The 227,274-nt window shown below is 67.8% G+C and carries 199 protein-coding genes and 3 tRNA genes (2 of these 202 cut by a window edge); 109 read left to right on the top strand and 93 right to left on the bottom strand.

Going from position 1 to position 227,274, the window contains the following annotated elements; translation table 11 throughout:
* Positions 1-1,767, top strand: the 3' portion of a protein-coding gene (locus tag Q9R17_RS07290) for a M3 family metallopeptidase (RefSeq protein WP_308157755.1). Its footprint begins 72 nt before the window's first position; the window shows 1,767 of its 1,839 coding nt (coding positions 73-1,839); its start codon lies beyond the left edge, outside the window; its stop codon occupies positions 1,765-1,767.
* A gap of 20 nt (positions 1,768-1,787) precedes the next feature.
* Here the strand turns inward: Q9R17_RS07290 and Q9R17_RS07285 are convergent, their stop codons facing one another.
* Genes Q9R17_RS07285 through Q9R17_RS07270 form a run of 4 tightly spaced genes read right to left on the bottom strand, consistent with a single transcriptional unit; the run spans position 1,788 to position 7,112 of the window.
* Entirely contained in the window at positions 1,788-2,639 is an 852-nt protein-coding gene (locus Q9R17_RS07285; protein WP_308157754.1) for a hypothetical protein, read from the bottom strand.
* The gene (locus Q9R17_RS07280) at positions 2,636-3,970 is read right to left on the bottom strand and encodes a hypothetical protein (protein ID WP_308157753.1); all 1,335 of its coding nucleotides are present in this window, start codon (positions 3,968-3,970) and stop codon (positions 2,636-2,638) included. The genes Q9R17_RS07285 and Q9R17_RS07280 overlap by 4 nt, the downstream gene beginning before the upstream one ends.
* 22 nt (positions 3,971-3,992) lie before the next feature.
* On the bottom strand, positions 3,993-4,352 hold the full coding sequence (locus tag Q9R17_RS07275; protein WP_308157752.1) for a hypothetical protein: 360 nt from the start codon (positions 4,350-4,352) through the stop codon (positions 3,993-3,995).
* A 39-nt stretch (positions 4,353-4,391) separates the two neighbouring features.
* Positions 4,392-7,112, bottom strand: a complete 2,721-nt coding sequence (locus Q9R17_RS07270; RefSeq protein ID WP_308158304.1) for a type VI secretion system Vgr family protein — start codon at positions 7,110-7,112, stop codon at positions 4,392-4,394.
* 284 nt (positions 7,113-7,396) lie between these two features.
* On the opposite strand from Q9R17_RS07270, the gene Q9R17_RS07265 reads away from it, so the two are divergent.
* The 3 genes from Q9R17_RS07265 to Q9R17_RS07255 are packed head-to-tail and all read left to right on the top strand — an operon-like array spanning position 7,397 to position 9,213.
* Entirely contained in the window at positions 7,397-8,092 is a 696-nt protein-coding gene (locus tag Q9R17_RS07265) for a ComF family protein (protein ID WP_308157751.1), read from the top strand.
* Between the two features lie 58 nt (positions 8,093-8,150).
* Positions 8,151-8,702 (top strand): DUF308 domain-containing protein, encoded by a 552-nt coding sequence (locus Q9R17_RS07260; RefSeq protein ID WP_308157750.1) that lies wholly within the window; start codon positions 8,151-8,153, stop codon positions 8,700-8,702.
* A gap of 31 nt (positions 8,703-8,733) precedes the next feature.
* Positions 8,734-9,213 (top strand): hypothetical protein, encoded by a 480-nt coding sequence (locus tag Q9R17_RS07255; RefSeq protein WP_308157749.1) that lies wholly within the window; start codon positions 8,734-8,736, stop codon positions 9,211-9,213.
* A gap of 37 nt (positions 9,214-9,250) precedes the next feature.
* On the opposite strand, the gene Q9R17_RS07250 is transcribed toward Q9R17_RS07255, so the two are convergent.
* The 6 genes from Q9R17_RS07250 to Q9R17_RS07225 all read right to left on the bottom strand — a co-directional run bounded on the left by Q9R17_RS07250 (position 9,251) and on the right by Q9R17_RS07225 (position 16,488).
* Complete coding sequence (locus tag Q9R17_RS07250; protein WP_308157748.1) at positions 9,251-11,059, bottom strand: MFS transporter; 1,809 nt, start codon at positions 11,057-11,059, stop codon at positions 9,251-9,253.
* Positions 11,060-11,146: 87 nt separating this feature from the next.
* Entirely contained in the window at positions 11,147-12,268 is a 1,122-nt protein-coding gene (gene nagA / locus Q9R17_RS07245) for an N-acetylglucosamine-6-phosphate deacetylase (protein WP_308157747.1), read from the bottom strand.
* Positions 12,265-13,044 (bottom strand): DeoR family transcriptional regulator, encoded by a 780-nt coding sequence (locus Q9R17_RS07240; RefSeq protein WP_308157746.1) that lies wholly within the window; start codon positions 13,042-13,044, stop codon positions 12,265-12,267. Before Q9R17_RS07240 ends, nagA begins: the two co-directional genes overlap by 4 nt.
* A gap of 33 nt (positions 13,045-13,077) precedes the next feature.
* Entirely contained in the window at positions 13,078-14,385 is a 1,308-nt protein-coding gene (locus Q9R17_RS07235; RefSeq protein WP_308157745.1) for a D-tagatose-bisphosphate aldolase, class II, non-catalytic subunit, read from the bottom strand.
* 5 nt (positions 14,386-14,390) lie between these two features.
* Positions 14,391-15,341 (bottom strand): ROK family protein, encoded by a 951-nt coding sequence (locus Q9R17_RS07230; RefSeq protein WP_308157744.1) that lies wholly within the window; start codon positions 15,339-15,341, stop codon positions 14,391-14,393.
* Positions 15,334-16,488 carry an SIS domain-containing protein gene (locus Q9R17_RS07225; protein ID WP_308157743.1) on the bottom strand — a complete coding sequence of 385 codons (1,155 nt, stop codon included), beginning with the start codon at positions 16,486-16,488 and terminating at the stop codon, positions 15,334-15,336. Before Q9R17_RS07225 ends, Q9R17_RS07230 begins: the two co-directional genes overlap by 8 nt.
* A gap of 384 nt (positions 16,489-16,872) precedes the next feature.
* On the opposite strand from Q9R17_RS07225, the gene Q9R17_RS07220 reads away from it, so the two are divergent.
* Positions 16,873-18,228, top strand: coding sequence for a Gfo/Idh/MocA family oxidoreductase (locus Q9R17_RS07220; protein WP_308157742.1), 1,356 nt, complete (start codon positions 16,873-16,875; stop codon positions 18,226-18,228).
* Positions 18,229-18,288: 60 nt separating this feature from the next.
* Here Q9R17_RS07220 and Q9R17_RS07215 read toward each other — a convergent pair whose 3' ends face one another.
* The 11 genes from Q9R17_RS07215 to Q9R17_RS07165 all read right to left on the bottom strand — a co-directional run bounded on the left by Q9R17_RS07215 (position 18,289) and on the right by Q9R17_RS07165 (position 30,472).
* A complete protein-coding gene (locus Q9R17_RS07215) occupies positions 18,289-19,311 on the bottom strand; it encodes an alpha/beta hydrolase (RefSeq protein ID WP_308157741.1) in 1,023 nt (340 codons plus the stop codon).
* A 100-nt stretch (positions 19,312-19,411) separates the two neighbouring features.
* Positions 19,412-21,325, bottom strand: coding sequence for an aspartyl protease family protein (locus Q9R17_RS07210; protein ID WP_308157740.1), 1,914 nt, complete (start codon positions 21,323-21,325; stop codon positions 19,412-19,414).
* A 79-nt stretch (positions 21,326-21,404) separates the two neighbouring features.
* On the bottom strand, positions 21,405-22,514 hold the full coding sequence (locus Q9R17_RS07205) for a helix-turn-helix transcriptional regulator (RefSeq protein ID WP_308157739.1): 1,110 nt from the start codon (positions 22,512-22,514) through the stop codon (positions 21,405-21,407).
* 87 nt (positions 22,515-22,601) lie between these two features.
* Positions 22,602-22,678: transfer RNA gene (locus Q9R17_RS07200), tRNA-Arg, on the bottom strand.
* Between the two features lie 58 nt (positions 22,679-22,736).
* Positions 22,737-23,834 (bottom strand): DUF1972 domain-containing protein, encoded by a 1,098-nt coding sequence (locus Q9R17_RS07195; RefSeq protein WP_308157738.1) that lies wholly within the window; start codon positions 23,832-23,834, stop codon positions 22,737-22,739.
* Positions 23,831-24,934: a glycosyltransferase family 4 protein gene (locus tag Q9R17_RS07190; protein ID WP_308157737.1), complete on the bottom strand. Its 1,104-nt coding sequence runs from the start codon at positions 24,932-24,934 to the stop codon at positions 23,831-23,833. The genes Q9R17_RS07195 and Q9R17_RS07190 overlap by 4 nt, the downstream gene beginning before the upstream one ends.
* Positions 24,882-25,958, bottom strand: a complete 1,077-nt coding sequence (locus Q9R17_RS07185) for an acyltransferase (protein ID WP_308157736.1) — start codon at positions 25,956-25,958, stop codon at positions 24,882-24,884. The genes Q9R17_RS07190 and Q9R17_RS07185 overlap by 53 nt, the downstream gene beginning before the upstream one ends.
* Complete coding sequence (locus Q9R17_RS07180; RefSeq protein WP_308157735.1) at positions 25,945-27,261, bottom strand: hypothetical protein; 1,317 nt, start codon at positions 27,259-27,261, stop codon at positions 25,945-25,947. The genes Q9R17_RS07185 and Q9R17_RS07180 overlap by 14 nt, the downstream gene beginning before the upstream one ends.
* Positions 27,262-27,270: 9 nt before the next feature.
* Positions 27,271-28,713: a hypothetical protein gene (locus tag Q9R17_RS07175; protein ID WP_308157734.1), complete on the bottom strand. Its 1,443-nt coding sequence runs from the start codon at positions 28,711-28,713 to the stop codon at positions 27,271-27,273.
* Entirely contained in the window at positions 28,710-29,243 is a 534-nt protein-coding gene (locus Q9R17_RS07170; protein WP_308157733.1) for a serine acetyltransferase, read from the bottom strand. Before Q9R17_RS07170 ends, Q9R17_RS07175 begins: the two co-directional genes overlap by 4 nt.
* A gap of 62 nt (positions 29,244-29,305) precedes the next feature.
* Complete coding sequence (locus tag Q9R17_RS07165) at positions 29,306-30,472, bottom strand: nucleotide sugar dehydrogenase (RefSeq protein ID WP_308157732.1); 1,167 nt, start codon at positions 30,470-30,472, stop codon at positions 29,306-29,308.
* A gap of 618 nt (positions 30,473-31,090) precedes the next feature.
* On the opposite strand from Q9R17_RS07165, the gene Q9R17_RS07160 reads away from it, so the two are divergent.
* The 5 genes from Q9R17_RS07160 to Q9R17_RS07140 all read left to right on the top strand — a co-directional run bounded on the left by Q9R17_RS07160 (position 31,091) and on the right by Q9R17_RS07140 (position 39,145).
* On the top strand, positions 31,091-33,316 hold the full coding sequence (locus Q9R17_RS07160; protein ID WP_308157731.1) for a polysaccharide biosynthesis tyrosine autokinase: 2,226 nt from the start codon (positions 31,091-31,093) through the stop codon (positions 33,314-33,316).
* A gap of 108 nt (positions 33,317-33,424) precedes the next feature.
* Complete coding sequence (ubiA, locus tag Q9R17_RS07155; protein ID WP_308157730.1) at positions 33,425-34,318, top strand: 4-hydroxybenzoate octaprenyltransferase; 894 nt, start codon at positions 33,425-33,427, stop codon at positions 34,316-34,318.
* Positions 34,319-34,453: 135 nt separating this feature from the next.
* Positions 34,454-35,878 carry a TIGR00366 family protein gene (locus Q9R17_RS07150; protein ID WP_308157729.1) on the top strand — a complete coding sequence of 475 codons (1,425 nt, stop codon included), beginning with the start codon at positions 34,454-34,456 and terminating at the stop codon, positions 35,876-35,878.
* 526 nt (positions 35,879-36,404) lie between these two features.
* Complete coding sequence (locus Q9R17_RS07145; protein ID WP_308157728.1) at positions 36,405-37,700, top strand: hypothetical protein; 1,296 nt, start codon at positions 36,405-36,407, stop codon at positions 37,698-37,700.
* 38 nt (positions 37,701-37,738) lie between these two features.
* Positions 37,739-39,145 (top strand): TPM domain-containing protein, encoded by a 1,407-nt coding sequence (locus Q9R17_RS07140; protein ID WP_308157727.1) that lies wholly within the window; start codon positions 37,739-37,741, stop codon positions 39,143-39,145.
* Between the two features lie 3 nt (positions 39,146-39,148).
* On the opposite strand, the gene Q9R17_RS07135 is transcribed toward Q9R17_RS07140, so the two are convergent.
* Complete coding sequence (locus Q9R17_RS07135) at positions 39,149-39,820, bottom strand: VOC family protein (protein ID WP_308157726.1); 672 nt, start codon at positions 39,818-39,820, stop codon at positions 39,149-39,151.
* A gap of 271 nt (positions 39,821-40,091) precedes the next feature.
* On the opposite strand from Q9R17_RS07135, the gene Q9R17_RS07130 reads away from it, so the two are divergent.
* Both Q9R17_RS07130 and Q9R17_RS07125 read left to right on the top strand, forming a co-directional pair.
* On the top strand, positions 40,092-42,494 hold the full coding sequence (locus Q9R17_RS07130) for a TonB-dependent receptor (protein WP_308157725.1): 2,403 nt from the start codon (positions 40,092-40,094) through the stop codon (positions 42,492-42,494).
* Positions 42,494-43,792 carry an aminotransferase class V-fold PLP-dependent enzyme gene (locus Q9R17_RS07125; protein ID WP_308157724.1) on the top strand — a complete coding sequence of 433 codons (1,299 nt, stop codon included), beginning with the start codon at positions 42,494-42,496 and terminating at the stop codon, positions 43,790-43,792. The genes Q9R17_RS07130 and Q9R17_RS07125 overlap by 1 nt, the downstream gene beginning before the upstream one ends.
* Before the next feature lie 482 nt (positions 43,793-44,274).
* Here the strand turns inward: Q9R17_RS07125 and Q9R17_RS07120 are convergent, their stop codons facing one another.
* The 4 genes from Q9R17_RS07120 to Q9R17_RS07105 form a co-directional block, all read right to left on the bottom strand.
* Complete coding sequence (locus Q9R17_RS07120; RefSeq protein ID WP_308157723.1) at positions 44,275-45,660, bottom strand: PLP-dependent aminotransferase family protein; 1,386 nt, start codon at positions 45,658-45,660, stop codon at positions 44,275-44,277.
* Positions 45,661-45,807: 147 nt separating this feature from the next.
* Positions 45,808-46,395, bottom strand: coding sequence for a DUF6436 domain-containing protein (locus tag Q9R17_RS07115; RefSeq protein WP_308157722.1), 588 nt, complete (start codon positions 46,393-46,395; stop codon positions 45,808-45,810).
* On the bottom strand, positions 46,392-46,670 hold the full coding sequence (locus Q9R17_RS07110; protein ID WP_308157721.1) for a hypothetical protein: 279 nt from the start codon (positions 46,668-46,670) through the stop codon (positions 46,392-46,394). The genes Q9R17_RS07115 and Q9R17_RS07110 overlap by 4 nt, the downstream gene beginning before the upstream one ends.
* Positions 46,671-46,737: 67 nt before the next feature.
* The gene (locus Q9R17_RS07105; protein ID WP_308158303.1) at positions 46,738-48,153 is read right to left on the bottom strand and encodes a PLP-dependent aminotransferase family protein; all 1,416 of its coding nucleotides are present in this window, start codon (positions 48,151-48,153) and stop codon (positions 46,738-46,740) included.
* 186 nt (positions 48,154-48,339) lie between these two features.
* On the opposite strand from Q9R17_RS07105, the gene cyoA reads away from it, so the two are divergent.
* The 10 genes from cyoA (at position 48,340) to Q9R17_RS07055 (ending at position 56,770) form a co-directional block, all read left to right on the top strand.
* Positions 48,340-49,239, top strand: a complete 900-nt coding sequence (cyoA, locus tag Q9R17_RS07100; protein WP_308157720.1) for a ubiquinol oxidase subunit II — start codon at positions 48,340-48,342, stop codon at positions 49,237-49,239.
* A gap of 5 nt (positions 49,240-49,244) precedes the next feature.
* Complete coding sequence (gene cyoB / locus Q9R17_RS07095; protein WP_308157719.1) at positions 49,245-51,221, top strand: cytochrome o ubiquinol oxidase subunit I; 1,977 nt, start codon at positions 49,245-49,247, stop codon at positions 51,219-51,221.
* A gap of 20 nt (positions 51,222-51,241) precedes the next feature.
* Positions 51,242-51,859 carry a cytochrome o ubiquinol oxidase subunit III gene (gene cyoC / locus Q9R17_RS07090; RefSeq protein WP_308158302.1) on the top strand — a complete coding sequence of 206 codons (618 nt, stop codon included), beginning with the start codon at positions 51,242-51,244 and terminating at the stop codon, positions 51,857-51,859.
* 1 nt (position 51,860) lies between these two features.
* Complete coding sequence (gene cyoD / locus Q9R17_RS07085) at positions 51,861-52,193, top strand: cytochrome o ubiquinol oxidase subunit IV (protein ID WP_308157718.1); 333 nt, start codon at positions 51,861-51,863, stop codon at positions 52,191-52,193.
* A 29-nt stretch (positions 52,194-52,222) separates the two neighbouring features.
* Positions 52,223-52,882 (top strand): SCO family protein, encoded by a 660-nt coding sequence (locus Q9R17_RS07080; protein ID WP_308157717.1) that lies wholly within the window; start codon positions 52,223-52,225, stop codon positions 52,880-52,882.
* A 134-nt stretch (positions 52,883-53,016) separates the two neighbouring features.
* Positions 53,017-53,781 (top strand): trans-aconitate 2-methyltransferase, encoded by a 765-nt coding sequence (gene tam / locus Q9R17_RS07075; RefSeq protein WP_308157716.1) that lies wholly within the window; start codon positions 53,017-53,019, stop codon positions 53,779-53,781.
* Between the two features lie 94 nt (positions 53,782-53,875).
* The gene (locus tag Q9R17_RS07070; RefSeq protein WP_308157715.1) at positions 53,876-54,436 is read left to right on the top strand and encodes an antitoxin Xre/MbcA/ParS toxin-binding domain-containing protein; all 561 of its coding nucleotides are present in this window, start codon (positions 53,876-53,878) and stop codon (positions 54,434-54,436) included.
* Positions 54,433-54,909 carry an RES family NAD+ phosphorylase gene (locus tag Q9R17_RS07065; RefSeq protein WP_308157714.1) on the top strand — a complete coding sequence of 159 codons (477 nt, stop codon included), beginning with the start codon at positions 54,433-54,435 and terminating at the stop codon, positions 54,907-54,909. The genes Q9R17_RS07070 and Q9R17_RS07065 overlap by 4 nt, the downstream gene beginning before the upstream one ends.
* A gap of 117 nt (positions 54,910-55,026) precedes the next feature.
* On the top strand, positions 55,027-55,467 hold the full coding sequence (locus Q9R17_RS07060; protein ID WP_308157713.1) for a DUF2231 domain-containing protein: 441 nt from the start codon (positions 55,027-55,029) through the stop codon (positions 55,465-55,467).
* The gene (locus Q9R17_RS07055; RefSeq protein WP_308157712.1) at positions 55,460-56,770 is read left to right on the top strand and encodes a sorbosone dehydrogenase family protein; all 1,311 of its coding nucleotides are present in this window, start codon (positions 55,460-55,462) and stop codon (positions 56,768-56,770) included. The genes Q9R17_RS07060 and Q9R17_RS07055 overlap by 8 nt, the downstream gene beginning before the upstream one ends.
* A gap of 13 nt (positions 56,771-56,783) precedes the next feature.
* Here the strand turns inward: Q9R17_RS07055 and Q9R17_RS07050 are convergent, their stop codons facing one another.
* Entirely contained in the window at positions 56,784-57,536 is a 753-nt protein-coding gene (locus Q9R17_RS07050) for an SDR family oxidoreductase (RefSeq protein ID WP_308157711.1), read from the bottom strand.
* A gap of 98 nt (positions 57,537-57,634) precedes the next feature.
* Here Q9R17_RS07050 and Q9R17_RS07045 point away from each other — a divergent pair, with 98 nt between their 5' ends.
* Both Q9R17_RS07045 and Q9R17_RS07040 read left to right on the top strand, forming a co-directional pair.
* Positions 57,635-58,528, top strand: coding sequence for an AraC family transcriptional regulator (locus Q9R17_RS07045; protein ID WP_308157710.1), 894 nt, complete (start codon positions 57,635-57,637; stop codon positions 58,526-58,528).
* Between the two features lie 56 nt (positions 58,529-58,584).
* Positions 58,585-60,144, top strand: a complete 1,560-nt coding sequence (locus tag Q9R17_RS07040; RefSeq protein ID WP_308157709.1) for an alkaline phosphatase — start codon at positions 58,585-58,587, stop codon at positions 60,142-60,144.
* 7 nt (positions 60,145-60,151) lie between these two features.
* On the opposite strand, the gene Q9R17_RS07035 is transcribed toward Q9R17_RS07040, so the two are convergent.
* Complete coding sequence (locus tag Q9R17_RS07035; protein WP_308157708.1) at positions 60,152-61,078, bottom strand: LysR family transcriptional regulator; 927 nt, start codon at positions 61,076-61,078, stop codon at positions 60,152-60,154.
* 128 nt (positions 61,079-61,206) lie between these two features.
* On the opposite strand from Q9R17_RS07035, the gene mgrA reads away from it, so the two are divergent.
* From mgrA to Q9R17_RS07015, 4 genes are all read left to right on the top strand, one after another.
* On the top strand, positions 61,207-62,247 hold the full coding sequence (gene mgrA / locus Q9R17_RS07030; protein ID WP_308157707.1) for an L-glyceraldehyde 3-phosphate reductase: 1,041 nt from the start codon (positions 61,207-61,209) through the stop codon (positions 62,245-62,247).
* Between the two features lie 61 nt (positions 62,248-62,308).
* Positions 62,309-63,199, top strand: a complete 891-nt coding sequence (locus Q9R17_RS07025; RefSeq protein WP_308157706.1) for an NAD(P)-dependent oxidoreductase — start codon at positions 62,309-62,311, stop codon at positions 63,197-63,199.
* 30 nt (positions 63,200-63,229) lie between these two features.
* The gene (locus Q9R17_RS07020; protein WP_308157705.1) at positions 63,230-63,898 is read left to right on the top strand and encodes a hypothetical protein; all 669 of its coding nucleotides are present in this window, start codon (positions 63,230-63,232) and stop codon (positions 63,896-63,898) included.
* Between the two features lie 20 nt (positions 63,899-63,918).
* Complete coding sequence (locus Q9R17_RS07015; RefSeq protein ID WP_308157704.1) at positions 63,919-64,896, top strand: aldo/keto reductase; 978 nt, start codon at positions 63,919-63,921, stop codon at positions 64,894-64,896.
* A gap of 3 nt (positions 64,897-64,899) precedes the next feature.
* Here Q9R17_RS07015 and Q9R17_RS07010 read toward each other — a convergent pair whose 3' ends face one another.
* Complete coding sequence (locus Q9R17_RS07010; RefSeq protein ID WP_308157703.1) at positions 64,900-65,826, bottom strand: LysR family transcriptional regulator; 927 nt, start codon at positions 65,824-65,826, stop codon at positions 64,900-64,902.
* A gap of 195 nt (positions 65,827-66,021) precedes the next feature.
* Between Q9R17_RS07010 and Q9R17_RS07005 the strand changes: the two genes are divergently transcribed.
* From Q9R17_RS07005 to yidA, 6 genes are all read left to right on the top strand, one after another.
* On the top strand, positions 66,022-67,215 hold the full coding sequence (locus Q9R17_RS07005) for an efflux RND transporter periplasmic adaptor subunit (protein ID WP_308157702.1): 1,194 nt from the start codon (positions 66,022-66,024) through the stop codon (positions 67,213-67,215).
* A gap of 10 nt (positions 67,216-67,225) precedes the next feature.
* Positions 67,226-70,411: a multidrug efflux RND transporter permease subunit gene (locus Q9R17_RS07000; protein ID WP_308157701.1), complete on the top strand. Its 3,186-nt coding sequence runs from the start codon at positions 67,226-67,228 to the stop codon at positions 70,409-70,411.
* A gap of 122 nt (positions 70,412-70,533) precedes the next feature.
* Positions 70,534-71,364 (top strand): oxidoreductase, encoded by an 831-nt coding sequence (locus Q9R17_RS06995; protein WP_308157700.1) that lies wholly within the window; start codon positions 70,534-70,536, stop codon positions 71,362-71,364.
* A gap of 10 nt (positions 71,365-71,374) precedes the next feature.
* Entirely contained in the window at positions 71,375-72,583 is a 1,209-nt protein-coding gene (locus tag Q9R17_RS06990) for an MFS transporter (protein ID WP_308157699.1), read from the top strand.
* A 55-nt stretch (positions 72,584-72,638) separates the two neighbouring features.
* Positions 72,639-73,484, top strand: coding sequence for an oxidoreductase (locus Q9R17_RS06985; protein ID WP_308157698.1), 846 nt, complete (start codon positions 72,639-72,641; stop codon positions 73,482-73,484).
* Between the two features lie 139 nt (positions 73,485-73,623).
* A complete protein-coding gene (gene yidA, locus Q9R17_RS06980) occupies positions 73,624-74,460 on the top strand; it encodes a sugar-phosphatase (protein ID WP_308157697.1) in 837 nt (278 codons plus the stop codon).
* 15 nt (positions 74,461-74,475) lie between these two features.
* Here the strand turns inward: yidA and Q9R17_RS06975 are convergent, their stop codons facing one another.
* Positions 74,476-74,874, bottom strand: a complete 399-nt coding sequence (locus Q9R17_RS06975) for a helix-turn-helix domain-containing protein (RefSeq protein ID WP_308157696.1) — start codon at positions 74,872-74,874, stop codon at positions 74,476-74,478.
* A 94-nt stretch (positions 74,875-74,968) separates the two neighbouring features.
* Here Q9R17_RS06975 and Q9R17_RS06970 point away from each other — a divergent pair, with 94 nt between their 5' ends.
* On the top strand, positions 74,969-75,577 hold the full coding sequence (locus tag Q9R17_RS06970) for an NAD(P)H-dependent oxidoreductase (protein WP_308157695.1): 609 nt from the start codon (positions 74,969-74,971) through the stop codon (positions 75,575-75,577).
* Between the two features lie 45 nt (positions 75,578-75,622).
* Here the strand turns inward: Q9R17_RS06970 and Q9R17_RS06965 are convergent, their stop codons facing one another.
* The 5 genes from Q9R17_RS06965 to agaR form a co-directional block, all read right to left on the bottom strand.
* Positions 75,623-76,579 carry a BadF/BadG/BcrA/BcrD ATPase family protein gene (locus Q9R17_RS06965; protein WP_308157694.1) on the bottom strand — a complete coding sequence of 319 codons (957 nt, stop codon included), beginning with the start codon at positions 76,577-76,579 and terminating at the stop codon, positions 75,623-75,625.
* Positions 76,576-77,751 (bottom strand): SIS domain-containing protein, encoded by a 1,176-nt coding sequence (locus tag Q9R17_RS06960; RefSeq protein WP_308157693.1) that lies wholly within the window; start codon positions 77,749-77,751, stop codon positions 76,576-76,578. The genes Q9R17_RS06965 and Q9R17_RS06960 overlap by 4 nt, the downstream gene beginning before the upstream one ends.
* Before the next feature lie 58 nt (positions 77,752-77,809).
* Complete coding sequence (locus Q9R17_RS06955) at positions 77,810-78,727, bottom strand: EamA family transporter (RefSeq protein ID WP_308157692.1); 918 nt, start codon at positions 78,725-78,727, stop codon at positions 77,810-77,812.
* Positions 78,724-80,820 (bottom strand): glycoside hydrolase family 36 protein, encoded by a 2,097-nt coding sequence (locus Q9R17_RS06950; RefSeq protein WP_308157691.1) that lies wholly within the window; start codon positions 80,818-80,820, stop codon positions 78,724-78,726. Before Q9R17_RS06950 ends, Q9R17_RS06955 begins: the two co-directional genes overlap by 4 nt.
* Positions 80,821-80,962: 142 nt before the next feature.
* A complete protein-coding gene (gene agaR, locus Q9R17_RS06945; protein WP_308157690.1) occupies positions 80,963-81,742 on the bottom strand; it encodes a transcriptional repressor AgaR in 780 nt (259 codons plus the stop codon).
* Between the two features lie 153 nt (positions 81,743-81,895).
* Here agaR and Q9R17_RS06940 point away from each other — a divergent pair, with 153 nt between their 5' ends.
* Entirely contained in the window at positions 81,896-84,718 is a 2,823-nt protein-coding gene (locus tag Q9R17_RS06940) for a TonB-dependent receptor (protein ID WP_308157689.1), read from the top strand.
* 136 nt (positions 84,719-84,854) lie between these two features.
* Complete coding sequence (locus tag Q9R17_RS06935) at positions 84,855-86,300, top strand: DUF4832 domain-containing protein (RefSeq protein WP_308157688.1); 1,446 nt, start codon at positions 84,855-84,857, stop codon at positions 86,298-86,300.
* Positions 86,301-86,358: 58 nt separating this feature from the next.
* Here the strand turns inward: Q9R17_RS06935 and Q9R17_RS06930 are convergent, their stop codons facing one another.
* Positions 86,359-87,867 carry a YifB family Mg chelatase-like AAA ATPase gene (locus Q9R17_RS06930; RefSeq protein WP_308157687.1) on the bottom strand — a complete coding sequence of 503 codons (1,509 nt, stop codon included), beginning with the start codon at positions 87,865-87,867 and terminating at the stop codon, positions 86,359-86,361.
* A 151-nt stretch (positions 87,868-88,018) separates the two neighbouring features.
* Positions 88,019-88,414, bottom strand: coding sequence for a glycine zipper 2TM domain-containing protein (locus tag Q9R17_RS06925; RefSeq protein ID WP_308157686.1), 396 nt, complete (start codon positions 88,412-88,414; stop codon positions 88,019-88,021).
* A gap of 648 nt (positions 88,415-89,062) precedes the next feature.
* On the opposite strand from Q9R17_RS06925, the gene Q9R17_RS06920 reads away from it, so the two are divergent.
* The gene (locus tag Q9R17_RS06920) at positions 89,063-91,342 is read left to right on the top strand and encodes a TonB-dependent receptor (protein WP_308158301.1); all 2,280 of its coding nucleotides are present in this window, start codon (positions 89,063-89,065) and stop codon (positions 91,340-91,342) included.
* Positions 91,343-91,568: 226 nt separating this feature from the next.
* Here Q9R17_RS06920 and Q9R17_RS06915 read toward each other — a convergent pair whose 3' ends face one another.
* Positions 91,569-91,925, bottom strand: a complete 357-nt coding sequence (locus tag Q9R17_RS06915; RefSeq protein WP_308157685.1) for a hypothetical protein — start codon at positions 91,923-91,925, stop codon at positions 91,569-91,571.
* A gap of 1,018 nt (positions 91,926-92,943) precedes the next feature.
* Between Q9R17_RS06915 and drt2 the strand changes: the two genes are divergently transcribed.
* Positions 92,944-94,209, top strand: coding sequence for an antiviral reverse transcriptase Drt2 (gene drt2, locus Q9R17_RS06910; protein WP_308157684.1), 1,266 nt, complete (start codon positions 92,944-92,946; stop codon positions 94,207-94,209).
* A gap of 1,101 nt (positions 94,210-95,310) precedes the next feature.
* Here drt2 and Q9R17_RS06905 read toward each other — a convergent pair.
* Together Q9R17_RS06905 and Q9R17_RS06900 are read right to left on the bottom strand one after the other, a co-directional pair.
* Positions 95,311-95,565 carry a hypothetical protein gene (locus Q9R17_RS06905; RefSeq protein WP_308157683.1) on the bottom strand — a complete coding sequence of 85 codons (255 nt, stop codon included), beginning with the start codon at positions 95,563-95,565 and terminating at the stop codon, positions 95,311-95,313.
* A gap of 2 nt (positions 95,566-95,567) precedes the next feature.
* On the bottom strand, positions 95,568-95,822 hold the full coding sequence (locus Q9R17_RS06900) for an accessory factor UbiK family protein (protein ID WP_308157682.1): 255 nt from the start codon (positions 95,820-95,822) through the stop codon (positions 95,568-95,570).
* 175 nt (positions 95,823-95,997) lie between these two features.
* On the opposite strand from Q9R17_RS06900, the gene Q9R17_RS06895 reads away from it, so the two are divergent.
* The gene (locus Q9R17_RS06895; protein ID WP_005411374.1) at positions 95,998-96,336 is read left to right on the top strand and encodes a P-II family nitrogen regulator; all 339 of its coding nucleotides are present in this window, start codon (positions 95,998-96,000) and stop codon (positions 96,334-96,336) included.
* A gap of 36 nt (positions 96,337-96,372) precedes the next feature.
* Here the strand turns inward: Q9R17_RS06895 and Q9R17_RS06890 are convergent, their stop codons facing one another.
* The gene (locus tag Q9R17_RS06890) at positions 96,373-97,032 is read right to left on the bottom strand and encodes an RIO1 family regulatory kinase/ATPase (protein WP_308157681.1); all 660 of its coding nucleotides are present in this window, start codon (positions 97,030-97,032) and stop codon (positions 96,373-96,375) included.
* Between the two features lie 187 nt (positions 97,033-97,219).
* Positions 97,220-98,182: an alpha/beta hydrolase gene (locus tag Q9R17_RS06885; RefSeq protein ID WP_308157680.1), complete on the bottom strand. Its 963-nt coding sequence runs from the start codon at positions 98,180-98,182 to the stop codon at positions 97,220-97,222.
* Between the two features lie 213 nt (positions 98,183-98,395).
* Between Q9R17_RS06885 and Q9R17_RS06880 the strand changes: the two genes are divergently transcribed.
* Complete coding sequence (locus Q9R17_RS06880; protein ID WP_308158300.1) at positions 98,396-99,301, top strand: aspartyl/asparaginyl beta-hydroxylase domain-containing protein; 906 nt, start codon at positions 98,396-98,398, stop codon at positions 99,299-99,301.
* A gap of 112 nt (positions 99,302-99,413) precedes the next feature.
* Here the strand turns inward: Q9R17_RS06880 and speE are convergent, their stop codons facing one another.
* The gene (speE, locus tag Q9R17_RS06875; RefSeq protein WP_308157679.1) at positions 99,414-100,268 is read right to left on the bottom strand and encodes a polyamine aminopropyltransferase; all 855 of its coding nucleotides are present in this window, start codon (positions 100,266-100,268) and stop codon (positions 99,414-99,416) included.
* Positions 100,269-100,466: 198 nt separating this feature from the next.
* Between speE and speA the strand changes: the two genes are divergently transcribed.
* Positions 100,467-102,356 (top strand): arginine decarboxylase, encoded by a 1,890-nt coding sequence (speA, locus tag Q9R17_RS06870; protein ID WP_308157678.1) that lies wholly within the window; start codon positions 100,467-100,469, stop codon positions 102,354-102,356.
* 43 nt (positions 102,357-102,399) lie between these two features.
* Positions 102,400-102,720, top strand: a complete 321-nt coding sequence (locus Q9R17_RS06865) for a DUF6122 family protein (RefSeq protein ID WP_308157677.1) — start codon at positions 102,400-102,402, stop codon at positions 102,718-102,720.
* 136 nt (positions 102,721-102,856) lie between these two features.
* Here the strand turns inward: Q9R17_RS06865 and Q9R17_RS06860 are convergent, their stop codons facing one another.
* The 3 genes from Q9R17_RS06860 to Q9R17_RS06850 are packed head-to-tail and all read right to left on the bottom strand — an operon-like array spanning position 102,857 to position 105,128.
* Positions 102,857-104,173, bottom strand: a complete 1,317-nt coding sequence (locus Q9R17_RS06860; RefSeq protein WP_308157676.1) for an ATP-binding protein — start codon at positions 104,171-104,173, stop codon at positions 102,857-102,859.
* Complete coding sequence (locus Q9R17_RS06855) at positions 104,170-104,829, bottom strand: response regulator transcription factor (RefSeq protein WP_308157675.1); 660 nt, start codon at positions 104,827-104,829, stop codon at positions 104,170-104,172. Before Q9R17_RS06855 ends, Q9R17_RS06860 begins: the two co-directional genes overlap by 4 nt.
* Positions 104,829-105,128, bottom strand: a complete 300-nt coding sequence (locus Q9R17_RS06850) for a PepSY domain-containing protein (RefSeq protein ID WP_308157674.1) — start codon at positions 105,126-105,128, stop codon at positions 104,829-104,831. The genes Q9R17_RS06855 and Q9R17_RS06850 overlap by 1 nt, the downstream gene beginning before the upstream one ends.
* Before the next feature lie 145 nt (positions 105,129-105,273).
* On the opposite strand from Q9R17_RS06850, the gene Q9R17_RS06845 reads away from it, so the two are divergent.
* Positions 105,274-105,708, top strand: a complete 435-nt coding sequence (locus Q9R17_RS06845; protein WP_308157673.1) for a PepSY domain-containing protein — start codon at positions 105,274-105,276, stop codon at positions 105,706-105,708.
* A 49-nt stretch (positions 105,709-105,757) separates the two neighbouring features.
* On the opposite strand, the gene Q9R17_RS06840 is transcribed toward Q9R17_RS06845, so the two are convergent.
* The 3 genes from Q9R17_RS06840 to Q9R17_RS06830 all read right to left on the bottom strand — a co-directional run bounded on the left by Q9R17_RS06840 (position 105,758) and on the right by Q9R17_RS06830 (position 108,095).
* Positions 105,758-106,255, bottom strand: coding sequence for a hypothetical protein (locus Q9R17_RS06840; protein ID WP_308157672.1), 498 nt, complete (start codon positions 106,253-106,255; stop codon positions 105,758-105,760).
* Between the two features lie 130 nt (positions 106,256-106,385).
* Positions 106,386-107,594: an FAD-dependent oxidoreductase gene (locus Q9R17_RS06835; protein ID WP_308157671.1), complete on the bottom strand. Its 1,209-nt coding sequence runs from the start codon at positions 107,592-107,594 to the stop codon at positions 106,386-106,388.
* Between the two features lie 6 nt (positions 107,595-107,600).
* Positions 107,601-108,095, bottom strand: coding sequence for a lipocalin family protein (locus tag Q9R17_RS06830; RefSeq protein ID WP_308157670.1), 495 nt, complete (start codon positions 108,093-108,095; stop codon positions 107,601-107,603).
* Between the two features lie 196 nt (positions 108,096-108,291).
* Here Q9R17_RS06830 and Q9R17_RS06825 point away from each other — a divergent pair, with 196 nt between their 5' ends.
* Together Q9R17_RS06825 and Q9R17_RS06820 are read left to right on the top strand one after the other, a co-directional pair.
* Positions 108,292-108,540, top strand: coding sequence for a hypothetical protein (locus Q9R17_RS06825; RefSeq protein WP_308158299.1), 249 nt, complete (start codon positions 108,292-108,294; stop codon positions 108,538-108,540).
* A gap of 131 nt (positions 108,541-108,671) precedes the next feature.
* The gene (locus Q9R17_RS06820) at positions 108,672-111,080 is read left to right on the top strand and encodes a DUF3772 domain-containing protein (RefSeq protein WP_308158298.1); all 2,409 of its coding nucleotides are present in this window, start codon (positions 108,672-108,674) and stop codon (positions 111,078-111,080) included.
* Positions 111,081-111,614: 534 nt separating this feature from the next.
* Here the strand turns inward: Q9R17_RS06820 and Q9R17_RS06815 are convergent.
* Complete coding sequence (locus tag Q9R17_RS06815) at positions 111,615-113,720, bottom strand: phosphoglycerol transferase I (protein ID WP_308157669.1); 2,106 nt, start codon at positions 113,718-113,720, stop codon at positions 111,615-111,617.
* 240 nt (positions 113,721-113,960) lie between these two features.
* A complete protein-coding gene (locus Q9R17_RS06810) occupies positions 113,961-115,604 on the bottom strand; it encodes an AarF/UbiB family protein (RefSeq protein ID WP_308158297.1) in 1,644 nt (547 codons plus the stop codon).
* Positions 115,605-115,827: 223 nt separating this feature from the next.
* Here Q9R17_RS06810 and Q9R17_RS06805 point away from each other — a divergent pair, with 223 nt between their 5' ends.
* Positions 115,828-116,754, top strand: coding sequence for a DUF808 domain-containing protein (locus Q9R17_RS06805; RefSeq protein WP_308157668.1), 927 nt, complete (start codon positions 115,828-115,830; stop codon positions 116,752-116,754).
* A 102-nt stretch (positions 116,755-116,856) separates the two neighbouring features.
* On the opposite strand, the gene Q9R17_RS06800 is transcribed toward Q9R17_RS06805, so the two are convergent.
* The gene (locus Q9R17_RS06800; protein WP_308157667.1) at positions 116,857-118,395 is read right to left on the bottom strand and encodes a GGDEF domain-containing protein; all 1,539 of its coding nucleotides are present in this window, start codon (positions 118,393-118,395) and stop codon (positions 116,857-116,859) included.
* Positions 118,396-118,511: 116 nt separating this feature from the next.
* Here Q9R17_RS06800 and Q9R17_RS06795 point away from each other — a divergent pair, with 116 nt between their 5' ends.
* From Q9R17_RS06795 to Q9R17_RS06785, 3 genes are all read left to right on the top strand, one after another.
* Positions 118,512-119,147, top strand: a complete 636-nt coding sequence (locus tag Q9R17_RS06795) for an NAD-dependent epimerase/dehydratase family protein (protein ID WP_308157666.1) — start codon at positions 118,512-118,514, stop codon at positions 119,145-119,147.
* Between the two features lie 4 nt (positions 119,148-119,151).
* Positions 119,152-119,856, top strand: coding sequence for a YafY family protein (locus Q9R17_RS06790; RefSeq protein ID WP_308157665.1), 705 nt, complete (start codon positions 119,152-119,154; stop codon positions 119,854-119,856).
* A 99-nt stretch (positions 119,857-119,955) separates the two neighbouring features.
* On the top strand, positions 119,956-120,330 hold the full coding sequence (locus tag Q9R17_RS06785; RefSeq protein WP_308157664.1) for a VOC family protein: 375 nt from the start codon (positions 119,956-119,958) through the stop codon (positions 120,328-120,330).
* A 71-nt stretch (positions 120,331-120,401) separates the two neighbouring features.
* Here Q9R17_RS06785 and Q9R17_RS06780 read toward each other — a convergent pair whose 3' ends face one another.
* From Q9R17_RS06780 to pdhA, 4 genes are read right to left on the bottom strand one after another with little or no spacing between them, the layout of a single operon-like run.
* Positions 120,402-121,784, bottom strand: coding sequence for a dihydrolipoamide acetyltransferase family protein (locus Q9R17_RS06780; RefSeq protein WP_308157663.1), 1,383 nt, complete (start codon positions 121,782-121,784; stop codon positions 120,402-120,404).
* A complete protein-coding gene (locus Q9R17_RS06775; RefSeq protein ID WP_308157662.1) occupies positions 121,781-122,134 on the bottom strand; it encodes an SH3 domain-containing protein in 354 nt (117 codons plus the stop codon). Before Q9R17_RS06775 ends, Q9R17_RS06780 begins: the two co-directional genes overlap by 4 nt.
* Before the next feature lies 1 nt (position 122,135).
* On the bottom strand, positions 122,136-123,203 hold the full coding sequence (locus Q9R17_RS06770; RefSeq protein WP_308157661.1) for an alpha-ketoacid dehydrogenase subunit beta: 1,068 nt from the start codon (positions 123,201-123,203) through the stop codon (positions 122,136-122,138).
* A complete protein-coding gene (gene pdhA / locus Q9R17_RS06765) occupies positions 123,196-124,278 on the bottom strand; it encodes a pyruvate dehydrogenase (acetyl-transferring) E1 component subunit alpha (protein WP_308157660.1) in 1,083 nt (360 codons plus the stop codon). Before pdhA ends, Q9R17_RS06770 begins: the two co-directional genes overlap by 8 nt.
* 335 nt (positions 124,279-124,613) lie before the next feature.
* On the opposite strand from pdhA, the gene Q9R17_RS06760 reads away from it, so the two are divergent.
* The 4 genes from Q9R17_RS06760 to Q9R17_RS06745 all read left to right on the top strand — a co-directional run bounded on the left by Q9R17_RS06760 (position 124,614) and on the right by Q9R17_RS06745 (position 129,110).
* Complete coding sequence (locus Q9R17_RS06760) at positions 124,614-125,492, top strand: tryptophan 2,3-dioxygenase family protein (RefSeq protein ID WP_308157659.1); 879 nt, start codon at positions 124,614-124,616, stop codon at positions 125,490-125,492.
* Positions 125,493-125,703: 211 nt separating this feature from the next.
* On the top strand, positions 125,704-127,203 hold the full coding sequence (locus Q9R17_RS06755) for an oligopeptide:H+ symporter (protein WP_308157658.1): 1,500 nt from the start codon (positions 125,704-125,706) through the stop codon (positions 127,201-127,203).
* Positions 127,204-127,219: 16 nt separating this feature from the next.
* Positions 127,220-127,819, top strand: coding sequence for a thioredoxin family protein (locus tag Q9R17_RS06750; protein ID WP_308157657.1), 600 nt, complete (start codon positions 127,220-127,222; stop codon positions 127,817-127,819).
* A gap of 148 nt (positions 127,820-127,967) precedes the next feature.
* Positions 127,968-129,110 carry a hypothetical protein gene (locus Q9R17_RS06745; protein ID WP_308157656.1) on the top strand — a complete coding sequence of 381 codons (1,143 nt, stop codon included), beginning with the start codon at positions 127,968-127,970 and terminating at the stop codon, positions 129,108-129,110.
* A 24-nt stretch (positions 129,111-129,134) separates the two neighbouring features.
* Here the strand turns inward: Q9R17_RS06745 and Q9R17_RS06740 are convergent, their stop codons facing one another.
* Entirely contained in the window at positions 129,135-129,629 is a 495-nt protein-coding gene (locus Q9R17_RS06740) for a MarR family winged helix-turn-helix transcriptional regulator (RefSeq protein WP_308157655.1), read from the bottom strand.
* A 131-nt stretch (positions 129,630-129,760) separates the two neighbouring features.
* On the opposite strand from Q9R17_RS06740, the gene hppD reads away from it, so the two are divergent.
* Entirely contained in the window at positions 129,761-130,873 is a 1,113-nt protein-coding gene (gene hppD / locus Q9R17_RS06735; protein ID WP_308157654.1) for a 4-hydroxyphenylpyruvate dioxygenase, read from the top strand.
* A gap of 117 nt (positions 130,874-130,990) precedes the next feature.
* On the top strand, positions 130,991-132,289 hold the full coding sequence (gene hmgA, locus Q9R17_RS06730) for a homogentisate 1,2-dioxygenase (protein WP_308157653.1): 1,299 nt from the start codon (positions 130,991-130,993) through the stop codon (positions 132,287-132,289).
* A 71-nt stretch (positions 132,290-132,360) separates the two neighbouring features.
* On the opposite strand, the gene Q9R17_RS06725 is transcribed toward hmgA, so the two are convergent.
* Entirely contained in the window at positions 132,361-132,894 is a 534-nt protein-coding gene (locus tag Q9R17_RS06725) for a hypothetical protein (protein WP_308157652.1), read from the bottom strand.
* 121 nt (positions 132,895-133,015) lie between these two features.
* Here Q9R17_RS06725 and Q9R17_RS06720 point away from each other — a divergent pair, with 121 nt between their 5' ends.
* Complete coding sequence (locus Q9R17_RS06720; protein ID WP_308157651.1) at positions 133,016-133,603, top strand: hypothetical protein; 588 nt, start codon at positions 133,016-133,018, stop codon at positions 133,601-133,603.
* Between the two features lie 43 nt (positions 133,604-133,646).
* On the top strand, positions 133,647-134,606 hold the full coding sequence (locus tag Q9R17_RS06715) for a sodium:calcium antiporter (protein ID WP_308157650.1): 960 nt from the start codon (positions 133,647-133,649) through the stop codon (positions 134,604-134,606).
* A gap of 137 nt (positions 134,607-134,743) precedes the next feature.
* Here Q9R17_RS06715 and Q9R17_RS06710 read toward each other — a convergent pair whose 3' ends face one another.
* The 8 genes from Q9R17_RS06710 to Q9R17_RS06675 form a co-directional block, all read right to left on the bottom strand.
* Entirely contained in the window at positions 134,744-135,130 is a 387-nt protein-coding gene (locus Q9R17_RS06710; RefSeq protein WP_308157649.1) for a Na+/H+ antiporter subunit G, read from the bottom strand.
* A complete protein-coding gene (locus Q9R17_RS06705) occupies positions 135,127-135,411 on the bottom strand; it encodes a K+/H+ antiporter subunit F (protein ID WP_005411334.1) in 285 nt (94 codons plus the stop codon). Before Q9R17_RS06705 ends, Q9R17_RS06710 begins: the two co-directional genes overlap by 4 nt.
* Entirely contained in the window at positions 135,408-135,911 is a 504-nt protein-coding gene (locus Q9R17_RS06700) for a Na+/H+ antiporter subunit E (protein WP_308157648.1), read from the bottom strand. The genes Q9R17_RS06705 and Q9R17_RS06700 overlap by 4 nt, the downstream gene beginning before the upstream one ends.
* Positions 135,908-137,443 (bottom strand): monovalent cation/H+ antiporter subunit D, encoded by a 1,536-nt coding sequence (locus tag Q9R17_RS06695; protein WP_308157647.1) that lies wholly within the window; start codon positions 137,441-137,443, stop codon positions 135,908-135,910. Before Q9R17_RS06695 ends, Q9R17_RS06700 begins: the two co-directional genes overlap by 4 nt.
* Positions 137,440-137,817, bottom strand: a complete 378-nt coding sequence (locus Q9R17_RS06690) for a Na+/H+ antiporter subunit C (RefSeq protein ID WP_308157646.1) — start codon at positions 137,815-137,817, stop codon at positions 137,440-137,442. Before Q9R17_RS06690 ends, Q9R17_RS06695 begins: the two co-directional genes overlap by 4 nt.
* Entirely contained in the window at positions 137,817-140,648 is a 2,832-nt protein-coding gene (locus Q9R17_RS06685) for a monovalent cation/H+ antiporter subunit A (protein ID WP_308157645.1), read from the bottom strand. The genes Q9R17_RS06690 and Q9R17_RS06685 overlap by 1 nt, the downstream gene beginning before the upstream one ends.
* A gap of 342 nt (positions 140,649-140,990) precedes the next feature.
* Positions 140,991-141,476 carry an Mpo1-like protein gene (locus Q9R17_RS06680; RefSeq protein WP_308157644.1) on the bottom strand — a complete coding sequence of 162 codons (486 nt, stop codon included), beginning with the start codon at positions 141,474-141,476 and terminating at the stop codon, positions 140,991-140,993.
* 100 nt (positions 141,477-141,576) lie between these two features.
* Positions 141,577-142,503, bottom strand: coding sequence for a phosphoribosylaminoimidazolesuccinocarboxamide synthase (locus Q9R17_RS06675; RefSeq protein WP_308157643.1), 927 nt, complete (start codon positions 142,501-142,503; stop codon positions 141,577-141,579).
* Between the two features lie 144 nt (positions 142,504-142,647).
* Between Q9R17_RS06675 and Q9R17_RS06670 the strand changes: the two genes are divergently transcribed.
* The 10 genes from Q9R17_RS06670 (at position 142,648) to Q9R17_RS06625 (ending at position 151,550) form a co-directional block, all read left to right on the top strand.
* On the top strand, positions 142,648-142,977 hold the full coding sequence (locus Q9R17_RS06670; RefSeq protein ID WP_308157642.1) for a DnaJ domain-containing protein: 330 nt from the start codon (positions 142,648-142,650) through the stop codon (positions 142,975-142,977).
* A gap of 34 nt (positions 142,978-143,011) precedes the next feature.
* On the top strand, positions 143,012-143,689 hold the full coding sequence (gene rpe / locus Q9R17_RS06665; RefSeq protein WP_308157641.1) for a ribulose-phosphate 3-epimerase: 678 nt from the start codon (positions 143,012-143,014) through the stop codon (positions 143,687-143,689).
* A 12-nt stretch (positions 143,690-143,701) separates the two neighbouring features.
* The gene (locus Q9R17_RS06660) at positions 143,702-144,184 is read left to right on the top strand and encodes a GNAT family N-acetyltransferase (RefSeq protein ID WP_308158296.1); all 483 of its coding nucleotides are present in this window, start codon (positions 143,702-143,704) and stop codon (positions 144,182-144,184) included.
* Positions 144,185-144,774: 590 nt separating this feature from the next.
* The gene (yegS, locus tag Q9R17_RS06655; RefSeq protein WP_308157640.1) at positions 144,775-145,719 is read left to right on the top strand and encodes a lipid kinase YegS; all 945 of its coding nucleotides are present in this window, start codon (positions 144,775-144,777) and stop codon (positions 145,717-145,719) included.
* 291 nt (positions 145,720-146,010) lie between these two features.
* Positions 146,011-147,486, top strand: coding sequence for an anthranilate synthase component I (gene trpE, locus Q9R17_RS06650; protein ID WP_308157639.1), 1,476 nt, complete (start codon positions 146,011-146,013; stop codon positions 147,484-147,486).
* 67 nt (positions 147,487-147,553) lie between these two features.
* Entirely contained in the window at positions 147,554-148,330 is a 777-nt protein-coding gene (locus Q9R17_RS06645; protein ID WP_308157638.1) for an SIMPL domain-containing protein, read from the top strand.
* A gap of 2 nt (positions 148,331-148,332) precedes the next feature.
* Positions 148,333-148,920, top strand: a complete 588-nt coding sequence (locus Q9R17_RS06640; RefSeq protein ID WP_046983686.1) for an aminodeoxychorismate/anthranilate synthase component II — start codon at positions 148,333-148,335, stop codon at positions 148,918-148,920.
* Positions 148,921-148,936: 16 nt separating this feature from the next.
* On the top strand, positions 148,937-149,968 hold the full coding sequence (gene trpD / locus Q9R17_RS06635) for an anthranilate phosphoribosyltransferase (RefSeq protein WP_308157637.1): 1,032 nt from the start codon (positions 148,937-148,939) through the stop codon (positions 149,966-149,968).
* 74 nt (positions 149,969-150,042) lie between these two features.
* Positions 150,043-150,837, top strand: coding sequence for an indole-3-glycerol phosphate synthase TrpC (gene trpC / locus Q9R17_RS06630; protein WP_308157636.1), 795 nt, complete (start codon positions 150,043-150,045; stop codon positions 150,835-150,837).
* Positions 150,834-151,550 (top strand): haloacid dehalogenase-like hydrolase, encoded by a 717-nt coding sequence (locus Q9R17_RS06625; protein ID WP_308157635.1) that lies wholly within the window; start codon positions 150,834-150,836, stop codon positions 151,548-151,550. Before trpC ends, Q9R17_RS06625 begins: the two co-directional genes overlap by 4 nt.
* 97 nt (positions 151,551-151,647) lie before the next feature.
* Here the strand turns inward: Q9R17_RS06625 and Q9R17_RS06620 are convergent, their stop codons facing one another.
* On the bottom strand, positions 151,648-152,409 hold the full coding sequence (locus Q9R17_RS06620; RefSeq protein ID WP_308157634.1) for a sulfite exporter TauE/SafE family protein: 762 nt from the start codon (positions 152,407-152,409) through the stop codon (positions 151,648-151,650).
* Between the two features lie 94 nt (positions 152,410-152,503).
* Positions 152,504-153,193 carry a cAMP-activated global transcriptional regulator CRP gene (gene crp / locus Q9R17_RS06615; RefSeq protein ID WP_010482649.1) on the bottom strand — a complete coding sequence of 230 codons (690 nt, stop codon included), beginning with the start codon at positions 153,191-153,193 and terminating at the stop codon, positions 152,504-152,506.
* A gap of 149 nt (positions 153,194-153,342) precedes the next feature.
* Between crp and speD the strand changes: the two genes are divergently transcribed.
* Both speD and sugE read left to right on the top strand, forming a co-directional pair.
* Positions 153,343-154,137 carry an adenosylmethionine decarboxylase gene (gene speD, locus Q9R17_RS06610; RefSeq protein ID WP_005411315.1) on the top strand — a complete coding sequence of 265 codons (795 nt, stop codon included), beginning with the start codon at positions 153,343-153,345 and terminating at the stop codon, positions 154,135-154,137.
* 164 nt (positions 154,138-154,301) lie between these two features.
* Positions 154,302-154,622 carry a quaternary ammonium compound efflux SMR transporter SugE gene (sugE, locus tag Q9R17_RS06605; protein WP_308157633.1) on the top strand — a complete coding sequence of 107 codons (321 nt, stop codon included), beginning with the start codon at positions 154,302-154,304 and terminating at the stop codon, positions 154,620-154,622.
* Positions 154,623-154,683: 61 nt separating this feature from the next.
* On the opposite strand, the gene coq7 is transcribed toward sugE, so the two are convergent.
* On the bottom strand, positions 154,684-155,328 hold the full coding sequence (coq7, locus tag Q9R17_RS06600; RefSeq protein WP_308157632.1) for a 2-polyprenyl-3-methyl-6-methoxy-1,4-benzoquinone monooxygenase: 645 nt from the start codon (positions 155,326-155,328) through the stop codon (positions 154,684-154,686).
* A gap of 195 nt (positions 155,329-155,523) precedes the next feature.
* Between coq7 and rplM the strand changes: the two genes are divergently transcribed.
* Both rplM and rpsI read left to right on the top strand, forming a co-directional pair.
* On the top strand, positions 155,524-155,952 hold the full coding sequence (rplM, locus tag Q9R17_RS06595; protein ID WP_308157631.1) for a 50S ribosomal protein L13: 429 nt from the start codon (positions 155,524-155,526) through the stop codon (positions 155,950-155,952).
* Positions 155,953-155,954: 2 nt separating this feature from the next.
* Positions 155,955-156,347, top strand: coding sequence for a 30S ribosomal protein S9 (rpsI, locus tag Q9R17_RS06590; protein ID WP_308157630.1), 393 nt, complete (start codon positions 155,955-155,957; stop codon positions 156,345-156,347).
* Between the two features lie 257 nt (positions 156,348-156,604).
* Here the strand turns inward: rpsI and Q9R17_RS06585 are convergent.
* Positions 156,605-156,679, bottom strand: a tRNA-Gln gene (locus tag Q9R17_RS06585).
* Positions 156,680-156,732: 53 nt separating this feature from the next.
* Positions 156,733-156,809, bottom strand: a tRNA-Met gene (locus tag Q9R17_RS06580).
* A 121-nt stretch (positions 156,810-156,930) separates the two neighbouring features.
* On the opposite strand from Q9R17_RS06580, the gene Q9R17_RS06575 reads away from it, so the two are divergent.
* The 3 genes from Q9R17_RS06575 (at position 156,931) to bfr (ending at position 158,452) form a co-directional block, all read left to right on the top strand.
* Positions 156,931-157,551, top strand: a complete 621-nt coding sequence (locus Q9R17_RS06575; protein WP_308157629.1) for an RNA pyrophosphohydrolase — start codon at positions 156,931-156,933, stop codon at positions 157,549-157,551.
* A 108-nt stretch (positions 157,552-157,659) separates the two neighbouring features.
* Positions 157,660-157,866, top strand: coding sequence for a bacterioferritin-associated ferredoxin (locus Q9R17_RS06570; RefSeq protein WP_308157628.1), 207 nt, complete (start codon positions 157,660-157,662; stop codon positions 157,864-157,866).
* Between the two features lie 115 nt (positions 157,867-157,981).
* On the top strand, positions 157,982-158,452 hold the full coding sequence (gene bfr / locus Q9R17_RS06565; protein WP_308157627.1) for a bacterioferritin: 471 nt from the start codon (positions 157,982-157,984) through the stop codon (positions 158,450-158,452).
* A gap of 1 nt (position 158,453) precedes the next feature.
* Here bfr and Q9R17_RS06560 read toward each other — a convergent pair whose 3' ends face one another.
* Genes Q9R17_RS06560 through Q9R17_RS06550 form a run of 3 tightly spaced genes read right to left on the bottom strand, consistent with a single transcriptional unit; the run spans position 158,454 to position 163,188 of the window.
* Positions 158,454-160,643: an ATP-binding protein gene (locus Q9R17_RS06560; protein WP_308157626.1), complete on the bottom strand. Its 2,190-nt coding sequence runs from the start codon at positions 160,641-160,643 to the stop codon at positions 158,454-158,456.
* Positions 160,644-162,527 (bottom strand): EAL domain-containing protein, encoded by a 1,884-nt coding sequence (locus tag Q9R17_RS06555; protein ID WP_308157625.1) that lies wholly within the window; start codon positions 162,525-162,527, stop codon positions 160,644-160,646.
* Between the two features lie 43 nt (positions 162,528-162,570).
* Positions 162,571-163,188, bottom strand: coding sequence for a DUF4126 domain-containing protein (locus Q9R17_RS06550; protein WP_308157624.1), 618 nt, complete (start codon positions 163,186-163,188; stop codon positions 162,571-162,573).
* Positions 163,189-163,369: 181 nt separating this feature from the next.
* Here Q9R17_RS06550 and Q9R17_RS06545 point away from each other — a divergent pair, with 181 nt between their 5' ends.
* The 5 genes from Q9R17_RS06545 to ampE all read left to right on the top strand — a co-directional run bounded on the left by Q9R17_RS06545 (position 163,370) and on the right by ampE (position 167,025).
* On the top strand, positions 163,370-164,113 hold the full coding sequence (locus tag Q9R17_RS06545; RefSeq protein ID WP_308157623.1) for a DUF6776 family protein: 744 nt from the start codon (positions 163,370-163,372) through the stop codon (positions 164,111-164,113).
* A 4-nt stretch (positions 164,114-164,117) separates the two neighbouring features.
* Positions 164,118-164,582, top strand: coding sequence for a polymer-forming cytoskeletal protein (locus Q9R17_RS06540; RefSeq protein ID WP_308157622.1), 465 nt, complete (start codon positions 164,118-164,120; stop codon positions 164,580-164,582).
* Positions 164,583-164,614: 32 nt separating this feature from the next.
* The gene (gene erpA / locus Q9R17_RS06535; protein WP_308157621.1) at positions 164,615-165,004 is read left to right on the top strand and encodes an iron-sulfur cluster insertion protein ErpA; all 390 of its coding nucleotides are present in this window, start codon (positions 164,615-164,617) and stop codon (positions 165,002-165,004) included.
* Positions 165,005-165,107: 103 nt separating this feature from the next.
* Positions 165,108-166,013: an NAD(+) diphosphatase gene (gene nudC, locus Q9R17_RS06530; RefSeq protein WP_308157620.1), complete on the top strand. Its 906-nt coding sequence runs from the start codon at positions 165,108-165,110 to the stop codon at positions 166,011-166,013.
* A gap of 124 nt (positions 166,014-166,137) precedes the next feature.
* Positions 166,138-167,025 (top strand): regulatory signaling modulator protein AmpE, encoded by an 888-nt coding sequence (ampE, locus tag Q9R17_RS06525; protein WP_308157619.1) that lies wholly within the window; start codon positions 166,138-166,140, stop codon positions 167,023-167,025.
* A 47-nt stretch (positions 167,026-167,072) separates the two neighbouring features.
* On the opposite strand, the gene Q9R17_RS06520 is transcribed toward ampE, so the two are convergent.
* The 8 genes from Q9R17_RS06520 to Q9R17_RS06485 form a co-directional block, all read right to left on the bottom strand.
* Positions 167,073-167,498 (bottom strand): DUF2752 domain-containing protein, encoded by a 426-nt coding sequence (locus Q9R17_RS06520; protein WP_308157618.1) that lies wholly within the window; start codon positions 167,496-167,498, stop codon positions 167,073-167,075.
* Positions 167,499-167,541: 43 nt separating this feature from the next.
* Positions 167,542-167,817 carry a CD225/dispanin family protein gene (locus Q9R17_RS06515; protein ID WP_308157617.1) on the bottom strand — a complete coding sequence of 92 codons (276 nt, stop codon included), beginning with the start codon at positions 167,815-167,817 and terminating at the stop codon, positions 167,542-167,544.
* 34 nt (positions 167,818-167,851) lie between these two features.
* Complete coding sequence (locus Q9R17_RS06510) at positions 167,852-168,142, bottom strand: CD225/dispanin family protein (protein WP_308157616.1); 291 nt, start codon at positions 168,140-168,142, stop codon at positions 167,852-167,854.
* 172 nt (positions 168,143-168,314) lie between these two features.
* Positions 168,315-170,204 (bottom strand): MFS transporter, encoded by a 1,890-nt coding sequence (locus Q9R17_RS06505; RefSeq protein ID WP_308157615.1) that lies wholly within the window; start codon positions 170,202-170,204, stop codon positions 168,315-168,317.
* Positions 170,205-170,282: 78 nt separating this feature from the next.
* Entirely contained in the window at positions 170,283-172,460 is a 2,178-nt protein-coding gene (yccS, locus tag Q9R17_RS06500) for a YccS family putative transporter (RefSeq protein ID WP_308157614.1), read from the bottom strand.
* Positions 172,461-172,579: 119 nt separating this feature from the next.
* Positions 172,580-175,702 carry an efflux RND transporter permease subunit gene (locus tag Q9R17_RS06495; RefSeq protein WP_308157613.1) on the bottom strand — a complete coding sequence of 1,041 codons (3,123 nt, stop codon included), beginning with the start codon at positions 175,700-175,702 and terminating at the stop codon, positions 172,580-172,582.
* 31 nt (positions 175,703-175,733) lie between these two features.
* Complete coding sequence (locus Q9R17_RS06490) at positions 175,734-178,967, bottom strand: efflux RND transporter permease subunit (protein ID WP_308157612.1); 3,234 nt, start codon at positions 178,965-178,967, stop codon at positions 175,734-175,736.
* A gap of 74 nt (positions 178,968-179,041) precedes the next feature.
* Complete coding sequence (locus Q9R17_RS06485; protein WP_308157611.1) at positions 179,042-180,280, bottom strand: efflux RND transporter periplasmic adaptor subunit; 1,239 nt, start codon at positions 180,278-180,280, stop codon at positions 179,042-179,044.
* Between the two features lie 186 nt (positions 180,281-180,466).
* On the opposite strand from Q9R17_RS06485, the gene Q9R17_RS06480 reads away from it, so the two are divergent.
* The 14 genes from Q9R17_RS06480 to Q9R17_RS06415 all read left to right on the top strand — a co-directional run bounded on the left by Q9R17_RS06480 (position 180,467) and on the right by Q9R17_RS06415 (position 194,169).
* Complete coding sequence (locus Q9R17_RS06480) at positions 180,467-181,792, top strand: M20 family metallopeptidase (protein ID WP_308157610.1); 1,326 nt, start codon at positions 180,467-180,469, stop codon at positions 181,790-181,792.
* A gap of 531 nt (positions 181,793-182,323) precedes the next feature.
* Positions 182,324-183,142, top strand: a complete 819-nt coding sequence (queF, locus tag Q9R17_RS06475; protein ID WP_308157609.1) for an NADPH-dependent 7-cyano-7-deazaguanine reductase QueF — start codon at positions 182,324-182,326, stop codon at positions 183,140-183,142.
* 158 nt (positions 183,143-183,300) lie between these two features.
* A complete protein-coding gene (locus Q9R17_RS06470; RefSeq protein ID WP_308157608.1) occupies positions 183,301-183,591 on the top strand; it encodes a LysM peptidoglycan-binding domain-containing protein in 291 nt (96 codons plus the stop codon).
* A 45-nt stretch (positions 183,592-183,636) separates the two neighbouring features.
* Positions 183,637-184,149, top strand: a complete 513-nt coding sequence (locus Q9R17_RS06465) for a hypothetical protein (protein WP_308157607.1) — start codon at positions 183,637-183,639, stop codon at positions 184,147-184,149.
* A 126-nt stretch (positions 184,150-184,275) separates the two neighbouring features.
* The gene (locus tag Q9R17_RS06460) at positions 184,276-184,722 is read left to right on the top strand and encodes a MarR family winged helix-turn-helix transcriptional regulator (protein WP_308157606.1); all 447 of its coding nucleotides are present in this window, start codon (positions 184,276-184,278) and stop codon (positions 184,720-184,722) included.
* 152 nt (positions 184,723-184,874) lie between these two features.
* Positions 184,875-185,582, top strand: a complete 708-nt coding sequence (locus Q9R17_RS06455; protein ID WP_308157605.1) for an SDR family oxidoreductase — start codon at positions 184,875-184,877, stop codon at positions 185,580-185,582.
* Positions 185,583-185,860: 278 nt separating this feature from the next.
* Positions 185,861-188,092, top strand: a complete 2,232-nt coding sequence (locus Q9R17_RS06450) for an NADP-dependent isocitrate dehydrogenase (protein ID WP_308157604.1) — start codon at positions 185,861-185,863, stop codon at positions 188,090-188,092.
* A gap of 435 nt (positions 188,093-188,527) precedes the next feature.
* On the top strand, positions 188,528-188,854 hold the full coding sequence (locus Q9R17_RS06445) for a hypothetical protein (RefSeq protein WP_308158295.1): 327 nt from the start codon (positions 188,528-188,530) through the stop codon (positions 188,852-188,854).
* A 221-nt stretch (positions 188,855-189,075) separates the two neighbouring features.
* The gene (locus Q9R17_RS06440) at positions 189,076-190,023 is read left to right on the top strand and encodes a hypothetical protein (protein WP_308157603.1); all 948 of its coding nucleotides are present in this window, start codon (positions 189,076-189,078) and stop codon (positions 190,021-190,023) included.
* A complete protein-coding gene (locus Q9R17_RS06435) occupies positions 190,016-190,567 on the top strand; it encodes an ATP/GTP-binding protein (protein WP_308157602.1) in 552 nt (183 codons plus the stop codon). The genes Q9R17_RS06440 and Q9R17_RS06435 overlap by 8 nt, the downstream gene beginning before the upstream one ends.
* Positions 190,560-190,976, top strand: coding sequence for a roadblock/LC7 domain-containing protein (locus tag Q9R17_RS06430; protein ID WP_308157601.1), 417 nt, complete (start codon positions 190,560-190,562; stop codon positions 190,974-190,976). The genes Q9R17_RS06435 and Q9R17_RS06430 overlap by 8 nt, the downstream gene beginning before the upstream one ends.
* 49 nt (positions 190,977-191,025) lie before the next feature.
* On the top strand, positions 191,026-191,385 hold the full coding sequence (locus Q9R17_RS06425) for a hypothetical protein (protein WP_308157600.1): 360 nt from the start codon (positions 191,026-191,028) through the stop codon (positions 191,383-191,385).
* Positions 191,386-191,492: 107 nt separating this feature from the next.
* Positions 191,493-193,220, top strand: coding sequence for a bifunctional isocitrate dehydrogenase kinase/phosphatase (gene aceK / locus Q9R17_RS06420; protein ID WP_308157599.1), 1,728 nt, complete (start codon positions 191,493-191,495; stop codon positions 193,218-193,220).
* Between the two features lie 73 nt (positions 193,221-193,293).
* Complete coding sequence (locus tag Q9R17_RS06415) at positions 193,294-194,169, top strand: energy transducer TonB (RefSeq protein WP_308157598.1); 876 nt, start codon at positions 193,294-193,296, stop codon at positions 194,167-194,169.
* Positions 194,170-194,201: 32 nt separating this feature from the next.
* Here Q9R17_RS06415 and Q9R17_RS06410 read toward each other — a convergent pair whose 3' ends face one another.
* The 3 genes from Q9R17_RS06410 to Q9R17_RS06400 all read right to left on the bottom strand — a co-directional run bounded on the left by Q9R17_RS06410 (position 194,202) and on the right by Q9R17_RS06400 (position 200,018).
* Positions 194,202-195,779 (bottom strand): diguanylate cyclase, encoded by a 1,578-nt coding sequence (locus tag Q9R17_RS06410; protein ID WP_308157597.1) that lies wholly within the window; start codon positions 195,777-195,779, stop codon positions 194,202-194,204.
* 120 nt (positions 195,780-195,899) lie between these two features.
* Entirely contained in the window at positions 195,900-196,916 is a 1,017-nt protein-coding gene (locus tag Q9R17_RS06405; protein ID WP_308157596.1) for a cupin-like domain-containing protein, read from the bottom strand.
* A gap of 108 nt (positions 196,917-197,024) precedes the next feature.
* On the bottom strand, positions 197,025-200,018 hold the full coding sequence (locus Q9R17_RS06400) for a TonB-dependent receptor (RefSeq protein ID WP_308157595.1): 2,994 nt from the start codon (positions 200,016-200,018) through the stop codon (positions 197,025-197,027).
* A gap of 412 nt (positions 200,019-200,430) precedes the next feature.
* Here Q9R17_RS06400 and Q9R17_RS06395 point away from each other — a divergent pair, with 412 nt between their 5' ends.
* Positions 200,431-201,705 (top strand): sugar MFS transporter, encoded by a 1,275-nt coding sequence (locus Q9R17_RS06395; RefSeq protein WP_308157594.1) that lies wholly within the window; start codon positions 200,431-200,433, stop codon positions 201,703-201,705.
* A gap of 7 nt (positions 201,706-201,712) precedes the next feature.
* On the opposite strand, the gene Q9R17_RS06390 is transcribed toward Q9R17_RS06395, so the two are convergent.
* A complete protein-coding gene (locus tag Q9R17_RS06390) occupies positions 201,713-202,720 on the bottom strand; it encodes a LacI family DNA-binding transcriptional regulator (RefSeq protein WP_308157593.1) in 1,008 nt (335 codons plus the stop codon).
* Between the two features lie 382 nt (positions 202,721-203,102).
* On the opposite strand from Q9R17_RS06390, the gene Q9R17_RS06385 reads away from it, so the two are divergent.
* The gene (locus Q9R17_RS06385; RefSeq protein ID WP_308157592.1) at positions 203,103-205,634 is read left to right on the top strand and encodes a glycoside hydrolase family 3 protein; all 2,532 of its coding nucleotides are present in this window, start codon (positions 203,103-203,105) and stop codon (positions 205,632-205,634) included.
* 187 nt (positions 205,635-205,821) lie between these two features.
* Here the strand turns inward: Q9R17_RS06385 and rho are convergent, their stop codons facing one another.
* Positions 205,822-207,567 carry a transcription termination factor Rho gene (rho, locus tag Q9R17_RS06380; protein ID WP_308157591.1) on the bottom strand — a complete coding sequence of 582 codons (1,746 nt, stop codon included), beginning with the start codon at positions 207,565-207,567 and terminating at the stop codon, positions 205,822-205,824.
* Between the two features lie 246 nt (positions 207,568-207,813).
* The gene (trxA, locus tag Q9R17_RS06375; RefSeq protein WP_308157590.1) at positions 207,814-208,143 is read right to left on the bottom strand and encodes a thioredoxin; all 330 of its coding nucleotides are present in this window, start codon (positions 208,141-208,143) and stop codon (positions 207,814-207,816) included.
* A 533-nt stretch (positions 208,144-208,676) separates the two neighbouring features.
* Here trxA and rhlB point away from each other — a divergent pair.
* The 6 genes from rhlB (at position 208,677) to rpoH (ending at position 214,958) form a co-directional block, all read left to right on the top strand.
* Positions 208,677-210,398, top strand: a complete 1,722-nt coding sequence (gene rhlB, locus Q9R17_RS06370) for an ATP-dependent RNA helicase RhlB (RefSeq protein WP_308157589.1) — start codon at positions 208,677-208,679, stop codon at positions 210,396-210,398.
* Positions 210,399-210,608: 210 nt separating this feature from the next.
* Complete coding sequence (gene ftsE / locus Q9R17_RS06365) at positions 210,609-211,295, top strand: cell division ATP-binding protein FtsE (protein WP_308157588.1); 687 nt, start codon at positions 210,609-210,611, stop codon at positions 211,293-211,295.
* Between the two features lie 3 nt (positions 211,296-211,298).
* Complete coding sequence (gene ftsX, locus Q9R17_RS06360) at positions 211,299-212,246, top strand: permease-like cell division protein FtsX (protein ID WP_308157587.1); 948 nt, start codon at positions 211,299-211,301, stop codon at positions 212,244-212,246.
* A gap of 7 nt (positions 212,247-212,253) precedes the next feature.
* Positions 212,254-213,096, top strand: a complete 843-nt coding sequence (locus Q9R17_RS06355) for a response regulator (protein WP_308157586.1) — start codon at positions 212,254-212,256, stop codon at positions 213,094-213,096.
* Positions 213,093-213,830: a uracil-DNA glycosylase gene (gene ung / locus Q9R17_RS06350; protein ID WP_308157585.1), complete on the top strand. Its 738-nt coding sequence runs from the start codon at positions 213,093-213,095 to the stop codon at positions 213,828-213,830. The genes Q9R17_RS06355 and ung overlap by 4 nt, the downstream gene beginning before the upstream one ends.
* 252 nt (positions 213,831-214,082) lie before the next feature.
* The gene (gene rpoH / locus Q9R17_RS06345) at positions 214,083-214,958 is read left to right on the top strand and encodes an RNA polymerase sigma factor RpoH (RefSeq protein ID WP_308157584.1); all 876 of its coding nucleotides are present in this window, start codon (positions 214,083-214,085) and stop codon (positions 214,956-214,958) included.
* Between the two features lie 182 nt (positions 214,959-215,140).
* On the opposite strand, the gene purD is transcribed toward rpoH, so the two are convergent.
* Positions 215,141-216,424, bottom strand: a complete 1,284-nt coding sequence (purD, locus tag Q9R17_RS06340) for a phosphoribosylamine--glycine ligase (RefSeq protein WP_308157583.1) — start codon at positions 216,422-216,424, stop codon at positions 215,141-215,143.
* A 61-nt stretch (positions 216,425-216,485) separates the two neighbouring features.
* Positions 216,486-218,069: a bifunctional phosphoribosylaminoimidazolecarboxamide formyltransferase/IMP cyclohydrolase gene (gene purH, locus Q9R17_RS06335; protein ID WP_308157582.1), complete on the bottom strand. Its 1,584-nt coding sequence runs from the start codon at positions 218,067-218,069 to the stop codon at positions 216,486-216,488.
* A gap of 188 nt (positions 218,070-218,257) precedes the next feature.
* On the opposite strand from purH, the gene Q9R17_RS06330 reads away from it, so the two are divergent.
* Genes Q9R17_RS06330 through Q9R17_RS06305 form a run of 6 tightly spaced genes read left to right on the top strand, consistent with a single transcriptional unit; the run spans position 218,258 to position 224,061 of the window.
* Positions 218,258-218,881, top strand: coding sequence for a CDP-alcohol phosphatidyltransferase family protein (locus tag Q9R17_RS06330; protein WP_308158294.1), 624 nt, complete (start codon positions 218,258-218,260; stop codon positions 218,879-218,881).
* Between the two features lie 26 nt (positions 218,882-218,907).
* Complete coding sequence (locus tag Q9R17_RS06325) at positions 218,908-220,659, top strand: bifunctional alpha/beta hydrolase/class I SAM-dependent methyltransferase (protein ID WP_308157581.1); 1,752 nt, start codon at positions 218,908-218,910, stop codon at positions 220,657-220,659.
* Positions 220,659-221,993, top strand: coding sequence for a phosphatase PAP2/dual specificity phosphatase family protein (locus Q9R17_RS06320; RefSeq protein ID WP_308157580.1), 1,335 nt, complete (start codon positions 220,659-220,661; stop codon positions 221,991-221,993). Before Q9R17_RS06325 ends, Q9R17_RS06320 begins: the two co-directional genes overlap by 1 nt.
* Positions 221,990-222,427, top strand: a complete 438-nt coding sequence (locus Q9R17_RS06315) for a hypothetical protein (RefSeq protein WP_308157579.1) — start codon at positions 221,990-221,992, stop codon at positions 222,425-222,427. The genes Q9R17_RS06320 and Q9R17_RS06315 overlap by 4 nt, the downstream gene beginning before the upstream one ends.
* A gap of 12 nt (positions 222,428-222,439) precedes the next feature.
* A complete protein-coding gene (locus tag Q9R17_RS06310; RefSeq protein ID WP_308157578.1) occupies positions 222,440-223,069 on the top strand; it encodes a lysophospholipid acyltransferase family protein in 630 nt (209 codons plus the stop codon).
* Positions 223,066-224,061 carry a phosphatidate cytidylyltransferase gene (locus Q9R17_RS06305; protein ID WP_308157577.1) on the top strand — a complete coding sequence of 332 codons (996 nt, stop codon included), beginning with the start codon at positions 223,066-223,068 and terminating at the stop codon, positions 224,059-224,061. The genes Q9R17_RS06310 and Q9R17_RS06305 overlap by 4 nt, the downstream gene beginning before the upstream one ends.
* A gap of 378 nt (positions 224,062-224,439) precedes the next feature.
* Here the strand turns inward: Q9R17_RS06305 and fis are convergent, their stop codons facing one another.
* The 3 genes from fis to prmA all read right to left on the bottom strand — a co-directional run bounded on the left by fis (position 224,440) and on the right by prmA (position 226,558).
* On the bottom strand, positions 224,440-224,715 hold the full coding sequence (gene fis / locus Q9R17_RS06300) for a DNA-binding transcriptional regulator Fis (RefSeq protein ID WP_005419706.1): 276 nt from the start codon (positions 224,713-224,715) through the stop codon (positions 224,440-224,442).
* 102 nt (positions 224,716-224,817) lie between these two features.
* A complete protein-coding gene (locus Q9R17_RS06295; RefSeq protein WP_308157576.1) occupies positions 224,818-225,597 on the bottom strand; it encodes a DUF3426 domain-containing protein in 780 nt (259 codons plus the stop codon).
* A 40-nt stretch (positions 225,598-225,637) separates the two neighbouring features.
* Complete coding sequence (gene prmA, locus Q9R17_RS06290) at positions 225,638-226,558, bottom strand: 50S ribosomal protein L11 methyltransferase (RefSeq protein WP_308157575.1); 921 nt, start codon at positions 226,556-226,558, stop codon at positions 225,638-225,640.
* Positions 226,559-226,710: 152 nt separating this feature from the next.
* On the opposite strand from prmA, the gene Q9R17_RS06285 reads away from it, so the two are divergent.
* Positions 226,711-227,274, top strand: the 5' portion of a protein-coding gene (locus Q9R17_RS06285) for a hypothetical protein (RefSeq protein WP_308157574.1). The gene runs 399 nt beyond the window's last position; the window shows 564 of its 963 coding nt (coding positions 1-564); the start codon lies at positions 226,711-226,713; its stop codon lies off the right edge, out of view.

Raw genomic sequence — 227,274 nt, 5'->3', positions numbered from 1 at the left:
GTATCGCTGCGGGTGGACCAGACGCGCTATTTCCCCAGCGATGCCGAAGAAGCGCGCGCGCGTCTGGTGTTGCAGCAGAACATCAAGCACCTGGAAGCAGACCGGTCGTCTGCGCCCGCGCATCGGTTCCAGCAGGCCGAAGCGCTGTATGGCCGTTGCCTTCGCCACCATGCCTACCTGGAACTGCGCCAGTCGCGCGACCGCAACGATGCGGTGGCCAGTGCGGGCATGGACGAGATCGGTGACATCTGCGGTGATGCGGCAGCGTTGGCGCGTACGGTGGGGCAGGGCGCATCGCCGGATGCGGCCTGGGTGCAGCCCTACCGCTACTTCCTGGAACGCGGACAGTCCCCCGCACCGCACGCGGCGGCGGAATGGGCAGGAACCGCCATTGACCACCTGGCCGATCCGGCACTGTCCAGTTTCCGGCGTCTGTTCCGTGATGTACGCCAGGCCGGCCGCTTCGAGCAGATCGACTGGAAGGGGCGGCAGCTGGACGCGGGCAAGGATGCTGCCGTGCTCGCGACGGTGCCCGATCGCGCCGTGCGCGAGCGCGCATGGCGTGCACGGTGGCTTGGCCTTGCCGCACAGCGCGAGGCGATGGCGGATGTGTTCATCGGCGTGGCGCGGGTGAACGATGGGCAGGCGCGCCTGCGCGGCTATGACAACGCACCACAGGCGGCCTATCTGAAGATGGGACTGGACAGCGCGCAGGTGCAGACCATGCTGCAGGCCGTCGGTACCCAGGCCGGCCATCTGCGGGCATGGCAGCAGGCCCGGCGCATGCAGCTGCAGCGCACGGGCATCGCGCCTGATCCGGCGCCGTGGGACATGGCCCTGCCCGCAGCAGGTTTCGTCCCGCCTGTGCTGTCTCTGGCACAGGTGCAGGACGCGGCGGGCGAGGCCATGCAGGTGCTCGGACCGGACTATGTTGGTGTGCTGCAGGCCATTCTCGATCCTGCCGGGGGACGCTTGGACATCGACACCGAAACGGGAGCGCGTGTGCAGGATGCCTTCTCGATCAGCGCCCCGGGCGCGCCGTCGGTCGTCTACGTCGGGCGCTTCCGCAACGACCTCGATGGTGATGTAGAGCTGGTACACGAAGCCAATCATGCCGCGCACGGACAGTGGATGGACCGTCAGGGCGCTTCTGCGCTGTACCGCAACGGTACCGGCTGGCTGAACGAAACCTTCGCCATCTTCGGGGAACTGATGTTCCGCGATGAACTGCAGCGGCAGGCCACGGATGTGCGTGCCAAAGCGTGGTACCAGCAGTCACTGGTAGAGGACATGGTGCTGCAGATCTTCACGTCCGCGCAGGAGGCAACGCTGGAACAGGCGCTGTACGACGGCGTTGCGGCCAGGACCGTGTCCTCCGCCGATGGCCTGGACGCGCTGGCCGCGCAGGCGCTTGCACCGTTCGATGACAGCCTGCAGGCGTATCCGCAGCAGCGTGGCCTGTGGCAGGCCAAGCGGTTGATGGTGGAGGACCCGCTCTATCTGGTGAACTACCTGCCTGCCGGCCTGGTTGCCGTGCGCCTGTACGCCTTGCAGCAGCAGGATCCACAGGGCTTCCGCGAGCGCTATCTCAACGTGGCCGGCCGTGGCTTTGATCGCCCGCCAATGAAGATGGTCGAAGAACTGCTGGGCGAACCGGTGGACTGGCAACAGCTGGTGGACGAGGACATGAAGGTGTTCGACCAGGCTGTTGCACGCTGGCAGGCATTGCAGGCGCGTGGCGCGGAAGGAGTGGGGCGGGCGGGCTGAGTGTGGGGTATGCAGTTGCGTCAGTCGCGGGCCCTTGGTGTGCCCTGCGTGCACAGCGCGACACATTCGCCTTTCCGATTCAGAATCGGGCGCTCCGGTTCGTCGTGGCGCTGGAAGCTCCATCGGAGATCGAGGCCGCCGGCTTTGAATCCCGGGTAGGCGTAGTAGCGCGGATTGCGGGCGTCGTCCTCGGGGAACCGCGACGGAGTTCGGTAGGCGTCACCGCAGTGCCCATTCAAGCTCTTGCGAAAGGGTGATGGGGATGCCCTCGGCAGCGGCCAATCGCTGATGTAGCTTTCATCCAATGCTGGGCACAACATCTTTCCATCAACGACCAATGCATAGCGTCCAGGGTCTCCTGTTCGACCGGCAGAACGTAACATGCGTTGTTCCGCTGTCGCGCTGAGTGGCGGCATCAGATAGTAGACATTGGCCGTAGGCCATATACGAATGCCCGAGGTGCGAATTTCCATCATCTGATCCCCGATTGCATGAGGCAGATTGGATTCGATCACCACGCCATGTTGATCGAAGACATAGAAGTATTCGAAACCCGGTACTGCGGGGTTGTTGCGCACAATAATGGAGCGGAAGTGCCAATCTTCAGGCGGGTGATAGCTGCCGGTTCCGCGGGGTGGGGGCACCGTCGAGCCGAAAGGAAGCCTCCAGTGGGTCTGGTCATCGGGCGGAGTGACGTCGACGTAAGGGTCTTGTCCTTCTTCTGGCCGGCATTCATAGATGCGACCTTCTGCCGTTCGGATGGTCGCGGGTGGCTCTGGGCAGTTGATTGGTCCCATTGCCGCTGGAAGTATTTCATGGAACCCGTAGGAGGGCGGGCCGTTCAGTAGTGCTAGAAGAACGAGCATATTCATGGTTGATCAGTTCCCATGCTGATATGCATGTGATCTGTGTGGGTTGCATTGGTGTCGATTGCTACAGCATTGATTCGTTCGACATTGGTTAGATCTAGTTGGCTATATGTCAGGCGCCAAGGTCCACCCAGCCAGCCCAGTGTCTGTTGCGCTCGCGCATTGGCGATGTATCTATGCACTCGAAGTGAGAATTCGCGCGTACGTGTTTGCGCGGCTGATTCGGCCGGTACAGCGCGGGTTGGGTTGGAGTCCATTGAAAGCCCGCTGTGAAAATGGACGGTGACAGTGTGCTGTTGGCCGTCAGTGCCAATAACTGTGGTGCGCACATGGGTGAGATCGATAGCCGAAGCATAGCGGTGGCGGGTGGAGCCGATATGAGGGCGCCAAGCACCTGTGACCCGCGCATACGTGATATCCAGGTCATCCATCATTCTTAGCAGGAACTCCATGGTTGCCGGATGGGTGCGGCGTAAGGTCTCGTCTGCCGTCATTCGGTTGTGAGGTTGGCCGTTGTCTTCGAGGAAGGACAGACGTCGTCGTCCTCCGGTGGTGGACTGGTGATTGAACTGGACTTCTCTCTCTCCAAAGCCGAGGGTGCGATCATGAGCGCTGTCGCCTGCACCCGTGCCAGCAGTTAATCCCTCGCTATAGATGGTAGTCAGCGCCTCGCGGAAGTCGCTGTTCTGGACTATGGGGTGCTGGGTGCCATAGGTGCGCGAAGCATCGGCCCAGAGTTGAAATGAGATGATGTGGTTGCCAAGGTCAAGCGCTTGCTCTGGATCATCAAAGATGTGGGCTTCGGTAAAATTTAGAATGCCTGTGTCTACAGGAATGCTGTCACCGCCGCCGCCCCGGGTGCGTTGCAGATCGTTTGGATGAATCGTCCGAATGGATAGCGTGCAGTTTGGGTTTTCGATGACCTCCAACTCGACAATTGGCTGAACGTCACGATGGCTGTTAGTGCCGTCGGCGAGAGCATGCTGTTGTATTGCAAATACTTCGTCTTGCGAAAAGGTCTCGGTAGGTTCCTTGATGTAGATCCGATAGCGACCTGGTCTGCCGATTTCCATGTGGATGAGGCCGGGTGTACCCCGCATTCCTGTTCTCGCAATGGAAGGTGCTCTTATCGTCCAGACATTCGGCCTCTCCGGCGCGGCATAGACGATCAGATAGGGCAGGATCGTTGCGGCGCTGGTCGCGCCATTGCTCTTCATCTGCAACTTGATCTTGGCGTAATACAGGCGATCCAACCGGCACACGGTCATGGTGACACCATCACCGTCGACTTCGGTGTGGAAGGGAACCTGCAATGCGCGGGCATGCTGTGTCATGTGATGTGGTCCTATGCAACGATCAGATCGGGTCCATCTGCAGGGGCACGGCGACAGTAGGGGCGATCACGCGCACGTGCTTGTGGCTGTTCGCCGCGTGCTGGAAACTTCCGATCAGCTTCCAGCTGCCGTCATCACGCTGCACTTCCAGCAGGATTGTTGCGGGACCCTCCAGCACCCACAGGTCAGGCGCTTCCGGGGCGCTTCCATTGAAGCCCGTCCGCAGCCGGATTCCGGTTCCGCCCGCACCGGTGATGGCCGGACGCGCATGCCCCCGGCCATCGCTGAGCCGATAGCGCAGCCCTTCGATCGGCGTGCCCAGCGACGTGGAGAATTCCAGCTCGGTGATGCCACTTGCATCGGGATGGTCATGTGCGCTCACGTTCGTGATCCTTCTGTCTGTGCCGGACCGGTGCGGGCATCAGCAACCACAGGCGTCGTCTTCATCTGTCACCTGCTCGGTGATCTGCCAGCCTCCCCGCCCGATATATGCCGTCACTGCAACTCGCTTCTCGGTAGCGACCGTGATGCTTCGCCCCCTGTCGTCGGTGATGCCATGGGCAAGCACATCGCCGTCCTCGGTGACGATCCTGTAGTAGGTGTCGGGCAGCACACGATCGCGGCTGTCCACGACATGCAGCTTTCCGCGATACACCATGCGCGGCGAGAGCAGGCGAGGCAGTGGCACGATGCCGGCAGGCTCGGATGCGCCTGGCATGAACGGATGCTCGCCAGCCTTGACCTTGAACTCGCCCGGGCAGCTGAAGGTGATGTTGCCGCCGTCCAGGGTGATCGCACTGCTGCCGGCCTGCAGCACCACCTTGCTCTGCGCCAGCACGTCGATGCGCTCGTCGGTGGCGGTGATGGTCAGCGCCTGCTCGCTCAGCAGTTCCAGCTCGCCATCGTGGGCCTGCAGACTGACCGGGCCATTGGCCGCGATCACCCGCAGCGGGCCGCTCTGCGTGAACAGCGAAACCTGTTCGCCTGACACCGTCGCCAGCGTCTCGCCAGCGCTCACGTGCAGGTCCTGCTGCACCGTCATCTGCAGGTTCTGCCCGGCATAGGCCACCGCGCTGGCCGGGGTGGTCCAGGCGATGTGGTGCGGGGCCTCGGCCAGCAGCAGCGGCGTGCCCAGCCGCTCTACCGGCTGGTCACCGGCGCTGCGGCCGTCGCTGCCCGGCTTCATCGCGCTCTGGCCATTCACCTGGCCGCTGTAGCGGCCCTGCGCCTGCGGGTCGATCTGCTCGCGCAGCTGCCGGGTGCGCTGGAATTCGGCCAGGCCCGGTACCTGCTGCTGGCCCAGCGTCTGCTGCATCTGCTCCAGGCTGCGCTCGGCGCCCTTGAGCTGGGCCACCACGCTGGCGTTGTCCATCACCGTCGAGCCGGCACCGGCCTGCAGGCTGGCCGACAGCAGCAGGCCCTCGGCGGCGTGCACGTTGCCCCAGCCCTGGGTGGCCAGCTCGAAGCCTTCCCCGCGCAGGCTGCCGCGGGCGGTGTCCTGGTGGGCGATCAGGTAGCCCAGTTCCAGCCGGCTGTCGGCCAGCGAGCTGTGCAGGCGGGTGCGCAGCTGGCCGGGGGTGTCGTCGATCACCCACTGCTGGGTGCCGCTGCCGTCATGGGATCGGGTGTGCAGGCCGCTGAGCACGCCGGGATGCCGCGCCTTCTCGTCGATGCCACCGCCGAAGGGCGGGGCGACCTCGCCGTTGTACAGCTGGCCGGTGATGCGCGGCTGGTCGATATCCCCGTGCAGGAACTCCACCAGCACCTCGCTGCCGATGCGCGGCAGGAAGGCGCTGCCCCAGTTCGGGCCGGCCACCCATTCGGCCACGGGCACCCAGCTGCCACTGGTGTGATCGCCCGGGGCATGGCCGGAACGGGCGCTGCCGGTGTCGGTCAGCCCGCCGGGGTTGGGGCTGGCACCGCGCTGCCAGCCGAACTGCACGCGCACCTGGTGCTCGCGGCTGGGGCTGAGGGCGGCATCGGCCACGCCCACCACGCGCGCGGTCTGCGGGCCGTGCAGGGTCGGGCGGTCCTGCGGCAGGGCGCGCACCGGCACGTCCACGCCGGTGGCCAGGAAGCGGTTGCGGTAGCTGCCGCGCTCGGCCTCGGCGCTGCCCAGCAGTTCGGCGATGCCCTGGTCCAGGTTGTTCACCGCCACGTGCTGCACGGCCAGCAGCTGGAAGCGCTGGCCCTGGTGCTGCGGGTGCTGGGACAGGGCAAAGGTGCTGCCGGCGGCCAGCCGGCGCTCGCTGCCGCTGCCGCTGTACAGCACCTGGCCCACGCGCAGGGCATCCAGGCGGGCCTGTGCTTCGGCATCGGCCCAGCCGGACTGGGCAAAGCGCCCGGCGCGCGGCTGCACGTAGACCTCCAGCGCCGGCAGGGTGCCGGCATCGGCGCTGGACTGGCCGGCAATGGCGCTGACCTGCTCGCTGTGCCAGCTGGCCACGGTGCTGGCGTTGGGCACCAGCTGCTGGCGCTCGGCAAAGGCGGTGATGCCATCGCTGGCCTCGGCCATGTCGGCGCGGTGGAAGCGCAGCGTGCCGCTGTCGGGCTGCTCGGCGCCGGGCTCGAACACCACCAGCGTATGGCCGGGCTCATCACCCTGGGCCTGCTCGATGCGCCAGGCCAGGCCGGCCTCGGCCAGCAGGCGGGTGACAAAATCCCAGTCGGTCTCGCGGTACTGGGTGGTGATGGCGCGGGCGGGCAGGGTGGCCTGCACGTCGAAGCGGAAGGCGGCCTGCGGGTAGTCGGCGAAGATCTGCTCGCAGATGGCGCGGGTGTCGCTGTCCTGGAAGATCACCGCATTGCGGCGCAGGCGCAGCAGGGCGGTCCACGGCTCCAGGGTGAGCCGGTAGCGGGCCAGGCCGCCGTCGCTGCCCAGCTGGGCCGCTTCGGTGCACAGGCCGTGCCACTGGCGCAGGCCGCCATCGGCCTGGCGCAGCTGCAGGGTCAGCGGCTTCTCCAGCCACGGGTCCAGTTCCAGGAACGCGTCGGTGGCCAGGCAGTCGATCTGCAGGCGGTTGTCGCCGCAGACCGTTTCCTCGCCTTCGAAGCGTTCGACCACCCAGGCCTCGTCCAGGCCCAGCAGCCGGATCTGCCGTGCCCGCTGGTCGTCCAGCACGATCGCCCGCGCAAGTGCCATCCAATGGCTGTTGCTCACCTGCATCCTCCCTGTCTGCGGAGCTGCACTCTTGGTTGGTTTTAAGCACAGGGTGCAGTGGAAGATCGGACCTGCAGACGCGGTCACAATCTTTCGGTGCAAATCGAGTTGATGGCGTCATTCAGGGCGCCATGCGTCAGCACGATCCGGGTTGAAGCCGACACACCAACGCAAGCGCGCCACTGCTGCTCAACGGGGCACGTTCCTACCGCGAAGCGGGGTGATGGCTGATATGCACCGTGATTGCCGGCGATCAGCATCCAGCCATGCCCGCGCTCTGCCACCGCTGGTTCTCAACCGTCAGTCAAGGCGTGCTGCGACGGCTGCTGCCGTTGACCTGCCTGGTCTGCCACGAACCGGGCCACGACGATCTCGATCTCTGCCCGGCGTGCCTGGCCGATCTGCCCTGGGCGGGGCATGCGTGCCTGCGCTGCGCGCTGCCCCTTCCCGAGGGCGCCCTGCCGGTGTGTGGTACCTGCCGCGACGAGCCGCCGCCGCAGGGCGCCGCGCATGCCAGCCTGCTGTATCTGCCCCCGGTGGACCAGCTGCTGCTGCGCTACAAGTTCCACCAGGACCTGGCGGCCGGTCGCCTGTTGGCGCAGCTGATGCAGCGCGCTCCTCCGCCGTGGTCATGTCTGCCACTGGTGCCGGTGCCGCTGCATGACCGGCGCATCCGCCGGCGCGGCTACGACCAGGCGGCCGAACTGTGCCGGTTGCTGCGGCTGCCGGTCTGGCGGGGCCTGTACCGCCGCCGCTACACCGCGCCGCAATCCGAGCGCAGCGCCGAGCAGCGCCGCAGCAACCTGTTCGATGCCTTTGATGTGCGTGGGGTCGTGCCACCACGCCTCACGCTGGTCGATGATGTGATGACCACCGGCAGTACCGTGGTGGAGATCGCCGATACGCTGCGGATGGTGGGAGTCGATGAAGTGCGGGTGTGGGTCTGTGCCCGGGTGCCGTGATCGGTCGCTTCATCCCCCCGGGCTAGGATGGACCCGGTTCCCGATCGAAGGCCTGGTCATGAAGTCACCCGTGTCTCCCTTGTTGTCGGCGGTCGGCCGTAGCTGGTGGATCCTGCTGCTGTATGGCCTGGTTGCGGTGGGCTTTGGCATCGTTGCCATCGGCTGGCCGTTGTCGGCGGCGACGGCGCTGGCATGGATACTGGGCGTGATGGCGATCGTGGAGGGGGTCATCAGCCTCTTGGCGCTCATCACCGGTGGCAGTGGTGCATCACGCAGCTGGCTGCTGGTCTACGTGATCGCATCGCTGGGCTTTGGTGCCCTGGCGGTCATCAACCCGCTGGCGACGGCCGGCGTACTGGTGCTGTTCCTCGCCGCGTGGCTGCTGGTGGCGGGCATCTACCGCATCGTGTTCGCCCTCCGCGTGCGCAGGCATATCCGTGGTGAGTGGCTGTTGGTCCTCAGCGGCGTGCTGGCGGTGGTGCTGGGCCTGCTGTTGGCCGCCAATCCGTATGCGGGCGTGGCCGTGACCACCTTGTGGATCGGCATCCTCACCCTGATGTATGGGGTACTGCAGGTCGTGGTCGCCCTTCGGCTGCGTGCCCTGCGGTGATGTCCTTCACCCACTGACAGGGATGATCACGATGAAGCGATTTATTTCCGTAGCACTGTTGTTGGCGTTGACCGCCTGTGGTTCCGGTACACCGGCGCCGAATGAAGCCCTGCATGCCCCGCATGCCGGGGTGCAGGTGCAGCTGCGTGCGGTGGATGCGATCGGCCAGGGCACGCTGGAATGGCAGGGGCGTCCCTTGAGCCTGCGCGAGCCGGCGCTGGCGACCAGCGCCGATATCATCGATGTGTCCACCAACCTGGACCCGGCCAACCAGCCGGCCCTGGCCTTCCGCTTCCGCCCGGACGCGGCCGAACGGCTGCACAAGGCCACCGAGGCACTGGTGGGCAAGCAGGTGGCCGTTACCGTGGATGATCATGTGTTGACCGTGGCCACCGTGCAGGGGCCGTTCGGCGCCAGCATGCAGGTCAACAGTGCAGGTGCCAGTGCACAGCAGATCCAGGATCTGGCGCGCTACATCACCCAGGGTGGGCCGCCGGTGCAGCTGCAATAGCCCCCTGATGCCGGAAGCGGGGTGGGCCGGTATCCGGTCACCCCCGCTTCCGCGCAAACCGGGCTTCAATCTCTTCCAGTGACCGGCCCTTGGTTTCGGGCAGCCAGAACGCGGCCACCAGGAAGAACACCAGCGTGCAGCCGGCCCAGAACACGAACATGCTGGCGTAGCCATGGTGGCCCACCGTGGGCAGGAACAGCGCGGCAATGGTGGTGGAGACGAACTGGTTGATCAGCAGGGCGATGCTCATGCCGTTGGAGCGGATGCGGTTGGGCATCAGTTCCGAGAGGGCCAGCCATACGCAGACGCCGGGGCCAACTGCGAAGAACGCGACGAACACGAGGATGCAGGTGGCGACGGCCCAGCCATGGGCGGGCCGTGGCACCGGGCCGATGCGCGCCTGCTCGATGCGCAGCGGTGCCTGCGCCGCGCTGGCCGGATCGGCGAACGGGTTCAGGTGGAGTGTGCGGAAGAACGCACCGATCACACTGTCCGGCTGCACGGTGCCGGTGCGGTCGATGCGCAGCTCGCGGTCGGTCAGGTTGTCGCTGCGCAGGGCACGCACATTGGTGAAGTCGCCATAGGCATATGACACGGTCAGCTGCAGTGGCTGTCCCTGGCCATCGAGGGTGCCGCGCAGGCGCTGCCACTGTGCCTCATCCAGCACCAGCTGCAGGCCGTCGCCACTGACAGCGGCCTGCAGTTGCGGCTGCACGTCGGCGCGCCCGCGCTCGGCCTGGAAGAACAGCGTGGCCGCCGCCAGCAGGGCCACGCAGATGCCGCCGCTGCCGAGCATCAGCAGGAACTTGCGGCCCTTGCGGTCCACCAGCAGCAACGCGACCACGGTCATCACCGCATTGAGCAGCTTGATTCCTGCGTCGGCGCTGTTGGCCACCGAGCCGGACAGGCCGGCCTGGTTGAGGATGTTCACCGCATAGGCCAGCACCGAGTTGATGCCGGTGGCCTGGGTGCAGGCCAGCACCACGCAGGCGAGCAGGAACGGCACCACGTAGCGGCGGCTGAGCAGCGGGTCGCGCTTGCCGTCGCTGCCGGTCGATTCCGGTGCCTGGATCTGCGCCAGTGTAGCGTCCACCTGCGCGGCGGGCAGCACGCGCTGCAGGCTGCGGCGGGCGTCGTCCACGCGGCCACGGCGCACCAGCCAGCGCGGTGATTCGGATAGCCAGAAGATGCCGGCGCAGAACAGCAGGCCCGGTGCCAGACAGCTCCAGAAGATGGTGCGCCAGGCGTGGTCCTTCACCGCGAACAGCGCCTGCGCCTGCTGCGCCGTCGGCAGCGAACGCACGGCTTCGGCGGCGGCATCCACCGCGTGCGCGTGATACAGGCCGATCAATGCCGCAAGGACCAGGCCGATGGTCAGCAGCAGCTGGAACATCGCCGCACCGCGGCCGCGTCGCTCGGGGCTGAGCACCTCGGCCAGGTACAGCGGTACCACCACGCCGATCAGGCCGCCGCTGATGCCCTGCAGCAGGCGGCCCAGCAACAGGGGCGTGTAGCCCGAGGCCAGCGCCATGACCGGAATGCTGGCGGTGAACAGCAGACCGGCCAGCAGCATGGCGCCACGACGGCCGATCAGGTCGGCGATGAGCCCGGCGAACAGCGAGGACAGCACGCTGCCCAGCAGCACCGCGGCCACCACGAAGCCCAGCTGCTGGCTGCTGAGTTGCCAGGCATGGCTGGCGGTGGCCTCCAGATAGGGCAACGCACCGGCGATGATGCCGATGTCGATGCCATAGAGCAGGCCGCCCAGGCCGCCGATGAAGAGCAGGTAGCGGACCGGCCAGCGCGGGGCAGGGGGCGCAGGCACAGCGGCGGTGGCGGTGGTCATCGGGGCAGTCCTGGAAGGAAGGAGGGCGCGGTGTCGGCCGCGCGGCGGGCGGCCTCGGCGGCCACCGCAGGGGGCGTGGTGCTGGTGCTACGCGACGTGCAGATCGATGGCCGTGCCAGCGGCGAACACCTGCTGCAGTTGCAGCTGTGCATCCACCACCACCAGGTCGGCGCGCATGTCCGGCGCGATGCGCCCGCGGTCGGCCAGGCCCAGGTAGTCGGCCGGGAAGGTGGACACGCGCTGCGAGGCATCGGCAAGCGCCATGCCCACCTGCACCAGGTTGCGCAGCGCCTGGTCCATCGTCAGCGCGCTGCCGGCGAGCGAGCCGCTGGCCAGGCGCACGCAGCCCATGCACTTGTGCACGCGCTGTTCGCCCAGTGCGTACTCGCCATCGGGCATGCCGGTGGCGGCGGTGGCATCGGTCACTGCGTACAGGCGCGGAATCGCGCGCGCCGCCAGGCGGATCACGCCGGGGTGCACATGCTGCAGGTCGGGGATGATCTCGGCGTACTGCGCATGGGCGAGTGCGGCGGCAGCGATGCCGGGCCGGTAGTGGTCCACGCCGGTCATGCCGTTGAACAGATGGGTGAAGCCCACGGCACCGGCCTGCAGTGCCGCCACGGCATCTTCGTAGGTGCCGGCACTGTGGCCGACCTGCACGCGGATGCCCAGGGCCGCCAGCGCGGGGATGAGCGCGGTGTGCTGGCCGATTTCCGGTGCCAGCGTCATCACCCGGATCGGCGCCAGTGCATGCAGGGCCTGCACGCGCGCCAGCGTGGCTTCCACCGTGCGTGGCGGCTGCGCGCCCAGCCGTTGCGGGCTGATGAACGGGCCTTCCAGGTGCACACCGACGATGTCGGCGGCATCGGCGTCGGGGGCGGCCATCACGTTGGCCACGCCCTGCAGTGCCTGTTCGATCTCGTCCATGCCGGCGGTCATCGTGGTCGCCAGCAGGGTGGTGGTGCCGAAGCGGGCGTGGGTATGGGCGATGGTGCGGGCCACATCGCCGCCCTGCATCAGGTCCACGCCGGCGCCACCGTGCACGTGCAGGTCGACGAAGCCCGGCAGGATCACCGGCAGGGTGGTGTCATCGGCACCGCTGTGGTCGTCCACCTGCAGCTGGCGTACCTGTGTATCGAAGTGGACATGGCCGCGGCGCCACCCCAGGGGAGTGAGGATGCGGCCATACAGGGTGCGCGGTTGGGTCATGGTGGCGATGGCTCGGCGATGATGACGTCGATACCCTGGCGTTGCAGCCCCTCGCGGGTGGCCTCGTCGATGCCGGGGTCGGTGATGATGGCGTGGACCTGGTCGAGCATCGCGATGCGATGCAGGCTGACCCGCCCGAACTTGGAGGCGTCGGTGAGCACCACGATGCGCCGGGCGCGCTCGACCATGCGATGGTTCAGGCGCGCCTCGGCCTCGTCATGGGTGGTCAGGCCGAACTGCAGGTCCAGCCCGTCCACGCCCAGGAACAGCGTGTCGAAACTGTAGGGGTTGAGGCTGGCCTCGGCCTGGCTGCCCTGCAGCGACAGCGACTGCTTGCGCAGCAGGCCACCGGTCAGCAGCACGTTCACGCCCGGCGCATTGGCCAGTTCCCAGGCGATGTTCAGGCCGTTGGTCATCACCGTGACGTCGCGGTGCGCGCGCAGGTGGCGGGCCAGGGTCATGGTGGTGGAGCCCGAATCGATGATGATGTTGTCGCCCGGCTGCACCAGCTGCGCAGCGCGCACGCCGATGGATTCCTTCAGCGGCAGGTTCAGCGCATCCTTTTCATGGATGTCCTGTTCCTGCGGTGGCGTGCGCACCAGCGTCGCGCCGCCATGCGTGCGCGTGGCCAGGCCCTGTGCCTCGAAGTGGCTCAGGTCCGCGCGGATGGTCACCGCCGACACGCCGAAGCGGTCGACCAGCTCGGCGACCTGCACGGAACCCTTTTCGATCAGGGTCTGCAGGATCTGCTGGCGGCGGGGACGGGTCGTGCGCATGGCCTTCTCTGGATTCACGTGGAAAGACAGAGATTAGCCGTTCACGCGCGGGCGTGCGCCGGCCTGGTTGCGGGTGCAGGCGCGGGCGTATTCGTCCAGGCACAGGCCGATACGGTGCTGCACCAGTGCCTGCGGGGTGTTCTGCAGCTGGCCTTCGCGCACCGCGCGGTACTGCTCGGGCAGGTACTGACTCAGCAGCACCAGCGGCGGGGCGTGCTGCTGCAGGTTGGTGAACAGGGTCTGCACGGCCGCCGCCAGCGCCGGTTCCCCCCAGTAGTAGCGGCAGCGGTCGCTGAAGGCGAAGCTGCGCAGCAGGCGCAGGGTGGCTTCGTCGCCGTGGTAGTGCCCCTGCCAGGGCGCGGGCAGGGCCAGCATCACCTGCTCCAGCACCTGCGGCAGCTGCGAGCACTGCGCCGCCGGCAGCAGCGCCGATTCGATGGCGGCCAGCGCGAACAGCGCTTCGCGATAGGCGAAGGTAGCGGCGGGGCCGACCTTGAGGATGGCGAAGTGGTCGCGTACCAGGGCATGCAGCCCGGATTCGCGCTGGTAATCGGTGGAATGGGCCTCGAACACGATGCGCGGCTGCTGCTCGAGGAAATCGGCCAGTGCACCGGCGGCGGCCGGGTCGTACTCGTGCACGCTGCTGTGGTCGAAATCCACGCCCGGCTGCACCACCATGGCGATCACGCGCTGCCATGCAGCGTGCAGTGCAGGCGTGTCGAAGGCGCGCTGGTGGATGGCCAGCGTCTGCGCGGCCGCCGCCGGTGTGGTCACCTGCAGGCCGTCGGCCAGCGAGGCTTCGCCGCCGGGAACGGGCACTTCGGTACCGATGACATAGACCGGTGGCGGCAGGCCGTGGTCGGCAGCGGTGCGTTCGGCGATGAGCGCCAGCTCGGCCGAGCGTGCCGCAACGATGGCGTCGGGCAGCGGCACCGGGTCATCGGCGCAGGACATGCTGCAGTCCAGGTGGATCTTGTGGAAGCCGGCGGCCACGTAGGCTTCGATCAGCGTGCGTGCATGGGCCATGGCTTCGGCCGCTGGCTTCTTCTGCCACGCATTCGGCCCAAGATGGTCACCGCCCAGCACCAGCCGCGCGTGCGGGAAGCCTTCCTCTGCGGCCAGTGCCTGTACGTAGTCGCGGTACTGCGGTGGCGTCATGCCGGTATAGCCGCCGAACTGGTCCACCTGGTTGGAGGTGGCTTCGATGAGCAGCACGCTGTCGTGGCGCAGGGCCACGTGCATGGCCGCGCGCAGCACCTGCTCGTTGCTGCAGCAGACGCTGTACAGGCCTACGTTGTGGCCGGCACGATGGGTGGCAAGCAGGGACTGCAGCGTAGACATGGGCATCATGCTCCGGAGGGCTGGGTAGGCGGGGAGTCGAGGGCGAGCAGGGCGGCACCGCGGGCACCGCCGGCATCGCCGAAGTGCGGTGGCACGATGGGCGGTACCTGCACACCGCTGAACAGGTGGCGGGCCACGGCCGCAGGCAGTTGTTCGTACAGCGGTGCATGGCGCGACAGCCCACCGCCGAGCACGATGATGTGCGGGTCCAGTGCCAGCACCAGTGCGGCCAGGCTGTGGCCCAGCAGGTCGCGGTGGATGTCCAGCGCGTGGCCGGCACGGACATCACCGGCGTCAGCCAGGGCGATCACCGCGCTGGCGTTGGCCGCGCTGCCGCCGAGATGGCGTTCGATCATCGCCAGGCCACTGCCGGATACATAGCGCTCCAGGCAGCCACGCAGCCCGCAGCCGCAGTCGAGCAACGGCAGGCCATGGCGTTGCAGCAGATGGGCCGGCACGCTCCAGTGGCCCCATTCCCCGGCCAGGCCGTTGAAGCCTGCCAGCAGGCGGCCCTGCGCGCAGAAGCCGCCGCCGGCGCCGGTGCCCAGGATCGCGCCGAACATGCTGGGGTAGCCGTCAGCGGCACCGCCATGGGCTTCGGACAGGGCGAAACACTGCAGGTCATTGCCGAACCGCAGCGGTACCGACAGGCGGGCCTGCAGGTCCGCGGCCACCTGCTGGCCGGTCAGCGCGGGCACGTTGGCGCTGAGCTGGCGGCCATCGCGGTCGCGCACGCCCGGCAACGCAATGCCGATCGCACCGGCCCGCTGGCCCAGTGCCGCATCGGCCGCCGCCACCAGATCCACCACGGCCTGCAGGAAGCCGGGGTAGTCGCCCTGCGGGGTGGCGATGCGCTGCCGCCAGAGGACCTGCAGCGCCGCATCGCAGGCGACCAGTTCGGTCTTGGTGCCGCCGATGTCGATGCCATAGCCGGCGTGAGCGGTGGGCTCAGCCATGGTGGATGGTCACACCCTGCACGACACGGTTGACCGTGCCGTCGGGGAAGGGGTTGTCCGGGGTCAACCCGAGCGCAGCCGAACGCCGCAGCGCCAACAGCTGCGCAAAGCCCAGCCATACCGGGGCCAGCCAGGGGTCATCCAGTGCCGGTACGGCGAGTGTGTAGTCATCGTCGGCACCGATGTCAGTGGCCGGTCCGATCGACAGCACCTGCCCGGCCACGCCGTCGCGGCGCAGTTCGGCCAGCAGGTCGGTTTCGTAGCGACGCGCCAGCGGCTGCGCGCTGCGCAGCACCACCACCAGGGTGGTCTCATCCAACGTGGATTTCGGCCCATGGCGGAAACCCAGCGGCGTGTTGGCCAACGCCAGCACGCGGCCGGCAGTGAGCTCCAGCACCTTCAGCGCAGCTTCCCGCGCCAGCGCTTCCAGCGGGCCGCTGCCCAGGTAGATCACCCGGTTGAACGGGCGCGCGGCCAGCAGGGCGACCGGTGCGTCCCACTGCGCCAGCCCACTGCGGGCCAGGGCGGCCAGCGTGCGCAGGCGCGCGATGCGTTCGTCCCACGTGCTGCGGTCGAACACGGTCAGTGCCGCCAGCAGCATGCAGGTCAGGCTGCTGGTCATGGCAAAGGCACGGTCGCAGCTGGCGGCAGGCATCAGCAGGGTGCAGGTATCGCTGCGGCCAGCGCCACGCTGCGCCAGCTCGCCATCGGCGTTGCAGGTGATGTCCAGGAAGCGGGCCTGCGCCACATCACTGCGCACGCGCTCGACCGCCGCCACGCTTTCCGGGCTGGAGCCGCTGCGGCCGAAGGACACCAGCAGGGTGGGGCGGTCGTGCTGCAGGTACAGCGCCGGATGGGTCAGCAGGCTGGTGGTGTGTACCACGCGCACATCGGCTGGCCACTGTGCGTTGATCGTATCGGCCACCATTTCGGCAATGAAGCCGGAGCTGCCCGCACCGGTGAACAGCACGCGCTGGTCGGGGTTGGACAGGCAATCTCCCAGGAATGCCTGCAGCCGTTCGCGGGATGGGCCCAGGTCGTTCGCCAAGGCCTCCCACACGGCGGGTTGCTGGGCGATTTCACTGGCGGTGTGGGCACCACCCAGCGCTTGCCAGGTGGGTGGGTCGGTAAGCAGGACGCGGTCCATGGGGGGTTCCGGTGGGGGCGGGCTTACCATCCCGGCTTTCTTTCGAATTGTCAAATTTAGAAAGAAAAACGAAAGAAAGGGGGCGGCAGGTTGATGCTGGCCTGTCTGCCGGATTGTCCACGTTTTGCGTGTGATATTGGAGGGATCGGCTTCCTTTGGTTCGCCAGAAGTTCGAAAGGGGTGTGCTTATATTTCTTTCGATATTGGCGGATTGTCTTTCCAAATACTTTCCTTTCGTTGACAGGCTCTCAGGCGCTGCCCTAGAGTCGATCGCACGCGCTGGTCACCTGCACGACGCACCCGGCCGTTGCCGGCCCGGGCCGGCGGCCAACATCCTTCGCGGCGGCAACGGCTGGTGCGATTCCTGGAGGAGGGACTGTTTGCATGAAACGTAGGGAATTCATTGCTGCCGGCGCGGCCGTTGCGGCCAGCAGCCTGTTGCCGCAGACGCCGGCCTGGGCACGCGGGCGCACGGTACGCCTGGCCATGATCGGCACCGGCCTGCGCGGCCAGACACTGCTGACCGAGCTGGTGCGGCGTGACGATGTGGAGATGGTCGCGCTGTGCGATATCGAGCCGATCATGCTGGGCCGTGCGATGGACATGGTCGCCAAGGCGGGCAAGCCGGCACCGAAGGCCTACGGGCAGGACCGCGATGCCCAGGCCTGGAAGCGCCTGCTGGAACAGAAGGGTATCGACGGGGTGATCATCGCCACGCCCTGGGAGTACCACGCACCGATGGCCATTGCCGCGATGCAGGCAGGCGTCGCCGTCGGCTGTGAAGTGGTGGCGGGCATTACCCTGCAGGATCACTGGGACGTGCTCAAGACCCAGCTGGAAACCCGCACGCCGTACATGCTGCTGGAAAACGTGTGCTACCGGCGCGATGTGATGGCCGCGCTGCAGATGGTGCGCGCCGGCCTGTTCGGCGAGCTGGTGCACCTGCAGGCGGGCTACCAGCACGATCTGCGTGGGGTGAAGTTCAATTCCGGCAATCCCGACCAGCCCTATGACAGCGGCGTGGAGTTCGGCCCGCAGGGGTGGAGCGAGGCGCGCTGGCGCACCGAACATTCGGTCAAGCGCAATGGCGAGCTGTACCCCAGCCATGGCATCGGCCCCTGCGCGATGTACACCGGCATCAACCGGGGCAACCGCTTCACCCACATCAATGCATTCGCCAGCAAGGCGCGCGGGCTGCATGAGTACACCGTGGCCAAGAGCGGCGGCACCACCCACCCCAGCACGAAGGTCGCGTTCAAGCTCGGTGACATCGTCACCACCACGCTGGCCTGCGCCAATGGTGAAACGATCCTGCTGCAACACGACACCTCGTTGCCGCGTCCCTATTCGATGGGCTTCCGCGTGCAGGGCACGCATGGGCTGTGGATGGACGTGAACCGCTCGATCCACATCGAAGGCCGCAGTCCGCCGCACCAGTGGGAGGACTTCAAGGCCTACCAGGACCAGTACGAGCACCCGCTGTGGAAGCAGCACGCCGACACGGCCGCCAGTGCCGGCCACGGTGGCATGGACTGGTTCGTCATCCATGCCTTCGTCGAGGCGCTCAAGGCCAAGGCCCCGATGCCGATCGACATCTACGATGCGGTGACCTGGAGCGCGATCACGCCCCTGAGCGAACAGTCGATCGCCAATGGCTTCCAGACTCTGGAATTCCCGGATTTCACCGCCGGTGCCTGGCAGCAGCGCAAACCGATCTTCGCCTTCAACGGCACGTACTGACCGGCATTGGCGCAACGGCCCAGGGCGGCGTGGGATGCACGCCGCCCTGGCCTGCCGCGCTTACTTCAGGTGTTCACGCAGGCCATCACCGGCCTGCCGCAGCGCTTCGCGCACGGCCGGTACATCGCTGAGTGCATTGAGCAGGCCGTAATCGTGGATCAGCCCGTTGTAGCGGGTGACGGTGACCGCCACGCCGGCCTCGTCCAGCTTGCGGCCGAAGGCTTCGCCCTCATCGCGCAGCACGTCCAGCTCGGCGGTCTGGATCAGCGTCGGCGGCAGGCCGGCCAGCTGCGCGGCGGTGGCACGCAGCGGCGAGGCGAGGATCTGCGCGCGCTGCTGCGGATCGGTCGTGTAGGCATCCCAGAACCACGTCATCATGTTGCGTGACAGGAAGTAGCCGTTCTCGTAGCGCTGGTAGGACGCGGTATCGAAGCTGGCATCGGTCACCGGCCACAGCATCAGGTCGTAGCGGATGGCGGGCGTGCCTGCGGCCTTGGCCTGCAGGGCCACGGCCGCGACCATGTTGCCGCCCACGCTGTTGCCGGCCAGCGCCAGGCGCGTACCGTCCACGCCGATCTGCGCGCCATGCTCGGCCACCCAGCGGGTGGCCGCATAGGCCTGGCGGATGGCCACCGGGTAGCGCGCTTCGGGCGAGGGCGTGTAGTCCACGTACACCGCCACCGCACCGGAAGTGGTGACCAGATCGCGGATCAGCCGTTCATGGGTGGGGAAGTCGCCCAGCACCCAGCCACCGCCGTGGAAGAACATGAACACCGGTAGCGTCTTGCCGGTCGTGTTGGGCGGGCGGACCACCACCAGCTGCAGCGGCTTGCCGTCGGCCTGGATGGTGAGGTGGCTGACCTCGGCCGGCGGCAGGGTCGCGCCGGCCTGCGCGTCGGTCAGCACCTTGCGGGCCTGTTGCGGGCTGAGTTGTTCGATGGGCGTGCCGCCACTGCCGTTGAGCGCCTGCAGGAAGCGGGCGACCGGCTGCAGCGGGGCCGGTTCGCTGGGTGGGGCGGCGATGGCGCTGCCGATCGAGGCAGCCAGCAGGCCAGCAGCCAGGGATGTGCGTGCGATGTTCATGGCGATCTCTCCGTGGGGATGCCGGACGGGGTGTCCGGCGGCAGGGCTACTGTGCGCCTCCACTGGGTACGATCGGATGCATATGATTCGTAAAACTTGATTAGAAGTTCGGCCTTGCCGCCGGGGAGCCACGATCCTGGCCCTGCAGCGGGGGCCAGTGCACCGGGATGCGTTCGGCCAGTACCAGGGTGGTGGTGCCGGGCACGCCGTTGCGCAGGTAGGTGAGGGTTACGGGGGTGCCTGGCGGGCGCTCGGCCAGCAGGGTCCGCCATTGGCCCAGGCTGCGGGTGGAAACCGGCATGCCGTCGATCCGGGTGAGCTGGTCGTCCGTCACCAGCCCGGCGGCGGCGGCCGCACTGCCTTTGGCCACATCGCCCACCTGCAGCACGTCCTTGCCGGCCTGCAGCCACAGCCCGCTGCGGTCAAAAGGCTGAGGGGCGGCATTTTCCGCATTGGGTGCGAAGTACATGCGCTTTGCCTGGTAATCCAGGCCGACCGTGAAGCGGCGCAGCAGGGCGCCCCCCAGCAGGGCACCATAGTCGGGAAGTGCCAGTGCCCCCCGGGTGGCGGTGGACAGATCGCCGACCAGCCCATCGATGTCCTGGCCCGCCAGGTGCAGCCGGCCCAGCCGCACCGGGTGCGACCGCGTGGGCCCCCCGATACCCCATCCGACGACGGCCTCTTCGCCGGCACCGTATTTTTCCAGCAGCTGGTGCGCATGCACGAATGGGCTGAACAGGCTCAGCGCATTGCGCGAGCCCGAATCCACCCACAGCCGCAGGGGAACACCGTCAAGCGTTGCGTTGATGACCGGCGCGTACGCATCCTGCTCGAAGGCCAGTGCCGTGGCGTGGGCGGGCGGTACATACCGCCCGGGCTCGCTCAGCTGCAGCCGGCGCGCGCCATAGTCGAGCGTGGCGGCAAAGCGGCGGAAGGTCTCATAGCCGATGTAGCCATCGTACTGCGTGCCCATCGAATCCAGCTGCTGGCCCAGGTCCACCACATAGAACACGGGCGAGGGCAGGTGGGCGTCACCGATGCGCAGGTGCCTGGCACGCGCCATGCTCAGGGCCACGGTACTGTCCCCGGCGCCACCGATGCTGAGCTGGCCGGACGCGGCGAGGCCCAGGCGCCGCGCCGCTGCCGGGGTCAGCAGGTTGGCCGCACCGGTATCGACCAGGAACCTGGCTGGCTGCCCATCCACCTCGGCATCGATGTAGGCATGGTTGTTGACCAGGTCGAAGGGCACCTGCGTGGTACCGGTGGGGGTGGCGATGTACGCGTCGTTGGGCATGGCGGGCGGGGCGAAGGCACTGTCCGCGAGCGCGCCGTTGACGGCATGGTGCTGCACGCGCACCTCGCTGCGCAGGCGTGGGTCGCTGTGCCCGGCCGCGTCGGTGCTGTCCACGGTTATCCGGTGCGGCAGCAGCAGGCCCTGCACCCGGCGGTGATCGCTGAAGGTGCGGATGCTGGCGCCCCCCGCGGTCGGCAGCACGACCCGTCGCAGCAGGCCGGAGCGGACCTCGAACCACAGCTCCAGCGGATCGCCACCGGCCGGCGTGGCTGGCAGCACGTGGTACGCATGCCGGCCCAGGTACTGCCGACGCAGTGGCCCGAAGTGGGCCGGCCGCTGCGCGGACCAGTAGCCACGGGCGGCCAGCCAGGCCTGGCTGGCGGCGGCGCGGCGCGGCACCGGGCCATCGAGCAGGCCGACCTCGCCGCCGGGGTCAAGCCGCCACACCTGCTGGCCGTCGTAGCCGCTGGCGTAGTCGAAACCGCCCTGGTGCGAGGCTTCCGCATAACGGCCGCCCCGCACATCCTGCTGCAGCTGCCAGGCTCCGGAGAGCCCGCCGGCCGAGCGTTCCCCCTGCAGCTGCAGGGTCTTCACGGTGTCCCACTGCGGGCCTCCGCTGGCGGATCTGGCACGGTCAAGCACCGCCGTCGCATCGGGGGCCTGGGCGGAAACGGCGTGGACCCACAGCAAGGCCGCTGCGAGGGCAATGAAGTACCGCATGGGGGACTCCCGGGTCGATGACAGGGAGATTCCAGCGTCCGGCGCCACCCCGGTCGCCCGATCCTGCCGGACCGGGCGTTCACTGGCCGGCGGGCGTGGCGTCTTTCAGCTGCTGATGGCGGTATTGGCGCGGCGTGGTGCCGACCAGGCGCTTGAACACGGTGTTGAACGTGGACTTGCTGCCGAAGCCGGAAGCCAGGGCGATGTCCAGCACGCTGCGCGGGTCATCGGGATCGGACAGGGAGGCTTTCGCGGCATCGACGCGGAACCCGTTGACGAACTCGAAGAAGTTCAGGCCCAGCCCCTGGTTCAGCGCCTGCGATATGTGGTTCGGAGGCCAGCCGCTGCGTTGGCTCAGGCATGACAGGTCCAGCGCGGGATCGCGGTACAGCTGCGCGCTGCCCATCAGGTGTTCCAGCTGGCCGGCAATCTGCCGGCACTGTGCCGTGGCGATTCCCGAACGCTGGTAGCGCGTATCGGTGGGCGCATCGCCGTGAGCCAGCACCGGCGCGAGAGCCGCATCACGCACGGCAGGTGCCGGGCGGCGCAGCACGCAGGCGGCAAGCAGGTACATCATCAACGTGGCCATCCAGCGCAGGGCATCCACCAGCCAGGGCAGGGCGTCCCCCCCCACCGGGGGCCAGCGGTCCAGTGCACTGACGATCCAGCACAGGGCCATGCTGGCGATCAGCCCGTACAGGGGCAGCGGCCGGCCGGCCGGCTGTTCCCGGGTGCGTTGCCAGCGGCGCACATGCCACGACGCGATGGCCATGCAGACCGCGCCTTGGGCAAGCCAGCCGTGGAAGATCAGCGGCGGGACGGTTCCGCCCCGGCCCGCATGGGCCAGGCACAGCACCAGCGCGATACCGGCGGGCAGCAGGTGCATCTGCAGTGCCAGTCGCGAAAGCGGCGCATCGTATGCCCGGATGCTGGCAAGCAGCAGGGGGCCCAGCAGATAGGCCATGGGAACTTCGATGGCCCGCAGCCATCCCACCGCGCGCGGTGGCAATCCGCCGGCACCGGCATGCAGCACCACGCCCATCAGGTTGGCCAGCGCGAAGCAGGCCAACAGGGCGGCCAGGTAGCGCATGGCGGGCGTACGCAGCGCACTGGCCTGGACCGCGGCCAGCGCGGTGAGGCCGATGACGGCGCCTGCTGCGGCCAGGTTGAGCAGATCCGGAGGAGTCATTCCGGCAGTGTTGGCGATGCGCGATGGCGCGTCCAGATGCAGCAGTTCCCGCCGTGCCGATTGGCAGAGGGAACCGGCAGGGAAAGATGGCGCGCCCGGAGGGATTCGAACCCCCGACCAATGGCTTCGGAAGCCACTACTCTATCCGGCTGAGCTACGGGCGCGCAGGCCGGATAGTGTAGCGGAAATCGGTCCGGGCTGTGCAATCACCCGGGCCGTGGCCTAGAGGAACTGCTCCAGCAACTGCTCGTACTGCTCAAGGATGCAGGGCCAGGTCAGGCCATTCTGGAAGCGCTGGCTGCTGGACTGCTTCATGGCGACCAGCAGTTCGGGCGATGCGCTGATCGCTTCCAGCACGTCCGCGAACGCATCTTCGCCGCTGAAGTAGCGGGCGCCATCGCCTGCCACCCAGCGATTGAACCGGTTGTCATGGGCGATGACCGCGTTGCCGGCCCCCAGGGCTTCCACCAGGGACGGGTTGGTGCCGCCTACCTGGTGGCCATGCACGTAGGCCGCGCAGTGGAAGCGCAGTGCCTGGACGATGGTCTTGTCGTAAATGGCCCCTGCGAACAGGACTTCATCGCTCGCCGCGGCCAGCACGCTGTTCTGGTACGGGTGCTCGGGGGCGTAATGGCCCAGGACCAGCAGGGTGTAGCCCCGGGGCTTGCGCGAAAACGCGCGGACCACGTCCAGTACCGAATTTTCCGGCTCGGCGCGGGCGATCAGGGTCAGGTACCGGCCGGGCTGGAGCCCCAGGGCAAGGACAGGGGCTTCAGAGGCATGGGAGACCTGCTCGGCCCCATATGCGATGGTCGTGATCTTTGCCGCGCGGGTGCGCGTGGAAAGGTGCCGTTTGATCTCCGGGTGGTCGGCCACCAGGTGGTTGCCCAGCCAGCTGCCCGCCCAGTCATTGAGCCAGAACCAGGACTTGGCGGCGGCGCCCCACTTCGCGCGTGACCATTCAATGCCATCCATGTTGATGACATTGCGGATGCCCCGTGCCCGCAGCCGTGCGCAGAACACGGCCGTGTTGTAACCCAGCGTCAGGCAGGTATCGCGATGCCGGGCCGCGTGGGTGATGGATTTCCAGTCGAACAGGATCGTCCCGAGCGGGCCGGGCCGCGACACGGGAATGTGCACGCGCTCGATGCCATTCCAGGTGTCCTCCCAGATGCCATCGCCCTCATCTTCCTGGCAGTAGACGATCACGCGCCAGCCACGCTCGACCAGATGAAGGGACAGGTATTCGGCAAACGTCTCAAAGCCGCCATGGGCAGCGGGGACGCCACGAATGCCGAGAATCCGCAGGGTCCGGTTCATGGCGCCTTCCCCGGCACCGAGGTGCGTCCCTGGACCGGCGGCGCGCGGCCAGCGCCGGCCAGCTCGGTGTAGATGCCGGCCAGGCGCTGGGCGATCACCTGCCGGGTGATGCCGGTTGCCAGGAAGGCCGCACGGGTGTGCTCGGCCGCTGCACGCTGCGACAGCACGGACGTGACCGCATGGGCGATCACGGCAGGATCGCTGTCTGCCACCACGGCCGAACCGGGAACGTGCGTGAGCATGTCGCGTACGTTGCCGACATCGCGCGCAACCACCGGCGTGCCGCAGGACAGGGATTCCTTGACCGAGTTCGGGGAGCCCTCGTAATCGGACGTCAGCACGTGCACGGACGCGGCAGCGAACATCAACGGCACCGTCTGCCGCTGCTGGCCCACCATGACCAGTTCCTCGATTTTCAGGTGCGGGTTGCCGAGCCTGACCTGCTCGATGACCTTGCTGAAGATGTCGTAGCGCTTCTGCTCGCGGAACTTGTTCTTGGAACTGACGAACAGCAGATAGTCCACATCGGCGGCCAGGCCGAGTTCGGCCTTGGCTGCTGCCCTGTCCCCCAGGGAGAAGAAGTCGGCATCCACGCCATTGGGAAGGTTCAGGACCTTGCCGTTGCCCGCCAGTTCGGCCGGAACCGGGCTCTTGAAGATGACACGCGATGCCAGTGAGACCGCGATCCGGCAGGCCATGCGCTTTAGCCAGCCAACGCGCAGGCCCTTCACCTCGTGGGTCCAGTCGTTGAGGAAGGAGAGCACGATCGGCTTCCTGCCCGGCACGCCGGCCAGCGCTGCGACGAACAGCGAGTACGCATGATGGCAATGCACGACATCGCATTCCCCAAGCTTGCCGCGGATCGTCCGTATGGCCGAAAGGTAGGCCTTCTTCCCCTGCTCCCTGCCATTGATGAACACGACCGTGCTGTGGACGGTATCAGGCAGCGATTCGATCTGTTCTTTGACGAAGACGCCGTACTCGGGCGTTCCTTCGCACGGGTACGCGTTGGTGATGTGAAGTGTTCTGATGTTCATTCCGTTGCACTCAAGGCTTTGAAAGGCCGACTCCCATCGTGGTGTCCTGGCGTCCGCCCGCATAGGGAATGAGGGGCCTGAGCCAACGCGTGACCGGCTTTTCGATGGCCACGTGGATGATCGACGCGCCCACCAGGGCCGCGACAACGCTCAGGACCATCGATACCGCCGGCGCATCGATGCCCAGGCGCTTGAGGACTTCCGGAACGGCGGGCGATATCAGCGGGTGGAACAGGTACAGCGCGTAGGAGGCTTCGCCCAGGAACAGCACCCACTTGGGAATCCGTCCCTTGAGCCACGGTTCGGCGCCGATGCAGAACAGGACGATCAGGCTGGCAGTAAGGAAGCCGCCAACGTTGCGCGCCTTGGCGGCAATGTCCATTCCGAACACGAGGTTGCCCAAGGCCAGGGCGACCAGGCCGACCGTGCTGATGGCCAGCAGCACCCGTGCATCCACCTTGTCCTTGATGACGGCGTAGATCATGCCGACGAAGAAGAAGCAGACGATCGGGTTGAAATACATGGTCGCCGCGTTCCAGCCCGGCTCACGGAACAGGGCGATGACCGTGCAGGTGCCCAGCACGCACCCCACGAATGCGATCACGTTGGTCCGCAGCAGCAGGGCGATGGTGAATATCGCGTAGAAGAACATCTCGAAGATGAGTGTCCAGCCCACCCCCAGCAAGGGTTCGAAGCGTCCATCGACGTTCGTGCTGGGAAGCAGCAGGTAGGACAGCACCACCTTGACGGCATCCAGTTCGGCATGAAGAACGACGCTGGGCACCACCAGCAGCGAGATCAGCTTGATGGTGGTCGCCAGCCAGTACATCGGCACGATCCTGAGCACCCGGCGGGCCGCGAAGACCTTCCATCCATCGGGCCGGTTGATGAAGCTGTCAGCAGTCAGCATCATCACGAAGCCGCTGATGACGAAGAAGATGTCCACGCCGATGGCGCCGGGGCTCCAGATCGGCATCTGGCTGTTCAGGCGCTCATGCGTGTAGAAGCTGGCATGGGTGATGACCACCAGAAGCGCCGCGACCAGCCGCAGCGCCTGGAGGCCATCCTGCCGTTCATTTCCCTTCATGGGAGGAGAACTCCTTGGTGGCGGATGGGGACGGCTCGGTCCTGGCAAACGCCAGGAAGGCGCCGAGGGCAATGAGGAAGAATTCATTGTTGAAAGGGACCGATGCCAGCGAGATGACCATCGCGGCGATCCAGGCCATGCTGGCCAGTGCGGAACCGTGGGAGCGCGCGCTGGAATAGCGGCGTACTGCCGGAAGGCCCAGGCGGAATGCGAAGAGCAGATAGGCGATCAGGCCGATGTAGCCGGACTGCCCAAGGATCTTGGGCCAGAACACGTCGGTGATGAAGTTTCCCGTTTCCTGGGAAATCCCGTAGACGCGATCCAGGCCGTAGACCCGGTAGACGTCGCTGTAGCCGAGCTTGTACGACGGTGCGCTGGCGAACGTGCCTGCGCCGCTGCCGAGCGGGAAACTGTCGTTGGCGATCTTGACCGATGTCGTTGTCAGCGCCGTGCGTGCCATGTCTTCACTGCCCTGTCCCAGGTAGTAGGACAGCTGGCCGGACACGGCCGCGCCGACCGGGGTGAAGTTCCAGACGGTGAGGACCAGCCCGAGCAGGCCGGCGCCCCACATCAGGCGCATGGCCGAGCCGCGGCCGGCATTGATGATGAAGAACGCCGCACAGAACAGCGCGATGGTTTCCTTGGCCGAGAAGTGCAGCACCACCAGCGAGGTGATCAGTGCCAGTGAGAGCAGGCGGAACGGCGACTTGCGCTCCAGGAACAGGTAATAGGCGCAGCCGCTGGCGATCAGCATCACCCAGACGCTTTCCGTGTGGGAGTAGAAGATGCCATTGGGCTGGAAGAGGCCGACCCGGGGAACCAGTGCCTGGCCGTGGATGCCGGTACCGCTGGAGAACAGGTCCACCACCACGAAGGGGGCATTGACCAGGCCCAACAGGACGAATATCCAGCAGATCTGGGCAAGGTCCTTCCGGTGTGCGGTGGACCGGGATGAAATGATATGGAAGGCCAGGAAGACGATCAGCAGCTTCGATTCCAGCGCGGCGTCGTACAGGCTGGCCAACGGCTGGGGAACGCCGCCATAGGGTGACAGCAGGGCTGAAACAATGCCGATGAGCGAGAACAGCCCGAAGGGAACAAGCAGCGAGGCATGCAGGCGCCAGCGCTTGACCAGGCCCAGCGCGATCGTCGGGAGCAGCAGCAGGCACAGCAGCTCATCGATGGGTGTGGGGCTGTTTTCGTCCTGGACCAGCAGCAGATAGGCGACCTTCGCAATGACGAATGCGCCGATCCATGCCGGTGCCAGGCGCAGGGACAGTGTTCGGGTCTGGATTGCGTTCATGGGCATGGGTCAGTGCTGCGCAGTCGGGGGTGGAGTGCGCCGGAGGAGGGCCATCAGGTTCCGGCCGGGCAGGGCCATGAGCAGGGCGTAGGCAATGCTGCCCACGGCGGTGCGCGCGACCAGGCTGATGAGGGCGCTGTCGGCATGCACCAGCGAAGCAGCGCCGTACAGGACGGCCGAGAACCCGCAGAGCAGCGCGATGGATCCGGCGGGGAGACGGGCGCCCACCGTGCACTGGGCCAGGGTGGCTGATGTGACCAGGCCGGCGCAGGCCGCGACCAGCAGCGGTACGTTCAGCAGTGCATCGGCCGTCGGGCCCCAGCGGTCCTGGAGCACCCACGCCACCACCACGTGGGTGGCGATGGATACCAGCGTTCCCCAGATTGCCAGGTGCGTCTTCTTCGATATGACGAACAATGGATCGATCGCGTAGATGCGCAGCGCGATCAGGCCGGCTGAAACAGTGGCCGGGAACGCGGAGGCGAGGAAGGCATCCTTGAGCGCAGGCGGTGGGAACAGTTCGCCGATCTGCGGGTACACCACCAGGAAGCCGGCGATGCAGGGAAGCAGCAGCAGGGAGGTGCCCAGTACCTGCGTATGCGTGGAGGCGACGACATCGCGGCTGTCCATCAGGCGGATGGCCTTGGTCAGGATGACGATGTTGATGACGGTGCCTGCCGCAAGCAGTATCCGCTGCGTCAGGTCGATCACCAGCAGGTTGCCCGCCAGGTCCGCATCGTTGCCCCAGGCCAGGGCGAGCGCCCTGACCAGCGCGGGAAACAGTGCCGTGGCCACGGATGAGATGGAGATGAAGGTTCCGTAGCGGAAGATTGCCGCGAGCTTTTCGGTCGGTGCACCTGCCGGCGGTGGCGCCATCCGGTGCGACATGCGTCCAAACACCAGGGCACTGACTGCATAGGAGAAGGCAAGCGCCGTGATGGACAGCGTGGCGTCACCGTAGTGATGGGCGACAAGGGTGAACAGCAGCAGCCCGGTGGCGCCGCTGGCGGTCCAGGACAGCGCGTAGTTCCTGTTCATCTCACCGGCGCGGAAGAACGCCTGCTGCCCATCGAAGCAGCCCTTCGTGGTGGCGAAGAACAGGCAGGCCGCAGCCGCCATCGCCAGGGTAAAGGCATCCTTGAGCACCAGCAGCAGGGCGGCCAGGACAATGGCACCCGCCGCAAGCCGGGTGTAGCCACGCTTGAGGGGAATGGCATAGCCGGGTACGCATTGGCCATGGGTGTGGGAGAAGCGCAGTGTCGATATGCGGAGCCATTCAAACAGTGCGACCGACAGCAGCTGGCCAATCGACCACAACGTCGAGAAGCGCGCGTATTCGCCCGCCGTCAGCAGGTGCGGGGCGAGCAGCTGTATGCCCAGCATGGCGGCAATGGCAAGCACCATCGACAGCGGAACCGCGAGCATCGGCAGCAGAGCGTGGAGCTTCTTCACGTGCCGCGTGCCGCCCGGTTGGAAACGTCACGGGCGGGAACACCCGCGAACAGGGCACCGGCCGGGACATCGGTATTGACGAACGCGTTGGCGCCGATGACCGCCCCCTGGCCGATGGTGACGCCACCGACGATGACGGCCCCGGCATAGATCGTGACGTTGTCCTCGATGGTCGGATACGCCGAAGACCCCGGCAGCGAAGTGCCCAGGGTGACACTCTGGTAGATCGTGACATCGCTGCCGATGCGGACGCGCTCACCCATCACGATCGCCGCAGGATGGGGAAGGAACAGACCACCGCCGATCGTGCACCGGGGATTGATATGGCACGACGTCAGCAGGGTGTTCAGGCGCCAGGCCAGCAGGGACAAGGGCTTCCCGGCCAGCGGGATGCGCCGCAGCATCACCGCGCTGCGGTGCAGGAGCAGCAACAGGATCGCCGGTGACAGGAACGGGGCAAGCAGCGCCTTCGGGCCCGACCACTGGTTGGCCCTCAGGTCATGCTTGAAATGCTGGAATGACATGGACATGGACGCCTGGAGGGGACTGTCTTCATGATGAGGCGGGTGGGCCGGCATGACGCAGCCGGTACTCAGTCCGCACCAAAGAGGTCGCGCGTGAAGACCTTCTCCGATACGTCGGCCAGTTCATCCGTGAGCCGGTTCGCCAGAATGATATCGGCCTCCTGCTTGAACTCGGCCAGCGAGGTACGGACCGGGGAATGGAAGAAATGCCCGGCCTTGTGGGAGGGCTCATGGACAATCACCTGGATGCCCTTGGCCTTTATGCGCTTCATGACGCCCTGGATGGCCGAGGAACGGAAATTGTCCGAGCCGGTCTTCATCGTAAGCCGGTAGATACCGACGGTTCCCGGGTTGCGCCGGATGATCTCGTTGGCGATGAAGTCCTTGCGCGTCCGGTTTGCTTCCACGATGGCGTGGATGAGGTTCTGCGGAACATCGCGGTAGTTGGCCAGCAGCTGTTTCGTATCCTTGGGCAGGCAGTAACCGCCATAGCCGAAAGACGGGTTGTTGTAGTGACTGCCGATCCGGGGGTCGAGGCCGACACCATCGATGATCTGCCGGGTCTGCAGACCGTGCGATGCCGCGTAGGTATCGAGTTCGTTGAAGAAGGCCACCCGCATGGCGAGGTAGGTGTTGGCGAACAGCTTGATGGCCTCCGCCTCGCTCGAATCGGTGAACAGCATCGGGATCTGTTCGGCCACCGCGCCCTCGGCCAGCAGGGCGGCGAACTGCTCCGCACGCGGGGAGCGCTCCCCCACGATGATCCGGCTTGGGTGCAGGTTGTCGTACAAGGCCCGGCCCTCACGCAGGAATTCGGGCGAGAAGATGATGTTGTCGGTGGCGAACCGTTCCTTCAACTGCTGCGTGCAGCCCACGGGTACCGTGGACTTGATGACCATCACCGCCGAGGGATTGATCGTCAGGACGTCGCGCACCACCGATTCGACGGACGCGATGTTGAAGCAGTCCGTCGCGGGGTCGTAGTCGGTGGGGGTGGCGATGACGACGAACGCGGCGCCTTCGCAGGCCTGGCGTGGATCAAGGGTCGCCCGCAGGTCCAGTGCGCGGTCGGCCAGGTAGGCCTCGATTTCCGGATCTGCTACCGGCGATATCCGTGCGTTGATCCTGTCGACACGCTCAGCGGAGATATCGAAGGCCACCACCTGGTGGTTCTGGGCGAGCAGTATCGCGTTGGATAAACCCACATAGCCGGTTCCGGCAACAGCAATCTTCATTGATCCAATGTCCATTTCATGTTGAGCGGAAAGGAGGGCGAACGCGCCCCATGCTTTCCGGCTGTGCTTCCTGCAGTGGATGCGCCGCAATGCGGCCCATGGCGTCCCGGGCCCTGGCAGGCGTACCTTCCCAGCCTGCGGATCGTACTACACGGCGTCGGCCCGGCCGGCGCCTGGCACGTCTGCGGGCCAGTGGTCTGCGGCACGCATCGCGCTGTGCGCGTAGAGGGTGCCGGTGGCTGCCAGCGGCGCCGTTGCATGCTGCGTATCACTGCTCCCCGGTGGGAAATGCGTGGCCGGATGGCCGCCAGAGGGTCGGCGATGATAACAGCGCCACCCTTCCGGCGGGGCGGACGGGCGGGCGCATCGCCCGTTCGTGGGCCGTCCTGCGCGCCTGCCGGGGGCCGTGCCCGGGGCAGGAGGAACCGATATGGGGTATGCTGACAGGCTGGCTGTACCCGGGGGGCCTGGCCAGTGGTGTGCCGGTGTCCGGGGAGGCGGGCACCTCAGCCTTGATCGATGCCGCCCAGGCAGGGAGCCGCTTGCGCGAAGCGTGCGGTTGTGGAATCAGTACGAACCGTCGGATATGACGATAGTTCCCGATATGAAGTGGAAGCGATGACTAAGCAAACGGATGCACGCGTAGCCAAGGACGACGAAGTTGATCTGCGGGAACTTCTGGGAACGTTGCTGGACCGCAAGTGGTGGATCATCGGTGCCACGGCGCTGTTCTTCATCGCCAGTGTCGTGTATGCCCTTGTCGCCGCGCCAGTCTATCAGGCCCAGGCCATGGTGCAGGTCGAGTCCAAGATGCCCTCGATCCCCGGGCTGGCGGACCTGGCGTCGCTGGGCGGAGGCGGAAGCACCGCGGCCACGACCGAAGTGGCATTGCTGACGTCGCGCACGGTCATTGGCACCGCCGTGGACCAGCTGCAGCTGGACACCGCCGTGGAGGTCCAGCGCTTCCCGCTGGTTGGCGGTTTCCTCGCCCGCAGGTTCAAGCCCCAGGATCCTGGGCAGATCGCATCGGCACCGCTGGGGCTGACCCGGTATGGCTGGGGCGGCGAAACCCTGGACATCCACCGGCTGACCGTACCTGCGCTGATGGTCGATACCCCGCTGGTGCTGGAAGCCGGTGACACCCCGGGCAGCTTCAGCCTTTCCGACCAGGACGGCGAACCGGTGCTGCGTGGCCAGGTGGGTACGGCGGCCACGGGCCGCGGCGTGACGCTGGAGGTGGCGGCCCTGCATGCCAACCCGGGCACGCGCTTCAACCTCACCAAGCTGCGCCGGCTCGATGTGATTGCCGACCTCCAGGAAGACATCAAGGCGTTCGAGCGCGGGAAGGATTCGGGCATCCTGCAGCTCAGCTACGAAAGCGTCGATGCCCTGCGTGCCGAGGCGCTGGTCCAGCGGGTCGCCGAAGGCTATGTCCGCCAGAATGTGGACCGCAGCTCCGCCGAAGCGGCGTCGCAGCTGCAGTTCGTCAAGGACCAGCTGCCGACCATCCGGCGCCAGGTCGAGCAGGCGCAGGAGGCGATGACCGCCTACCAGTCGCGTGCCAATTCGGTGGACATCACGCTGCAGACCAAGGGCCTGCTGGAACAGGAAGTGGCCGTCGAGGCAAGCATCCAGCAGCTGCGCCTGAAGCAGGCGGAAATGGACCGCAGCTTCACCCAGGAACACCCCGCCTACCGCGCGCTGCTCAAGCAGATCGGCGACCTGGAAGGCCGCAAGGCAGGGTTCCAGCGCCAGGTCGGCCAGTTGCCCGATACCCAGCAGGAACTGTTGCGCCTGACCCGCGACCTGCAGGTGAGCAATGAGCTGTATACCGCGCTGTTGAACCAGGCACAGCAGCTGGATGTGGCCCGCGCCGGTGCCGTGGGCAATGTCAGGATCGTCGACCCGGCCGTGGTGGACATCGCAAAGCCGGTCAAGCCGCGCAAGGCCCTGATCGTCGGCGTGGCGACCCTGCTGGGTGCGTTCCTGTCGATCGTCCTGGTGCTGCTGCAGCGCATGCTCAACCCCGGCATCGAAGACCCGGCGGATATCGAAGCGCTCGGCCTGCCGGTGTACGCGGCCATTCCGCTCAGCGTGTCCAACACGCTGCCGAAGCTGCGCAAGGGCAAGCACGGCACGCGGGTCATCGCCGATGGCCGCCAGCACCTGCTGGCCATCACCGCGCCGGCCGACCCGACCGTGGAAGCGCTGCGCAGCCTGCGCACCAGCCTGCACTTCGCCATGCTCGAGGCGAAGAACAACATCCTGGCCATTTCCGGCCCGCGCCCGGGCGTCGGCAAGACCTTCGTGTCGGCCAACCTGGCGGCCGTCATCGCCCAGGCTGGCCAGCGCGTGCTGGTCATCGATGCCGACATGCGCAAGGGCACGCTGCACAAGGTGCTGGGCGTGTCCCAGCACAATGGCCTGTCCGACGTGCTCGGTGGCAAGCTGGCCATCGAGGATGCCATCCATACGGCGGCCGGCATGGACAACCTGCAGTACATGGTCCGTGGCGATGTTCCGCCCAACCCCGCCGAACTGCTGATGCACCCGCGCTTCGTGCAGCTGCTGGAAACGGTGTCCAAGCAGTACGACCTGGTGATCGTGGATACCCCGCCGATCCTGGCCGTGACCGATCCCGCACTGGTCGCCACCCATGCCGGTTCCAGCCTGCTGGTCACCCGTTTCGGCGTGAACCAGGCCAAGGAGATCGAGCTGACGCTGCACCGTTTCGAACAGAACGGCGTGCAGATCAAGGGCGCGATCTTCAACGCGGTGGAGAAGCGTGCCACCGGCTACTACAGCTACGGCTACTACGAGTACAAATCCGACGCCAAGGCCTGACGCCACGGCCGGTGTGTGACCCGGGAGCCCGGTGCATTGCATGCACCGGGCTCTGTCGTTCCAGGGCAGGGCTGCCGGAACCGCGGGGCAGGGGAGTATCCTTGCACCATGTCTTCCCAACACCCCCTGCCGCCGGCCACTGCGCCCACGCCCCAATGGCGGCACTACTGGAAACTGATGCGCGCCGACCGCCCGATCGGCACCCTGCTGCTGCTCTGGCCCACCTGGTGGGCACTGTGGCTGGCGGCCGGCGGCCTGCCGCCGCTGTGGACGCTGTTCGTGTTCAGCGCCGGCGTCTGGCTGACCCGTTCGGCCGGTTGCGTCATCAACGATTACGCCGATCGCTGGCTGGATCCGCACGTCAAGCGCACCAAGGATCGCCCGCTGGCCAGTGGCGCGGTGCGTGGCCGTGCCGCGCTGGCGCTGTTCGCGGTGCTGATGCTGGTGGCCTTCGGCCTGGTGCTGACAATGAACGGGCTGACCATCGGCCTGAGTTTCGTCGGCATCTTCCTGGCCGCCAGCTACCCCTACCTGAAGCGCTACACCCACCTGCCGCAGGTCTACCTGGGCATGGCGTTCGGCTGGGGCATCCCGATGGCGTTCGCCGCCGTGCAGGGGCACGTGCCGGCGTTGGGCTGGCTGCTGTACGCGGCCAACATCCTGTGGTCCACCGCGTATGACACCTGGTATGCGATGGTCGACCGCGATGACGACCTGAGGATGGGCTCGCGCTCCACGGCCATCCTGTTCGGTGAACTGGACCTGGTGATCCAGGGGGTGCTGTACGCCTTGTTCCTGGCCACGATGGCGCTGGTGGGCGTGCGCGGCGGGCTGGGCGGCTGGTACGTGCTGGGCCTGCTGGTGGCGGGTGGGCTGGTGGCCTATGAATTCTGGCTGGCCCGCCATCGCGAGCGCGAGCCGTGCTTCAAGGCATTCCTGCACAACAACTGGGTAGGCGCAGCGCTGTTCGCCGGCCTGGCGCTGGACCTGGCGCTGCGCTGAGTCGGTGCAGGGGTGTGGCGGGGCCTCCACGCAGGGCGTGGATCGACCGGTCCGCCCCTGCCTACGACCAATAGGCGACTGACAGCCCCGCCCGCGCCACCGAGAATCGATCCATCGAACCGGGGAGGGTGGGCGATGGCCGTGACGGCAGCAGGACAGGATGGCTGGATGGCGCGCGCCGCGTTGCGCTCGGCGGCCTGGGCGGAAAAGTGGTTCCCGGATGCATACGTGTTCGCGGTGCTCGGCGTGGTCATCGTCGCGCTGGCGGCGATGGGCTTCGGCAGTTCGCCGCAGACCACCGCGCAGTCGTTCGGCGAAGGCTTCTGGAGCCTGATTCCCTTCACCATGCAGATGGCCTTCGTGGTCATCGGTGGCTATGCCGTGGCGACCGCGCCGGTGGTGGCACGCTTCATCGCGCTGCTGGCACGGGTGCCGCGCACCGGGCGCGGCGCGGTGGTGTACGTGGGGCTGGTCAGCATGCTCGCGTCGTTGCTGAGCTGGGGGTTCTCGCTGGTGTTTGGTGGCCTGCTGGTACGCGCCTTGGCCCGTCGCACCGACCTGCGCATGGACTACCGTGCCGCCGGCGCCTCGGCCTACCTGGGCCTGGGCGCCGTGTGGGCGATGGGGCTGAGCTCGTCGGCCGCGCAGCTGCAGGCCAACCCGGCCAGCATGCCGCCCGGGCTGGTGGAGATCACCGGCGTGCTGCCCTTCACCGAAACCATTTTCCTGTGGCAGTCGATCGTGCTGACGGCCGTGCTGATCCTGGTGTCGCTGCTGGTGGCGTGGCTGACCGCGCCGGCCGCCGGCAGTGCGCGCACCGCGCAGGATTTCGACGGGGCCGCGCAGGCCGAACCGGTGCCGCTGCAGCGGCGCACGCGCCCGGGCGAATGGCTGGAATACAGCCCGCTGCTGACGGTGCTGCTCTCGCTGCTGGCGTTCGGCTGGTTGTTCAATGAATTTGCCAGCAAGCCGGTGGTCACGGCCATCGCCAACCTCAATACCTACAATTTTCTGTTCATTTCGCTGGGCCTGCTGCTGCACTGGCGGCCGCGCAGCTTCCTCGACGCCGTGGCCAAGGCGGTGCCCAGCACCACCGGCGTGCTGATCCAGTTCCCGCTGTACGGCGGCATCGCGATGATCCTCACCCATGCGGCCGGTGGGGATGGCCAGACACTGGCGCACCGGCTGTCCACGCTGTTCGTGCATGTCGCCAGTACCGACACCTTCGCGCTGGTGATGGGCGTGTACTCGGCGGTGCTGGGCTTCTTCGTGCCCTCCGGTGGTGGCAAGTGGATCATCGAGGCGCCGTACGTGATGCAGGCCGCCAACGAACTGCAGGCGCACCTGGGCTGGGCGGTCCAGGTCTACAACGCGGCCGAGGCACTGCCGAACCTCATCAACCCGTTCTGGATGCTGCCCCTGCTGGGCGTGCTGGGGCTGAAAGCACGTGACATCGTGGGCTTCACGTTCCTGCAGCTGCTGGTGCACATCCCGCTGGTGCTCGGGCTGCTGTGGCTGCTGGGCATGACCCTGGAGTACGTGCCGCCGGTGATGCCCTGAGCGCAACGGCGAGGCTGCCGGGCGCCTGAACAGGGCCTGCGCGGGCCGGGGCATGACCACATGCCGATCGGCGATGAATCGACCGGGGGCTTGTGCCGCAAGCCCCTTTGCCTGTTCAGCGTGCGCCGGTCACGGTGGCCTGCACGTATTGCCACAAGGGGTTAACTTCGTGCTGCACACGATGGGCCCGACCACGGCATTCCGCACGTGGCATCGGAGACGGACATGGCCCAGAAGCAGCAGAACCAGCACGATACCCAGCGCGACCAGCAGCAACAGCAGCAGGACCAGCAGCGCAACCAGAACCAGCAGCAGGGCTGGCAGGACGAAGAAGAGTAAGCGCGCGTGCCGGTGGTACCCCAGGCCCCGCTCCGGCGGGGCCTGTTGCATCCGGTGCCGCCACGGTGGTGCTGCCACATCCGGTGCAGATCCTGCACCGTGCGGCAAAACAGGAGCGTGCCGCGATGCCCATGCTGGACCCCTGCCATGGCCAACCGGCCGTGGACCTTCCGCAGGGAGTCGAGGCATGGGCATCATCGATGGCACGCCGCTGCAATGGCAGCGCATCCAGCAACGTGAGCAGGCGCAGCTGCGCCAGGAAGCGGACGTGATCTTCAGCAGCGTCTTCCTCGGCTTCCTCGAGGACGGGCTGGGCAAAGGCGTGGCACTGCGCTGGGATGTGGAACCGGTGGCCGATGCGGCCTCGGCCGAGGCCAAGGCGGCTGAGCGCGAACAGCAGCAGATGCGCGCGGTGCTGGCGCGGCTGGTGCAGCTGACCGGCAGCCACGCCGACGTGACCGTGGGCAGCAGCCCCGGCTACGACGCCAAGACCCTGCAGATCGGTATTGCCGCCACGCGCGGCACGCAGCGCGACGTGCGTCCGATCGCCTGGAACGAGGGCGTGGCCACGCGCATCCGCAACGTCATCCGGCAACGTACGACCGACTGCCCGCGCTGCCGATTCCCGGTGCCTGATGATTCGCTGGCCAGCCTCAACCTGGACCAGGAGTTTGGCGCCTACTACGGCATCGTCGACCATCCGGCCAACAGCAATCCGCTGCTGGTCAGTTCCGTGCGGCGGCTGATCGAGGGCGACCAGGAAGGCGGCCGCTGGCTGAGCGATGAGAGTTACCAGGGCTTGATCTACAACAAGGCTACCGGCCCGGCATCGGCGCTGAAGCAGGCCGGCTCGATCGAACCGACCGATCTGATCCAGCGCTGGGGCGCCGAGCGCCGCGACCAGGTCTGCGGCTACTGCCACGGCATGGTCTGGGCCATCGCGCAGGTGGCCTGCAACTTCCCCGACGGCCACGCCTACGAGCTGGGCCTGGGCCGCAATACGCACAAGCTGGCCTCCTGCTTTGGCTGCAGCACCTTCCTGTTCGCCAATGGCTACGTGCCCAGCTCGATGCACCTGGGCCGTTCCGAATCCTGGGTGCCACTGCCGGAGCAGGCCGATGCGCCGGCCCTGTTCAATATCGGCAGCGATGGCCTGGCCACCGCACAGGGCCCCACGGCAGACCACCACCAGCGCTTCCTTGCCCTCAACGCGGCCTGGGCACAGGCGGTCGCGCGCTGGATGGTGACGGGGGCGCGGCAGCTGGCGCGCGCCGAGCCCGGCAAAGCCGTGGAAAAATGGGTCCGTCCCCAGGCCGAGCTGCTGCTGGCACAGATCGAACAGCGCCGGCAGCACCACCGTCAGGCGCGCGAGCGCGCGGAGCGTGCCGTGGCAAACCTGTTCCTGGATGCGTTGACCGTCCATGACAAGGATCTGCTGCGCCTGTCGCGGGTGGTGGTGCCGCCGCCGGTGGCCACCGCCTGATCTTTGCCGCCACGGTGGAGCTGGGGCATGCTGCGTGCATGGAGATCCAACCTGCATCGCGCGTTTGCCCGGGGCCGTGGTGGCCGCTGCTCCTGGCCGTCCTGTGCATTCTGCTGCCCCCCCTGGCGGCCGCACAGGCGGCCAGTCCCATTCCCGCACTGGCCGATCCGGTGGTGGACAGCGCGGGTGTGCTGTCGGCCGGAACCGCCGGACAGCTGCGCCAGCAGGCGTATGACCTGCAGGCGCGCAAAGGGGCCCAGCTGCAGGTGCTGCTGGTCGACCATGCCGGTGATGAAGGCATCGAAGCCTATGCGCAGCGGGTGTTCGACCAGTGGGCGCTGGGCCGGGCGGGCATCGACGACGGGGTGCTGATGGTGGTGGCGGTGAAGGACCGCCGCGTGCGCATCCAGACTGGCTACGGGCTGGAAGGCGCGATTCCCGATGCCTATGCCCGGCGCATCATCGACGGTGCCGTGCTGCCCCGCTTCCGCCAGGGCGATATCGACCAGGGTGTGCTGGATGGCACGGCGCTGCTGGTCACGCTGATCGAGGGTGAGCCGTTGCCACCGCTGGAAGCGGAGGGGCGCAACGTGCTGCCGTCGGACTGGCGACGCATCGATACGCTGGTGCTGGCGGCGCTGCTGGCCGGTGCTGGCATCGGCGTGCTGTTCTCGCCCACGACGGCACAGGCCGATGCACAACAGCAGGCCGAGCGTGCGCAGCAGCGGCACAACCGCCGCCGCGGCCGGCAGGTCGCCGGTGCGACGACGACACGCCACCGGCGCTGGCCGTGGTGGTGGCGCCCGCTGGCCACTGTCCTGGTGATCGGCGGCGCGTTGTCCGTGGTGGCCGCCTGGCTGCCCGGGCAGTGGGTGGCATTCGTGTTCATTCTCGGCATCGGCGTGCCGGTGGCCACGCTGCTGGGCTGGCTGTGGCGGCGCGTGCGCGGGCTGCGCATCGGCGTGTACGCGATGCTGGCCACCAGCGCGGTGTTCGCCGGCGTGATGCTGGCAAGCGGGCAGCCCGCCCCGGCGCTGGTGCTGCACGCCGTGGTCAACCTGGCCGTGGGCATCGCGGTGATGCTGGTGGCGTTCCTGGTCGGGGCCTGTCGGGCCCGCTGGCGGCAAAGCCGGCGCAGCTTTGCCGTGCGCGCCAGCGTGCTGGGGCTGCTGACCGCCGGCTACGCACTGCTGGTGCTGCACCTGTCCACGGCGGCGGCGAGCGCCGAGGAAGGCCGCACACTGGCGCTGATCCTGTCGGTGGTCGGCAGCTTCTTCCTTTACTTCGCCTGGGTGCTGGGCATGAGTTCGCTGCAGAAGGGGTACGGGGGCGGCCGCAGCGGTTCCAGCGGTTCATCCGGCCGCTCCAGCACGAGCAGTTCGTCCAGCAGCTGGTCCGGCGGCGGTGGCAGCAGTGGCGGTGGCGGCGCCTCGGGCAGCTGGTGATGCTCAGGCGGCGCGCAGCTGCCAGCCCTGCGCGGCATCGGCCAGGCCCGCGCCTGCGCTCACGCCGGCCAGGCGCAGCTGCAACCCGCGTGCGGACGGCAGGTCCTTGCCTTCGGGGAACCAGCGCCGCGCGGCATCCACCACGATCAGCAGGCCTTCGTCATCGCCCATCGGCGCGAACTGCGGGGTAGGCGGTGACAGTGCCTGCAGGCCGAAATCGGCTTCCAGGCGCGTGCGCAGGCCATCGACATCGGTGCTGGGCAGGCCGACTTCGCTCAGGCTGGTCAGCTCGCTGCCGTGGAACGGGCCGCTGCGGCTGCCGACGGGCAGGCGGCGGCGACCGATCAGTTCCAGCACCATGCCATCGGGCCCGGTGAAGTACACCGACTGCGACTGCCAGTTGCTTTCGAGCACGAAGTAATCGATGCCGTCCGGGTTGCGTTGCAGCGGTGCGCGTTCGCGCAGCCAGCCGATGGCGGCGGCGAAGCGGTCGTCCGGCACGTTGAACGCCAGGTGCACGCCGCCCACCGGCAGCGCGCCGGCCGGCACCAGCGTGATCGTGCTCCAGCCGATGCGTACCGCATTGCCTTCCACCGGCTGCTGCAGCACATCGCGGAAGTAGCGTGCGGTGGCGGCGACATCGGACACCGGCAGGGAGAGTTCAAGAATGCGCATGGCATGGCCTCTTTTGCGGGTCTCCCACTCTAGTCCCGGCCTGCGTTGCCGGCCCGTCCCATGGCTGGAACACAGCGACCGTTCATGCCCGCAGGCAGTGGTGCGGCCAGGACAGCCGCCGAGATTGTTTCATTGGCATTAAAGGCGCGTGCACGCAGCTGTCGTGCGCACGTCATCCCTCCTTCACACATCCCCCCGAGACTGCGCCGCTTGTCCAGGCCTGCCGTGCGCTGCGCGGCCCTGGCCCTGCCCGCCTTCCCGGAGTCCTGCCGTGCACCGTCGCCTGCTTTCGCGTTCGATCCTCCTTGCCCTTGGCACCGTCAGCGCAGGAGGCGCGATCGCAGCAGAGGCCGCCGCGGCCGAGGCCAGCGCTGCGGCCGGCACTGCGCCGACCCAGCTCGATGCGATGCTGGTCACCGGCACGCGCGCCTCCAACCGCACCCAGTTCGAAACGCTGGCACCGGTGGATGTGTTCACCAAGGAAGACATCAAGTCGGTCGAATCGACCGACCTGAAGGACGTGCTGGCGCAGCTGGTGCCGTCGTTCGTGGTGCAGCGCCTGCCGATGGCCGATGGTCAGGTGTTCGTGCGCCCGGCCACGCTGCGCGGGCTGTCGCCGGACCAGACCCTGGTGCTGGTCAATGGCCGCCGCTTCCATCGCAGTGCGCTGCTGGGCAACCGCGGCGCACAGGCCGCAGACCTGGCGCAGATTCCGACCAGCGCCATCAAGCGCATCGAAGTGCTGCGCGATGGCGCGTCGGCACAGTACGGTTCGGATGCCATCGCCGGTGTCATCAACATCATCCTCGAAGACGGCCCGGGTACCGAGATCACGGCCGGCTACTCGCAGTACTCGCAGGGTGATGGCGCCTCGCGTGACTTCAGCGCCCGCACCGGCTGGGCCCTGGGGGACTACGGCAGCCTGACCGTGTTTGCCGAAACCTCCGATTCGGACGCCACCTCGCGCACCCGCCAGCGTCCGGATGCGATCGCCTTCCAGGCGGCCCATCCCACCCTGGCCGTGCCCAACCCGGTGCAGCGCTGGGGCCAGCCGGACCTGGAAAGCCGCCGTGTGGGCTTCAACCTGAAGGCCAACCTCAGCGACACGCTGGAAGCCTATGCGTTCGGCCTGTACAGCCACAGCGATGGCGTGAGCGACTTCAACTGGCGCAACCCCGATACCACCGCCGGCGCGTACCGCACCACGCCGATCTTCCCCGGCTGGAACCTGCGTGACCTGTACCCGGTGGGCTTCAGCCCGAAGTACGGCAACGTGCAGAACGACCTGCAGCTGGTCGGTGGCCTGCGCGGTGAGATCACCCCCAAGCTGCGCTGGGATGTCAGCGCGTCCTATGGCCGCAACGCCATCGACTACAGCCTGGACAATTCGATCAATGCGTCGCTGGGCCCGAAGAGCCCGACCTCGTTCGACCTCGGCCGTCTGACCCAGACCGAGAAGAACGCCAATGCCGATTTCAACTACGAATGGGACGTGGCGGCGCTGTCCAAGCCGATCAACGTCGCCTTCGGTGGTGAGTTCCGCCAGGAGATCTACCAGGTGCGCGCCGGTGATCCGGCCTCCTATGCGGTGGGCCCGGGCGCAGCCGCAGGCCTGGAAGCCAACGCCAACGGTGCGCCGGGCTTCTCGGCCAGCCAGGCCGGGCAGTGGGACCAGCGCAGCAAGGCAGCCTACGTCGACATGGAAGTGCCGCTGGGCAACCGCTGGAGCATCGGTGCCGCCGGCCGCTATGAAGACTTCTCCAGCTTCGGCAGCACCGTGGACGGCAAGCTGTCGGCGCGCTTCGAGATCACCCCGGATGTGGCCCTGCGCGGCACGGTGTCCACCGGCTTCCGCGCACCGACGCCGGCCCAGCTCAACACCACCAGCACCACCCAGGGCCTGGACACGCGCACGCTGCAGATCTTCACCAGCGGCCGCCTGTCGCCCAACGATCCGCTGGCACAGCTGCTCGGTGCCAAGCCGCTGAAGCCGGAAGAATCGCGCACCGCGTCGCTGGGCCTGACCTGGCGCACCGGCATGGGCCTGTCCGGTTCGGTGGATGTGTACCGCATCAAGCTCAGCGACCGCTTCAGCCAGTCGGCCAGCTTCGCCATTCCCGCCGGCACGCCCAACCCGCTCGGCTATACCTCGGTGAACTACTTCACCAACGACTTCGACACCACCACCACCGGTGTCGACGTGGTGGGCAACTACCTGCGCGACCTCGGCGCCGGCCGCATGACGCTGACCCTGGCCTACAACTTCAACCGCACCCGCGTGGACAGCGGCAGCACCTCGGTGGCCACCAACGAGACCCAGCGCATCCTGTTCGAAGAGCGCCTGCCGGAACACAAGGGCAGCTTCACCGGCAACTGGGAGACCGGCCCGTGGTCGTTCATGGCGCGCGTGCGCTACTACGGCCCGTGGACCGATTCCACCGGTAATGCGGTGGGGGACATCTACCAGCGTTTCGGCGAGATGGCGTTCCTCGACCTGGCCGCCAGCTACCGCTTCAACGACCACCACAGCCTGCGCGTGGGCGCGGACAACGTGCTCAACAGCTACCCGGACGAAGCGACCTTCCAGGCCAGCCGTGGCCTGATCTATTCGCGCAACGCGCCGTACGACACCGATGGTGGCAACCTGTACGCGCAGTACCGGTTCACCTACTGATGGACCGGACCCGCCGCTCCCTGCTGCAGGCCGGTGCATTGCTGCCGGCCGGCAGCGCGTTCGGGGCGCTGGCCGCCACCGCCGCACGCCAGGCACCGCCGCGCCCGATTCCGGTACCGACGGTGGCACCGGAGGTACTGGCGCGGGATGAGGTGTACTGGGAGGCCGTGGCCAGCCACTTCGACATCACCCAGGACGTGAACCACCTGGAGAACGGCTACTGGGGCGCGATGGGTCGGGAAACGCTGGCCGCCTACCAGCGCCACACCGCCGAGGTGAACCGGGGCAATGCCTGGTACGGCCGCCAGGCGTTCCCGCGCCAGTACCTGGCCGTGCGCCAGCAGGTGGCGCAGCTGCTGGGCGTGGGCGAGGAGGAGATCGCGCTTACACGCGGGGCGACTGAAGCATTGCTGGCCCTGATCGGCGGCTACAACCGGCTCGCCGCAGGCGACCAGGTGCTGTATGCCGATGTCGACTACGACAGCATGATCAGCGCGATGCAGTGGCTGCAGCAGCGGCGCGGAGTGCAGGTGGAGCGCATCGCACTGCCGGCCACGCCAACCCGCGAGCAGATCCTGCAGGCCTACGATGCCGCGTTCGCGCGCCTGCCGCGCCTGAAGCTGGTGCTGTTGACCCAGGTCAGCCACCGCCATGGGCTGGTGCTGCCGGTGGCCGACATCGCCGAGCGCGCACGGGCGCGTGGCATCGACGTGATCGTCGACGCCGCCCATGGCTTCGGCCAGATCGACTACCGCGTGCCGGACCTGAACGCCGATTTCGTGGGCATCAACCTGCACAAGTGGATCGGCGCACCGGTCGGGGTGGGCGCGATGTATGTGCGCCAGGGGCGGGTGAAGGATCTGGACCCCTACATGGGCCAGGCCGAGGATGGCCGCATCACCAGCCGCGTGCATACCGGTACGGTCAATTTCGCGGCCTACCTGGCGCTGCCGGAGGCGATCGCGCTGCACCAGCAGATCGGTGCGGCCAACAAGCAGGCGCGGTTGCGCTACCTGCGCGAGCGCTGGACGGTGCCCGCCCGGCAGATGGCCCACCTGCAGGTGCTGTCATCGCCGGACCCGGCCCTGGCCAGCGCGCTGGCCAGCGTGCGCCTGCGCGGGCGCAGCAGCGTGGCCGACAACATGGCCCTGCAGAAGCGCCTGCTGGATGCGCATCAGATCTTCACCACCTGGCGTGACGGCCTGGACTCCGGCGCATGCGTGCGGGTGACACCGTCGGTGTTCACCCGGCCTGCGCAGATCGATGCACTGGTGCAGGCGCTGGCGGCGCTGGCCTGAGAGTGCTGCGTTGGTGGGGCCCGATTCTGGTTGGCCAGGCATCCACGGTGTAATGCATCCACGCATGGCGTGGATCTACGGTGCGCGATCGTTCTGGGGCATCCACGCATGGCGTGGATCTACGGTGGGTGATCGTTCCGGGGTATCCACGCATGGCGTGGATCTACGGTGGGCGATCGTTCTGGGGTATCCACGCACGGCGTGGATCTACGGTGCGCGATCGTTCTGGGGTATCCACGCATGGCGTGGATCTACGGTGCGCGACCGTTCTGGGGTATCCACGCATGGCGTGGATCTACGGTGGGTGATCGTTCTGGGGTATCCACGCATGGCGTGGATCTACGGGGGGTGATCGTTCTGGGGTATCCACGCATGGCGTGGATCTACGGGGGGGATTGTTCCGGGGCATCCACGCAGGGCGTGGATCCACCCGGTGCGGGGATGTTGTAGATCCACGCCATGCGTGGATGCGTGCCCCACCGTTACCGGTCATGCGTCGGCGGCGCATCGGACAACAACAGGTGATCGATCCGCTGCAGCGCGCTTTCCAGCTGCCGGCGGTCGGCGGCCAGCCCCAGCGACAGCCGCACGCCGCGGTCGAACGGCGCATCCGGCGGGCAGAACGATGACGACGGTGCGAGCGCCATGCCCTGCAACTGCGCGCGGTGCACCAGCGCACGGTCGGTCCATGCCGGTGGCAACCGGCACCAGGCGTGCAGCCCGGCGGCATTCACCAGCAACGAAGGCGCCAGCAGGTAACGCGCCATGCGCACGCGCTCGTGTGCTTCGGCACGCACCTGGTCCCGCAGCGCCTGCGCCGAACCGTCCAGCAGCAACTGGCTGGCCAGCGCGGATACCAGCGGGTGGCCCATCAGGCGCGTGGCGCGCAGTGCACGCGCCATCGCGCCGGCATGGGCGGGCGAAGGGCAGTGCACGAACGCGGTGCGCAGGCCGGGGCTGATCACCTTCGACAACGTCGCCACATGGAACACGTGCCGGGGGGCCAGCGTGGCCAGCGGCGGCGGTGCATCCTCGGCCAGGTGCCAATAAGGATCGTCCTCGATCGCCAGCAGGTGTTCGCGCTCCAGCACCTGTGCCAGTTCAACCCGGCGTGGCGCCGGCACGGTCAGCGCGGTGGGGTTGTGGCAGGTGGGGTTGAGATAGACCAGCCGCGCCGCGCAGGCGCGTGCCTGCCGGGCCAGCGCCTGCGGGCACATGCCCTGCGCATCGCCCTCCACCACCACCAGCGGGCGGCCGAGCGCGCTGGCCGCCTGCAGCAGGCCGGGATAGACCAGCCGGTCGCACAGGACCGGGCTGCGGTCGTTGCCCTGGCTGAGCAGGATCGCCGACAGGGCCACCTGTGCGCCTTCGGTCAGCAGCAGGCAGCCATCGTCCACCGTGCCGAGCATCGGCTGCAGCCAGCGCGCTGCGGCGTGGCGGTCGGTCGGGTTGCCGCCGCCGAGGTGGTAGCGCATCAGGTCCGGTGCGTTGCTGCGCGCAAGCACGGCTGCCGCGCCACGGCGCAGCAGGTCGGCCAGTGCGTTGGGGTCCGGCACCGGCGGCAGGTTCATGCTCAGGTCCAGCGGCTGCGCAAAGCCGGCCTTGGGCGGGGCGATGAAACTGCCCTGCGGTCCGCGTGCTTCGATCAGCCCGCGCTTGCGCGCTTCATCGAAGGCGCGCGTCACGGTGGTCAGGTCGATGCCCAGCTGCTGCGCCAGCGCCCGCTGCGAAGGCAGGCGCTGCCCCGGCGAGAGGCCACCGGCATGCAGCGTGCGCTCCAGCGCGGTGACCACGCGCAGGTAGAGCGGACCACTGCCGGCCAGCGCGCCGCGTACCCAGTCGGTGCCCGCGACACCGTGTCGCGGCATGTAGGGAGCATGTCGGGCGCTATCGTTGCTGGCGACGGCGGACGCCTGTCCACAACCATCGGTCGGTTGGGGCAGGTGGCCGCCGTTGTTGTGTGCGCTGGCCGCAGCAGGCGGCGCGTGTGCAGGCAGGCCCGGCATGGCAGCGTGTCAGCGTGCGTCGTGCCAGGGGCAGTAGCAGCCCACCGCCAGCAGCCCGCGTGGGCGCACCGTCTGCCCGGCCACCAGCTTGTCCAGGATCGGTTCGACGAAGCTGTTGGCCGAGTTGCACACCATGCCGATGCTGTACGGGCCGGCATAGGCCAGGTGGCCGCTGCCATCCCAGATCGCCACGGCCGGGCTGGCCGGGATGTGCTCGATGCCCGCAAGGGTGGGCAGTTCGGTGAGGCGCCCGCGCAGGTGCGCGGGCAGTTCGCCCTGCGTACCCGGCCGGCGCACGGCGTAGAAATCAACGTTGGCGCGGCGGTACATGCTGATCAGGTAGCTCAGGTGCGCGCCGGTTTCGCGGTTGCACACGGTGCAGGCCGGGTCCCAGAAGTGCACCACGCGGATGCGGCCGGTAGCACCGGCCAGCGCGGCGGGCAGGCGCAGCTGGGTATCGTCGAAGACGATGGCCTGTTCGCTGAAACGGGCCTGCGCGCCGTAGCCGAAGTAGTTCCACAACGCCACGCCGGTGCCGGCCATGAACAGGCAGCCCAGGGCGATGCCCCAGCGCAACGCGCGCCGCCGTGGCTTCACGACGGGTCACCGTCCGGCAGCCCGCCATCGCCGAACTTGTGCAGGTACTGCCTGCGCATTTCGCCGCAGGAATCGGCCAGGGCGCGGCGCTGGATTTCGGTCCGTGCCGGGTCGCGGCTGCGCTGCAGGCAGCGCTCGATGGCCCGCGCTTCGCCGGCTTGCACCTGCGCGGTCTGGGGGCGGGTGCAGACATAGGCCAGCGAGGCCAGGGCCAGCAGCACGATGCCGGCGCAGCCGGCCATCACGGCGTGGAAGGTCAGTCGGTCCCGTTGCATCGGGTCACACACATATCCATACAAGAATCAAACAATATCATTTTTGTATGGATATCGGCCCGGCCGGTCAGACGATGGCCGGGCTCCGCGTCTCAGGCACATCCGAGATGATCTCGGTCAGTCGGGTCAGAGCGGCGCTCAGGCTGGCCTGGTCGACGGCCCCGCCCAGTGACAGGCGGATCGCGTGGCCGGGCTGTTCCTCGGTGCTGAAGGCTTCGGAGCTGGCAATGCCCAGCCCCTGCGCCTGCGCGGCCTGGATCAGCCGGTACTGATCCAGCCGCGCCGGCAGCGGCAGCCACACGTGCAGGCCGGCCGGATGGGCCTGGTAGGGCTGCGGCAGCAGGCGCGCGGCAATCTGCTGGCGCTGGCGCAGCTCCTGCTGGAAGCGCTGCACCATGTCGGTGGCCAGGCCGCTGCGGATCCACTGCGAAGCCACCGCCACCATCGACTGGGTGGGCATCAGCGCGATCGAGCGCAGCGCGTCCAGCAGCGGCTCCATCGGTTCGCCGGCCGGCACCACCAGGTAGGCGGTGCGCAGGCCCGGCGCCAGGCACTTGGACAGGGTCGACACGTAGTACACCGGTGCCTGCGGGTGGCTGCCGGTGGCCAGTGGCGGCGGCGCATCGCCGGCCAGCAGCCAGTAGGGATCGTCCTCGACCACGGCAATGCCGTGGCGGCGCGCGATCGCCAGCAGGGCCTGGCGGCGGCCGGCCGACATCGTCGCGGTGGTCGGGTTCTGGATGGTCGGCACCAGGTACAGCAGCGCCGGCACGCGGACCTGGCAGGCCGCTTCCAGCGCCTCGGGCAGCATGCCCTCGGCATCCATCGCGATCGGTGCCACCGCCCGCTGCAGCACGCGCGCGGCGGCCAGCAGGCCGGGGTAGGTCAGCTGCTCGGCGGCGATCACATCGCCCGGCTGGGTGCGGGCCAGGATCACCGCGCACAGGGCGGTCTGCGCACCGGGGCAGACGATCACCCGCTCGCTGGCGACCGGCCCGAGCATCGGCGCCAGCCACTGCGTGGCGGCGGCACGGTCTTCGCGGCTGCCGGCACCGACGTGGTAGCTCATCAGTTCGCCCTGGCCCAGCTGGGCACCCAGGTGCGCAAAGCCCTGTTCCATGCCCTGCGCGAAGGCCTGGCTGCCCAGCAGCGGCGGGATGTTCATGCTCAGGTCCACCGACGAGCGCGCGCTGTTGCCGGCCGACAGGGCGATGAAGGTGCCGCCGGCACCCTGGGCATCCAGCAGGTCGGCCTGGCGCAGCTCGTTGTAGGCGCGGGTGACGGTGGTCAGGTCCACGCCCATCAGCTGGGCCAGGTCGCGCTGCGGCGGCAGCCGGTCACCGGCATGCAGCACGCCATCGTCCACCGCCTCGCGCACCTGCTGTGCGATCTGCAGGTACAGCGGGCCGGCCCCGTCGCGGAACGGGCGGACCCAGGTGCGGTTGGGCTTCTTCAGGCGTCGGCCGGCGCTCGGCTGCTGCATCGGGTCAGGTCCTTCCATGCAAGAGGGTGCATATAGCCATACAATGATGTATCTTGTATGGACTTGATCGGGATGGCGTGGCTTTTGTACGGGCCACCCTGCAGACAGTGTAGCCGTTCAGCGCCCGGGAGCTGTGCGCCGGCGGCCCCGTTCAAGGCAGCTCCCTCAACAGGGTCTACCGTCATCATGAACATCTGCTGGAACCCCCTCCGCCCAGCGCTGGCCGCCCTGGCCTGTGCCAGCCTGTCCGGCTGCCAGTGGGCGCTGCTGGATTCGAAAGGTATGGTCGGGCTTGCCCAGCGCGACCTGATCGCCATCTGCATCGGGCTGATGCTGATCGTGGTCGTGCCGGCCATCGTGCTCACCTTCGTCTTCGCCTGGCGCTACCGCGCCAGCAACACCCGGGCCACGTACCGGCCGGACTGGGCGCATTCCACCCGGGTAGAGGTGGTGGTGTGGGGCGTGCCGCTGCTGATCATCGCCATCCTCGCCGTAATCGTCTGGAAATCGACCCACGCACTGGACCCGTACCGGCCACTGGACGTGCCCGGCGAACCGCTGCACGTGGAAGTGATCGCCACCGACTGGAAATGGGTGTTCGTCTACCCCGACCTGGGCATCGCCACCGTCAACCAGCTCAATTTCCCGGCCCACCGCCAGCTGGCGTTCGACATCACCTCGAACTCGACGATGAACACCTTCTTCATTCCGCAGCTGGGCGGGCAGATCTACGCCATGGCCGGCATGCGCACCCAGCTGCACCTGGTGGCCAACGAGCAGGGCCAGTTCCGCGGCCTGTCGGGCAACTACAGCGGCCATGGTTTCTCGAACATGAAGTTCACCGCCACCGCCAGCAGCGAGGAAGACTTCCAGCGTTGGGTGCAGGAGGTGCGCAGCGCACCGCAGGCGCTGAGCCTGGAGGCCTTCAAGCAGCTGGCCGCACCGAGCCGCAATGCGCCGGTGCAGCACTTCTCCACGGTCGAGCCGCTGCTGTTCAAGAAGGTCATCGACCAGTTCATCGGCGTGGGTGAAAACACCGTGGCTGCGCCCGCGCACCACGCCGACAACACCGCTTCGCAGGAGTAACGGACATGTTCGGTAAGTTGACGTGGGAGGCCGTGCCGCTGCACGAGCCGATCGTCGTGGTCACGCTGGCGGCCATGCTGCTGGGCGGCCTGGCGCTGCTGGGCGCAGTGACCTGGTTCAAGCTGTGGGGCCCGTTGTGGCGTGACTGGTTCACCACCGTGGACCACAAGAAGATCGGCGTGATGTACATCGTGGTCGCGCTGGTGATGCTGGTGCGTGGCTTTGCCGATGCGCTGATGATGCGCGCCCAGCTGGCAGCGGCCGGCCCGGGCAGCGATGGCTTCCTGCCGCCGGAACACTACGACCAGATCTTCACCGCGCACGGTGTGATCATGATCTTCTTCGTGGCCACCCCGTTCGTGGTCGGCCTGATGAACATCATGGTGCCGCTGCAGATCGGCGCGCGCGACATGGCGTTCCCCTTCCTCAACGCCTTCAGCTTCTGGATCTTCGTGGTGGGCGCGGCGCTGATGATGATCTCGCTGGGCGTGGGCGAATTCGCCATGACCGGCTGGGTCGCCTATCCGCCGCTGTCGGGCATCCAGTTCAGTCCCGGGGTCGGGGTGGACTACTACATCTGGGCGCTGCAGGCCTCGGGCGTGGGAACACTGCTGACCGGCGTCAACATGTTCATCACCATCCTGCGCATGCGTGCGCCGGGCATGACCCTGATGCGGATGCCGGTGTTCACCTGGACGGTGCTGGTGACCAGCGTGATCATCATCGCCGCCTTCCCGATCCTGACGGTGGCGCTGGGCGCGCTGACGCTGGACCGCTACCTGGACTTCAACTTCTACACCAACCATCTCGGCGGCAACCCGATGATGTACGTGAACCTGGTGTGGGCCTGGGGCCACCCGGAGGTGTACATCCTGGTGCTGCCGGCGTTCGGCATCTTCTCCGAGGTCACCGCCACCTTCGCGCGCAAGAAGCTGTTCGGCTACAAGTCGATGGTAGGTGCCACGCTGGCCATCGGCATCCTGTCGTTCGTGGTGTGGCTGCACCACTTCTTCACCATGGGCTCCGGTGCCAGCGTCAATGCCTTCTTCGGCATCATGACCATGATCATCGCCATCCCCACCGGGGTGAAGATCTTCACCTGGCTGTTCACCCTGTATGGCGGCCGCGTGGAGTTCAGCGTGCCGATGCTGTGGACGCTCGCCTTCCTGGTCACCTTCACCATCGGTGGCATGACCGGCGTGCTGCTGGCCATCCCCGGTGCGGATTTCCTGCTGCACAACAGCCTGTTCCTGGTGGCGCACTTCCACAACACCATCATCGGCGGCGCGCTGTTCGGCTACTTCGCCGGCTTCGCCTACTGGTTCCCGAAGGTGTTCGGCTTCACCCTCAACGAACGCCTGGGCAGGTGGTCCTTCGCCTGCTGGGTGATCGGTTTCTACCTGGCCTTCATGCCGCTGTACATGCTCGGCTTCATGGGCATGACCCGGCGCATGAACCAGTACGACAACCCGGAATGGACGCCGTACCTCATCGCCGCCTTCGTCGGTGCGTTGTTCGTGCTGGCCGGCATCGTGCTGATGCTGGTGCAGATCTACGTCAGCGTGCGTGACCGCAGGCGCAACCTGGACCTGACCGGTGACCCGTGGAACGGCCGCACGCTGGAATGGGCCACCCCGTCGCCGCCGCCGTTCTACAACTTTGCCGTGGTGCCGACGGTGGACGCGCTCGATGCCTTCCACGAGGCCAAGAAGCAGGGGCTGCCCCCACCACCCAAGCGCTATGCCCCCATCCACATGCCGAAGAACACCGGCGTGCCGCTCATCCTCAATGTGTGGATCCTGGTGCTGTGCTTTGCCCTGGTGTGGCACATCTGGTGGATGGCGGTTGCCGGTTTCATCGCCATGGTCGCCACGCTGATCGTGCGTTCCTATGACGAGGACGTCGATTACTACGTCAGTGCCGAGGAGGTGGCGCGCACCGAAGCGGCCCACCACGCCACGCTGCAGGAGGTACGCGCATGAACCTGTTGACCCGCCCGGACATGGCCGGCGATGTGCTGGCCCACGACGACCCCGCTGGCGATCACCCGGACCACGCCCACGAACAGGGCGGCATGAAGGTGTTCGGCATGTGGATCTACCTCATGTCCGACTGCGTGCTGTTCGGCTCGCTGTTCGCCTCGTTCGCGGTGCTCAGCACCGCCTACGCCGGTGGGCCGACCGGCAAGGAGCTGTTCTCGCTGCCGTTCGTGCTGGTGGAAACCTTCCTGCTGCTGGTGTCGAGCATCACCTACGGCCAGGCCGTGCTGGCGATGCACCGCCAGCAGGCCGGTGCCGTGCTGCGCTGGCTGGGCGTCACCTTTGCGCTGGGCGCGGGCTTCATCGGCATGGAGGTGTACGAGTTCAACCACCTCATCCACGAAGGCGCCGGCCCGCACACCAGCGCCTACCTGTCCGCGTTCTTTGCGCTGGTGGGCACGCATGGCCTGCACGTGGCCAGCGGCCTGGTCTGGATGGCGGTGCTGATGCACCAGGTGCACCGCCGTGGCCTGACCGCGACCAACGTCACCCGCCTGTCCTGCCTGAGCCTGTTCTGGCACTTCCTGGATCTGGTGTGGATCTGCGTCTTCACCTTCGTCTATCTGTTTGGAGTGTTCTGAGATGGCCCACGTGGAAACCTCGCGCGGTGGCAGCGGGCACGGCTCCACCCGGTCCTACCTGACCGGCTTCGTGCTGTGCGCCCTGCTGACCCTGGTGCCGTTCGCCCTGGTGATGCACCCGGTGCTGTCACGCCCGCTCACCCTGCTGTTGCTGGTGGGCTTTGCGGTGGCGCAGATCCTGGTGCAGCTGGTGTTCTTCCTGCACATGAACCGCAAGTCCGAAGGGGGCTGGAACCTGGCCAGCTTCGTGTTCACCCTCGTCATCCTGTTCATCGTGGTCGCGCTCTCCATCTGGATCATCTGGAGCATGCACTACCACATGATGGTCAACTGACCGCGCGCTGCGGCCACTGGTAGTCCCCCATGAACACCCGCACGCCCATTCCCCATCGCCTGCGCCTGCCTGCGCTGGTCCTCGCCTTCGGCGTGGCCCTGCTGGCCGGTTGCAGTGGCAAGACGCGCATGGATTTCAACGCCAGGGACGTGGCCTGCCAGGGCCTGGGCAACGACTGGTCGATGCCCGACACGCAGGGCGTGATGCGTACCCAGGCCGACCTGCGCGGCAAGGTGACGTACCTGTTCTTCGGGTTCACCAGCTGCCCGGATGTGTGCCCCACCACGATGGTGGACATGGCCCGGGTGAAGCACCTGATGGGATCGCAGGCCGACCAGCTGCAGGTGGTGTTCGTGACGGTCGATCCGCAGCGCGACACACCGCAGGCCGTGGATGCGTACGTGCACGGCTTTGATCCGCACGCGATCGGGCTGGTGGGCGACGCGCGCCAGCTTGATGCGATGGCGGGCCGCTTCAAGGCGTTCTATGAAAGGGAGCCCGGGCCGGTACCCGGCAGCTACACGATGAGCCATACCGCCGGCGGCTACGTGTTCGATACCCAGGGCCGCCTGCGCCTGTTCGCCCCGTACGGCATGGCTACCGAGGCGTTGTTCTCCGACGTGCAGCGGCTGCTGCTGGAGCCGGCGCACATGGCCGGCGCGCACCCGGTGCCTGCCTGCCGCGCGTGACAGGCGGGGGCGCGTCGGCGGTCAGTCGGCTGCACGGGATGTAAACCCTCACCCGCGACAGCCCTGTCCTGCTGATCCCTGTTTTACACAGCAGCGCCTACACTCGCAGCGTCCTGTTCCTGCGAGCCCCCTCGATGACCTGGTCCGCCACCCAGTACCGCCGCTTCGAAGACGAACGCACCCGTCCGGTGCGTGATCTGGTCGCGGCCATCCCGTTGGCGACGGCCGCTACCGCGGTCGACCTGGGCTGCGGGCCCGGCAATTCGACCGAGGTGCTGGCCGCACGCTACCCGCAGGCCCGCGTCAGCGGCCTGGACAGTTCGCAGGACATGATCGACAGCGCCCGCCAGCGCCTGCCGCAGCTGCACTTCGATGTGGCCGACATCGCCCAATGGCAGGCCGATGCACCGGTGGATGTGATCCTGGCCAACGCCGCGCTGCAATGGCTGCCCGACCACGCCGCGCTGTACCCGCACCTGCTCGCGCAGCTGGCCGATGGGGGCTGCCTGGCCATCCAGACACCGGACAACCTGGACGAGCCGGCGCACCGCATCGCCCGCGAGGTGGCCACCAGCGGGCCGTGGCGTGCGGCCATCGGCCACGTGGCCCACCCCGACCGCCACCCGGCTGCCTGGTACTACGCGCTGCTCAAGCCACACTGCCAGCACCTGGAGGTGTGGCGCACCACGTATCTGCACCCGTTGGCCGGTGGGCACGATGCCATCGTCGAATGGTTCAAGGGGTCGGCACTGCGCCCCTACCTGGCACTGCTGGACGCCCCGCAGCAGGCCGCCTTCCTGGCCGAGTACCGGCGTGGCATCGCCCAGGCCTATGCGCTGCTGGACGATGGCAGCGCGCTGCTGCCGTTCCCCCGCCTGTTCATCGTCGCGACCCGCTGATCCGCACAGCGGCCGTTTGCCTGGGGCTCATCCTGCGCGGAGTGCATTTATGTACTATTCTTGGTACATCAATGGACCGTACCAGGAGCAGGCCATGACCGGCACCGCCAGCAAACCACGGCGCGCGGCGTCCGCGCCCAAGCGGGTGGCCACGCGCCGCGGGGCCACGGGCAGCACCGTGCCCCGGCCGCGGGCGCTGTCCATCACCGCCGCCATCAGCACGTTCCGCCATACCCTGCGCGATGCGCCCACCCTGGAACGGGTCAAGCTGGAGCGTGAGGGCGTGCAGCCGGTCATCGTGCGTGGCCTGATCGATGAAATCGGCGTCAGCGCCTACGAATTCCAGCAGTTCCTGCGTATTCCCAAGGCGACCTTCGCCAAGAAGATGCGCGACCAGTCCGCGTTCTCCGGGGCGCAGGGGCAGTCGGTCATCGGCCTGCTGGACCTGATCACCAAGGTCGAGGACATGCTGGCGGCCGATCCGGGCCCTGCCGGCGCGCAGGGCTTCGATGTGGAGAAGTGGGTCGGCCACTGGATCCGCACCCCGCAGCCGGCCCTGGGCGGCCGCCCGCCCGCCGAACTGATGGACACTCCCAGCGGGCGTGAATCGGTCATGCGCGTGCTGGGGGCCATCCAGAGCGGTGCGTATCAATGAAGCTGGCCCGCATCGGCGCGGCCGGCCCGAGCTGGCGCGCCGATGACCTCAGCGGTGCCGGGGCGGCGGTGTCGCCCGGGCGCTGGAACCAGGAAGGCGAGAAGGTCATCTATGCCGCACCGACGCTGGCCATGGCGGTGCTGGAGACCTCCGCGCACATCGTCGATGCCGGGTTGCCGTTGAACAAGTACGTCATCAGCATCGAGGTGCCCGATGCGCTGTGGAAACGGCGTACGGTCATCACCGCCGGTGCGCTGGCGCAGGACTGGGATGCCATCCCCTGTGGCCGCACCTCCATCCAGGCCGGTTCGGACTGGTACCGCAGCGGCGCCAGCGTGCTGCTGGAACTGCCTTCGGTCATCGTGCCGGAAGAAAGCGTGGTGCTGATCAATGCCACGCATGCCGATGCAGCGCGCATCACGGCGCGCATCGTGCGGCGCTTCCAGTACAACCTGCTGTTCCGCGGGCACTGACCACCGCGCTGCCATCGCACCATCGCGCCGCCTCCACCGGCACTGCGCTACACCAGCGGCGATGCCGCCACCCCGGTCCGCCGCTGTGACGGTTCCTTCCCCGAATGGAGCCCCACCATGGTCAACCCCGTCGCCCTGGCCCGACCCGGCCTGGGCACCACCCTTTTCAGCCTGTTGAACCCGATTCCCTTCGGTTTCTTCGTGGCCGGCATGATCTTCGACATCCTCTACCTCAACACCGCCGAGGTGATGTGGGGCAAATCGGCGGCCTGGCTGATCACCTTCGGCCTGCTGATCGCCATCCTGCCGCGCATCATCAACCTGGGTGCGGTCTGGCGCCGCAACAGCGCGGCCACGCGCATCGACCGCGTGGATTTCTTCCTCAACCTGGCCGCCGTGGTGCTGGCGATCTGGAACGCGTTCGTGCACAGCCGCGATGCGTATGCGGTGGCGGTGCCGGGCACGGTGTTGTCGGTGCTGACGGTGGTGCTGCTGTCGCTGGGCTTCATCCTGCTTTCGCTGCAGCAGCCGGTGCTGAAAGGAGCCCGTCATGGTTGAGCGCACCGTATCCACGCTGGGCGTGCTGGCCCTGTCGCTGGCCCTGGCCGCCTGTGCCGGCAAGGCCGAGTACGATCCGGCCGAGCAGTCCGGCGCGAAGCCACCACTGCCGGCGCCGAAGAATTTCCTGGTGCCACCGATGCAGGTGCCCAAGGGCGTGGGCTGGGCCGATGGCCAGGCGCCCGTTGCGGCCGAGGGCCTGAAGGTGGAGCGCATCGCCGCCAACCTGCAGCACCCGCGCCGGCTGCTGACCCTGCCCAATGGCGATGTGCTGGTGGTGGAAGGCAATGGCCCGGGCACCGAGGCGGTCACCACGCCCAAGCAGTGGATTGCCGGCAAGGTGAAGGCGCGCTCGGGCAAGGCCGGCAAGGGCGGCAACCGGGTCACCCTGCTGCGGCGCACGCCGGGCACGGCCACCTGGGCGCAGCACGTCTATATCGAGAACCTGCATTCGCCGTTCGGCATCGCGCTGGTGGGCGACACGCTGTACGTGGCCAACACCGACAGCATCGTGCAGTACCACTACGTGCCCGGCGAAACCCGCATGTCCGACACGGGCCGCCCGTTCACCGACCTGCCCGGCACCGTCAACCACCACTGGACCAAGGAACTGCTGGCCAGCCCCGATGGCCGCACGCTGTATGTGGGCGTGGGCTCCAACAGCAACATCACCGAAAACGGCCTGGAGATCGAATACCGCCGCGCGGTGGTGCTGGCGGTGGACATCGCCACCGGTGGCAGCCGCATTTTCGCTTCGGGCCTGCGCAACCCCACCGGCCTGGACTGGGAGCCGAGCACCGGCAAGCTGTGGGCGGTGGTGAACGAGCGCGATGAGATCGGTGCCGACCTGGTGCCCGATTACCTCACCTCGGTGCGCGAAGGCGGCTTCTACGGCTGGCCGTACAGCTACTACGGCCAGCACGTCGATGCGCGCGTGCAGCCGCAGCGGCCGGACCTGGTGGCCAAGGCGATCACGCCCGACTATGCGATCGGCTCGCACGTGGCACCGCTGGGCCTGCTGTTCTATACCGGCCAGGCATTGCCGGCCAAGTACCACGGCGGTGCCTTCATCGGCGAGCACGGCAGCTGGGACCGGTCACCGCTGAGTGGCTACGAAGTGGTCTATGTGCCCTTCGCCAACGGCCAGCCCAGCGGGCGCCCGCAACCGGTGCTCAGCGGTTTTGCATCCAAGGATGAAAAGACGCTGATGGGCGCACCGGTGGGCATGGCCATCGACAGCGAAGGTGCGCTGCTGGTGGCCGATGATGTGGGCAACGTGGTCTGGCGGGTGTCCACGCGCTGACGGCGCGCCGGGCTCAGCCCTGCCGGGGCTGTGCGGCCAGGGCCAGGGCATCGGCACCGGCGGGGAAGTGCAGGCGGCCGCTGTCATCGTGGGCCGCCTGCCACACCGCCTCGGCCACGTCCTGCGGCTGGGTGACCGCGGTCAGCTGGCCCATGCCGGCAAAGATCTGCGCGGCGAAATCGCGGTAGGGCGCGGTGACCAGGCCCTGCATGCGTTCCTGGCCATTGGCGGTGAAGCGCGTGCCGGGCCCGTAGCCGGGTTCGACCAGCTTGGCCTGCACGCCGACGCTGCGCAGTTCGTGCGCCAGCGAGGCGGTGAAGCCTTCCACGGCGGTCTTGCTGGCGGTGTAGGCGGCCACCAGCGGGAACGGTGCCAGCGTGGCGCTGGAGGTGACGTTGATGATGCAGCCGGCGCCGCGCTCGCGGAACGCGGGAATGACGGCCTGGCACAGCGCCATCACGCCGAAGGTGTTGGTCTCGAACACCTCGCGCACGGTGGCCATCGGCGTGGCCTCAAAGGCCCCGAACAGGCCGATGCCTGCATTGTTGACCAGCACGTCGATCGGCCCGGCCGCCGCGATGGCCGCGTCGATGCTGGCCGCATCGGTGACATCCAGCGGCAGCACGCGCAGCTGCGGCGAGGGCGGCAGCAGGTCGCTGCGCGGGGTGCGGGCGGTGGCGATGACCTGCCAGCCCTGGGCCAGGAAATGGGCGGCGGTGGCCAGGCCGTAGCCGGACGAGCAGCCCGTGATCAGGACGGTCTTCATGGGGTGTGCCTTGCAGCAGGAGGGTGGGCACACGATAGGGCGGCCGTTCCGGATGTACGATGGCGATACATCCAGAAAAGTTTGGCAGGAGTCCGGAAATGGGCGACCCCCTCACCGACGTGGTCCAGCGGTTGCAGCCGCAGGCGGTGCTGGCCAACCTGATCAGCGGCAAGGGCGCCTGGGCGGTGCGCTATGCGGCCTACGGCAAGCCCGGCTTCTGCATCGTGCTGGAGGGCAGCGCGGTGCTGGCGGTGGACGGGCAGGCGCCCATCACCCTGCAGGCCGGCGATTTTGTACTGCTGCCGACCACGCCGGCGTTCACCCTGTCCGGCTTCACTCCCGCGCCGCCGGTGTTCATCGACCCGGACGTGGTGCGCGGCGGCGAAGGCGAACTGCGCCACGGCGATCCGCACGGCGCGCCGGACATGCGCTCACTGGGTGGGGCGTTCGAATTCGCCGGCAGCCATGCTGCGCTGCTGGCGTCATTGCTGCCACCGGTGGTGCATGTGCGCGGCGCGGCGCGGTTGCAGCAACTGGTGCAGTGGGTGGGCGAGGAGTACCAGCAGCGCCGCCCGGGCTATGCCTACATGCTGGAGCAGCTGGTGCGCATGCTGCTGGTGGAGGCGCTGCGCTGGAGCAGCAGCGCGGGTGCGCCACCGGGCCTGCTGCGCGGGCTGGGTGATGCACGGCTGGCCCGCGCGCTGGAGCGCATCCATGCCGATGTCGGCCACCCCTGGACTGTCGCTGCACTGGCCGCGGCGGCCGCACTGTCACGCTCCACGTTCTTCGAGCGCTTCACCCGTACCGTCGGCGTGCCGCCGATGGATTACGTACAGGGCTGGCGCATGGAAGTGGCCAAGGCGCTGCTGCAGGCACCGGGCAGCACCGTGGCGCAGGTGGCCGAGCGGGTGGGCTATGGCTCGTCCAGCACCTTCAGCGCGGCCTTCAGCCGGGTGGTGGGCGTATCGCCGGGGCGTTTCGCACGGCGCTGAGCAGGCCTGTCGGCGCGCTGCACATGCCTGCAATATTGTCATGTTACACAGTAACGATGACGACCCCGACCTCCCGCCTTCCCTCGCTGGCCGCCGCGCTGGCCCTGGGCCTGCTGCTGGCCCCTTCCCTGCAGGCGGCCCCGGCGCCGCCGGCTGCGCCGAAGAACATCATCGTGATGATCAACGACGGTGCCGGCTGGGGCACCTGGGATGCCACCGCGTACTGGCAGTATGGCCGCCGCGATGGCGCACCGTATGCCGCGTTCCCGCACCGCTATGGCATGACCACCTTCCCGCTCAACACCAGCAACCAGCCCACCGGTGATGCCGCGCAGAAGCTCGGCTACGATCCGGCGCGCGCCTGGGATGCCACGCCGGTGCAGGCGGCGGACCTGCCGTTTGCCGGCTACCAGTACCTGGCGGTGGTGGCCACCGACAGCGCGGCAGCGGGGACGGCGCTGTCCTCCGGCAGCAAGACCTACAACAACGCCATCAACGTGGACAACCACGGCCAGCCGCTGGACTACAGCACCCTGCACGCACGCCGCCTGGGCATGGCCACCGGGGTGGTCACCACGGTGCCGTTCGCCCATGCCACGCCGGCCGCGTTCGCCGCACAGAACGCCTCACGCAACGATTACCACGGCATCGCCCACCAGATGCTGTCGCAGGGCCATCTGGATCTGGTGATGGGCACCGGTGCCCCCGATTTCAGCGTCAATGGCCAGGCCTGCACGGCCGCCCTGCAGGGCGAGGCACGCACGGGCTGCGACACGCCGTGGGAGTTCGTGTCCGAACAGGACTGGCAGCAGCTGCAGGCCGGTGCGGTGATCGGCAACAACCCGGCCGGCGCGTGGACGCTGCTGCGCACGCGCGATGCGTTCGCACGGCTGGCCGACGGCCGGCTGGCCACGCGCGGGCCGGTGATCGGCGTGCCGCAGGTGGCGCGTACGCTGCAGCAGGCACGCCAGCTGGCCGTGGTGGGGCGCGACCCCGCGCGGCCGTCCGGCGTGCGTGCGCTGGACAGCGTGCCCGATCTGGCCCTGATGACCCGCGGTGCGTTGGCCCACCTGGCCCGGCAGTCACCGCACGGGCTGTTCCTGATGGTGGAAGGCGGCGCGACCGACTGGGCCGCGCATACCAGCGCCTGCGGCACCGAGTGGCATTACGGCGTGTGCGGTGATGAACCCGAGTACGGCCGGCTGATCGAGGAAACCGCCGATTTCAACAACGCGGTGGCCGAGGTGGTGCGTTGGATCGAGGCCAACGGCGGCTGGCAGGCCAACCTGCTGATCGTCACCACCGACCACGACAACAGCCTGCCGATGGGCAGCGATGCCGACCGGGTGGCCTTCGCGCCGGTGGTCAACAAGGGCCGGGGCGTGATGCCCGGGCTCAGCTTCCGCCCGACCGGCAACCATTCCAACGCGCTGGTGCCGCTGTGGGCCAAGGGTGCGGGCGCGGAGGCGTTTGCCAGCCGGGTGCGTGGCACCGATGCCGGCTATGCGCGGTACGTAGGCCTCAACGATGGCCGCTACGTGGACAACACCGATGTGGCCGCCGTGATCCGTTCCGCCCTGCAGGCGCGGCAGGCAGGCGGCGTGGCCGAGCGCTGAGCCGCGCTCAGGGGAAGGCCGCGTCCTGGTCGGGCAGGTGCTGCTGGCGGATCAGGCCGATCAGCTGGCGCAGGCCCGGTGGCGGCTGGCGGCGGCTGGCGTAGTACATGCAGTAGGGCTCGTCCATCGAGCTCCAGTCGGGCATCACCACTTCCAGCTGCCCGGTGCGCAGCGCATCGGCGATGCGCAGTTCCAGGAAATAGCCCAGGCCCAGGCCGGCCATCACCGCGCTGACCCGCGTGGCCGAATCGTTGGTGCGGATGGTGCCGGGCACATCCACCCGGACCTGCGCCGGGCCATCGCCCAGTTCCCACGGGTAGGTGGAGGTATCGCCGATGCGCATCTGGATGCAGGCGTGGCGGTGCAGGTCGGCTGGCGTGCGCGGGCGGCCGTGCGCGGCCAAGTAGGCCGGTGCGGCCGCCACCACCCAGCGCAGCGGCGGGGTCAGCGGCAGCGCGATCATGTACTTGGGCACCAGCGCGCCGAAGCGGATGCCGGCATCGAAGCCTTCGGCCACCAGGTCGATCGGGCGGTCATCGACTACCAGGTCCAGGTGCACGCCGGGGCAGGTGAGGGCGAACCGTTCCAGCACCGGGGCGAGCAGCAGCAGGGCCGCGTCATGCGGCACATTCAGGCGCAGGTGGCCGGTGGGCACCGCGCTGTGCACCTCCAGGGCGTTCAGGCCGTCCTCGATCGCATCCAGCCCGCGTGACAGCGCGTCGGCCAGCTCGGCACCGGCCACCGTCAGCGAGATCGCGCGCTGGGTGCGGTTGATCAGGCGCACCCCCAGCCGGGTTTCCAGCTTCTTCATCGCATGGCTCAACGCCGAGGTGGTCAGGCCCAGCTCACGGCCGGCATCGCGGAAGCTGCCGCGCCGGGCGATGGTCAGGAACAGGCTCAGGTCGCCCAGCAGGGGGCGGGAGGAAACCACCATGGCGGCACGTCACTCACTGCAGTGTTGAATCCCATTCAACCATATTGGTTGCATCATTCAATCCCCGCCGGCCCGCTTCCTCCCCCGATTGCCCGCCGGCGCCACCTCCTGACAGGACGAGTGCAGACATGACCTACCTTCCCAACCCTGAGCGCTACAACGGCCAGATGCCGTACCGCCGCGTCGGCGCCCGCGGCCTGACCCTGCCGGCCATCTCCCTGGGCCTGTGGCAGAACTTCGGCGGCGTGGACGTGTACGAAACCGGCCGCGCGCTGCTGCGCCGCGCCTTCGACCGCGGCGTGACCCATTTCGACCTGGCCAACAACTACGGCCCGCCGGCCGGCTCGGCCGAGGAGAACTTCGGCCGCTGGATGGCGCAGGATTTCGCCGCCCACCGCGATGAACTGGTCATTTCCACCAAGGCCGGCTGGCAGATGTGGCCGGGCCCGTATGGCGGCCCCACCGGCAGCCGCAAGCACCTGATCGCCAGCTGCGAACAGAGCCTGCGCCGCATGGGCCTGGACTACGTGGACATCTTCTATTCGCACCGCGTGGACCCGGACACGCCGCTGGAAGAAACCATGGGCGCACTGGCCCACCTGCACCGGCAGGGCAAGGCGCTGTACGTGGGCATCTCCTCGTATTCGCCGGAGCTGACCCGTCAAGCGGCGGCCATCCTCGCCTCCGAAGGCGTGCCGCTGCTGATCCACCAGCCGAACTATTCGATGCTCAACCGCGATATCGAACACGGCCTGCTGCAGGCACTGACCGAGGTGGGCGCCGGCTGCATCGCCTTCTCGCCGCTGGCGCAGGGCATGCTCACCTCCAAGTACCTCAACGGCGTGCCCGACGGTGCCCGCGTGCAGCGCGAAGGCTCGCTGCCCTCGCGCATGCTCAGCGAGCAGAACCTGGCCCGCATCCGCGCGCTGGACGGCATCGCCCAGCAGCGCGGGCAGAGCCTGGCACAGATGGCCATTGCCTGGGCGCTGCGTGATGCGCGCGTCAGCTCGGCGCTGATCGGCGCACGCACGCTGGAGCAGCTGGACGATTCGCTGGATGCGGTCAACAACCTGGCCTTCAGTGCCGAAGAGCTGGCACTGATCGACCAGCACGCCACCGATGGTGACGTCGATCTGTGGCGGGTGTCCTCGACGATCGGGCGCGCCTGAGCGCGCACCGGTCCCCTGCGTTTCGTCCCCTACGTCCCATCACTGCGCACCTGGAGCCCCCATGTCCATGTCACGCCGCGATTTCATGAAGGACCTCGGTGCCTTGTCCGCTGCCGCCGGTGTGGCGGCGGCGTTGCCGGGCATCGCCACCGCCGCCACACCGCAGGCCCGGGCCGCTGCCGGCCCGGCCACGCCGGCGGGCAAGCGCCCGCGCATCCTGCTGACCGGCCATCGTGGCTATGTCGGCAGCCGTTTCGTTGCCGCGTTCCATGACCGCTACGACATCGTCGGCTACGACCTGGTCGAAGGCGATGACATCCTCGACCAGGCCAAGCTGACCGCCCGCATGGCCGGCTGCGATGTGGTCGTGCATGAAGCGGCCATCCCCGCACCGGTGGAAGGCCGCAGCTACGCCGACTATTTCCACACCAACGTGCAGGGCACGATGAGCGTGGCCCAGGCCGCCGTCGCTGCCGGCGTGCGCCGCCTGGTCTACGCCAGCTCGACCACGATCTACGGCATCGAGCACGGCATTCCCTTCGCCTACCCGATCGATGAAGGCCAGAAGTTCGTATCGCAGTACCTGCCGGCCGATCGCCTGCACTGCCGCGACATCGATCTGTCCTATCACACCAGCAAGGTGATGGCCGAGCAGATCGTGGCCTGGCACGGCTTGAACCGGAAGCTGCAGACCGTCGCGCTGCGCTACGGGCCGATCGACAAGGTGGTGGTGGGAACCAGCGTCAGCAGCGCCAATGTGCTGCAGGCCACGCGGCTGGCCATCGATAGCCCGCGCGACTTCTGGTACGAGGCCTTCAGCGTGGTCGATGCCGTGCCGCACATCGACCTGGCCAAGTCGCGCGCCTTGCTGGGCTACGTGCCCGAGCCGGCCGCGCTGTCGCAGTACCAGCAGATCAGCACCTTCCAGCACCGGCTCGACCAGGGCGCCTGAGCCCCATCCCACACCTCCGGAGGTCACCGCATGAAAGCCACCGTCCTGCTGGCGGGCCTGCTGCTGCCCGCCCTCTGCCTGCCATTGCCTGCGCTGGCTGCACCGGCCGCCACGCCGGTGGCGGTGGAAAGCGCGGACAACGCACGCTTCTACCGTGATGGCGTGTTCCAGAAGGCCGAAGCCCGCGCCGCAGTGAAAGCCATGCTGCAGCGCTTCGGTGAACCGGTGCTGCCACGTGACGAGCAGATCTGGGTCAGCGATTTCGGCCTGGGGGACTACGCCCATGTCGGCCTGGCCAGCGTCACCTGGGTCAACGATGCCGAACACGCCTACTTCGACATGACCATGTACCTGCTGCCCGGGCAGATGATTCCCGAGCACATCCACCGGCCGATCAGCCAGCCGCCGGCCAAGCCAGCCAAGCACGAGTCCTGGCGCGTGCTGCGCGGCTGGGTCTACACGTTCTCCGAGGTGGGCCCGGCCACGCCCGATCCGCCACCCTTGCCGGCTTCGTTCGGGCCGGTGCACAGCCACAACGTGTCGGTGTTGCGTGCCGGCGAAGCCGCCTCGCTCAAGCGCACCGAGACCTGGCACTTCATGAAGGCCGGCCCGCAGGGCGCGATCGTCGATGAGTTCGGCGTCTACCACGACCGCCGGGGCTGGTTCTCGTCCAACCCCAGGGCACACCCCACCGACTGACCTTGCCTGCGAGCCCTTCGATGATCATCCTTCGTCGCGACCACGCCACCCTGCTGCCGTCCCTGCCGGACACGGTCGTGGCAGGGATGCACCACGCCCCCATCCCCGCACGGCGCATGCTCGATCTCGCCCTGCAGGCCGGCGCGTGCTTCGTCGATGCCGGGCACGTGCAGCAGCCAGCCGAGGCGATGCAGGCCGTGGCCACGGCATTGAAGGGACGTGGCGATGCGGTCCTGGTGATGGGCACGGTGCCAACGCAGGCCGACGCAGCGCAGGCGACGGACCGCAGTATCGCCCGCCACCTGCAGGTGCAGGTGGACACGTTGCTGCGGCAGCTCGGCCGCCCCTGCCTGGATGTGCTGGTGCTGCAGGGCTGGCCGGTGGCCGGCGTACCGATGGAGACGCTGGTGCTTGCGGTGGATGCGCTGATGCGTGCCGGGCGTATCCGCTACTGGGGCGTGTCCGGCTTCGCGGCGTGGCAGCTGGCCAGCGCGGTGCATGCCGCCCGTGCACTGCGCATGCACACCCCCGTGCTGCAGCAGGTGCGGTACACCCCGGTCGCACGCCTGGCCGAATGCGAGCTGCTGCCAGCGGGCCGCCAACTGGGTGTGGCGGCCGTGGTGATGAGCCCGGCCTGCCGTGCAGCGGCGTGGATGCCGTCCCCGTCCCCGGCGCTGCGTGCCCAACGGCAGGCGCTGGGCTGGCTGCAGCCGCAGGCCAACGATGAGGAACTGGCCTGGGAAGCGATCCACGTGCTGGAAGGCATCGCCGCCGCGCACGGGGCGTCCGCCTCGCAGGTGGCGATGGCCTGGCTGCGCGGTGCCCCCGGTGTATCGACGGTGGCCGCCTGCGTGGCCGACGAGCCCGAACTGGTGGCCTCGCTGTCGCCGTCGTTGCGGCTGGACGATCACGCGCGTGCGCGCATCGATACGCTGCTGCCGCCGGCGGCGGTCCTGGCCAGGATCACGCCGCGGCTTGTGGCCGATGGGCGGCCCTGAGTGCTACAGCAGCAGGAGACCGCGCTCCTGCGGGTGGTCCGGCTCATTGCGCAGGAAATCGATCAGGGCGCGCAGCTTGGCCGGCACGCGGCGGCGGTCGGGGTAATACAGATGCAGGGCCGGGAACGCCGGGCTCCAGTCCGGCAGCAGGCGCACCAGCTGGCCATCGGCCACGAAGCGCTCGGTATAGCCGTTGATGGTGTAGGCAATGCCCAGGCCATCCAGTGCCGCGCGCAGCAGCACCTCCGAATCGTTCACCACCAGCCGTCCCTTCACCACCAGGTCGAAGGGCTGCTGGCCATCGGTGAATTCCCAGCGCTCGATCTGGCCACTGGTGGTGTGGCGGAAGCCGATGCAGTCGTGGTCCAGCAGGTCGCGCGGGTGCGTGGGCGTGCCATGGCGCGCCAGGTAATCCGGCGAGGCCAGCACCTGCGCCGACAGCGGCGGCCCCACGCGCACGGCCACCATGTCCTTCTCCACCAGTTCGCCGAAGCGGATGCCGGCGTCGAAGCCCTGCGCGACGATGTCCACCAGCAGGTTCTCCACGCGGATCTCCACGCTCACGTCCGGATAGGCCGCCATGAAGCGGCGCAGCAGCGGCTGCAGCACCACCAGGAACGCATTGCGGGTGACGTTGATGCGCAGCAGGCCGGAAGGGTGTTCGGCTTCGCGGCCCAGCTCCTGCGAGGCACTGGTCAGCTGTTCCAGCGCCGGTTGCACGCGTTCCAGGTAGCGCTCGCCGATTTCGGTCAGGCTGACGCTGCGCGTGGTGCGGTTGAACAGCACCAGCCCCAGCCGCTGTTCCAGGGTACGGATGGTCTGGCTGACCGCCGAGGGCGAAATGCCCAGCTTGACTGCTGCGGCGGAAAAGCCCTTTTCCTCGGCAACGGCCACGAAGGCGATCAGTCCATCCAGATAATCCTGGCGCATGGCAGCTCCTGGCGTGGTACGTGGCGCGCGGGGAGGCCCATTCTGGCCGCAAACCGCGACGGCGGCCATCGCTGCGAGGGGGATCATGAAGCAGGGCTTCAAGGCCCTTGCACGGAACGGGCGTTTATCGGCGTGCCGGAAGAGGGGATAAACAGCGCGCCGCGCCGTCGGTCCCCCTCATTTCCGGTAGCCCCCATGCCCGTCTCCCCACCCCCGTCCTTCGAGGATGACCATGGCGCCGCCCGGCTGGGCCGCCGTTCCCGTCTTGCCGCCGTGCTGGCGCTGGCCTGCCTGGCCGTGGTGCTGGCCACGCTGGCCTGGCGCAGCCGCAGCGCATCACCGGCGGTGACACCGGCGCCGCCGGTGGTCGCCCGCGTGCTGACGCTGCAGGCCGAGGACACGGCGGTGTGGCAGGACCTGCCGGGGCGCCTGGAAGCGGTGGAGGCCGTGGAGGTCCGCGCGCGGGTGTCCGGCGCGGTGCAGTCGATCGCGTTCCGGGAAGGGGCGATGGTGGCCGCAGGGGATCCCCTGCTGCGCATCGACCCGGCGCCGTACCAGGCCGAGGTGGCGCGCGTGCGGGCACAGCTGCAGGCCGCGCAGGCACGCGCGGCCTACACGCAGCAGGAAGCGGCTCGGGCCGAACGGCTGTGGCAGGTGCGGGCGGTGTCCGAACGTGACCGCGACAGCGCGCTCAACCAGGCGCGCGAGGCGCAGGCGCAGCAGGCGACCGCACAGGCGGCGCTGCGTGCCGCCGAACTCGACCTGGGCTACACCCAGGTGCACGCGCCCATTGCCGGGCGGGTGGGGCGGCGCCAGGTCACCGTGGGCAACCTGGTCGATGCCGGGCCCGGCGCACCGGTGCTGACCACGCTGGTCTCGGTCGATCCCATCCATGCCGCCTTCGATGCCGACGAAGCCAGCGTGGCCCGCGCGCTGGCCGACCTGGGCGGCGACCGCAACCGCATCGGTGAAGTGCCGGTACAGGCGCGGATCGATGGCGACGATGTACCGCTGCTGGGCCAGCTGCAGCTGGTCGACAACCAGGTGGATGCCACGACCGGTACCGTGCGGCTGCGCGCGCGCTTCAGCAATCCGCAGGGCCGGTTGATGCCCGGCCAGTTCGTGCGCCTGCAGCTGGGGCGCGCGCAGCGCGTAACGGCGCTGCTGGTGCCGGACACCGCCATCGGCACCGACCAGGACCGCCGCTTCGTGCTGCTGCTCGATGCAGGCAACCGCGCCCAGCGCCAGGACGTCACCCTGGGCGGCAGCGTCGGCGCACGCCGTATCGTGCTGTCCGGTGTGCAGCCCGGCGCGCGCATCGTGGTCGACAACCTGCAGCGGGTACGCGCAGGCAGCGTGGTGCAGCCTGCCCCGGCAGGCCGCCAGTGAGGGGCCGCGCATGAACCTGTCGCGCTTCTTCATCGACCGCCCGATCTTCGCCGGCGTGCTGTCGGCGCTGATCCTGATCGCCGGGCTGGTGGCCCTGCCGCAGCTGCCGGTGGCCGAGTATCCGCAGGTGGTGCCGCCGACGGTCATCGTCAACGCACGTTTCCCCGGTGCCAGCCCGGCGGTGATCGCCGAAACCGTGGCCACCCCGATCGAGGAGGCGGTCAACGGCGTGGAAAACATGTTGTACATGAGCAGCCAGTCCACCAGTGATGGGCTGATGACACTCACCGTCACCTTCCAGCTGGGCACCGATCCGGACCTGGCCACGCAATGGGTGAAGACCCGCGTGGACCAGGCCGAGGCGCGCCTGCCCGACGATGTGCGGCGGCTGGGGGTCACCACTATCAAGAGCACGCCGGACCTGACGCTGACCGTGCACCTGTACTCGCCCGGTGGCCGCTATGACATGGCCTACCTGCACAACTACGCGCTGCTGCATGTGCGCGACCGGCTGGCGCGCATTCCGGGCGTGGGCCAGGTGCAGATACGCGGTGCGGGTGACTATTCGATGCGGGTCTGGCTGGACCCGCAGAAGATGGCCAGCCGCGGCCTGGCGGCCAGCGATGTGGTGGCCGCCATCCGCGCCGAGAACGTGCAGGCCGCCGCCGGCATCATCGGCGCCACGCCCAACCTGCCCACCACCACCACCCAGCTGCAGTTGAACGTGCAGGGGCGCCTGCGCGACGAACAGGAGTTCGGCGACATCATCGTGCGCACCGGTGCCGACGGTGCGGTCACCCGCCTGCGCGATGTGGCCCGCATCGAACTGGGCGCGGCCGAGTACGCCTCGCGCGCGCTGATGGACAACCAGCCGGCTGCCGCGCTGTTCGTCCTGCAGGCACCCGGCTCGAACACGGTGCAGATCGGCCAGGAGGTGCGCCAGGCCATGGCCGCGCTGAAGCAGGACATGCCCGATGGCGTGGACTACCGCATCGTGTTCGATCCCACCCAGTTCGTTACGGCCTCCATCGATGCCGTGGTGCATACGCTGTTCGAAGCGGTGCTGCTGGTGGTGCTGGTGGTCATCGTGTTCCTGCAGACCTGGCGCGCCTCGGTCATTCCCTTGGTGGCAGTGCCGGTGTCGATCATCGGTACTTTCGCGGTGATGCATCTGCTGGGCTTCTCGATCAACACGCTCACCCTGTTCGGCCTGGTGCTGTCGATCGGCATCGTGGTCGATGATGCGATCGTGGTGGTGGAGAACATCGAGCGCAACATCGCGGCGGGCCTGTCACCGCATGCCGCAGCCAACCGTGCGATGGGCGAAGTGACCGGGCCGATCGTGGCCATCGCGCTGGTGCTGGCGGCGGTCTTCGTGCCCTTGGCCTTCGCCGGTGGGCTGACCGGGCAGTTCTATCGCCAGTTCGCCTTGACCATCGCCATCTCGACGATGATCTCCGCACTGAACTCGCTCACGCTGTCACCGGCGCTGGGGGCACTGCTGCTGCGCCCCCACGATGCGCCGCGTGACGCGCTGACCCGCGCCATGGACCGGGTGTTGGGGCGCCCCTTCGCGGCCTTCAACCGCCTGTTCGAGCGCAGTGGCAGCCGCTATGGCACCGCGCTGGGCGGTGTGCTGCGGCGGCGTGGCCGCGCGATGGCCGTGTACGGCCTGCTGCTGGCGCTGGCCGCGTGGCTGCTGCATGCCGTTCCCGGTGGCTTCGTGCCGCTGCAGGACCGGACCTACCTCATCGTCAGTGCGCAGCTGCCCGACGGCGCCACCCTGGACCGCACCGAGGCGGTGATCCGGCGCATCGGCCAGATCGCGCTGAAAGACCCGGATGTCCGCGCATCGCTGGCCTTCCCCGGGCAGTCGATCAACGGGCTGGTCAACAGCAGCAACGCCGGCGTGGCCTACATCAATCTCAGGCCCTTTGCCGAGCGTGCGGGCCAGGCGCACAGTGCCGCTGCGGTGCGCGACCGCCTCACCACCGCGCTGGCGGCGATTCCCGATGCGCGCATCCTGATCTTCCCGCCACCGCCGGTGCGCGGGCTGGGGTCCACCGGTGGCTTCCGTCTGCAGATCCAGGATCGGGCCGCACTGGGCAACGCCGCGCTGGACGCCGCGGTACGCGCCTTCATCGCCGAGGCGGAACAGCAGCCGGAACTGTCCGGCCTGTTCTCCAGCTTCCAGATCAACGTGCCGCAGCTGGCCGCCGATGTGGACCGCGCCCGCGCCCGCCAGCTGGGGGTGGCCATCCCGGACATCTTTTCCACGCTGCAGGTGTACCTGGGCAGCCAATACGTGAACGACTTCAACCGCTTCGGCCGCACCTACACCGTGCGTGCGCAGGCCGATGCCGCGTACCGGGCCACCGCGGAGGACGTGGGGGCCCTGCAGGTGCGCTCGGCCAGCGGGCAGATGGTGCCGCTGTCGGCGCTGCTGCAGGTGCGCCCCAGTGCAGGCCCGGAACGGGCGATGCGCTACAACGGCTTCCCTACCGCCGATGTCAGCGGCACGGCGGCAACGGGCTACTCGTCGGGGCAGGCGCAGGCGACGATCGAGCGCGTGGCGGCGGCCACGCTGCCGCCGGGCATCGCGTTTGAATGGACCGACCTGACCTACCAGCAGATCCTGGCAGGCCATGGCGGGTTGTGGATCTTCCCGCTGGCCGTGCTGCTGGTGTTCCTGGTGCTGGCCGCGCTGTACGAGAGCCTGCTGCTGCCGCTGTCGATCCTGCTGATCGTGCCGATGGGCGCACTGGCGGCCCTGGCCGGCATCGCGCTGACCGGCGGTGACAACAACATCTTCACCCAGATCGGCCTGGTGGTGCTGATCGGCCTGTCGGCCAAGAACGCCATCCTCATCGTGGAATTCGCCCGTGAACTCGAACTGGCCGGGCACAGCCCGCTGCAGGCCGCGCTGCAGGCCAGCCGCCTGCGCCTGCGGCCGATCCTGATGACATCGTGTGCGTTCATCATGGGCGTGGTGCCGTTGCTGCTGTCCACCGGCGCCGGTTTTGAAATCCGCCGCATCATGGGCGTGGCCGTGTTCTCCGGCATGGTGGGCGTCACCCTGTTCGGCGTGTTCCTCACCCCGGTGTTCTATGTGCTGATGCGTGCGCTTGGCGGCAACCGGCCGCTGGTCAGCCACGGCCCGGTGGTGGCACCGGTCGTGCAGGACGGCAGCGCATGAACGCGCCGGATCATGAAGCAGGGCTGCAAAGGGCATGCGCCCCGCGCCCGATTATCAGCGGCGGCCGTGGCGACCAGACTGTCCACCTCGGGCGCATGCCGCGCCCCCTCAAGGAAACTCCCATGCGTACCTGGTTCATTACTGGCGCCTCGCGCGGCTTCGGCGTGCTGATCGCGGCCAAGGCCCTGGCGGCCGGTGACAATGTCGTTGCCACCGCCCGTTCCCCGCAGCAGGTCATCGACCAGCTGGGCGACCACCCCAACCTGCTGGCGGTGGCGCTGGATGTCACCGACGAGGCGCAGGCCCATGCCGCCACCGCCGCCGCCGTGGCCCGCTTCGGTCGCATCGATGTGCTGGTCAACAACGCCGGCTATGGCCTGCTCGGTGCGGTGGAGGAAGCCACCGCCGAAGAGATCGAACAGGTGTACGCCACCAATGTGTTCGGCCTGCTGAAGGTGACACGCGCGGTGCTGCCGCAGCTGCGCGCGCAGCGTGCCGGCCATGTGATCAACCTGTCGTCCATCGGTGGCTATGGTGCCTTCACCGGCTGGGGCGTGTATTGCTCCACCAAGTTCGCCGTGGAAGCCCTGTCCGAAGCCCTGGCCAGCGAACTGGCACCGCTGGGCATCAAGGTGACCGTGGTCGAGCCGGGCTTCTTCCGTACCGATTTCCTGGATGCCCGCTCGTTGGCGGTCAGCCCGACCGTGCTGGAAGACTATGCCGCGACCTCCGGTGCGATGCGTACCTTCGCGGCCGGTGCCAACCATGCCCAGCAGGGTGACCCGGCCAAGCTGGCCGAGGGCCTGCTGCAGATCGTGGCGGCGGACAATCCGCCGCTGCGCATGCACTTCGGCAGCGACACCGTCTCCCACGTGCTGGCCAAGAACGCGGCCGTTGCCAAGGAACTCGATGCCTGGCGCGATCTCGCCCTGAGCACCGATTTCCCGGCCTGAGGGGCAGCGCGTGAGCGGCCAGACAGTTTCCACGGATATCGCCGCCGCACCGCGCGGGCAGGGCCTGGCCCTGTTCGCGCTGGCGCTGGGCAGCTTTGCCATCGGCACCACCGAATTCGCCAGCATGGGCATCCTGCAGTTGTTCGCCGGCACGCTGCACATCGACCTACCGACGGCGACCCATGCCATCACCGCCTATGCCGTGGGCGTTGTGGTGGGCGCGCCGGTGATCACCCTGCTGGCCGCACGCCTGAACCGGCGCACGCTGCTGCTGTGCCTGATGGGCCTGTTCGTGTTGGGCAACCTGTTGTCCGCACAGGCACAGGACATCCACCTGCTGGCCATGGCGCGCTTCATCAGTGGCCTGGCACAGGGGGCATACTTCGGCGCCGGTGCGGTGGTGGCCACGCATATCGTGGGTGCAGCGCGGGCCGGCCGTGCGTTCTCGCTGGTGGTGTCCGGGTTGACGATCGCCATGATCGTCGGCTCGCCCCTGGCGACGCTGCTTGGCCAGCAGCTCGGCTGGCGGCACGCCTATCAGGCGGTCGCCGCACTCGGGGCCCTGGCCTGGGTCGCGCTGTGGGCGTGGACGCCCCGCAGCGATGCCCTGCGCGGCAACCCGGTACTGCGTGAGTTCTCCGCACTGCTGCACCGGCAGGTGTGGGTGATGATGGCGGTGGCGGCACTGTCGGTGGCCAGCATCTTCGCGGTCTATACCTTCATCGGCCCGCTGGTGACCGACGTCGCCCACCTGCCGGCCGCACGCATTCCAGTGGCGCTGGCGCTGTTCGGCCTCGGCATGGCCCTGGGCAATGTGCTCGGCGGGCAGCTGGCGGACCGCTACGCCTATCGCGGCCTGGTGCTGGGCTTCGGCGCGGCGGTGATCGTGCTGGTCGTGCTGGCCTGCGGTGCCGCTTCGCCGTGGCTGTTGTGCGCCGGATTGTTCGGTGTCGGCCTGACCACCATGACCGCCATTCCGACGCTGCAGGTGCAGCTGACCCGCCTCGCCCCGCAAGCGCCCACGCTGATGGGCGCGATGAACATGGCGGCCCTGAACGTGGCCAATGCGATTGGTGCGTGGGCTGGCGGGGTGACCATCGCCGCTGGGCTGGGCCTGGTATCGGCCATCGTGGCTGGCCTGGTGCTGACGCTGGCCGGGCTCGCGGTGTTCACCCTGGCGGTGCAGCGCGTGCCGGCATCTGCGGCCATCCCGCAATGATTTTCTCCGGGCCGCCGCGTGCGGCCCGCTTCTTCTCCCCAACGAGGTTGATGGCATGTCACACAACAAAGTCTGGTTCATCACCGGTGTCAGCAGCGGCTTTGGCCGTGAACTGGCGATCAAGGCCCTGGCCGCCGGTGACCGGGTGGTGGGTACCCTGCGCAACGAGGCGCAGCGCATCGCCTTTGAAGCCCTGCATGCCGGGCGCGCCCAGGGCGTGCTGCTGGATGTCACCGATGAAGCGGCGATCGCACCGATCATCGACGGTGTGGTGGCTGCCCATGGCCGCATCGATGTGCTGGTCAACAATGCCGGCTATGGCATGGAAGGCGCTGTCGAGGAAACCTCGATGGCACAGGCGCGTCGCCAGTTCGACGTGAACTTCTTCGGTGCGCTGGCCGTCACCCAGGCGGTGCTGCCGGTGATGCGTGCGCAGCGCAGCGGCCACATCCTCAACATCACCTCCATCGGTGGCCTGATCACCTTCCCCAGCCTGGGCCTGTACAACGCCAGCAAGCATGCGCTGGAAGGCCTGAGCGATGCACTGGCGCAGGAAGTGGCGCCGCTGGGCATCCACGTGACCGCCATCGAGCCGGGCCCGTTCCGTACCGACTGGGCAGGCCGGTCGATGGAACATGCGGCTGTGCGCATCGATGACTACCACGCCACCGCCGGGGCCATGACCCGTTCGCTGGAACAGCGCAACGGGCGCCAGCCGGGTGATCCGGCGCGTGCGGCTGATGCGATGCTGGCGGTGGTGGCGTCGGCGCAGCCGCCGCGCCGGCTGCTGCTCGGCTCGATCGGCTTCAAGCAGGTGGGCGAAGTGCTGGCCCAGCGCCAGGCCGAGATGATCCGCTGGGCCGACCTCAGCCTGAGCGCCGATTTCCCGCCAGGCGAGTAAGCCATCAGGGAGCCGGGCCGGGCGGCAACGCCCGGCCCGGCAGCCATGCCTGCAGCCGGTTCCTTACGGGGGCTCGGCCAGCTCTGCCGCTGCATTAAACTGGGCGATACAACGACATACCCGCAGCAGGCAGTACCGCATGGACACCGAACGCACGCCCACCGACATCCAGCTGGTAGCCATCGACATGGATGGCACGCTGCTGGACCCCGCGCACCGGATCACGCCGCGGGTGAAGCAGGCCATTACCCGCGCGCGCCAGCAGGGCGTGCAGGTGGTGCTGGCCAGTGGCCGCCCGGTGTCCGGGCTGGCGCCGTTCCTGCGCGAGCTGGAGATCGCCGGTGACGAGGACTACTGCATCGCCTGCAACGGCGGCATCGTGCAGAGCGTCGGCAGCGGCCGGGTGGTGGTCGAGTTCCCGCTCACCTTCGATGATTTCCTGTACTGCGAACGCATCGCGCGCGAACTGGGCGTGCATTTCCAGGCACTGGACGGCACGCGCATGTACACGCCCAACCAGGACATCAGCCCCTTCACGGTGGCCGATGCGCACCTGTCCCACGTGCCGCTGTCCTACCGCGCAGTGGCCGACATGGACCCGTCGATGTCCTTCGTCAAGCTGATGCTGATCGACCACCCCGAGGTGCTCGATGCTGCCATCACCCGCCTGCCGCATGAACTGACCGCGCGCTTTGCCGTGCTCAAGAGCGCGCCGTTCTTCCTGGAAGTCTTCGATCCGCGCGCCGGCAAGGGCGCCAGCCTGCAGAAGCTGGCCGCGCACCTGGGCATCGACCGGGCCAACGTCATGGCCATCGGCGATCAGGAAAACGACCTGACCATGCTGCAGTTCGCCGGCACCGGCGTGGCGATGGGCAATGCCATCGACGCCGCCAAGCAGGCCGCGCGCTTCACCACCGCCAGCAACAGCGAGGACGGCGTGGCGGTGGCGATCGAACGGTTCGTGCTGCGCGGCTGAACCTGCCCGGCCGCGTCAGCGCGTGCCCGGCGCTGGCGCAGCTTCGGCATTGTCGAAGGCCTCGCGCGCGGCATCGATGTCGGCCACATGGGCCAGCGCCCAGCCGCCCAGCGCCATCACCGGTTCGGTCAGCGACTGCCCCAGTGGCGTCAGCGAATACTCCACGTGCGGCGGCATCACCGCATGCACGGTGCGCTTGATCAGCCCATCGCGTTCCAGCCCGCGCAGGCACAGCGTCAGCATGCGCTGGGAGATGCCGTTCACCGCGCGCTTGATCGCGGTGAAGCGGTGCGGCCCCGAGGCCAGCAGCATGATGATCAGAACACTCCATTTCTCGCCCACGCGTGCCAGCACCTGGCTGACCCGCTGGCAGTCCGTCGTGGCGATGTCGTGCGTCTTGCTGGTCACATTCATGTTACCAAGTTCCCTAAATGTGCCGTATTGCAGGCGTTTTGGGCGGTGATTACATTTTTAGTCCCGGTTACAACTTTATACCAAGGACACCGCCATGACGATTCTGCACGTTGATTCCAGCATCCTCACCGACCAGTCGGTCAGCCGCCAGCTCACCGCGGCCATCGCCCAGCGCCTGGCCCAGGCCACGCCCGGCCAGCCGGTGATCTACCGCGATCTGGCCGCTGCGCCGATCGGCCATCTGTCGGCTGCCGAATTCCTCGCCTTCCAGGGCGTGGCGGCCACCGACGAGCCCACCCGCCAGGCCGTGCAGGCCAATGCACAGCTGCTTGAGGAATTCCTGGCGGCCGACACCGTGGTGCTGGGCGCGCCGATGTACAACTTCGCGCTGCCTTCGCAGCTGCGCGCGTGGCTGGACCGCCTGGCGGTGCCGGGCCGTACCTTCCGCTACGGCGAGGCCGGCGTGGAAGGGCTGGCCGGTGGCAAGCGGGTGATCATCGCCTCCTCGCGCGGCGGCCTGTACGGCGAAGGCCAGCCGGCGGCTTCGCTGGACCATCAGGAAACCTACCTGCGTGGCTTCCTCGGTTTCCTGGGCATCACCGATGTGACCATCGTGCGCGCCGAAGGCGTGGCCTACGGCCCGGACGCCCGTGCGGCGGCGGTGGCGGCGGCCATCGCCGATGTGGAGGCGCTGGCCGCCTGAGGCCATGCGGCACGTCCGGCGCTACCGGCGCCGGACGTGCTTGCATCAGGCCGTGGGCGGTGCCGCGCCGGTCGCCATCAGGTGCGCCAGCATCGCCGCACCCAGGTGCGGTGCATGCAGGGGCTCGCGCAGCTGGATATCCGGTGCCGCCGTTGCCAGCGCGCTGCGGAAGGGGGCCATCAGCAATGCGCCCGCGTTGAAGGCGCCGCCGGAACACGATACCGGTACCGGTTCGCCCGGCAGGAAGCCCAGGGCATCGCGCAGCGTGCAGGCGATGTCCGCCAGTTCCTGGGCGGCACGCACGAAAATGGCGGCGGCCACCGCATCACCGGCCACCGCCGCACGCGCCACCAGCGGCGACAGCCGTGCCAGGTCGCCACGGGTGCCCTTGCCCGGCCCATAGACATGGGCGCACAGGTCCAGCTCATGTGTGCCGAGCTGGAAATGTGCATGGAAAATGGCATGCAGCGGGCCACGCGGCAGGCGGCCGTCGCTCATGCGGGAAAACGCATTCAAGCCCTGCACCGCGATCCAGTAGGCAGAACCTTCGTCGGAGAAGATTTCGCCCCAGCCACCGGCGCGTGCGGCGGCCGAACCGCGCCGCCCATAGCCCATCGAACCGGTGCCGGCGATGATGTTGATGCCATCGGCGCAGCCCAGTGATCCTGCCCAGCCGCACACCATGTCGTTGTCGCAGGCGTAGCGGTCGTGGCCCAGTACCTGGCCGGGCAGTGCCGACAGGGCCGCCATGCTGTGGCTGTCCTCGCCATAGGCCGGCAGCCCGAAGAACGCCATGCCGATATCCCCACGCTGCAGGCCCGCCGTGGACAGCACAGCATCGACCCCCTCGGCCAGCACCTGGCGTACACCGTCCATCCCGATCTGCGGGTGGTAGGTGGTGCCGCGCTGGGCTTCACCCCGCAGGTGGCCATCGCCATCGATGAGCGCGAAGCGGGTCTTGGTGCCGCCTCCGTCCACGCCCAGGTAGACCGGCATGGTCATGCGTCCAGCGCGTACAGCTGCACGCCCTTCACCACGCGGTTGACCAGCCCGGACGGGTTGGGGGTATCCGGGCGGACACCGTGCGCCAGCGAAGCGAACACGGCATACAGCTGGGCCACGGCCACATACGGCCACAGCAGCGGCAGGTCATCGCCGGCGGGAATGCCCTGCACCGCCACCGTATCGGCGCTTGCCGCAGCCCGCGGGTGCGCGGTGATCTCCACGACGCGGGCAGCACGTCCGTCCCGGCGCAGTTCGTCGATCAGGTCCAGATCGTAACGGCGCGTATGCGGATCGTTGGAGACGAACACGATCACGACGGTTTCCGGCGTGATGAAGGTCTTGGGGCCATGGCGGAAGCCCAGCGGTGAATCGAAGCAGGTGGCCAGTGCACCGTTGGTCAACTCGCCCAGCTTCAGGGTGGCTTCGCGCGCCAGCCCCTGCAGCAGGCCGCTGCCGAGGTAGGCCACGCGCTGGTAGCCTGCATCGGCCAGTGCGTGTGCCATCGGCAGCGCCTGCACCAGCACATCGGCCGTGGCGCGCACGATCGGCACGATCTGCGCATCCAGCGCACCGGCCGGCAGCAGCGCGGCGGCCGTGGCGTACATCATGCAGCTGAAGCTGGAGGTCATCGCAAAGCCGTGGTCATGCGTGGCCTCGGGCAGCAGCACCGTCATCCTGTGGCGTACCTCGGCATGGGCCAGCGCGCCGTCGGCGTTGCAGGTCACCACCAGGTGGCGCACATCGCCTGCCAGCGATTCGGCCAGCGCCACCGCGGCGATGCTTTCCGGGCTGTTGCCCGAGCGCCCGAACGACACCAGCAGCAGCGGCTGGTCGGCGGACAGGTACAGGTGCGGCGCGCAGACGATATCGGTGGTGGGAACCGCATCCACGCGTGCGGCGATGCGGCGGTCCAGCCACGGGGCCAGGCACTGGCCGATGTAGGCCGATGTGCCGGCGCCGGTCAGGATGATGCGTGCGCGTGGATTGTCCAGCAGGGGCGCCAGGAAGGCATGCAGTGCGGCGTGCATGCCCTGTACCAGCGCGTGGGTGTGTTCAAGCAGGGCCGGTTGCTGCGCGATCTCGCGCGCGGTCCACAACGCGCCGTCCGCCTCAAGGCGGGAAGCGGGGATGTCCAGCGGGTGTTCGGAAAGCAGGGGTGAGGCGGGCATGGAAGGTATCGTCCTGGGCATCACAGGGAAAGGGGAGGGCAGGGGCCGCGGCGCGGCGTCAGTGCGGCCGCGGCGGTGGTGGGTCACGCTCGGGTTCGAGCACCAGCAGCAGCGAGGCGATCAGCGCCAGCACCAGCCCCAGTGATTTCAGCGGGCCCGGCAGCAGCCCGGCGAACACCAGCGACAGCATGGCCGTCACCAGCGGCGCGCCGGCGTTGCTGAGCGGGGCCACCACCATGGCCTTGCCGTAGCGGAAGGCGAACACCAGCGCCAGCGCGCCGATCGCATTGAGCAGCTGGATGGCGGCAGCCATCCACGGGCCGGTCAGGCCGGTGTTGATCGGTGCCTGCCAGTCGGTCATCGCCAGCGCGACCGGTGCCAGCAGCAGCGCCCCCAGGGCCATGTAGGCAAAGATGCTCTCCGCACGCACCGTGTCATTGGCGCGCTTCATGAAATACGCCTGCAGCCCCCAGGCCAGCATGATCAGCAGCGACTGCAGGAACCAGCCCAGGCCCTGGCCCCCGCGGCCGAAGGACAGGTCCAGCAGCGGCAGGGCCACCAGTGCCAGCACGATGCCCAGCGTGCCGTACAGGCCGGTGCGTTCGCGCAGCAGCAGGTAGGACAGGGCAATGGTGACCACCGGCGACAGCGAAATGACCGGAAACACGAAGTAGGCCGGCCCGATGGTGAGCGTGTGGAACAGCAGCATCTGCCCACCGGCGCCCAGCAGGCCGATCAGCAGGCCGTAGCCCACCGCCGGTGCGGAACGGTCAAGCACCCAGCCCCCGCGCCACAGTACGTACAGGGCCGGCGGCAGCATCGCCAGCGCCCAGACGCAGTAGACCAGCGTATCGGGAAACCCGGCAGCGGCCGACAGCGGGGACAATGCCCCCCAGGCACCCCACAGCGCGACGGTGGCCAGTGCATAGGCCAGCCACGGGCGTCGCCGTGCCGCCGGCATCACCCCGGCACTCATGCGGCCGTACCGGCCGGCGAGGCCTGCACGAACAGGAAGCGCGAAAACCGTGCGGGCAGCCGGGCGACCGCACCGCCCTCCACGCTGCCCAGCGGCCGGTCATTGAACAGATCGTGCAGCTGCCAGCGGCCGGGCGGCAGCCCGCGCAGTTCCAGCGTGCCGTCCCAGCGTTGGGCATAGAAGGTGTAGTACAGCGCCTTGTCCTTGGCGATGACATGCGTTTCGGGTGTGTCGAAACCGATGTCGTACAGCGTTCCCAGGTACTCGCCCTTGGGCAGCATGTGGGTCTTGTACAGGCCCACCCAGCGCCGCCACAGCGCTTCGCGCTCGGCAGTGAGTACATAGCCGCCGGGGGGCATCGGCATGCTGGGGTGCTCGGTGTCCCGTGGCCAGGTGAACTTGCTGGAAATCACCGCGCCGATACCGACGCTGGAGGCGAAATCATCGTGCCCGTCGGACAGTTCCACATGGTCGCCGGCATAGCTGCTGCGGTCGCCCATGAGCGCCTTGATCGCCTTGCCCTTGCTGCGCACCTGCCAGGAGGACAGCGGATCGGCCGATGGGTACTGGTCCGTTGCCGGCAGGTTGTGGAAGGCGAAGGCCGTGCCGCACGGGCACAGCTCCACCACGGCATCGGGGTTGGCGTCATGGGCGGCCTTGTAGATGGCGGCCCAGAAGCCGGCCAGGCCTTCCACCGATGCTTCCGGCCGCGCATGGTGATGGGCCGGGTTGTAGCAGGGGGCCACCGCATTGAGGTGCTGGCCATCGAGCTTGATGCCTTCAAACCCCCAATCGCCGATGGCCTTCTTCACCAGCGCCACGTAGAAATCGATGGTGGGCGGGTAGGCCGGGCACTGGGTCAGCGCGTTCCACCAGGTGACTGTCTGGAACGCGCCTTCCTTGTCCAGCAGCAGCATGTCCACGTGCTTGTGCAGCACATTGCTGCCGGGGTCGGCAGCCAGCGGCGCCAGCCACAGGCGCGGCCGCATGCCCTGCTCGCGCACGCGTGCGGTGAAGGCACGCATGTCCTGGTCACCGCGCGGGAACTTGCGCAGGTCGATGTCCCAGTCGCCTTCGTTGGTCTGCCAGCCGTCATCCAGCACGGCCCATTCAAAGCCCAGTTCGCGGGCCTTGGGCAAGGTGCCGTAGATCTGCTCCAGGGTGAAATCGCGCTCGTACCCCCAGGCGCACCACACCGGGGCGAAGGCCGAAGCAGGGGGCACCGGGCCCTGGATGCCTTCGGCCTTCATGAAGGCCTGGTACTGCTGCAGCGGCGCATAGAAATCGCCGGTGTGCAGGGCGATGAACGTGCGCTCGCCGGTCAGGGTGGCGCCCGGTGCCAGCGTCGTGGCCTGCGTCGATGCAATGGCCAGGCTGGCGCCGGCGGCGGTCTGCCGTACCGGCATGCACAGCGGGCGCGGCACGGGTTCGACATGGCCGACGGCCAGCCCCAGGTCGCGGCGCCAGATGTTGGCCACCGGCGTGCCACCGCCGTAATCGGACGAATCCATGCCCAGGCTGTTGCGCTGCTCGAACCCGGGCGTCACCGGCTGGGCCCAGTCGCGGCGGTCGGTGTGGGTGGTGCCGGAAAAACTCCAGAAGCTGCCTGCAGGCCCACGCATTTCATGGTCGCTGTTGCGCCAGCCGGTCACCGCCAGCGGCGCGGTGCCCAGGTTGCGGTAGCGCACCTGCACCAGCGCCAGGCCGGGCAGGCGCTCGAAACTGCTCACCGCCACCTGCTTTTCCACCTGCGCGGCGGCATTGCGGCCGGTGAACACCGCCTGCCGGCCGGGCCCATGGCGGGGGTCGTCCAGCACATGGTGCTGCTGGTCCAGCAGGGCGAAATCGGTGATGTCCCCGGATGCCAGCTGCAGCACTTCGCTGGCCCGCCATGCGGTGACCGGCTTGCCGTTGCGCGCCAGGCGCGTATGCATGCGGCTGTCGAAGGTGATACCCAGCAGGCTGTCGCCGGCGGTCCGGCTGTCGCTGCGTACAGGCGTGGCGCGGGCCCAAGGGGCGGCACTCCAGGCCAGGGTGCCGGCGACGCCGCCGACGATGAACTTCAATGCAGTACGGCGTCCAATCGGGGGCATGGTGGGCAGTCCGGTGGATGTGGCCACCATTCTGCGCATGCCCTCAAAATCGATGCAAGCGTTTTGTTGCGTTTTGATGCTCTAAAAGTTTCGTTTTGTTTCTTGCGCTGCAACATGCCGCGCCGCCCGGCAGGGGCCGATCTCAGGCCACCTGCACGTCCATGCCCAGTGCCCGGCACGCCTGCACCACCGCATCCGGCGCGCCCTGGTCGGTGATCAGCGCATCGATATCGGCAACGGGAATGATGCGGTGCAGGCAGATGCGGCCGAACTTGGAACTGTCGGTGATGGCGACCACGCGGCGGGCGGCTTCCACCATCTTGCGGTTGAGCATGGCTTCGGGTTCGTAGTGGGTGGTGATGCCGCGTTCCAGGTCGAAGCCATCCACGCCCAGGAACAGCAGGTCCACGTGCAGCGCATCCAGCGCTTCCACCGTCAGGCCACCATAGAAGGCCATGTTGCGGCGCCTCAGTTCGCCCCCCAGCATCACCAGGTTGATGCGCGGTTTGGGGCTCAGCGCGGTAAGTACGCCGAAATCATTGGTCACCACGGTCACTTCGATGTCCGGCAGGGCTTCGGCCAGTTCGATGGCGGTGGTGCCCGAATCGAGCACGATGGTGTCCCCGGGCCGCACCATTGCCGCCGCACGCGCGCCGATCCGGCGCTTTTCATCCAGGTGTTCGGTGCGCTTGGTTTCGTAGTGGGGCTCCACCGGGGATGCGCCCACGGCACCGGCATCGATGCCCCCCCCATAGGAGCGCGCCATCACCCCGCGCTCGGTCAGGTAGCGCAGGTCCTTGCGCACGGTCTGCAGGCTGACCCCGAACTGCTGGGCAAGCGCGGCAACCTGGACGCTGCCGTGCTGGCGGATGAGTTCGCTGATCTGCAGGCGGCGTTGGCTGGTGTCACGGGAGAGGGCCATGGGACAGAGCTCCATTCGAACGGTTTGAAGTATGCGTCCTTTCGATTGATTTCGCTATTGATGGAAAACGAAACGTCATATACGCTCGGTTTCGTTGCTAGTTACGCCCGGCCCCCACAGCCCGTCCAACGCCGCCGCTTCTGGAGATCGCCCGTGAACGCCGTCCGCCGCCTGCATCCTCATTGCCTGTACCACGCCATCACCCTTGTCCTTCTGACGCCAGCGGCCGCCTTCGGGCAGGAGGTGGCCCCGCCCACGCCGGCCCGTCCCGCTGACCAGGCCGCGGTGGATCTGGATACGGTGCAGGTCACCGGCGTGCGTGCCTCGCTGGCGCGTGCCACCGAACTCAAGCGCGATGCGGCCACCGTGCAGGATTCGATCAGCGCGCTGGAACTGGGGCGCTTTCCGGATGACAACGTGGCCGATTCGCTCAGCCACATCACCGGCGTATCGATCACCCGCACCGCCGGCGGCGAAGGGCAGAAAGTCAGCGTGCGCGGGCTGGGGCCGGAATACACGCTCACCACCTTCAACGGCCGCATCCTGGCCACCGATGGCGCCGGGCGTGATTTCGCCTACGACGTGCTGCCATCGGATGTCATCAGTGGCGCCGATGTGGTCAAGGGCGCCCAGGCGGCGCTGACCGAAGGTGCCGTCGGCGGCCTGGTCAACCTGCGCTCGGCCAGCCCGTTCGACCAGAAGGGGCAGCACGCGATCGTCCGGCTGGAGGGGGATCGCAACCAGATGTCCGAACTCAACGGCCGCAAGCTGTCGATGACCTACAGCAACACCTTCGCCAACGACACCATGGGCGTGGTGCTGGGCGCCGTGGTGGCCCAGCGCAAGGACCGTACCGACATCGCCGGCAATGAAGGCGGCTGGACCCGAAACCCGGACCCGGCCGATCCAAGCTGGCCCGGCAATGCCTGGGGCGGCAACATCGACCTCAACGGCAATGGCGAACTGGACCCGGACGAGTACGGGCTGATCGCACCGGGCCAGTTCCGGATGGGCTCGATCCTGGAAGAGAAGAAGCGGCGCGCGTTTTCCGGCAAGTTCGAGTGGCGGCCCAACGATGACGTGCGGATCGTGGTCGATGGCCTGAAAACGCGGCTGGATTCGCCGCAGGTGTCCTACCAGCAGTCGTTCTACCCGCTGTTCGCGCCGGGCCGCTGGTCGGATGTGACCGTGCAGAACGGCATCGTGACCGGCTTCACCATGGACAACCCCGACCCCGAGCTGCGGATGAACCCCGAGCTGCTCAACCAGACCGAGCACCGGGTGGTGGACACCGACCTGTATGGCATCAACGGGCGCTGGAACGTCAGCGACAGCCTCACCCTCACCGGCGATGTGTACCGCTCCACGTCCAAGCGTGCCTCCGGCGGGCAGGATACCTACGTGGTGCTGCGCATGAACCAGCCCAACGTCACGCGCATCCGCCTGGACGGGGGCCCCGTGCCCAGTGTCACCACGGTGCTGGCCGATGGCCGCGAGCTGGCCAGCGGCATGCAGAACGGCCAGTTCAGCGACAAGGATTTCAACACGCACTACATGGAACTGCGTGGCGACAACATCAATGATGAGATCACCGGTGCCACCGTCGGCGCGCAGCTGTACATCGGCCAATGGGGCGTGGATACCCTGCATGTCGGCCTGGGCCGCACCGAACGCAGCAAGCGCCGCGACCTGATCAACAACACGCTCAACGGCGGCGCCGATTACTACTCGGTGGACAACGCCATCAACGTGGGCGACCTGGGTGGCCGGGTGATCGACCGCTCGCTGCGCCTGCCGCACTTCATGGACAACGTGGGGGGCACGTTCCCGCGTGCGTTCCTGGGCTTTGATGTGCCGGCCTACCTGGCGGCGCTGCAGGCCTACAACGGGAAGCTGCGCCCGGATGGCACCGCCTACGACTACGCCAACGCGCAGCCGCGGTGGAACCCGCTGGAAAGCTACCGCGTGTCCGAAGACACCAACACGCTCTATGTGCAGGCCGATCTGTCCGGCGAGCGCTGGAGTGCCGATGTGGGCCTGCGCGTGGTGAACACCCGCACTCGGGCGCAGGCCTGGGATGCCAAGATCATCGCGCTGACCGAAAACGGGCCGTTCAACTACACCGCCACCTACGCCGCGCCCACGCCCATCGTCCAGGATGGCGACTACACCTATTTCCTGCCGTCGGGCAATTTCACCTGGCGCTTCACCGATGACTTGTTGCTGCGCCTGGGCGCGGCCAAGACCATGGCGCGCCCGCCGGTGAACAAGCTGGCCCCTACCAACAGCACCGCCAGCGTGTCCTGGGGCGAGTTCACCCAGACCTACGGCGGCAATGTCGACCTGAAGCCGTATACCGCCAAGCAGGGCGATGCATCGCTGGAGTGGTACTTCGCCGACCAGTCCATCGCCAACATCGCCGTGTTCTACAAGCGCATCCAGAACCAGATCACCACCAGCTGGGAACCGGGCCAGGACATCGGTGTTCCGGGCCACCTGTTCAACGTCACGCGCCCGATCAACGGCGATTACGCCAAGGTGCATGGCATCGAGGCCGGCCTGCAGCATTTCTGGAACAGCGGCCTGGGCTTCCGCGCGCAGTACACGCGCAACTGGTCCAAGAGTTTCGTCGGTGGCGAGGAGCGCCCGCTGGAAGGCGTCGCGCCGTCGGTCTATTCGCTGGGCCTGATGTACGAAAAGGGCCCGTGGTCGATCAGCGCCACCGCCGACCACAGCGACGGCTTCGTTACCGCCATCAATGTGATCGGCACCGGGTACAACACGCACGCCGACAAGCTCACCTGGCTGACCGCCAGCGTCAGCTATGAAGTCAATGACATGCTGACGGTCAGCCTGCAGGGCCAGAACCTGCTCGATGACGAGCAGACCTACAGCATCAACGGCAACCCGCTGCTGACACAGGGCTACTACCGTTATGGGCGCTCGTTCACCCTGGGCGTCAGCCTGCGCTTCTGATCCGCTGCATGCGCCCTTGCCGGCAGGCGATGCCGGCAAGGGCGCCGCTCCGCCTGACGTTCCGTGCAGGTGCTGGCGCCCTGGGCCTGCCCGGGCACGGAATGGACCGTTCCCCCACCCCAGCCAGGAAGCACCCATGAAAACGCATGCTCTGCCGCTTGCCCTTGCGCTCTTCGCTGCCTGCACCACGCTGCCCCCCACCGCCCATGCCGGCTCGATCAGCCCTGCCGTATCCAACCAGCAGTTCGACAACCCGCACCGCGGCTTCATGCTGTGGGGCAGTTCCTATGCCGCCAACGGCGGCGTGGACAACTTCCATGGGGCGCACATCTACCATGTGTACCTGCCGTGGCGGGTGATTGAAACCGCCGACCAGGTGTTCGACTGGCAGGCGGTGGAAACCCACTACCTGCAGCCCATCCTGGCCGATGATCCGCTGGCCACGTTCGTGCTGCGCCCGGTGGCGGATTACCCGGACAGTGCCGGTAGCCAGATCGATGCCTATTACACCGGTGGCGAAAACGAGCGCGACTACCCCAAGTTTTTGGAGCAGGCGCCGCTGTCGATTCCCTTCGCCGTGCGTGCCAAGTGCGATGGCGACGGCCCGATCCGCAGCCTGGATTACAACCACCCCGCTGCCCGCCAGCAGATGCAGCAGTTCGTGCAGGCGCTGGCGCAGCGCTTCGATGGCGACCCGCGCATCACCGCCATCCAGGTGGGCCTGCTGGGTTTCTGGGGGGAATGGCACACCAGCGGCTGCGAAGACCTGCAGCCCAACAGCCAGACCCGCAGCCTGATCCGCGATGCGTATGTGGCCGCGTTCAAGCGCACGCCGCTGCAGACCCGTTATGCGCGCCAGTCCGATATCGGTACTGCCGCCTTCGGTATCTACGAAGACTATTTCCCGTCCTTCACCGCAAAATGCACTGCCTTCAGCCCCGCCCTGCCCAGCTGTAGCGACACCGGCTGGTGGAACCTGGAATATGCCTTCACCCATGAAGCGCCGGCAGCCCGCCAGAACTGGAAGATCAACCCCATCAGTGGCGAAAGCCCGAACACGAACCAGAAGAACACCTGGACCCAGCGTACTGCCGATGTGCGCAAGCTGCTGCGTGATTACCACTTCAGCTTCCTCGGCCCGGCCGGCGCGCACGAAAAAAGCGGCAACGCGGCCAGCATGCAGCAGATCAAGCGCGACCTGGGCTACCGCCTTGCGGTGACCAAGGCCACCTGGCCGGATGTGCAGGTGCGCGGCCAGCAGGCAACCCTGCAGCTGAGCGTGGGCAATTCCGGCTCGGCACCGCTGTACCAGGGCTACCACGTGGAACTGCACTGGGTGGCCAGCAACGGCACCACCGCCGCACGCACCTCGCTGGCCGATATCGACCTCAATGCCGTGATGCCGGGCGAAACCACCCAGCACAACAGTGCCTTCACGGTACCGGCCGGCCTGTCCCCGGGCAGCTACGCGCTGCGCCTGGCCTTTGCCGATGATGCGCCCGGACGGCGCCACATCGCCCCGCAGAACGATGGGCAGGATGCCGAGCGGCGTCTGGTGCTGGGGCAGGTGCAGGTGCAGTGACGCCACACCCGTAGCGGGTGCGGCATGCAGGTGGGGCCACGCCGTGGTGGCCCCACCCCTATGGGCTGCTGCCCGTGCCGCGGTCCAGCTGCCGGTAGCCGATGGCCTCCATCAGGTGCGGCGTGCCGATGCCATCACTGCCGGCCAGATCGGCGATGGTGCGGGCCACGCGCAGGATGCGGTGCATGGCCCGCGCCGATAACTGCAGACGCTCGATCGCCTGTTCCAGCAGTTCCTGGTCGTCATTGGTCAGCGACGTGCAGCTGCGCAGGGCGGCGGCGGGCAGATGGGCATTGAGCGCACCGCGCTGCAGCTGCCGTTGCCGTGCCGCTTCCACCCGCGCGCGTACTGCCGCACTGGGCTCGCCCAGCGGCGTGGTCTGCCGCAGTTCGGCTGCTTCCATGCGTGGCACGTTCACATGCAGATCGATGCGGTCCAGCAGCGGGCCGGACACGCGCGCACGGTAGCGGTTGATGCGTTCATCGCTGCACAGGCAACGGTTGCTGCGGTCCCCGGCCCAGCCGCAGGGGCAGGGATTCATCGCCGCCACCAGCTGGAAGCGCGCCGGATAGGCCACGCTGCGCGCGGCACGGGCGATGCGCACATGGCCACCTTCCAGCGGCTCGCGCAGCACTTCCAGCGCGCTGCGGCTCCATTCGGGCAGCTCATCCAGGAACAGCACGCCGTGATGGGCCAGGGAAATCTCGCCGGGACGCGGTGGATTGCCACCCCCGGCCAACGCCGCCGGGCTGGCGTTGTGATGGGGTGATCGGAACGGGCGCTGGCGCCAGCGCCGTGGGTCCAGTCCCTCACCGCTGACCGAGGCGATCGCCGCGTGCTGTAGCGCTTCCTCTTCGCTGGCGTTGGGCAGCAGCCCCGGCAGGCGCGATGCCAGCAGGGTCTTGCCGCAGCCGGGGCTGCCAATCAGCAGCAGGTGGTGCCCGCCGGCGGCTGCCACTTCCAACGCACGGCGCGCGTAAGGTTGGCCGCGTACATCGGCCAGATCGGCCAAGGGGGCGGCACAGACCTCGGCACGTTGCGCGCGTGGCAGCACGTCTTCCTTCACCAACCCGGCGCAACATTCCAGCAGGGTGCGCGCCACCCGCACATCGGCGTGTTCGGCCAGCGCGGCCTCGGCGGCATTGCCGGGTGGCACCACCAGCGTGCGGCCGGCCTGCGCGGCGGCAATCGCAGCGGGCAGGGCACCGTCCACGGGCCGCAGTTCACCGGTCAGCCCCAGCTCGCCCAGGAATTCGAAGCGCAGCAGCGATTGCGGATCGATCTGGCCACTGGCTGCCAGGATGCCCAGCGCAATGGCCAGATCGAAGCGCCCGCCTTCCTTGGGCAGGTCGGCCGGGGCCAGGTTCAAGGTGATGCGCCGCTGCGGAAAATCGAAGCGCGCGCACATCAGCGCGGCACGAACGCGATCGCGTGCCTCGCGCACGCTGACTTCGGCCAGTCCGACCATCTGCGTGCTGGGCAGCCCGCCGGACAGATGCACTTCCACCCGCACCAGCGGGGCATCCACCCCGGCGCGGGCGCGGCTGTGGACCAGCGCCAGGCTCATGTCGTGCGTCCCTGCAGATGACCGGCCCTGATGATGTGCCGGGCGGCTACGAACGCCTATCAGGCAAGGCTGGCGTGGCGCATCAGGAATTTCCACGCCCCCGCGCCTCTGCAGGCCAGGCAACGTGGCCCGGCCTGCAGGCACCGCTCACTCAGCGGTGGCGCCACGAATGGCGGCGTTCCCAGTCACGACGGTCACGGCGCTCCTGTTCCCAACCGCGCTGCTCCCAGCGCTGCTGTTGCCAACGCTGCCGCTCCCACCGCTGTTGTTCCCACCGCTGCTGCTGCCAGTGCGGGGCAGGGCGGTAGTCGCGGCGTTCGGGGGTGGTCAGGTTGCCGATGGCACCGCCAGCCAGCGCACCACCGGCGATGGCGGCGGGGTCGCCATTGGACACCAACGAGCCGGCAACGCCACCCACCACCGCACCGACCACGGTGCGCTTGTCCTTGCGTGACATCGCATCGGCATCGCCGGCAACGAACGTGGTGGCTGCCACGGCCAGCGCCAACATCACACCGCGCATGCTGATTCCGGTTGCAGTGAACATGGGCGTCATCTCCTGTCATCGGGTGGAACCGCAGGCGGGTTTCGGCCTGCACCCTGACCGTAGAAAGCGAACATTGTGGGAAGGTTGCGCCCGTGCCGAGGCGGCGGCGCCCATTCAGGCAACGGCCATGCCGATGAAAGCGGTGTTCATGCAAGCGGCCGCGCAACGCCGCGCACATGCAGACACGATGCAGATATACGCAGGTATAGCCAGTACATACGGCGGGCAATAAACGCTGTACCAACGCGCAATGGTGCAACCGCACAACCGATGCAAAAATTCCCCGCATCGCTTCTCCACCCCCGTACTTCATCGTCGAGGAACGCGCAGTACCGCAGATGACCGTTCCCATCTGCTGACCCGCAGCGGGCCGCACCGGCCGCCACGCCTGCGGTTCCCCTTTCCGGCGCCGCACCGCCGTCGCCTGCCCACATCGCGATTGCCCAACCCGCCAGCGTGCCGCCCTGCGGCGCTGCGTCGCGCGGGGTGTGCGCTTGCGCCCAAACACCCACACACACCCTGGATCTGGCCATGAACACCTTCCCCATTTCGCCCCATGCCGTGCAGCCCGTGCTGCGCCTTCTTCCCGGCCCGCACACCGTGCGCCGCCGTGGCACGCCGCTGCTGCTGATCGCGCTGGGCACCTGCATGGCACTGCCGCAGGCGCAGGCCGCTGATGCCACCGATGGCGCCGACACCGCCACCGGCCCCACCACGCTGTCCGCACTGGATGTGGTGGCGTCCAAGCACTCGGCCAGCGTCGCCCCCACCCAGGTGGTCGGGCCGAACCGCTACGTGTTCAACAGCACCGATCTGGACACGGCGATGTCCGGCAACAACGGCCTGTCGCGCCTGAAGAACGTGCCCGGTGCCAGCTACACCGCCACCGATGGGCTGGGCCTGGATATTTCGGCCACCAGCCTGTTCGTGCGCGGCTTCCGCATGAATGAAATGGGCATCACCTTCGAAGGCGTGCCGCTGAACGACAACGGCTTCCTTTCGCTCACCGGCACCAGCGTGGTCAACGTCGGCGTGCCCGATGGCATCGGCGCGATCACGGTCAGCCCGGGTGCGGCGCCGGTCAGCGTTTTTTCCAGCAGCGTCAACGGTGGCAGCCTGGAATACCGGCTGGCCGCGTTGTCCGATAATCCTTCGCTGCGCATCAAGCAGGGCGTGGGCAGCAACAGCACGTTCGTCACCACGGTATCGGCACAGTCCGGGCAGCTGGGCGAGGGCGGCCCGAAGGTGCTGGTGGACCTGCAGCGCGTCTCGGCCGACAAGTACCAGGCCGGTGGCACGCAGAACTTCCTGCGTGGCGACCTGAAGGCCACGCAGGATGTGGCCTGGGGTGATTTCACCGTGTTCCTGTCGGCCAGCCACGCGGCGGTGTGGGGCTACAACAACATCTCCTTCGACATGATCCGCAAGCTGGGCTGGAAGGCCGACAGCTGGTACCCCGATTACGAGAAGGCGTATTACATCGCCCTGCCGGAAAACGCCGACAAGCCGTGCGGCGCCTACACCTGTGGCGAACTGGCCGCGCTGATTCCTTACGACACCGGCCAGGTGACCACCGACAAGATCGCCTCGGTGGCGCACAACTTCCGCCTGACGCCCGCGCTGAGCGGCAACGTGCAGCTGTACAACGCCAACAGCAGCACCAAGGCCACGCTGACCGACCCGACCACGCCCTCGCCCAACGGCGCGCCGTTCTCCGAACAGGTGCAGACCCCGCACCTGAACCGCATCGGCGGCATGTTCAACCTGACCCTGGTGGCGGGCAAGCACACCCTCACCACCGGTTTCTGGCAGGAAAAGAGCAAGGCCGCGGCCGAAACCTCGTGGTACACCGAGCCGCTGCTGGGCCAGGGCAAGCCGTTGAAGACCGTGGGGCCCTACGATGTGTACGGCCCGGCGTTCAAGGTGGAAAACCAGTCGAGCTGGGTCACCCGCTCGCGGCAGTTCTACCTGCACGATGACATCGCCCTGACCGACACGCTGGTGCTGGGCGCCGGCTTCAAGGCGGTGGACTTCACCACCACCGGCGGCGGCATCAGCGATGCCCCGGACCGCCCGGTGTACGGCACGCTGCGGGCCAAGAGCAACTTCCTGCCGCACCTGTCGCTGTTCTGGAGCCCGACCAGCAAGACCGATGCCTTCATCGATCTGGCCAACACCATGAACGGCTTCCGCGTGGCCCAGCGCGGCAACATCGGCTACACCGCTTCGGCCTGGACCATCACCGACCAGGAAGAATTCGACCGCATCGCACACACGCTGCGGCCGGAAAAGGACTGGAACCTGACCATCGGTGGCACCCATCGCTTCGACCGCGCCACGGTGACCGCCGATGTGTTCTACAGCGATATCCGCAACCGCCTGCTGTCGGCGGCCATCGGCACGCAGTTCCAGCAGATCAACACCGTGCGCCTGATGCCGAAGATGCACGTGATCGGCGCCAACCTGGGCGTGACGGCCGACCTGACCGAGCACCTGCAGTTCTACCAGGGCGTGGCCGTGGCACGTTCGTACTACGACCGCGATTTCGTGGTGAACGACACCGTGTACCCGATCAAGGGCAACGCACAGCCGGGCTACCCGCAGATTTCGCTGGTGACCGACCTGACCGCGCACTTCGGCGATTGGCGCTTTGGTGCCACCAGCACCGAATACCTGCGCCAGCCGTTCACGTACGAGAACGACATCCGCGTACCGTCGTTCTGGCAGGTCAATGCCTATGCCGCCTACCGCATGGGCGCGCAGAGCCGGGTGCCGGGCCTGGAATTCCGGCTGGACGTGAGCAACCTGTTCAACCGCAACAACATTGGTACCGCCACGATCGCCGGCTCCTCGTTCTCTGGCGATTACCAGACGCTGCAGCGCAGTGCGCCGCGGCAGGTGATGTTCAGCACATCGATGGCGTTCTGAGTGCGGGGCCGGCCTGCGGTGCTGGGGTGCACTGCGGGCCGGCCGGGGGCATAAGCACGGCGGGCGTTCACGCGGCCTTCGGCCACGCCCTGCCCACATCACCCATCCCCCTCAATGCCGGTGTGGGCCGGCGCCACCCCACGGCACCGGCCCACGCCGCCAGCGCGGGATGACGCCGCATCACCCGCCACCCTGCGGGCAACCACCGCGCCATCCCCACACGCGATCAACCCTGTGGGCGCATCCGTTCCTGGATGAAGGTGGTGAGTGCCAGCGATGCCATCGCCAGGCCTTCCATCACGCGGTCGCCCACGTACTGGTCGGGGTCGCCGTTCTGGTGCGCGCGTTCGGCCGCCAGCAGCAACTCCTGCACGATGCGCTGGCCGGTGAGGGCGCAGTCGGCATCGGCCATGGCCATCTGCCGGCCACGCAGCTGGTGGCGCTCGGGCCAGGGCTGTCCATCGGATGCGACGCCGCCACCAATGCTGTGCAGGATGGCGACGAGGCTGTTGGGGTCCACGGTGGACTCGGGCCCGGGCGCTTCCTGGATGTGGCGCGGGGAGGGGGAATGTGGCTTGTTCATGGCAGCTCCGTGCAGACAGGCAGAAGCCGCCACCGGTAAAGGTGGCGGACGATGCGTGGCTCGAAAACCGGCGTGTGATGATCCCCGGCGGGCCGAAGCCCCCACGCACCGCCCGCCATAGCCGGCAGACGGATTACCAGCCGGCACCACGCAAGGCGGTGCCGGCTGGTAAGCGTAAACATCATCACAACAGCGGGTTTTCGAGGCCCGGCCACCCGTTTCCGGTGGCGTAGTAACGATTACCTGCTGTTGTGTGAAATGCCAAGGGAAAGGGGCCAATGCCGCCACAACCCGAGACGTTTTCGTAATTGTCTCATAGGGGAAGGGTGGGGCAGAGGTATGGCTGGTAAGGCGTTCGGTGTTTTTGGGGTGGGGGCAGCAGATTGCGGGTCAGGGGCTGACGGCGAGCAGATTGCGACAAGTCTGTGCAGGGGCTGTTGGTAGCGGCTGTATGTCTGCTTTGGGGCGGGAGCAGACATCAGCACTGCGTTGACGCTTGGTCCGGGGCTATTCTCCGCTTTCGACCCCAAGAAGCCACTCACGAAGAGCTACAAGCAACTGCCCATGACCTGGTTCAGGCTCCTCGTCAGTGTCCGTGAGACTTGGGGGAACGCTGCCAAGCTGGCCTCATGCCACAGTATGAGGGTCTCGGTCGAAGCCTTACCTTGGTGAATCCATAAGCGGCTAGTTGATTCCCAGTCGATGAAGTGCTAAAAATGTGACGCCCATTCGGTTTTGGGGAATGGGGGAGTGCTTAGCACGCCAGGAGGGCGACCGCAGCATGCTGCGACCGCCACCCGGACGAGGTGAGCGACAAGGCTCGACATCAGTTCGACCGCAATCGTGATCATAAGTTCCTCCGAAACGTGGCTACACAACAATCTTGTGTCTATGCGGTTAAGCGCGGTTACCGGCCGCGTGGGTAGGGTCTCCATAGATGGAACCTGTGCAGTACCAACCAGGGGGGGTAAAGGTCGCCGCAGCCTGCCCCGCCCTGTAGAAAACTGGTCAGTTCAGCATGGGTAAGGAAATCCCAAAGTCAGCTCTCGAAGCTGCATATGTGCTCAGGAAGTACGTGCACTTCGACACCCCTCTTCCTCGCTCAGCGTGCAAGCAGCTGGTGTGTGACCCGGAGTCTGTTAGACGGCACTCTTTTTATCCCTTCATCCGCCATGACAATGTCAGGAACAAGTTCAAGCGGATCGGACCCGGCTTAGTAAAGAAAAGCAAGAAGATCCGGGACATAAGGTACGCGGCTCATGCGGATGCCGCGATTTACGCCTACTACAACTTTCTCTTGACGGAGCGTCTAGAGGTTGAGCTGAAGGCTCGAGGCCTCAGCGAGAACGTCATCGCCTTTCGTGCACTCAAGAAGTCCAATGTCGATTTCGCGCAAGAAGCGTTTGAGTGGATCGATTGCCATCGCCCGTGTACTGCACTCGGATTTGACGTCAGGGACTTTTTTGGGTCATTGAATCACCGGCTGCTTCGGGATCAGTGGGCATCTTTGATGGGCTTCCAAAGCTTGCCTGGTGACCACTTTGCGGTGTTCAAGTCCTTGACTAGGCACGCCTCAGTCGAGCTTATAGCCGCAAGAAAGGCGCTTAACTTGAGTCGCACAAGCCTAGGGCGTCTTGATCGGCTATGTGACGCCGCCGCATTCCGAAATGCTATCCGTGGTGGAAATCTGATCGAAGTGAACTCGAAAGATCGAGGAATACCTCAAGGGTCGCCAATCAGCGCTGCCCTATCAAATATCTACATGCTCCCCTTCGACGAAAAAATAAAAACGGCGATTGAAGATCTCGGAGGGATATACCGAAGGTATTGCGACGACATCTTGGTAGTTGTGCCCGGTGCGGATGTTGGAGCTATCTGCAAGTTGGTTGAATCAGAGTTGGCTGCACTGGCGCTTACAATTCAAGGCGCTAAGACGGTCAAAAGTCATTTTGATGCAGGAAAAGGGGCCGTGCCACTTCCGTATCTAGGCCTCACCTATGACGGCATCGAAGTTTTTCTGCGAGCCTCAGGTGTCTCCCGCTTCTACGTCAAGATGCGAAGAGGGGTTAAACAGTTTCGGGATGCCAAGACAAGCGACGGAGGCGTCGCTCTACTCGTGCAGCGGCGCAAGAATCTCTTAAATCGTTATTCCGAGCACGCGCCCAAGAATGGCCGGAGCTTCCTTAAATACGCAAAAATGGCGGCGCGCAAGACAGGATCGAACGTCATTGGCAGACAACTGAGAGCACATCGTAAGCGGTTGAAGTCGCTGATGGAGCATTGATTCGGCTGCCTATTGCCAGAGGCTTGGTGCAGCTCCGCAAGCATCGGTTCGCTGAGACGCGCTGGTCCGGGCCTGCCGCCTGCATGCTTTCGCGCGATGCAGGCGTACACGGGAGCCTGGCATTGAGAACAGTTCCAGGTTCACTTCTTCACATACGGATCTGGTGACTCAAGCACTGAAAAACGACAAGCAGGTGCTGACTCCACTGATCGGCTTACTCTACGAGTTGGTCAAGGCGGAACAGAACATTGACCGCAAGGAGCTTGGCGCGTGACTTATTCCGAATGAATCACCAAACGTAGCAGCTTGCTTGTAATCTCGCTGGTCCGTTTGGAGCTGTCGATGATGTTCCAGCGCTGCTGACGGCAGAACTGAATCTCTACGCTCCTTCTGGAGCCAAGTGGGGATCTAACAGGGTGAAGCGTGGCTGACCGACGTAGTCGTGCCTGCAATGGATGCCCACATGCTTGGCGACGTTTGATCCTGCCGGCAGATGCGCGGATGGTTGTCGAACATCGTGCTGATGCTTTCCCCGCCTCAGGTACCGCAGCTTGGTTGAGATCGCGTGGGAGTCTTGGATATTTTGGGCGCATCCTAGCGTGCACTTGGGATGTCCCAATGAATTCACGCAGGCATGGCCGCTTCTGGCCGGAAGCGGATGTCGGCGGAGCAGGGAGCTAAACCAACAAGCACGACACCATCCATGCTAGATTTTGTAGAATTTTTGAGCAGGTTGGTATAACAACTCACTCGGTCCGATGCCGCGCAGCATGGCTCACGTTAGGCGTCAGTCTCTAGGAAGATTCCATGTCGAGCTTTGGAAGCTGCTGCAGCGATATGAGCAATGCAATGACATCTCCGCCAGAGAAGTTGCTGCGTGTTGAGGACAACGGCGTCCTGTACTTGGCAGTCGGATACATCAACACTGACCAAGGTATCGGATGGTTTGATCAAGCTGTCATGTACTGCCCGTTCTGCGGCACAGCGCTTCAATCACGCACGGAGATACAACGCCATGCCGGTGCCTGATAGTTCATTCAAGGCGAACTCGCTTTTTGAACCGGCTTGATTCCAGAATCGCGTCCAGGGCAAACATTCCGCCTAACCGCCCCGCACCCACCGCCTGGCCCGCACCCAAACCGGCGCCAGCACCCCCGCACGGATCGCCCACCATTGCTGCTGCAGCTGCAGGCCGATCAGCAGCACGAACATATCCACGCCGATCAGGTTGACCAGCAGCATCAGCGACAGCAGTTCAGGGTTGGCCACCAGCAGCACGGTGGTGGCGAACACGATGATGGCCGCCCAGCGGCGGCCGAAACGGGAATCCAGTGCAGTGCGCAGGGTGCGCAGCACGCTCAGGCAGCGCTGTTGCCGCGGCCTTCCAGTGCTGCCACGGCCTGCTCCAGCGCATCCAGCTTCTCGCGGGTCTTCAGCAGCACGGCGCGCTGCACTTCGAATTCCTCGCGGGTCACCAGGTCCAGCTTGGTCAGCCCGGCCTGCAGGGCGCTCTTGAAGGTGGCCTGCAGTTCTTCGCGCGATTCGCGCAGCCCCGGCGGCACCAGGTCGCTCAGGCGACGGGCCAGGTCATCAAGTTGGTTGAGGTCGATCATGCGGACGACTCCGTGGGAGGTGGGCCTGCGCATCCGGCGCGGGGCTGGCCTGAGGGCCGTGGGGGGACAATGCGCCAAGGATACTGCCGGCCCCCGGCCAGTGACAGCGTGGTCCGGTTTCGCATGGCGCCCGTTCAGGCGCTATCCTCGCCACCGGAACACAGGAGGATCGACGATGAAGATGGTCATGGCGGTGATCAAGCCGTTCAAGCTCGACGACGTGCGCGAAGCGCTGGCCGAGCGCGGGGTTACCGGCATCACGGTGACCGAGGTGAAGGGCTTCGGGCGGCAGAAGGGCCATACCGAGCTGTACCGCGGCGCCGAATACGTGGTCGATTTCCTGCCCAAGGTGAAGCTGGAAGTGGCCGTGACCGATGACCAGGTGGAGGCGGTGGTGGAAGCCATCGTCAAGGCCGCCGGCACCGGCAAGATCGGCGATGGCAAGGTGTTCGTGTACGACCTGGGCAGCGTGGTGCGTATCCGCACCGGTGAACTGGACGCTGACGCGCTGTAAGCGCGGCAGGCGCAGGCGGCACCTGCAACCCAGCGCTTACCGCCGCTTCGCCCACCGATAGAACCGTTTCCAGCCCTGGCGCACGGCGGCCACCCAGCCGGGGTCGGCCACCAGGGCGGCCTGCGCGGCGCTCGGTGCCTGGCCGGTCACGCGCTGGCGCATCTTCAGCAGGTTCTTCATGTCGCTGCGGCGCAGCTGCCGGGTGACCGGGTTGTGGCGCAGCCAGCGCGGCACGCGCCAGGCCGAGGTGAAATCCAGCAGCACGGGGACACCGGCGCTCACGACCACGTTGGTGCCGTGCAGGTCGTTGTGGGTGATGCCGGCGGCATGCAGGCGGCCCAGGGCGCGCTGCAGCTGCTCGAACACTTCACCGCTGACGGCCTGGGCGCTGGTCAGCGTTTCGCCGGGAATGAATTCCATGCCCACGGCCAGTCCGCCCAGCGTGCCCAGCAGCGCCGGGGCGTGCTTCCAGCCGCCCAGCCGGGCCAGCATGCGGGCCTCGCGGCGCACCATCAGCCGCGCGATCAGCGCCGCCGGCGTGCCGCGGTAGCGGGAATAGTCCTTGACCACCGCCAGCTGCCCGTCCAGGCAGGTGCGGTACACATCCGGGGCCAGGAAGCGCTCGCCGCGCTTGAGCAGTTGCGGTGCCATGGCGTCGCCGCCACAGGGGGGAAGGGGGGAGGTGAGCAGGGTCATGACGTTCTCTGGCTGACCCGGTGGGTGGCGCGAAGCGTCAAGCGAACCGGTGTTACGGGGGGAATGTTGCTGTCCCGTTAATTTTAGTACCGGGTAGTTTGCTATTCCACGATTTGTCGGAGATTTGTCGGAGCCGCCACTGGAACAGTTCGTCGCGCAACGCTGGACAGTGGCGTCTCACTTCATCTCAGGGTCGTTGAAGATCAACAACTTGGGCGCGGGATGCACTATCCCGCAGCGGCGCGAGGAAATCGGCCAGTGCGGTCTCCAGCTGCGCGAGCCCGGGGGATTCGATCGGGAAGTGGCCGCAGCCTTCCAGCAGTACCCGGCGCTTGGGCGCGGCCAGCCGGTCAAAGAACGGATCGCTGATGGCGACCGGGGTCCAGGCGTCGTTGGCCGGGTGGGCCAGCAGCACCGGGCAGCGGTCGAAGGCTTCCGGGGCGGGCACGTCGGCGTCGAACAGCGAGGCCAGCAGGCCCACCGGCACGCGGTTGCCGCCGCCCATCGGGTCGGCGCAGACCACGGCGGACAGCGCCGCATCGCGCGACATGTGCTGCATGTGGGTGAACCAGCGCACCGGCACGCGCAGGCCGCGGGTGATGCGGGCCAACGGGCGCAGCCAGGGCAGGCTGTGGCGCATCCAGGGATAGCGCACCAGCGCGGCCTGCACGGCGGCGTCGCACGGGTTGGCCAGGGTGGTCACCACCAGCCCGCGCACGTGCGGCGAGCGGGCCGCCACCTGGTAGGCAAGGAAGCCGCCGATGCTGGCCCCCAGCAGCACGATGGGCCGGGGCCGGGCGCGGTATTCGGTGTCGATCAGGGCCAGCAGCGCCTGCTGCCAGACGCCGTAGTCCACCTGCGTCCAAGGGGCGCGGTGGCGGCCGTAGCCGGGCAGATCCGGGGCGATCACTTCCACGCCGTGGCGGCTGAGCCGCTGCGCGAGCGGCGCGAACAGGCGCCCGTAGCCGCCGGCGCCATGTACCAGCAGCACGCTCACCGGCGCGTCGGCCGGGCCGTGCCGGTCCAGCGGCAGCGTCCAGCCGCCGGCACGCACCGTTTCAGCGTGGGGGGCCGGATGCGCGTGCGGCAGGCCGAAGAAGGGCAGGTAAGCCCGCCAGTACGGCGGATAGGGATCATGCGGGGCGATCATGCCCCAGTGTCGCATTGCCGGTGAGAAGCCTGAACAGGCCGGCAAGGGTGCTTGACCCCGGCCGGATCGCTGCCGACCATACGCTGTTGTCCCGCGACAGCGACGGCCGCCCCCTTCGGCACGCCCCCGTCCCTTGCCGCGCCATCGGTGCTGGCCGCCCGGCCACGCATCGCCCCCACCGTTTGGTCCGGCACAGGCCGGAGGTAGCTGATGATCATCAAAATCGTACTGGCAGCGCTGTTCGTGGCCTGCGTGCTGTACATCCATTTCCGCGGCAAGGTCCGTGCGCGCTGGGCCCGCCAGCTGCTGGACCATTCCAGCTTCATGGCGCCCATCAACGTGGTGATGTACCTGTTTTCCAAGGTGCCGACCACGCCGTTCCTGGACCCGGGCAAGGAGTTCCCGCAGCTGGAGCCGCTGCGCCAGAACTGGCAGATGATCCGCGATGAGGCGCTGGCCCTGCGCGATGCGGACAAGATTGCCGCCTCGAGCAGCTTCAACGATGCCGGCTTCAATTCGTTCTTCCGCCGGGGCTGGAAGCGCTTCTACCTGCGCTGGTACGGCCCGGCGCACCCGTCGGCCAAGGCGCTGTGCCCGAAGACCACCGCGCTGATCGAATCGATCCCGGACGTGCGCGCGGCGATGTTCGCGCAGCTGCCGCCGGGCAGCGAACTGCGCCCGCACCGCGACCCGTTCGCCGGTTCGCTGCGCCTGCACCTGGGCCTGACCACGCCCAACGACGATGGCTGCTACATCGTGGTGGACGGGGTGAAGAAGAGCTGGCGCGATGGCGAATGGATGATGTTCGATGAGACCTACATCCACCATGCGCACAATGAAACCGACCAGGACCGGGTGATCCTGTTCTGCGATATCGCCCGCCCGCTGCACTTCGGCCTGCCGGGCTTGTTCAACCGTGCGGTGGCGGCCACGCTGCTGGCCGGTGGCGCTTCGCCGAACCTGCCGGGTGACCCGACCGGTGGCGTCAACAAGGCCTTCGGCAGCCTGTACAAGGTGCGCCTGAAGGCCAAGGCGCTGCGCGAGCGCAGCTGGCTGGCCTACCAGCTGATCAAGTGGGGCCTGGTGGTGGCGGTGGTGGCCGGTATCTGGGCGCTGTGATTGAACGGCTGCCGGGCAGGGCCCGGCACTGCCGGACAACAAAAAACCCGCGCTGTCGCCAGCGCGGGTTTTTGCTTTGGCAGGTGCCAACCGGGGTTGGCACGCTTTCCGATCAACCCTTCAGTGCGGCCTGCACGAACGGCGGGGTGACCAGCACGCCGGTGTGCAGCGCGGCGGTGTAGTACAGGGTGTCAAAGCCCTTGGCGGCCGAATCGGCCTGGCGGAAGTCGAAGCCGCTCTCGCCCTTGCGGGCCAGGGTGACGCTCCACCAGCCGGTGGGGTAGCACGGCTGCGGGAACGGCAGGGTCTTGAACGAACCGAAGCCGGCCTTGCCCATCTCGGTGCGCATCTCGTTGATCAGTTCCAGCTGCATCAGCGGCGATTCGGACTGCTGCACCAGGATGCCGTCGTCCTTCAGGGCCTTGAAGCAGCTTTCATAGAAGGCCTTGTTGAACAGGCCTTCGCCCGGGCCGACCGGGTCGGTCGAATCGACGATCACCACGTCCACGCTGCCGGCCGGGCAGTTGGCCATGTAGGCCACGCCGTCGTCGAACAGCAGCTCGGCGCGCGGGTCGTTGTTGGACTCGCACAGTTCCGGGAAGTGCTTGCGCGCCATCACGGTGACCTGCTCGTCGATATCGCACTGGGTCACGCTCTCCACGCCGGTGTGCTTGAGCACTTCGCGCAGGGTGCCGCAGTCGCCGCCGCCGATGATGACCACGCGCTTGGGGGCGGCGTGGGTGAACAGCACCGGGTGGCTGATCATCTCGTGGTAGAAGAAATTGTCCTTGCTGGTCAGCATGATGGCCCCATCGATGGTCATCAGGTTGCCCCAGTCGGTGGTCTGGAAGATTTCGATCTTCTGGAACGGCGACTGCACCTCGTCCAGCTTGCCGGTGATGCGGTAGCCGATGGCCGAGCCGGTGCGCTCGAAGTGTTCGATGTACCAGTTGTTGCTGTCAGTCATGGAGCGGGTCCTTCTGGGTCCTGTTCGGAGGGTAAAGCCGGGCTGGCGGGCGGGGCCGCGTGGCACAGATGCCACATCCGGACGGATCGGCCCGTTCAGGTTCAGACCTGCCACGGGCGCGGGCGCGCATGATAACGGACCTGTCGGCATATAGGCGTTATCATGCCCCCCCTTTTATTACCAACAAGGCCGACTGCAATGACCGATTGGTCCCTCGACCAAGCCCGCAAGACCTACTCGATCCCGCATTGGGCGGATGGCTACTTCGATGTGGATCAGGCCGGGCATATGGTGGTGAGACCGACCGGGGCGGACGGCCCGGTGGTGTCGCTGCCCAAGGTGGTCGATGCTGCCCGCGCGGCGGGTGCCAAGCTGCCGCTGCTGGTGCGCTTCCCGGACATCCTGGGCCAGCGCCTGGGCAAGCTGCAGGCCGCCTTCGCCCAGGCCCAGCAGGACTGGGAGTACGCCGGCGGCTACACCGCGGTCTACCCGATCAAGGTCAACCAGCACCGCGGCGTGGCCGGCACCCTGGCCAGCCACCACGGCGAAGGCTTCGGCCTGGAAGCGGGCAGCAAGCCCGAGCTGATGGCCGTGCTGGCGCTGTCGCGCCCGGGCGGGCTGATCGTCTGCAACGGCTACAAGGACCGCGAGTACATCCGCCTGGCCCTGATCGGCCGCAAGCTGGGCCTGCAGACCTTCATCGTCATCGAGAAGCCCTCCGAGCTGAAGCTGGTGCTGGAAGAGGCCAAGGCGCTGGACGTGAAGCCGGGCCTGGGCGTGCGCATGCGCCTGGCCTCGCTGGGCGCGGGCAAGTGGCAGAACAGTGGTGGCGACAAGGCCAAGTTCGGCCTGTCCCCACGCCAGCTGCTGGACCTGTGGAAGTCGCTGCGTGACACCGAGTACGCCGACTGCCTGAGCCTGCTGCACTTCCACATGGGCTCGCAGATCTCCAACGTGCGCGACATCGCCAACGGCATGCGCGAAGCCACCCGCTACTTCGTGGAACTCTCGCGCCTGGGCGCGAAGATTACCCACGTGGACGTGGGCGGTGGCCTGGGCGTGGACTACGAAGGCACCCGTTCGCGCAGCTTCTGCTCGATCAACTACGGCCTGCATTCGTATGCCAGCAACATCGTGCAGCCGCTGGCCAGTGCCTGCGAAGAGCACGGCCTGACCCCGCCGCGCATCGTCACCGAGTGTGGCCGTGCGATGACCGCACACCACGCGGTGCTGATCGCCAACGTGTCCGAAGTGGAGCAGGCGCAGGAAGGCCGCGTGCCCGATGCGCACGACGACGAACCGGCCTCGATCCGCCACCTGCGCGAAATCCACGACGAACTGGACCAGCGCCCGGCCATCGAGCTGTTCCAGGAAGCCCAGCATTTCCATGCCGAAGGCCTGGCCAGCTACGCGCTGGGCCAGATCGACCTGCCGCAGCGTGCGCGCATCGACGATCTGTTCTATGCCATCGCCCATGGCGTGCGTGCGCGCCTGAGCTATGACGAGAAGAGCCACCGCCCGGTGCTGGATGAACTGAACGAGCGCCTGGTCGACAAGTACTTCGTCAACTTCAGCGTGTTCGAATCGATTCCGGACGTGTGGGCCATCGACCAGGTCTTCCCGATCGTGCCGATCGAGCGCCTGGACGAGCAGCCCGACCGCCGCGGCATCATCGCCGACATGACCTGCGATTCGGACGGCATGGTGGAAACCTACGTCGAGAACGAAAGCCTGGACAGCTCGCTGCCGCTGCACGCGATGAAGCCGGGCGAAAGCTACCGCATCGGTTTCTTCATGGTCGGTGCGTACCAGGAAATCCTGGGCGACATCCACAACCTGTTCGGCGATACCGACGCGGTGGAAGTGCTGGCCGATGCCGATGGCTATGCCATCACCCAGCAGCGCCGTGGCGATACCACCGATGTGATGCTGGACTACGTGGGCTACAAGCTGGACGAGCTGCGTGCGGTGTACCAGCAGCGCGTGGCCGCCGCCGCGCTGTCGCCGGAACGCGCGCAGGAGCTGTCGCAGGCGCTGGAAGCCGGCCTGACCGGCTACACCTACCTGTCCGACGAACCGCTGGCCTGAGGGACTGCGGGGCGCCGGGGATGACCCGGCGCTCCCGGCAGCGATGAGCGCCCGCGCGATCTTCCACCTGTTCCTGCATGCCGCCGTGCCCGCGTTGCTGGCAGGGCTGTTCTGGCGCAAGCGTTTTGCCTCGGCCTGGCTGCTGATGCTGCTGGGCTGGGTGATCGACCTGGACCACCTGCTGGCCGACCCGATCTACGCCCCGAACCGCTGCAGCATCGGCTTCCACCCGCTGCACACCGCCCCGGCCATCGCCGTGTATGCCGGCCTGTGCGTGCCGAAGAAAACCCGCTTGTTCGGTATCGGGCTGATGATCCACATCGTGCTCGATGCCATTGATTGCTGGTGGATGCACCACCGGTAGGGGCGGGCGGCTGCCCATCGATGATGGGGACGTATGCCGGTTGTGATGCGGGATGGTGATCGGCAGGTAGAGCCGGCTGTTGATCGACGGTTGTTCGCGGTAACGACGACCCGCGCGCGCGACCCCGTCACCCGCCTCACCCCAGCGGCAGTTCCAGCCGCGCGCGCAACCCGGGGTTCTCATTGGACAGCCGCAGCGAGCCGCCGTGGCTGGCGGCGATTTCCGCGGCAATCGCCAACCCCAGGCCACTGCCTTCCACGCGCTCATCCAGCCGCACGCCGCGCTGCAGTACGGCCTCCAGTTTGGCTGCATCCAGCCCCGGGCCGTCGTCGCGCACTTCGATATGCAGACGGTCCTGCATCGCCAGCGCGCGCAGGCGCACTTCGCTGCGCGCCCATTTGCCTGCGTTGTCCAGCAGGTTGCCCAGCATTTCTTCCAGATCGGTGGCGGCGCCGGCGAAGGCCAGCCCGGTGGCCACGTCCATCTGGAAGCGCACGCCACGGCTGCCATGCACGCGGGTCATCAACCGGCACAGGGCTTCTGCCGCCGGTGCCACCTCGCTGCGCTGGTGGTGGTCCACGGCCAGGCCGGCGGCCAGGTAGCGTTCGATGCTGGCGCGCATCCGCGCGCCCTGCTCATGCAGGGTCAGGCGCCAGTTGCGCCCTTCGCCCTGGGCTTCGGCAGCCAGCACGCTCAAGGGTGTCTTCAGGGCGTGGGCCAGGTCTTCGGCGCTGCTGCGCGCGCGCGCGACCATGCGCTGGTGATGGTCCAGCAATGCATCCAGCTCATCGGCCAGCGGCGCGATTTCGCGGTCCAGCCGGGTGCGGTCGATGCGGCTGGCATCGCCGCTGCGAATGCGCTCCAGCTGCTGGCCCAGGGCGCGCAGCGGGCGCAGGCCGAAGTGCACCTGGCTGGCCAGCACGGCCAGCCACGCCGCCACCAGCACGGCCAGCGCGATGGCCGTGCGCTGGCGGAAGGCGCTGACGTCGGCGTCCAGCGCGCTGCGGTCGGTGGCCACCACGGCGATGTAGGGTTGCGTTGCCCGTGGCAGCCGCACCTGCTGCACGCGGGCGCGCAGGGTTTGCTGCAATGGGCCGGGCAGATCGCGGGTGACCGCGCCGGTGGCCGCTGCGGTCAGGGTCTGGTCCCACAGCGAGCGCGACTGCAGCAGCACCGTGCCACTGCCATCGGCAATCTGCCAGTAGGCCCCGGAAAACACGCGCTGGAAGCGGGCGTCGTTGGGTTCCTGGCGCAGCTGCAGCTGGCCGTCGGGGCCCACCTCGGCCTGTGCCAGCAGGGTCAGCATGTCCTGCTGCAGGGCGTTGTCGATCTGGTCGCGCGCGCTGCGCTTGAACAGTTCGCCCAGCAGCGCGCTGGCCAGCAGCGAGACCAGCAGTACGCCCAGGCCACCGACCAGCAGCAGGCGCCGCCGCAAGGATGGCGGGCGGCTCATGGCGGTGCCAGCCGCCAGCCCTGGCCGCGCACGGTGTGGATCAGCTCGAGGCCCAGCTTGCGCCGCACGCGGCCCAGCAGCACGTCCAGCGCATTGGAATCGGGGTCGTGGCCGCCATCGAAGACATGCTCGCCCAAGCGGTCGCGGCCGATCACCTGCCCGGCATGGTGGATGAAGTAGCTCAGCACGCGGAATTCCTGTGGACTCAGCGCCAGCGGCTGCCCGTCCAGATCGAACTGGCCGGCATTGATGTCCAGCTGCAGCGGCCCGCACTGCAGGCGCGGGCTGGCATGGCCGGCGCTGCGGCGGATCAGTGCACGCAGGCGCAGGATCAGCTCGTCCGGCTGGAAGGGCTTGGTCAGGTAGTCGTCGGCACCGGCATCGAAGCCGGCCAGCTTGTCGTGCCAGCGGGCGCGTGCGGTCAGCACCAGCACCGGGAAGCTGCGCCCGGCGGCACGCCAGCGCTCGATCACGCTCAGGCCATCCAGCCCGGGCAGGCCCAGATCGACGATGGCGGCATGCAGGTCGTCGATCTGGCCGATCTCCTCGGCCCGGCGGCCGTCGGCAGCGGCGGTCACCACATAGCCGGCCTGCTCCAGCAGCGGCTGCAGCCGCTGCGTCAATGCGCCATCGTCCTCGGCCAGCAGGATCCGCATCAGTCCTCGTCCAGTTCGGTCTTCAGCAATCGTCCGTTGCGCGCATCATAGTCCAGCTCGACCACCACGCCGTCAGCGCGCAGGATTTCCACTTCGTACACGCCATCATCCAGCTCCACTTCCAGCAGCTGGCCGGGGTGGCGCCTGAGCGCATCGCGCACCACGCTTTCCAGCGGCACGTAGCGGCCCTGCTGCACGGCACGGCGCGCCACCTGCTGCGCCGGGTCCTGGGCCGGTGCGGCGCCGGGGGCGGGGCCGGCCAGGGCCAGCAGCAGCGGCAGCAGGGAAAGGACGGGCATGGTCGATCGCGGCATGGCAGCGGGGATGGGGCGAGTGTGCCGGCGGCGACTAACAGCCGGCTAACAACGGCTGCTAAGGGGCTGTTAGCCGGTACAGGCACCGTGGTGTTGCCGGGATGGTCCGGCAGCCCACAGGAGAACCCCCATGTTGAAGTCCTTCACCCTTGCCGCGGTGGTGGCCCTGGCCGTTGCGCCGGCCGCGCAGGCCGCTCCGCTCGGCCTGGCCCAGGTTGAACAGACGCTGCGCAAGGCCGGCTATACCCAGATCCATGAAATCGAACGCGACGACGGCCTGTGGGAAGCCGATGTCAGCCGTGCTGATGGCCGCTTCAGCGAGGTCTACGTGGACCCGAAGACCGGCGAGATCTTCGATGAGCACAACGGCCGTGCGTTGTTGCCCACCGACCAGGTGCTGGCCAGGGCGCAGGCCCACGGGCTGACGCAGATCCATTCGCTGGAGCGCGATGGCGCAACATGGTCGCTGGAAGCGCGCAATGCCCGCAACCAGCGCGTCGAGGTGCGCCTGAGCGGCTATGACGGCCGCATCCTGCACAGCGAGCGCGACGGCTGGCTGGATTGATGGCCCATGCCCTGCGGTGCCGGCGTGGGCCGGCACCCGGCGGCCCGGGTTACCAGCCGAACGGCGCCGGGTTGCCCCAGCCACCGCCGCGGCCCCAGTAGCCCGGGCCGGGGCCGTAGCCACCGTAGGGGCCGAAGAAGCCCGGGCCCTTGCCTTCGCTGACATGGATGTTGACGTTCACCCCGTGGGTCTTGCCGTCATCGGTGGTGTAGTTCTTGCTCAGGTTCAGCGTGGCGGCGTTGTAGTGCGTGTTGCCGTAGTTCTTGGCATAGCCGATGCCGGTGGTGAAGCTGCCGGACACCCGCAGCTTGTCGTCCGTCACGTCGGCGATCCTGGCGTCGTCGTGCACGCGCGGGCCACTCTTGTCGCCGTAGTAGGTGCCCGGCGGGTCCTGCTGCAGTGCCGGGTCGTTGAGGTAGCGCATCGGCGCCTGCGGCACGTTCAGGTCCAGCCCGTTCACCTGCGGCGCAGTGGCACCGGCAGCGGATTGGGCCAGTACGGTCCCGGGCAGGGCCAGGCACAGCAGCAGGGTCAGGGGGCGGATCATCACGGCGCTCCAACGGGCAGGGACGGCATGCACCACACGCGGCGGTACAGGCCGACGCTAGCAGGGGTTGCTTGAATGATGCCTGTCGCCGCCGGCATGTGGTAGATCCGGGCCATGCCCGGATGCCCCCCTACAGCCGCCCGAACCCGAACAGGTCCTGCAGCGGGTGGGGTTGCCGCTCGATCCGTGCCCGTATCAGCCCGGCGCCGATCATGGAATAGGTGATGCCATTGCCGCCGTAGGCCATGGCGAAGTGCACGCGCGGCCCCCATTGCGGATGCGGGCCGAAGAACGGCAGGCCGTCGGCGGTTTCGGCGAAGGTGCCGGCCCAGGAAAACGCCGGTACCGGCTGCAGCCACGGGAACCAGCCGCGCAGCTGCCGCAGCAGCCGGTCGGCCTTGCGCTGCACGCGGCGGTCGCGGCGGGCCGGTACGTCCAGCGCATCATCCAGCCCGCCCACCAGCAACCGGCCCTCGCCGGTGGCACGCAGGTACAGGTAGGGGCGGGCGCTTTCCCAGACCATCGTCCGTGACAGCGGGCCCAGAACATCCGGGGCGATGGGGTCGGTGATGAAGGCATAGCTGCTGCGGTTGCGCGCCACCGGCTGGCGCAGCCACTGCTGGGCGGCATAACCGGTGGCCATGACCACGTGGCGTGCCCGCACGGTGGCGCCGGTTTCCAAGCGCGCCGTCACCCCGCGCGTGGTGGGCTGCAGGTGGTGCACGGTGGTGCGGTCATGCACGCGGCCGCCACGGCGCTGCAGCCGCTGCAGCAGGCGGTAGGTCAGGCAGTACGGGTCCACGCGCGCCGCCTGCCGGGTCAGCAGCGCACCGCCGGCATCGACATCGAAGCGGGCCTGCAGCGCGGCACGGTCCAGCCAGCGCGCATCCAGGCCGGCCTGGCGGCGGGCCTGGCCTTCGGCCATCAGCACGGCAGCATCACGGCGGCCGCTGGCCAGGTACAGGCTGTCCATGCGCCTGAAATCCACGCCCTTCAGGCCGGCACTCACGCGGGCCAGTGCTGGCAGGGCCTGTGCACAGGCCTGGTAGGCCAGCGCGGCCGCCTGCGGTCCATGCCGCGCGGCCAGGTCCAGCAGGTGCGTGTCGATTTCATACTGCAGCAGGGCGGTGCTGGCCGCGCTGCTGCCCCAGCCGATGTCGCGCTGCTCGATCACCGCCACGTCATGGCCGTGCGCGGACAGTTCATCGGCAACCAGTGCGCCACTGATGCCGCCGCCCACCACCAGCACCTCGCAGTGCAGGTCCTGCTGCAGCGGCGGGAAGGCCTGGATCAGGCCGTTGCGTACCGCCCACCAGGGGTAGCCGCTTTTCAGGTCCATGCGGGCTCAGGCCGTGGGATGGCCGGTATGCGGGGTCTGGATCAGTTCGGACAGATCGAAGCCCTGCAGGCGCGCTGCGGCCAGATAATGGTCCTGCACGGTGGCATCCAGCTGCGGGGTACGCGACAGCAGCCACAGGTAACGGCGGTCGGGGCTGCCGACCAGCGACACGCTGTAGTCCGGGGCGATCTGGATCACCCAGTAGTCGCCCTTGGTGAACGGCAGCCAGCGCAGGCCCTTGGGCAGGAAGCTCACGGCCAGGCGCGCACTGTCGTTGTCCACCACGCAGGCCTCGCCGGTGGCTTCCTCCACCTGGCCGTCCATGCGGCAGCGGTTGTGCACGTGCACGTTGCCGTTGTCGAGCAGGCGGTAGTGCGCCGATACATCGGTGCATCCTTCCGGCTCGTGGCGCATGGGCAGCCGCGCGATCTCATACCAGGTGCCCAGGTAGCGGGGCAGCTTGAGGTCGGTGACGGTCTTGAGCTCGGCGGTAAGGGGCATCGTGCACGGGAAGGGTGGGGGTGTCTGCACCTTGCCGCGCGCGGCGCCATGGGCGGGTGAAGCCCAGGCGATGGCCGCGTCCAGAACGCAGCGTCGCTGCGGTGGTCCCGGGGCTGTCACCGGTGCGGCGCTATGCTCGTGCCAGCGCGGTGGTGTTCCAATCCAATGAATGTCGATGAAGACGATGGAGGTGCCGATGTACCACGTGATCCTGATGACCAGCGCGGCCACCGTGGCCCGTGAACGCTGGCCCGAGGCCGAGCCGCTGGTGGACTACCAGGGGGTCAGCTACAGCCTGCGCGCCGGGCCGCGGCAGCCGCTGCCCACCGACCACCCCTGGGACCCGATCGCGGTGTATGCGCCCGATGAGATCACCGAGGAAGAGTTCCAGGACTGGTATGGGCAGCTGCAGCCAGTGGTCGAGGAACTGCGGCTGAAGTACTGAGCGCACCGGGGGCGCTGCACACCGCGCCGCTGCCCATCTGCTATTTACGGTGCGTGCCGTATAGTCGCGCGCAGGCGCGGTGGTCCGCGTGAACCGGTGTGGCGGGCGTGTCTTCTTTCCGATCGATCCTGATGCGCAGGCCCTGGCTGGGCCTGCTGATGTGCAGCTGGTTGCTGCTGGCCGCGCCGCTGGCCGCGCTGGCGCAGTCGCCCGAGGATGACCCCAGCCCCAGGGAGCAGCTGCAGCAGGCCGAGGATGCCCTCAAGCAGGTGCAGCAGTCGCTGCAGGATGCCGAGGCGACGGAAACGCTGAAGGTGCTGTCCGAGCGGGCCAGCCAGGCCGCGCGCGATGCCGATGCCATCGGCAAGGCGCTGCAGCCGAAGCTGGACCAGCTCAAGCTGCAGCGCGACCAGCTGGGCGAGGTGCCCGAGGGCACCACGGAAAGCCGTGAGATCACCACCCAGCGCCGTACCTTGAACAAGCAGTACAGCGATCTGGATGCGCAGATCAAGATTGCCGGCCAGCTGGCGACCAGTGGCAAGCAGCTGGCCACCGACATCGACGCGCAGCGGGCCACGCAGTTCAGCGATGAACTGCTGCACAAGGTGGCTTCGCCGTTGTCGGCGCGCCTGTGGGAACAGGTGGCCGAACAGCTGCCGGGTGATGTGGAGCGCGTGGCGGGCCTGTACCAGATGGCCACCCGCACCGCGCAGGCCGGTATCCAGGCCAACGGCTGGACCACGCCGCTGCTGGGCCTGCTGGCCGCGCTGCTGATGGCGTTCCCGCTGCGCATGGGCCTGCGCGCGCTGGGCCGTCGCTTCGCCGCTTCCGAGCGCGCCCCGGATGGGCGCCTGCGCCGTTCCGGGCTGGCGCTGTGGCTGCTGCTGGTCGGCACGCTGCTGCCGGGCTTCGCCGCCGTGGTGCTGGTGGCCTCGCTGGACAGCATCGCTGCGATCCCGCCGCGCCTGCAGACCGTGGCCGAGCATTTCCAGGCCGCCACCTTCTTCTCCGCGTTCATCGTGGCACTCAGTGCCTGCCTGCTGGTGCCCAAGCGCCCGACGTGGCGCCTGCTCAACCTGGACGATACGGCGGCGTGGAAGCTGCGCAAGTACGCCTGGGGCGCGGCCGCGCTGACCTGGCTGAGCGTGGTGCTGGTGGCGGTGGACCGCGAGGCACGCACCAGCGAGGTCAGCACCATCGCCCTGGATGGCCTGATCGCGCTGACCTACCTGGGCCTGATCATGGCGATGCTGGTGACCCTGGCGCGCCTGCACCGGCGGCAGACCGCCGAGGCCGAGGCCAAGCTGGAAGCGGCCGCCAACGATGGGCATGTGCAGGGCGGGCCGGTGCGCCGCAGCGGCTGGATGGTGGTGGCCCGGGTAGCGGGCAACATCGCCGTGGTCTCGGCCATCATCGCCACGCTGCTGGGCTATCTCAACCTGGCCAAGTTCGTGAACCAGCAGCTGGTCTGGGGCGGGGTGATCGTGATGGCGGCCACCCTGCTGCTGAAGTTCGTCGATGACTTCTGCACGTGGCTGCTCAATGCCGACAGCCGGGTTGGCCAGACCATCCTGCTCAGCACCGGGCTGAGCGTATCGCGGGTGGAACAGGCCGGCGTGCTGCTGTCGGCGGTGCTGCGCATCGCGGTGGTGGTGCTGGCCGTGCTGGGCCTGATGGCACCGTTCGGCAACCTGGGGGCCGTGCTGGATTCGATGCAGGCCCTGGCCGATGGCACCACCATCGGCGGCATTCCGCTGGAGCCGGGCCGTGTTGCGCTGGCGGTGCTGGTGCTGGTGGTGGGCCTGGCGGTGATGCAGCTGGTACAGCACTGGCTGGCCGATACCTACCTGCCCAAGACCGAGCTGGACCTGGGCGCGCGCAATTCCATCAGTACCGTTGCCCGTTACGTGGGGGTCATCCTGGCGGTGCTGTGGGCGCTGGCCACGCTGGGCATCGGGTTCCAGAAGCTGGCGCTGGTGGTCAGCGCGCTGTCGGTGGGCATCGGCTTCGGCCTGCAGGCGATCACGCAGAACTTCGTGTCGGGCCTGATCCTGCTGGCCGAGCGGCCGGTCAAGATCGGCGACTGGGTGAAGCTGGGTGACCAGGAAGGCGACATCCGCCGCATCAACGTGCGTTCCACCGAGATCCAGGTGGGCGACAAATCCACGCTGATCGTGCCCAACTCGGAGCTGATCACCAAGACCATCCGCAACATGACGATGGGCAACAACCAGGGGCGCATCCAGATCCAGTTCGCGGTGCCCACCAGCACCGATGTGGCGGCGCTGCGGCAGGCGCTGCTGGATGCCTACAGCGCGCATGCCAACGTGCTCACGCAGCCGGCGCCGACGGTGTACATCGACAACATCGCCGGTGGCCAGATCACGATGAACAGTTTTGCCTACGTGGCCAGCCCACGGCAGGTGTATGCCACGCGCAGCGACCTGTATTTCAGCCTGCTGGGCATCCTGGCCGAGCGTGGCATCGCGTTGTCCACCCCGACCGACATCCATCTGATACGCGATACCCCGCCGGAGTGAGGAGTGGGTTTGTTGCAGGGCTGCGCCCTGCACCTGCTGAGGCAACGTCAACGTCAAAAGCGTGCATTCCGTGGGATGGCGGGGTGGGTCCGGTTGCGGGGGACGCCGTAAATACGTCCCTGTAGGCTCGGTCGCGCCATCCATGGCGCTCACGCCCCCGCAACCGGACCCACCCCGCCTTCGACGATTTCCCGCGATCTGTTGTAGATCCACGGCATGCGTGGATGCTTTTCGATGAATTCTCGAAATATTCGATGTCGATTGAGATCCATCCACGCATGGCGTGGATCTACCGTGTCGACCAAGGCCGACACCTGCCAACAGCCGCGTGAAGCTGTCAGAGGTGGGGCGGTGTCGGATTGCGGGGTGTCCGCGGCATGGATGCCGCGGCCAAGCCTACACGGACGTACTTGCGGCGTCCCCGCCATCCGACATCGCCCCGCCATCCCATGGAACGCCTGCTTTTGAAGTTGCTTTTGACGTTGCTCTGGCCTGTAGCAGGTGCGGGGCGCAGCCCGGCCGGCCCGGCCCCCTTTACCCCCGCGGTCGCGCGCGTGAGGGCACCAGCGCGAAGGTATCCACTGCCAGCTTCTCGGCATGGTTCAACCATGCGCGGATTTCCAGATCATCCACCTCGTGGTCCAGGCCGAAGGACACATTGATGCGGCCCTGCGCATCGGGCTGCACCCACTGCTGGGCCAGCACCACCTTGCGCTGCGAGGACACCGCTTCGATCCAGAAGCCACGCTCCGGGCGCGTGCTGGCCACCAGCTTGAGCATGTACTGGCCGGCCCGGGTGCGGCGGCCCTTCTGGGTGATCATGTGCGCCTGGCGCACGCTCGGGCGCGGCCCCTGTAACGCATCCAGCGGTGCATCCACCGCGATGCCCTGGCGCAGCTGTCCGTCGCGGTACAGCTTGATGCCGTTGTCGCGGTTCACCAGCAGCGCGCACCAGTCACCGTCGGCCGAACCGTCCTCGAACGCCGTGCAGCGGTCCACGTAGGCCAGGGTGTTGTCCGGGTCGGCATCGTCGAACTGTCGCGATGTATTTTCCAGGTAGACCGACTTCAGGCCCCAGTCCTTGTCGTATTCCAGCAGCACCGGCGGCTGCACGTGCTGCAGGCCCACCACCACCTGGTCATCGCCATCGATCTTCAGTTCACGGGTCGGTTCGCCCAGCCACAGCGAACGGGCGAAGGCCAGGTACTGCGGGTAGTCCTTGCCGCCTTCGCGCCGGGCGGCTGCACTGGCACTGGCCGGCCGCTTGTCGGCCAGCAGGGAACGGCCGAAGCCCAGCGCCTGCTGGTGCGGGTCGAGCAGGCCCAGCAGGGTGGCGCCGGAATCGAGCGTGCTGGCATCGGTGGCCTGCAGCTGGCGCGGTGCCACGCCGTCACCGAGGAACAGCAGCAGGTTCTCGCGCTGCTGCCGGGCCAGGATGTGGCTCAGATCGTTGGGCATGGCGAGGTGGTCGGAGGCGATCACGATCAGCGTGTCCTTGCCATAGGGGCTGGCCTGGATGCGGTCCACCAGCTGCGAGATCAGGCGGTCGGTGCACTTGAGCGCGTTGAGCAGGCCGATGTTGCCGTAGGCGCTGTCGTAGCGCGTGCCGCGGCAGGAAACGGGCAGGTGCCCGGCCGGGTGATGGGTGTCCATGGTCAATGTGGTCAGCATGAACGGTGCGCCCTGCCGCGACAGCTGCTCGAAGCGCTGGTACGCGGTGTCCAGCAGCACATCGTCATGCACGCCCCAGGTGGAGTAGTGCGTGCGGCCGATCTTCTTCTGCTGCTTGAACCAGTCCAGGTCATGTACTTCATCGAAGCCATGGCTGGCCAGGAACTGGCCCTTGCCGGCGAAGCGGCCGTTGGCGCCGCCCAGGTAATGGTTGGTGTAGCCCTGCTGCTTGAGGTAGTCGCCCAGGCAGACGGCCTTGGGCAGGAAGCTGCCCATGCGGTCCATGCTGTTCTCATCGCCCTGGGAGGTGGTCAGCGGCACGCCGCACATCGAGGACACCAGCCCGGCGATGGTCCAGCCGCTGCCTTCGGCCGAAGCCAGCCCGCGCACGTCCAGCGCCTTGCCGGCCAGGCGGTTGAGGTTGGGCATCAGGCCCGGGAACGTGCGCTCATCCAGATAGGTGCGTTCCAGGCTTTCGCCATAGATCCAGACGATGTTGCGCGGGCGCTGCAGCGCCTGCGTGGGCACCTGGTATTCCGGTGCCACGCGGCTGAAATCCACCGGGCGCAGCTGCTGGTACAGGCGCTGGCCATCGCGTGCCAGCGGGCTGACCGTGATGGCGACCAGCCAGGTGCAGGCGAAGGCGGCAAACCATGCGGTGCCGTGGCCGGGGCGTCGCCAGCGGCGCACGCGCGTGGCGAACAGCGGCAGCAGCGATACCAGTGCCAGCACGATGAAGCCGGCGATGACGCGCTTGAAGTCGGCCACGCCGGCGCCTTCCATGTCCGCGCCGAGGTGGTACAGGGTGGCCGCATTCAGGCCATCGCCGGACAACTGGTCGATCAACCACCACGCACTCAGTGCAAGCAGCAGCAGCGAGAACAGGCTGGCCTTGGCCCAGATGAAACGTTCCGAGGCAAGCAGCAACCAGGCCAACAGCAACAGCGACAGCAGCAGAATCCAGAGCATGGGCATCTTCGGCAGCGACGGGGTCGTGGTGATGGACGTCGTACCGACGCGCTGTCCATCCGATCGCAGCTGCGATGCACAGGTGCATGACAGGGCGATGACTGGATCATGCCTGCGCGAACCTGACTGAAATGTTTGTTCGTTGATGAATGTGATGGCGCAGCGCGAAACACGCCGCATGCGTTAAAACTGCGTGCAGATGCACGCATCATGTGTCGGTTCGTGTCGATGTATCCCTGTTCAGCGGTGCCCGCGTTCCTCGCGTGCGCGTGCACGGCGGTCGAACAGCAGCGCGCTGGCGATCAGGCCCAGGCCGAGCACAACGCCGATCAGCATCAGCAGCATCGCGATGGCCGGATACCCGAACAGATGCCAGCCGGTTTCCACGCGCATCATCAGCGAGGACGCCATGATGAGGGCGGCAGTGATGATGCCGGCCGATACGCGGTTGGCGATCTTCTGCAGGTTTTCCATCAGCCGCGACTCCTCCAGCCCGGTCACCTTCATCTGCAGCCGGTTTTCGGCCAGCAGCGCCATGATGTCGGTGAGCTTGCGCGGGCCATCGCGCAGCAGCTGCTGCAGTTCCATCGCCTCGCTGGCCAGGTTCGCTGCCGACAGCGATTTCTTCAGGCGCGCGCGCATCACGTGCTGCAGCTGGCGTTCGACGATGCGCCGGGTTTCCAGCTGCGGCGCCAGCAGGCGGCACACCGTTTCCAGGTTCAACAGCGCCTTGCCCAGCAGGCTCAGTTCCGGTGGCGTGCGCAGCCCGCTCGCCGTGGCGATGCGTACCATGTCCAGCACCACCCGGCCTTCGGAAAAGCTGCTGGTGGCCGCATAGCGGGCGATCAGCTGGCCGGTCTCGCGCAGGTAGCGTTCCTCGTCGAAGGCTTCCAGCCGGGTGCTGATGCTGATCAGGTCGTCGGCCACTTCCTCGCCGCGCCCATCCACGGCGGCGAACAGGATCTTCAGCAAGCGCTCGCGCAGCCGTGGCGGCATGTGCGCGACCATGCCCAGGTCGAAGATCGCCAGGCGTCCATCGGGCGTCACCCGCAGGTTGCCCGGGTGCGGGTCGGCATGGATCTCGCCATGCACGAAGATCTGGTCCAGGTAGCCACGGATCAGCGCGGCGGCCAGCGGCTCCATCGATTCCTCGGTGCGACGCACATCGGGAATGGCATCCACGCGCACGCCGTTGACCAGTTCCATGGTCAGCACGCGTTGGCTGCAGTAATCGTTGACCGGCTGCGGCACCCACAGGCGGCGGAAGGGCTTGAGGTGCTGGCCGAAGCGCGCCAGGTTCTCGGCTTCGGCGTGGTAGTCCAGCTCCTGCATCAGCGTCTTGGCGAATTCGTTGAGCCAATCGCGCAGGCGCACGCGGCGGCCGACCTGGGTCAGGTGATCGGCGGCCAGCGCGAAGCTGCGCAGCGCTTCCAGGTCCGAGCGCAGCTGCGCGGCCACTTCCGGCTTCTGTACCTTCACCGCAACCTGCCGGCCGTCATGCAGCACGGCGCGATGCACCTGCGCGATGGAAGCGCAGCCCAGCGGTTGCGGGTCGAAACTGGCGAACAGCTTGTTCACCGGCACGCCCAGTTCCTGTTCGATGATGGCGTGGATGCGTTCGACGGGAATGGCGGCCACCTGTTCCTGCATGCGCTCCAGGGCCGTGGCGAATTCCACCGGCACCATGTCCGGCCGCGTGGACAGCATCTGGCCGAGCTTGACGAAGGTCGGGCCGAGCGCCTCCAGATCGCTGACGAACTGTTCGGGGTTGCCGTCGGCCGGGACATCGGCATGGCTGCCGGCGGTGTCCAGGTTCATGCCGGAAAACACGCCCGAATGCCGGTAGCGCATCAGCAGGCGCAGGATCTGGCTGCGCCGGTTCATGCCGGTCACCAGCGGTGGGTTGCTCGTGGCGGTGGACGGACTGCTCAAGCGGAACTCCTTGATGTCGGCGGCGCGTCGGGCCCGGTAGCGCCCGGCGCCGCCGGGCGGAACGGGATCACCGGGCCAGTGTCCCCGCAGCCGGGTAGGCGCACGGTGAACCCGCTTCCGCAGGCGCGGCCGGATCGGTCAGAATCCGCCTTCGACCCTCTTTGTTGGATGTGCCATGGCCGGTGCCAGCCTGTTCGCCCTGCTCGACGATATTGCTTCGCTGCTGGATGACGTGTCCGTGCTGACCAAGGTGGCCGCCAAGAAGACCGCCGGCGTGCTGGGCGATGACCTGGCGCTCAACGCCGAACAGGTGACCGGCGTGCGCGCCAACCGGGAACTGCCGGTGGTGTGGGCAGTGGCCAAGGGCTCGCTGGTCAACAAGGTGATCCTGGTGCCGGCGGCGCTGGCCATCAGTGCGCTGGAAGCCTGGCTGCACGGCCGGGGCTGGAACGTGCCGCTGATCGTGCCGTTGATGATGATCGGTGGCGGTTTCCTGTGCTTTGAAGGCGTGGAAAAGCTGGCGCACAAGTTCCTGCACTCGGCCGATGATGATGCGCAGCGGCAGGCCGAGCGCCGCCAGGCGCTGGCTGACGAACAGGTGGACATGGTGGCCTGGGAAAAGGAGAAGGTGAAAGGCGCGGTGCGCACCGATTTCATCCTGTCCGCCGAGATCATCGTGCTGACCCTGGGCGTGGTGGCCGCCGCGCCGTTCATCAACCAGGTCGGCACGCTGGCCGTGGTGGCCGTGGCCATGACGATCTTCGTGTACGGGCTGGTGGCCGGCATCGTCAAGCTGGACGATCTGGGCCTGTACCTGGCGCGCAAGGGGGCGGCGCTGGCGGCACTGGGCCGTGGCCTGCTGGTGGCAGCGCCATGGCTGATGAAGTTCCTGTCCATCGCCGGCACCGTGGCGATGTTCCTGGTCGGCGGCGGCATCCTGGTCCACAACGTGCCGGCGCTGCACCATGCGGTGCAGGCGCTGGGCGGTGACGGCCCGTGGGGCTGGCTGGTGAATGCGGCCGCCAACATCGGCGTCGGCCTGGTGGCCGGTGCGGTCATCCTGGGCGTGGTGCAGGGCGTGCAGAAGCTGCGCGGCCGGTAGAGGCCGCTGCTCCGGTAGAGGCCAACCTGGGTTGGCACGTTTCTACCATGGCAGCCAACCCAGGTTGGCATCTACCAACACGGATGCCGGTGTACGGCGGGATTACCCGGCCTGCACCCGGTTCTTGCCCTGGCGCTTGGCCGCATACAGGGCGGCGTCGGCGCGCTGCAGCAGCTGTTCGCCGCTGTCGCCGGGCTGCCACTGCGCCAGCCCGGCGCTGAAGTGCACCGGCACACGCTGGCCCTGCACGGTCAGCACGCGGTGGGCCAGCGAGCGCTGCAGGCGCTGCACGGTGCCCATGCCATCGGCGGCCGGTGTTTCCGGCAGCACCAGCACGAATTCATCGCCGCCCAGGCGGGCCACGCCATCGGTGGCGCGCAGCAGCAGGCGGCAGACCGCCACCAGGTGCTGCAGCACGGCGTCGCCACCGGCATGGCCATGGGCATCGTTGGTCAGGTGGAAATCGTCCAGGTCCAGCACGGCCACCCCCAGCGGGCTGCCGTTGCGCGCGGCACGGGCCAGCTCGCGTGCCAGCAGTTCGTCCAGCCCGCGCCGGTTGAGCGCGCCGGTCAGCGGGTCGGTACGCACCAGGTCGCCCACTTCGCGCAGCTCGTTTTCCAGTTCGGTGATGCGCTGCTCGGCGCGCTCCACATCCGCGCGTGCGGTGGCCAGGTGGTCGCGGGCCTGCGCGGCCTGCTGCTGCACCTTGCCGGTGTCATGCATCACGTCCTGCAGCAGCTGGTTGAGATCGGCAATGCTGCGCGCCTCGCGCAGCGCCAGCGCGTAGCTGCTGATGCGGTCGTGGTATTCACCGGTGCTGGTGGCCATGCCATCCATGCGCTCGATGAACTCGCCCATCAGCCCGCGCATGGCCGCCTTGGATTCGTTGATGCCCTCACGCAGCAGGCCCTGCCGGTAGATCACCTCGCGCAGTTCGGCGCGCGTGCGCTCCACCGCTTCCGGGTCCACCGGGCCGGACAGCAGCTGCCGCACCGCGCCGATCTGGCCCTGCAGCCAGCTGCGGTCATCCAGCAGTTCGCTGACGTTTTCCAGCAGCAGGTCGAATAGGTTCAGCAGCAGGTCCTGCTGTTCCTGCCAGCCTTCGCCGCGCACGCCGATCTGGTGGCTCAGTTCGCGCACGCCCTGTTCGATCGGCTCCAGCGGTGCACCGGGCTGCCAGGCACGCAGGGTGCCGGCCAACTGCGTGGCCTGCTCGCGCAGGCCCGGGTCGTGCTGCAGCAGCGCCACCACGGCCGTGCCCAGCAGCAGGCGCAGCTGCTCGCGCAGGCGCAGGCTGTCGGGCTGGCCATCGGGGGATTGCTGTTCGATGGTGCGGATGTACTTGTCGATCAGCTGGCGCATCGCCCGGCCGTAGCGGGGCCAGTCGGCGCTGGCCTGTGCCGATTGCAGGCGGTCGCCCATGTCGCCCAGTTCGCCGGGCAGGGTCGCCATGCCGTTGGCGAACGCGGCCAGCAGCGGTTCGGGCGCATCGGCCCCGGCGAACAGCTGCTGCAGTGCCACCGCGCCACCGCCCTGCAGGACCACCCGGTCGCCACGGCCGTCGTCGGCCACCGCCCGCACGCGCGCCAGCGGGCCCAGCGCGGTGCCGGTAGCAGGGCGATCGTCGGGGCGGTCCGTCATGGGGAAATCCTGGGTGGGAAAGGCACCGGTGGCCGGCACCAGTGACAGCATATCGGCGCGGCCGACGGTGGCTTGAACGGCTAGGATGGGCACAGGATGCCGCAGGAGGGGGAGCGATGCGCGTGATGTTGCTGGGGGCCAGTGGCCTGGTGGGCAGCCGGGTACTGCCGCGGCTGCTGTCCGACCGCCGCTGCAGCGGTGTGGTGGCCCCGGCGCGGCGTCCACTGCGGGCCCGTGATGCCCGCCTGGAAAACCCCGTGCTGGACTTCGGTGCCTTGCCCACGGCACCGGACTGGGCACGCGTGGATGCGGTCATCTGCGCCCTGGGCACCACCCGTGCGCAGGCCGGCAGCCGCGAGGCCTTCGCGCGGGTGGACCACGACTATCCCCTGGCCTTCGCCCGTTTGGCGCAGGGGCAGGGGGCGGGGGTGTTCGTGCTGAACTCGGCGGTGGGCGCCAATGCCCGCTCGCCCTTCTTCTACAACCGGGTCAAGGGCGCGCTGGAAGACGACCTGCGTGGTCTGGGCTTTGCCGCGCTGACGTTGGTGCGGCCCGGTGTTATCGGTGGCGAGCGCAGCCAGCGCCGTCCAGCCGAGCAGCTGGCGCAGCGCGTGCTGGGGCTGTTCGGGCCGGTGCTGCCGCGCGGCTGGCGGCTCAACCCCGCCGATGTGATCGCCGCCGCCCTGGTGGAGGCCGCGCTGGACCCGCAGCCGGGGCAGACCGTGGTGCCTGCCCGCGACCTGGTGGGCTGAGCCGGTGTCACGTCCGCTCCGCCTGGCCCAACTGCTGCAGGTGCTGCGCGGCTACCGGCGCCCTGTGCGCGGGCAGCGGCTGGCCGATCAGATGGGCGTGAGCCTGCGCACGCTCTACCGCGATATCGCGACCCTGCGCGAACAGGGGGCCGACCTGCATGGCGACCCCGGTTACGGCTTCTTCCTGGAGCCTGGCGAGTTCCTGCCGCCGTTGACCCTGCCCGCGCTGGAAGTGGATGCGCTGTCATTGGGGCTGCGCTGGGTGGCCGCCAATGCCGATCCGGTGCTGGCCGATGCCGCGCGCAGTGCGCTGGCACGCATCAGCCATGCCCTGCCGGAAGCGCGCCGCCAGCGCCTGCATGACAACCCGCTGGGTGTCGGGCCGGCCCGCCCACCGCCGCCCACCGTTGCGCAGATCATGCAGCAGGTACGCGAGGCACTGGCTGCACGCCGCTGCCTGCAGCTGGCCTATCGCGATGCTGCAGGGGAGGACAGCGTGCGCACCGTCTGGCCGGTGACGCTGGGCATCTTCATGACCGATCCAATGCTGGCCGCGTGGTGCGAGACACGGGCGGCCTTCCGCCATTTCCGCCTCGACCGGGTGCAGGCGCTGCAGAGGCTGGAGGTGCCGATTCCCGCCACGCACCCGGTGCTGATCCGGCGCTGGCGCAAGGAACAGGGCATCGAACCGGAGTGGGAACCGTGCTGAGCCGGGGCCGGGTGTAGCCGGCATCGAGGCGCACGGCCGCTGACAGAATCTGTCAGCGGGGCCACCGCACCATGGGCGCTCCCAATGACGGAGTTGCCCATGTTCCAGCCCACCCTGCTGCTGCAGTACGTTCGCGATGTCGCCACCAGTACCGCGTTCTATGCCGCCTTGCTCGGCCGGCCCGCCGTCGAGCAGTCTGCGGTGTTCGCCCTGTTCCCGCTCGGCGATGGAGCCGTGCTTGGGCTATGGCAGCGCGATGATGTGAAGCCTGCCGTCAGCGCCGATGCCGGTGCGGCCGAACTGGCGATGGTCGTGCCCGATGCGGCCACCGTGCAGCGCATGCACGACCAGTGGCAGGCGCAGGGCGTGAAGATCGTGCAGGCCCCGGTCACCTTGCCGTTCGGGCATACGTTCGTCGGCGTGGATGTGGACGGGCATCGCCTGCGTATTTACAGCCGTGCCGTGCACGGGTGATGCTGGCATTGCCATGAACGAAAAACGCCGGGCGATGCCCGGCGTTTTCGTGCCTTTCCTGTTGCTGGCGATCAGCTGGCCAGGGCCAGGTCGTCCATCATCGCGCGCAGGAAGCGGGCCGCTTCACCGCCGGTAGCCGCGCGGTGGTCGAAGGTGACCGACAGCGGGATCATCTTGTGCGCTTCCACGCCACCCATCACCGGGGTCATCTGGTGGCGGGCACGGCCGGCACCGACGATGGCCACGCACGGCGGCACCACGACCGGGGTCGCGTAACGGCCGGCGAACATGCCGAAGTTGGACAGCGAGATGGTGTAGCCGCTCAGTTCGGAGGCGGCGATCGAGCGCGATTCCACCTGCTCGCGCAGGCGGTTGACGCCTTCGCGGATGCCGCGTGCATCGAGCATGTCGGCATTGCGCAGGGCCGGTACGAACAGGCCGTCGTCGGTATCCACGGCGATGCCGATGTCCACCTGCGCGTGCAGGGTACGGGTCAGCGCTTCACCGTCGAACCAGGCGTTCATCGCCGGCACCTTCTGCGCGGCGACCACGATCGAGCGCACCAGGCGGGCGGTCACATCATTGCCCGGCAGCCAGGCATGGATGTCGGCGTCGTCGTTCAGCGTGGTCGGCACGACCTTGCTGTGCGCATCGGCCATCACCCGCGCCATGTTGCGGCGCACGCCCTTCAGCGGCTCCGGCTGGCCCTTGGCGACCACGCCCGGCGGCTGGGTGCGCATCGGCTTGCCCGCGGCAGACAGCGGGGTGCGGTCCTGGCTCTGTACCGGGGCGGATACCTGTGCCGGTGCCGGTGCGGCGTAGGCCGCTGCAGCCACCGGTGCCGGGGCGGCACCGACCTTGGCGCTGCCATCGGCCGCGGCCTGCTTGACGTCGGCCATGGTCACCGCGCCATCGGCGCCGGTGGCGCGCACGCGGGCCAGGTCCACGCCCAGCTTGCGGGCCATGGCGCGCACGGCCGGCACGGCCTTGACGCCACCGACGGCCAGCGCCTGTTCGGTGTGCACGGCGTTGGAGCTCTGCATCGCACCGACCACGGTGCCGGCGTCATCGCGCTCGGCCTTTTCTTCAGCGGCCACCGGGGCGGCTGCGGCCGGCAGCGGCGGCGGGGTCGGGGCGGCAGCCGGTGCCGCCGGGGCATGGCCGTGGCTGTGGCCGGTGTCCTGGCCATCGGCGCGCTGCGGCAGGTTCGGGTCGATCTCGAAGCTGGCCAGCACCGCGCCGGTGGTGATGATGTCGCCGGCCGCGCCGGACAGCTTCAGCACCTTGCCGGAGACCGGCGAGGGCACTTCCACGACGGCCTTGGCGGTCTCCATCGACACCAGCGGCTCGTCCAGCTTGATCACGTCGCCTTCCTTGACGAACCATTCCACGATGGTGGCGTCCGGCAGGCCTTCGCCCAGGTCGGGCAGGTTGAAGTTCTTGGTCTGGCTCATGTGCAGTTCTCTTCCAGCAGTTCCAGTTCGTGGGCCGGCAGCCAACCCGTCGCGCCATTGGCGCGCTCGGACCACCACCACCCACCATGTTCGTGATGCAGCTTGACCATCTCGCCGCTGTCCACATCCAGCTCGCGGGCGTCATAGTCGCGCAGGGCCTCTGCGCGGCCATCGTCCAGCTGCTGCAACCACGCTACCGGGGCCCAGCCGGCACGCCCGTCATCGGTGCGTACCCAGGCAAAGGCCGGCCATTCCTCGTCACGTACACCCACTTCGACGATCTGGCCGGTCCGGAAGCGGAGCGGATTGGGATATTGGCTGCGGTAAGCCCCCAACAGGCGGGCCCGCATGTCAGCCTGCCGCCACCGCGCGCTTGGCCGCGGTCACGATCCGTTCCACGCTCGGCAGGTACTTCATCTCCAGCCGGAACAGCGGAATGTGGGTGTCGTAACCGGTCACGCGCTCGACCGGGGCCAGCAGGTCGTACATCGATTCCTCGGCCAGACGCGCGGCGATTTCCGCGCCGAAGCCCGCGGTCTTCGGGGCCTCCTGCACGATCACGCAGCGGCCGGTCTTGGCCACCGATTCGGCGATGGTGGCAAAGTCCAGCGGGCGCAGCGTGGCCACGTCGATGACTTCGGCACTGATGCCTTCGCCGGCCAGCTTGTCGGCCGCTTCCAGGGCTTCCTTCACCTGCGCGCCCCAGGCCACCAGGGTGACGTCGGTGCCATCACGCAGCACGAAGCACACGTCCAGCGGCAGTGCTTCGCCATCGTTGGCGACCACTTCCTTGTACTGGCGGTAGATGCGCTTGGGCTCCATGTAGATCACCGGGTCGGGATCGCGCATGGCGGCCAGCAGCAGGCCATAGGCACGCTGCGGGCTGGACGGCAGCACCACGCGCAGGCCCGGCACGTTGGTGAAGATCGATTCGTTGGCTTCGCTGTGGTGTTCCGGCGCGCGGATGCCACCGCCCCACGGCACGCGCAGCACCATCGGGCAGTGCAGGCGGCCACGGGTGCGGGTACGCAGGCGTGCGGCGTGGCAGATGATGTGGTCGACCATCGGGTAGACGAAGCCGTCGAACTGCGCTTCGGCCACCGGCTTCATGCCCTGCGCGGCCAGGCCGACGGTCAGGCCGGCGATGGTGGTTTCATCCAGCGGGGTATCGAGGATGCGCTGTGCGCCGAAGCGCTGCTGCAGGCCGGCGGTGGCGCGGAACACGCCGCCGTTGACGCCCACGTCCTCACCCAGCACCAGCACCGACGGGTCGTGTTCCAGCTCCCAGGCCAGGGCCTGGGTGATGGCTTCGATCAGGGTGATGGGGGTAGCGGTCATTGCGGTATCTCCACCGGCGACAGCGGCGCTGTCGGCGGCACTGGCCTGGGACGAGGGGCTGCTGCTCTTGATCTCATCCATGGCGCTGCTCCAGGGCGATGGCGGCCGCGCGCTGTGCCAGCAGGTCCGGCGGCGGATCGGCGTAGAGGTAATCGAACATCGCCTCGACCGGCTGCACCGGGGTGTTGAGGTACTGGTTCACTTCCTCGTCCACGCGGGCGGCGCACTGCTCCACCCAGGCCTTTTCTTCTTCTTCGCTCCACACGCCCTGGGCGGTGAGGTACTTGCGCAGGCGCAGCATCGGCTCACGGGTCCAGGCGTCCTTCACCTCGGCGTCGTCGCGGTAGCGGCGGGCGTCGTCGGCGGTGGTGTGGTCGGACAGGCGGTAGGTCATCAGTTCCAGCACCGTGCCGCCTTCGCCGGCCAGGCCGCGCTCACGCGCCTGCTCCATCGCCGCCAGCACGGCGATCAGGTCGTTGCCGTCCACCTGCAGGCAGTGCAGGCCGCCGGCCAGGCCCTTCTGGGCCAGGGTTTCGGCGCCGGTCTGCGCCGAGCGCGGCACCGAGATGGCCCAGCCGTTGTTGACGATGCACAGGATCAGCGGAAGCTTGTAGGCACCGGCGGAATTCAAGGCGGCGTAGAAGTCGGTCTTGGAACTGCCGCCGTCGCCGCACACCGCCACCGCGATCTGCTTCTCGTTGTTGAGCTTGAACTTCAGCGCCGCACCGGCGGCATGCAGGCACTGGGTGGAAATCGGCACGCAGAACGGGAAGTCCTTCACCGCGTTGCCGGTGTAGTCGTTGCCGCGTTCGTCGCCGCCCCAGTACATCAGCACGTCGTACGGGCGCACGCCGCGCATGAACATCGCCCCGTATTCGCGGTAGCTGGGCGCGAACACATCGCCGGCGTGCATGGCCGCACCGATGCCGACATGCGCGGCCTCGTGGCCCAGGCAGGCCGCGTAGGTGCCCAGCTTGCCGGTGCGCTGCAGCGCGATGGATTTGCTGTCGAACGTACGCACGTACAGCATCTGCTTGAACAGCGGTACCAGGACCTTGGGGTCGCGCAGCGACGCGGGCAGGTCGTCACGGACGAGCGTGCCGTCCGCGTCCAGGTACTGCAGGTATTCGATCTTGAACTCAGCGGCAACCGTCATTGCGTACTGCACCTTCGACAGAGAAGTTACAAATGATATGAATCGCCATGTTAAAGAAGGCGTACGAGATAGCCTTCCTGCGGCGCAACACGGCGATTCCCCTTTGTACCCCTGGCGACGGCTGGGGGGCCAATAACAGCAACGTATTCAGTCGTTGCTGCAAAGCATCAGAATACGCCTTTGGCTGACTGCCGGTGGAACGGGGCAAACGGTTCCACGCGCAGGCGCGGTTCCACAGCCCCACCGGCCGCCGGTCCACACGGGAGCGTATGCAGGCGGCCGCGCGGGCCGGGGGCCACTGCGCTACCCTTGCCGCCCCTGATCCGGTCCCTGCCATGTCTGTCGACAACAACCAACGCGATCTCGAAGCCGGTATCCACACCGACCTGCAGGGCCGGCTGACCTATGGCGGCTACCTGCGGCTGGACCAGCTGCTGACCGCGCAGCAGCCCCTGTCGAGCCCGCCGCACCACGACGAAATGCTGTTCATCATCCAGCACCAGACCTCCGAGCTGTGGCTGAAGCTGCTGGGCCACGAACTGCGCGCCGCGATCGGCTTCCTGCAGCGCGATGAAGTCTGGCAGTGCCGCAAGGTGCTGGCGCGCAGCAAGCAGGTGCTGCGCCAGCTGACCGAGCAGTGGTCGGTGCTGGAAACGCTGACGCCCTCCGAGTACATGGGCTTCCGCGACGTGCTGGGCCCGTCCTCGGGCTTCCAGTCGCTGCAGTACCGCTACATCGAGTTCCTGCTGGGCAACAAGAACGCGCAGATGCTGCAGGTGTTCGAGCATGACCCGGCCGGGCAGGCACAGCTGCGCACCGTGCTGGAAGCGCCGAGCCTGTACGAGGAATTCCTGAAGTACCTGGCCCGTTTCGGCCACGCCGTCCCGGCGGTGTATGAAACCCACGACTGGACCCAGCCGCACGTGGCCGACGACAGCCTGCAGCCGGTGTTCGAGCGCATCTACCAGGACACCGACCGCTACTGGCGCGAATACGCGCTGTGCGAGGACCTGGTGGACCTGGAAACCGCCTTCCAGCTGTGGCGGTTCCGCCACATGCGCACCGTGATGCGGGTGATCGGCTTCAAGCGCGGCACTGGCGGCTCCTCCGGTGTGGGCTTCCTGGCCAAGGCGCTGGAACTGACCTTCTTCCCGGAACTGTTCCAGGTGCGCACCAGCCTGCGCGCCGAGCCGGCCCCGGGCGACCCGGGCTGATTTCCGGCCGGCCCCATTCAGCCAGGCCCGGCATCCGCCGCCGGGCCCCGTGGCATGGGCGGATGGATCGTTACAGGTGCAAGTTCAGCGACCGCGAGGCGTCCTGCCTCAAACGGCGTGTATTTGACGTGAACGCCTCCGTCGGTAATCCTCGCGCGTTGCTTCACTGCACAGCGGACGTGCTTGTCATCCACCGAACCAGGAATCCCGCATGAGCTTGAACGCCACTGCGAACACCCCAGAGCCGGCGCTGCCGGACTTCAAGACCACGATGGGCCATCCGCGCCCGCTGTGGATGCTGTTCATGACCGAGTTCTGGGAACGCTTTGCGTTCTATGGCATCCGCTGGGCCCTGGTGCTGTACATCGTCGCCCAGTTCTACAACGGCAACGCCGCCGGTGAAGGCGACGCCAGCCGCATCTACGGTGCCTACCTGGCCCTGGTCTACGCCGCGGCCATCTTCGGCGGCTACGTGGCCGACCGCGTGCTGGGCTACCAGCGATCAATCCTGACCGGTGCGGTGATCATGGCCGCCGGCCTGTTCATGATCTCCCTGCCGCAGGAGCACATCTTCAAGCTCGGCCTGGCCACGATCATCGTGGGCAACGGCCTGTTCAAGCCGAACATCTCCACCATGGTCGGCAAGCTGTACGGCCTGAAGGATGAGCGCCGCGATTCGGGCTTCACCATCTTCTACATGGGCATCAACATCGGCGCGATGATCGCCCCGGTGCTGACCGAGTACCTTGCCCGCAAGGTGTTCGGTACCGACGCCATGCCGTCGTACAAGGTCGTGTTCATCGCCTCGGGCGTGGGCATGCTGATCTCGCTGGTGTGGTTCTACATCGGCCGTGCCGGCCTGAAGGGCATCGGCGCACCGCCGGCCGGCGCCGAAGGTTTCGGCCGCGTGGTGATGGTACTGGTCGGTGCCGTGGTGGCCATCCCGGTGGCCTATTTCCTGCTGGCAACCGGCGCCAAGGCGCTGGCCTGGATCCTGGGCGTGATGTTTGCCGCCCTGGCCGTGCTGCTGCTGGTGGAAGGCATCCGCGAAGGCAAGGTGCAGCGCGACCGCGTGATCGCCATGCTGATCATCTTCGCCTTCAACGTCATGTTCTGGATGTTCTTCGAACAGGCCGGCAGCTCCTTCACCTTCCTGGCCGAGAACATCGTCAACCGCCAGTTCGGCGAGTGGACCTTCCCGACCGCCTGGTTCCAGTCGGTGAACTCGGTGGCGATCATCACCCTGGCGCCGATCATTGCCTGGATCTGGGTCAAGATGGGCAGCGTCAACCCGTCCATCCCGCGCAAGTTCGGCCTGGGCCTGCTGTTCAACGGCGCCGCCTTCGCCCTGCTGATGTACGCCCTGTCGCAGATGGTCGTGGACGGCAAGATCCCGTTCTGGACCCTGTTCATGGTCTACGTCATCCAGTCCGTCGGTGAGCTGTGCCTGTCGCCGATCGGCCTGTCGATGGTGACCAAGCTGGCCCCGGTGCGCCTGGTCGGCTTCGGCATGGGCGGCTGGTTCCTGTCCACCGGCATCGGCAACAACCTGTCGGGCATCTTCGCCGGTGCCGTCAGTGGCGAAGGTGGCATGACCGTTGACTCCGCGCTCAAGGGGTATACCTTCGGCTTCTGGGCACTGATCGGTTCGGGCGTGGTCCTGTTCCTGATCGCGCCGCTGATCAACAAGCTGATGCACGGCGTCAAATAACGGGAGTCTCCGCGGCATGCGTATGAAGCTCGGTGGTGCGATGGGGGTGGTACTGGCAACCCTGCTCGGGGCCTGTTCGGACCCGCCACCGCCGCCACCGGCCGAGCCCACGCAGCCCCTGGATACCCGACCCACCGAGCCACCGGCCGCTGATCCCAGCGTGCCGGTGGCCTCGGGCAACACCCCGACCGCCGCTGACATCGCCGCCATCGCCGGGCTCGGCGCGCAGTTCGACCCGGCCCGCGATCCCGCCGATGACCTGGCCACCGCCAAGGTGGAAGCCCAGCGCGGCAACAAGCGCATCCTGCTCGAGGTCGGCAACGCCGCCTGCGACCGTTGCCATGCGCTCGATGCGATCGTGGAAGGCAACGCCGACCTGCGCCGCTTCCGCGATGCCCACTACGTGTGGGTGAAGGTCAACGCCAGCGACGAACAGCCCAACAGTGCCTTCTTCACCCAGTTCCCGGTGATGGAGCGCGATTACCCCTATCTGCTGGTACTCGGCGCCGACGGCGGCCTGCTGGTGTCACAGCCCACCACCGGGCTGCGCCGGGGCGAAGCGTTCCAGCCCGCGCGGATCAGCGCCTTCCTCAAGCAGTGGGCGCCGGCCCGGTAGCGCCGGGCCACACCCGACCGATAGGGGCGGGCGCTACTGCGGGTGCGGTCACATTCCCTGAATCGCTGCCTCAATTTCATCGCGCGCGCGCCGCTACCGGCAAGGACCTCACTGCGCGCCGATGCCCGGCGCCCCAACCGGAGCGCCCATGCACGCCGACCCCGCGCACGCCCTGCCTGCTGATGCACACGATGCCCCCGCTGCCGGTGGCACCGATGAGGCGGTGACCCTGCCGCCGGTGGATGCGCTGCTGGATGACCATGGGGTTGGCCAGGACACGCCCGACGAGGCGCCGCAGTACCGCCTGCCCAGCGTGGCACTGCCGGACAACGGGTTGCTGCGGGCGGCCGTGCAGCGGCTGGTGGAACAGAAGGAACGGCTCGATGCGCTGGCCCAGGAAGGCCGGTTGGGGGGGCTGTTGCCGGCCGAGTGGCAGCAGGGCAGCGGTGCACGGGCGATCGACCTGGGCGGCTTCGTGCAGAGCGTGCTGCCGTTCCTGCAGCCGGCCGCGCGTGGCGAGACCGCGCCGGTGCGCCTGCCGGTGCGGCACGTGCTGGGCGACAACAGCCGTTGGGGTCTGCAGGACGTGGCCGAACCGAAGTCGCTGGCCTGGTTCCTGGCCAGTGACGAGCGCGCCACGGCCGGTACCAAGGATCCGGCCGAGGCTTATCTGGTCGGCGCGCTGGGCCTGGCCTGGATGCAGGAAGGGCGCACGCGCCCTGGTTTCCTGCGCGCGGTGGGCCGCGACAGCCTGGCGGCGCGGGTGACCATGCTGGGGTATCCGGCGGCCGAGGACCTGGCGCTGTATGCGGTGACCGCCCATGGCCAGCCGCAGATCTGGTGCGTGCAGGGCCGTCGCAAGCTGCGCGCGCTGGTGGCGCCCTGGCTGACCCTGCCGCTGCTCAATGCCTATGGCGTGCCCGCGCCGACGGCCTGGCCGTCCAGCTACCCACCAGTGGAGGACGTGGCGCAGGCGCTGGCGACCGCGCGGCTGGGCCGTACCGTGCCGGAAGTGGACCTGGGCAAGGTGATGGCCAAGATCGCCGACGATGCCGCCGGCGAAGCCTGGCAACCGGTCGGCCTGCTGCAGCTGCGCACCTGGGTGCCGCGCTGGCACTTCTTCCTGGGCACCTTCGTGGGTCTGCCCTCGTTGCTGCTGGTCACCGCCGCGCTGGCGCTGCCGGGATCGGTGGAAGCGGCGACCGTGGCGGCCTCGCTGGGCTTTGCCGGCGGCGCCATCGCCGCGCTGGCAGTGCCGTGGGTGTTCGCACGGCGCAAGCATCTGAGCTGAGGTGAGGGCCTCCGATGCGGAGGCCTAGACCCCTTCGCCCATGCGCTGCAGGCCTTCCCCGGCCAGGCGCAGGATCAGCGTTTCCAGCAGCTGCTCTTCTTCTTCGCTCAGCACCGACATCAGCTTGCGGGTGATCTCGATCACCATCGGGGCGATGGTCTCGTATACCTCGAAGCCGGCCGCGGACAGTGCCAGCACCGAGCGGCGGCGGTCATCGCCGTGGGTTTCGCGCTTGATGAAGCCGCGTTCCAGCAGCCGCGCCACCGCCCGGCTGACCGCCACCTTGTCCATCGCCGTGCGGTCGGAGACCTCGCTGGCCGACGAGCCCGGGTACAGGGCCAGGATGGTGATCACCCGCCACTCGGGAATGGCCAGGCCGTAACGATCGCCATACAGCTTGGCGATATTGCCGCTGACCCGGTTGGACAGGACGCTCAGCCGATAGGGCAGGAACTGCTCCAGATCGAGCAGGACGTGGGAGGCACGGACACTGGTGGTGGCGGGATCGGCTGGGCTCATGCTGCGGTGCACCTTGCTGGTGGTTTCAGTTGTAACTATAAACACTCATTACGGACCCTGCATTCTCGCGGGTCTGCCCTCTGCCCGCACCTGGTTTGTGCCGATGCGGTCCCCCTCCCGGAGCCAGCGCCATGAATACCGCCGTCCATAGCCCCAGCCACCCCAACCCGGGCATGCAGGTCACCACCTTCGAAAACCCGATGGGCATCGACGGATTCGAGTTCGTCGAATTCGCCGCCCCCGTCGGCCGGGGCCAGGAACTGCACGACTACTTCCGCAGCATGGGCTTTACCGCCGTGCTCAAGCACAAGCAGCGTCCGATTACCGTCTATCGCCAGGGCGACGTCAACTTCCTGGTCAATGAAGACCCCGATTCGTTCGCCGCCGACTTCGCCGAAAAGCACGGTCCGTGTGCCTGCGGCTTCGCCATCCGCTTCAAGAAGGGCGGTGAGGAAGTGTTCCAGACTGCCCTGGGCAATGGTGCGCAGGCCATCGACTTCAAGCCGGACAGCAAGGCCGTCAACGCGCCGGTCATCAAGGGCATCGGCGATTGCATGCTGTACCTGGTGGACCGCTACGGCGCGGCCGGCAGCATCTATGACGGCGACTACGAACGCATCGACGGCGCCGACCTGCGCCCGTTCGGCTTCGGGCTGACCTTCATCGACCACCTGACCCACAACCTGTACTTCGGCAACATGCAGCAGTGGTCGGACTACTACGAGCGCCTGTTCAACTTCCGCGAGATCCGCTACTTCGACATCAAGGGCCTCAAGACCGGTCTGGTGTCCAAGGCGATGACTGCGCCGGACGGCATCGTGCGCATCCCGCTGAACGAATCGTCCGACCCGAAGAGCCAGATCAACGAGTACCTGGACGCGTACAAGGGCGAAGGCATCCAGCACATCGCCTGCTTCACCGAGAACATCTACGACACCGTCGAAGCGATGCGCGCCCAGGGCGTGGCCTTCCTCGACACGCCGGAGACCTACTTCGACGTGATCGACCAGCGCGTGCCGAACCACGGTGAAGACGTGCCGCGCCTGGCGAAGAACAAGATCCTGATCGACGCCGACCCGGAAACCCACCAGCGCAAGCTGCTGCAGATCTTCACCCAGAACTGCATCGGCCCGATCTTCTTCGAGATCATCCAGCGCAAGGGCAACGAAGGTTTCGGCGAAGGCAACTTCACCGCGCTGTTCGAGAGCATCGAGCGCGACCAGATGCGCCGCGGCGTGCTGTAACGTGTGGTGGGCGGCTGCGGCCGCCCGGTGGCGCCGGGCACTGCCCGGCGCTGTTCCGTTCCGGTACCGTCCCATTGGCGCGGCTGGCCGCTGGCTGGCGCTTCCAGGAGTTCCCCCATGTCCTCGTCCATCACCGCCCGTGGCTACCAGACCGGCTTCGGCAACGAGTTCGCCACCGAAGCCGTGCCCGGCACGCTGCCGATCGGCCGCAATTCACCGCAGAAAGTGGCCCACGGCCTGTACGCCGAACAGCTGTCCGGCACTGCCTTCACCGCGCCGCGCGGCCACAACCGTCGCAGCTGGCTGTACCGCATCCGCCCGGCGGTGACCCACGGTGAGTTCACCCCGTTCGCGCAGTCGCAGCTGCAGTGCGATTTCGGCGCGCAGCCGGCCTCGCCCAACCAGCTGCGCTGGAGCCCGCTGCCGCTGCCGGAACTGCCGACCGACTTCGTCGAAGGCCTGTACACCATGGGCGGCAATGGCGCCCCGGATGCGCATGCCGGCGTCGGCATCCACTTGTATGCCGCCAACCGGGACATGGTGGGCCGCTACTTCTACAGCGCCGACGGCGAACTGCTGATCGTGCCGCAGCTGGGCGCGCTGCGCCTGCTGACCGAAATGGGCGTGGTCGAGATCGAGCCGCAGCAGATCGCGGTCATCCCGCGGGGCGTGCGCTTCCGCGTGGAGCTGCCCGACGGCCCCAGCCGCGGCTACATCTGCGAGAACTACGGCGCCCTGCTGAAGCTGCCCGACCTGGGCCCGATCGGCGCCAACGGCCTGGCCAATCCGCGCGACTTCGAGACCCCGCATGCGGCGTTCGAGGATGTCGACGGTGATTTCGAGCTGATCGCCAAGTTCGAGGGACGCCTGTGGCGTGCGCCGATCGACCACTCGCCGCTGGACGTGGTGGGCTGGCACGGCAACTACGCGCCGTACCGCTATGACCTGCGCCGGTTCAACACCATCGGCTCGATCAGCCACGACCATCCGGATCCGTCGATCTTCCTGGTGCTGCATTCGCCCAGCGACACACCCGGCACCAGCAACATGGATTTCGCCATCTTCCCGCCGCGCTGGCTGGTGGCGCAGGACACGTTCCGCCCGCCGTGGTTCCACCGCAATATCGCCAGCGAGTTCATGGGCCTGGTGCACGGTGCCTACGATGCCAAGGCCGAAGGCTTCGTGCCCGGGGGGGCGTCGCTGCACAACTGCATGAGCGGCCATGGCCCGGACGCACCGACCTTCGACAAGGCATCGAATGCAGACCTGTCCCGGCCGGACGTGATCAAGGACACGATGGCCTTCATGTTCGAGACCCGCGCCGTGATCCGCCCGAGCGCACAGGCATTGGCCGCCGCGCACCGGCAGGGCGACTACCAGCAGTGCTGGAACGGCCTGCGCAACAACTACCGCTGAGAACGCAGCGACGCCCGCATCGGCGGGCGTCACGGTAGAGCCACGCCATGCGTGGCTGCTTTCCGCAACGCCTATCCGGTGAACGCCGGGCAATGTTCCAGCGGCAGCGCTTCCAGCAAGCGCTCGCGCACGCGCTGGCTGTAGCCTTCGGAGGTGAGTGCCGGCAGCGCCTGCAGCGCCGCCTGCAGGCCGGCCAGCACATCGGTTTCCACACGCGCCTGCTGCAGGTTGCGCAGCAGCCCGGCGGCCTGCGGGTGACGCTGCATTTCCAGGATGCCCAGCACGTAGATGCGCGCGGCCACCAGTGAACGCCGCCGCTCGACCGGCGTGGCAGCCGCAGGCGGTGAGGACGGCGGTGAGGGCGCCACCGGTGCCGGTGCAGGCGGTGGTGCCGCAGCGGGCGCCACCTCGGCCCCGCTGCTCAGGTAACCGCTGTGAATCAATGCCTGCACCATGGCCACGGCATCGCTGCCCAGCAGTGCCGTCAGTTCGGTGGTATCACGCTGGCCATCGCACAGGATCAGCAGGCGCCGCTGGCGCATGTCCAGGGGCGCGCGGTGTGCCTGCAGCGCGGAGCGGGCGAGATCGGTCTTGCGCGGGTGCATGGGCGATACAGGCAGGGCGGTGCAGGCCGAGCCTGAATGGATGCCATGAAACAGTGATGACAATGCGTGCCCTGCACGTCATCTGCGCTAGCGTGGCGCACCACCCGAGGAGAGCATTCCGATGAAGACCTTGCCCGTTGCCGGCCTGTTGCTGCTGTCCCTGGCGGCCTGCAGCCGTTCCGGTGAAACCAGCGCGCCGGCCGATCCGGCTACACGCGCCGAGCCCACCGCTGCAGCGCCGGCTGCGCCGGCCACCGTCGCGGCGCAGGGCCCGGCCCGCCTGGATGGCTTCGGCCCGCTGGCGCTGGGCAGCGGCGTGGACCAGGTGCGCAGCAGCTGGGGCAAGCCGCTGCAGGGCGAGGTGCCGGATGAGGGCTGCCACTACCTGCACCCGCAGGGCGACGCACCGGAAGGGCCGTGGCTGATGATCGAGGGCAACAAACTGGTCCGCTATGACGTGCGCGGCCCCGGCGTCACCGCCCCGGGCGGCGGCAAGGTCGGCATGACCCTGGGCGAACTGCAGACGCTGTACCCGGACCGTGGCGATGTCGGCCCGGACAAGTACGACGACAAGGTCCAGCACCTGCGCGTCCGCCCGGCCCAGGAGGGCGGTGCGGTCATCGATTTCACCGTGGGCGCCGAGGGCAAGGTCCAGGCCTGGCGGGTCGGCCAGACCCCGCAGGTGGACTACGTCGAAGGCTGCGGCTGAGCGGGCGTAGAATCTTCCGGCACAGCCTTCGGGGGAATGCCGGATGATCGTCATCGCCACTGCCTGGTTCCTGCTCGGCCTGCTGCTGCTGGCCTTGGGCGGGGATTCGATCGTCAAAGGGGTGGCCGGCCTGGCCCAGCGCTTCGGTGCGCGCCCGTTCACCGCAGGCCTGCTGCTGATGACCGTGGCCACCTCGCTGCCGGAACTGGCGGTCAACGCCCGTGCGCTGGTGCTGGGGCAGCCTGAGCTGGCGCTGGGCAATGCCGTGGGCAGCACGCTGGCCAACCTGGGCCTGACCCTGGGCGTTGCCGCGCTGGCCGCGCCGCTGCTGCTGCGCGCACGGCTGCTGGGCACCCTGTGGTGGGCCCTGCTGCTGGCCGCCGTGGCGGTGATCCTGTTCGGGCGCGATGGGCGCCTGCAGGCCTGGGAAGGTGGCCTGCTGCTGGCGGGATTCCTGGCCTGCCTGGCCGTGGTGCTGGCCCGGCGAAACCGTGAACCGGAGGCCGTGCAGCAGACCATCGCCGCCTCGGCCCTGACCCGCACCAGCGTGCCGCTGAACGTGCTGCGCGTGGCCATTGCCGGCGTGGCCCTGTACGGGGGCGCGCGACTGGTGGTGGGCGCCGCTGGCGACTTCGCCACCGCGCTGGGCTGGACGCCGTTGCTGGTCGGCCTGCTGCCGGTGGCTATCGGCACCGCCCTGCCGGAAGTTGCCGCCGCGGTATTCGCTGCACGGCGCGGGCAGGGCGACATGGTGCTTGGCCACGTGCTGGGGTCCAGCGTGGTCAACCTGGCGCTACTGCTGGGCGTGCTGGGCGTGCTGCAGCCGCTGGCGTTGCCGGCGTCGTTCGTGCGGCTGGAGCTGCCGGCGGTGATCGCCTTCGTGCTGGTGCTGTACCCGATGCTGCGTGGCGACCTGCGGATCAGCCGCAGCGAAGGCGCGGTGCTGCTGGGCGCCTTCGTGGCCTGGGTGGGGCTGGAGATCGCACTGGTAACGCCGGCCTGATCGGTTGCGAATGTGACGTGCCGACCCGGGCCGGACGCCATCGGAAACGCCCTGGATGGCCCGTGCGCTGCGATGTAGATCAACGTCATGCGTGGCGGCGGTGAATGCCGTGCGAGCCAGCATCGGCCCCCACGGCATCAGCGCGCCGCGCTTTCCTCGTCCCTGGCCGGTTCCGGCGGCGGCAGCTGCTCTTCCTCGGCACGCTCGTTGCCGGGCAGGCTCGGGCGCGTTTCCATCAGCAGCGACAGCGCGGCCTTGGCCATCAGGTGCGCGCTGATCGGGGCGGTGATGAACAGGAACACGGTGATCAGCAGCTCACGCGGCTGCGGGTCCTGGCCCAGGAAGATGTGGTAGCACACCGATCCCACCAGCACGCAGCCCACACCCAGCGTGCTGGCCTTGGTCGGGGCATGCAGGCGCTTGAAGAACGTGGACAGCTTCACCAGGCCCAGTGCGCCGACCAGGATGAAGAAGCAGCCGAACAGCAGCAGGATCGACAGCGCGATCTGGATGAAGGTGATCATTCGACGATGTCCCGGCGCAGCACGAACTTGCTCAGCACCACCGTGCTGCCGAAGCCGAGCATGGCGATGATCAGCGCCGCCTCGAAGTAGATCGGCGAATTGAGGTACATGCCGAACAGCATCAACTCGGCGATGGCGGTCACCGACAGGGTGTCCAGGGCAAGGATGCGGTCAGGCACGGTGGGGCCGCGCAGCAGCCGCCAGGTGGCCAGCAGCATGGCCAGGCCGACCACGTGCATGCACACCACCAGGGTGGTCTGGATGACTTCAAAACCGGTCATGGGAAGATCTCCATCAACGGGGCTTCATAACGGCGCTTGATCGTGTCGATCAGTTCCTGTGCGTCTTCCAGGTGCAGCACGTGCACCAGCAGGAACCTGCGGTCGTCGCTCAGCGCGGCCGACACGGTGCCGGGGGTCAGGGTGATCATGCTGGTCAACGCGGCGATGCCGTGGATGTTGGCGATGTCCAGCGGCAGCCAGATGAAGCCGGGCTGGATGTTGCGCTCATGCCCCAGCACCTGGATCGCCACGCGGATGTTGGACAGCAGGATGTCCCACAGCGTCACCACCAGCAGCTTCGGCAGCGGCCGCAGCGACCCGATGCGGGCGAATTCGCGGTCCAGGCGCGCGGCGAACAGCGGCACCACCACGCCCAGCAGCAGGCCCAGCAGGATCTGGCCCAGGTTGAAGCTGTCGGACATCAGCAGCCAGAACGCCACCACCATGATCGACAGCGGTACCGAGGGCAGCAGGCGCTTGAGCAGGGAAGGGCGGTTCATGGCTGGCGGATCTCCGGCGTGGTCGCACGCAGCTGCTGCACATAGTCACCCGGCTGCAGCAGCTGGGCGGCGATGGCATCGGTGTGGCGCATCAGCGGTGCGGCGAACAGGGTCATGCCCACGCCGTACAGCAGCAGCACGCAGGCGGCATACAGCTCGACCCGGCGCAGGGGGGCCTTGCGCGGCGCCGGGGCGTCGGCGTCGGGCTGCGGTACGCGCCAGAACAGGCGGATGCCGCCGCGCACCAGGCCCATGATGACCAGCAGGCTGCTGGCCAGCACGGCCGTCCATACCGCCGGGGTGTAGTGCGCCGGCATGCCGGCCAGCAGCGCGGCCTTGGCCAGGAACCCGGACAGCGGCGGCAGCCCGGCCACCGAGACCGCGCCGATCAGGAACAGCACGGCGGGCGTTTCCCGGCCCGGCATCGGTGCGATGACTTCCTTGCGGTCGCTGGCGCCACCACGGCGGCGGCGGATCAGGTCGGCCACCAGGAACAGCGCCGCGGCCACGAAGGTACTGTGCGGCAGGTAGTACAGGCCGGCGGACAGCACCTTCGGCGTGCCCACCGCAAAGGCGATGAACAGCGTGGCCGCCGACACCACCACCAGGTAGGAGATCAGCACGCGCAGGCGCGCGGCCGCGACCACGCCCAGCCCGCCCAGCACCAGCGTGGCCACGCCGGCCCACAGCAGCCAGTCACGGCCGTACCCGGCCATCGCACCGGCGTCCTCGCCGAACCACAGCATCTGCACGCGCAGCACGGCATACAGGCCGACCTTGGTCATGATCGCGAACAGGGCCGCCACCGCCGCCGGTGCGCGTGCGTAGGATTCGGGCAGCCACAAGTACAGCGGCATCAACGCGGCCTTGGCGCAGAACACCAGCAGCAACAGGCCCAGTGTCGCCTTGACCAGCGTCAGCTGGGCCGGTGGCACCTGGGCGATGCGCTGGGACAGCTCGGCCATGTTCAGCGAGCCCAGCGAGGCGTACAGCAGGCCCAGGGCGATCAGGAACAGCGTCGAAGCGGTGACGTTGAACACCACGTAGTGCAGGCCGATGCGCATGCGCAGGCCACGGCCGCCGCTGAGCAGCAGGCCGTAGGAGGCGATCAGCATCACCTCGAAGAACACGAACAGGTTGAAGATGTCCCCGGTCAGGAACGCACCGTTCAGGCCCACCAGCTGGAACTGGAACAGCGCGTGGAAGTGCGGTGCGCGCCGGTCCCAGCCGGAACAGGCATGCAGCAGGCAGGGAATGGCCAGCAGCAGGGTGGTCAGCAGCATCCACGCCGACAGGTGGTCGGCCACCAGTGCGATGCCCAGCCGCGACGGCCAGTCGCCCAGCAGGTAGACGTTGATGTGGCCATCGACGGTGGCGGCAAACAGCAGCCCGACCACCAGCGCCAGCGCGGCCAGCGACGTCCAGGCCACCGTGCGCTGCACCTTCGGGCCATAGCGGCGGTGCTCGACGAACAGCGACAGTGCCGCGCCGAACAGCGGCACCAGGATCGGCAGGATCACCAGATGGTTCATGCGCGCTCCTCGTCGCTGCGTACCGGTGCGTCCTCGTCGGGTTCATGCGCATCGACGTGGTCGCTGTGGTTGTCGCTGCGGCTGCGCATGGCCAGCACGATGCTCACCGCGGTCATCGCGAAGGCAATGACGATGGCGGTCAGCACCAGCGCCTGCGGCAATGGGTCGGTGTAGTTGCCCAGGTGGCTGTCCAGGCCCTCCTTGAGCACCGGCGCCTTGCCCTGCACCACGCGGCCACCGGCGAAGATCAGCAGGTTGGTGGCGTAGGACAGGAAGGTCATGCCGAGGATGACATCGAAGCTGCGTGCCCGCAGCAGCAGGTAGATGCCGATGGCGGTAAGCACGCCGATCGCCGAGGCCAGGGCCAGTTCCATCAGTGCATCTCCCCGGTCAGGGCCGAACGGCGTTGAAGGTCGATTTCCCCCTTGCGGGCGGTGCGGGTGCGCGAGGGCTTGATGGTGCCCATCATCGACAGCATCAGCATCGCCCCGCCGAACACCACCAGGTACACGCCGATGTCAAACCCAATCGCGCTGGCCAGTGGCACGTCACCGATCAGGGGCAGGTGCAGGTCCAGATGGCCGCTGGTCAGGAACGGCACGCCGAACAGCATCGACGCGCTGCCACTGAGCAGGGCGATCAGCAGGCCGGTGCCGATGCAGCGGATGTAGTCGAAGCCGAAGCGCGACTCCACCGACGCGGTGCCCTGGATGACGTACTGGATCAGCAGCGGCACCGCCAGCACCAGCCCGGCGATGAAGCCGCCGCCGGGCGCGTTGTGGCCGCGCAGGAACAGGAAGATCGACACCGTCAGGGTCAGCGGGAACATGATCTGCGCCAGGTCGGCCGGTACCGGCAGCTTGATCGGTGGGCCGGGCATGATCTGTTCCGGGGCCATCCGCGTGCGCCGCAGCAGGGCGTGCACCACCAGCGCGGCGATGCCGAACACGGTGATCTCGCCGAAGGTATCGAAACCACGGAAATCGACCAGGATCACGTTGACCACGTTCTGGCCATACGCCTCGGGCAGGGCGCGGGCCAGCAGCTCGCCGGCCATGGTGTTCGGCGGCAGGGTCATGGCCGTATAGGCCAGGGCCCCCAGGCCGGCACCGGCGATGATGGCGATGACCGCATCACGGCGCTTGCGCCAGCGCGGCCGTTCCGGCCCCGACTGCGCGGGCAGGTAGTTCATGCCCAGCAGCATCAGCACCAGGGTCACCATTTCCACCAGCAGCTGGGTCAGCGCCAGGTCCGGGGCGGACAGGAACACGAAGGTCAGTGCCACCATCAGGCCGACGCCACCGACCAGCAGTACCGCCAGCAGGCGCTGCTTGTAGATGCGCAGGGTGGCCAGGGCGCAGGCCATCATCACCAGCCACAGGGCCCAGCCCAGCAGGGGGATCGGCTGCGGTGCGGTCCAGTTCGGCGAGGCCGGGTTGGCCACGAACGGGGCGGCGGCCACGATGATCGCCACCACCACCAGGCCCAGCAGCATGCGCTGCAGGCTGCCGTTGGCAACGCCGGCGGTCAGCCACTGCGCGCCAGCCGAGAGCAGGTCGAGCTGGCGGTGGAACACGTTGCGGCCGGTGGTGCGGGTTTCCACCGCGTACAGGTCGATCAGGCGGCGCAGGCCGAAGTACAGGGCCACGCCGCCGACCACGCCGATCGCACTCATCGCCAGCGGCAGGTTGAAGCCGTGCCAGACCGACAGGCTGTACTCGGGCATGGCGTTGCCGAGAATCGCGCCGGCGGCGGCATGCAGCACCGGTGCCACGGTCAGCGCCGGGGCGATGCCCACCGCCACGCAGACCACCACCAGCAGTTCCACCGGCACCTTCATCCAGCGCGGTGGCTCGTGCGGCACGCGGTCCAGGTCGTGCGGGCCCTTGCCGAAGAAGGTGTCGTGCACGAAGCGCAGGCTGTAGGCCACGCCCAGCACGCCGGCCAGCAGCGCGGCCACCGACACCGCCGTGCGCATTGCGCCCGGTCCGCCACCGGCGGTCAGGGCTTCGGCGAACAGCATTTCCTTGGACAGGAAGCCATTGAGCAGCGGGATGCCGGCCATCGCCAGCGAGGCGATGATCGCCAGCGCACTGGTGAACGGCATCAGCTTTCTCAGGCCACCCAGCCGGCGCATGTCGCGGGTGCCGGTCTCGTGGTCGATGATGCCCGCGGCCATGAACAGCGAGGCCTTGAAGGTGGCGTGGTTGAGGATGTGGAACACGCCGGCCACCACCGCCATCGGCGTGGACAGGCCGAACAGCAGGGTGATCAGGCCCAGGTGGGAAATGGTCGAGTAGGCCAGCAGGCCCTTCAGGTCGTGCTGGAAGATCGCGTTCCAGGCGCCGATCAGCAGGGTCAGCGCGCCGATGCCGCTGACGGTGTAGAAGAACAGGTCGCTGCCGGCCAGTGCCGGGTGCAGGCGGGCCAGCAGGAACACGCCGGCCTTCACCATCGTGGCCGAATGCAGGTACGCCGACACCGGGGTGGGCGCGGCCATCGCATGCGGCAGCCAGAAGTGGAACGGGAACTGCGCGCTCTTGGTGAAGATGCCGGCCAGCACCAGGAACAGGGCGTAGGGATACAGTGCGCTGGCGCGGATCTGCTCGCCGGCGGCCAGCACCACGTCCAGGTCGAAGCTGCCGACGATGCGGCCGATCAGCAGCACGCCGCCGAGCAGGGCCAGGCCGCCGCTGCCGGTGATCACCAGCGCCATGCGTGCGCCCTCGCGCGCATCCTGGCGGTGCGACCAGAAGCCGATCAGCAGGAACGAACTGATGCTGGTCAGTTCCCAGAAGATCATCAGCAGCAACAGGTTGCCGGAGATCACCATGCCCAGCATGGCGCCCATGAACAGCAGCAGGTAGCAGTAGAAGCGGTGGGCGTTGTCCTGCGCGCTCAGGTAGTAGCGTGCGTACAGCACCACCAGCGCGCCGATGCCCAGTACCAGCCCGGCGAACATCCAGGCCAGCCCGTCCAGGCGCAGGGTCAGGTCCAGCCCGAGCTGTGGCAGCCATGGCAGCGAGGTGCGGACCACCTGGGCGTCCAGCACCGCCGGGGTCAGCCAGCCAAGGATGGCCAGCCCGCCCAGCGGTGCCAGCGCCGCCAGCCAGGCAGCGGTGGTGCGCGAACTACGGGGGAAGGCGGCGACAGCCACTGCCATCAGGAACGGCAGGGCCAGCAGCAGGGGCAGGCTGGGGAGCATGCAGGGAATCCATGATTCACGAGCAGGTCAGTGAGTCTAACAGTCAGCGAAATGTCGCCGAAACCCATGCAACAGCGATCAATTGCAGGGAACGTGCGCTGATTCATTTTTTCCGCAGTGCAGCATGCCGCCGTGACGACCCTACGGTGCACATCGCCAGGCTTTGCCGGATGTGGTCCGTCGGGGCGGCGGGGCAGGGCCCAGCCCCTGTGCGACAGGGGCTGCCGGTTCAGCCTTCGCCACGTGGCGTCGCCGGGGAAGGGCCGTGGTCGGGACGTTGGCAGGCGCCTCGTGCAGCGCCGGTGATGGGCGTGGCCCGTTCAGGAAACGCCGCCCGGCCGATCAATAGCGCCAGTCGAACTTGCGGTAGACCTTGGCCAGCACCCAGCCCGGGCCGATCAGCAGGTAGGTCAGGTCGGTCAGGAAGCTGGGCTTGCGGCCCTCGAACTTGTGGCCGATGAACTGCGCGATCCAGGCCACCACGAATACGGCCAGCCCCAGCCGCCACAGGTTGCCGATGCCGATTTCCGCTTCCAGCAACCGGCAGCTGCAGCCGAACACGAAGAACACCAGCAGCATGCCGATGCCCAGTGGGCGCGAGAGCTTGTTGTAGAAGCACCACGCGGCGAACATCGCAAACGCCGCCCAGATGCCGTACTGGAACCAGGTGATCAGCGGCGGCAGGCACCACAGCATGGCCACGGCCGACCACAGGATCGCCGGTACCGCCACCACGTGGATGTGCTGGTTCAGTGCGTTGCGGTGGTCGTCGGAGTAGCTGGCGAAATAGCGGTCGATGGGACGCGCAAGACGGGTGGTGGTCTGCATGCTGCTCGCTTCCTCCGGTGAGGCCGACAGCATACTCCGGGCGGGAGCGGGGCGAGCCCGGGGGGCACCCCCGGCCAGGGCGGCCGGGGGCGCAGGGGCATCAGTCGACGCTGATGCCGGCCAGGCGCTGCAGCGCCTCGGCGTACTTGGCGCGGGTGCGCTCGATGATGTCGGCCGGGATGGCCGGGCCCGGGGCGGTCTTGCCCCAGTCCAGCGTCTCCAGGTAATCACGCACGAACTGCTTGTCGTAGCTCGGCGGGCTGGTGCCCACTTCGTACTCGTCGGCCGGCCAGTAACGCGAGGAATCCGGCGTCAGCATCTCGTCCATGATGTACAGGCGGCCATCGGCATCGGTGCCGAACTCGAACTTGGTGTCGGCCAGGATGATGCCGCGCTCGCGGGCATAGTCCGCAGCGAACTTGTAGATGCGCAGGGTGGCATCGCGCACGCGCTCGGCCAGGTCGGCACCGACCTGCTTGACCATCGCATCGAAATCGATGTTCTCGTCGTGGTCGCCCACGGCGGCCTTGGTCGAAGGGGTGAAGATCGGCTCGGGCAGCTGCTCGGCCTGGCGCAGGCCATCGGGCAGGTCGATGCCGCTGACCTTGCCGGTGCGCTGGTAGTCCTTCCAGCCGCTGCCGATCAGGTAGCCGCGGGCAATCGCTTCCACCGGCACCGGCTTCAGCTTGCGGGTGACCACCGCGCGCCTGGCATACAGGGCCGGGTCCACGCCCTCGGGCAGCACGCTGGCCACCTCGATGCCGGTCAGGTGGTTGGGCATCAGGTGCGCGGTCTTGGCGAACCAGAAATTGGACACCTGGCAGAGCATTTCGCCCTTGCCGGGGATCGGGTCGGGCAGGACCACGTCGAACGCCGAGAGGCGGTCGGTGGCCACCATCAGCAGGTAGTCGCCCGGCGGGGTCCCGGCCGGCAGCCGCTCGCGCGGAATATCGAACACATCACGCACCTTGCCGCGATGGCGCAAGGGCAGGCCGGGGAGATCGGATTGCAACAACGTGGTCGGCACGGGCACTCCTGGGGCTTCGTCGATACGGCTGCCCGGTGGACCCGATGGGCCCGCGGCAGGACAGCGGGCGGCCTAGTGTAAAGCCGTCCGGGCCCGCTGTGACGTAAAATGATCGTCCATTTCGCCGCCCCCGCCCGGAACGCCATGCGCTGGTACGGAAAACTGCTCGGATTCATTGCCGGAGCCCTGTTGTTCCGCCCCAATCCGTTGTTCGGGGCCGTGGTGGGCCTGCTGCTGGGGCATGCCTTCGACAGCGACTGGTTCCGGCTGAACAAGGAAAACCCATACCGCGAGCTGGGGCTGACCTCCGAGGCCACCGAAGCGGAGATCGAGCGCGCCTACCGCCGGCTGATGTCCCAGTACCACCCGGACAAGCTGGCCGGTGCCGCGCCCGAACTGCGCGAGCAGGCCGAACAGAAGTCCCGCCGCATCAATGCCGCCTACGACCGCATCAAGACCCTGCGCAGGCGCTGATCGTCCCTTTTTTCCACGTTGCCAAGGCCCGGCCATGTCCCATTGCCTCATCGCCCCGTCCATCCTCTCCGCCGATTTCGCCCGCCTGGGCGAGGAAGTCGACAACGTCCTGGCCGCCGGCGCGGACTGGGTCCATTTCGATGTGATGGACAACCACTACGTGCCCAACCTGACCATCGGCCCGATGGTCTGCCAGGCCCTGCGCAAGCACGGCGTCACCGCACCGATCGACGTGCACCTGATGGTCGAGCCGGTGGACCGCATCATCCCGGACTTCGCCGAGGCCGGGGCCACCTACATCAGCTTCCACCCCGAAGCCAGCCGCCACGTGCACCGCACCATCCAGCTGATCCGCTCGCTGGGCTGCAAGCCGGGCATCGTGCTCAATCCGGCCACCCCGGTGGACATCCTGGACTGGGTGCTGGACGACCTGGACCTGGTGCTGCTGATGTCGGTCAATCCGGGCTTCGGTGGCCAGGCCTTCATTCCCTCGGCGCTGGACAAGCTGCGCGTGGTCCGCCAGAAGATCGATGCCAGCGGCAAGGACATCCGCCTGGAAATCGACGGTGGCGTGAAGGCCGACAACATCGGCGCGATCGCTGCCGCCGGTGCCGATACCTTCGTTGCCGGTTCGGCCATCTTCAACGCCAAGACCGGCTACCAGGACGTGATCGCGCAGATGCGCGCCAACGTCGCCGCGGCACGGGGCTGAGCCATGACGACGGTGGCCGCGTTGAACATCCGCCCGGCCACCGTCGCCGATGCCGGCCTGATCCTGCGCTTCATCCGTGAGCTGGCCATCTACGAGAAGGCCGAGCATTCCGTGCAGACCGATGAGGCCGGTATTGCCGACAGCCTGTTCGGCGCCGATGCCACCGCCCGCGCGCTGGTCTGCGAAGCCGACGGCGAGGCGATCGGCTATGCGGTGTATTTCTACAACTACTCCACCTGGCTGGGCCGCAAGGGTATCTACCTGGAAGACCTCTACGTCAGCCCGGAAAAGCGCGGTGGCGGTGCCGGCAAGGCACTGCTGAAGCACATCGCACGCCTGGCCGTGGAGGAAGGCTGTGGCCGCTTCGAATGGTCCGTGCTGGACTGGAATACCCCGGCCATCGACTTCTACACCGCCGCCGGCGCCAAGCCGCAGGACGAGTGGACCGTGTACCGGCTGCAGGGGCAGGCACTGCAGGATTTCGCCAACGGTTGAGGCGCACGGCATCCACGCATGGCGTGGATCTACACCGCCCCCGGCAGATCCACGCCATGCGTGGATGGTTCCAATGCGCCCCCGGCAGATCCACGCCATGCGTGGATGATTCCAATGCGCCCCGGGTAGATCCACGCCATGCGTGGATGATTCCAATGCGCCCCGGGTAGATCCACGCCATGCGTGGACGGTTCCAATGTGGCCCGGGTAGATCCACGCCATGCGTGGATGGTTCCAATGTGACCCCGGTAGATCCACGCCATGCGTGGATGGTTCCAATGTGGCCCTGGTAGATCCACGCCATGCGTGGATGGTTCCAATGCGCCCCGGGTAGATCCACGCCATGCGTGGATGATTCCAATGCGCCCCCGGTAGATCCACGCCATGCGTGGATGACGCCAGCGGCAAAAAAAAGACCACGCCCAAACACCGGCGTGGCCCTGCTGTATGCGTGGGAGGCTGATCCTGCCTCCATCCATCGTCCCTGCTATGGCCTTCCATTTTCCGGGTGTGCCATGACACCGGCGTGACATTCACCGCAGGCAAACACCGCGTTGATAGCCTGTGCCGCCCAACCCCGGAAGCTGCGCATGACCGCACCCCGCTGGCGCCTGATCCTCAACGGCAAGTCCGCCGGCGATGACGACCTGCGCGCAGCCGTCGGCCACTGGCGCGGGCAGGGGGTGCAGCTGGACGTGCGGGTGACCTGGGAGGAGGGCGATGCCGAACGCTACGTGGCCGAGGCGATCGACCATGGCGTGGATGTGATCGTCGCCGCAGGCGGCGATGGCACGCTCAGCGCGGTGGCCGAGACGCTGGCGCATCGCGATGAGCGCGCAGACGCACTGCCCTCGCTGGCGCTGGTGCCGATGGGCACCGCCAATGATTTCGCGACCGCTGCGGGCATTCCGACCGCGCCGCAGGAGGCCTTCGCGCTGATCGGCCAGGTGCGTGCCCGCCCCATCGATCTGCTGCGTGTGCAGGCCGATGGCACACCGTGGTGGTGCGCCAACCTGGCCAGTGGTGGCTTCGGCACGCAGGTCACGGTGGAAACCGATGCGGGATTGAAGAAGATGCTGGGGGGGCTGGCCTATGTGATCACCGGCATCGCCAAGCTGGGCCGCATCGAGCCGGTCGTTGCGCGGTTGTCCGGCCCCGACTTCGCCTGGGAGGGCGGCTTCATCGCGCTGGGCATCGGCAACGGGCGCCAGGCCGGCGGTGGTCAGCAACTGTGCCCGCAGGCGCTGGTCGATGACGGACTGCTGGACGTCACCGTGGTGCCCGAACTGGAGGGCGAGGTGGCTGCAACCCTGGGCCAGATGCTGACCGGCGGCAAGGAGGCCGCGCTGGAGCGCGTGGCGACCCGCGCGCAGCTGCCATGGCTGGACATCGAGGCCCCGGCCCCGCTGACCCTGAACCTGGACGGTGAACCGGTGCAGGCCCGTCGTTTCCGCATCGACTGCGTGGCGGGCCGGGTCCGCATGCATCTGCCGGCCGACTGCCCGATGCTGGCCGCTGCCGCCGACCAGGGGTAGCGGCGACTGTCAGCCGGCCGGGTAGCGGGGCCTTCCGTGCAGGGCAGTCGAATGACAGTCGCCCCTGCCGGTGCGCACTCGAACCCCTTGGGTCATCCCCATCAGATCGCCCGCCACCTCCGCACCCGGTTCAGTTTCACAGGGTTTCCCTTCAGCCGATCCTGCGATACAGTCAAGGCGTGTCCAGCCTGACGACCCCTCGTACCCTTTCTTCCGCACGCCGTTGGTGGCGATGGTGGCCCGTTGCCGTCGTCCGCCCCCATAACGCTGTGTCCCGGAAGGAAAGTCGTCTTGATCTCGCTCGCCCAGTTTCAGCAGCAGGCCGCTGAAGGCCACACCCATATTCCCGTTGTCCGCGAAGTGCTGTCCGACCTGGACACGCCGCTTTCGGTCTATCTGAAGCTTGCCGACGGCCCCAATACCTACCTGTTTGAATCCGTCGAAGGCGGCGAGCGCTTTGGTCGTTACTCGATCATCGGCCTGCCGGCGCGCCGCGTGTATGCCTTCCACGGCCATACCCTGACCGTGCGCGAGCACGGCCAGGTGGTGGACACCCGCGAGGTGGTCGACCCGTTCGCCGAAGTCGAGGCGCTGCGCAGCGCCCATTCGGTGCCCAAGCTGGACGGCCTGCCGGGCTTCACCGGGGGCCTGGTCGGCTGGTTCGGTTTCGAGTGCATCGGCTACATCGAGCCGCGCCTGGCGCCGCCGGCCGGCCGTGACGAGCTGGGCACGCCGGACATCCTGCTGCTGCATTCGGATGAGCTGGCGGTGTTCGACAACCTCAAGGGCCGCCTGTACCTGATCGTGCACGCCGACCCGCGCGTCGATGGCGCCTTCGAGCAGGCCCAGGCCCGCCTGGATGCGCTGACCGCCACGCTGCGGGCACCGGGGGCCGGCTATCCGGCGCCGCTCCACAGCGATGTGCTGGACGAATCCGATTTCGTCTCCGGCTTCACCCGCGAGGGCTTCGTCGATGCCGTCCAGCGCAGCAAGGAGTACATCCGCGCCGGCGACATCTTCCAGGTGGTGCTCAGCCAGCGCCTGAGCGTGCCGTTCAAGGCGCGCCCGGTCGATGTCTACCGCGCGCTGCGCGGCCTCAACCCCTCGCCGTACATGTACTTCCTGGATGTCGGCGACCTGCAGGTGGTCGGCTCCTCGCCGGAAATCCTGGTGCGCCTGCAGGACGGTGAAGTCACCGTGCGCCCGATCGCCGGCACCCGCCCGCGCGGCGCCACGCCGGAACTGGACCAGGCGCTGGAAGCCGAGCTGCTGGCCGATCCGAAGGAACGCGCCGAGCACCTGATGCTGATCGACCTCGGCCGCAACGATGCCGGCCGTGTGTCCAGGGCCGGCACCGTGGAAGTGGGCGAGCAGTTCGTGATCGAGCGCTACAGCCACGTCATGCACATCGTCAGCGAAGTGACCGGGCAGCTGCAGCCGGGCCTGAGCTATGCCGACGTGCTGCGTGCCACGTTCCCGGCCGGCACCGTCAGCGGCGCGCCGAAGATCCGCGCGCTGGAAGTGATCCGCGAGCTGGAACCGATCAAGCGCAATGTCTACGCCGGCAGCATCGGCTACATCGGCTGGCACGGTGATGCCGATACCGCGATCGCGATCCGCACCGCGGTCATCAAGGACGGCCGCCTGTACGTGCAGGCCGGTGCCGGCATCGTCTACGACTCGGACCCGGACAAGGAATGGGACGAGACGATGAACAAGGGCCGCGCGCTGTTCCGCGCCGTCGCCCAGGCTGCCAAGGGCCTGTAAGCCTTTCCGTGCCGTGGCCCGCGCCGCGGCACCTTCCGCTGTTCCCATTCATGACAAGGAGTACCGCATGAAGCTGCTGAGCGCATTGCTGTGGTCGTCACTGCTGGCCACGATGGCCCCGTCTGCGTGGGCACAGGCCAATACCATTCCCTCGCAGCCGCACCTGCTGGTGAAGGGTGAGGGCGCGCGAACGGTGATGCCGGACCGGTTCGCGGTCGAACTGCTGGTCAAGTCCACCGATCTTCAGCCGGATACAGCGCGCTCGCGCGTGCAGGGCAATGTCGATGCAGTGTTGAGTGCGTTCAAGCGAAACCATGCACTGCCGGAAAGCGTGGTAGCCGACAACCTGACCATCCAGCCGGACTACCGCTATAGCGTGCAGGGCAAGCAGGAATACCTTGGCACGCGGGTGAGCCGGCGCCTGAAGGGCAGCTTCGGCACCACCGGTGACCTGCAGGCCTTCCTGCGCGCGGTCGATGCCAGCGAGGACCTGCAGATCAGCAGCATGCGGCCTGGCTACTCCAGGGAAGCCGCACTGCGTGGCGAACTCAAGGCCGAAGCGGCAACGCAGACACGCGCCTCCGCCAAGCACCTTGCCATGGCCTACGGCGCGCGCATCACCGGCCTCTACAGCATCTCCGACGTGGCCCCGAACTTCGCCTACGGCGTGCAGGCAGGCAGCTGGCCCCGCGGTGGTGACATGGTCACGCCGCCCAGCCCGCCGGCTCCGGCGCAGACCAGCATCGAAACAACCGGCGCGCGCGCGCGCGAATCCATCGAAGCCGGCCCCATCACCTACACCGAAAACGTATACGCCATTTTCCTGATAAGCGACGGAACCTGACCATGTTGTGGATGATCGACAACTACGACAGCTTCACCTACAACCTCGTGCAGTACCTGCAGACGCTGGGCGCCGAGGTGAAGGTGGTGCGCAACGATGCGATGAGCGTGGACGAGATCGCCGCGCAGAAACCCGAGCGCATCGTCATCTCGCCCGGCCCGTGCACGCCCAACGAAGCGGGCGTGTCGCTGGCCCTGATCGAGCGCCTGGGCCCGACCACACCGATCCTCGGCGTGTGCCTGGGCCACCAGGGCATCGGCCAGGTCTATGGCGGCACGGTCATCCGCGCGGGCAACATCATGCACGGCAAGACCTCGCCCATCCGCCATGAAGGCAAGGGCGTGTTCGCCGGCCTGCCGGACCGCTACCAGGCCACCCGCTACCACTCGCTGGTGGTGGACAAGCACAGCCTGCCCGACGCGCTGGAAGTGACCGCCTGGACCGAGAACGAGGACGGCTCGATCGAAGAGATCATGGGCCTGCGCCACCGCCAGTTCCCGGTGGAAGGCGTGCAGTTCCACCCCGAATCCATCCTCACCGAACACGGCCACGCCCTGCTGCGCAATTTCCTGCAGCGCCCGGCGGCCTGATCCAAGGAGCATTCCGATGAGCTTCTCCCCCCAGGAAGCCCTGCAGCGCACGATCGAGCACCGCGAAATCTTCTTCGACGAAATGGTCGACCTGATGCGGCAGATCATGCGCGGTGACGTGTCGCCGATGATGACCGCGGCCATCCTGACCGGCCTGCGCGTGAAGAAGGAGACCGTGGACGAGATCGCCGCGGCGGCCACCGTGATGCGTGAATTCGCCCGGCCAGTGCCGGTGGCCGATACCTCCCACCTGGTCGATATCGTGGGCACCGGTGGCGATGGCTCGCACACCTTCAACATCTCCACCTGCGCGATGTTCGTGGCCGCCGCCGCCGGCGCGCGGGTGGCCAAGCATGGCAACCGCAGCGTGTCGTCCAAGTCCGGCAGCGCCGATGCGCTGGAGGCACTGGGCGCGGTGATCGAGCTGCAGCCCGAGCACGTGGCTGCGGCCATCGAGCGTACCGGCATCGGCTTCATGTTCGCGCCGATCCACCATCCGTCGATGAAGGTGGTGGCTCCCGTCCGGCGCGAAATGGGCGTGCGCACCATCTTCAACATCCTCGGCCCGCTGACCAACCCGGCCAGCGCGCCGTCGGTGCTGATGGGCGTGTTCCACCCGGATCTGGTCGGCATCCAGGCGCGCGTGCTGCGCGAGCTGGGCACCGAGCGCGCCATGGTGGTCTGGGGCCGCGACAACATGGACGAGATCTCGCTGGGCGCCGGCACCCTGGTCGGCGAGCTGCGCGAGGGCCGCGTGCGCGAGTACGAGATCCACCCGGAGGACTTCGGCATCGCCATGTCGGCCAGCCGTAACCTGCGCGTCGACGGCCCGGAACAATCCATTGCCATGCTGCGCGCCGTACTGGACAACGAGCCCGGCCCGGCGCTGGATATCGTGGCCCTCAATGCCGGTGCCGCGCTGTACGTGGCCGGGGTGGCCAGCGACATCGGCGATGGCCTGGCCCGCGCCCGTGCCGCACTGGCCGATGGCAGCGCCCGCAGCCGCCTGCAGCAGTATGTGGACACCACCCGCGCGCTGGTTGCCTGAGCGCCCGGTTCAGCCTCTCCCGCCCGGTGGCCGATAATGGTCGCCCTCACCGCCCCCGCACCGACCCGACGACGATGAGCGATATCCTGCAGACGATCCTGGCCCGCAAGGCCGAAGAAGTGGCCCAGCGCCGTGCCCAGCGCCCGCTCGAACAGCTGCAGGCCGCGCTGGCCGAGGCCCCGCCGGTACGCGGCTTCGTGCGCGCGCTGCAGGCGGCCATCGCCAATGGCGAGGCGGCGGTGATCGCCGAAGTGAAGAAGGCCAGCCCCTCCAAGGGCGTGATCCGCCCGGATTTCCGCCCGGCCGACATCGCCGTCAGCTACGAATTCGGTGGCGCCAGCTGCCTGTCGGTGCTGACCGATGTGGACTTCTTCCAGGGCGCCGATGCCTACCTGCAGCAGGCCCGCGAGGCCTGCACGCTGCCGGTGCTGCGTAAGGATTTCGTCATCGACCCCTACCAGGTCTATGAGGCGCGCGTGCTGGGTGCCGACTGCATCCTGCTGATCGTGGCCGCGCTGGACGATACGCAGCTGGCCACCCTGTCCGAGCTGGCGCTGTCGCTGGGCATGGACGTGCTGGTGGAAGTGCATGACATCGACGAGCTGGAACGTGCCCTGCAGGTGCCGGCACCGATGATCGGCATCAACAACCGCAACCTGCGCACCTTCGAGGTCTCGCTGCAGACCACGCTGTCCATGCGCGATGCGGTGCCGCGCGACCGCCTGCTGGTGACCGAAAGTGGCATCCTGGGCGCACAGGACGTGGCGTTGATGCGCGATGCCGGCATCCATGCCTTCCTGGTCGGCGAGGCCTTCATGCGCGTGGAAGAACCGGGCGAGGGCCTGCGTCAGCTATTCTTCCCGGCATGAAAACGCATTATCCGACGCCGCGCCAGGATGCGCCGCTGGTGGTCTTCGACTTCGACCACACCCTGTATGACGGCGATTCGGGCACCCACCTGTTCGCCTCGCTCATCAAGCGCAACCCGCTGCGCATGCTGGCCGCGCTGCTGGTCACCCCGATCGCCGGGCCGATGGTGGCGATGCTGCCGACCCGGCGTGCGGGCATCTCTGTCTATGTCTGGATCGGCAGCTTCGGCCTGCACCGCGCCCGTGAGTTCAACCGGGTGATCGATGCCTACGTGATCCGCAACGAAGCGCAGATGCGCGCCAAGCTGTTGCCGCAGGCGCTGGCGGTGTTCGCCGCGCACCGTGCCAAGGGCGACCGCGTGGTGGTGGCCACCGGCGCGCCGCCGGAGCTGGCCCGCGCCATCCTGGCCTTCGTGGCCCACCAGGACGTGCCGGTGATCGGCACCGAGGTCGGCCCGCGCCTGGGCGGGGTCGGCCCGACCCGGCACTGCCACAACGAAGAGAAGATGCGCATGCTGCGCGAGCGCGGTTATGGCGACATCGACATCGCCTATTCGGACAGCACCGCCGACCTGCCGCTGCTGCTGGCGGCCAAGGCGCCGGTGGTGGTGAACCCGAAGCCGTCCAAGGTGGATTTCTTCCGCCGCGTGCTGCCGGCCGGTACCCGCATCCTCAACTGGGGCTGCGTCGACCGGGGCGGCGACAAGGCCTGACCCGAGCCTGTTGTAGAGCCGAGCCATGCTCGGCTGCGCTTCGTTGCGGTATCCGTGCGCCGTCAGCCGAGCATGGCTCGGCTCTACAGGGGATGCTTCAGCGGTACAGGTGCCCGTACACCGCATGGCCGATCTGGAACAGGCTGATGCCGAGCACCAGCAGGCCCACCGCCACCAGCACCCAGCGCTCCTTCAGGCGCTTCACCAGCAGGGCCGCCATCGGCGCGGCCATCATGCCGCCGATCAGCAGGCCGGCGACGATCTGCAGGTGCTGCAGCCCCATCGACAGCAGGAACGTCGCCGAAACCGTCAACGTGACCACGAATTCGGCGGCGTTCACGGTCCCGATGGTCGTGCGGGCCTGGCCGCCCCGGGCAAGCAGGGTGGAGGTGGCCACCGGGCCCCAGCCGCCGCCGCCGCTGGCATCCAGGAAGCCGGCCACCAGGCCCAGCACCGGCACCCGCTTCACTTCGCTCTTGGGCATCAGCCGGCCGGCGGCACGGGCCAGGATGATGATGGCCAGCACCAGCAGGTACAGGTAGATCAGCGGGCGGATCACCTCGCCGGGCAGTTGCGTCAGCCCGTAGGCGCCGATTGCGCCACCCAGCGCGCCGGGCAGGGCCAGCCGCACGAACAGCCGCCGGTCTACGTTGCCCGCGACCAGGTGCGATACGCCCGAGGCACCGGTGGTGAAGACTTCAGCGGTATGGATGGCCGCGCTGGCCTGTGCGGGCGGGATGCCCATGGCCAGCATCACCGAGGAGGACACCAGCCCGAAGGCCATGCCCAGGGCGCCGTCCACCAGCTGCGCGCCGATGCCGATCAGGATGAACCACCAGAATTCGCTGCTCAGTTCCATGCCCCGAGCCTAGCGGATGCGGGGGTGCGGGGCATGCGATGGCGCGTCGCGCCGTGGTGAAGCCGCCGGGCATGGCCCGGCGGGTACCGGTGGCTCAACGGGTGCCGTACAGCACCACGGTCTTGCCGCGGGCATGCAGCAGGCCGTCGGTCTGCAGCTTCTTCAGCACGCGGCCGGCCATTTCACGCGAGCAGCCGACCAGGCGCGCCAGTTCCTGGCGCGACACGCGCAGCTGGCTGCCCTGCGGGTGACTCATCGCCTCCGGCTCCTGCGCCAGGTCGTGCAGGGTGCGCACGATGCGGTCGGTGACATCCAGGAACGCCAGGCGGCTGGCCTTGCGGCTGGTGTCCAGCAGGCGCTTGGAGATCTGCTGGCCCAGCGCGTACAGCAGGCGCGGGGCATCGGCCGACAGCGGGCCCAGGAACAGCTGGTGCAGGCGTTCGTAGCTGATCTCGGCCAGTTCGCAGGCGGTCCGGGTGCGCAGGATGACCTCGCGCCGGTCCGATTCCACGAACAGGCCCATTTCGCCGACGAACTCGCCGGCACCGAAGTAGCCCAGCACCAGTTCGCGGTCGTCATCCTCCTCGGCCATGATCGAAACGGACCCGCTGATCACGTAATAAAGCGTTCCGGCCGGGTCGCCGGGCCGGAAGACATCGGTCCGGGTGGGGTATCGACGCCGGTGGCTGTGGGCCAGGAAGCGGTCGATGGTAGCGATGTCCAGGGCCAATGGGCTGCTAGCAAGGCGCACGGTTGACACGATAGGGGCGCTCCCTCTGCGCATGAACGGGATCACGAGGTCGATAGCGGAGCTTAACCAGCGCAATTGTTAAGGGCAAACAGTGTGCCAGAAGCCAAGCGTCTTCACGTTCCCCCCGGGGGCAGTTTGCCCCATAATTCCCCCTTTCCCTTCTCACACAGGAATCGACCGCCGTGGTCAAGCCGTTGCCTCGCCTGAGGCTGCAGGGTTTCAACAACCTCACCAAGGCGCTGAGCTTCAACATCTATGACGTGTGTTACGCGCGCACCGAAGAGGAGCGTCAGCGTTACATTGAATACATCGATGAAGAGTACAACGCCGACAGGCTGACTCAAATCTTGACCGATGTCGCCGAGATCATCGGTGCCAACATCCTGAACGTGGCCCGCCAGGACTACGATCCGCAGGGTGCCTCGGTGACGATCCTGATCTCCGAAGAACCGGTGATCGACAAGAAGCTGGCGGGCAAGGAGCTGATCTCCGATGCCGTGGTGGCGCACATGGACAAGAGCCACATCACTGTCCATACCTACCCGGAAACCCACCCGCAGGAAGGCATCGCGACGTTCCGCGCGGACATCGACGTGGCTACCTGTGGCGTGATTTCGCCGCTGAAGGCCCTGAACTACCTGATCGAGAGCCTGGAGTCGGACATCGTGATCATGGACTACCGTGTCCGTGGCTTCACCCGCGATGTGAAGGGCAAGAAGCACTTCATCGACCACAAGATCAACTCGATCCAGAACTTCCTGGCCAAGAACATCAAGTCGCGTTACGAGATGTTCGACGTCAATGTCTACCAGGAGAACATCTTCCACACGAAGATGCACCTGAAGGACTTCGACCTGGATCAGTACCTGTTCGAGGAAAAGGCCAAGAACCTGTCGTTCAAGGAACGCATGAAGATCGAAGCGCTGCTCAAGCGCGAGATCGAAGAGCTGTTCCACGGGCGCAACCTGTCCGAGTAAGCCCCGTGCGCGATGCCCCCGGGCATCGCCACCCAGGCGGGACGACCCGCCCTGTGGAACATTGCGCCATGCGTGGCGTTCCACGGTGATGTACCGACCCACGGCCCGGTGTGAAAACACCGGGCCGTTTTGTTTCTGTTCAACAAGGTAAGGAGCCCCCACCCATGCCCTGGATCTACCTGCTGCTGGCCGGCCTGTTCGAAATCGGCTTCGCCATCGGGATGAAGTACTCCGATGGCTTCAGCAAGCCCCTGCCGACCGTCGCCACGGTCATTTCCGCCCTGATCAGCCTGTACCTGATGAGCCAGGCGATGAAGGCCATTCCGGTCGGCACCGCCTATGCCATCTGGACCGGCATCGGCGCGCTGGGCGTGGCGGTGCTGGGCATCTTCCTGTTCAACGACAGCGCCTCGCCGGCGCGGCTGGGCTGCGTGGCCCTGATCGTGGCTGGCGTGATCGGCCTGAAGCTGGTCTCGCCGAACTGACCCCCGTGTTGCAGGGCGGCGGCCGCGTTGGCGGCCGCGCCGGGCCAGGCCCGGCGCCCTTTCAGACCCGGTAGGCGATGGTCTTCATCACTTTCGATGCCAGTGCCATCGCGCCGGGGATCGGGAACGGCAGGCGGCGCGCGCCGGCCTGCTGGGCGTGCTCGGCGTGCCGGGCCTCGTCTTCCTTCATCACCTTGATCACCTCGCGGCTGCGCAGGTCGCCCGGCGGCAGGGTTTCCAGGTGCTCGTCCAGGTGGGCTTCCACCTGGCGCTCGGTTTCCACCACGAAGCCCAGGTTCCAGCCGTCGCCGCGCAGGCCGGCCAGGGTGCCGATCGCGTAGCTGCCGGCGTACCAGAGCGGGTTGAACAGGCTCGGCCGGCTGTCCAGCTCGCCCAGTCGGGTGGCGCACCAGGCCAGGTGGTCGGTTTCTTCCTGGGCCGCATCCAGCAGGTGCGCGCGCGTGGCCGGGTCACGGGCCACCGCCGCCTGGCCGAAATACAGGCCCTGTGCGCAGACTTCGCCGACATGGTTGATCCGCATCAGGCCGGCGGCGTGGCGGCGCTCGGTGCTGTCCATGCCCGGTTCGGCGGCGTCGCTGGCGGGGTAGGGGCGGCTGGCCGGCGGATTGCCGAACACCGTGTCCAGGGCGCGCTGCGCCTCGGTCAGCAGGTGGTCCAGCGGGGTGGTCTGGCGGAGCGCGGTCATGGCGGTACGGGGTGGGGCGGGTAGCCCACGATTCTGGCCTTCCCCGGCGCCCCTGCCAACCCGGGCCGGGGGCGAACTTGCACCCGGCCCCGGGGGCGACTACAATCCCGCCTCTTGCGCTTCACCTTTTCACAACGCGTGGCAGAGTTCCGGCAGCCCATCGCCGCAATGAGCCCGACCTACCTAGAGTTCTTTATGAGCACTTTCACCGCAAAGAACGAGACCGTCCAGCGCGACTGGTACCTCGTTGACGCCTCGGGCAAGACCCTGGGCCGTCTGGCCACCGAGCTGGCCCGCCGCCTGCGTGGCAAGCACAAGCCGGTCTACACCCCGCACGTCGATACCGGCGATTACCTGGTCGTCATCAATGCAGAAAAGATTGCCGTCACCGGCAAGAAGCTGCAGGACAAGATGTACCACCGCTTCACCGGCTACATCGGCAACCTGAAGACCGAATCCCTGGCCCAGGCGCTGGAGCGCCACCCGGAGCGCGTGATCGAGATCGCCGTCAAGGGCATGCTGCCGAAGGGTCCGCTGGGTCGCCAGATGTACCGCAAGCTCAAGGTCTACGCCGGCACTGAGCATCCGCACGCCGCACAGCAGCCGCAGGTTCTGGATATCTAATCATGGCTATCACTCAAAACTACGGCACTGGCCGCCGCAAGTCCTCCACCGCCCGCGTGTTCCTGCGCAAGGGTTCGGGCAACATCACCGTCAACGGCCGTCCGCTGGACGAGTTCTTTGGCCGTGAGACCGCGCGCATGATCGTGCGCCAGCCGCTCGAGCTGACCAAGAACACCGAAAGCTTCGACATCCTGGTCACCGCTTCCGGCGGCGGCACCACCGGCCAGGCCGGTGCGATCCGTCTGGGCATCGCCCGTGCGCTGGTCGAGTACGACGAAGGCCTGAAGTCCGAGCTGCGCAAGGCCGGCTTCATGACCCGCGACGCCCGCGAAGTCGAACGTAAGAAGGTCGGTCTGCACAAGGCCCGCCGCGCCACCCAGTTCTCCAAGCGCTGATCTACCGCGCCTGGTTGGGCTCCTTTGGGAGCCCGCGGGTTGGAAACGCAAAAGCCCGGCTTCGGCCGGGCTTTTGTCGTTCTGGTGTTTGGGGATCGGCTCTTTCCTGCGGAAAGAGATCCGGCTCCGCCTTCTCTCTGGAGGGCAACCCCTTTGATGTTCAAGGGTGTGCGCCGACGGGCGCGGGGATCAGGTGGAATGCGTGACCGGATTAAAAGAAAAGGCCCGATCTTTCGATCGGGCCTTTTCTTTTAATTTGGCTGCCCCGGATGGATTCGAACCACCGAATGCCTGAGTCAGAGTCAGGTGCCTTACCGCTTGGCGACGGGGCAATGTCGCGAACTGCTATTATCTCACATTTTCACGTTGAAAAACAACTTCAGCGTGGTGGCTATGGGTGGACTCGAACCACCGACCCCAGCATTATGAGTGCTGTGCTCTAACCGGCTGAGCTACATAGCCTTGGTGAGCCCGCTATTCTGCTGATGTGTACAGGGCCTGTCAACACTTTTGTGCCGCGCTTGTGGGCCGACAGGTGGCATGGGATAGTCCCTGACAGTAGATTTTTTTAGGAGTCCGCATCGTGATCGATCCGGACGGCTATCGACCGAACGTCGGCATCGTGCTGATGCGGCAGGACGGTCAGGTGTTCTGGGCACGCCGTGTGCGCCGGGATGGCTGGCAGTTCCCGCAGGGTGGCATGAACACCGACGAGACCCCGGTCGAGGCCATGTATCGCGAACTGCAGGAAGAGACCGGCCTGCTGCCCGAGCACGTGGAAGTGCTGGGGGCAACGCCGGGCTGGCTGCGCTACAAGCTGCCGGCGCGTGCCATCCGCCGCAATGAACGCCAGGTCTGCATCGGACAGAAGCAGGTCTGGTTCCTGCTGCGCCTGACCGGGGATGAATCCCATGTGCGGCTGGACCATACCGACACGCCGGAGTTCGACCACTGGCGCTGGGTGGACTTCTGGTACCCGGTGGAGCACGTGGTGATGTTCAAGCGTGGCGTCTACGCGCGTGCCCTGCGTCATCTGGCGCCGCTGGCGCGCGGGGTGGCCGGGCAGGGCGTCACCGCCATGCCCAAGAGCGCTGCCGAAGCCTGGATGCCTGGGCACGCGGCCGGCCATGAGCGGCCACGCAAGCGCCCGCGCACCCGTGGTTACTGGCCGAAAAAAGCGCAGGGGGATGGGCCGGCGAGCTGACTGGCTGAACGGTATCGAGAATGGTTCAGGGCTTTGATTGACAACCATTCTCGTTTCCATTGGAATAGCCACAGGCCAGTCCCGGCCTGCACGCCTTGGTTCCCGCCTGTGTACGTCTGCATCTGCAACGGAGTCACCGACCACCAGATCCGCGAAGCCGCCAGCCATGGCGTCACGTCGGTGGCCGAGCTGACCATGCGTACCGGCTGTGGTGCCACCTGTGGTTCGTGCCTGGACATGGCCGGCGAACTGCTGGCCAAGGCCCGCAACACCCACGAGCTGCCGTTGCCGGTACTGGGCCTGCAGGCCGCCTGAGCCCGCAGGGGCCCCGCGCTGCGGCCTGCACAGGCCAATGCGCACGATTCGCGTTCCTTCATCGCCGCCGCCAAGGCGCTACAGTGCGCGCGTTCACTCTGCGCAGGAGCACGCCATGAAGGGCGACGCCAAAGTCATCGAATTCCTCAACAAGGTCCTCTACAACGAGCTGACCGCGATCAACCAGTACTTCCTGCATGCCAAGATGCTGAAGAACTGGGGCATCAAGGAACTGGCCGAGCACGAGTACAAGGAATCGATCGACGAGATGAAGCATGCCGACATGCTCGCCGACCGCATCCTGTTCCTTGAGGGCCTGCCGAACTTCCAGGCGCTGGGCAAGCTGCGCATCGGCGAAAACCCGACCGAGATCCTGCAGTGCGATCTGGCGCTGGAGCGCGACGGGGTGGTGACCCTGCGCGATGCGGTAGCCTATGCCGATTCGGTTGGCGATTACGTCAGCCGCCAGCTGTTCGTGAAGATCCTCGATTCGGAAGAAGAGCACATCGACTGGCTGGAAACCCAGCTGGACCTGATCGAGCGCATCGGCGAGCCGAAGTACCTGCTGAGCAAGCTGGAAGACTGAATCACGCGCCGGCGTTGCCGCCCTGTCCGGCCAGCCAGCCGGCCAGGGCCACGCGCACGCGGGCGAATTCGGCCACCAGCAGCGCCACCGCCACGGTCGAGCGCTGCCCGCCCTGCTCGCACGCATCCTTTTCGATGCGCAACGCCACGGCCGACAGGGCCGAAGCCCCTACGTTCGCGCTGGATGACTTCAGGCTGTGCGCCAGCGCGGCCAGGCGCGTGCTGTCCTGCACCCGGGCCGCTTCCTGCAGCTGCTGGACCTGCCGCGGGGTGTCGTCCAGGAACACGGTGATGATGTGCCGGGCGGCGTCACCGATCGTGTCGCGCAGCTCCTGCAGCACGCTGGCGTCCAGCACCGGCAGTTTTGCTGCCGCCGTGGGCACCGGCGGCGCCGTGGGCCGGGGGACGGCGGCCGCCACCTCGGCGCTGCCAGGCGTGGCACCGTGGCGTGCCAGCAGCGCGTACAGCGTGGCCAGCGGGATGGGTTTGGACAGGTAGTCGTCCATGCCGGCCTGCAGGCAGCGTTCGCGGTCACCGGCCATCGCGTTGGCGGTCATGGCGATGACCGGCAGCCGTGGCAGGTTCGCGGCGGCTTCCTGCGCACGCCACTGGCGCGTGGCGGCGTAACCGTCCAGCACCGGCATCTGGCAGTCCATCAGCACCACATCGTGGCCACCGGCCTGCAGCGCGGCCAGCGCCTGTACGCCATCGCTGGCCACCTGCGCGCTGCAGCCGAGCAGTGCCAGCAGCTTTTCGGCGACGGCACGGTTGACCGCGTTGTCCTCCACCAGCAGTACGCGCAGGCCCAGTGCCGGCCAGTCCACGGGCACCGGTGCCGATGGGGCCGGCAGGGACGGCGCAGGGGGCGCGGGCGGGGCCAGCAGCGCATGCAGCGCGGCATCGGTGCCGGCGTCGCACCAGCGGTGCTGGCCGTCGGTGGGCGTATCCCCCTCTGCCGGCGCGTGCAGCCACAGGACGGACAGGCGGCCGTCGCTGCGCGTGGCCAGTGCACGCTGCAGGGCGGCGTCGCCGTGTGGCAGGCAGCGTGCATCCAGCAGCACCCACGCCAGTGGCCCCTGCCCGGGCAATGGCGCCCCGCGCAGCAGCTGCAGTGCCTCGCTCGTGGCCGTCACCGGCTGTACCTGCAACAGATGGTGTTCGGCCACGCGCTGCACTCGTGCAGCCAGCCGTGCGTCGTCGCTCAGCAGCAGCAGCCGTGACGGCAGCACGGGCAGCGCCGCGCGATCGCCGGGAACCTTCAGCAGCGGAATCTCGAACCAGAAGGTCGCGCCCTGGCCGGGCGTGGACTGCACGCCGATGTGGCCGCGCATCAGGTCGATGATGCGGCGGCAGATGGCCAGGCCCAGCCCGGTACCTCCATACAGCCGGGTGGTGGAGGCATCGGCCTGGCTGAAGGACTGGAACAGCCGGGCCTGCAGTGCCGGTTCGATGCCGATGCCGGTGTCGGCCACCTCGAAGCGCAGCTGGTGGTGCGCCGTGCCCTCGCCCAGGCGCTGCACGCGCAACTGCACCTGGCCGCGGGCGGTGAACTTGATGGCGTTGGCCAGCAGGTTGCTCAGTACCTGGCGCAGGCGCACCGGATCGCCGCGCACCGGCAGGCGCACGGCCGGGTCCAGCTGCAGTGACAGGGCCAGGCCTTTGGCTTCGGCCGCACGCTGCAGCAGCTGCACCACGCCATCGAGCAGGTCGCGCAGGTTGAAGCTGGTGATTTCCAGTTCCAGCGCCTGCGCTTCCAGCCGCGAGTAATCCAGGATGTCATCGACGATGCGCAGCAGCTGCTGCGAACTGGCCGACGCGGTGGCCAGCATCTGGCGCTGGTCGTCATGCAGCGGCCCGCGGGCCACCAGTTCCAGCATCGGCAGGATGCCGTTGAGCGGCGTGCGGATCTCGTGGCTCATGGTGGCCAGGAATTCGCCCTTGGCCATGGCGGCCGCCTCGGCCACCTGCTTGGCCTGCAGCAGCTGCTGTTCCAGCTGCCCCTGGCGCTCGGTGGTGGCGCGCAGCGCATCGCGCTCGCTGGCCAGGGCATCGCGTTCGCCGGCCAGCGCACGGGCCCGGGCCTGCTCGCTGTGCAGCTGCCGGCTGCGTATACGCAGCCGCAGGGTGACCAGCAGCAGCGCAGCGGCCGCCAGGGCCAGCGCACCCGGCAGCAGCACCGCCGTGGCGCCCATTCAGAGCACCGCGTTGTGGAAGTCGAAGTTCAGGTCGCTGCCGGCCGACTGCACCATGTTGCCCTGGATGAAATCGACACCGCCGACCCACATGGCCGCTGCGGCCTGCGGATCTTCGATCTGCTGGCCGATGATCTGCATGCCCGCGGCGTGCGCTGCTTCGATCGCCCGCCGCAGTTCCTCGCGGGTGCCCGGGTTGGCGTGGGGGCTGGAGAACCGTGCGGCCAGGCGCACGAATGCCAACGGCAACTGGGTGAGCAGGGTGTTGGCATCGCCACCGGGTTCGAACTGGCTCAGGCAGAAGCGCACGCCGGTCGCCGCCAGGCGCTGGCAGACCTGCTGCAGCGTGACCGCGTGGATCAGTGCGTCGGGCAGGCGGACATCGATCACCAGTGCACTGCCGGCGACATCGCGCTGCTGCAGCGATTCCAGCAGCCAGTCGGCGAAGGCACCGCGCTGCAGGGTGCGCAGCGACTGCGAAACGAACAGGTGCAGCGGCGGCGTGGCATGGCGGTACAGATCCAGCAGGCCCAGGGCATGTTCCATCACCTGCTGGTCCAGGTCGGCAATGCGGCCAGCCGCTTCGGCGGCCGGGATCACCTGGCCGGCGTTGAGCACCGTGCCGTCGGCCTGGCGCAGGCGCAGCAGCAGCTGGTACTGGGCGCTGCCACCGCCGGAAACGGCGACGATGGGCTGGTAGGCCATTTCCAGCTGGCCCTCCAGCAGGGCCAGGTGTTCCTGTTCGGTGGCGGCGGCGCGGTGCACGTGGCTGGCCACGCCACTGCTCAGCAGGCGGGCCTGCAGCGTGGTGCGTTCCACGGCTTCCAGCACTGCCGCCGCATCGGCGAAGGCCGGGCCCAGCGGCGCATAGCCCACGACCCCGCGCAGATGGACCGATTCGTCGTCGCGGATGATGAAGGCGTGCGTGGACAGCTCCTCGCGCAGCGTCCGCGCGGTATCGTCCAGCGCATCGTCCTCCAGGCCCCGCGCCAGCAGCAGGAAGCTGTTGTCGTTCAGGCGTGCCAGCAGGTGCGGGTGCCCGGCTTCGGCCAGCCGCTGCCCGGCCTGCACCATCAACCGTTCGAACGCCGCGTAGCCGAAGCGCTCGCGCAGGCCCAGCGCGCTGGCTACTTCGATGAAGAACACACCGCCGCGGTCATGGTGCATCAGGGCGGTGCCCAGCTGCTGCAGCACATGGTGGCGGGTGGGCAGGCCGGTTTCCGGGTTGCTCATCGCCGGTACGCCGCTGGCGCCGGGCAGGGTGGCCGCCTGCGCGCGGGCGCGGCGGATGCGGTTGGCCACGGCGGCGATCAGGTGGCGCGGGCGGATCGGCTTGCTCAGGTAGTCGTCGGCACCGCAGTCGAGCACTTCGAACTGGCGTTCCGGGTCCGGATCGCCGCTCAGGAACACGATGGGCAGCAGCTGCAGGCCCGGCTGCTGGCGGATCATCGCGGTCAGCCGCATGCCGTCCATGCCGGGCAGGTGCAGGTCCATCAGGATCAGGTCGGGACGGTGCTCCTTGATCGCCGCGGGCACGCCGTCGGCATCGCCGACCACGATGGCCTGCATGCCGGCGCCATGCAGCACGCTCTGCGCGAACAGTGCCTGGGCCCGGTCATCCTCCACGATCAGCACGCGGTAGGGGGAGTCGGCCTGCGGGGGCGGATCGTCGCTGTTGCCGGCCTCGTTGCCGATGCCGACGGCCAGCGCGGTGGCCGGCGTGGCTGCCGCGGGCAGGGTGGGGGGAAGGCCCGGTGCCGTCGCGGTGGCCGCCGCCGGGGGGCTGGCCGGGGCCGCAGGCGGGGCCCAGCGCTGCCAGTGGTCGGCGGGGGGTGTTTCGGCGCGCGTGGCGCGCGCGCCGGCGGTGGAATCGTATGCGGCCATCAAAGCTCCCGGTCGTCGCGGCCATTATGCGGCAGCGCTGCCGTCAGCCGTTGTGAGCGTGTCCGCGCTTGTCGCTGCTGCCAGCACCGGACAACCAGCGCACGCCCTTCCAGACGGTGCGCCAGGCCAGCCAGACCAGCAGCGCGCCGGCCAGGCTGCAGGCCAGCACCACGGCCAGGGCGATCCAGGGGTGGGCCAGCGCCAGCGCCAGCCCGCCCACCACCACGGTGTCCTCGGCAGCGGAGGCCATCCAGTTGCTGGCCGGTTCCGGGGAGGTATTGAGCAGGGCCCGGGTGCCGGCTTTCAGCCCGTGGCTGGCCAGTGCCACGCCCGCACCGGCCAGCAGCGCGCCCGTGCCGAGGTCGCCGTCCGGGGACAGGGTCGCTGCGGCCAGGAACGCCCCGGCCGGGACCCGCGCCAGGGTCTGCAGCAGGTCCCAGATCGAATCCACCCCGGGAATCTTGTCAGCGAAGAACTCGGCCACGGCCAGGGCCGCAGAGGTGCCCAGCACCCACCACGATTCGGTGGCCTGCAACGCCGGTGGCAGCTCGACCCAGCCCAGCAGTCCGGCCAGGCCGACCCCGAACACTGTCAGGTAGACACGGATGCCGGCCAGCCAGGCCAGCAGGATGCCGATCACGAACAGGTGGGCGTCGGTCATGGCGTGCTCCAGCAGGAGCGTAACGGGGGCGGGAGCGCCCACTATCGGGCAAGGCGCGCCTGAACGCCATCGTCCCCGTGCCGAACGGCCCACGGAATGGCCGGCATCCTGTCTTACACTAGCCCGTCGTTTGCCACAGGGGCCGTGAGGGTATCGCGCTGCGATGCCACGGAAGCTACCCATGAACAACCGCACCCCACCGCGTGTCCAGATCCGCCTGCCCGGGCGTCCGGCCGCTCCCGTCGACCGCCGCCGTTATCTGGTGGTGGCCGGTATCTGGCTGCTCAGCCTGGTCCTGGCCACGCTGGGGGGCTGCTGGTTCTCCGCCCCCCGTGGTGAGCAGGGCCAGCGCCTGCAGGCCGCCGAGAAGCGAGCGGACACGCTGCAGCAGCAGCTGACCGATCTGCGCCAGAAGCAGGCCACGCTGGAAGCCTCCGACCGCATCAGCCGCGCGGCCAACACCGAGGTGCAGGCCACCCTGTCCGAGCGTGACGAGGAAATCGCCAGCCTGCGCGCGGACGTGGCCTTCTATGAACGCCTGGTCGGTTCCACCAGCCAGCGCAAGGGCCTGAACACCCATTCCATCGAATTCAGCCCGGAAACCGGCGGCACCTGGCAGTACACCGCCGTGCTGACCCAGAACCTCAACCGCGGGGCCATCAGCCAGGGGCAGATGCGCTTCACCGTGGAAGGCGTGAAGAACGGCAAACTGGCCACGATAAGCTGGGACGAGCTGCACCAGCGCAGCAAGGTGCCGGGGCAGGATTATTCCTTCCGGTACTTCCAGCAGCTCACCGGCAGCGTGATCCTGCCGGCTGGTTTCACCCCGCAGCGCGTGCGGGTTTCGCTGGGGACGGGTGCGGGGGGCACCGCCCAGGTCTTCGACTGGAAACAGGCCGGTGCGCCGGCCAGCAATGGGGAGTAGGCAGATGTTCGGAAACAGCAAGTCCAACCGTGACGGCCAGCTGGTCGTCGATGCGCTGATCGGCAACCAGGTCGTCATCCGCGGCGATGTCGAATTCAGTGGTGGCCTGTACGTGGAAGGCCGCATCCACGGCAAGGTGATCGCCCAGGAAGGCGCCAGCGCCGCCACCCTGACGGTGGCCGAGCACGGTGTCATCGAAGGGGAGATCCGCGCCCACGTGGTGGTCATCAGCGGCCGCCTGGACGGCGATGTGCATGCGACGGAGAAGGTCGAGCTGACCCCGAGCGCGCGGGTCAACGGCAATGTCCACTACCAGGTGGTGGAGATGAACGCCGGTGCCCAGCTGAACGGGCGCCTGATCCACGCCAGCGCCCCGGTCGCGGCGCTGCCGGCCCCGGACAGCACCGAGGACGGCGACGGCAAGGCCGATACGGCGGCGCGGCGCAAGCTCGCCGAAGCGATGGCTTGAAAGGCCCTGCGGCCGCCCCCATGCATGGCAGCATGAGCACGCTCGTTTCCCTGCCCGGCACCCCGGCTGCCGCGCCTGACTACCAGTCGCTGGACCGTCCCCTGAACTTCACCGAAGCCGCCGCGGCCAAGGTGAGGGAACTCATCGCGGACGAGGGCAATGCTGCCCTCGCCCTGCGCGTGTACATCCAGGGCGGCGGCTGCTCCGGCTTCCAGTACGGCTTCGAGTTCGACGAGAACCGCGCCGAGGATGACCTGGCGGTACAGACCAGCGGCGTGACCCTGCTGGTCGATCCGCTGAGCCTGCAGTACCTGATGGGCGCGGAAGTGGATTACACCGAAAGCCTGACCGGCGCGCAGTTCGTCATCCGCAACCCGAACGCGAAGACCACCTGCGGCTGCGGCAGCAGCTTCAGCATGTAAGCAGGCAGCGCGCGGGGCATGGGCCCTGCGCGGCGTGTGTGGTGCATCACCATCGCCACGCTCGCGGCTTGCCACTGCGGTTGATTCGGCGCACGCTTTGCCGATGCCCAATACTTCTTCGTCGCTGTCCGGTTTCGCCTTCGTGGGCGAACCGCTCGAGCGCGCTGATGCCCTGCGCAACGATGCCGATGCATTGTCGCGGTTGTGGCCGCAGGCGCGCGTTCTTGTCCTGGACCAGGACGGTACCGCCTTCGTCGGTGATGACGACCAGCCGCTGCCATTGACCGGCAGCGCGGTGGGGGGCGGGCCGGGGTCGGCCATCTTCCTCGGCCTGCGTGGCGACCAGGCGTGGTTCTCGGTGGAAGCGGCGGCGGTGACCGTCCGTGCGCCGCGCCGGTTGGACCTGCGCCAGGCCGCGCTGTTGTGGCCGGTGGCCGATGCCAGCGCCTTCAGCTATGCACGCGGCATGTCCTACTGGCATGCCCGCACCCGGTTCTGCGGCGTGTGTGGCGGTGCGGTGCAGTTCGCCCGCGGTGGCTTCGTCGGGCGCTGCCAGCAGTGCGCCACCGAACACTACCCGCGCGTGGACCCGGCGGTGATCGTCGCGGTGGAAAACCAGGGCCGCCTGCTGCTGGGCCGCCAGGCCAGCTGGCCCCCGCGCCGGTACTCGGTGCTGGCCGGCTTCGTCGAGCCGGGCGAGACCTTCGAACAGACCGTGGCGCGCGAAGTCCACGAGGAAAGCAAGGTGCGGGTGACTGCCAGCCAGTACCTGGGGTCGCAGCCGTGGCCGTTTCCCGGCGCGCTGATGGTCGGGTTCCGCGCGCAGGCGCTGGATGACGTGCCGACCGTGGATGGCGAGCTGGAAGATGCGCGCTGGTTCACCGCCGATGAGGTGGGCGCGGCGCTGGCGCGGGATGTCGCCGATGACGGTGAAGGCATCGTGCTGTCGCCGCCCATTTCGATTTCGCGCAGCCTGATCGAGCACTGGTACCGGCAGCAGCGCGGCTGAGCCCGGTGGCAATGTTGCCGCCACCTGAACACGCGGCCCGGTAGAGTAGGCCCTACCCGTGATGGCAGCGCTGCGCCCGGTAAGGTAGCGGCGCTGAACGTCCTCAGTGCAGGAGAGAGCTGCCATGTTCACCACCCTGGTCGCCGTGCTGGTGGCACTGGCCCTGGGCCATGTCGCCCCGGCCGCCGCCGCATCGCTGCGCCGCTTCGGCGGTTTCCGGCGCTGGCTGGGCTGGCTGGATGCGCACGGTGGCCGTGCATGGCGCAGCCCGGGGGGGGCCGTGCTGGCGCTGCTTCCCGCACTGCTGCTGATGGGGGCCCTGCAGGGCCTGCTGCATGACCGGCTGTATGGGTTGCCCGGCCTGTTGCTGGGGGTGGGGGTGCTGGCCTGGTGCTGGGGCCCACGTGACCTGGACCGCGACGTGGAAGCGGTGATCGATGCCGATGACGCCCCGACCCGGCACGCGGCCGTGGCCCATCTGCAGGCCGCCGGCGGCAGCCTGCGCGAGGATGTGCCGTCACTGGTGGAAGCGACCCTGCTCAACGCGCTGCGCCGCTGGTTCGCGGTGCTGTTCTGGTTCCTGCTGCTGGGGCCGGTAGGGGCGCTGGGCTACCGGCTGCTGGCCCTGATGGCCGAAAGCCCGCTGCGGGTACGCGTGCCGATGGAGGCGCTGGCGATGGCGCAGCGGGTGCTGGGCTGGATCGAGTGGCCGGTGGCCCAGTTGATGGCGTTCTCAATGGCGCTGGTGGGCAACTTCGATACCGCCTGGAAGGCATGGCGGCAGGCCCACGGTGAGCGGCTGGCCGGCAGCATCGACTTCCTCGGGGCCGTGGCGCGGGCGAGCGTCAACGCCGAGCTGCGCGAGGATGCGCACGATTACACCGAGGCGGGCATGTTGCCGGTGTGGCAGCGCCTGCCGGACCTGCGCGATGCGATGAGCCTGGTGTGGCGCATGCTGCTGCTGTGGCTGGCGGTGGTGGCCCTGCTGGTGCTGGCCGGCTGGGTGACGTAAACCCGGGTCCTGCCGGCCGCCACCGCTGCCCGCGTGCGGCATGGGGGCTAGGCCGGTGCCAGCGCCGTGAACGGCGGCCATGGCAGGTTGCGCAGCAGCGCGTAACCGGGCAGCAGCCAGAGCCAGAACGTGGGACTGGCCAGCACCCGCATCAGCGGGTCGAGCAGGCGTGGCCGGATACCGGCCATGTTGAGCAGCATCAGCAGCAGCAACGGCAGGCTGATGACCAGCAGGGGGTTCATCGCCATCGCGCCGGGCAGGTCGAAATGGACCAGCGAATACAGGCAGCGCGTGCTGCCGCAGCCCGGGCAGTACAGGCCGGTCAGTGCATACAGCGGGCAGCTCGGCAGCGGGTTGCCGGGCGTGTAGGGATTGACGTGGCGCAGCACGAGCGCGGCGCCGGCAGCCAGGCCGGTCGCGGTGGCCAGGGGCAGCCAGCGGCTCAGCCGTGCGGGCAGGACGGGGACGGACATGTCAGGGCAGGGCCCGGCCATGGCCGGGCCCTGCACGGTGCCATCAGTGGGTGCCGCTCAGCGCACCCAGGCCGCCGACGGCCAGGATGAAGATGAAGTACAGCACGATCAGCACGATGGAGGTGATGGCCGACCACATGGCCCACTTCTTGGCCTTTTCCGACGCATCACGCGCACCGGCGACGTCGCCGGCGGCCAGCTTGCCGTTGACCTGGGCGGCATGGACGATCGAGACGATGCCCAGCGGCAGGCAGCAGAACAGGGTGCTCAGGATGGCCCAGACCAGGTTGTTGGGGACCTGCGGAGTGGCGGTGTTCATGGTTCAAGTTCCTTCATGGGTGGTGATGGATGGATCAATGGTTGGAAAGCGCGCCCAGCATCGCCAGGCCACCGAACAGCCCGAACCACAACAGCAACAGGATCGGCAACGCGATGGCCGAAGCCACCGCCCACCACCCCGCCTTGCGCGACGCCGCGTAGGCGGCAGGCAGGTCACCGGCTGCCCGGTACCCATCGACCTGCGCGGCATACACGATCGACACCACCCCAAGTGGCAGGCAGCAGAACAGCGTCGTCAGGATCGCCCAGACCAGATGGTTGGGGACATGGACCGATGGGCCGCTCAGTGGTGGTGGTTGATGCAAAGCCAGACTCCCTTCCGTGGTGGCCGCGTGCGTGGGCACGGCGGGCCTTCCCCCTTTCCGGAGCGTAATCTACCGCAACAAAGGTCGAATGTATGCGTTTTCAGCCGCGTTCGGCCTGATGATGCCATTGACAGCCGGGGTGACCGGGTGCTGGCCACGGCAGATGACGGGGTCAGGCGTGGTCGCCACGCAATGCCCGCACCTGGGCTTCCAGCTGGGCGGCATCGGTACCGGCCGCCGGGCGTGCCGGGGCGGCGACCACTTCCACCGTTGCCCGGAACCGGCGCGGTACGCGCATGCGCCCCAGGCGGCTGTCGCGCCGGCTCCACATGCTCGACCACATGCCGCGCAGGGCCATCGGCACGACCGGCACCGGGCGGCGCTGCAGGATCTTTTCCACACCGGATTTGAACGGCGCCATCTGCCCGTCGCGGGTCAGCGCGCCCTCGGGGAAGATGCAGACCAGCTCACCCTCGGCCAGTGCCGCATCGACCTCGTCGAACGCGCGCTGCATCAGGGCGGGGTCTTCGCGCGCACCGGCGATCGGGATCGCCTTGGCGGTGCGGAAGATCCAGCGCATCACCGGGATGTTGAAGATCTTGTAGTACATGACGAAGCGCACCGGCCGTGGAATCGTTGCCGACAGGATCAGCGCATCCATGTAGCTGACGTGGTTGCACACGATCAGGGCAGCGCCTTCGTCAGGAACGTTGGCTTCGATGCCCTGCGGCCGCAGCCGGTACAGCGTGCGCACCATCACCCAGCTGAGGAAGCGCATCAGGAATTCGGGGACGATGGTGAAGATGTAGAGGGCCACGATGGCATTGGCGATGGCCAGCGCCAGGAACTGCTGCGGGATGGACCAGTGCAGCAGCTGGTGCGCGGCCAGCGACAGCAGCGCCGCGGCGACGATGAAACCGGAATTCTGGATGTTGAGGGCGGCGAACACGCGCGACATCTGTGCCTTCGGCGTGCGGCTCTGGATGAGCGCGAACAGCGGCACCACGAACACGCCGGTGAACAGGCCGATACCGACAAGATCGATGACGATGCGCACGCTGCCCGGCTGCTGCAGGAAGGCCAGCACCCCCAGGTTCTGCACGCTCGCTTCGCCGGTGCGGGCGAAATACAGGTCCAGCAGGAAGGCGGTCATGCCGAACGCACCCAGCGGCACCAGGCCGATTTCCACGGTGCGTGCCGACAGCTTCTCGCACAGCAGCGAGCCGACGCCCGTGCCCACCGAGAACAGTGCCAGCGCGAACAGGTACAGCTTGGGCTCGCCGCCGAGGTTGGCCAGCGCGTAGTTGGGCAGCTGCGAGGTCAGCACGGTGCCGACGAACCAGAACCAGGACACGCCGAGGATGGCGTTGCGCACCGCCTTCTGCTGCCGCGCCATGCGCAGCACCACCAGCGACTCGGGCAGCGGGTTCCAGTTGATCTTCAGGTCCGGGTCGCCGGCATCGACCTTGGGAATCATGCGCGCGGCGAGGTTGCCGCAGATCGCCAGCGCGATGACGGCCGTTGCCGCCACGATCGGGCCATGGCTGCCGGCCAGCAGGAACACCGAGCCACCGATGATCATGCCCGACAGGATCGAGATGGAGGTGCCCATCTCGACCAGGCCGTTGCCGCCGGTCAGTTCCTCCGGCTTCAGTACCGAGGGCAGCACCGAGTACTTCACCGGGCCGAACAGGGTCGACTGCATGCCGGTGCAGAACAGCGCCACCAGCAGGAAGGGCAGGTTCTCGGTGATGAACCCGATGGCCGCAAATGACATGATCACGATCTCCATGGTGGTGGTGATCACGATCAGCCGCGATTTTTCCAGTTTGTCGGCGATCTGCCCGGCCAGGGCGGAGAACAGGAAATAGGGCAGGATGAAGATGGCCGGCGCCAGCGTGGTGTACAGCGAGCGCTGCTCATCGGACACGCCCAGGTAGAACAACAGGCCGATGATGGCCTGCCGGTACACGTTGTCGTTGAAGGCACCCAGCGCCTGCACGATGAAGAACGGCAGGAAGCGGCGCTGGCGCAGCAGGGCGAACTGGTTGTGACCGGACATGGAACCTCCTTGCGGACCGGCGCAGCCTAGCATCCCGTGGTGCCATCCGGGTGCCGCGCGACCGGCACGGCGAAGGGCTCAGGCCAGCGTGCGCACGACCTCGTTGGCGGCCGCGCGCAGCTTCGGCAGCAGGCGCAGCACCAGCGCCATCTGGGTACGGATCAGCTGCAGCTTGGGGGGCATGTCATCGTCGAGCTGTTCCAGCTGCTCGGCCAGGGCCCGGTCCTGCTCGATGCCGGCCTCGGCGATGGTCTCGCGCCGGGCCAGGGCGGCGCCCAGCTGCTGCAGGCTCTGCTCGACACGTTCGCCACCGGCCAGGGCCAGCGGATCACCGGCATAGCTGTCCACCTGGTCGCGGTGCGCGCCCAGCGCCGACAGATGGCCGAGCAGGGTGTTGGACAGTGCCAGGAAGCGGAAGCCGGCATCCAGGTTGCGGCGCACGTGGCCGGGCTCACGCAGCATGTTCGACAGTGCGGTGGACAGCGCCGCGTCGGCGTTGTGCATGTCGCGGCGGGCGATCCGGTAGGCCAGGTCATCGCGCATGCCGCTGCGGTACTGGCCCAGCACCGCATCCAGGTAGCGCGCGGCGGTGTCCAGCACGCGGGCCAGCACGGCATGCAGCTGCCGCCCCTGCCAGTCGGGCAGGACCAGGAACGCAGCGGCAGCGGCGATCGCGCAGCCCAGCAGGGTATCGACCATGCGCGGCACGATCAGCACGAAGCCATCGCCGATCAGGTTGAAGCAGGTCAATGCCATCACCGTGATCGCCGCCGAGGCCACCAGGTAGCGGTCAGCGCGGGTGAAGAAGAACAGCAGTGCCGACAGCAGCGCCAGCAGCAGCTGCACATGCAGCTGCGGGAACAGCTGCAGCAGCGCCCAGGTGAACAGCAGGCCGATCAGCGTGCCGGCGATGCGCTGGGCCAGGCGCTGGCGGGTGGCACCGAAGCTGGGCCGGCACACGAACACGATGGTCAGCAGCACCCAGGCGCCGTTCTGCGCGTGCACCAGCGAAATGGCGGCAAAGCCGGCCACCAGCGCCACCGCCATGCGCAGGCCGTGGCGGAACAGCACCGAACCGGGGGTGAGCTGCTGGCGCACGCGCACGCCCATTTCGCGCAGGGTATGCGGGTTGCTGTCGCGCAGGCGGGTGTCGACGTTGTCCAGGCTGGCATCGGAACGCTCGGCATCGAGCAGGCGGCGCTCGATGCTCTGCAGGTTGTGCACCAGCAGGTCCAGCGAGGCCAGCAGGCGCCGCCACTGCGGGCGCTGCTGGTCGCGCAGGAACGCCATCGAATCGACCAGGTCGCGCCCGGCCTGGCGGTTGTCCTGGCCGTACACGAACGGTCGGCGCAGGCGGATCGCCTCGCCCAGCCGCGCGCAGGCATCGCCCTGCAGCGCCAGCACGCGCTGGCAGCGGTACAGCACATCGCTGTGGAAGAACGCATCGACCAGCGAGCCATAGGGGTAGTGCGAGGAACTGGCGCGCTCGTGGAAATCCTGGGCCATGTAGTACAGGCGCAGGTACAGGCCGGAATTGACCCCGGGCCGGCCGGAGCGGCCGAAGCGGGCCAGGATGGCCGCCTTGGCGGCATTGAGTGCTTCCACCACCTGCCGGTTCTGCTCGGCCAGGTCCAGCTGGCGGCGCTGCAGGTCGGCTTCGCGTACCGGCTCGAACAGGGCGGCCTTCAACTGCAGGTAGCGGCCCAGTTCCAGGTACAGCCGGGCCACCCGTTCGCGCACCGGACGGTTGGCGAACAGGGCCGTCCACAGGATCGACAGCAGGCCGTACCAGGCCGCGCCGGCCAGCAGGTGGCTGACGGCATCGAGCGCGGTGCGCAGGTCACTGCTGCCATGCTGTTCCAGCCCGATCATCGTGTAGATGGCCAGGGTGACGGTGGCCTGGGCGATCGAGGCGTAGCGCTCGCCCAGGGCGCCGAGCAGGGTCAGGCCGAAGGTGGCCACGGCCAGCGCGGCGATGAACAGCCACGGCCACGGGAACAGCCAGATCACCGCGGCGGCGGCCAGGCAGAAGCACAGCAGCGACAGCAGTACCGCCTTGGTGCGTCCCCAGGCGTTGTCGTCCGTTTCGGCGATGGCGCTGGCGATGATGCCCAGGAACACGCCGGGCAGCGCGCTCAGCGCATCCAGCTGCCAGCACGCGGCCATCGCGGCGGCCAGGGCGATGAACACGCGCAGCCCGTAGCTGGCCTTCTCATGTGCCCACAGGCGGCTGATACGGGATTCGCGGGCGGTCATGCAGGCAGGGTGACGGAGGCAACCGGCATTATTGCCGGTGCCGCGTGAAATCCGGTAGCGCGCCCCGCCGGCGCCACCGCTCGATCACGGTAGCGCCGGGCCAGGCCTGGCGGGCTGCGTCAGGCGCGCTGGGCCCGCTTGAGCAGCTTCGCCTCGCGCTTGCGTGCGCGGCGCGCCTTCCAGCGTGCGGACAGGCAGGAGAAGATCACATACAGCGCCGGCGTGCTGAGCAGGGTCAGGCTCTGCGAGAACAGCAGGCCGCCGATCATCGCGATGCCCAGCGGGCGGCGCAGTTCGGAACCTTCGCCCAGGCCGACCGCCAGCGGCACCGCCGCCAGGATCGCCACCATCGTGGTCATCATGATCGGCCGGAAGCGCACGATGCTGGCCTCGCGGGCGGCATCGCGCGGGGCCATGCCATGCTCGCGTTCGGCCACCAGCGCGAAGTCGATCATCATGATCGCGTTCTTCTTGACGATGCCGATCAGCAGCACCAGCGCGATCATCGAGATGATCGACAGTTCGGTGTTGGTGCCGAACAGGGCCAGCAGCGCGCCCATGCCGGCCGCCGGCAGCGTGGACAGGATCGTGACCGGGTGGATCAGGCTCTCATACAGCATGCCCAGCACGAGGTACACGGTGATGATCGCCGCCAGCACCAGGATCAGCATGTCGCTGGGATCGGAGTTGAAGCCGAAGCCCGCATCGTCGGCCAGGCGGATGTCACCGGGCATGCGCATGCCGGCCACGGTGGCATCGATGATGGCCTTGGCCTCGCCCGCGCTGACGCCCGGGGCAAGGTTGTAGCTCAGGTCCATCGTCGTGTACTGGTTTTCGTGGGTGATCTGCGACGGTGCCAGGCCGGGCACCTGGTGGGCCACGGCGGTGATCGGCACCATCTGGCCGTCGCGTGCACGCACATGGACCGAATCCAGCGCCGCCGGCGTGGCGGTCTGGTCGGGCAGGGCGTTGACCACCACGCTGTACTGGTTGATGTCCGAATAGATCGTGGAGATCTGGCGCTGGCCGAAGGCGCCGTACAGCGCGCCATCGATCGCGCCGACCGACACGCCCAGGCGCGCGGCCTTGGCGCGGTCGATCACGATGTTCTGGCGCAGACCGGCCTGGTCCACATCGGTGCCGACGTCACGCAGCTTGGGGTTCTTCTTCAACGCCGCCTGCAGCTTGGGCAGCCATTCCTGCAGCGCGGCCAGGTCGTTACCCTGCAGCGAGATGCGGTACTGCGCGCCCTGGCTGTTGCCACCGCCGTCGTTGCTGGGCAGGTCCTGGATCGCGCGCAGGCGCAGCTGCAGGTCCGGGTAGCGGTCGGCCTTGGCGCTCAGCCGCGCCAGCACCTGCGCGGTGGTCTCGCGGCGGCCCTCGCTGCGCGCCTTCAGCTCGATGTTGAACTGCGCGCTGGAGCCCTGGCGGCCACTGCCCAGGCGCACGCCGATCGTCTTCACCGCCGGGTCGGCCATCAGCATGTCGGTGATGCGGCGCTGGCGGTTGACCATGTCCTGGAAGGACACGGTGGCGCTGGAATTGGCGCGGCCCCAGATCAGGCCGGTGTCCTGCGGCGGGAACGCGCCCTTCTTCACCGCGCCGAACAGGAACACGGTGACCACGATCAGCATCAGCGGCGTCAGCGCCATCAGCAGCGCATGGCGCAGCGAGAAATCCAGGAACACCGTGTACACGCGCAGCATGCGTTCGTGCATGCGGTCCAGCCAGCGGCCGAAGCGCGACGGCGCCGCGGCATGGTCATGGGCACTCAGGAAGCGGCTGCACAGGGCCGGGGTCAGGGTCAGCGAGACCACCATCGACACCACGATGGCGGCGACCAGGGTGACGGTGAACTCGCGGAAGAACGCGCCCATCATGCCGCTGGCGAACAGCAGCGGGATGAACACCGCCACCAGCGAGGCGGTGATGGAGACGATGGTGAAGCCGATCTCGCGCGCACCGGTCAGCGCGGCCTGCATCCGGGGCATGCCCTCGTCCAGGTGGCGCATGATGTTCTCGATGACCACGATGGCATCGTCGACGACGAACCCGATCGCGATCACCAGCGCCAGCAGGCTCAGGTTGTTCAGGGTGAAGCCGAGCACGTACATCACCAGTGCCGCACCGGCCAGCGACAGCGGCACGGTGACCGCGGCGATCAGTGTCGGTGCCAGCCGGCGCAGGAACAGCGCCATGGTCAGCACCACCATCGCCAGGCTGATCAGCAGGGTGATCTGCACCTCGTGCAGCGACGAGCGGATGGTGGGGGTGCGGTCGAAGTACGGGGTCAGCGTGGTGCCCGGCTGCAGGTAGTCGCGCAGCATCGGGATCTGGCCCTTGACCCGGTCCACGGTCTCCACGATGTTTGCCCCCGCGCGGGTGAACACGTACATCACCACGGCGGGTTTGTGGTCGAACCAGGCGGCCTGGTAGGCGTCCTGCTGGCCATCGTAGACGTTGGCGATGTCCTTCAGGCGTACCACGCGGCCGTTGCTTTCGGTCTTGATGACCAGCTCGGCGAAGTCGGCCGCGCGGGCCACCGCGTCGTTGGCGATGATGGCCGTGGTGGTGTTGCCATCGCTGAGGAAGCCGGTGGGCGAGGTGACGTTGGCCGCGCGCACCGCGTTGCGCAGGTCGTCGGCGGTCAGGCCCAGGGCATTCATCATGCGCAGGTTGACGTCCACGCGTACGGCCGGGGTGGAGGCACCGGCGATGTCCACCGAGGCCACGCCGCTGATCTGGCGGATGCGCTGGGCCAGCAGCGAATCGGCGACGTTGTACAGCTCATCCGGCGATTGCGTCTGCGAGGTCAGCGCGATGGCGATGACCGGGTCGTCGTTCGGGTTGGCCTTCTGGTACAGCGGCGAGCCCAGCCCGGCCGGCAAGTCGGCCTGGGCGGCGTTGATCGCGGTCTGCACGTCCAGCGCGGCCGAATCGATGTTGCGGTCGCTCTGGAAGATCATGAAGACCAGCGAGCTGCCTTCCGAACTGGACGAGCGCATGCGGTCGATGCCCGGCAGCTGGCCCAGGTGGCGCTCCAGTGGTGCGGTGACCGTGGAGGCCATGGTGGTGGCATCGGCACCGGCCTGGCTGGCATGCACGAAGATCACCGGAATCTGCACGTTGGGCAGGGCCGCCACGCCCAGCCGCAGGTAGCAGATCAGGCCGATGACGAACAGGCCGATCGCCAGCAGGGCGGTGCCGATCGGGCGGCGGATGAAGGGGCCGGACAGGTTCATCGCGTGCCCCCGCGCCGTTGCGGGGCCGGGGTCATGCCTGCGGCTCCTGCACGGTGCCGTTGCGCAGGGCGCGTTCCTCGCGGCGGCGTGCCAGCCATTCGGAGAAGCGTTCCATGTACAGGTAGATCACCGGCGTGGTGTACAGCGTGACCAGCTGCGAGAGCAGCAGGCCGCCGACGATGGCGATGCCCAGCGGGCGGCGCAGTTCCGAACCGATGCCGGTGCCCAGTGCCAGCGGCAGCGCACCCAGCATGGCCGCCGCGGTGGTCATCATGATCGGGCGGAAGCGCAGCAGGCAGGCGCGCCGGATCGCCTCGTGGGCGTTGGCACCGGCACGGCGTGCTTCGATGGCGAAGTCCACCATCATGATGCCGTTCTTCTTGACGATGCCGATCAGCAGCACGATGCCGACGATGCCGTCCACCGACAGGCTCAGGCCACACACCATCAGCGCCAGCAGTGCACCCACGCCGGCCGGCGGCAGGGTGGAGATGATGGTGATGGGGTGGATGTAGCTCTCATAGAGCACGCCCAGCACGATGTAGATCACCACCAGCGAGGCCAGCAGCAGCCACACCACATCGGTCTGGCTGCCGGTGAACTCGGCGGCCTTGCCGATGAACTGCGCGTGCACCTGCGCCGGCATGTCCAGGCTGGCCTTGGTGTCCTCGATGGCGCGCACCGCTTCGGACAGCGAATAGCCCGGGGCCACGTTGAACGACACCGTCACCGCCGGCAGCTGCTGCTGGTGGCTGACCAGCAGCGGTGCGCTGGTGACCTTGCCTTCGGCCAGCGCGGCCAGCGGGATGATGTTGCCCGCGCCCACAGTGATGCCGGTGTTCTGGTTGCCGATACCGGTGGCGGTGGAGGAGTTGGACGAAGTGACCTGGCCGAAGTTGGTGGCGTTGGTGCCGGTCAGCGCGCCAGTGCCGTTGGAGGCCACCGCCAGCTGGTTCATCAGCGCGGTGCTGGTACGGAACTCCGGGGCTACTTCCAGCACCACGCGGTACTGGTTGAGTTCGGTGAAGATGGTGGAGATCTGGCGCTGGCCGAACGCATCGTAGAGCGTGTCATCGATGGTCTGCATCGGCACGCCCAGCACGCTGGCCTTGTCGCGGTCGATGCTCAGTTCCAGTGCACGGCCCTGGCTGGACAGATTGTTGTCCACGTCGGCCAGTTCCGGCCGCTGGCGCAGGGCTTCGGTCAGGCGGGTGGCCTGCAGGGCGACCTGGCTGGCATCCACGTCCGACAGCGAGTACTGGTACTCGGTAGCGGCCACGCGGGTATCCAGGGTGACGTCCTGCACCGGCTTGAGGTACAGCGCCACGCCGGGAATGCCGGCCACGGCCTGCTGCAGGCGCGGCAGGATCTTGTCCAGGCCGTCGCGATGGCTGCGCTCCTTCAGCACGATGGCCAGCTGGCCCTGGTTGAGCGTCGGGTTCATGGTGCCGGCGCCGATGAAGGCCGACACGCCGGTCACGTCCGGGTCGTTGCGCAGCGCCGCGGCCACGGCCTGGGTGCGCTGTTCCATCTGCGGGAAGGCGATGTTCTGGTCGGCCTGCACCACGCCGGTGATCAGGCCGGTGTCCTGTTCGGGCAGCAGGCCCTTGGGAATGAGCACGTACAGCAGCACGGTCAGCACCAGTGCGCCGCCGGCCACGGCCAGGGTCAGGCGCTGGTGGTCCAGCACCCAGTCCAGGCTGCGCTCGTAGGCGCCCACGGTGCGCGTCCACAGGTTCTGCTTGCCGGCCGCTGCGGCGCGCTCGTGCGCATCCTCGCCCTCGGGCAGGGCATCGGGCTTGAGCAGGTAGGCACACATCATCGGGGTGAGCGTCAGCGAGATCAGCATCGACAGCACCACGGCGATGCTCAGCACCCAGGCGAACTCATGGAACAGGCGGCCGGTGACGCCCGGCATCAGCAGCAGCGGCAGGAACACCGCCACCAGCGAAACGGTCAGCGACAGCACGGTGAAGCCGATCTGGCGCGCACCGATCTCGGCCGCTTCCTTGCCACTCTTGCCCTGCTCGATGTAGCGCACGATGTTCTCGATCATCACGATCGCATCGTCGACCACGAAGCCGGTGGCCACCACCAGCGCCATCAGCGAAAGGTTGTCCAGCGACATGCCGGCGAAGGCCATCACCGCGAAGGTGCCGGCCAGCGACAGCGGTACCGCCACCGAAGGAATGATGGTGGCCCACAGGCGGCGCAGGAACACGAAGATCACCGCCACCACCAGGCCGATGGTGAGGATCAGGGTGAACTGCACTTCATGCACGGATGCGCGGATGGTTTCGGTGCGGTCGGAGAAGATGTCCAGGTGCACGTCGGCCGGCAGCACGCCCTTGAGCTGCGGCAGCAGGGCGCGGATGCGCTCCACGGTCTGCACGATGTTGGCGCCGGGCTGGCGGCGCACTTCCAGCAGCACGGCGGGCTTGCCGTCGGCCCAGGCGGCAAGCTGGTCGTTTTCCACGCCATCGACCACCTCGGCCACGTCCGACAGCCGCACCGGGCGGCCGTTCTTGTAGCTGATGATGGTGTCGCGGTATTCGGCCGCGCTGGCCAGCTGGTCGTTGGTGCCGATGGTGTAGGACTGGGTCTTGCCGTTGAGCGAGCCCTTCGGCGCGCTGACGTTGGCCTGGGTGAGCGCGCTGCGCAGCTGCTCCAGGGTCAGGCCCATGTTGGACAGCTGGGCCGGGTTGACCTGGATGCGCACGGCCGGGCGCACGTTGCCGGCGATGGACACCAGGCCCACGCCCTGCACCTGCGACAGGCGCTGGGCCAGGATCGAGTCGGCGTAGTTGTTGACCTCACGCAGTGGGCGCGTGTCGGAGGTCAGCTTCAGGGTGACGATGGCCGCGTCGGCCGGGTTCACCCGGTTGTAGACCGGCTGGTACGGCAGCGAGGAGGGCAGGGTGGCCTGGCGGATGGCCGACTGCACGTCCTGCGCGGCGACGTCGATGTCGCGGTCCATCGCGAACTGCAGGATGATCGTGGACAACCCGGCCGAGGAATCGGAGGTCATCAGCTGCAGGCCGGAAATCTGCCCGAACTGGCGCTCCAGCGGCGTGGTGACCAGCGAGGCCATGGTGGTGGCATTGGCCCCGGGGTACTGCGTGGTGACCACCAGGCTGGGCGCATCGATCTCCGGCAGCGCCGATACGGGCAGCTTGCGGTAGCCGAGGATGCCCAGCAGCAACAGGCCGGCCATCAGCAGCGAGGTGGCGATCGGGCGGCGGATGAAGATCGTCGAAAAGCCCACGGGGGGATCCTTGCTGGCACGTCAATGGCAACGCCGGCGGGATCGCCGGCGCTGGGAACAACGGGGGCCTGCGCTCAGCGCGGGCCACCGCCACGGCGGCCACCGCCGCCACCGCCGTTCTTGTGCTCGGCGGCCTTGAGTTCGGCATCGGTCGGCGGCGCCGGGGTTTCCCCCGGCTTGAGCGCGGTGACCTTGCTGCCGGGCTTGAGGCGGAACTGGCCTTCGCTGACCACCCGCTCGCCCCCCTTCAGGCCCTCGGCCACCTGCACCTGGCTGTCACCCACTTCCACGCCGCTGCGCACGGTCTGCATCTTCACCGTGCTGTCGGCCTGCACCACATACACGTATTCGCCATCCGGGCCACGCAGCACGGCCTGGGTCGGGATGACCACGCCACCGGCGATGGTGCGCAGCTGCATGCGGATGTTGACGAACTGGCCGGGCCACAAGCCGTTGTCCTGGTTGGCGAACACCGCGCGCGAACGGAAGGTGCCGGCATCGGCGCTGATCAGGTTGTCCACCACGTCCAGGGTGCCGTCCGGTGAAAGCACGTGCGAATCGGCGCGGTCCAGTGCCGCCACCGGCACGGTGCCGGCCGCCTGCGCCTGGCGCACGTCGCCAAGCTGGCGCTCGGGCAGGTTGAACATCACGTGGATCGGATGGATCTCGGTCAGCGTGACCAGTGCGGTACCGGCGGTGACCACGTTGCCGGCGTCGACCGCGCGGATGCCGGCGATGCCGGAGATCGGCGCGATGACCTTGGTGTACTGCAGCTGCACCTGGGCCGAGCGCATGCTGGCCTCGTTGGCGGCCACGGCGCTTTCGTACTGTGCCACTTGGTTTCGTTGTGTATCCAGATCGGTCTTGGCGACGAACTGGCGGTACTCCGGCGCATTGGAACGCTGGTAGTTGGAGCGCGCGGTGGCCAGCAGCGCCTCGTTCTGGCGCTTGGACGCAGCAGCCTGGTCATAGCTGGCCTGGGCGGTGCGCGGGTCGATCACCGCCAGCACATCGCCCTTCTTCACTTCCTGGCCTTCGCGGAAATTGAGGCTCATCAGCTGGCCACCCACCTGCGGGCTGACGGTGACCGTGTTCAACGCGGTCACCGTGCCCAGGGCACTGGCATAGACGGGCACGTCCTGCCGCACGGCATCGACCACGGTCACCGGCACCGGGCCGGCATCGGGATCTTCGCCGCCCTGCTGGGCACCTGGCCCGCCCTTGCCCTTGCCGCCCCCGGCCACGCGCAGCCCGACGACGACCAGCACCAGCACTGCCACTACCAGCAGCACGATCTTCCACACACGCGACATTGAAGTGACTCCTGGGGGGCGGGCGGGGCAGCGCCCCGGTGGCAATGCGCAAAGCATACCTGTGGCCCAGCCGCTTTCATGCATGACGGATGGGACGGGCGCTCAGACACGGCGGGGCGCCGGAGGTTCCCGGGCGGGCGTTGTTGGCCTACATTCAGGCCCACGCCCTGTCCGCTGGAGATCCCCATGCCCCGTCCCTCGCTGCTGCTGTCCGCCCTGCTGCTGGCCCTGCCGGCCCTTGCCCATGCCCAGGACGCCCCGCAGCGCCCGGAAGTGACCGCCGCCGCGCAGCGCCTGCAGGCCCAGGTGGTGGAATGGCGCCGTGATTTCCACCAGCACCCGGAACTGTCCAACCGTGAGGAGCGGACCTCGGCCGAAGTCGCCAAGCGCCTGCGTGCGATGGGTCTGAAGCCGAAGACCGGCATCGCCCACCACGGCGTGGTGGCGATCATCGAAGGCGGCAGGCCCGGGCCGAAGATCGCCCTGCGTGCGGACATGGATGCGCTGCCGGTGACCGAACAGACCGGCCTGCCGTTCGCGTCCAAAGCCACCGCGCAGTACCGCGGGCAGACCGTGGGCGTGATGCATGCCTGCGGCCATGACGCGCACACCGCGACGCTGCTGGGCGTGGCCCAGGCGCTGGTGGCGATGAAGAAGGATCTGCCGGGCCAGGTGATGCTGATCTTCCAGCCGTCGGAGGAAGGCGCGCCGCCGCCGGAAGAAGGCGGTGCGGCGCTGATGCTCAAGGAAGGCCTGTTCGCCGATTTCAAGCCGGAAGCGGTGTTCGGCCTGCATGTGTTCTCCAGCGTGCAGGCCGGGCAGATCGCCGTGCGCGGTGGCCCGCTGATGGCGGCCTCGGACCGTTTCGGCATCAAGGTGATCGGCCGTCAGACGCACGGGTCGGCGCCGTGGAATGGCGTGGACCCGATCGTGGCCACCGCCGATCTGGTCGGTACCGCGCAGACCATCGTCAGCCGTCGCGCCAACCTGTCCAAGCAGCCGGCGGTGCTGACCTTCGGTGCGATCAACGGCGGCATCCGCTACAACATCATTCCCGATGAAGTGGAGATGGTCGGCACCATCCGCACGTTCGACGAAGGCATGCGCCAGCAGATCTTCGCCGACCTGCGCAACGTGGCCGAGCACACGGCCGCGGCGCACGGTGCCAAGGCGGTGACCGAGATCTACGAGACCGAAGGCAACCCGGCCACGGTGAACGACCCGGCACTGACCGCGCGCATGCTGCCGAGCCTGCAGGCGGTGGTGGGCAAGGACAACGTCTACGAGCCGCCGCTGCAGATGGGTGCGGAGGATTTCTCGCTGTACGCGAAGGAAGTGCCGGGCATGTTCTTCTTCGTCGGCTCGACCAGCGTGGGCATCGACCCGGCGACGGCGCCGGCGAACCATTCGCCGAAGTTCCTGCTGGATGAGAAGGCACTGGATGTCGGGTTCCGTGCGTTGCTGCAGGTGAGCCTGGATTACCTGCACGGTGCCGGCACTCCGGCGGGGTGAGGGTTTCTGGCAGGGCTTGCAGCCCTGCACCCGCAGAGGCAACGGCAACGGCAGAAGCAAAAGCGGTGGCGGATTTCTGCGGGTGGGGCGGGGCGGTGTGGATGGACAGGACACGCCGTAAACCCGTCCCTGGGGGCTCGTAGGCGCCATCCATGGCGCCTGCGGTCCTGCCCACCCACACCGCCCCACCCCCGACACGTCCACGCGGCTGTGGGTAGGTGTCGACCTTGGTCGACACGGCGGACGTCATGAGCGTCTGAAGGATCGGCTTTTGATTTTGTTTTTTTCTGATCTTTCCCGTGGTGGCAGCCACGCGCAGGGAACGGTCAGGGGTCGGGTGGGTAGGCGGGGTGGGGGTGTCCGCGGCATGGATGCCGCGGCCAAGCCCCCAGGGATGGGTTTACGGCGTCCCCCGACCCGTCTACCCACCCGGCCCGTCCCATGAAGCCTGCACGGGTGTGCACCACGGAGGGGCTCCGCCGTTGGCCGGCCCGGCCGAAGGCCCACCCCCGCCGCGATACAATGCGCGCCATGAACACCCCCCAGGACTCCAGCCTCGGTCGCGAGGTCAGTTACCCGTCGCAGTACGATCCCGGCCTGCTGTTTCCCATTCCCCGCCGCGCGGCGCGCGAGGAGATCGGTGTCGATGACACCGCGCTGCCCTTCGTCGGCCATGACCGCTGGCATGCCTTCGAGCTGAGCTGGCTGGACCCGCGCGGCAAGCCGCAGGTCGCGGTGGCGACGGTCCAGGTGCCGTGCACCTCCCCGAACCTGATCGAATCCAAGTCCTTCAAGCTGTACCTGAATTCCCTCAACAGTGCCCGCTTCGACGATGCACCGGCGGTGCTGGGCCGTATCGCGGCCGACCTGTCGGCCTGCGCCGGTGCACCGGTGCAGGTGGTGGCCGGGTTGCCGCCACTGCATGAAGCGCCGCTGGGCGAGTCCATCGACGGGCTGGACGTGGCGATCGACTGCTATGGCCCGCCGCAGGCCCAGTACCTGTCCGCCGATGCTGGCGTGGAGGTGGAGGAAACCCTGGTCTCGGCCCTGCTGAAGTCCAATTGCCCGGTGACGGGCCAGCCGGACTGGGCCACGGTCAGCGTGCGTTACCAGGGCCCGAAGATCGACCGCGCCGGGTTGCTGCGCTACCTGGTCAGCTACCGCGAACACGCCGAATTCCACGAACAATGCGTGGAGCGCATCTTCAGCGAGGTGTCCGCCCGCTGCCAGCCGCAGTGGCTGGAAGTGGAGGCGCGCTATACCCGCCGGGGCGGGCTGGACATCAATCCGTGGCGGGCAAGCCACGGCATCGCCACGCCTGCGGCCACCTACCGCGAACTGCGCCAGTAGCCGCCAACGGCGGCAACGGGCAGCGCCGGGCAGGTCCCGGCGCCATCGCCCCCCGTTTGTTCAGCCTTTCCGGTCGCTGCTTCACATCGGCACCATCCCCATTTAACAACCCCCGTGCGAACGTGCCAACACGTAGTCATGCAGACGGGAGTGTGTGGATGAGTACCGAGAAGAAAGCCGATTTCTCCGGCGTGACGTCCAGCGTCGACACCACCGCGCAGAAGGTGGAGAAGGCCGATTTTTCCGGCGTCACCGCCTCGGTGGACACCACCGCGGAGAAGGTCGGCGGCACCTACACCGTGCAGAAGGGTGACTCGCTGTCGAAGATCGCCAAGGCGCAGCTGGGCGATGCCAACGCGTGGAAGAAGATCTTCGAAGCCAATCGCGATGTACTCGACGACCCGGACAAGATCTTCCCGGGCCAGACCCTGAAGCTGCCGCCGACGTAACCGGCGATCCATCGCCGTTCACCACCGCCTTGGAGGAAAACCCCGATGATCAAGACCGCCCCGCTCCAGACCGCCCTGATGGCCGCGCTGCTCGGCAGCGTCGCCCTGGTGGGTTGCAAGAAGAAGGAAGACACCGCCGATACCGCGGCAGCACCGGCAGCCACCACACCGGCCGAGCCGGCGGCGCCCGCCCCGATGACCGGCGCACCGCCGCCGATGACCGCCAGCGCGGGCGTGACGGTGTCCTCGCTGACGGTCGGCAAGAGCGCCGCGGCCGACAAGTCCGTCGCCCCCGCTGCGCTGTTCGCCCCGAAGGATGATGTCGTGGTGTCGATACGTACCGACAGTGCGGCCAACAACGTGAACGTGGCCGCCAAGCTGACCTTCCAGGATGGCCAGGTGGCGGGTGAGCAGACCCAGGCACTGAACACCAGTGGGGCTGAAACCACCAACATCACCTTCAAGAACGCCAACGGCTGGCCGGCCGGCAAGTACCGCGCCGAAGTGACCGTAGACGGCAAGGCGGCCGGAACGCCGCAGGAGTTCGAGGTCAAGTAAGTCCTGCCGACTCTCTCCCGGCAGGGCTCACGCTGGACGCAGCCGCAAGGCTGCGTCTTTTTTATTTGCATTGGTCGGGAATGGGGTGTATTGTGCAATTACACATTTAAGGCCGGCCAGTGCCGCATGACGACCGTGAACGACCACCCGCCGCAGGGATCGGACCAGTGCTACTGCCTGGCCAGTCGTCGCAGTGCGCGTTACCTGACCCGGCTGTACGAGCGTCACCTGGCGCCGCTGGAGATGACGTCCTCGCAGTTCTCGGTGCTGTCGATCCTGCACCACACCCCGCACCTGACCGTGGCCGAGCTGGCGGCGGCGCTGGAGATGGAGCGCACGACGCTGGTGCGCACGCTCAAGCCGATGAAGCTGGCAGGGTGGGTGGATGACAGTGCCACGCGCACGGGCCGTGCCGCCGTGCTGGCGATGACGCCCGCTGGCCGCCGCAAGCTGGAACAGGGCGTGCCGCTGTGGCAGGCCGCGCAGCAGGCGTTCGAGGATGAGGTGGGCCGCGATGCGGCCTGGCAGCTGCGCGCGATGGCCTTGGCCACGTTCTCGCGGAAAACGGGCTGAGCCGGAGGCCTCTTTTTTCACATCTTACTGTGCAATTACACATTTCGTTGCTCCCGCCGCCACCGGCAGGGCGCTGCGCAATGGTGATCGCTGCGACGGCCTGTGCTGCCGCCGCAGTGTCCTTCCCCCCTGCAATTCCTGTGGAGTAGACAATGAAGATCAAAGACGCGGTTGTATTCGTGACCGGCGCCAACCGTGGCATCGGCCTGGCCTTCGCCCGCGAGGCCCTGGCCATGGGCGCGGCCAAGGTCTATGCCGGCATGCGCAAGGTTGATGGCTTTGCCGAGCCCGGCCTGATCCCCGTGCAGCTGGATGTCACCGATGCGGACAGCATCGCGGCCGCCGTCGCGCGCTGCGGTGATGTATCGGTACTGGTCAACAATGCCGGTATCGCCGAAGTCGGGACCGATGCGCTGGATGCGTCCATCGAAGCGTCCACGCGCCGCATCATGGAGGTCAACTACTACGGCCTGGTGCGCACCACCCAGGCCTTCGCGCCGGTGCTGGCCGCGCGCGGCGCATCGGCCATCATCAACGTGCTGTCGATCGTGTCCTGGAAGAACTCGCCGTTCCTGACCGCCTATGCGGTCACCAAGGCCGCCGCCTGGAGCTACACCAACCACGCCCGGCTGGCGCTGCAGGCGCAGAACACGGCCGTGGTCGGCCTGCACGTGGGCTTTGTGGACACTGACCTGACTGCGGGCGTGGACCTGCCCAAGAGCCAGCCGCGCGATGTGGCACGCCGCAGCTATGACGTGCTTGAAAGCGGTGGCCTGGAAGTGCTGGCCGACGAGGACACGGTGGCGTTCAAGGCGACGCTGTCGTCCGATCGCCCCGGCTACCTGTACCCCGAGGCCTGATGACGCGGCAGGGGCGGGCACCCGGCCGCGCCATGGGTCGCCCCTGCAGCCCCACAAGCGCCGCAGCGTGGATCGCAGCGTTGCAGTACCTGCACGTATGGAAGCGCTTTGCCCCGCGCGGCTGAAAACGCGACAATGCAGGGGTTTCCCCGGCGCGCGCCCACCCTGACGGCGGCGGGGGAAAGCGCGGGGCGCGGCCCCGTGCGCGACACGGTTGCACGTGGCCCGGCGCTGGCGCCGGCCTTCCCCTGAGAACTGCTACAGAGTCCAAGTCCCCCATGTCGAACACGCCCAAGATCCTCTACACGCTGACCGACGAAGCACCGTTCCTGGCTACCCAGTCGCTGCTGCCGATCATCGATGCCTACACCGCCACCGCCGGCATCGTGGTGGAAACCCGTGACATCTCGCTCTCCGGCCGCATCCTCTCGCAGTTCCCGGAACTGCTGAGCGACGCGCAGAAGGTCAGCGACGACCTGGCCGAACTGGGCCAGCTGGCGACCACCCCGGACGCCAACATCATCAAGCTGCCGAACATCTCCGCTTCGGTGCCGCAGCTGAAAGCGGCCATCAAGGAACTGCAGGACCAGGGCTATCCGCTGCCCGATTACCCGGAAACCCCGGCCGACGACCAGCAGCGCGACTACAAGGCGCGCTATGACAAGGTCAAGGGCAGCGCGGTGAACCCGGTGCTGCGCGAAGGCAATTCCGACCGCCGCGCACCGCTGTCGGTGAAGAACTACGCACGCAAGCACCCGCACCGCATGGGCGCCTGGGCAGCCGATTCGAAGTCGCATGTTTCGCACATGGCCGCCGGTGATTTCTACGGCAGCGAGAAGTCGGCCACCGTGGCCAACGCCGGTGCGCTGAAGATCACCTTCCACGGCAAGGACGGCAGCGCCGTCGTGCTGAAGGAAAAGACCGCGGTCAAGGCCGGCGAGATCGTCGATGCCGCCGTGATGAGCCGCACGGCGCTGGCCGCGTTCATCGGTGAACAGATCGCCGATGCCAAGGCCCAGGGCGTGCTGTTCTCGCTGCACCTGAAGGCGACCATGATGAAGGTCTCCGACCCGATCATGTTCGGCGTGGCGGTCAACGAGTTCTACAAGGACGTGCTGGCCAAGCACGCCGACGTGCTCAAGCAGGCCGGTTTCGATGCCAACAACGGCATCGGTGACCTGGCCGCGCGCCTGCCGTCGCTGCCGGAAGCCACCCGCGCCGCGATCGAAGCCGATCTGGCGGCCGAGTACGCACAGCGTCCGGGCGTGGCCATGGTCAACTCGGACAAGGGCATCACCAACCTGCACGTGCCCAGCGACGTGATCGTCGACGCCTCGATGCCGGCGATGATCCGCGACTCCGGCAAGATGTGGAATGCCGAAGGCAAGCTGCAGGACACCAAGGCCGTCATCCCGGACCGCTGCTACGCCGGCGTCTACCAGGCCGTCATCGACGACTGCAAGGCGCACGGTGCGTTCAACCCGGCCACCATGGGCTCGGTGCCGAACGTCGGCCTGATGGCGCAGAAGGCCGAAGAGTACGGCTCGCACGACAAGACCTTCCAGATCGCTGCCGACGGCGTGGTCAAGGTGACCGACGACGCCGGCACCGTGGTGTTCGAACACGCCGTGGAAGCCGGTGACATCTGGCGCATGTGCCAGACCAAGGACGCGCCGATCCAGGACTGGGTGAAGCTGGCCGTCGAACGCGCCCGTCTGAGCAGCACCCCGGCCGTGTTCTGGCTCGATGCCGCCCGCGCCCATGACGCGCAGGTCATCGCCAAGGTCGAGCAGTACCTGAAGGACCACGACACCGCCGGCCTGGACATCCGCATCCTGCCGCCGGTGGAAGCCACGGCCTTCTCGCTGGACCGCATCCGCAAGGGTGAGGACACCATCTCGGTGACCGGCAACGTGCTGCGCGACTACCTGACCGACCTGTTCCCGATCATGGAACTGGGCACCAGCGCCAAGATGCTGTCGATCGTGCCGCTGATGGCCGGTGGTGGCCTGTTCGAGACCGGCGCCGGTGGTTCGGCCCCGAAGCACGTCCAGCAGTTCGTCGAAGAGGACTACCTGCGCTGGGATTCGCTGGGTGAGTTCCTGGCCCTGGCCGCGTCGCTGGAACACCTGGGCAACCGCTACGACAACGCCGCCGCCCGCGTGCTGGCCAAGGCGCTGGACGAAGCCAACGGCCAGTTCCTGGACAACGACAAGTCGCCCTCGCGCAAGCTCGGTGGCATCGACAACCGTGGCAGCCACTTCTACATCGCCCTGTACTGGGCGCAGGCGCTGGCCGCGCAGAACGACGATGCCACGCTGAAGGCCCGTTTCGCGCCGCTGGCCAAGGCACTGACCGACAACGAGCAGACCATCGTCGGCGAGCTGGCTGCGGTGCAGGGCAAGGCCGTGGACATCGGTGGCTACTACCGTCCTGACCTGGCCAAGGCCGGCAAGGCGATGCGCCCCAGCGCCACGCTCAACACCGCGCTGGAGCAGCTGCGCGGCTGAGGTCCATCGCTCCTGGGAATGACCCGGAACCCGCGCTTCGGCGCGGGTTTTTTCATGGCCGTCCCCGACGGTGGCGTCGCCTTCGGCCCATGACACGGTGCAGGATTCGTGCAGTGCTGTCCGTGTTGTCGTCTCCGGCGACGTGATTTCATGGGAAGTGCGATCAACGGCGTCGCATCTGGTTCTGTCAGGAAAAACTGCGAACTTCATCACCCGGAAATTCGGAATTGTTGCAATAGCCTTCCTCCCGGTTGCTGGCCAGCCAGGGGGGCAGAGGTGGCGCAAGACACCCGGAGCGGTAGCGCGCTGCAGTCATTCTTGGGGAAGGACGGGCGATCGCGCCGGGCGCACTCTGCCCCCGCTGGCCGGCAACGTATCCATGACGCGTGATGAGGTGAAGCTGTGGCGGGATTGAAGGAATCGTTGAATCAACTGATGGCCATCGATGGCGCCCAGGCGGTGGCATTGGTGGACTATGAAAGCGGCATGCTGCTGGGCGATGCCGGGGCCGGCGTGGACATGGAAGTCGCCGCCGCCGGCAACACCGAAGTGATCCGCGCGAAGATGAAAACGGCGGCGGCGTTGCGGCTCGATGACGGCATCGAGGACATGCTGATCTCGCTCGGCCGTGCGTACCACATCATGCGGCCGGTGGCGAAGACGCCGGGGCTGTTCTTCTACCTGGTGCTGGACCGGCGCAAAGCCAATCTCGCCCTGGCCCGCCGCGGGGTACAGGATGTGGAAGCCGCGCTGCAGCTCTGATGCAGGCCCCTGGCCCGGGCAGGGAGCGAAGTGTGATTCCCGTCGGCGGCCATCCGGGTGTCAACGCGGCATGAAACTTGCCCACGATGGCTGTCTCATAACGGATTGGCGGGCAGGCGATGGCGCACCCGATCTGAGCATTCGATCACGACGGCCCGCTGCGGGCATCGCCTATGTTGGGTGAACGTCACTGGCGCAACGCCGTTCTAGGGGAGTCACGGATGGCACGGGTGCTGGTAGTGGGAACCGACATCCAGGGCGAGCAGGCGGTGCTGCAGCGGTTGCGGCAGGCCGCGTCGTTGCCGGAAGGGCAGATCCGGCGCAGCCTGGACCTGCAGGACTGCGACCTGCTGGTGATCCGCGATACGCCGGCGCTGCGCAATGCTGCCCAGCGCATGCGCCAGCAGCACCCGCGGCTGCAGTACTGGATCGAGGACACCGGCGGGCAGCTGCGCGATGGCAATGCCAATGACGACCTGCTCGATGATGGTGCCATTGGCCGCGCATTGCGCGCGATGCCTGCGGTGCCAGGGGAAACACCGGTGCGGCTGGCCGAAGGTGCGCACGCGATCACCCGGCTGCTGCGCGAGCGCCTGCCGGCACGCCAGGGCCGCATGCTGCTGGGCGACGGGGCGCAGCCGCTGCTGTTGATGGACCTGGAGCAGGACCAGGCGGTGCTGCTGGCCGAGCCTGCGGTGATGGTGGTGGAGCGGTTGGCGCAGGCGTTCGATACCTTGTCGCTTGATGCACTGTCGGTACCCGCGTTCCAGGCGCTGGCCGGCACCCGCACCCGCCAGCCGCTGCGGCCACTGCTGTGGCAGTGGGCGCAGCGCAGTGGCCACTGGCAGGCACTGGATGAGCGGCTGCGCCATGCCGCGGTGAAACTGCTGCGCTGGCCGGACTTCCGCGTGCTGGGCCACGACCACGATGCCTTCCGCCTGTGCTCGCTGCTGCTCAAGCGCCCCAGCACGGTGGAGGAGTGTGCCTCGCTGCTGGAACTGCCGCAGGCCGCCGTGCGCGATTTCATCCATGCCGCCTATCTGTGCGGCTATGCGCAGCTCGATACCGGTGTTCCCGCGGCACGCGGGCTGCCGCGCGCCGCCATGGGCGATGCCGGCCTGCTTTCGCGGCTGTGGCGGCACCTGCGCGGAGGCCCGCGCCATGCGTGAACACAAGGTGGTGGTGCTGGGGGGAATGGGCAGCGGCAAGTCGACCCTGGTACGCAGCATCGCCGATGGCGCGCGCGTGGTGGACACCGATGTCGCCAACAGTGACCGCCAGGGCGCGGACAAGGCATCCACCACCGTGGCGCTGGACTACGCCGACATCGATCTGCCCAATGGCGATCGCCTGCGCCTGTACGGCACGCCCGGCCAGCAGCGTTTCGATTTCCTGTGGCCGATCCTGCTGCAGGGCGCGCGCGGGGCGGTGCTGCTGCTGGATGCGCGGCAGCCGGCCGCAGCAGCCGACCTGGCCGGTTACCTGCAGGTGCTGCAGGGGCAGGGGGAAGGCCTGGCGCTGGTGGTCGGCGTGACGCATCTGGACCTGGCACCGTCGGCCGCCCTGGAGGAATGGGCCGGCGTGGCCCGGCTTGATGGCATGCCCTTGCCGCTGGTGCCGGTCGACGCCCGTGAACGTGACCAGGGGCTGCTGCTGATGGATGTGCTGATGAGCCAGATGGAAGCCCATGACCTGGTGGCCGCCCATGGCTGATGGCCAGGCACAGCCCTTGCCCGGGCCGGCCCAGCGTGAACGCCTGGTCCCGGTGCTGGAGGACCTGCTGCACCGCGTGCCGGGCATCCGCACGGCGGTGCTGTCCAGCGTGGATGGGTTCGCGCTGGTCAGTGCCGGTGGCCAGGGGCGGGCGGAGCGGCTGGCCGCCATGACCAGCGCGATGCTGGGCCTGGCCGCAGCGGTGGGGCGTGAGCTGGCGCAGGGCGATCTGCAGACGCTGATGCTCGAGGCCGATGGCGGCAAGGTGCTGATGCTGTCCATGCCGCGGCCGGGCAGTGCGCCGTTGCTGCTGATGGCCGCCTGTGACCAGCGCAGCGTGATGGGCCAGGTGTTGTGGCAGACCCGGGAATGTGGCCAGGCGATCCTGGCCGAACTGCGCGGACCGTGAGCCTGTCCGCGGCTGAACGATGGCTCGAACCAACTCAAAGGGGTGCAACGTGGCTGGACTGACCGAATCGCTGAATGCATTGATGGGGATCGATGGCGCACAGGCGGTAGCGCTGGTCGACTATGAAAGCGGCATGCTGCTGGGCGAGGCCGGTGCCGGCATGGACATGGAAGTAGCGGCCGCCGGCAATACCGAGGTGATCCGCGCCAAGATGAAGACGGCCGCATCGCTGAACCTCAACGACACCATCGAGGACATCCTGATCTCGCTGGGCCGCGCGTACCACATCATGCGCCCGGTCGCGAAGAAGCAGGGCCTGTTCTTCTACATCGTGCTGGACCGCGCCAAGTCCAACCTGGCGCTGGCGCGCCGCAAGGTGCAGGACGTGGAAGCCGACCTGTCGATCTGAGGGCCATGCCCGCCCGCGCCGGGCCTGCCTGATGGCGGTCCACTGGACCCCACCCGTGGGCCCGGCGCTACACAGGCCACCCCACGCTGGCGTATGGTGGGGACATGGTGACCGACGCACCCGTGCCCGAACTGCCACTGCGTATTGCCCGGGCCGTCCGTGATGGCTTCGAGGACTACCACGCGCGGTTTGCCGCCCTTACCCAACGGGCACGCCTGCGCTTCGAACAGCAGGACTGGGCGGGGGCACGCCAGGATGCGGTCGAACGCATCGCGCTGTACGACCAGTGCATCGCCGGCAGCCTGGATGTCCTGCGGCGGTTGGCCGGCGATGCGATCGGGGAACGAACGCTCTGGCTGCAGGTCCATGCCGGCTACACCCTGCTGCTGCAGGGCCTGATCGATGCCGAGCTGTACAAGACGTTCTACAACACCCTGGCCCGGCGCCTGTTCGCCACCCGTGGCGTGGACCCGGCGGTGGAGTTCATCGCCTTCGACATCGAGCCGTCCGATGCGATCACCCATCCGGTGGCCCGCCACACCTATGCGGTGTCCCCCACGCGCCCGGTGGAGGCATTGCAGCGGGTACTGGCCGACTACCGTTTCAAGGTGCCCTATGCGCACCAGCTGCGCTGCGCGGCGGCCATTGCCGTGCGGCTGCAGGATGATCTGGCGCATTGGGGGGATACACCGGTGCGCAGCATCGAGCTGCTGGACACGGTGTTCTACCGCGAGCGCCGTGCCTACCTGGTCGGCCGTGTGTTCGGCGAGCACCGTTTCTCGCCCTGCGTCATCGCCCTGGTCAACGATGCCAGGGGCCTGCGCGCCGATGCCGTACTGACCCGCCGCCGTGACGTGGCCCACCTGTTCGGCGTGTCGCGCAGCTATTTCCACGCCGATCTGGCGACCGTGGGCGATGCGGTGGTGTTCCTGCGCAGCCTGCTGCCGGGCAAGCCCATCGACGAGATCTACACCGTGCTGGGGCGTGCCAAACAAGGCAAGACCGAGCGCTACCGGACGTTCTTCCGCCATTTCACTGAACAGGCCAGCGAGCGCCTGGTGCGGGCGGAGGGAACGCCCGGCATGGTCATGGCCGTGTTCACCCTGCCCAGTTATCCGCTGGTGTTCAAGCTGATCCGCGACCGTTTCGCGTGGCCCAAGGCGATGTCGCGCGCACAGGTGGAAGACAAGTACGCCCTGGTGTTCACGCTCGATCGCGTGGGCCGCCTGCTGGATGCGCAACCCTACCGTTTCCTGCGCTTCCCGCGCGCGCGGTTCGATCCGTCACTGCTGGAGGAGCTGCAGCAGCAGTGTGCGCAGAGCGTGCGCGTGGCAGGGGACGAAGTGGAGATCAGCCTGTGTTACGTGCAGCGGCGTTTCCGCCCGTTGAACCTGTACCTGCGCGAACAGGGCAGCGAGGCGGTGCGGGCGGCGGTGCTGGACTATGCACAGGCGATCACCGACATGGCCTGCAACAACATCTTTCCCGGCGACATGCTGCCGAAGAACTTCGGCGTGTCCCGCCATGGCCGTGCGGTGTTCTACGACTACGACGAGTTGTGCCGGGTCAGCGACTGCGTGTTCCGCAGCTGGCCCGCGCCGCGTACGCCGGAGGACCTGCTGGCCGATGAACCCTGGTTCCATGTCGGCCCGCAGGATGTCTTTCCCGAACGCTTCGGCCCGTTCATGGGCCTGCCGGCCACCGAGCTGGCGGCGGTGCGCGAGCACTACCGGCACCTGTTCGATCCAGCGTGGTGGCAGGGGCTGCAGCAGCGTTTCGCCGCGGATGATTACCCCGATACGCCCCCCTACACCGCGTCCCATCGCCTGGCATGAGGTCCGGGTGATGCTGTCCCTCCGCACGTCCGCTGCAGTACGCTAGTCGGCTGTCCCAATGGAATGGATGAAAATGCCTGCTCCCCGTCTGCTTGCCCTGGCCCTGCTGCTCGGTCCCGGCCTGTTGTCCCTGTCACATGGCGCCGCTGCGCAGAATACGCGGCAGGTGCGTGCCACCGCCGAAGCGACGATGGTACTGAGCGGTGCGATCACCATCGGTATCGATGGCGCCGTTGAAGGCATGCATCTGGACCGCCCGGACGAGGTGGATCCCCAGATCGCAGCCTTCATCCAGAAGACGGTCGGGGCGTGGCGTTTCCAGCCAACGCGGGTCGAGGGCGAAGCGGTCCCGGCACAGGCGCGGATGCGGGTGCGCCTGCTGGGCAAGGCACTGCCCGACGGCGGCACCGAAGTGGCGCTGCGCAGCGTGGATTTCAGCCAGTACGACGGCAACGCGACCGATGTCGTCACGGCCGGGTCGCTGCGTCCGCCGGCCTATCCCGGGGCGGCGCTGACCATCAATGGCCAGGGCACGGTGCTGCTGGCGATCAAGGTCGATCGCGCCGGCCGCGTGGCCGATGCGGTGGTGGAGCAGGTCAACCTGACCTCCATCGGCCCGGAGCGCACGATGGCCGAACTGCGCACGGTCTTTTCCAAGGCCAGCCTGGCCGCCGCCCGGAAATGGACGTTCCAGCCGCCGACCACCGGTGCGGACAAGGACAAGCCGTTCTGGACCGTGCAGGTGCCGGTGTCCTACGCGATCAACCCGAAGAAGGAACAGTACGGCCGCTGGAAGGCCTATATCCCCGGCCCGCGCCAAGCCGCGCCGTGGCTGCCGGCCGAGCACCGGCCGCAGGCCGATTCTGACCTGCTGCCGGCCGGTGGCGTGTACATGGTCGACGGCACCCGGAAGGGCCCCGAGCTGCTGACGCCGCTGGCCGAGGGCTGAGCCGGCCGTCGCGTCGGCCTGTTCCCGGCCGCTCAGTCCGCGCTGGCGTACGGGTAGACCACCACCCGGTCACGGCCCTGTTCCTTGGCCAGGTACAGGGCCTTGTCGGCCAGCCGCAGGGCCTGCTCGCTGTCCACGTGGAACGAGGGGTAGTGGGCCACGCCCAGCGAGACGGTGATCTGCCCGACCGGTGCGAAGGGCTCCTCGGCGATCTCCCGCCGCAGGCGTTCGGCGGCCTGGCGCGCGGCATCCACCGATACGCCCGGCAGCAGCAACAGGAATTCCTCGCCACCGGCGCGGCACAGCACATCGCCTTCGCGTGAATGCCGGCGCATCTGCTCGGCGATGTGCACGATGGCCGCATCGCCGGTGTCGTGGCCGTGGCGGTCGTTGATCGCCTTGAAACGGTCGATGTCCAGGGCGACGATCGCAAACGGCTGACCCTGCAGCTGCCATGCCTCCAGGGCCTGCTGCAGGCCGCGGCGGTTGAGCAGGCCGGTCAGCGGGTCGGTGCGGCTGGCGCGGTTGAGCTTGCCGATGCGCTCATGCAGGGCATTGATGCTGTACAGCACCGCCTGCTTGAGCTGGGCCACTTCGTAGTACCACGCGCGGATGCCGGTGACCCGGGTGATGGTCGAACCGGTATCGTCGCGCCGCACGTTGCTGGCCAGCTGCCACAACGGCAACGAGATGCGCCGGGCGAACCACCAGGTCACCAGCAGCGACAGCACGCCGAGCGGAATCGCGTTCCAGATCACCGAGGACATCAGCCGCGACAGCGGTTCCAGGGTGGCGGTGGTCGGGCGCTGTGCCACCACGCCCCAGCCGGTGGCAGGCACCGGTGCGTAGCCGGCCAGCATCGACACGCCGAGGCTGTTGCGGACCTGACGTGCCCCGCGTTCGCCGCGCGCGACGGCATCCACGGCCGGGTTGCCGGTGGCGTACTGGCCCACCCGCGCCGGGTCGATGTGGTACAGCAGGCGGCCGTGGCGGTCCACGACGTACAGGTAGGAGCCATCGCGGTAGTAGTGGCGCCCCAGCAGGGTCTGCAGCACGCTGCGCTGGCGCAGGTAGATGGTGCCGCTGATGTAGCCGCGGTACTGGCCGGCAGCGTCGAAAACGGGATGGGACATGGCCACCAGCAACCGGCCGGTGGCCGACTGGTACGGATCGCTGATGAACGGCTGGCGGCGTGCCAGGGCCTCGTTGTTGCCGACACTGTTGAGCACTTTCCCTTTCAGGGGCAGCGTCTGCGGCGAGGTGGCGATGACCCGGCCGCCGTCATCCACCACCAGCGCCGAGTTGAAACTGCTGGTCTGCAGCTGCAGGCGGCTGGCCTCGTCCTGTGCCTGGGCCGGCGCCATGCCGGCCTCGCCCAGGCGGGCCGCGCTGTAGGCCAGCTGCTGCTGCGCGCCCAGCAGGAAATTCTGCGTGGTTTCGGCCAGCTTGGCCGCATACACGCGGTTGGCTTCCAGGGTGTTGCCGATCAGCTGGTCACGCTGCACGCGGTAGCTGGCCAGCAACGTGTTGCCCAGTGCGATGATGGCGCTGAGCAGGGCCAGGGCAAGGATCAGCGTGCCCAGGTTCAGGCGGGAAGAGATGGGGCGCATGCGGGCGGGTGTCGTGGACTGGAGCGGACCCGCAGCGCGACTGGCACGAACGCGGACAGCGGCGCCATTATCACCACAATGGCCCCGGACAGGGTGAAAGCGACGGCCGGGGTGGCGCGTTCAGCGTTGCAGGCGTCGCTGCAGGACCTCGCGCACGCGCGCGGCGCTGTCGGCATCCAGCGGCCCTAGCACGCCCTGTGCATGCGCCGGGACATGCCTGCTGGTGTGGTCGCCGGCCTGGAACACGTAATGGTCGAAGAGCGCCTGCCAATGCGCGCGCTGGGCCGGAGGCAGGTCGCGCAGCGCCAGGATGGCCAGCATCAGCGCATTCATCGGCGAGTCCATCCAGGCCGGCACCGGCCGCCACCAGGTATTGACCAGGACATTGAACGCGTCCAGCCCTTCCATGTGGTGCCACCACAGCGAGGGAATGAAGACCGCATCGCCGGGGGCCAGTTCAGCCACCCGCCCTTGGGCCAGGGCATCAGCGAAGCGTGGGAACCGCGCCAGGTCCGGTGCGGCGAAATCGACCAGGCTCACGGCCTGCCCGGCCGGGGTGAAATCCAGGGGCCCCACGTACAGGTTGCCGACCTGCTCGGGAGGGAACAGGGTGACGCGGCGGCGTCCGGCGGCCACCACGGCCAGGTTGTCCGGCACGTCCTGGTGGGCCGCGATGCGCGAGCGGTTGCCGATCCAGATGCTGGTCAGCGGGTCGGCCACGCCCAGATCCAGCGGGTTGGCCTGGTTGAAGCCGGGCAGGAAGCTGTCCAGCGTGGTGGATGCTACGTAGATCGACGGCGGGGCCGGGTCGGTGGCGTACTTGAGCAGCGTGTTGAGCACCACCTTCAGCGGCACCTGCTCGCGGCGGAAATTGAAGCCGCGCATGTCCGCATCGTAGAAGACCCGACCGTGCTCGTGGGGGGGCGCGGTGGTGGCGGTCACCGGCATCTGGCCGTGGTCGAACCCTTTCAGGTAGGTGGCGGCCGCCGCGGGGGACTGCTGTGCGGCGGCCACCATCGGCCACTGCGCGGCCAGCCCACGGATCACCTTCGGCGTGGTCCAGCCGGGCAGCTGCGCGCGCAGGCCGGCGACATCCAGGCCGTGCAGTTCATCGATGGGGCCGGGCTGGGCAGGCATGGCGGCAGGTCGGGAGGCCAGTGGCCACGGTAGCGCAGTTGCGGCACGAACGTGCCAGGGGAAGCGGATGCAGCGGGGCCGGCATGGGCCGGCCCCGCCCTGCCAGGCTCAGAACTTGTAGCGGACGCCGAACATGTAGCGCGGCCCGGTCTGGGTGGCGTAGCGCAGCATGTTGGTGTGGCGCGCGTAGGTGCGCATGGTCTCATCGGTCAGGTTGATCGCCTCCAGGCTCAGCGTCAGCTGGTCACTGACCGCGTAGCTGATGTTGAGATCGACCTGGCCGTAGGCCGCGGTGTAGTTCGGGTTCGGGCCCTGGCCACCGATGCCGTTGAGGAACTTGTCGCGCCAGTTGTAGGCCGCACGGATCTGCCACTTGTACTTTTCGTAGAACGCCACGACGTTGGCCGAATCGCTCAGGCCGATCATCGGGTACTGGTCACCCAGGCTGAGGTTGTCGAAGGTCAGGCCCGACTTCACCTTGGTGTAGTTGGCGGCCACGCCGAAGCCGGACTGGCCGAACAGGTGCTGCACCGCCACTTCCCAGCCCTGCAGGTGGTCGGAGTGCTGGTTGGCCGGCACGGTGGTGTCGAAGCCGGCCACCGGGTCACCGGGCTGGCCGGTGATGGTGCCGGTCATCTGCCCGGCCGAGTTGCGGCCGGTGTAGTTCACGCCCGGTGCACCGGCATGGTTGGTGAAGATGTAATCGCGGATGCAGGGCATGTCGGTCGCGCCGCAGCCCGACGCCAGTGCCTCGTTCCAGTAGGCGCCGCCCACCGGCGTGTGCAGGGTGCCGGTGTTCTCGCGCACGATGGTGTTGCTGATGAAGTTCTTGATGTTCTTGCGGAAGAAACCGAGCGATGCATAGCTGGATTCACCGTAGTACCACTCCAGCGACAGGTCGAAGTTGTCGGCCACCAGCGGTTCCAGCGCCGGGTTGCCGCGCGAGCCGGTACCGCCCTGGGTGCGCACGATGTCGTCCACGCGCGAGCCACTCTGGATCTGCGTCCAGCCCGGGCGGCCGATGCTGCGGCTGTAGCTGCCGCGCAGCGCCAGCGCATCGTTGATGTCCAGCTTCAGGTCCACGTTGGGCAGGACGTAGTCGTACTTGCCCTTGCCACCGACGAACGTGCCGGTGGGGGCATAGGTGATGTTGAACTCGTTGGCCGAGCCCCAGCTGATGCCGGTGGGAACACGGACCAGCGCCAGCGATTCCACTTCGGTCTGTTCATAGCGCACGCCGACCGCCACGTGCAGCGGCATCGACCAGTCGAAGCTCGTGCGGTACTGCGCATAGGCGCTCTTGGACTTTTCGGTGGTACGGATGTCCTCGGAGTATTCGGTCGGTGCGACGTAACAGGTCGGGCAGGCCGGGTCGCCAGGGGTGCCGACCTGGGCGGCGCGCTCGCGCAGGCGGTCGAAATCGAACACCAGGAAGCGGCCGGTCATGCGCGGATCGTTGTGCCCGGAGAACGACTTGAAGTAGCGGCTCATGTCGTCGGCGTACCAGATGCTGTCATCGTAGTCGCCCGGAGTGCCCAGGCCGCCCCACGAGTTGCGCTGCATGATGGCCGAGGCCGAGCGGTTTTCCACCTTGGCGAAGCCGGCACCGAAATCCAGCGCGGCGTAGTCGGCGAAGCGGAAGGTGCCGCGCCCCTGGTACTGCGCCACCTTGGACTTGTTGTAGCTGTTCTGGAACACCGAACCGGTGACCAGCGCCTGCGACGGCTGCACGCCACCGGGCGGCAGCTCCATGTGGATGATCGGCAGGTCGCCGCTGTAATCCACGGTGGTCTTGCCACGCACGAAGGCGGCCACGCCCAGCACGCCGGCCGAGCCGTACGGGCCATCCGGCCGCGATTCGGCGGTGGAGTTGTGCGCATCGAAGGACAGGTCCAGCGCCTCGTTGACTTCCCAGTCCACGTTGAAGCCCAGCGAGTTCATCGTGCTCTTGGTGGCCAGCTTCATGCCGCCCATGGACACGTCCGAACCGGTCATGTCCTCGCTGTAGATGATCGGTGCCGAGACCGGGCCGTTGGTCCAGGTGCTGTCACCGGGGCCGTAGTTGAACCACACCGACAGTTCGCTGCGCTGCTGCTGCACCTTGTTCTCGACATAGGTGTAGTCCAGCGTGGTGGTCACGTTGTCGGCCGGCTTCCACTGGAAGGTGGCCTGGCCGTTGGTGCGCTGGCGCTGGATGCCGTTGACGTTGTACGCGGTGTTCTGCGGCCGGCCATAGACATCGTTGGGGCCCGGCCGGTTGGTGATACGGTCCGAATAGCCCTGGCCCGGCAGCGGCAGGGCGCGGCCGTCGGTGGCTTCGTTGCCGCGGAAGGTGGCCCAGCCCTCGGCCACGGTGGCCTGGTTGAAGCCCGAATCGCGTTCCTGATGGCTGGCACTGAGGGCCACGCCGAAGCGGTCATCGGCGTAGCGCTGGCTGAAGATGCCCGACAGTTCGCCGGTCACGCTGGAACCCTGCAGCGTGCGCGGCAGGTTGTCGTTGGACGAATCGTTGACCGCCTTCATGCCCAGGCTGATCACCGGCTCGGCTTCCAGCGGGCGCAGTGTCTTGATGTTGATCGTGGCGCCGATGCCGCCGGCCGGGTTGTCGGCGCGGCCGGTCTTGTAGATCTCCACCGCCGATACCGATTCGGAGGCCAGGTTGGCGAAGTCGAACGAGCGCGAACTGGACAGGCCGGCCCCGCCGATGCCGAGGTTGGACGCCGGCATCTGCCGGCCGTTCAACAGCACCAGGTTGTAGTCCGGGCCGATGCCGCGCACGGTCACCTTGGAGCCTTCGCCGCTGGAGGTGCGGTCGATCGACACGCCGCTGATGCGCTGCAGCGATTCGGCCAGGTTGGTGTCCGGGAACTTGCCGATGTCCTCGGCGACGATGCCATCGACCACGCCCTGGCTGTCGCGCTTGAGGTTCATCGATGAGGTGAGGCTGCCACGGATGCCGGTGACCTGCACCGTATCGAGCGTGGTCGGATCGATGCCTTCCTTGCCGGCCTGTGATTCCTGCGCCCAGGCCGGCGTGGCCAGGACGGCAAGCAGCGCGGAAGTGAGCATCGTCTTGCGGGGTACTGCCTTGTACGTCTTCATGAAGCTCCCTCCCCAGGGAATTCGTTGGTGACTTTCCTGCGTCCTGTGAATCGCGGATCTACTGCACACCCGGGCGGATTGGAGCCATGGCTGACAGCGTTGTCAACAAACTGCCATGCAGAGCGCCCCGGTGGGTGCGCCCGGCTGCCCGTGGCGTCGTGCCGGGCACAGGGTGGCCAATCGGCGGAAATGCCTTGGTACAGGCGTTTCTACGCATTTTTCAGCGATTGGAGCGCTGCCGGTTCAGCCCGGTGATGTTGTTGTGCAGTGCAGAACGAAACTGCGCGGACCGCTTCCGGCGATGGTCGCAGGCCCGCGGATTCATCGCGTGACAGCGCTGGACAACCGGGACCGAAGCGGGTTCCATGTGTGGCCGCCGCGTGGCCGGCGTTCACAACCTCGAGGACATGCAATGGACACACCTGCTGCAGTTCGCGGGCATCACGTGCAGGGTAATGGCGTGGCGCTGGCGGTGGTCACCGCGATTTTCTTCATGTGGGGCTTCATCACCTGCCTCAACGACATCCTCATCCCGCACCTGAAGGCCGCCTTCGCGTTGAGCTGGGTGCAGGCGATGCTGATCCAGTTCACCTTCTTCGGTGCCTATTTCCTGATGTCCCTGCCTGCCGGCCGCCTGGTGGCTGCCGTTGGCTACAAGCGCGGCATCGTGGCCGGGCTGGCCATTGCCGGGGTGGGGGCACTGCTGTTCTGGCCGGCTGCGGCCGCGCATGTGTACGGGCTGTTCCTGGCTGCGCTGTTCGTGCTGGCCACGGGCATCACCGTGCTGCAGGTCGCGGCCAACCCCTATGTCGCGCTGCTGGGCCCGGAACAGACCAGTTCCAGCCGCCTGACCCTGGCGCAGTCGATGAACTCGCTGGGTACCACCATCGCGCCGCTGTTCGGTGGCCTGTTGATCCTGTCGGCCCAGCCGCGCAGCGAGGAACAGCTGGCGCTGCTGGCGCCGGCCGAAGCGCTGGCCTACCGCGCTGCGGAAGCGCAATCGGTGCAGGTACCGTACTTCGGCCTGGCCGTGGCGCTGTTCGTGCTTGCCGCGGCGATCTGGATGTTCCGTTTGCCGGTGATTGCCGGGGTCGAAGGTACCGACGCCGGCCGCGGGCGCCTGGCCGATGCGCTGCGTCACCGCCATGTGCGGCTGGGCGTGCTGGCGATCTTCTTCTACGTCGGCGCGGAAGTATCGATCGGCAGCGTGCTGGTCAATTTCCTGTCCATGCCGGGCATCGGCCATGGCATGAGCGAACAGGAGGCCACGCGCTATGTATCGATGTACTGGGGCGGTGCGCTGATCGGTCGGCTGGCCGGCACCGTGCTGCTGGCACGCATGGACCCGCGGCACCTGCTGGGCGTGTTCGCGCTGGTGGTGGTCGGCCTGCTGGGCGTGACCCTGACCACCGGCGGCGAAGTGGCCAAGTGGAGCGTGGTCAGCATCGGCCTGTTCAATTCGATCATGTTCCCGACCATCTTCGCACTGGGCATCGCGCGCATGGGCGCACTGACCGGGCAGGCATCGAGCCTGCTGGTGATGGCCATCGTCGGTGGGGCCGTGGTGCCGCTGGCGATGGGCTGGGTGGCCGACCACCAGGGATTGCAGCTGTCGTTCCTGCTGCCGGTGCTGTGCTACCTGTACATCGCGTGGTACGCCTGGCGCGGCTCGCGGCCGCAGGCGTAACGGGCCTTCAGCGCCGGCGCGGGCTTGCCGTCGATTCACGCACCAGCACGGCATGATCGACGGTGATCATGCTGCCGGCATCGGCGGCGCGCAGATGCTGGATAAGCTGTTCGGTGGCCAGCCGGCCCATGTGCGAGGTCGGCTGGCGCACCGTCGTCAGGGCGGGGTAGATGTGCCCGGCGATGGGCGTGTCATCGAAGCCACAGACCGACAGGTCGCGCGGGATGCGCAGGCCACGCTGCCCGGCGACGCGGTACACGGCGGCGGCCATGTCGTCGTTCGCGGCAAAAATGGCGGTGGGCGGCTGCGGCAGGTCCAGCAGCACGTTGGCCGCGTCCACGCCCGATTCGAAGGAGAACTGCCCGTTGACCACCAGTGACGGGTCATAGGCGATGCCTGCCTGCTGCAGGGCCTGCCGGTAGCCGGCGTGCCGCCACTGGCAGGCCCCGTGTGCGCGCGGACCCTTGATGTGGCCGATGCGGCGGTGGCCCTGCGCGACCAGGTGGCCGATGAGTTCCACCACGGCGGTGGTTTCGTCCATGCGCACGCCAATGCGGCCCTGCGGGTGGCGCGGGGCGATGCACACGAACGGAATCTCGTGCTGTTCCAGGTAGGACAGCACCACGGCGTCATCGGTCAGCGGCGGAATCAGCACCACGCCGTCGGGGCGCGAATTCTCGAACAGCGCCGCCAGGTCCGGCAGCGTGCGGCGGCCGATGCCCACCGGCCCCAGGATCAGGTTGTAGTGCTGCGCATGGCAGGCTTCGAGCATGCCATTCTGGATTTCCATCAGGTAATTGCGTGATGGATTGTTGTAGACCAGTGCCAGCGCATAGGAACGCTGGCCGGCCAGGCTGCGCGCCGACAGGTTCGGCTTGTAGCCCAGCCGGGTGACAGCCGCCAGCACCCGCTCGCGCGTTTCGGCGCGCACGTTGGGCTCGTTGTTGAGCACCCGGGAAACGGTCTTGATCGATACACCGGCAACGGCGGCAACATCTTCGATTCGACTGCGCATGATGCGGTGGATCTCCTGGAAGGCGGTTGGAACGCGCCGATGGTAGTGCGTCCGTGGCACGTCGGTCTTGCCGATGGAGGCGGATGTTGCCACGACACGATGGCATTTTGCGCACCGGCATTTCCATGCGGCGATGCAGCACCCGACGTGCCCGCTGGCACACGGGCAGCGTGGCAAAGCCCGCCGCTGCGTGGCTGCCGGCAGGTTGCGGCCGGTGCGGGTTGACACCGCCGCAGCGGGCCGATATGACAGCGCTGTCAGACAGGGGCGCTGATCCATCCGCTGTTGCCTTGATGCCACCGTGCTACCGCCTTCCGGGCGACGGCACCGGCGGCAGCGCGCCCGCTCGATCGTCGCCCCATCCACCACGGAGGTAGATGCAGTGAACAGCCCCACCCGGACCATCCTTGCCGCCTGCCTGCTGGCTGCACTTGCCGCACCGGCCGGTGCCGTACCCGCCAGCGGCGAGCGCCTGCAGGAGTGGCCGCAGGTCACCAGCGCCATCGCACCGGATGCCGCCATCGAGCAGCGCGTGCAGCAGATCCTGGCGCAGATGACGCTGGCCCAGAAGGTCGGGCAGATGACCCAGGCCGAGATCAAGACCATCACCCCGGACGACGTGCGCCGCTACTACATCGGCTCGGTACTCAACGGGGGCGGTTCGTGGCCGGGCATGAACAAGCACGCCTCGGTGGCCGACTGGCTGAAGCTGGCCGATGCCTACCACGCCGCCTCGCTGGCCACCGATGCGAAGACGCCGGTGCCGGTGATCTGGGGAACCGATGCGGTGCACGGCCACAACAATGTGCTGGGGGCCACGCTGTTCCCGCATAACATCGGCCTGGGCGCGGCCGGCGATGCGCAGCTGATCGAACGCATCGGCCAGGCCACCGCGCAGTCGGTGCGTGCCACCGGCATCGGCTGGGTGTTCGCCCCCACGCTGGCGGTGGCGCACGATCCACGCTGGGGCCGCACCTATGAAAGCTATTCGTCCGATCCGGCGGTCATCCGTGCGTTTGCCCATGCCTACGTGAAGGGCGCACAGGGCCACTTCGCCGATGACGGCAACGTGGTGGCCACCGCCAAGCATTTCCTCGGCGATGGGGCGACCGACAACGGCCGCGACCAGGGCGAAGCCCTGGTGGACAAGGCCACCATGATCAACGTGCACGCGCAGGGCTATTACGGGGCGCTGGCCGAAGGCGCGCAGACCGTGATGGCGTCGTTCAACAGCTGGAACGACCGCGCCGGTGGCATCGACTACGGCAAGATGCACGGCAGCAAGGCGCTGCTGACCGGCGCGCTCAAGGACAAGATGGGGTTTGATGGCTTCGTGGTGTCCGACTGGAACGGCATCGCCCAGGTGCCCGGTTGCCGCAACGACAGCTGTGCCCAGGCCATCAACGCGGGCATCGACATGGTGATGGTGCCCGACGACTGGAAGGCGTTCATCGCCAACACCATCGCCCAGGTCGAGAAAGGCCAGATCCCGATGGCCCGCATTGATGACGCGGTTACCCGCATCCTGCGCGTGAAGCTGCGCGCAGGCCTGTTCAACCACAAGCCGTCCGACAGCCGTTACGCCGGTGATGCCGCTGCCGTGCAGCATCGCGAGCTGGCGCGCCGCGCGGTACGCGAATCGCTGGTGCTGCTGAAGAACGAAGGCAAGGCCCTGCCGCTGCGCCGAGATGCGCGCGTGCTGGTGGTCGGCAAGGGGGGCGACAGCGTGGGCGACCAGTCCGGTGGCTGGTCGCTGACCTGGCAGGGCACGGAGAACGCGAACGCCGACTTCCCCAACGCCGATTCGGTACTGGGTGCGCTGCGTGCGGAACTGGGCGCCGACCATGTGACCTTCAGTGCCGATGGCAAGGTGGCCGACCCGACGGCGTTCGACGTGGTGGTGGCGGTGATCGGCGAAACGCCGTATGCCGAAACCAATGGCGACATCATCGCTTCGGATACGGTCAGCCACAGCCGCGCCTACCCGCAGGACCTGGCCGCGCTCAAGGCGGCGGCCGCCACCGGCAAGCCGGTGGTGACGGTCTATATGTCCGGGCGGCCGATGTACACCAACGACCTGCTCAATCTGTCCAGCGCGTTCGTTGCCGCCTGGCTGCCGGGTACCGAGGGCAAGGGCATCACCGATGTGCTGGTGGCTGGCAAGGATGGCAAGCCCGCGCACGACTTCCGCGGCCGTCTCAGCTTCCCGTGGCCGGGCGTGCCGTGCCCGGCACCGATCGACCAGCCCGATGCGAAGAAGCCGGCACTGTTCGCGTTGGGCTATGGCCTGCGCTATGCCGCCCCGGGCAAGGTCGCACGCCTGCCGGAAGCCAACCCGGACAGCTGTGGCGAGGTGACGACGCTGCCGATCTTCAACCGCGCCGATACGCCGCCGTTCGCGCTGCACGTGGCTGCCGGCGGTGCGACGCAGCCGCTGGGCAATGATCTCAATGCCACCCTGCGCTGGCCCACCACCCAGCCGGTGGTGCAGGTGCGCACCGTACAGGTGAACACCCAGCAGGATGCCAAGGAAGTGACCTGGCTGGCCTCGGCGCAGCTGATCGCCCGCAGCACCTCGCGCCGCAACCTGGGGGCGCTGGCGCGCAGCAACGGTGCGCTGCAGTTCGACGTGCAGCTGGTGAAGCGCCCGGCCTCGCCGGTGAAGGTGACCATGCAGTGCGGCACCGGCTGCGAGGGTGGGGTGGATATCGCCCCGCTGCTGGGCACGCTGTCGCCCGGGCAGAAGCAGACCGTGACCGTGCCACTGGCGTGTTTTGCCAGGCAGGGCGTGGACCTGGGCGCGGTGGAAGCCCCGTTCGTGGTCAGTGCGGGCGCGCCGTTCGCCGCGGCCTTCACCCAGGTCAAGCTGACCGCCAATACCGCCGGTACAGCAGGCGCGGTGGCCTGCCCATAACAGGGTTGGATGCGCCGGGCCCTGCCCGGCGGCACCGCGCGCCCCTCCACGCCATGCGTGGATCAGGGATCGGGTAGATCCACGCCATGCGTGGATCATCAGGGTCGGGTAGATCCACGCCATGCGTGGATGGCCTTTCCCGAAGGCAAAAAAAAGCCCCGCAGCGCGGGGCTTTCTTCTTGTCGCTTTACCGCTTCATCGAACCGAAGAACTCGTCGTTGGACTTGGTGTTCTTCATCTTGTCCAGCAGGAATTCCATCGCGGCCATTTCATCCATCGGATGCAGCAGCTTGCGCAGGATCCAGATCTTCTGCAGCAGCTCCGGTTCGATCAGCAGGTCTTCGCGGCGGGTGCCGGACCGGTTGATGTCGATGGCCGGGAACACGCGCTTTTCAGCGATGCGGCGGCTCAGGTGCACTTCGCTGTTGCCGGTGCCCTTGAACTCTTCGTAGATCACTTCGTCCATCTTCGAGCCGGTATCGACCAGCGCGGTGGCGATGATGGTCAGGCTGCCGCCTTCTTCCACGTTGCGCGCGGCACCGAAGAAGCGCTTCGGGCGGTGCAGGGCGTTGGCGTCCACACCACCGGTCAGCACCTTGCCCGAGCTCGGCACCACGTTGTTGTAGGCGCGGGCCAGGCGGGTGATCGAGTCGAGCAGGATCACCACGTCCTTCTTGTGCTCGACCAGGCGCTTGGCGCGCTCGATGACCATTTCGGCCACCTGCACGTGGCGCGCGGCCGGTTCATCGAAGGTCGAGCTGATGACCTCGCCGCGCACGGTGCGCTGCATTTCGGTCACTTCTTCCGGGCGCTCGTCGATCAGCAGCACGATCAGGTGCACGTCCGGATGGTTGGTGGTGATGGCCGTGGCCACCTGCTGCATCATCATCGTCTTGCCCGCCTTGGGCTGGGAAACGATGAGCGAGCGCTGGCCCTTGCCCTGCGGCGCCATCAGGTCGAGGATGCGGCCGGTGATGTCTTCGGACGAACCGTTGCCACGCTCCAGGGTGAAGCGGCGGCGCGGGAACAGCGGGGTCAGGTTCTCGAACAGCACCTTGTTCTTCGACGCTTCCAGCGGCTCACCATTGATGGTGTCGACGATGTTCAGTGCGAAGTAGCGCTCGCCGTCCTTCGGGAAGCGGATGCGGCCGGAGATGTGGTCGCCGGTGCGCAGGTTGAAGCGGCGGATCTGGCTGGGCGAGATGTAGGTGTCGTCCGGGCCGGCCAGGTAGCTGGCCTCGGCGGCACGCAGGAAGCCGAAGCCATCGGGCAGGATTTCCAGCACGCCGTCGGCGGCCACGCCGTCACCGTGGCGGGTCAGCACCTTGAGCAGGGCGAAGATGACGTCCTGCTTGCGGGCGCGGGCGACGCCTTCGGAAATCTGCAGCTGCTCGGCGATTTCCAGCAGCTTCTGCGCCGGCATGCGCTTGAGGTCGCTCAGCGAATAGACCGGGAAGCCTTCGGGGACGTTGGCATGCGGGCGCGGCACGAAGGGCTGCTGCTCGCCGCCGTCCTGCGGCATGCCGTCATCGCGGTTGCGGTTGCGGTCACGGTCGCGGCGGTTGCGGAAACGGTCGCGGCGGTTGCCCTGGCCCTGCTGGCCATTCTGGCCATTCTGGCCATTCTGGTTGTAGGGGGAGTTCTGCCCCTGGTTCTGGCCACCGCCCTGGTGGTTCTGCTGGCGCGGCTGGCCGGATTCGCGGCCTTCACCACCCTCACCGCCGCCACTGGCGGGGGCATCGGCGGCGGGCGCGCTCGGCGCAGCAGCGGGGGCCGGGGCCTCCGGCGCGGCGGCCAGCGGCAGGGCCGGCTGCGCGGGTGCAGCACTGGTTTCGGCGGCGGCCGGAGCGGCAGCCTTGCTCACGCGGGCCTTGCGCACGCGCTTTTCGGCGGGCGCATCGGCGCTGCCGGTTTCAGGAGTGTTATCGGACAAGAGCGTTATTCCTCGCTTGAAGGTGCGAGCGCCCGGCTGGGGCGGCGAACGATGGGGAATGGGTCTGGACGGGCGACAACCCCTGGGAGGGCGGCGTATCCAGAAGATGCGGCACGCGAACGCGTACCGGATATGCCGACGTTAGCACCGGCGCGCAGCGCCGTGCAAGGGCCGCTGCGAAGGGACATTCAGCAGGCAGGGCGCCTGCCGGCAGCCGGTGTCACCGGCTGCCGCGTACTGCAGGGGTCAGGCCAGCGCCTTGTCCAGCAGGCCCGCCAGCTGGGCCTTGCCGACGGCACCGATCTGCTCGCCGACCTTCTCGCCGTCCTTGAACACGACCAGGTACGGGATCGAACGCACGTGGTACTTGGCGGCCAGCGCACGGTTGTTGTCGACGTTGACCTTGGCGATCTTGGCACGGCCCTTGTAGGCATCGGCCAGTTCGTCCAGCGCCGGGGCGATCATCTTGCAGGGGCCGCACCATTCGGCCCAGAAATCGACCAGCACCGGTTCCTTGGAATTCAGCACTGCGCTATCAAAGTCGGCATCGCCGACATGTACAACCTTGTCGCTCATCTTGGTTTCTCGTCTTGGATTGCACCCGGCCAGGCCGGAGGTGGGTGAATTGGGTCGTGCCCGTGGCGGGACCCTCGTCGTTGCCTCGCGGCAGCGTGTGCCGCGGTGCGCTCGGCGGATGCCTGGACGCTCACGGCCGGCAGTGTACCCCTATCTCAGGGCAGCGGCAGCGGCTGCTTGGAACCCAGCGTACCGTGATCGTCACCATGCACTGTATGTGCTGGATTTCACTGTATTCCTGATATGGGGCGGGGGACCGGCAGACCCCAGGGGCCGGGCCCTGCCCGTTCAAGTGGCGTGGGGCTGTGTGAACGCCGCGCTGCGGTTGCCCGGGCAGGGGGCGTCTCTGAAGCCGGTGAGACGGTCTTCCCGGCAGGGCGGCGCGGTTGCGGTAAACTGGGACATTGTGCGGCGCGCGGACCCAGGGGTCCCGGGCCTGCCCGACCCGCCGCAGGGGCCGCAGTTTGCGACGGAGCCCCAGACAGATTGCAGTGCCGCCGCCCGCAGGCGCGTGGCCATACCAAGACGGACACATGAGCGACAAACCGCTGACCGATTTGACCTTTTCTTCCTTCGAGCTGTATCCGGCCCTGCAGGCCGGCCTTGAAGGCGCTGGTTTCACCCGCTGCACGCCCATCCAGGCGCTGACCCTGCCGGTCGCGCTGGCCGGTGGCGACGTTGCCGGCCAGGCCCAGACCGGCACGGGCAAGACCCTGGCCTTCCTGGTGGCTGTCGTGAACCGCCTGTTGAGCCGCCCGGCGCTGGCCGATCGCAAGCCGGAAGACCCGCGCGCGCTGATCCTGGCCCCGACCCGCGAGCTGGCCATCCAGATCCACAAGGACGCGGTGAAGTTCGGTTCCGACCTGGGCCTGCGTTTCGCGCTGGTCTACGGCGGTGTGGACTACGACAAGCAGCGCGAGATCCTGCAGCAGGGCGTGGACGTGATCATCGCCACCCCGGGCCGCCTGATCGACTACGTGAAGCAGCACAAGGTGGTGTCGCTGCACGCCTGCGAGATCTGCGTGCTGGACGAAGCCGACCGCATGTTCGACCTGGGCTTCATCAAGGACATCCGCTTCCTGCTGCGCCGCATGCCCGAGCGCACCACCCGCCAGACCCTGCTGTTCAGCGCCACCCTCAGCCACCGCGTGCTGGAGCTGGCCTACGAGCACATGAACGAGCCGCAGAAGCTGGTGGTCGAAGCCGAGACCATCACCGCTGCCCGCGTGCGCCAGCGCATCTACTTCCCGGCCGATGACGAGAAGATCCCGCTGCTGCTGGGCCTGCTGTCGCGCAGCGAAGGCGCGCGCACCATGGTCTTCGTCAACACCAAGGTGTTCGTCGAGCGCGTGGCGCGTTCGCTGGAAAAGGCCGGTTACCGCGTCGGCGTGCTGTCCGGCGATGTGCCGCAGAAGAAGCGCGAGAGCCTGCTCAACCGCTTCCAGAAGGGCCAGCTGGAAATCCTGGTCGCCACCGACGTGGCCGCCCGCGGCCTGCACATCGATGGCATCAAGTACGTCTACAACTACGACCTGCCGTTCGATGCCGAAGACTACGTGCACCGCATCGGCCGTACCGCGCGCCTGGGTGAAGAAGGTGATGCGATCAGCTTCGCCTGCGAGCGCTACGCGATGGGCCTGCCGGACATCGAGGCGTACATCGAGCAGAAGATCCCGTCCGAGCCGGTCACCAAGGAACTGCTGACCGCGCTGCCGCGTCCGGAGCGTCCGGCCCCGGCGGCTGGCGAGGACGGCGAGGAGAACGAAAGCGTCGGCCAGATCTTCCGTGAAGCGCGCGAAGCCCGCGCCGCCGAGGAAGAACGCCGTGGCGGTGGTCGCAGTGGCAGCCGCTCCGGCAGTGGCCGTGGCGAGCGTCGCGACGGTGAGCGCAGCGGCGAGCGCCGTCCGCGTGGCCCGCGCAAGCCGCGCGTGGAAGGCGAGCAGGCAGCCGCTACCCCGGTCGAAGGGGCCGAGGCCGCCGTGGCCCAGGCGCCGCGCCCGCCGCGCCCGCCGCGTGCCGAAGGCGCACCGGAAGGTGCCGTGGACGGCGAGCGCAAGCCGCGCAAGCGCCGTCGTCGTCGCCACGGCCGTCCGGTCGAAGGTGCCGAGGGCGCGCAGGCCAATGCCGGCAACGGCACCAGCCCGGTCACCCCGGTGCAGGTGGTGGCCACCCCGGTCCGCACGGCGGCCACCAGCGGCGATTCCTTCCTGACCCGCATCGGCCGCAAGATCCGCCGGATGCTGTCGGGCAACTGATCGGGGCGAGCGGCCTGCATTCGGGCCGCGATGCGGTAGGCATTCCGCCAGGCATGGCCTGGCGCTGCCAGAGCAGATCGAACCACAGGCAGCGCCGGGTCATCCCCGGCGAGCGCAGTGGTCAGCGTCCGGCACCGCGCTGCCGGACGGTTCCCGCCGGGCAGGGCCCGGCGCTATCGATCTGTCGCGCCGCTCCTGCATAATCGGGCCATGAGCGTCCTGCGATTCGACAACGTCAGCAAACAGTACGCCGGTGGCCACGAGGCACTGGTCGATGTCAGCTTCGAGGTGGCCCCGGGCGAGATGCTGTTCGTCACCGGTCACTCCGGCGCGGGCAAAAGCACCCTGCTCAAGCTGATCCACCTGGACGAGCGGCCCAGCCGCGGTGCGGTGGTGTTCGACGAGCGCAACCTGCTGAAGGTGCGCGGCGGCGACATTCCCCGCCATCGCCGCGCGGTCGGCGCGGTCTACCAGGACCACCGCCTGCTGATGGACCGCTCCATCGCCGAGAACGTGGCCCTGCCGCTGATCCTGCGCGGCACCCGCCGCAGTGATATCGGCAAGCGCGTGCGCTCGGTGCTGGAACGCATGGGCCTGGGCCATCGTGAAAAGGCATTGCCCTCGCAGCTGTCGGCCGGCGAGCAGCAGCGCGTCGGCATCGCCCGGGCGATCGTCGGTGAACCCAAGCTGCTGGTGGCCGATGAACCCACCGGCAACCTCGACCCGACGCTGGCGGCGGAAATCATGTCCCTGTTCGCCGAACTGCCGGCGCGCGGCACCAGCGTGCTGGTGGTCAGCCACGACCTGCCGCTGCTGCGCCACATGCGCAAGCGCGTGCTGATCCTGGACCACGGCCGGCTGGTGGATGACATTTCGCCGCAGGATCTGGCGGAGTAAGGCATGGGCAAGAACGACAACACCGAAGCTGCCGCACCCTCGCGTCTGGGCGTCTGGATCCAGCACCACGTGCACAGCGTGGTGTTCAGCCTGGGCCGTGCCTGCCGCAAGCCCTGGGCCACGCTGCTGACCGTGATGGTCATGGCGCTGGCGCTGGCCCTGCCGCTGGGCCTGTCGATCGCGCTGGACAACCTCAAGCAGTTCGCCGGCAGCGTGCAGCAGTCGCGCGACATCAACCTGTTCCTGAAGGCGGACATCGACAGCCCGGGTGCGCTGCGCCTGGCCGGCCAGCTGCGCGACCGTGCCGACGTGTCCCATGTCACCGTGCGCAGCCCGGATGAAGGATTGGAAGAACTGCGCCAGGCCGGCCTGGGCGATTCCATCGATGCCCTGCATGACAACCCGCTGCCGTCGCTGCTGGTGGTGACCCCGGGCAACGGAAAGGACGATGCCGCGCTGGCCAAGGCGCTCGAGGCACTGCCCGAGGCGGACCTGGTGCAGCACGATGCACTGTGGCGCAAGCGCCTGGATGCCTGGCTGGCGTTCGGCGCGCGGCTGGTGCAGGTGTTGTCGGCCCTGCTGGGGCTGGGCGCGGTGCTGGTGGTGGGCAACACCGTGCGCCTGGACATCCAGGCGCGCCGTGAGGAAATCGGCGTGCTGCAGCTGCTCGGTGCCAGCGACGGCTTCATCCGCCGCCCGTTCCTGTACCTGGGCGCGTGGTACGGCCTGGGGGCCGGCGCGGTGGCGCTGGGCCTGATCGGCATTGCCGGGGCGGCGCTGCGCGCGCCGCTGGCCGAGCTGTCCGGCAGCTACGGCAGCCCGTTCGTGCTGCATGGGCTGGACCTGCTGCATGGCAGCCTGGTGCTGCTGGGCACGCTGCTGCTGGGCTGGCTGGGTGCCTGGCTGGTGACGGGGCACTTCCTGCGCCAGACCCGCCCGACCGACACCTGAGGACGGCATGCAACCGCAACCCCTCAAGCACCTGGATGCCTCCGCCACGCGGGTGATGGTGGTGGATGGCTCCAAGCTGGTGCGCAAGCTGATCGCCGACGTGCTGCAGCGCGACCTGCCCGGTGTGGAGGTGGTTGGCTGCGACAGCATCGAGGAGGCCCGCACGCTGCTGGAGCAGGGGCCGGTCAACCTGGTGACCACGTCGCTGGCCCTGCGCGACGGCGATGGGCTGGCCCTGGCGCGGATGGTGCGTGAAGCCGCCGGCCAGGCCTATGTCCCGGTGATCGTGGTGTCCGGCGATGCGCAGCAGCACCTGGAGCAGCGCCGCTTCACCGAGTACGTCACCGACTATTTCGACAAGGCGCTCGGCCACGAGGCGCTGGCCGCCTTCATCCGGGGCTACGTGCAGCCACAGACCATTCCCGGTGCGACCATCCTGTATGTCGAAGACAGCCGGGTGGTGGCCGAAGCCACCAAGCGCATGCTCGAGCGCCAGCAGCTGAACGTGCTGCATGTGCTCAGTGCCGAGGAAGCCTTCACCCTGCTCACCGCCGAATCGCTGGGGCGCAGCCGGCACCGCATCGACCTGGTGCTGACCGACGTCACCCTGAAGGGCGAACTGAGTGGCCGCGACGTGGTGCAGCGCGTGCGCGTGGACTTCGGCTACGGCAAGCGCCGCCTGCCGGTGCTGGTGATGACCGGTGATGGCAACCCGCACAACCAGACCGGCCTGCTGCAGGCCGGCGCCAACGACCTGGTGCTCAAGCCGATCGAAGAACGGCTGCTGGTGACCAAGGTGCTTTTCCAGCTGCGCCTGGCCCGCTTGAACGATAGACCCCTGGTGCGATGAACGAACAACCGGCAACACCTCCTTCCATCCAGCTTGAACCCAGCTGGAAGGACCGCGTCGGCGACTGGCTGCTGCAGCCGCAGATGCGCGAACTGTCCCGTTTCCTGCGCGAACGCAAGGCGGCCGGTGCGGCCGTGTTTCCGCCCGGGCCGCAGATCTTCGCGGCCTTCGATGCGACCCCGTTCGAGCAGGTCAAGGTGGTGGTGCTGGGCCAGGACCCCTACCACGGCCGCGGCCAGGCCCACGGCCTGAGTTTCTCGGTGATGCCGGGCGTGCCGGTGCCGCCGTCGCTGCTGAACATCTACAAGGAGATCGAGGCCGACCTGGGCATCGCCCGGCCGGACCATGGCTGCTTGCTGCCGTGGGCGCGGCAGGGCGTGCTGCTGCTCAATGCCGTGCTGACCGTGGAGGAAAGTTCCGCCGGTGCCCACCAGGGGCGGGGCTGGGAAGGTTTCACCGACCACGTCGTGGATGTGCTCAACCGCGAGCGCGAGGGCCTGGTGTTCCTGTTGTGGGGCAGCTATGCCCAGCAGAAGGGCAAGGTGATCGATACCCGCCGCCACCGCGTGCTGAAGGCGCCGCACCCCTCGCCGCTGTCGGCGCACCGCGGCTTCCTGGGTTGCCGCCATTTCTCGATGGCCAACGACTACCTGCAGCAGCGCGGGCAGGCGCCGATCGACTGGTCGCTGCCGTCGCGTTCGGCCCTGGAGGCCGATCTGGCCCGTCCGGGCTGAACCCCGGGCAACCTGGGGGCCTCGTGCAGGCCCCCGGCGCGGGCCATTCAGGTGCCGATGGGCCCGCAGGGGCACGGTTTCAGGGCCAATGGCTTGAATTGCAAGGGATTGTGAATCCCGGGAAGCTGGCTCGCCACTGTCATCAATTCGCGCTACGGTAGCGGGGTGGTCGGCGCCAGTGTTTCATCAGCGGAACGCTGGAACTTTTTCCCCCTTTAGCAGTCCAAGAACCGGACTGCTAAGATGAGCCCCATGAGCCAGAACACCTCTACTGCCCTTGTGGCAAACAATCTCCCGATTCCCAGTGCGCTCGGTTCGCTGGACGCCTACATCGGTGCCGTGCACCAGATCCCGGTGCTGTCGGTCGATGACGAACAGGACCTGGCCCGTCGCTTCCGCGACGGCAACGATCTGGACGCCGCCCGCGAGCTGGTGCATTCGCACCTGCGCTTCGTGGTGCACGTGGCCCGCGGCTACAACGGCTACGGTCTTGCGCTGGGCGACCTGATCCAGGAAGGCAACATCGGCCTGATGAAGGCGGTCAAGCGCTTCGACCCGGACATGGGCGTGCGCCTGGTCTCCTTCGCCGTGCACTGGATCCGTGCCGAGATGCACGAGTTCATCCTGAAGAACTGGCGCATCGTCAAGGTCGCCACCACCAAGGCGCAGCGCAAGCTGTTCTTCAACCTGCGCAAGTCGAAGACGCGCCTGGGCTGGATGAACGCGGCCGAAGTCAGCGCGGTGGCCAAGGATCTGAACGTGTCCGAGCGCGAGGTCATGGAAATGGAATCGCGCCTGTCCGGTCGCGATATCGGTTTCGATGCGCCGACCGACGAAGACAACGAACACGCGCCGCCGTCGCCGGCAGCGTTCCTGGTGGCCAATGACGAAGACCCGTCGATGGCCTATGAGCGTGCCGACAGCGAAGACAACCAGCTGCAGCTGCTGCGCGAAGGCCTGGCCGAACTGGATGCGCGCTCGCGCGACATCATCCGTCGCCGCTGGCTGGATGCGGACAGCAAGGTGACGCTGCAGGAACTGGCCGACGAATACGGCGTGTCGGCCGAGCGCATCCGCCAGGTCGAAGCGAACGCGCTGAAGAAGATGAAGGCGCTGTTCAACGCGTAAGCGCGGTGATGCGTTGACGTACTGAAAAGGCCCGGCATTGCCGGGCCTTTTCTTTTCCGCGTGTGCCCATCCACGCATGGCGTGGATCTACAAAGGCGGCCGAACTGCATGGCCGATCCACGCATGGCATGGATCGGCATGTGCGATCCGGCAGATCCACGCCATGCGTGGATCGGTGCACCTTACGCTTCGCGTGCGATCGCCCGCCAGCCGATGTCGCTGCGGTGGAACTCGTTCGCCCACGTCACCGTATCCACGCCGGCATAGGCATTGGCCTGCGCCTCGCGCACGCTGCTGCCCAGCGCGGCCACGCACAGCACGCGGCCACCGGCGCTGACCACCCGGCCCTGCGCGTCCAGCGTGGTGCCGGCATGGAACACCTTGGCGCTGGCCGGCACCGCCTCCAGGCCGCTGATCACATCACCGGTGATCGGCGCTTCCGGGTACGGCCTGGCGGCCATCACCACGCCCAGCGACGGGCGCGGGTCCCACTGCGCCTGTACCTGGTCCAGGCGGCCGTCGATGGCCGCTTCCACCAGGTCCACCAGGTCCGACTGCAGACGCAGCATCACCGGCTGGGTTTCCGGGTCGCCGAAGCGCACGTTGAACTCGATCACCTTCGGTGCACCGCTGGCATCGATCATCAGCCCGGCGTACAGGAAGCCGGTGAACGGAATACCGTCGGCGATCATGCCCTGCACGGTGGGGTTCACCACCTCGCGCATCACGCGTGCATGCACCTCCGGCGTGACCACCGGGGCCGGCGAGTACGCGCCCATGCCGCCGGTGTTGGGGCCGGTGTCGCCGTCGCCGACGCGCTTGTGGTCCTGCGAGGTGGCCATCGGCAGCGCGTGCACGCCATCGACCATCGAAATGAAGCTGGCTTCCTCGCCGTCGAGGAATTCCTCGATCACCACGCGGGCACCGGCATCGCCGAAGGCGTTGCCCGAGAGCATGTCACGCACGGCATCCTCGGCCTCGGCCAGGGTCATCGCCACGATCACGCCCTTGCCGGCGGCCAGGCCGTCGGCCTTGACCACGATCGGCGCGCCCTTGTCGCGCACATAGGCCAGTGCGGCGTCCACATCGCTGTGCACGGCATAGAACGCGGTGGGGATGTTGTGGCGGGCCAGGAAGTCCTTGGCGTAGGCCTTGCTGCCCTCCAGCTGGGCGGCGGCGGCGGTCGGCCCGAAGATGCGCAGGCCGGCGGCGCGGAAGCGGTCAACCACGCCGGCCACCAGCGGCACTTCCGGGCCGACCACGGTCAGCGCCACGCCTTCGGCCTGGGCCAGCGCCAGCAGGCCGTCGATGTCGGTGACCTTCACCGCCACGTTGCGGCACCGGTCTTCAGTGGCGGTGCCGGCGTTGCCGGGGGCCACCAGCACCTCGGTGACGCGGGGGGACTGGGCCAGCTTCCAGGCCAGGGCGTGTTCGCGGCCGCCGGAGCCGATGACGAGGATCTTCATGGGGCAGGGTTCTCGGGTGCAGAAAAGAAAAGCCGGGCAGGGCCCGGCTTCGTGGTGCGGATCAGTGGCGGAAGTGGCGCACGCCGGTGAATACCATCGCCAGGCCGTGTTCGTCGGCGGCGGCGATCACTTCGGCATCGCGCATCGAACCGCCCGGCTGGATCACCGCCTTGATGCCAGCGGCAGCGGCGGCGTCGATGCCGTCGCGGAACGGGAAGAACGCATCGGAGGCCATCACCGAGCCTTCCACCACCAGGTTCGCATCGGCCGCCTTGATGCCGGCGATGCGTGCCGAGTAGACGCGGCTCATCTGGCCGGCGCCGACGCCAATCGTGCGGTTGTCCTTGGCGTAGACGATCGCGTTGGACTTCACGAACTTGGCCACCTTCCACGCGAACAGCAGGTCGGCGAACTGCTTGTCGGTCGGCGCCAGCCTGCTGACCACCTTCAGCTCGTCACGGCTCATGCCGCGGTTGTCCGAGGACTGCAGCAGCAGGCCCGAGCCGATGCGCTTGCTGTCGTAGTTGTTCAGGCCCTCGCCGTGCGGGATGCGCAGCACGCGCACGTTGGCCTTCTTCTGCGCGTACTCCAGCGCGGCCGGCTCGTAGTCCGGGGCGATCAGCACTTCAACGAACTGGCGGTCGAGGATGACCTGCGCGGTGGCTGCATCGAGCGGCTTGTTGAACGCGATGATGCCGCCGAAGGCACTGGTCGGGTCGGTGGCGTAGGCCAGCTCGTAGGCATCGCCGTTGGCCACGCCTACCGCCACGCCGCACGGGTTGGCGTGCTTGACGATGACGCAGGCCGGGGCGTCGAACTGGCGCACGCATTCCCACGCCGCATCGGCATCGGCCAGGTTGTTGTAGCTCAGTTCCTTGCCCTGCAGCTGCTGGAACGTGGCCAGCGTGCCCGGCACCGGGTACAGGTCGCGGTAGAACGCGCCGCTCTGGTGCGGGTTCTCGCCGTAGCGCAGGTCCATCACCTTCACGAAGGTGGAATTCATCTGTGCCGGGAATTCGGTGCGGGCCGGCACGGCGGCATCCGTCGCGGTCACGGCCGAGAGGTAGTTGCTGATGGCCGCGTCGTACTGGGCGACGCGGTTGAATGCAGCCACCGAGAACGCGAAGCGGGTGGCGGCCGACAGCTGGCCGTCGTTGGCCTCCAGCGAGGCCAGCAGTTCAGCGTACTGCGACGGGTCGGTGGCCACCGCGACGCGGGCGAAGTTCTTGGCCGCCGACCGCAGCATCGCCGGGCCGCCGATGTCGATGTTCTCCACCGCATCGGCCAGGGTGCAGTCGGCCTTGGCGGTGACCGATTCGAACGGATACAGGTTCAGCACCAGCAGGTCGATGGCACCGATGCCGTGCTCGGCCATCACCGCATCATCCAGGCCCGAACGGCCCAGCAGGCCACCGTGCACCATCGGGTGCAGGGTCTTGACCCGGCCGTCCATCATTTCCGGGAAACCGGTGACGTCGGCCACGTCCTTCACGGCCAGGCCCATGTCGCGAATGGCCTTGGCGGTGCCGCCGGTGGACAGCAGCTCCACGCCGCGTGCAGCCAGCGCGGTGGCCAGTTCGGCCAGGCCGGTCTTGTCGGAAACGGAAAGCAGGGCCCGACGGACGGGCAGCAGGTCAGCAGTCATGGGGGCAGGGCAATCAGCAGCGGAGCGGGGCCGATATTGTAGGCGGTGGGGGACGGCGGCGGGCGCCGATGGCGCCATCTCATGCGGCCCCGGTGTGGCGGGCCGCAGCCACGCGGCGGGCCGGCAGCGCCTGCTGCTGCCGCAATCGGGTAGGCTGTCCAAGGTCTGCCAGGGAATAGCAGGTTCGGATCGTGTCGATCTATGCAGTAAAAGGACGTTTCCAGGACCTGCTGCGTCCGGCCGTGCGCGGCCTGCACCGCAGGGGTGTCACCGCCAATGCGGTGACGGTGGCCGCCGCCGTGGTCTCGCTGCTGGTGGCCGCTGCCGTGGGGTACTGGGCCCCCGCCGCCGCCTGGCTGTACCTGGCCCTGCCGGTCTGGATGCTGCTGCGCATGGCCTTGAATGCGGTGGACGGCATGCTGGCCCGTGAATTCGGCCAGCAATCGCGGGTGGGCGCCTATCTCAACGAGCTTTGCGACGTTCTGGCCGATGCGGCCTTGTACCTGAGCCTGCTCAGCGTGCCGGGCGTACGGCCCGAGGCGTTGTGGCTGCTGGCCTGGACGGCGGCACTGAGCGAGTACGCCGGGGTGCTGGGCCTGATGGTCGGTGCCAGCCGCCGCTATGACGGCCCGATGGGCAAGAGTGACCGCGCGTTCGTGATGGGCGTGCTGGGCGTGCTGCTGGCGCTGGGCTGGGCCGGTGCGATGGCAGTGAGTGCCGTGGCCGGTGCGATGGCGCTGCTGTGCATGGTCACGACGGTCAACCGGGTACGCCACGGGCTGAAGGAGGCCGCAGCGACCCCGCAGCGGTAACCACGACAGGACAATCAGGAGATGGCATGCGTCAGGCGCAGGAACGGGAATTCCACAGCTTCGACCAGGTACCGCTGTTCTACCGGTACTGGGCGGGCACCACGACCACCACGCCGGCCCGGGCCATCGTGCTGCTGCATCGCGGCCACGAACATTCCGGCCGGGTGACCCATCTGGTCGATGAGCTGGACCTGCCCGATACCGCCTTCTTCGCCTGGGATGCGCGCGGCAATGGCCGTTCGCCGGGCGCACGTGGCGATGCACCGGGCTTCCCGGCGCTGGTGCGTGACCTGGACAGCTTCATTGCCCACATCGGTGCCGAGCACGGTATCGCGGTGGAAGACATCGTGGTGATCGCGCAGAGCGTGGGCGCGGTGGTTGCCGCCACCTGGGTGCACGACTACGCGCCGCGCCTGCGCGCGCTGGTGATGGCCTCGCCGGCATTCAAGGTGAAGCTGTACGTGCCGTTCGCACGGGCGGGGCTGGGCCTGATGCAGACGCTGCGCGGCAACTTCTTCGTCAACAGCTACGTCAAGCCGCAGTGGCTGACCCACGATCCGGCGCGGGTGGAAAGCTACCGCACCGATCCGCTGATTACCCGGCCGATTTCGGTGCGCGTGCTGCTGGGCCTGTACGAAGCCGCTGACCGCATCGTCGCCGATGCGCAGGCGATCAGCGTGCCGGTTCAGCTGCTGGTGTCCGGCTCGGATTTCGTCGTGCACCGTGGCCCGCAGGACCGCTTCTACGAGCGCCTGTCCAGCCCGGTCAAGGAGCGCGTGCACCTGCCGGGCTTCTTCCACGACACGCTGGGCGAGCGCGATCGCGCGCCAGCCATGGCGCGCATCCGCAGCTTCATCCAGGCGCGTTTCGCCGAACCGCTGCGCGCGCTGTCGCGGCGCGATGCGCATCGCTATGGGCCGACCTTCGAAGAGTCGGAGATCCTGGCCTGGCCGCCCGAGCGCAACAGCCTGGCCGACCTGCGCTGGCGCGTGGTGCGTGGCGGCCTGCGTTTCGGCGGCACGTTGTCCGAAGGCATCGCGCTGGGCCTGCAGACCGGTTTCGATTCGGGCAGCACGCTGGATTACATCTACCGCGACGAAGCGCGTGGCAAGGGCCCGTTGGGCCGCATGGTCGACCGCAACTATCTTGATGCGATCGGCTGGCGCGGCATCCGCATTCGCGGCCAGCACCTGCAGGAACTGCTGCGCGATGCTGCCCAGCGCCTTCGCGGGCAGGGCACGCCGGTGCGCGTGCTGGACGTGGCCGCTGGGCATGGCCGCTATGTGCTGGAAGCGCTGGGCCAGGGCGAACAGCGCGCCGAGCGCATCGTGCTGCGTGATTTCAGCGATCTGAACGTGACCCAGGGCCAGGCGTTGATCGAGCGCCTCGGCGCGGCCGACATCGCCCGTTTCGAACAGGGCGATGCGTTCGATCCGGTGCAGCTGGCGCAGGTGGACCCGGCGCCGACGCTGGCCGTGGTATCGGGCCTGTACGAGCTGTTCCCCGACAACGACGCCGTGCTGCGCTCGCTGCAGGGCATCGCCGCAACGGTGCCGGTGGGCGGCTACCTGGCCTACACCGGCCAGCCCTGGCACCCGCAGCTGGAATTCATCGCGCGCGCGTTGACCAGCCACCGCGGTGGCGCAGCATGGGTGATGCGTCGTCGTACCCAGCAGGAGATGGATGAGCTGGTGCGCCTGGCTGGTTTCGAGAAAGTGGCGCAGCGCATCGACGACTTCGGCATCTTCACCGTGTCGCTGGCACGCCGGACCGCGTGATGGCGACGCTGGCCGCCACCCCACTGACCGCGGAAGGGCGCCCCTGGCGGCGCGCCTTGTTGTGGCTGGCCCTGCTGGGTCCGTTCTTCTTCGCCAGCTATGGCTTCGCCAACTGGATGGCCGGGCGCCATGCCGAACTGCCGGTGATGGCGTTTGCCTGGGAGACGCGCATTCCGTTCGTGCCGTGGACGATCGTGCCGTACTGGTCGATCGACCTGTTCTACGCGGTCTCGTTCTTCCTGTGCCGGCAACGGTTGGAACTGGACCGGCATGCGCTGCGCCTGTTCAGTGCACAGCTGATCGCGGTGGCCTGCTTTCTGCTCTGGCCGCTGCGCTTCAGTTTCGAGCGGCCGGAGATCGGCGGCGTGTTCGGTTGGCTGTTCGATGTGCTGCTGGGCTTCGACAAGCCGTTCAACCAGGCGCCGTCGCTGCATATCGTGCTGCTGATCGTGCTGTGGGTGAAGTACGCGCAGTACCTGCAGGGTGCGTGGCGCTGGCTGCTGCATGGGTGGGCGCTGCTGATCGGCGTCTCGGTGCTGACCACCTTCCAACATCATTTCATCGATGTGCCCACCGGCCTGCTGGCCGGCTGGCTGTGCGTGTGGCTGTGGCCGGAGCAGGGCACGCCACCGCTGCGCGCCTGGCGCACGGCGCGCGCGCCCAAGCGCTGGCGGTTGGCGGTGTTCTATCTGCTGGGCGCGGCGGCGTTGCTGGTGCCGGCGGTGCTGCTGGGGGGCGTGGCGTTGTGGCTGCTGTGGCCGGTGGTGTCGCTGCTGCTGGTGGCGCTGGCCTACGCCGGGCTGGGCGTGGCCGTGTTCCAGAAGCGCACCGATGGCCGGCTGACGATGGCCGCACGCTGGCTGTTGGCGCCCTACCTGGTGGCGGCCTGGCTCAATTCGCGGTGGTGGACGCGGCATGCGCCGCAGCCGGTGGCCGTGGCCGATGGCGTGTGGCTGGGACGTCTGCCCGGCGGCGCGCTGCCATCGCCGCTGCACGGGGTGGTCGATACCTGTGCCGAACTGTCCTGCCCTGCAGCGCGCGCGGCCTATGCCAGCGTGCCGATGCTGGACCTGGTGGTGCCTGCGCCGGCGCAGCTGGCGCAGGCCGCCGATGCCATCGAGGCCCTGCGTGCGCAGGGGCCGCTGCTGGTGTGCTGCGCGCTGGGCTATTCGCGCAGCGCGGCCAGCGTGGCCACCTGGCTGCTGCGCACCGGGCGGGTGTGCAGCGCCACCGAGGCCGTGGCGCAGGTACGTGCCGCACGGCCGTCCATCGTGCTGCATGACGATCATCTGCAGGCCATCGCGGCCGCCGCCGCACCGGAGAGCCCCCCATGAGCACCGCCGCCGATCTGCCGATGATGCACCTGCTGCTGCGCCAGGGACGATCGCCTGCCGTGCTGTCGCTGGGCTTGCTGCTGGTGGCGCTGCTGCTGCTGGGCATCGAGCCCGGGCTGGCGATGTTCGCCGCCGGCCTGCTGTTGCTGAGCGTGGCGGTGGGGGCGGTACAGGCGTATTACGCGGTGCGCGTGCAGCTCGATGCCAGCCTGCTGCAGCTGTTGCTGCGCGAAGGCCTGCAGGACGATGCCGCCGCCGAGCGGGTGGATGCGGCCCTGCACACCGCCGGCCTGCGCCGTCGCGACGCGCAGGCGCCCGTGCGCGGCTGGGAGGCGCGCTGGATCGGTATGCGCCGCCTGCTGCTGTGCCAGTACGTCGCCACGCTGCTGCAGTTCTCGGCACTGCTGCTGGCCGTGCTGTGGCCACAGACCTGAACGGAGGTAGCGATGTTCGCTGGACTGATCGCCCGCGCCTGCAGTGGCGCCATCCAGGTACTCACCGGCGCGCGCGCGCTGTGGATCGGCTGCGCACCGTCCAGCGAGCACCGCGTGTACTACGGCAACCACGCCAGCCACGGTGATTTCGTGCTGATCTGGTCTTCACTGCCTGCGGCACTGCGCCGGCAGGTACGGCCGGTGGCCGCCGCCGAATACTGGCAGCGTGATGGCCTGCGCCGCTACCTGATCGATGCGGTGTTCAACGGGGTGCTGGTGGAACGCGACGCCGCCCAGCGTCAGCAGGATCCGTTGCAGGTGCTGCGCGAGGCCGTGGATGGGGGCTGTTCGCTGATCCTGTTCCCGGAAGGCACGCGCAACATCGGCGATGAACCGCTGCTGCCGTTCAAGAGCGGCATCTACCATCTGGCGCGGCAGCGCCCGGAACTGGAGTTCGTGCCGGTGTGGATCGACAACCTTAAGCGGGTGATGCCCAAAGGCCGTTTCCTGCCGTTGCCGCTGCTGTGCACGGCCACCTTTGGTGCGCCGCTGAAACTGCAGGCCGACGAGGACAAGGCCGCCTTCCTGTCGCGCAGCCGCCAGGCGTTGCTGGACCTGGCGCCCAATGGAGCCCGCGCATGAGCCTGCTGCTGGATCTGTCCGGTGACCTGGCCGCGCGCAGCGTGGGGCAGCAGACCGGGCTGCTGTTCGGCGGCATCGGCGCGGTGCTGGTACTGGCCACGGCCATCGCCGAAACCCTGCGCTGGCGCCAGCGCGACCGCCCCAGCGCGGTCATCGCCAACCTGGTCTCGCGCATCCGCGCGTGGTGGGTGATGGCGATCGTGGTCGGCCTGGCGCTGTTGTTCGGCCGTGCCGGGGTGATCGTGCTGTTCGCGGTCATCTCGCTGTTCGCGCTGCGCGAGTTCATCACCCTGGCGCCGACGCGCTCGGGCGACTATTACGCGCTGCTGGCCGCGTTCTACATCGTGCTGCCCTGGCAGTACTACCTGGTGTGGATCGACTGGTACGGCATGTACACGCTGTTGATTCCGGTCTATGCGTTCCTGTTCCTGCCGATCCTGTCGACCATCGGCGGCGACACCACCCACTACCTGGAACGCACGGCGAAGGTGCAGTGGGGGTTGATGATCTGCGTGTTCTGCATTTCCCACGTGCCGCTGCTGCTGAACCTGCAGGTGCCCGGCCATGATCCGTCGCGCAACGTGCTGCTGTTCGCCTTCCTGGTGATCGTGGTGCAGTCCTCCGATGTACTGCAGTACATCTGGGGCAAGCTGCTGGGCAGGCACCTGATCGCGCCGAAGCTGTCGCCTTCCAAGACCGTGGAAGGCTTCATCGGCGGGGTGCTCAGTGCCAGTGCGCTGGGGGCCGCATTGTGGTGGATCACCCCGTTCACGCCGCTGCAGGCGTTCGGCCTGTCACTGCTGATCAACCTGATGGGGTTCTGGGGCGGCCTGGTGATGTCGGCCATCAAGCGCGACCGTGGCATCAAGGACTGGGGCCACATGATCGAGGGCCATGGCGGCATGCTCGACCGGCTGGATTCGGTGTGCTTCGCCGCGCCGGTGTTCTTCCATGTGGTGCGGTACTACTGGAAGGCGGGCGGGGGAGGCTGACTGCGGCGGGCCTTCATCCACGCATGGCGTGGATCTACCGGCGGGCGGGTGGGCTGGTTTCGGCGGGCTTCATCCACGCATGGCGTGGATCTACCGGCGGGCGGGGTGGGCTGGTTTCGACGGGCCTTCATCCACGCATGGCGTGGATCTACCGGCGGGCGGGTGGGCTGGTTTCGACGGGCCTTCATCCACGCATGGCGTGGATCTACCGGCGGGCGGGGTGGGCTGGTTTCGACGGGCCTTCATCCACGCATGGCGTGGATCTACCGGCGGGCGGGTGGGCTGGTTTCGGCGGGCCTTCATCCACGCATGGCGTGGATCTACCGGCACCAGGGGACCGGGCACCGGTGGCGCCGGGTCAGGCCCGGCGGGTGGTGTTTACGCGCTGATGCCGTATTCCTTCAGCTTCTTGCGCAGGGTGGCACGGTGGATGCCGAGCATGGCCGCTGCGCGGCTCTGGTTGCCTTCGCAGTGGTTGAGCACTTCCACGAACAGCGGGATTTCCATTTCGCGCAGCACGATCTCGTACACGTCGTCCGCATCGCAGCCGTCGAGGTCACGCAGGTAGCGGCGGACGGACTGGGCTACATGCTCGCGCAGCGGAGGCCGGGGCGCGCCACGACTGTTGTCAGGACGAGAAAGCACTGCGTTCAAAGGGGTTCCCGATTCGGTTGGCGGGCCAGCGCAGGGCGCGGCCGGCAAAGGTGGTGGCGGCCAGTCTAGCGCGAGGCTGGCCGGGCTGCCACGGGCGCGGGCTCACAGGAACTCGAAGGTGAATGCGTCGGTGCTGGCGGCAGGCTCGCGCACGCGGAATGCGATGCGTGCGCTCTGGCCCGGTTCCAACGTGCCGTGCTCCGGCGTGCCGGTGGCATCGGCCTTGCCCAGGTAGTGCGCGGGCGTGAACACGCCCACGCCGATCACCCGGCCGTCGGCATCGGACAGCGACAGACGCAGCTTTGGCCAGCCTTGTGCCCAGCGCGCATCGTTGCGGATGCTGGCCCGTACCTGCAGCACGCCGGCGTGGCCAGGCAGCGGGCGGATCTCGCGGCTGGTCATGGTGAACGCGGACGGTTCATGCCAGGGGGGCAGCGAACAGCGCAGCACGCCGCACAGTGCGGCAACCCAGGGGCGGCTGCCGGCATCGGCGGCCCAGCGCGCGCGATCGGCCAGGATGATCTGCAGCACCAGCAACGCGGCCAGCGCGCCGACCAGGCCCCACTGCCAGCGCGGTGCGCGCAGGCGTGCGGCGGGCCGCGCGAGGAAGCTGGGGGTATCCCCCGCCGCTGCGGGCGCGGTGTCGGCGAGGGAATCCGGCGGCGCCACCACGGCGTCATCCGGCAGGACCGCAGCCGTATCGGCCGGTACCGGATCGTCCTGCATGCCGGCAGTTGCCGGCGTGACCGCCTGCGCCTGGAGGGAGGCAGGGCCGACACCATCCTCCGCCCCGTGTGCAGCCGGATCGTCGGGGGCTGCCGCCGGTGTGGCAGCGCGCAGGAAGGTGGCCAGGGGACGGCGCGGCGGGTTCGGCTCGGACATGGGCGGTGCGTGCTCGGATCCAGTGGTCATTCAACCACGATCAGGCACGGCGCACGCCGGTGATGCGCATCCAGTCGCCGTCCTGGGTGGCCTGCAGGTCGTCGAACCAGGCGGCGTAGCGCTGCAGCAGTTCGCCTTCCTGGCCGTGCAGGATGCCGGACAGGGCGATGCGGCCGCCGGCCGCCACGCGCGCAGCCAGCAGTTCGGCCAGGGCATCCAGCGCCGAGGCCAGGATGTTGGCGACCACGATCGGGTAGGTGGCCACCGGTTCGTCCTGCGGCAGGTACACCTGCATGCGGGCCTGCTCGCCATTGCGTTCGGCGTTGTCGGCGGTCGCCACCAGCGCCTGCGGGTCGTTGTCCACGCCGATCGCCTCGGCCGCGCCCAGCTTCAGCGCGGCCAGGGCCAGGATGCCCGAGCCACAGCCGAAATCGAGCACGCGCTGGCCCTGCAGCACGCCGTCCACGGCCAGCTGGTCCAGCCAGCGCAGGCACAGCGCGGTGGTCGGGTGCGTGCCCGAGCCGAAGGCCAGGCCCGGGTCCAGGCGCACGACAGCCGCATCGGCGGCCTGCGCGGCGTCGGGCAGCTCATGGTTCCACGGCACGATCCAGGTGCGGCTGCCGAAATCCATCGGCTGGAACTGGTCCAGCCACGCACGTTCCCAGTCTTCGTCCTCGACGGCACGGAAGCTGCCGCTGGACCAGTCCAGGTCCGGGTCGAACGCTTCCAGCGCGGCCAGCAGCAACAGGGCGTTGCTGTCGGCGGGGAACAATGCGCTGAGCACCAGCGTGTCCCACAGCGGGGTTTCGCCCACGCCGGGTTCCAGGATGGCCTGTTCGTTGCTGGTATCGGCCTCGGCGTCGAGCAGGGTCACTGCCAGTGCGCCCACGTCCTCCAGCGCGTTTTCGTAGCGGGGCTGGGTGGCTTCGGTGCAGCGCAGGGTCAGTTCCAGGAACGGCATGGGCGTGGCGGTGGGCAGGCGGAAAGGGCGTCATGCTAGACCATCCAGCCGTCTCCGTATGCTCTGAGATGAATGGAAGCAGTTCAGACAGGCCTCCCGGGCCTTGCTAAACTGCACACTTTCCTGTGCGTTGCCGCCCACATCTGTCGTCCATGACCCTCGTCTCCACCGTCAAAACCTGGCTGTTGGTCCTGCCAGCGGTGGCGTTGCTGGGCGTAGCCGGTTACCGGGCCAGTGGCCATGCGCGCCCCGATGCGCCGGTCGAGGCGCCGTCGGCCCCCGAGGCCGCCAGCCCGCCGGCATCGGACGCACCGGTGCTGCCGGAGCCGCTGCTGCGGCGGTTGGCGCGCGAAGGGCGGGGCACGGCGCTGCCCTCCGGCCTGCCGCTGGACATCCGGGCCGACGTGGAAGGCGATACCGACCTGTTTGCCTATGCACAGCGCCTGCGCGTGCAGGCCGAGGGCGGCAACAGCGAGGCACGCTGGATGCTCAGCCGCGTCTACGACTACTGCGCGCAGTACGCGATGGATCCGGGGGGCTACCGCCTGGACAACAACGTGCTGTCCGGGCTGGGGCTGTCGGCCGCCCCGACGATGGTGCAGGCGCGCGAGCGCGTGGCACACCGCTGTGGCGGGTTCGTGGCCAGCGACAACCTGGGGCCGGCACTGGTGAGCAGCGAACGCCGCCGCGCCGCCACGCAGGGCAACCTGCCTGCC

This window comes from Stenotrophomonas sp. 24(2023) (assembly GCF_030913365.1).
Lineage (GTDB): Bacteria > Pseudomonadota > Gammaproteobacteria > Xanthomonadales > Xanthomonadaceae > Stenotrophomonas.
Note: the sequence above shows the minus strand (reverse complement) of the source record. Positions and strands in the feature narration are given on the sequence as shown.

Coding starts and splice junctions, on each gene's coding strand:
- rpoH (WP_308157584.1), top strand. CDS start 214,083: ATGAGCCAGAACACCTCTACTGCCCTTGTGGCAAACAATCTCCCGATT.
- Q9R17_RS06935 (WP_308157688.1), top strand. CDS start 84,855: ATGAAAACGCATGCTCTGCCGCTTGCCCTTGCGCTCTTCGCTGCCTGC.
- Q9R17_RS06450 (WP_308157604.1), top strand. CDS start 185,861: ATGTCGAACACGCCCAAGATCCTCTACACGCTGACCGACGAAGCACCG.
- Q9R17_RS06620 (WP_308157634.1), bottom strand. CDS start 152,409: ATGGAACTGAGCAGCGAATTCTGGTGGTTCATCCTGATCGGCATCGGC.
- rplM (WP_308157631.1), top strand. CDS start 155,524: ATGAGCACTTTCACCGCAAAGAACGAGACCGTCCAGCGCGACTGGTAC.
- Q9R17_RS06900 (WP_308157682.1), bottom strand. CDS start 95,822: ATGATCGACCTCAACCAACTTGATGACCTGGCCCGTCGCCTGAGCGAC.
- cyoD (WP_308157718.1), top strand. CDS start 51,861: ATGGCCCACGTGGAAACCTCGCGCGGTGGCAGCGGGCACGGCTCCACC.
- Q9R17_RS06810 (WP_308158297.1), bottom strand. CDS start 115,604: ATGAACCGGCGCAGCCAGATCCTGCGCCTGCTGATGCGCTACCGGCAT.
- Q9R17_RS07235 (WP_308157745.1), bottom strand. CDS start 14,385: ATGTCTACGCTGCAGTCCCTGCTTGCCACCCATCGTGCCGGCCACAAC.
- Q9R17_RS07055 (WP_308157712.1), top strand. CDS start 55,460: ATGGTTGAGCGCACCGTATCCACGCTGGGCGTGCTGGCCCTGTCGCTG.
- Q9R17_RS06480 (WP_308157610.1), top strand. CDS start 180,467: ATGCCCCGTCCCTCGCTGCTGCTGTCCGCCCTGCTGCTGGCCCTGCCG.
- Q9R17_RS06975 (WP_308157696.1), bottom strand. CDS start 74,874: ATGAATGTGACCAGCAAGACGCACGACATCGCCACGACGGACTGCCAG.
- bfr (WP_308157627.1), top strand. CDS start 157,982: ATGAAGGGCGACGCCAAAGTCATCGAATTCCTCAACAAGGTCCTCTAC.
- cyoB (WP_308157719.1), top strand. CDS start 49,245: ATGTTCGGTAAGTTGACGTGGGAGGCCGTGCCGCTGCACGAGCCGATC.
- Q9R17_RS06890 (WP_308157681.1), bottom strand. CDS start 97,032: ATGACCCTGCTCACCTCCCCCCTTCCCCCCTGTGGCGGCGACGCCATG.
- Q9R17_RS06690 (WP_308157646.1), bottom strand. CDS start 137,817: ATGGAACTGGCCCTGGCCTCGGCGATCGGCGTGCTTACCGCCATCGGC.
- Q9R17_RS06555 (WP_308157625.1), bottom strand. CDS start 162,527: ATGGCCGCATACGATTCCACCGCCGGCGCGCGCGCCACGCGCGCCGAA.
- Q9R17_RS06835 (WP_308157671.1), bottom strand. CDS start 107,594: ATGGACCTGAAAAGCGGCTACCCCTGGTGGGCGGTACGCAACGGCCTG.
- Q9R17_RS07020 (WP_308157705.1), top strand. CDS start 63,230: ATGAAAGCCACCGTCCTGCTGGCGGGCCTGCTGCTGCCCGCCCTCTGC.
- Q9R17_RS06985 (WP_308157698.1), top strand. CDS start 72,639: ATGTCACACAACAAAGTCTGGTTCATCACCGGTGTCAGCAGCGGCTTT.
- Q9R17_RS07210 (WP_308157740.1), bottom strand. CDS start 21,325: ATGCGGTACTTCATTGCCCTCGCAGCGGCCTTGCTGTGGGTCCACGCC.
- Q9R17_RS07220 (WP_308157742.1), top strand. CDS start 16,873: ATGAAACGTAGGGAATTCATTGCTGCCGGCGCGGCCGTTGCGGCCAGC.
- Q9R17_RS06725 (WP_308157652.1), bottom strand. CDS start 132,894: ATGCACCCGCGCAAGACCGATCTCGCCCGCTCCGCGCTGCAGGCACAC.
- Q9R17_RS06840 (WP_308157672.1), bottom strand. CDS start 106,255: ATGATCCGCCCCCTGACCCTGCTGCTGTGCCTGGCCCTGCCCGGGACC.
- Q9R17_RS07285 (WP_308157754.1), bottom strand. CDS start 2,639: ATGAATATGCTCGTTCTTCTAGCACTACTGAACGGCCCGCCCTCCTAC.
- Q9R17_RS06845 (WP_308157673.1), top strand. CDS start 105,274: ATGTTGAAGTCCTTCACCCTTGCCGCGGTGGTGGCCCTGGCCGTTGCG.
- hppD (WP_308157654.1), top strand. CDS start 129,761: ATGAATACCGCCGTCCATAGCCCCAGCCACCCCAACCCGGGCATGCAG.
- Q9R17_RS07110 (WP_308157721.1), bottom strand. CDS start 46,670: ATGCAACGGGACCGACTGACCTTCCACGCCGTGATGGCCGGCTGCGCC.
- Q9R17_RS06865 (WP_308157677.1), top strand. CDS start 102,400: ATGAGCGCCCGCGCGATCTTCCACCTGTTCCTGCATGCCGCCGTGCCC.
- pdhA (WP_308157660.1), bottom strand. CDS start 124,278: ATGACGGTTGCCGCTGAGTTCAAGATCGAATACCTGCAGTACCTGGAC.
- Q9R17_RS06430 (WP_308157601.1), top strand. CDS start 190,560: ATGGCTGATGGCCAGGCACAGCCCTTGCCCGGGCCGGCCCAGCGTGAA.
- Q9R17_RS06920 (WP_308158301.1), top strand. CDS start 89,063: ATGGCACTGCCGCAGGCGCAGGCCGCTGATGCCACCGATGGCGCCGAC.
- Q9R17_RS06550 (WP_308157624.1), bottom strand. CDS start 163,188: ATGACCGACGCCCACCTGTTCGTGATCGGCATCCTGCTGGCCTGGCTG.
- Q9R17_RS07000 (WP_308157701.1), top strand. CDS start 67,226: ATGAACCTGTCGCGCTTCTTCATCGACCGCCCGATCTTCGCCGGCGTG.
- Q9R17_RS06850 (WP_308157674.1), bottom strand. CDS start 105,128: ATGCCCGTCCTTTCCCTGCTGCCGCTGCTGCTGGCCCTGGCCGGCCCC.
- hmgA (WP_308157653.1), top strand. CDS start 130,991: ATGTCCTCGTCCATCACCGCCCGTGGCTACCAGACCGGCTTCGGCAAC.
- Q9R17_RS06995 (WP_308157700.1), top strand. CDS start 70,534: ATGCGTACCTGGTTCATTACTGGCGCCTCGCGCGGCTTCGGCGTGCTG.
- Q9R17_RS07180 (WP_308157735.1), bottom strand. CDS start 27,261: ATGAACGCAATCCAGACCCGAACACTGTCCCTGCGCCTGGCACCGGCA.
- Q9R17_RS06830 (WP_308157670.1), bottom strand. CDS start 108,095: ATGCCCCTTACCGCCGAGCTCAAGACCGTCACCGACCTCAAGCTGCCC.
- Q9R17_RS07065 (WP_308157714.1), top strand. CDS start 54,433: ATGAAGCTGGCCCGCATCGGCGCGGCCGGCCCGAGCTGGCGCGCCGAT.
- Q9R17_RS07135 (WP_308157726.1), bottom strand. CDS start 39,820: ATGCGCATTCTTGAACTCTCCCTGCCGGTGTCCGATGTCGCCGCCACC.
- Q9R17_RS06440 (WP_308157603.1), top strand. CDS start 189,076: ATGGCACGGGTGCTGGTAGTGGGAACCGACATCCAGGGCGAGCAGGCG.
- Q9R17_RS07230 (WP_308157744.1), bottom strand. CDS start 15,341: ATGGCTGAGCCCACCGCTCACGCCGGCTATGGCATCGACATCGGCGGC.
- Q9R17_RS06295 (WP_308157576.1), bottom strand. CDS start 225,597: ATGTCCGAGCCGAACCCGCCGCGCCGTCCCCTGGCCACCTTCCTGCGC.
- Q9R17_RS07205 (WP_308157739.1), bottom strand. CDS start 22,514: ATGACTCCTCCGGATCTGCTCAACCTGGCCGCAGCAGGCGCCGTCATC.
- Q9R17_RS06640 (WP_046983686.1), top strand. CDS start 148,333: ATGTTGTGGATGATCGACAACTACGACAGCTTCACCTACAACCTCGTG.
- Q9R17_RS06815 (WP_308157669.1), bottom strand. CDS start 113,720: ATGCTCTGGATTCTGCTGCTGTCGCTGTTGCTGTTGGCCTGGTTGCTG.
- Q9R17_RS06435 (WP_308157602.1), top strand. CDS start 190,016: ATGCGTGAACACAAGGTGGTGGTGCTGGGGGGAATGGGCAGCGGCAAG.
- Q9R17_RS07120 (WP_308157723.1), bottom strand. CDS start 45,660: ATGCCGCGACACGGTGTCGCGGGCACCGACTGGGTACGCGGCGCGCTG.
- Q9R17_RS06755 (WP_308157658.1), top strand. CDS start 125,704: ATGAGCTTGAACGCCACTGCGAACACCCCAGAGCCGGCGCTGCCGGAC.
- Q9R17_RS07170 (WP_308157733.1), bottom strand. CDS start 29,243: ATGTCCATGTCATTCCAGCATTTCAAGCATGACCTGAGGGCCAACCAG.
- agaR (WP_308157690.1), bottom strand. CDS start 81,742: ATGGCCCTCTCCCGTGACACCAGCCAACGCCGCCTGCAGATCAGCGAA.
- Q9R17_RS07250 (WP_308157748.1), bottom strand. CDS start 11,059: ATGACCACCGCCACCGCCGCTGTGCCTGCGCCCCCTGCCCCGCGCTGG.
- yidA (WP_308157697.1), top strand. CDS start 73,624: ATGGACACCGAACGCACGCCCACCGACATCCAGCTGGTAGCCATCGAC.
- trpD (WP_308157637.1), top strand. CDS start 148,937: ATGAGCTTCTCCCCCCAGGAAGCCCTGCAGCGCACGATCGAGCACCGC.
- Q9R17_RS07070 (WP_308157715.1), top strand. CDS start 53,876: ATGACCGGCACCGCCAGCAAACCACGGCGCGCGGCGTCCGCGCCCAAG.
- Q9R17_RS07010 (WP_308157703.1), bottom strand. CDS start 65,826: ATGCGCCAGGATTATCTGGATGGACTGATCGCCTTCGTGGCCGTTGCC.
- Q9R17_RS06800 (WP_308157667.1), bottom strand. CDS start 118,395: ATGACGGACCGCCCCGACGATCGCCCTGCTACCGGCACCGCGCTGGGC.
- Q9R17_RS06775 (WP_308157662.1), bottom strand. CDS start 122,134: ATGCGGGCCCGCCTGTTGGGGGCTTACCGCAGCCAATATCCCAATCCG.
- Q9R17_RS06955 (WP_308157692.1), bottom strand. CDS start 78,727: ATGAGTGCCGGGGTGATGCCGGCGGCACGGCGACGCCCGTGGCTGGCC.
- Q9R17_RS07240 (WP_308157746.1), bottom strand. CDS start 13,044: ATGCGCACGACCCGTCCCCGCCGCCAGCAGATCCTGCAGACCCTGATC.
- Q9R17_RS06925 (WP_308157686.1), bottom strand. CDS start 88,414: ATGTTCACTGCAACCGGAATCAGCATGCGCGGTGTGATGTTGGCGCTG.
- Q9R17_RS06625 (WP_308157635.1), top strand. CDS start 150,834: ATGAAAACGCATTATCCGACGCCGCGCCAGGATGCGCCGCTGGTGGTC.
- Q9R17_RS06855 (WP_308157675.1), bottom strand. CDS start 104,829: ATGCGGATCCTGCTGGCCGAGGACGATGGCGCATTGACGCAGCGGCTG.
- Q9R17_RS06410 (WP_308157597.1), bottom strand. CDS start 195,779: ATGCGCCCCATCTCTTCCCGCCTGAACCTGGGCACGCTGATCCTTGCC.
- rpe (WP_308157641.1), top strand. CDS start 143,012: ATGTCCCATTGCCTCATCGCCCCGTCCATCCTCTCCGCCGATTTCGCC.
- Q9R17_RS06320 (WP_308157580.1), top strand. CDS start 220,659: ATGGCGACGCTGGCCGCCACCCCACTGACCGCGGAAGGGCGCCCCTGG.
- Q9R17_RS06460 (WP_308157606.1), top strand. CDS start 184,276: ATGACGACCGTGAACGACCACCCGCCGCAGGGATCGGACCAGTGCTAC.
- Q9R17_RS06670 (WP_308157642.1), top strand. CDS start 142,648: ATGCGCTGGTACGGAAAACTGCTCGGATTCATTGCCGGAGCCCTGTTG.
- Q9R17_RS07105 (WP_308158303.1), bottom strand. CDS start 48,153: ATGCAGCAGCCGAGCGCCGGCCGACGCCTGAAGAAGCCCAACCGCACC.
- Q9R17_RS07150 (WP_308157729.1), top strand. CDS start 34,454: ATGGCCGTGACGGCAGCAGGACAGGATGGCTGGATGGCGCGCGCCGCG.
- Q9R17_RS06960 (WP_308157693.1), bottom strand. CDS start 77,751: ATGCCCGCCTCACCCCTGCTTTCCGAACACCCGCTGGACATCCCCGCT.
- Q9R17_RS07045 (WP_308157710.1), top strand. CDS start 57,635: ATGGGCGACCCCCTCACCGACGTGGTCCAGCGGTTGCAGCCGCAGGCG.
- Q9R17_RS07280 (WP_308157753.1), bottom strand. CDS start 3,970: ATGACACAGCATGCCCGCGCATTGCAGGTTCCCTTCCACACCGAAGTC.
- Q9R17_RS07265 (WP_308157751.1), top strand. CDS start 7,397: ATGCCCGCGCTCTGCCACCGCTGGTTCTCAACCGTCAGTCAAGGCGTG.
- ftsX (WP_308157587.1), top strand. CDS start 211,299: ATGGGCAAGAACGACAACACCGAAGCTGCCGCACCCTCGCGTCTGGGC.
- Q9R17_RS07190 (WP_308157737.1), bottom strand. CDS start 24,934: ATGCGGGCGGACGCCAGGACACCACGATGGGAGTCGGCCTTTCAAAGC.
- Q9R17_RS07015 (WP_308157704.1), top strand. CDS start 63,919: ATGATCATCCTTCGTCGCGACCACGCCACCCTGCTGCCGTCCCTGCCG.
- Q9R17_RS07215 (WP_308157741.1), bottom strand. CDS start 19,311: ATGAACATCGCACGCACATCCCTGGCTGCTGGCCTGCTGGCTGCCTCG.
- Q9R17_RS06470 (WP_308157608.1), top strand. CDS start 183,301: ATGAGTACCGAGAAGAAAGCCGATTTCTCCGGCGTGACGTCCAGCGTC.
- Q9R17_RS07040 (WP_308157709.1), top strand. CDS start 58,585: ATGACGACCCCGACCTCCCGCCTTCCCTCGCTGGCCGCCGCGCTGGCC.
- Q9R17_RS07060 (WP_308157713.1), top strand. CDS start 55,027: ATGGTCAACCCCGTCGCCCTGGCCCGACCCGGCCTGGGCACCACCCTT.
- queF (WP_308157609.1), top strand. CDS start 182,324: ATGAACACCCCCCAGGACTCCAGCCTCGGTCGCGAGGTCAGTTACCCG.
- Q9R17_RS06540 (WP_308157622.1), top strand. CDS start 164,118: ATGTTCGGAAACAGCAAGTCCAACCGTGACGGCCAGCTGGTCGTCGAT.
- Q9R17_RS06770 (WP_308157661.1), bottom strand. CDS start 123,203: ATGGATGAGATCAAGAGCAGCAGCCCCTCGTCCCAGGCCAGTGCCGCC.
- Q9R17_RS07125 (WP_308157724.1), top strand. CDS start 42,494: ATGGACCGGACCCGCCGCTCCCTGCTGCAGGCCGGTGCATTGCTGCCG.
- Q9R17_RS06895 (WP_005411374.1), top strand. CDS start 95,998: ATGAAGATGGTCATGGCGGTGATCAAGCCGTTCAAGCTCGACGACGTG.
- Q9R17_RS06760 (WP_308157659.1), top strand. CDS start 124,614: ATGTCTGTCGACAACAACCAACGCGATCTCGAAGCCGGTATCCACACC.
- purH (WP_308157582.1), bottom strand. CDS start 218,069: ATGACTGCTGACCTGCTGCCCGTCCGTCGGGCCCTGCTTTCCGTTTCC.
- Q9R17_RS06645 (WP_308157638.1), top strand. CDS start 147,554: ATGAAGCTGCTGAGCGCATTGCTGTGGTCGTCACTGCTGGCCACGATG.
- ampE (WP_308157619.1), top strand. CDS start 166,138: ATGTTCACCACCCTGGTCGCCGTGCTGGTGGCACTGGCCCTGGGCCAT.
- Q9R17_RS06400 (WP_308157595.1), bottom strand. CDS start 200,018: ATGAAGACGTACAAGGCAGTACCCCGCAAGACGATGCTCACTTCCGCG.
- Q9R17_RS06680 (WP_308157644.1), bottom strand. CDS start 141,476: ATGCAGACCACCACCCGTCTTGCGCGTCCCATCGACCGCTATTTCGCC.
- rhlB (WP_308157589.1), top strand. CDS start 208,677: ATGAGCGACAAACCGCTGACCGATTTGACCTTTTCTTCCTTCGAGCTG.
- Q9R17_RS06520 (WP_308157618.1), bottom strand. CDS start 167,498: ATGTCCGTCCCCGTCCTGCCCGCACGGCTGAGCCGCTGGCTGCCCCTG.
- Q9R17_RS06805 (WP_308157668.1), top strand. CDS start 115,828: ATGGCCGGTGCCAGCCTGTTCGCCCTGCTCGACGATATTGCTTCGCTG.
- Q9R17_RS06820 (WP_308158298.1), top strand. CDS start 108,672: ATGCGCAGGCCCTGGCTGGGCCTGCTGATGTGCAGCTGGTTGCTGCTG.
- Q9R17_RS07185 (WP_308157736.1), bottom strand. CDS start 25,958: ATGAAGGGAAATGAACGGCAGGATGGCCTCCAGGCGCTGCGGCTGGTC.
- Q9R17_RS06305 (WP_308157577.1), top strand. CDS start 223,066: ATGAGCCTGCTGCTGGATCTGTCCGGTGACCTGGCCGCGCGCAGCGTG.
- Q9R17_RS06390 (WP_308157593.1), bottom strand. CDS start 202,720: ATGCGCAGTCGAATCGAAGATGTTGCCGCCGTTGCCGGTGTATCGATC.
- Q9R17_RS06515 (WP_308157617.1), bottom strand. CDS start 167,817: ATGAACACCGCCACTCCGCAGGTCCCCAACAACCTGGTCTGGGCCATC.
- Q9R17_RS07140 (WP_308157727.1), top strand. CDS start 37,739: ATGGAGATCCAACCTGCATCGCGCGTTTGCCCGGGGCCGTGGTGGCCG.
- ubiA (WP_308157730.1), top strand. CDS start 33,425: ATGTCTTCCCAACACCCCCTGCCGCCGGCCACTGCGCCCACGCCCCAA.
- Q9R17_RS06795 (WP_308157666.1), top strand. CDS start 118,512: ATGCGCGTGATGTTGCTGGGGGCCAGTGGCCTGGTGGGCAGCCGGGTA.
- Q9R17_RS06505 (WP_308157615.1), bottom strand. CDS start 170,204: ATGTCCGGTCACAACCAGTTCGCCCTGCTGCGCCAGCGCCGCTTCCTG.
- Q9R17_RS07160 (WP_308157731.1), top strand. CDS start 31,091: ATGACTAAGCAAACGGATGCACGCGTAGCCAAGGACGACGAAGTTGAT.
- trpC (WP_308157636.1), top strand. CDS start 150,043: ATGAGCGATATCCTGCAGACGATCCTGGCCCGCAAGGCCGAAGAAGTG.
- prmA (WP_308157575.1), bottom strand. CDS start 226,558: ATGCCGTTCCTGGAACTGACCCTGCGCTGCACCGAAGCCACCCAGCCC.
- Q9R17_RS07225 (WP_308157743.1), bottom strand. CDS start 16,488: ATGGACCGCGTCCTGCTTACCGACCCACCCACCTGGCAAGCGCTGGGT.
- Q9R17_RS07260 (WP_308157750.1), top strand. CDS start 8,151: ATGAAGTCACCCGTGTCTCCCTTGTTGTCGGCGGTCGGCCGTAGCTGG.
- purD (WP_308157583.1), bottom strand. CDS start 216,424: ATGAAGATCCTCGTCATCGGCTCCGGCGGCCGCGAACACGCCCTGGCC.
- Q9R17_RS06965 (WP_308157694.1), bottom strand. CDS start 76,579: ATGACCATGCCGGTCTACCTGGGCGTGGACGGAGGCGGCACCAAGACC.
- speA (WP_308157678.1), top strand. CDS start 100,467: ATGACCGATTGGTCCCTCGACCAAGCCCGCAAGACCTACTCGATCCCG.
- Q9R17_RS06710 (WP_308157649.1), bottom strand. CDS start 135,130: ATGATCACCTTCATCCAGATCGCGCTGTCGATCCTGCTGCTGTTCGGC.
- cyoC (WP_308158302.1), top strand. CDS start 51,242: ATGGCCGGCGATGTGCTGGCCCACGACGACCCCGCTGGCGATCACCCG.
- Q9R17_RS07005 (WP_308157702.1), top strand. CDS start 66,022: ATGCCCGTCTCCCCACCCCCGTCCTTCGAGGATGACCATGGCGCCGCC.
- nudC (WP_308157620.1), top strand. CDS start 165,108: ATGCCCAATACTTCTTCGTCGCTGTCCGGTTTCGCCTTCGTGGGCGAA.
- Q9R17_RS06885 (WP_308157680.1), bottom strand. CDS start 98,182: ATGATCGCCCCGCATGATCCCTATCCGCCGTACTGGCGGGCTTACCTG.
- Q9R17_RS06325 (WP_308157581.1), top strand. CDS start 218,908: ATGCGTCAGGCGCAGGAACGGGAATTCCACAGCTTCGACCAGGTACCG.
- Q9R17_RS06740 (WP_308157655.1), bottom strand. CDS start 129,629: ATGAGCCCAGCCGATCCCGCCACCACCAGTGTCCGTGCCTCCCACGTC.
- Q9R17_RS06395 (WP_308157594.1), top strand. CDS start 200,431: ATGGACACACCTGCTGCAGTTCGCGGGCATCACGTGCAGGGTAATGGC.
- Q9R17_RS06685 (WP_308157645.1), bottom strand. CDS start 140,648: ATGCTCCCCAGCCTGCCCCTGCTGCTGGCCCTGCCGTTCCTGATGGCA.
- Q9R17_RS06930 (WP_308157687.1), bottom strand. CDS start 87,867: ATGAGCCTGGCGCTGGTCCACAGCCGCGCCCGCGCCGGGGTGGATGCC.
- Q9R17_RS06715 (WP_308157650.1), top strand. CDS start 133,647: ATGATCGTCATCGCCACTGCCTGGTTCCTGCTCGGCCTGCTGCTGCTG.
- Q9R17_RS06465 (WP_308157607.1), top strand. CDS start 183,637: ATGATCAAGACCGCCCCGCTCCAGACCGCCCTGATGGCCGCGCTGCTC.
- Q9R17_RS07025 (WP_308157706.1), top strand. CDS start 62,309: ATGTCCATGTCACGCCGCGATTTCATGAAGGACCTCGGTGCCTTGTCC.
- Q9R17_RS06545 (WP_308157623.1), top strand. CDS start 163,370: ATGAACAACCGCACCCCACCGCGTGTCCAGATCCGCCTGCCCGGGCGT.
- Q9R17_RS06950 (WP_308157691.1), bottom strand. CDS start 80,820: ATGCCCCCGATTGGACGCCGTACTGCATTGAAGTTCATCGTCGGCGGC.
- Q9R17_RS06705 (WP_005411334.1), bottom strand. CDS start 135,411: ATGACCGGTTTTGAAGTCATCCAGACCACCCTGGTGGTGTGCATGCAC.
- Q9R17_RS07080 (WP_308157717.1), top strand. CDS start 52,223: ATGAACACCCGCACGCCCATTCCCCATCGCCTGCGCCTGCCTGCGCTG.
- cyoA (WP_308157720.1), top strand. CDS start 48,340: ATGAACATCTGCTGGAACCCCCTCCGCCCAGCGCTGGCCGCCCTGGCC.
- Q9R17_RS06745 (WP_308157656.1), top strand. CDS start 127,968: ATGCACGCCGACCCCGCGCACGCCCTGCCTGCTGATGCACACGATGCC.
- Q9R17_RS07145 (WP_308157728.1), top strand. CDS start 36,405: ATGGGCATCATCGATGGCACGCCGCTGCAATGGCAGCGCATCCAGCAA.
- Q9R17_RS07195 (WP_308157738.1), bottom strand. CDS start 23,834: ATGAACCGGACCCTGCGGATTCTCGGCATTCGTGGCGTCCCCGCTGCC.
- Q9R17_RS06315 (WP_308157579.1), top strand. CDS start 221,990: ATGAGCACCGCCGCCGATCTGCCGATGATGCACCTGCTGCTGCGCCAG.
- drt2 (WP_308157684.1), top strand. CDS start 92,944: ATGGGTAAGGAAATCCCAAAGTCAGCTCTCGAAGCTGCATATGTGCTC.
- Q9R17_RS07255 (WP_308157749.1), top strand. CDS start 8,734: ATGAAGCGATTTATTTCCGTAGCACTGTTGTTGGCGTTGACCGCCTGT.
- tam (WP_308157716.1), top strand. CDS start 53,017: ATGACCTGGTCCGCCACCCAGTACCGCCGCTTCGAAGACGAACGCACC.
- Q9R17_RS06860 (WP_308157676.1), bottom strand. CDS start 104,173: ATGAGCCGCCCGCCATCCTTGCGGCGGCGCCTGCTGCTGGTCGGTGGC.
- Q9R17_RS06695 (WP_308157647.1), bottom strand. CDS start 137,443: ATGAACCATCTGGTGATCCTGCCGATCCTGGTGCCGCTGTTCGGCGCG.
- Q9R17_RS06720 (WP_308157651.1), top strand. CDS start 133,016: ATGAAGACCTTGCCCGTTGCCGGCCTGTTGCTGCTGTCCCTGGCGGCC.
- Q9R17_RS06405 (WP_308157596.1), bottom strand. CDS start 196,916: ATGCCTGCCCAGCCCGGCCCCATCGATGAACTGCACGGCCTGGATGTC.
- Q9R17_RS06415 (WP_308157598.1), top strand. CDS start 193,294: ATGCCTGCTCCCCGTCTGCTTGCCCTGGCCCTGCTGCTCGGTCCCGGC.
- Q9R17_RS06750 (WP_308157657.1), top strand. CDS start 127,220: ATGCGTATGAAGCTCGGTGGTGCGATGGGGGTGGTACTGGCAACCCTG.
- Q9R17_RS06355 (WP_308157586.1), top strand. CDS start 212,254: ATGCAACCGCAACCCCTCAAGCACCTGGATGCCTCCGCCACGCGGGTG.
- rpsI (WP_308157630.1), top strand. CDS start 155,955: ATGGCTATCACTCAAAACTACGGCACTGGCCGCCGCAAGTCCTCCACC.
- Q9R17_RS07270 (WP_308158304.1), bottom strand. CDS start 7,112: ATGGCACTTGCGCGGGCGATCGTGCTGGACGACCAGCGGGCACGGCAG.
- Q9R17_RS06485 (WP_308157611.1), bottom strand. CDS start 180,280: ATGTCGCGTGTGTGGAAGATCGTGCTGCTGGTAGTGGCAGTGCTGGTG.
- Q9R17_RS06445 (WP_308158295.1), top strand. CDS start 188,528: ATGGCCATCGATGGCGCCCAGGCGGTGGCATTGGTGGACTATGAAAGC.
- Q9R17_RS07165 (WP_308157732.1), bottom strand. CDS start 30,472: ATGAAGATTGCTGTTGCCGGAACCGGCTATGTGGGTTTATCCAACGCG.
- sugE (WP_308157633.1), top strand. CDS start 154,302: ATGCCCTGGATCTACCTGCTGCTGGCCGGCCTGTTCGAAATCGGCTTC.
- speE (WP_308157679.1), bottom strand. CDS start 100,268: ATGACTGACAGCAACAACTGGTACATCGAACACTTCGAGCGCACCGGC.
- Q9R17_RS06495 (WP_308157613.1), bottom strand. CDS start 175,702: ATGAACCTGTCCGGCCCCTTCATCCGCCGCCCGATCGGCACCGCCCTG.
- Q9R17_RS06455 (WP_308157605.1), top strand. CDS start 184,875: ATGAAGATCAAAGACGCGGTTGTATTCGTGACCGGCGCCAACCGTGGC.
- coq7 (WP_308157632.1), bottom strand. CDS start 155,328: ATGACCGCGCTCCGCCAGACCACCCCGCTGGACCACCTGCTGACCGAG.
- Q9R17_RS07035 (WP_308157708.1), bottom strand. CDS start 61,078: ATGGTGGTTTCCTCCCGCCCCCTGCTGGGCGACCTGAGCCTGTTCCTG.
- Q9R17_RS06700 (WP_308157648.1), bottom strand. CDS start 135,911: ATGAACCGCCCTTCCCTGCTCAAGCGCCTGCTGCCCTCGGTACCGCTG.
- nagA (WP_308157747.1), bottom strand. CDS start 12,268: ATGACCCAACCGCGCACCCTGTATGGCCGCATCCTCACTCCCCTGGGG.
- Q9R17_RS06825 (WP_308158299.1), top strand. CDS start 108,292: ATGTACCACGTGATCCTGATGACCAGCGCGGCCACCGTGGCCCGTGAA.
- ftsE (WP_308157588.1), top strand. CDS start 210,609: ATGAGCGTCCTGCGATTCGACAACGTCAGCAAACAGTACGCCGGTGGC.
- Q9R17_RS06970 (WP_308157695.1), top strand. CDS start 74,969: ATGACGATTCTGCACGTTGATTCCAGCATCCTCACCGACCAGTCGGTC.
- Q9R17_RS06560 (WP_308157626.1), bottom strand. CDS start 160,643: ATGGGCGCCACGGCGGTGCTGCTGCCGGGTGCGCTGGCCCTGGCGGCC.
- Q9R17_RS06915 (WP_308157685.1), bottom strand. CDS start 91,925: ATGAACAAGCCACATTCCCCCTCCCCGCGCCACATCCAGGAAGCGCCC.
- mgrA (WP_308157707.1), top strand. CDS start 61,207: ATGACCTACCTTCCCAACCCTGAGCGCTACAACGGCCAGATGCCGTAC.
- trxA (WP_308157590.1), bottom strand. CDS start 208,143: ATGAGCGACAAGGTTGTACATGTCGGCGATGCCGACTTTGATAGCGCA.
- Q9R17_RS06780 (WP_308157663.1), bottom strand. CDS start 121,784: ATGAGCCAGACCAAGAACTTCAACCTGCCCGACCTGGGCGAAGGCCTG.
- Q9R17_RS06310 (WP_308157578.1), top strand. CDS start 222,440: ATGTTCGCTGGACTGATCGCCCGCGCCTGCAGTGGCGCCATCCAGGTA.
- Q9R17_RS07050 (WP_308157711.1), bottom strand. CDS start 57,536: ATGAAGACCGTCCTGATCACGGGCTGCTCGTCCGGCTACGGCCTGGCC.
- yegS (WP_308157640.1), top strand. CDS start 144,775: ATGACCGCACCCCGCTGGCGCCTGATCCTCAACGGCAAGTCCGCCGGC.
- erpA (WP_308157621.1), top strand. CDS start 164,615: ATGAGCACGCTCGTTTCCCTGCCCGGCACCCCGGCTGCCGCGCCTGAC.
- Q9R17_RS06785 (WP_308157664.1), top strand. CDS start 119,956: ATGTTCCAGCCCACCCTGCTGCTGCAGTACGTTCGCGATGTCGCCACC.
- yccS (WP_308157614.1), bottom strand. CDS start 172,460: ATGACCGCCCGCGAATCCCGTATCAGCCGCCTGTGGGCACATGAGAAG.
- crp (WP_010482649.1), bottom strand. CDS start 153,193: ATGCGCAGAGGGAGCGCCCCTATCGTGTCAACCGTGCGCCTTGCTAGC.
- ung (WP_308157585.1), top strand. CDS start 213,093: ATGAACGAACAACCGGCAACACCTCCTTCCATCCAGCTTGAACCCAGC.